The sequence below is a fragment of the Methyloceanibacter stevinii genome (genome assembly GCF_001723355.1).
GTDB lineage: Bacteria > Pseudomonadota > Alphaproteobacteria > Rhizobiales > Methyloligellaceae > Methyloceanibacter > Methyloceanibacter stevinii.
On sequence record NZ_LPWE01000013.1, the window covers coordinates 170652 to 401337 of the forward strand.

Sequence of the window (230686 nt, forward strand, 5' to 3'; positions counted from 1 at the left end):
TCCTTGCAGGGGAAGAGGCCGAGATTTCCGAGGTGGCCGCGCGGCCGCAGGAAGATGGGTTCTGGGTGCCTTGGCGCACATTCAAGATTGCCGCGGCCTCGGCCGGTCTCGTGATCGCGCTGGCGCTCGCGATGCTCGGCTATGGCTGGCCGCTGGCCGAACCCGGCATGGGATCGGCTCCCAGCGCTGTGACGGACTCCGGCGCAGGCGCCTCGGCTCAGGTCGAGCTTGACGTCAGCCCCGAGCCGGCAGCGACCCCCTAGCGCAACCGGCAGGGTGCTGCGCGGGTTTAGAACGTGCGGAAGTCGCCGGCGAGATACCGGTTCAGCTCGGGACGAATTTCGTCGACGCGTTCGCGCGTGCAGTACTTCGCATCCTGCTTTGCGCGGGCGGTCGTGGATTCAAGCGAGTAGTCGTACGCTTTTTGGATTTCCTGCATCCGCCGGGCGTCCGCGCCGTAGGATTGCTCGAACGCGAAGTAGCGCGCGCGCAGCTGTGCCGGGTCGAACACGAAGCCGCAAACGGAGGCACGCGCCGAAAGCCAGCCCACGCGGGTCGGACGGTCGTTGGGCTTGGCCTTCTTCGTGAAGCCAGGTATTCCGTCAGTCGCCGGAAGCCCGCCGCTCCAAAGCCCGCCAATAGCGCTATCGTCACCCGGCGCTTTGGCATTGTCGCCGCCGCCTAACGAACTCATCGTGCCGCAGCCGGAGAGCACCGCGACAACGGCGAGCGCGGTGATGGCCGCGACGAAGGAGCGGGACCGTGTGGAGGACTTCGATTGCATGACGGCGCGATCTTATCGGCGCGGTGCGGCCAGCTAAAGGGGGGACAGGTTGCAGAAACAGAGAAAGGCGGAGCTTTGTCGGCCCCGCCTCCCTGTTGCGATGTCGAACCACCCGCCCGTTCGGGACGTCTGGTCGGCGCCGCGGGACCTTTCGGCCCCTTGGCCACGGTTTTGGCTACAAGGTCTCCCACGAGTGGGCTCCCGAGAGCCGGCGCCGCGACCTGACCACGGCCCTTATTTTCCGTCGCGTTGCTACGACGCGGCTTCCGCTCTGGCCAAGCGAGAAGCCTGACAGCGGTGGGATCAGTGGCGCGAAACACTCTGCCGGTTCCACCTCACGGTACTGCGGTGACACCGCCAGACCGTAGAATTTCGCGTCTACTTTTCCCGCCGCCTTCAGCCACCCACGGCATGGATGACCTCGGGCTTGCCTTGCCCTAACGAGTCTGCCGCCGTTTCCCGGCGCCTCCAGATTTCTCCGTCGGCCCCTTCCACAACCGGCCAACTCGCAAGATCAAGACTATACGATTGGTTTTTCGTTGCAGCAGGTGCGTGAGGCTTATCCCCGCAATCCACCGGAGGCCGATTAAAAGCAATTATATCAATATGTTAATAATGCACAGGCGGGCAGGTTGCCGCAGGCTCCATTTGTACCCGGAAAAACGCGTCCAAGCGGCCGCTGCTGCCGTTTTTCTGACCCTCTTCGCCGCGTATGATAGGTTCCTGCAGGGGGTCGAGCGGATGAACAGGCTTGTCGGCAAGACGCTGGCATTTATGGCGGCATCGCGCGCAGCGCTATTTGCCGCGCTGTCGCCGCTGCTTGCGTTCGCGTCGAGCGTCGGACGCAAAGTTGCCCGTCGCTTCGCCGAATCCTTCCCAGAGCTTGCCGTGCGCGGCCGTTGGTTGCGTGGACGCGCCATGCGGCTGCCTCGTCCTGCGGTCCGGCTCATAGCCGCGAGCACGGCCGTTGTCCTCACATTGGCAGCCCTCGCTCTGCCTGGCCGGGACAATGGGCGGATGCTGGCCTCGGTCGAGTTGGCGCTTGGCGGCAGTGGAGGCGGCGTCGCCGGTGCGCATGCCGACGAGATCCTGATCACGGCGCCGCCGCAAACCCTCGCCGCAACCGGCAGCATCCCGACCCCGCCGGCGCTGGACGCGCCAGAGCAGCAGCTGACAAATACAGCGCCGCAGCCCCAAGAACCGGCACAGGCAGAAAAGCCGGCACAGACGCAAGAGCCGAACCTCGCGGGCCTCGCCGAGATTCCGCCGGAGCTACTGGCGAAACAAGGCAAGCGCAACGGAGCCGGGTCCGCGCGCAAAGCGTCCTTCGCGGCCTTTTCCGAGGCGCAAGAGAATTTGCCCTGGAAGGAAGTCGAACCCGTCGTGTTCACGCCGATGGGGCCGGGCCAACAGCACAAGTCGGGGACGGCCCCGGCGCAAAGCCCGGCACCGGGCATCACCAAGGTGTCGAGTGCCGACATCAGCAAATGGACGAAGGGCAAGGCGACCAAGATTATGGGCGCGGATCGCACGAAGCCGCTTTACCATTTCGTCGTCTGGCTCGAACCGCCGAAGGCGCTGCAAGGGCGCGTGGCGGGCGTGTCCTACGACTTCAGTTCGCCGGCAGTGCAGCCTCAGTCTCAGGCCTCCAGCGACCCTGGTAGCGGGTTCAAGATCAACGCGGCGGGACTTGCGTGCGCCGACGAGATCACCGTGACGCTGCGCTTCGACGACGGCCGGGTCGAGACGACCCATATCGACGGCTGCGAGCTGTTCAACAAGGCCTGAGCAGCGGGCCCGGGCTTAGTTGAGCCCGGCCACTTCCGCCACCAGTTCGCGGAAACGCGGCCGCTGCTGCTCGATATAGGGCAGGGGACGGCAGACATCGATCGTGGCGATCCCGATCCGCGTCGTGAGCGCTCCGTTGAAAACACCCTCGCCGAGTTTTCGCGATAGCCGCGCGGTGAGCCCGTGCCCGACGAGTTGCTGAATGACATCGTCGCCGAGGGCGATGCCGCCCGTCAGCACGATGTGGGTGACCACCATGCGGGCGAGCTTCATCAACGAGAAGAAACCGGGCCGCGCCCCATAGAGCGTCGCGAGCTTCCGCAACATGCGCAGGTTCTGCGCGGCGACGAACATCATGTCGACGAGCGCATTGGGGCTGACCGCGGTCACGACCGAGACGCGCTTCGCGGACGAGGCCACGATGCTGCGCGCGACCGGATCGAGCGGCGCGACCAGCGTGCGCTCGCTGAGACGCAAGAGCTCCTCGGCGTTCATGATGTCGTTCTCATGCTCGGCGAGACGCTGCATGCCCCAGGCGAGGTCGTCGCGGCCGCGATAGAAGCGCTTCAGGCGCCGGGTCACGTCGACGGCGAGCGGCTTGTCGTCTTGGCGGGCCGCGCTGTCCGCCTCGTGACGAATCTTGTCGAGCGACCGAGGCGCATGAGGCCGGCGAGCTCGCGCAGGATGATCATCAGCAGCGCGAGCAAGACGAGGGCGAGCAGCACGACGGCGACCCAGCCGATCCAGTCGTCGCGCGCGATCAAGGCGAGGACATAGTCGTACAGCCACAGGGACGCGAGGAGGCCGATCAGGCTCCCGAGCGCGCCGATGAAGATGCTGCCCCAGCGCAGGCCTCGCTCGAGCTTCGGCAGCCCCGCGACCTCCGCCTCCGTCTCCGGCGTACCGGGCAACGGTTCCGGCTCGGGCGCCATGACGATCTCCACATCCTCCACCCGGAACGAGGCAGGTTTGCGCCGTGACGTGGTGGCCCCGTTCGATGTGGTCTTGCCGGATGCTGGTTTGGTCATGTCAGGCGGTCTCCGAGAAGCACCTGCATGGCGCGGTCCAGCCTGATATTCGGGAAGGGCGCGAAGCCGCCCGCGGGCAGAGGCTGCGGGTCCGGCGGCCGGAAGCGCACGAAGCGCATGTCGGCGTCGCCGGTCTTCCAGCCCGACATGGCTCCTGCGGATCGGCCGGGAGGTCGCCCGGAAAGATCGCGAAGGCTTCGGAGCCGTCGAATGTGCGGTGGCCAATTTTCTCCCCGGGCAGCGGATAGCCGACAATGCAGGGCAGCGTCTCGCCGTCCTTCTTGGCTTCGGCCTCGCGCGTCGCGCGGATCGCCGCCATCGCCAGCACTTTGACGTCGGAGCCGTGATGCTGCGCCTTCTCGATCGCCTTCTTGGCGAGGAGCGACAGGATCGCTTCGAGCCGGTCGTGACTCTCATGATGCAGGCGATCCGCCTTGGTTGCGGCCAGAACAATGCGGTCGATGCGCGGGGAGAACAGGCTCGACCACAGGCTGTTCGACCCCGTGCGGTAGCACTCCAAAATCTCGCGCATGGCCCGCTCAAGATCCGTCATCGCCGCCGGTCCGCCATTGAGTGCCGAAAGCACGTCGATCAAAACGATCTGCCGGTCGAGCCGTGCGAAGTGATCGCGGAAGAAGGGCCTGATGACATGGCGCTTATAGGCTTCGAAGCGCCGCTCCATCAGGGACCATAGTGTATCCCGTGAGAAGCCGGTCTCGGTCTTCGCATCGAGCGGCGCGAAGGTCAGCGCAGGCGAGCCTTCGAGATCGCCAGGCATGAGGAAGCGCCCGGGTGGCATGGTCGACAGGGCATACTGATCGGCGCGGGCCCCATGCAGATACGCCTTGAACAAATCGGACAAGGTTGCGGCGTGAGCCTCGTCCGCGGGGCCCGCGGGATCGGTCTGCGCGAGAGCCTCTTGCCAAGCTTTCGCCGCCGGGTTGCGGGCGGCATCGTAGGTGCGCGTTACCGCATCCCGCGACCAGTCTTCGTAACTGAGATCGAGAAGCGGCAGGTCGAGCAGCCATTCGCCCGGATAGTCGACAATGTCGATATGCAGCCGCTCGCGGCCGAGCTGACGTTTCCAAAACTTGGCGGATTCGTATTCGAGCGTGAGCCGGAGTTGACTGATGCGGCGCGTGCTCTCTGGCCATTCCGGCGGGCTCGCCGTCAGGTCGGCCAAGTGCTTCTCGTATTCGAAACGCGGGACGATCTCGTCCGGCTGCGGTTCGAGATAGGCGCGCAAGAGACGGCCCTCTGCCGCGGGATCGAAAAAGGGCAGGCGACCACCCGACATGAGATTGTGCACCAGCGCGGAGATGAAGACTGTCTTGCCGGATCGCGCCAAACCCGTCACGCCGAGACGGATGGTCGGGGTTACCAAGTTCGATGCATAGTCGCCGATATTGCGGACGGCATCGCCGGCGGCGTCGGTATAGGTCGAGAGTGGCACGCTACAGCTCTGTCCTTTCCTCGCTACCCCCGCCCGACCACACCTGCGGCCGCTTTTGGAGAATGTGGCAGGGGCCGGGATATTTGGTATCGCGCGGGTTCGCGCTGCACAACAAATGTGCGGATGAAGTGTACATGGTGCTTTGTCTGCGTGACGACCAGGCAAGAGCGCATGGCTCATCAATTTCTGTGTCTGTCAACAGCGACTGCGTCTTGACTTGCCAACGCGGTTCCGTAAATACGGGGCTGTCCGACGGGGGGTGCCGATACGGCGAGTGAACGCCGGTGCAGGCACCGAGCCAACAAGAACGGAACGCGTTTGGAATGTCTCTGATGGCGACTGCGAAAAAGAGCAAAACTCTCCCCGAGGACTACACGCCGTCGGAAGACGAACCGTTCATGAACGATCTGCAACGGGCCTATTTTCGGCGGAAGCTCCTGGACTGGCGCGATGAGATTCTGCGCTCGACCAAAGAGACTCTGGAGCACTTGCAGAACGACTCCGAACAGCACGCCGACATCGCCGACCGGGCGACGTCGGAGTCCGAACGTGCGCTTGAATTGCGCGCGCGCGACCGGCAGCGCAAGCTGATCGCGAAGATCGACGAGGCGCTCGCGCGCATCGACGACGGCACCTACGGCTACTGCGAAGAGACGGGCGAGCCAATCAGCCTCAAGCGCCTCGATGCGCGTCCGATCGCGACCTTGAGCGTCGAAGCGCAGGAGCGGCACGAACGCCGCGAGCGCGTCTACCGCGACGAGTAAGCTCTCACACCGCAGACAATGGCGCGGCCACGCTTTCGAGCGGCTTCCGTTCGGCGTCGACCCCGTAGCGCGCGACGATGACCGCCGCTGCGAGCATCAATCCGGCCCCAAATAGGTAGCCGCCGAACAGGCTGAAGCGCGACCCGGTGTCGATCAGCGCACCGAAGAGGAACGGCGCGCCGATGCCGCCGACGCCCGTGCCCACCGCATAGAAGAACGCGATCGCCAGCGCGCGGACTTCCAGCGGGAATGTCTCGCTGACCGTGAGATAGGCCGAGCTCGCGGCCGCGGAGCCGAAGAAGAAGATCACCGTCCAGGCAAACGTTTGCCATGCGGCCGACAGCACGCCCGCGGCGAAGAGCGCGCCGGTCAGCGCGAGCAGCAGTCCCGAGATCGCGTAGGTGAGGGCGATCATGGGCCGGCGGCCGACCGTGTCGAAGAGGCGCCCCAGAATCAAAGGTCCGAGGAAATTTCCCGCCGCGAAGGGGAGGAGGTACCAGCCAACCTGGCTGGCATCGATCCCATAGAAGTCGGTCAGGACCAGCGCATAGGTGAAGAAGATCGCATTGTAGAAGAACGCCTGGGAAGCCATGAGGGTGAGGCCCACAAGCGTGCGCTGCCGGTGGAGATCGAACAACGCATACCAGACTTCGCGCAGGGGCGTGTGGCTCCGGGTCTGGATGCGAATGGCAGGCTCTTCACGGTCCGGCACGTGGTGGCCGCGATTGCGGTGATGGTCCTCGATCTGGTCGATGATGTCGTGTGCTTCGTCCGCGCGGCCATGGGTCATCAGCCAGCGTGGCGACTCCGGAACCCAGCGGCGGATGACCAGAATTCCGAGACCTAGGACCGACCCGATAAAGAACGCGGCACGCCAGCCGATGTCCGGCGGCAGAAACGCGGGGTCTAGCAGCACGATCGACCCGGCGGCGCCGGCACCCGCCCCGATCCAAAAGCTGCCGTTGATGGCAAGGTCCGTATGGCCCCGATAGCGCGCCGGGATGAATTCCTGGATGGCCGAGGCAATGGCCGTGTACTCGCCGCCGATCCCTGCGCCCGTGAGGAACCGAAAGAGTGCGAAGCTGGCGAAGTTCCAGGAGAAGGCGGTGGCCGCCGTGGCGACGAGATAGACGCCGAGGGTGATCACGAAGAGCCGCTTGCGGCCCAGCCGGTCGGTGAGCCAGCCGAACAGAACCGCGCCGAGCACGGCCCCCGCCAGGTAGAAGCTGGAGGCGAGGCCGACCTCCGCATTGCTGAGTTGAAGAACCGGGCTTTCTTTCAGCGCGCCGGCAACGGCGCCGGCGACCGTCACTTCGAGGCCGTCGAGGACCCAGGTGATGCCGAGAGCGACAACGATCAGCGTATGAAAGCGGCCCCAGCGCAGGCGGTCGAGGCGCCCTGGGATGGACGTCTCGACGATCCCGGTCTGGGGCGAATTGCTCACGTGCCGTCCAGCGTGTCCGGCCCGCTTCCGGGACGCGGCAAGACTGGGAAATCGAAATAGGTGTCGGGGAAGGGCTCCGGCTGGAACGTGAAGTGCCAGATCTCCTTCGGGTAGTTCTGAAAGCCGTGGCGGCTCATGACGTCCAGAAGGAGCTCCCGGTTCTTCTCCTCTTCCGGCGTGAGGCCCTTGGTGACCGTATTGGCCTTGGTGTCGAAACAGTCGAAGCCCGTGCCCATGTCGAGCCCGTTGTCGGCGGGATCGCCTTCCGTGCAAGCCTCGGGTTTGTCGGGATCGGCTTCGGCGGGCGAAGGCGTGGAACTCATCGGCACGATGGTGACATCGAGGGTCGCTCCGCGCGAGTGACCGGATCGCGTGGCGATGTAGTTCGGGAACAGGTCTTTCTTCGACAGATTCGGATAATGCGTCCGCTTCGCCTCCGGATCGTCCGGTTCCGACGACCACGCCACGAACGCGGCCACCGCCTGCGCCGGTCGATAGCAATCGTAGACTTTGAGAGAGTATCCAAGCGGCTGCAGATCGCCCTGTGCCGCCTTCAGCGCTTCGGCCGCATCGCGCACCAGAATGCATTCCGGCGCGTCGTAGCCGGGCACGGGGCGCCCGGTGAAGTTGTCGCTGCCCGCATAGCGCATGTCTTGTTGGATGGTGGGGTCCACGTCGCGCAGATACACGAAGCTGTCGGGCATCGTGCTCTTTGGCGCGCCGGCGGTGCTCATCGAGGCCCCCAGGAGGACGACCGCCGCCATCAGGGCGGCCCAAGCCAAACTGTCGCGCACGGTCATGGCCCGAGAATTCCAGCCGGGTATGACTGCGTCAACACGCACAAAAAAACTCCCCGCTTGAGGCGGGGAGTGGAGAGTGTTTGGGGGACTGACAAGACTGGCATGGCCAGTCGGTGTCGGACCATTAGCAGGGAACTGCCGGCGTCCTCACGGTTAGCGAACAAAGTTACCGGCGGTTGCTAAATCCGCTTGCCCGGGTGGGCCGCCGTGAGACCGTGTATTAACGCTAACGCAAGTGCGGGGGGACCTCAAGGAAAACCCGCCGTTGCACATAAGCAACAGTCAACAGGAAATGTCCTTTCGGGCCCTAGGGTTGGCTCATTTTGGGTGCTGGTCTTGGGGTGGTTTTTGCGATCACCACGTCGCCATGGGGGGGCTGGAGTGGCGCGGGACGGCCTTTGATTCCCGTTTCGACGACGAGATCGACCGGTCCGCCGATGATCAGAAGGTGCTCCACGTCATCCCGCCGCACGAGACACAGCTTGCGGTTCGGGTCGACCTGGGCCGTTTCCACCACGGACAGCCGCCGCTCGCGCCCCTTCTTGGTGATCCCGGCCTCTCCCTGGCCGAAAATGGCTTTGAACGCCCAAACCGTCAGCACGATCAGGGCGACGATGAAGAGGAATGCCGCAATGCCCAGTATGGCGGTGTTGACGTCGAAATCCATGGCCGTCGCTCCCTGCGGCTGGCTCCATACGAAAGCCAAACTTTACCGCACCTTAGCCCGATTGCTGCATGTTGAAACCTAGTTCATTCCTTGAGCGCGGATTGGCACTGGGCCTTCGTGACAATCTCCGGTCAAGCCAAGTCGAATCGGATACTTTCTCATGCCATGTCGGATATCGATGCGCCTATGCGCTACGCTGAACCCATGACGGACCGGACCAGCCGCGACGGCAGTATTACGCTCGTGGTGCTGCTGGCGCTGGCGCTTGCCGTCGCCGCCGTCGGTCTGGCCATGCTCAGCCGCGAAGTCGCCGAGCCCTTCGTGCTCGCGATCCTTGCGGCGCTGGCCGTCGTGGGCGTGTTCTGCCTGTTCGCCGGCGCCGTCGGGATCCTGCATTTCGGCCAGCGTCACGAGCGCAACGATCTGACCAAGGCCTTCGTCGACAACCTGCCTCATGGCGCGCTCATCGGCGACGCTCGGGGCGTGTGTTCTACGCAAACCAGGCCTATCGCGAGCTTCTCGGCCTCGACGCAGAGGCGCCGGTTCCCGCACCCGATCGCGCCTTTGGCGGCAACCCCTATCTGGCCGAGCCGATCTTCCGGCTGGCGCGCGCGGCGCAGCAGGGACGCTCGCGCAAAGAAGAATTCCGACTGCCGCCGCCCGGCGAGGTCGAGGACGAATCCGCCGTCGAGCCCCGCTGGTTCCGGATTTCGGTGCAGCCCATGCCGCCGGAGGCAAACTCAGGCCGGAAGGGTCAACTCACGGTCTGGCAGGTCGACGAGGTGACGCAGGATCGGGTGCGCGAGGAGTCGAGCTTTGCAAAGGTTCAGGCGGCCATCGACTATCTCGACAACGCCCCGGCCGGCTTCTTCACGGCGGACGCGGACGGCCGCATCGAGTATCTCAACGCAACGCTTGCGCAGTGGCTCAAGCTCGACCTGACCGACATTGCCTCCACGCCGCCGAAGATCTCCGACATCATGTCTCAGGACAACGCCGCGCTCCTGGCCGGCGCGGGCCGCGGGGACCCGCAAGGCACGGCCCAGAGCGGCGTCCGGCGCTTCGACATCGATCTCCTCCGGACCGACGGCACCACGATGCCCGTCCGGGTGCTGCACCGTCTGCCGCGGGGCAATCAACTCGCCCATATCCTCATTCTCAGCCGGGGACCGGGCGAAGCCCAGGAAGCGGGCACGGCCGAGCTGCGCTTCACTCGGATGTTCCAGTCCTCGCCGTTTGCCATTGCCACAGTGGATGCGGAGGGCGCCGTCAGCGGCACCAATGCCGCTTTCTCGCGGCTGTTCGGCACCGACGCGGACGCCGATCCCGGCAAGACGAAGCTCGAGGACCTTGTCGACGGCGCGAACCGACAGGCGTTGCACAAGGCGCTGGAGGCCGCCATTGCGGGCCAGGGCCTGATCGATGCGATCGACGTGACGTTTGCCGGTCCCGAACCACGGAGCGGCCGCATCTATCTCAGCGCCATCTCCGACAAGGACGACAAGAGCGAAGCGGTGATCGCCTATGCGCTGGACACGACCGAGCAGCGCGCGCTCGAAGCGCAATTCGCGCAGAGCCAGAAGATGCAGGCGGTGGGGCAACTCGCCGGCGGTATCGCGCATGACTTCAACAATATGCTGACGGCGATCATCGGCTTTTCCGACTTCCTGCTCCTGAACCACCGGCCGACCGACCCGGCCTTTCAGGACATCATGAACATCAAGCAGAATGCGAACCGGGCCGCCGGTCTCGTTCGTCAATTGCTCGCCTTCTCGCGGCAGCAGACGCTGCGTCCGCAAGTGCTGCAGCTGGGCGACGTGCTCTCGGACCTTTCCATTCTGCTCGACCGTCTGTTGGGCGAGAACGTCGAACTCAGCCTGGATACGGCCGGCGACCTCTGGCCTGTCAAAGCGGACCTGCATCAGTTCGAACAAGTCATCATCAATCTTGCGGTGAACGCGCGCGACGCCATGCCCGACGGCGGCAAGCTGGCGATCCGGACGGCGAACGTAGACGAAGCCCAGTCGCGTGAGGCCGGGGGCAGCCATATGCCGCCGGGTGAGTACGTGATGATCGAGGTCCGGGACACCGGCACCGGCATGAGCGAGGAGGTCAAGCAGAAGATCTTCGAGCCGTTCTTCTCCACCAAGGAGATCGGCCGCGGTACCGGGCTCGGACTTTCTACCGTCTACGGCATCATCAAGCAAACCGGCGGCTATGTGTATGTCGACAGCGAGGTCGGGAAGGGCACGGCCATGCGCGTCTACCTTCCGCGCCACGCGGAAGGCGCCGCCGAGGTCGACCAGGAGCCGGTCAAGCTGGAACGCAAGCCCGAGAAGCCCAAGGATCTGACGGGCCGCGGCACGCTGCTGCTCGTCGAGGACGAGGACGCCGTGCGCAGCTTCGCGGCCCGGGCGCTCGGCACCCGCGGCTACGAAGTGTTGGAGGCTTCGACCGGCGCCGAGGCGCTGGAAGTCTTCGAGGAGCACGAAGGCAAGGTGGACCTCGTGGTGAGCGACGTGGTGATGCCCGAAATGGACGGCCCGACGCTCCTCAAGGAGATTCGCCAGAGAGACCCGGACATCAAGATCATCTTCATGTCGGGATACGCCGAAGACGCGTTCAAGCGGAATCTCGACGAGAACGAGGAGTTCGGGTTCCTGCAGAAGCCCTTCGATCTCAAAACGCTGGCGGCGACCGTGAAATCCGCGCTCGAGGACTAGCCCGGCGGCTCTGTCCCCCGGGCTCTGCGGCCCCAAGGGGGGTTCCCTTGGGCGGAAATCGCGTCTAGGACGCCCCTATTCATCCCTTTAGGAGACGAGAAGCTTTGCCAGACTACGAGTCATGCCGTCCGAGGACGGCGACGACAACAAGCGCCGCAAACGGCACAAGAAGAAAAAGATGGGGCTGACCGTCGAGCGTTATGGCGGCCGGTTGCTTTATATGTGGTTCGGCATGCGCTTCATGACGCTGATGCGGCTGTTCTGGCGCGGCCGCTTCTCCTTCACGCTGAATTGCATCCCGGACACGCTGGCGCTCTTCCTGTTCGTGCCGTGGAACACGCCGCTCACCTGGATCTCCGAGGCCATCTACAAGAAGAAGGCCGAGAGCCTGAAATTGGACACGCCGCCGATCTTCGTCGTCGGCCATTGGCGCAGCGGCACCACGCTGATGCACGATCTCTTCTCGGAAGACCCGAACCTCGCATTTCCGACGACCTATGAGTGCTTCGTCCCGCATCACTTCTTGCTGACGGAAGGCACGCTCGACCACTTAGCGAAGGGCCTCCTGCCCAAGCGCCGGCCGCAGGACGACGTGCCGGTGGGCTTCGACCGGCCTCAGGAGGAAGAGTTCGCGATGCTGATGCTGGGGCAGGGCTCGCCCCTGATCACGATGGCTTGGCCGCGGCTCGGGCCCCAGGACACCGACTTCATCGACTTCGACGGCGTGCCCGAGGCGGAGGTCCAGCGCTGGGCGGACGCCTATATGTGGTTCTACCGGCGTCTGATGGTGAAGCACGGCAAGACGCTGGTCATGAAGACGCCTCCGAACACCGCGCGGATCAAGCTGCTGACCAAGCTGTTCCCGGACGCGCGCTGGGTACACATCTCGCGCAGCCCGCTGAAAGTGTTTCCGTCCACGGTCAAGCTGTGGCGCGCACTCTATTCGGCGCAAGGCCTGCACAACCCGCCTCAGTGCGACGAGTGGCTCGACGACTATGTCTTGGACCTCATGGAGCGTGTCACGACGGTCTATGAGCGCGACAAGCATCTGATCCCGAAGGAGAACCTCTACGAAATCCGCTACGAGGATCTCGTGAAGAACCCTATCGGCTCGATGCGGGACATCTACCAAAAGCTCCGCCTAGAGAGCTTCGATGAAGCGGAAGGCCCGATGCGCGCGTTTCTTGCCGACCGGTCGGACCACAAGGTCTCCAGCTACAAGATGCCGAAGGACCTCACCAAGCGCATCGCCGATCGGCTGAAACCCTTCATCGACGCCCACGGCTATCGCGAGGTTGTGGACGCGGCGCTCGCCGAGCCGGAGGCGGACGCCAAGGTACCGGAAGAAGCGGCGTCGTAGCTCCACGAGGACAACTCGTCCCGCCGCTTGCGCGTCGCTGCCACTTCGCGGCAATATTGGCGCGCACATGGAAGCTGGGCTTGAGCAATGGGAATCGACCGCGACGCTGTCTACAGCCTGGCCGTCAGCACTGCTGGAGTCATAGGCAACGAGTTTCTTGTCGCTCTCGTCCACCACCTTCACGAGGTCATGCCCGTCAGCCTCGCCCTGATTACGCTGGGCCTTGGCAGGCCGCCGTCGCGTGCGCGCGCGATCTTCAGCTGGCGTGACGGGGAGAAGGGTGTCCCGATCGAGTACGATCTGGAAGGGACGCCGTGCAAATTGGTCTACGAGGGACAGACCCTCGTCGTGCCTGATCAGCTCTCGGTCCGTTTTCCGAAAGAATCTGAGCGCTTGAGAAGCTATTGCGGTGTTCCCTTGCGTGATCGCTCAAGAGAAGTGGTGGGTCACTTCGCGGTGCTGTCCGAGGAAGCCCTGACGGAGACGGAGCGTGTCGAAGGCATTGTGCAAATCTTCGGCCGCCGTGCGGAGTCGGAACTCAACCGCATAGCCCAGGACGAAGAGCGCAACGAACTCATCGCGCGCCTGGAAAAGCAATACGCGATGTCCAATCAGCGCAGCAATTTCATGTCGAAGGTCTTGGGCATGGTCGCGCACGATCTGCGCAACCCGCTTTCGGCGATCGTCGCACGGGCGGATTTGATGCAGGCGCTGATCGATGCCGAAAAAGATATCTATGATGACAAGACTACCCGCGGATTGGTGAAGTCGCTGGAGTCGGTGCACGCCTCCAGCGATCGGATGAACCGTATGATTGAAAGCCTGCTCGATGCGGCCCGCAAGGAAAGCATGGAGATTTCTCTGACGACCGCGAATGTTGCGCTGAGCAGGGCGGCCGAGTCCGCCATTCAAATCCATCAGGCGCACGCGTCAGCCAAGTCGATCGCGTTGCAGTCCTATCTCGACGATCAGGTGAGAGTAGAGGGCGACGAAGACCGGCTCGTGGAGGCGATTGGTAATCTCATCAGCAACGCCATCAAGTACTCGCCCGTAGGCAGCGAGGTCACTATTGTCACGCGAAGGCTCGGTGAGGCTCAGGCTGAAATCGTCGTTGCCGACTTGGGGCAGGGCATGACCGCAGAAGATCTCGGCAATGCCTTCAAACCGTTCCACACCTTGTCGGCGCGCCCCACGGGGGGCGAAACGTCCACGGGGCTCGGCTTGGCGATAGTCAGAACCGTTGCCGAGGCCCATGGCGGCGAGGTGTTCGCCGAGAGCAAGGGCCGCGGCAAGGGCACGACGATGACGATCCGTTTACCAGCGATTGAGGCGCCCTAGGCGCTTTCCTCAACAAAGGAAACCCTTCAAGGCGACCATGGCCCCTAAAGCACTGGCGGCCATACCGGCAGCTTGTTTGCGGGGCACGTTGCTAGGCTGTTCGGTTAGAACGAAGCCGCCTCGTCGAGTTCGTCATGGGTGACGAGCCCCAAGATCTCGTTGGAGGCAAATCCAAGCGACATGGGCCGGAAGACGCCTTCCACCACGGCGACATCGTAGAGTTCGCCGATGGCGCCATCGATGCGGAACCAGTGCACGACCGCGCCCGTTTCCAGGTCGATGACCTGCACCCCGCACCACGGTTCGGAGTCCGTTTCGGCAAGCTTCTTATCCAGCGCCAGACCCTCGAAGCGCTCGTAGCGCGGCTTGGACAGACCAACGAAGGCGTATTTGCCGTGGAAGCCGAGGCCCCGCACGAAGCCGGGGCAGAATGCGACCACGTGAAGTTTGGCGTCGGCGGCCTTGTCCGCGGTCTCCACCCAGCACAGCTCGCCGGTGCCCGAGTCAGAACATAGAGCTTGCCATTGTACATCCGCGGCGAGTGCGGCATCGAAAGCCCGCCGATGACGATCTCGCCCGTGGCGACGTCGATGATGATGCCGCCGTCATAGCGGCGGTCGCGCCAGCCGTCGATCGTGTCGGATTTGCTGACCGCGGTCACGTAGCGCGGGACACCGTCCTCCATGGCGAGGCCGTTCAGATGGCAGCGGTCTTCCTTCACGATCTTCGAAATGAACGGCGGCTTCCAAAGCGGCGTGAAGCTGTGACGCGACGACGGCGTCGCCAGACAATTGAAGAGCGTGTTGACGAACACGATCCGTCCGTCCTTGAGCAGGCCGACATCGTGGGCGTCGATCTCGCCCGTTACGAACAGTTCGCGCGGGACATAGCAGGCGTCATACAGATTGTTGATCTGCTGTTGGGCCCCCAGAACGTTCTTGAAGCGGATGATCTGGAATAGCGTCGCAAGCAGGATCGTATCCTTGTCGGGGACGGCGATACCCATGGCCTTGCGAAAGAACCGTTCGTCGACGAGGAGCCCGCCGTCGGTGTTCTGGCCGAGCAGGTAGAACTTTCCCGACTGATAGGACGAGATCCCGAGCCCGATCCCGTTGCTGCCGAGGAACCCCGAAAAACCCGGCGACATCGAATATTTGACCTGTGGCTGCTCCGGCGCCTTTGGCTCTTCCGTCGCGGCGTCCTGCCCGGCTCCGGCAGTGGCCTGAGCGCTTGGCTGCTCGTCGCGATCGGTCATGTTCACCCTTTCCGGAACTTCCGCGGCCAAACCGTGTTGCGTGCGCGCCCGATAAAGTCGCGGCGCATCAGCGCAAACGTAGTAGAGCGCCCGGCCGTGAATGACAACGCGCGATCGGCGTCAGTGCGCGAGCGACAGGGCGAGCCGGCCCGGTAACCGGTCGTTAGGACTTCGACCGCCGAAAGCGCCCTGCAGGCCTGATCTGTCCCAGGGTGGCACGCTTCGGCGCATTCGATTCAACTTGTATGCAACTTGCGCTCGTCTTGCCGGCGCCCGTCCGTATCGTCCCAGGAGCGGATGTCCGGCAACTGCATAGGGAGCAGCGCCGGCTTGGGGTCTAGGGGGAAACAATGTCCAAGCTGTCAGCACGGGTACCCGTGCTGCTGTCGTTGCTCGTGGCCGCGGTCGCGGGCGGCAGCCAGCATGCCTATGCCGATTGCACAGGCACGGCCCCCAACTTCGAATGTTCCGGCGGCAGCGCGGAGCAGGCCATCGACGCCGACAATGCGACAGTCGTCACGCTCCCCGGTTTCAGCGTCTCCGCGACCGACCAGAGCGCGCTCTCGATCTCCGGCAAGGGCCAAATCTCCTATACGGACGCGAATGCATCCTCCCTTGCTTCAGTGCTGGAGACGGCACTGTCCGCGTCCTCCACCGGCAACGACGGCTCAACGCCGGGCGGCGTTGACGTCAGCACGGACGGAATGCTCAGCGGCGCGGTCGGCATCGACGCCACCAACTACGGAACGGGTTCGCTGAGCATCGACGCCCTCGGCGCAGTCGAAGGCACGAACGGAAACGCGATCACCGCGCTCAACAGAAATGCGAATGGCGGGGGGCTCTCGATCGTCACCACAGAGACGGTAGTGGCCAAGCGCACCGGCATCAGCGCCACCAATTACGGAACCGGCCTGCTGAGCATCGACACAAGCGCCGGCGTCACCGGCGAGACCGGCATCGAAGCCGTGAATCGCGGCGCCGGTTCACTCGCGGTGGACGCGCACGGACCGGTCACGGGCACGCTGTACAACGGCATTTCGGCGACGAATTTCGGCACTGACCTTTCGATCACTACAGAGGATGCCATCTCGGGCGCCATCACAGGCATCAAGGCCAGCAATTTCGGTCTTGGATCGACGACGATCGAGACCGGCGGAACGGTCGACGGACAAAGCGCTCACGGGATCGAGGCCATCAACGAGAACGCAAACTCGGACAGCCTGACCGTCATTGCCAAAGGCGCCGTGACCGCGAGCCAGACAGGCATCAGCGCCACAAATCACGGCAAGGGCCTGCTCACCGTGCAAACGATGAGCTCCGTCAGCGGTGAGACCGGCATCGATGCTGCCAGCGAAGGTGCAGGTTCCCTGTCGATCGACGCAGGCGGAACGGTCACCGGCACCAGTTCCAACGGCATCGCCGCCAAGACCTACGGCACCGATCTTTCGGTCACGACCACGGATACGGTTACTGGCGCGCGCGCAGGCATCGCCGCGACGAACTACGGGACCGGTACCTTGACGATCGACACGCAGGGCGACGTCAGCGGGACCAGCGGTTCTGGCATTCAGGCGTCGAACACGGCCGGCACGGATCTTTCGGTTCTGACCGCCGCGGGAACCACCGTGAGCGGACAAACCGGACTCTCCGCGGACAACGGAGGCAGCGGCACGCTGAACCTTGATATCGCCGGCAACATCGAGGGCACCGCCGCAGAGGGCATTTCCGCCATGAACAGCGGGACAACGTCGATGATCGCGACGCAAACCGGATCGAGCGTCCGCGGCGCCACCACGGGCCTGCGGACCGTTCACGAAGGGGCAGGCGCGTTGACCTTGGATATCGCGGGCGCCGTGGAGGGGTTAGGCGGCGAAGGTCTCTACGCCACCAGCAGCGGCTCGGAGGCGATCACCCTGAACACGACGGGAAATATCTCCGGGACGACGGACGGCGTCTATCTGGGCCATGGCGGCGGCGGCGCGATCAATGTCGACATCGGCAGCGGCAGCACCGTGTCGAGCGTCGGCACGAATGCCGACGACTTCGCGATCGAGACCTCGGGGGGCCGGACGAACCTTGTCGTCAGCGGCACGCTGAGCGGCGGTGCCGGCGGCGCGGCGAAGTTCGATCGAAGCGAGACCAACGCGTTCAACGACCGGATGGAGCTGCATCCGACCGCGGCCGTCACCGGCAAGGTCCTCGCGGGTCCGGGCATAGACACCTTGGCCTTCGCAGGCGGGGGGCACGGCACATTCGATCTCGACGACATCGACACCGGCGACCGGACGAAGCAGTTCCAGGAATTCGAGATTTATCAGATCGACAGCGGCACGTGGAGTTTCGACGGCACCACGCCATACACCTTCACGCTCAACGGCGGTACGCTGAAGGGCACCGGCACGTTCGGTGAGCTGATTTCGAACGGCGGCACGATCTCGCTCGGCAACTCGATCGGGAGCATGACGATAAACGGCGACTTGACCCTGCGCAGCGGCTCCGTGTTCGAAGTCGAAGTCAACGCGGATGGTCGAAACGACACGGCCATCGTCAACGGCTCCGTAAACCTCACGGGCGCGACATTGCGCGTTCTGGCCCAGAAGGGCAGCTACAAGACGCGCACCAACTACACGATCATCGAGAATGACGGGTCCGACGCCGTCAACGGCAAGTTCGCACGGCTCGAAACCAACTACGCGTTCCTGACACCAAGCGTCGTCTATGACGGCGGCGACGGCAACGACGTGGTGCTGACCCTCCTGCGGACGGTCGTACCGACCACGGGAAGCGGCAGTGGCGCTGGCGGAAGCGGCACGGGCGGCGTCAGCTATCTCAGCTTTTGCTCGGTCGCCGAGACCAAGAACCAATGCAATGTGGCGGAGGCGCTCGATGCGTTTCCGGCCGACAATGCGCTCTTCTACTCGGTCCTGACTCAGACGGAGGAGGGCGCGCGCGAAGCCTTCAATGCGCTGTCGGGTGAGATCCACGCGACGGTCGCAGGCACGCTGGTGGACGACAGCCGCTATGCGCGCGACGCCGTCATGGGCCGCCTTATGCAGGCGAACCACCGCGGCGGGGCACTCGGCTCCAGCGGGCCGCTCGTCGCCAGTTACGGCAACCAAGACATGATGCTCGGCGGGACGGGCTACTACGACGGCAAGACGCTTGTCGATCAGCCGCAGCCGCTGGCCTTCTGGACCCAAGGCTTCGGCGCCTGGGGCGACTTCGGCGGCAACAAGAACGCAGCCTCCGCCGATCGCAATCTCGGCGGCTTCATCTCCGGTATGGATGCGAACATCGATGACACCTGGCGCGTCGGTGTGGCGACGGGTGCGTCCTTCTCCGATGTGAGCGTCGACCAGCGTTACAGCACCGCGAACGTGCAGAGCTACTATCTTGGCGGCTATGCCGGCGGCATGGCCGGTGACTTCGCGCTGCGCGGCGGCGGCCTGTGGGCCTGGAGCGAAGTCGAGACATCGCGCGCCGTTGTCTTCCCGGGCTTCTACGAACGTCAGAATGCAAGTTACGACGCGGACACGGGCCAGCTCTTCGGCGAGGTTGCCTACCCGACGCAAATGAACGGCGTCGATCTCGAGCCCTTTGCAGGTCTCGCCTATGTGTCCGTCGAGAGTGGCGGCTTCACCGAGAAGGGCGGGGCGGAAGCGTCCTTGCACGGCACGAATTTCTCTCAAGACGTGGGCTACACGACGCTGGGTATTCGCGCCGCGAAGACCGTGATGTGGGGCGATATGGAAGTGACCCCGCATACGGAAGTGGCTTGGCTCCATGCCTTCAACGACGTTACGCCGGGCGCGTCGCTCGCTTTTGCTACGACGGGCACAGGGTTCGACGTGTCGGGCGTGCCGCTGGCGGAAAACTCGGCGTTGCTGGACGCGGGCCTCGACTTCGCGATCAGCGACCAGCTCTCCGCCGGTGTCTCCTACTCGGGCCAGTATGCGGACAACGTTTCCGACAACGCCGTCAAAGGCCGCCTGACCTGGCTGTTCAATTAGTTTGAGTACGTTTCGCCGGGCGTTTTGCCACTATTGCAGCTTGCCGGTTCGCCCACGAATCTGTGAGGGTTGTACCCTGAGAGCTTGACGACACCACCGGGCAGGGTGCGCTCGGGTTCGAGGCTCATTCGGGGGACACGATGCGGCGAGGGGGCCTGAGGCAGCGGCTCTTGCTGTCCACGACGATGCTGGCGGGCGCATGCTGGCCTATGGTGGGCGGGCGTACAGCCAACAAGTCTGCACGGCTGCCGGGTCAGATATTCTCTGCGAAGGCGCCAGTACAGACACACAAGACCTTTCCGGCCGTGATAACGCCACGGTCACGGCGGGCGCCACGTTCGAGGTCAAGACGACAACTGGCAACGGCATCACCCTCACAGGCGACGGCCAGCTCACCTATTTGGATGAGAACGTTTCGCCTCTCTTCGCTCCCTACTTTGGCCTCTACGTGAACAATTCCGGCAACGACGGAGGCACGCCCGGTGGTGTCACGATCAACACCAATGGCTATCTGAAGGGGAATACCGCGCTCTACGTCTACAGTCAGGGGAGCAACGGAACGTCGATCAGCAGTTACAACCAAGCCTACGGCACCTACTACGGCATTCATGCCAAGAACTATGGCGGCGGTCTTTCGGTCACGACAAGCGGCCCTGTCACCGGAGGTGACTACGGCATCAACGTCAAGCAAGACGGCAGTGGCGCGCTAAGCATCGTAGCCGGCGGCGACGTAACGGGCAGCGATGATGTTGGAATTTTTGCTCAGAACGGTGGGGGCTCGTCGTTCGACATTACAACGGCGGCCGGAACGACCGTGTATGGCGGAACCTACGGCATCCAGGCGATCAACCTCAGTTCCGGTTCGTCGCTGAAGATAACCGCCGATGGCGATGTCCAGAGCGGCGGCAAGTACGGCATCTACGCCATCAACAATGGTACCGATCTCACTATAAACAGCGGCGCCGACTCTACGGTTCAGGGCGAGTACGCGATCAAAGCGCAGAACAACGGCAGCGGCGCCACGACTGTCGATCTACACGGCAACGCCTACGCGTCCGGAGACGACGCCTACGCTGTCCTCGTGTTCAACGGCTCGGATAGCAGCAGCGCCGGCACAGACCTCACCGTGACGACGCATGCCGGAGGCATGATCAAGGGTGAGGGCGGTATCAACGCCGGCAACTTCGGCAGCGGCGCGCTCACCATGTCGATCGGGGGCGATGTCCATGCCGACAAGTTCTACGGGATCACCGCCTACAACGCCGGTACGGATATGGAGATCACCGTGGACGGCAGCGTTTACGGGAGTATGGGTGGTGTGATCGCTACTCAGGCGGCAAGCGGCTCGATCAAGATTCATGCGAACGGTTATGTCGGCGGTGGGGGTACCGCGATCTATGCAGGGTTCACCAACGGTCTCAGCGGCACCAGCGTTGAGATCACTACCGGTGCCGCCAGCACCGTAAAGGGTGCCAGCGGTATCGTTGTGGGCGGCAATCCGCCGGGTTCGCCGAAGGATGGCATCACCGTCGTCGCGAACGGTACTGTAATTGGCAATGGCGGCTCCGGCGGCGGCTGGGGGATTTATGCGCGGAACCAGTCGGACTCTGAGGTCAAGATCGTCACGGGTGCCAACTCTTCAATTCAGAGCAGCTACAACGGTGGCATAGGGGCGTCGAACTACGGGGCAGTGAAGATCCAAGCGCTCGGTTCGGTGACGAGCCAATATGGATACGGCATCTACGCCTACAATTCCGGGTCCAGCACCACGATCACGACGCGCCGGGAACGTATCGGGTACCAGGGGTATTCTCGCCAAGAACAATGGCGGCGGCGACATCGACATCACGGTGGGCGGAAATGTGACGGGAACGTCCGGTGCTGGCGTAACCGCGCAAGCGTCGAGTGGCAGCGGTGACATCCACATTACGACAGCAATTGGCTCGCGGATTTACGGCGCGGGAGGCATCTCGGCTGAGGCAAGCGGTGCCGGAACGGTCCGGATCACGACGCATGGTGTCGTGAGCACCTCGACCGGGAGTGCCATCACGGCGGCGACGGCGGGCTCTGCGATCTCAGTCGATGTACATTCCCAATCGGTGATTACCGGCATCGCGGCGACAGGGACCTATGCGGTTCAAACTGCCGGCGGCCCCACGACGCTGACCGTTCACGGCGCGCTTGACGGCGGCAACGGCGGCGCTGTGCAGTTCGACCAGGGATCTGCATTCGCCAATAAGCTGAAGCTCCGCCCTGGCGCCGACATCACTGGCACGGTTTTCGCCGGGCCTGGCAACGAGGACAAGCTCGAATGGGGTGGTTCGGGCTCCAGCGCGTTCGATCTCAGCGACATCGATACGGGCGCGGGTACACAGCAATACCGCAATTTCGAGAGCTTCGAGATGGAAAGCGGCAATTGGACGTTCACCGGCGGCACGACAGTGCCTTTTTCCGTTGTCGGTGGGACGCTCTCCGGAACAGGGACGTTTGGCGACCTGGACATTGTCGGCGCCACGCTCGCCCCCGGCAATTCCATCGGCAGCATGCGGGTCAATGGCGCCTTCACGCTATCCGGGGGCGCCGTCTACGAGGTCGAAGTGGACGCGGCAGGGAACGCCGACAAGGTTGTAGTCAACGGGACGGTCGATCTCACCGGCTCGACCTTGCGCGTGCTCGCCGCGAACGGCGACTACAAGCAGAGCACCGACTACACGATCATCGCCAACGATGGCGGCGACGCCGTCCAAGGCCGGTTCGCCACGATCGAGAACGACCTCGCCTTTCTGAAGCCGAGCGTCGACTATTTTGGCGGAGACGGTAACGATGTGGTGCTGACGCTGACGCGTCACCACGGTACCCACAATGGCGGCGGCCCGAGCTTCTGCTCGGTCGCCGACACGCAGAACCAATGCCACGTCGCCAAGGCGCTCGATGTTTTCCCGACGACAAACCCTCTGTTCCTCTCGGTTCTGTTCCAATCCGCCGAGGGTGCGCGGCAGGCGTTCGACGCGCTCTCGGGTGAGATCCATGCGACGGTGGCGGGAACGCTCGTGGACGACAGCCGCTATGCACGGGACGCGGTGCTGGGGCGCATGATGCAGGCGAGCCATCAAGGCGGAGCGCTGGGGAACGGCGGGCCACAGGTCGCAAGTCGCGACGCGACCTACCATGCCGGTGCCATGCGTCTCGGCGGCAACTTCATCGGCGAAGAGACGGCAGCCGAACCCGTATCGCCACCGCTGGCGTTTTGGACTCAAGGCTACGGCGCTTGGGGCACGTTTGATGGCGACGGCAATGCCGCCACGGCGGACCGCGATCTCGGCGGCTTCATCTCCGGCATGGATGCGCGCGTTGGCGGCTCCTGGCGCGTTGGCGTGGCGACAGGCGCGTCTTTCTCCGACGTGAGCGTCGAGCAGCGTTTCAGCGGCGCCAACACCAAGACCTACCATCTCGGCGGCTACGTGAACGGCGACGTCGAAGGTGTCGCGTTGCGTGCCGGCGGGCTCTGGGCCTGGAGCGAGATCGAGACCTCCCGCGCAGTCGTCTTCCCGGGGTTCTACGAACGGCAGAATGCGGACCGATCCGATACGGGCCAGCTCTTCGGCGAGATCGCTTACCCGACCCAAGTGGCGAGCATCGAGCTCGAGCCCTTCGGCGGCTTCGCTTACGTTTCCGTCGAGAGTGAGGGGTTCGGCGAGAAGGGCGGCGCGCAAGCGAGCCTGCGCACATCAGGCATCGATCAGGACGTGGGCTACACGACCGTGGGTCTGCGCGCGGCCACGACTATGCTGTGGGGCGCCATGCAGGTGACTCCGCACGTCGAAGGCGCCTGGCTGCACGCGTTCGACGACGTTGCGCCCAGCGCGTCGCTTGTCTTCGCGACGACCGGCGTCGGCTTCGATGTCTCCGGCGTTCCGCTCGCCGAAGATTCCGCGCTGATCGATGCGGGCCTCGACTTCGCCCTGTCGGATCGACTGTCCGCTGGTGTCTCTTATTCGGGCCAATATGCCGACAGCGTGTCCGACAATGCCGTCAAAGGCCGCTTCACGTGGCTGTTCAACTAGGTCGAGTCGAGGGTGCACTTGCACCAGTGGTCGTGATACCTGTCTGAAAGCCTCAGCATTTCGGAAGTCTCCGGTGCGCTTCAATCAAACGACGTCCCCCTCGCGACTCGAGTCCGTTCAGGTCGGTTCGCGGCGCTACACGCTCATCGTGCTCACGGCGTATTTCGCGCTCGCGCATCTCGATCGGCAGGTGCTCGCGGTGACGTTGTCGCCGATTGGACGCGAGTTCGCGCTCAGCGACATCCAGCTCGGACTACTGTCCGGTTTGGCCTTCGCGGTGCTCTTCTCCACGCTGGGATTGCCGCTCGCCTTGGCGGTGAGCAGTCTCAACCGCCGCAACGTGATCGCCATCACGATCGCTGTATGGAGCGCCATGACCATGCTGTGCGGACTCGCGCAGAACTTCTGGCAGCTTTTCTTGGCGCGCGTGGGCGTCGGGGTCGGTGAGGCCGGCGCATTACCTGCAAGCCACGCCATCATTTCGGACCGCTACGAACCGCGCGAACGCGCCGGCGCAATGGGCGTGTTCATGTCCGGTGCGAACATCGGAACGGCGCTCGCGCTGGTTGGGGGCGGGTTTGTGGCGCAATTCTTTGGCTGGCGCGCGGCGCTTCTGCTTGCGGGTTTGCCGGGCCTGGTGCTGGCCGTGATCATTCGATTGACCGTGCCCGAACCGCCTCGGCCGCACGACGATGCCGGCAGGGCCACGCTGCGGCTCTCCTTGTTGTCCGAGACCGTGGCCAAGATCTTTCGGTCGCACCCAATGGCCCTGATGGTGCTGGCCACCGTCCTGAACACGATCACGACCTTCGGCATGGTCGCCTGGCTGCCGACATTTCTCGTCCGGGAGCATGGCATGGCGTTGTCCGCCGTCGGCCTGTATCTCGCCGCAGCCATCGGTGTGGCGGGCGCTCTTGGAACGATGTTCGGCGGGCAACTCGCGGGGCGCCTCGCTTTGTGGCGGGCACATTGGATCGCGTGGACGCCCGCCGTGATTCTCCTCCTCACGAAGCCTTTCGCCATTGCGGGGTTGCTGGCTGGGAGCAAGGCGACCGCACTGTTGCTGTTGCTCGTCCCGTGCGCTCTCGGCGCCGTCTATATCGCGCCGACGATTGCGGTGCTGCACGCCGCGCTGCGGAGCGAAGAGCGGCCCGTCGGGTCCGCGCTGTTGTTGTTCGGTATGAACATGATCGGCATGGTCCTCGGACCGCTGATCGTCGGCGCGGTCTCCAACGGCTTCGATCCTTCCGGCGGCAGTCTCGGCGCCGGATTGGTCGCGGTCCAAGCCTTCGGGATCACCGGTGCTATCGTGTTTCTTGTGGCTGGTTGGACCATCGGCCCGGCACCGGAAGAGCGCGAGCCACAGCAGGGTCCAGCAACAAGCACTTAAAGCGCCGCTAGCTGTTAGCGCAAACGAGCAAGCGCTCAAGCAGCCGCTAGGCGATAGCGCAAACGAAAAGTACGCCGCCCCGAAGGACGACGCACTTAACTTCCCTCAATTCCGTGTGCGGACGAGTGCTGCTACACCGCGTCCTTGGCCGCCTTGACCGGGCGTGCCTTGATAACCTTCCGCGCAGGCTTGGCCTTGAACACGGTCGGCTCCTTGGTGAAGGGATTGATGCCTTTACGGGCGCGAACGGCCGGCTTCTTGACGACCACGAATTTGGCGAAGCCCGGCAGCATGAACTCGCCGTTCTTCTTCATTTCCTTGTAGCCGACGGTCGCAAGGGTCTCGAGAACGTCTTTGACGTCCTTCTTCGTCATGTCGAGCTGGTCGGCAATCGTTTGGATGAGTGCGGTCTTTGTAAGCATTATGTAGCGCTCCTAAAATAGGACGGCGCTCGGAAAAGCCAGTTGGTACAAGCTTTCTTCGCCGTCCGAGCCAGGTCCGGCTCTTCATACCCATTGAGGGATGGCCGATTCGCACGGCTTTGTCTGCTTTTTTGGAAATGGCCTGTGAGTATTTCGCCCGTAAATTACAGGCCGAATCGCGTTTTCAACGCGCCTTGGACTTGTCCGCGGGAGGCTCGTCGGCCGCCGGCGCGTCGTCGTGGACGGCCGCATTGGGGACCACGTCGCTTCGGGCGGCAATGTCCCAGACGGCGATAAACAAGGCCGCGATCAGTGGGCCGACCACCAAGCCGTTCAGGCCCAAAAGCGCGATGCCGCCCAGGGTCGAGATCAAGACGATGTAGTCGGGCAGGGCCGTGTCCTTGCCGACAAGGTAGGGCCGCAGCAGGTTGTCGACGAGCCCGATCACGCCCGCGCCGAACGCCATGAGAATGAGGCCCTTGCCGATGTCGCCGGTGGCGATGAGATAGACCGCGACCGGGAACCACACGATCGAGGCCCCCACCGCCGGCAGCAGCGACAGGAAGGCCATCACCACGCCCCAAAGCACGGCGGCATGGATGCCCAGCGCCCAGAAGATGAGACCGCCGAGAAAACCCTGCGCGATGGCGACCAGGATCGTGCCTTTGACCATGGCACGAACGACGACGGCGATCTTGTCGAACAAGGCATCCTTGTAGTCGGCGGCGAGGGGTACCGCGTGGATGATCTTCTGCGAGAGCTTGCCGCCGTCGCGCAGAAAGAAATAGAGGAGGTAGAGCATGATGGACGTGCCGAGCAGGACGTTCGCCGTGCCTTGCCCCACAAGGACCGCCTGCGTCGCGAAGAACTGGCTGCCTTCGGCGAGGAGCGAGATGACGCGCGCCTGCATGTCGGCCACGTCCGTCACCCCGAAATGAGCCAGGAAGTCTGTGGCCCAAGTCGGCAGCGCATCGAGGAAGCGCTGAAGTATCGTGCCGAGATTGACGTCCCCCGATTGGATATTTTCGTAGAGCGTAGTCGCCTCGCTGACGATCGATGCGCCCGTGAACGCCACGGGGACCAGCACGATCCCGACGATGCTGAGTAGAGTCAGGAACGTGGCCAAGTTCGGCTGGTTCGGAAGGTGGCCGATGAACCACCGCTGCACCGGCGAGAAGACCAAGGCCAGGATCACCGCCCACAGGACGGCGCTGTAGAACGGTAGGAGGATCCAAGCAAAAGCCAGCGACACCAGCACGAGCAGCAGGACGAACATCTTGTCCTGTAGGGCGCCCCTCTCGACTTCCCGGCTCATGCGTTGCGCTCCTTGCCTCGGTTGGGCTCAATCATAGTGATTCATGGTACGCCACGAAGCGCTTTTCCCAGTGCGGGCCGCGGACCCACCGGCAAATCCGCTCAACGCAGCGAGAACATCTTGCGAACATAGAACAAAGCATGTACATTCCCCTTCTAACGCAATCACCGGCTCGCCGAAGCCCACGCGGGTGTGGACGAGGGGCCCGGGGCCGGGCACCGCCATTTACGCAAGCCCTAAGGCTGTGAAATAAGGAGATTCGTCAATGTCGAACGCCGCGCTGCGCCTTGTAGAGGCAGGAGGGGAAATGGACAAAGAGAAGGCGCTGGAAGCCGCGATCTCCCAGATCGAGCGGGCTTGCGGCAAGGGCTCCATCATGCGGCTCGGCCAGAACGAGACCGCCGTGGAGGTCGAGTCCATTCCCACGGGCTCCCTCGGGCTCGATATTGCACTCGGCATCGGCGGTCTGCCGCGGGGCCGGGTGGTTGAGATTTACGGGCCGGAATCGTCCGGCAAGACGACGCTGGCCCTTCACGTCGTGGCGGAAGCCAGAAGAAGGGTGGGGTTTTGCGCCTTCGTCGATGCGGAGCACGCGCTCGATACGATCTATGCCCGGAAGCTTGGCGTCGATCTCGAGAATGTCCTGATTTCCCAGCCCGACACCGGCGAGCAGGCGCTCGAGATCGCCGACACGCTGGTGCGCTCCGGCGCCATCGACGTGCTCGTGGTCGATTCGGTGGCGGCGCTCACGCCCAAATCCGAACTCGAAGGCGAGATGGGCGACATGCAGATGGGCGCCCAGGCTCGGCTGATGAGCCAGGCCTTGCGCAAGCTCACCGGCTCCATCTCCAAGTCGCGCTGCATGGTCATCTTCATCAATCAGATCCGCATGAAGATCGGCGTCATGTTCGGCTCGCCGGAGACCACGAGCGGCGGCAACGCGCTCAAATTCTATGCCTCCGTGCGTCTCGATATTCGCCGCATCGGTGCCATCAAGGAGCGGGACGAGGTGGTCGGCAACCAGACGCGGATCAAGGTCGTCAAGAACAAGGTCGCGCCACCCTTCAAGCAAGTCGAATTCGACATCATGTACGGCGAGGGCGTTTCGAAGATGGGCGAATTGATCGATCTCGGCGTGAAGGCGGGGATCGTCGAGAAATCCGGGTCTTGGTTCTCGTATGACAGCGAGCGCATCGGCCAAGGCGCGAGAACGCGAAGACCTTTCAGGAGCCATCCGGACATGGCCGAGCGGATCGAGCGCGCCATCCGGCAGAGCGCGGGGCTCGTCGCCGAGCAGATGCTGGAAGGCGAGGGGCTCGAGGATAAGGGCGACGACGGTGAGGCGCCGGTCGAGGAGGAGACGGTCACGTCCATTTCGGGCGGCGGCCGCAAGAGCAAGCGCGGCTAAGCATGCCGGGTCCGGCCGGGCCGTAAGGGGCCTCCAGGATCCAATCAATCAGAGATCGCGATGGTTGAGGGCGTCCCGGTGTTCCCGGGGCGCCCGCTGCATTTGGGCGCCCATGATTTGGGGCACCCCGTTTCGTTGTGACTGCTGGACAGGGCCGGAGCGAGACCGTATGTCTGCCCCGATCGTCTTTCCCGTCGCGATCGCCGAATGGGAGGTCGTGATGCGTCCGGGCCCGGAGAATCGGTTAGGCTCGGTCGCTGGGTAGGGTCGCAACTCGCAGCAGACACGCGCATTCGAGAGCCGGTCCGTGCGTCCAGGGAGAGGCGTCAGTCGGGGCCGTCGGCAAAGGTGCTGCGAAGACGGCTGCTGCAACTTTGGGTGCTGCTGAAGTGAGCGCTGGAAAATCCAATAAGAGCACGGCCAAGACGGCGGCGAACGCATCCGCGACGGGGCATGAAGCGCCGTCGCGTGCCAACGAGCTGCGCGCGGCCTTCCTTCAGTACTTTGCCGACAACGACCACGTGGTGGAACCATCTGCGCCTCTGGTGCCGCGGCACGACCCGACCTTGATGTTCACGAACGCCGGAATGGTGCCGTTCAAGAACGTGTTCACCGGCCAGGAAAAGCCGAGTGCCTTGCGGGCTGCCTCGTCGCAGAAATGCGTGCGCGCCGGCGGAAAGCACAACGATCTGGACAATGTGGGTTACACCGCGCGGCATCACACGTTCTTCGAGATGCTGGGCAATTTCTCCTTCGGCGATTACTTCAAGGAACAAGCGATTGCGCTCGCCTGGGATTTCCTGACCGGGACGCTGGCGCTGCCGACTGAGAAGCTCCTGGTCACGGTCTATGTGGACGACGACGAGGCCGCTGAACTCTGGAAGAAGATCTCCGGGTTCGGCGATGATAAGATTCTGCGGATCGCGGGATCGGACAATTTCTGGTCGATGGGCGATACGGGCCCCTGCGGGCCCTGTTCGGAAATCTTCTACGATCACGGAGCGCATCTGCCGGGCGGTCAGCCTGGCAGTCCCGATCAGGACGGCGACCGGTTCGTCGAGATCTGGAACCTGGTGTTCATGCAGTTCGAGCAGCAGGCCGACGGGAGCCGCATCGATCTGCCGCGTCCCTCGATCGACACCGGCATGGGGCTCGAACGCATTGCAGCCGTCATGCAGGGAACGCATGACAATTACGAGATCGATCTATTCAAGACGCTGATCGCGGCATCGGTCGATCTCACAGGTGTCCCCGCCGTGGGGCCTGAGGCGCCGAGCCACCGCATCATTGCAGATCACTTGCGGGCGTCGTCATTTTTGATTGCCGACGGTGTCCTGCCCTCCAACGAGGGGCGTGGCTATGTCCTGCGCCGCATCATGCGCCGGGCCATGCGGCATGCACATATGCTGGGGGCGAAGGAGCCGTTGCTGCATCGGCTGGTCCCCACCCTCGTGGGTGAGATGGGGCGGGCCTTCCCGGAGCTGCAGCGCGGAGAGGCGCTCATTGACGAAACGCTCAAGCTCGAGGAGACGCGCTTCCGCGAGACTCTCGAGCGGGGCTTGCGTCTGCTCGACGAGGCGCTTGAGGGGCTGTCCTCCGGCGACACGCTGTCCGGCGAGGTCGCCTTCAAACTCTACGATACCTACGGCTTCCCTTACGACCTGACGGAAGACGCGCTGAAGGCCAAGGGCATCGGCGTGGACGCGGCTGGCTTTCAGGCGGCGATGGAGCGGCAGCGGGCCGAGGCCCGGAAGTCCTGGTCCGGCTCGGGCGAAGCAGCCACGGACAGTCTCTGGTACGAACTCAAGGAAGAGGTCGGCGCGACCGAGTTCCTTGGATACGAGACGGAAGCCGCATCGGGCGAGATTGTGGCGCTGGTGAAAGACGGCGTCCGTGTCGACAAGCTCGAAAAGGGCGACCGCGGCATCGTCATCGTCAATCAGACGCCCTTCTACGCGGAATCCGGCGGCCAGGTCGGCGACCAGGGGACTCTGTCTATCGGAGACGAAACCGTGTTCGCGGTTTCGGACACGCAGAAGAAATTACATGGCTTGTTCCTCCATGACGGTATCGTGGAGAAGGGCAAGCTGCTGCGCGGTGAGACGGTCTCGCTGTCCGTGGACCACGGACGCCGGACGGCGACGCGCGCGCACCATTCGGCCACCCATCTGCTGCACGAAGCCTTGCGTCAGGTCCTCGGGACCCATGTGGCGCAGAAGGGCTCGCTCGTCGAGCCGGGACGGTTGCGGTTCGACTTTTCCCATCCGAAGCCCATGAGCGCGGATGAGCTCAAAGCCGTGGAGGATTTGGCGAACGCCATGATCCTGCAGAACAGCGCCGTCGAGACCCATCTCATGACGCCGGACGAGGCCATCGCCCGCGGCGCGCTCGCGCTGTTCGGAGAGAAATACGGCGAGGAGGTGCGCGTCGTGTCCATGGGCGTGACGCCGGAAAGCGAAAAGGCGGGCCACGCCTATTCCGTCGAGCTTTGCGGCGGGACCCATGTGGCCCGGACCGGCGATATCGGCCTCCTGAAGATCGTGGGCGAGAGTGCCGTGGCCGCGGGCGTGCGCCGCGTGGAGGCGCTGACCGGCGAGGCCGCGCGCGGGTTCTTGGGCGCGCAGGACAGGCGCGTTCGCGAAGCGGCCGAGATTCTCAAAGTGCCGCCGGACGAAATGGTCGAGAGGCTGGCCGCGATTGTCGAGGAGCGCCGCAAGTTGGAGCGGCAGCTAACCGATACGAAGCGCGAGCTGGCACTGCGGCCCGAAAGCGGCGGTGCGGCCGGCGGCTCGCCTGTCCGGGAGATTGGCGGCACGAAGCTTCTCGCGCGCGTGGTTCATGGCGTCGCGCGAAGGATTTGCGCGGGCTGCGACGAGGCGAAGCAGCAGATCGGTTCGGGCGTCGTCGCGGTGGTCGGCGTGAGCGAGGAAGGGAAGGCCGGCCTTGTTGTCGGTGTCACCGCGGATCTCACGGGCGTACACAGCGCCGTCGATCTCGTGCGCGTGGGCGCCGATATCCTTGGCGGTAAGGGCGGGGGCGGCGTTCCGATCTGGCCCAGGCCGGTGGTCCTGACGGCGCCAAGGCCGACGCCGCGTTGGAGGCGATCGCCGCGCAGCTCGGGTCCGCGCCCGAGAGCGAGCCGGCGCCCTCGGCCTCCAGGCGCGCTGGACAAGCCTAGGTCATGACCTCGGCCCGCTGGCGCCACTGGCGCCGAAAGGTCCACGAGATTCTGGAACTCGGCGGCGACGTCCATCCGGCCGGATACATCGTCAACGGCTTCATCATCGTCCTGATCGTCGCGAACGCGCTCGCCTTTGCGGCCCAGACGGTCGAAGAACTCGCCACGCGCTACGACGCCTGGTTCCGCGCCTTCAACGTCTTCTCCGTGATGGTGTTCACCATCGAGTATGCGCTGCGCGTCTGGAGTTCTGTCGAGATTCCAGTCCTGTCGCGCATGCCGCCCTGGCGGGCGCGGGCGATCTTCGCCAGCCGCCCGATCATGATCATCGATCTCCTGGCCTTCGCGCCTGGTATCCTGACGTGGCTGTTTCCGGCGGACTTGCGCTTCCTGAGGCTGCTGCGCGTGCTGCGTCTCTTCAGGCTCGCGCGTTTTTCGCCTGCGTTGCAGACATTGTTTCGCGTGTGCAAGGAGGAGTCCGGGGCGCTTCTCGGCTCGCTCCTTCTGATGCTCATCCTGCTTCTCTTCGCCTCGACCGGAATCTACTTCCTCGAGCGCCATGCACAGCCGGAGGCGTTCGGATCGATACCGGCCGCATCCTGGTGGGCATTGGCCACGCTAACGACCGTGGGTTATGGCGACGTCGTTCCCGTGACGCCTCTCGGCAAGATGTTGGGCGGTGTCGTGATGCTGCTGGGCGTCGGCATGTTCGCATTGCCCGTGGCGATCATCGCCACGGGGTTCAGCCAAGAATCCGTGCGCCATCAGTTCGTGGCCACATGGTCGATGGTGGCCCGGGTTCCATTGTTCGCGGACATGAGCCGCGCAGAGCTTGCCGATATCACCAAGGTGCTCGACACGCGGAGCTACGATCCGGGCGTCCCTATCGTCCGGGCTGGTGACGTTGGCGAGAACATGTACATCCTCGCGAGCGGGGAAGCGCGTCTTCTACTCGGCAAAGGCCGGTCGGTGATCCTGAAGGAAGGCGATATCTTCGGCGAGATGGCGCTCCTGGAACACCGGCGGCATGAGCGCGACGTGATCGCTACGACCTATTGCCGGCTCTACGTGCTCGACAACCGGGCTCTGGCGCGACTTTCGCGGCGCCACCCGGGTCTGCTCGATCGCATTCGGCTCGCGGCGACGGCACAAGACGAAAACGAAGAGGCGCAGACCTAGGCCGCGGCGACGTCTCCGGCCATGGCTACCCGCATGTTCTGGTCGATCTTGTCGATGAAGCCTTCGGTCGAGAGCCAGGCTTGGTCGGCGCCGACGAGCAAAGCCAGGTCCTTGGTCATAAAGCCCGACTCGATTGTGTCGACGGAGACGGTCTCGATGGTTTTTGCGAACCGGGCGAGGGCCTCGTTGTTGTCGAGCTTCGCGCGATGCTTAAGCGCGCCGGCCCAGGCGAAGATCGAGGCGGTGGAGTTCGTCGACGTGGCGCGGCCTTCCTGATGCTGGCGGAAATGGCGCGTGACGGTGCCGTGCGCGGCCTCGGCCAGAACCGTGCTGCCATCCGGCGTCATCAGAACGGACGTCATCAGGCCGAGCGACCCGAATCCTTGCGCGACCGTGTCGGACTGGACGTCGCCGTCGTAGTTCTTGCAGGCCCACACATAACCGCCCGACCATTTCAGCGCCGCCGCGACCATGTCGTCGATCAGCCGGTGTTCGTAGGTGAGGCCGGCTTTGGCAAACGCGTCTTTGAACTCGGTCTCGAAGACTTCCGCGAACAGATCCTTGAAACGCCCGTCATAGGCTTTGAGGATCGTATTCTTGGTCGAAAGGTACACCGGCATGTTCCGGCTTAGGCCGTAGTTCATGGAGGCGCGCGCAAAGTCGCGGATCGAACTGTCGAGATTGAACATCCCGAGAGCGACGCCGGAGCCTTCGAACACATGCACTTCGCGTTCGATGGTCTCGCCGTCCTCGCCTTCGAAGGTGATGGTGAGCTTGCCCTTGCCCGGAACGCGGAAGTCCTGTGCGCGATAGATGTCGCCATAGGCATGGCGGCCGATGACGATGGGCTTGGTCCAGCCCGGAACGAGGCGCGGCACGTTCTTGCAGATGATGGGCTCGCGGAAGATGACGCCGCCCAGAATGTTGCGGATCGTACCGTTGGGCGAGCGGTACATTCTCTTGAGGTTGAACTCCTCCACGCGCGCTTCGTCCGGCGTGATGGTCGCGCATTTCACGCCGACCCCAAATTCTTTGATTGCGTGGGCGGCGTCGACGGTCACCTGATCGTCCGTCGCGTCGCGGTGTTCGATGCCGAGGTCGAACGGCACAAGCTCCACATCGAGATAGGGCTCGACGAGCTTTTCCTTGATCATGTCCCAAATAACGCGGGTCATCTCATCGCCATGCAAATCGGCGATGGGGTTCTCAACCTTGATCTTATCCACGCAGCAATCTCCAAAAAAATTGGGTGTCGTCCGGGCCCGAAGGCAATGCGCCGCCGCCCATTGCGGGCCGGGGCTCCCTGTAGCATCGTCCGGCCATGATGGAAACAAATGACCCGGTCGACAAGCCGACGAAAGAGCGCGCCGGTGCGACGCCCCCTTCGATTGTGCTGGTAAAGCCGCAACTCGGCGAGAATATCGGCTTCGCCGCCCGCGCAATGGGCAATTTTGGGTTGCACGATCTGCGGCTGGTCGCGCCGCGCGACGGCTGGCCCAACGAGAAAGCACTTGCCGCCGCGGCGGTGGCGGAGCCGATCGCGAGCGGAGCAACGGTCTTCGAGACGCTCGAAGAGGCCCTGGCCGACTGCAACTACGTTGCGGCCACCACGGCGCGGCCCCGCGAGATGATCAAGCCGGTGCTCAGCCCCGAAACGGCGTCGACGACGCTCCGCAGGCGGACGCAATCCGGCGAGCGTTGCGCGGTCATGTTCGGCGGCGAGCGCAACGGTCTCGACAACGACTCGATTGCGTTGGCCGACGCCATCATCACCGCGCCGGTCGATCCGAACTTCGCCTCGCTCAGCCTGCCGCAGGCCGTCCTGCTGTTCGCCTACGAGTGGATGAAGGGAAGCAACCCGGAAGCCCTCGGCCGGGCTACGACGTTTGACGGTCCGGCCCGGGAAGGATTGGCGACGCCGGGAACGGTTCCCGCAAGCCGCGCCGCGCTGTTCGGCCTGTTCGAGCACATGGAAGGGGCTCTGGACGCCGCCGGATTTTTGCGGCCGCCGGAGAAACGGCCGACCATGGTCCGTTCGATCCGGAACATGTTTCATCGGATGGAGTGCACCGACCAGGATGTCCGCACATGGCGTGGAATCATCTCTGCGTTCACCAGGCGGCCAACGTCATCAAAGGGTTAGCCGCGTCGCGGACCGTCACAGTTCCGCCCCGTTTCTCCTGTTGCGATGACCGTCAACAATGGTAGCTTCCGCCAGAATAATGAGAGGGGCGTCCGATGAGAATTGCGTGGGCAAAGCTTGGTGGTGTGGTTGGTGCTGTCCTGGTGCCGTTGTGCGGAGTGTCGGCCCTTGCGGCTGCACAGACCACTGACGGCCAGCCGGCCATGACGACCCTCGCTGCAGAGGAACTCACACAGCGCAGCAAGCAGCCGGCACCCAGCCAAAGGGGTGGGCTGAGTGACCGCGGCGTGCGCACGATGTCCATCTACGCGTCCACGCTGATCCCCGACCGCGTCAAGGGCCCCGACGGCAACATGGTCGACATCGACAAGTCCGATCCGGCCAAATTCCTGATTCCGATGGACACCGCGCGCCGTGTCATCCAGGCTGCGACGCGGTCCGCCTATGCCGATGTCTGTGATTTGCCCGAGCTCGGCAAGGCGAACTTCCGGACGATGCTGGCAACCGAGCAGGGGAAGCAGAACTGGACTCAGGAGCAAATCGTGATGATCGAGACGCTGCATCTGTTCGCGACGTCGTTCTTTGCCGGCAAGGCTGCCGTACCGATCGAGCCCGATTCGGCCCCTTCGGACTGGCAAAACAAGGTCGTGGAGGAGGGCGAAGGCCCGGCGCAGAAACTGGTGCTCCCGCCGGCGCCCGAGTGTCCGCCGGAGCGGAAAGCGCAGGTCGAGGCCGCCATCAACGCTTATGTGGCCTCTGCCGGAGCCCAATAATCGGCCGAAGGCCCGCCACAGACCTCGAGAGCGGAATTGACATTTTCCGGGTATTCCGTGTAACAGAACGGCTCGGCTCGGCCATTAGGGGCTGAGTGCGGACCGCCGGACGGATTTGGTGGTCCCAGATCAACCACCATCAATAGGTTTTTACGGCAGACGCGGGCACGTGGACCGCCCGTGGAAAGCCTGATTTGGCTTTGGAGTCTTGACGAATGACGAAACGCATTCACGCCAAGCATAAGATCGATCGCCGGCTTGGCGAGAATATCTGGGGACGGCCCAAGAGCCCCCAGAACAAGCGCGAGTACGGACCTGGCGAACACGGCCAGCGCCGCCGCGGCAAGCTATCGGATTATGGCCAGCAGCTTCGCGCCAAGCAGAAGCTGAAGGGCTATTACGGTAACATCACCGAGAAGCAGTTTAAGGCCATCTATCACGAGGCATCGCGCCAGAAGGGCGACACCTCCGAGCGGCTCATCGGCCTGCTCGAGCGCCGTCTCGACGCAGCCATTTACCGGGCCAAGTTCGTGCCGACGGTCTTCGCCGCCCGCCAGTTCATCTCGCATGGTCATGTGAAAGTGAATGGCCGCCGCGTGACGATCCCCTCCTACCGCTTGAAGGAAGGGGATGTGATCGAGGTGCGCGACAAGTCGAAGGATCTCGGCATGGTGCTGGAAGCTGCCCAGAGCAGCGAGCGCGATGTGCCCGATTATGTCGACGTGGATCACGGGAAGATGGTCGCCACGTTCACGCGTGTGCCGACGCTCTCGGACGTTCCTTATCCGGTGATGATGGAACCGAACCTCGTCATCGAATTCTATTCGCGCTAAGCGCGGGACCACATCCAGACGATTTTGCGGCCTGCACCGGTTTTCCGGTGTCAGGCCGTAATCATTTGTTAGGCCGCGACGATCAGGGCGGCCCCGGCGGCGATCAGAACGGCGGCCGCCGCCTTCGCCAGCCCCTCTCCAAAGGGGGCGAGCTTTTCGATCGCCACGAAGACCGACAAGGCGGCGATCCAAACCAGGTTCATCACCCCGCCGACGAACAGCAGCAGCATGAGGACGGCACAGCAGCCGACACAGAAGGCACCGTGCCCCAGCCCCATGCGCCAGGCCCCGGCTGGGCCGGGGCGCCAATGCTGGGCGAGGTAGGCCGCTGGGCCGCGGCAATGATTGAGGCATGCGGTCTTGAGCGGCGTAAGTTGGTAGATTCCGGCTGCGATGAGGAGCACCCCCGACAGAACAGCGCTCCGCGAGTTCATCATCATCGTCATCAGCTCCGCCCGCTCCAGTGCGAACTGAAGGACGACAGCCAACACGCTGAAAAGAATCCACAAGGTCAGATACCCGCCGGCGAACGCGATGACGCAAAGCGGGGCCTCTTTTGTATCGGCTTTCGCATCGGCGCGCTGGACCACCTTGGCATAGAGCAGCGTCATTGGGGCCGCGGAGGGGAGCATCATCGCCACCATCATCACCGCCCACATGACGAAGGCGATCACCCAGTAGTAGGGGGTCCAAGGCCAGCTCTCGCCGGCCGGCAGCGTCATAGGCAGCCACACCCGCTCATGGCAATGACGCTCATGCCCGTCCCGGCGCGGCTAGGAGGGCAGCCCAGGCCAGAACAATCAGAACCAGCAGCGCGCCGGCAACGACCGTGTTTTCCCGCCGGAGAAGCGCTTCAAGCATCGCAAGCGTGGCTGCCCTAGGCGTGAACGACGCCCTTGTTCGTCAAGTGGATGTTGGCGAACTGGCCGTAGCTGTTCTCGAGCGTCAGCGGCATGGGGCCTTGCGCAGTGGAGGAGCCGCTTCCCATTTCCGCGATCAAGTACTCGAAGCCATTGGGCAGATCGATGCGAGCCCGGTGCTTGTCGCCGGTCACCGGATTACGGATCGGCTCTCCAACCATTTTGACGAAACCGTCGACACGCACCGTGCCGGTCCGTTCCTCCACGTCGATCTCGATGTGGATTGGCCGAATCTCGGGCGGCAATACCTCGGTGAAGGTCGCCGCGAAGACGTTCCAGATGGTCTTGCCCGGCTCCGTGTTCTCGCCTGAAAAGATGGATAGCAGGGCATCGCGCTGTTTTTCGCTCGCGCGCTCGTCGATGATCAGAAATGCGGTTCCGTTGCCTTCGTGAATGGCCTTGGGCCACGAAAACATACCGACCACGTTCAGTCCGCTAAGATCGACATCACCGAAATGACCGTCCTCGAAACGATAGGCGCCTATCGCGTGGCAGTCCCCGTGGGTTGGCCGCGCATTGAACTGACAGGGGCAGCCGTAGTCGCAGTTACAGTTGATGAATTCGACACCCTTCAACTCCCAGTCGATCATGGCGACGCCTCCATAGTTTGAGTGAAGTCCGTCCAAGAGCGAGCATAGGCCGACGACGGATCGAATCAACTCGGATGGGCAAACGGGCAAGAGTGTTGCCGACAAAAAAGCCCGGGAACCGAAGCTCCCGGGCCGATAAATCTGTCTTGGATGCGGTGCGCCGGCTAGGCCGTTTGCGTGTCCGCGTTGCTGGCGATGCCCTTGTCCTTGAGCATGTCCTGCAGTTCGCCCGCCTGGAACATCTCGCGCACGATATCGCAGCCGCCCACGAACTCACCCTTCACGTAAAGCTGCGGGATCGTCGGCCAGTTGGAGAAGGCCTTGACGCCTTCGCGGACGCTCATGTCGTCCAGGACGTTGATGTCTTCGTAGTCCACGCCGAGGTGGTTCAGGATCTGCGCGACCTGCATGGAGAAGCCGCATTGGGGCATCGCCTTCGTACCCTTCATGAAGAGTACGATGTCGTTGTTGGCGATCTGCTTGTTGATCCAGTCGTTGACGGCTTGATCTGTCATTGCTGGTGTCCTCTCTCGAACGTTTATTGCTGGGGAGCGGAAGTCTTCAGAGCGAGCGCATGCAGCACGTCGCCCATATTGCCCTTGAGGGCGTCATAGACCATCTGATGCTGCTGCACGCGGGACTTGCCGCGAAACTCTTCGGATTCGACGGACGCCGCATAGTGGTCGCCGTCGCCAGCCAGGTCTTCGATTTCAATTTTCGCATCGGGAAAGCGCTCGAGAATCAGGCGCTCTATATCCGTGGCGGCCATCGCCATTTCAGTCACTCCTAGTCTAGGGTCCACACAATTTAGCGCCGGACCTCGATCTTATCCCCGCGTCATAAAGCGCGGCAACCAATCTTCATAGGCGGCGCGCAGCATGCCGAGCGGCAGAGGGGCCTCGCCGGGCACGGTCATCGTGTCCGTTCCGACGGTCCCGAGGACCCGGACGGGCACGCTGTAGACGGCTGCGACATCCTTGATCGTGTCGACCTTGTCGGGCGTTGCCGTAACCACGTATCGGCCCTGATCCTCGCCGAACCAGATCGCATGCGCAGGGATGCCTTCCGGGGGTGCTTCCAGAGCCACACCGCGCTTTCCGGCCAGCGCCATTTCGGCAATCGCCACCAGCAGCCCGCCGTCGCTGACATCATGCACCGCGTTGACCGTGTCAGCCTTGATCAGCCCGCGGACCAGGTCGCCGATCACGCGTTCGCTGGCAAGGTCTACGGGCGGCGGGGCGCCGTCCAGGCGATCTTCCATAACGGACATATAGATCGATTGGCCGAGATGACCAGTCTCGAGGCCTAGCAGCAGGATCACATCCCCGTCAGCCTTCAGCGCCATATCCGCCATGTCGGCGATATTCGCGATCAGCCCGACGCCGCCCACGGCAGGGGTGGGGGGGGATCGCGACGCCGTTGTCTCGTTGTAGAGCGACACGTTGCCCGAGACGACCGGGAAATGGAAAACCTTGCAGGCCTCCGCCATGCCTTCGATGGCGCCGACGAATTCGCCCATGATTCTCGGGGCGTCGGGATTGCCGAAATTCAGGCAGTCGGTGATGGCCAGGGGCTTGGCGCCCGTCGCGGTGAGGTTGCGCCAGCATTCGGCGACCGCCTGCTTGCCGCCTTCATACGGATCGGCGGCGCAATAGCGCGGGGTCACGTCGCAAGAGACGGCGAGGCCCTTGTCGGTCCCGTGTACGCGGACGACGCCTGCATCGCCCCCGGGGCGCTGCACCGTGTCGGCCATGACCATGTGGTCGTATTGCTCGTAGATCCAACGGCGGGACGAAAGATGCGGCGAACCGAGCAGGCGCTCCAGCGCGCTCAAGATGCTTGGCGGGGCCGTGACGTCCTCGGCCGCGATGGTGGGCAGCTTCTCGCGCTTCTCGTAGGGCCGCTCGTAGATGGGTGCCGCGTGCGCCAGCGCAGGCAGCGGAATGTCCGCTTCTACGACGCCGTTGTGGCGCGCCACGAAATGGCCCGTATCGGTGGTCTTGCCGATGACCGCGAAGTCGAGCTCCCACTTCTTGAAGATGCGCTCGGCCACGGGCTCGGACCCCGGCTTCAGCACCATCAACATGCGTTCCTGGCTCTCCGACAGGAGCATCTCGTAGGCGGTCATGCCCTCTTCGCGCATGGGCACGAGATCGAGATTGAGATCGATGCCGACGCCGCCCTTGTCCGCCATCTCGACGGACGACGATGTCAGGCCGGCCGCGCCCATGTCCTGGATGGCGATGATGACGTCCTCGTTCATTAGTTCGAGGCAGGCTTCGAGCAGCAGCTTCTCCGTGAAGGGGTCGCCGACTTGGACCGTAGGGCGCTTCTCCTCGGAACTCTCGTCGAACTCCGCCGAAGCCATGGTGGCGCCGTGGATGCCGTCGCGGCCCGTCTTGGAGCCTACATAGACGACGGGAAGGCCGACGCCCTTCGCGGCGGATTTGAAAATGCGGTTCGCATCGACGAGGCCGACGCACATGGCGTTGACCAGGATGTTGTCGTTGTAGCGGGGGTCGAAATTGGTCTCGCCGCCGATGGTCGGCACGCCCATGCAGTTGCCGTAGTCGCCGATACCGGACACGACGCCGGCAACCAGATGCCGCGTCTTGGGATGGCTGGGGCTGCCGAAGCGCAACGCGTTCATGTTGGCAACGGGCCGCGCGCCCATGGTGAAGACATCGCGCATGATGCCGCCCGCGCCCGTGGCCGCGCCCTGATAGGGCTCGATATAGGAGGGGTGGTTGTGGCTCTCCATCTTGAAGACGGCGGCCTGGCCGTCGCCAAGGCTCACCACGCCGGCGTTCTCGCCCGGACCCTGGATCACTTGCGGGCCTGATGTGGGGAGCTTCTTCAGCCAGACGCGCGACGACTTATAGGAACAGTGCTCCGACCACATGACGGAGAACACGCCGAGCTCCGTCAGCGTGGGCTCCCGCCCCAGCTCCTTCAGAAGACGCTCGTACTCGTCCGGGCTGATGCCGTGTTCGGCAACGAGCGCTTGGGAGAGTCCCGGTGTCTCGGGCTTAACGTCCGCCGCCCCGGTCAATGCAGAGTCTCCACGAGAGAGGAGAACATCTTGGCGCCGTCCGTACCGGATTGGGCCGGATCGATCAGACGCTCCGGATGCGGCATCATGCCGAGCACGGTGCCGGTGTCGTTGTAGATGCCGGCGATATTGCCCGTCGAGCCGTTGGGATTGGCCGCCTCGGTGATCGCGCCGTCCTCTTCACAGTAGCGGAAGGCGATGCGGCCCTCGTTCTCCAGGAGATAGAGCGTGCCCGGATCGGCAAAATAGCAGCCATCCTTATGGGCGATTGGGATGCGCACCACCTCGTCCTTCTTGTAATGGTTGGCGAATGCCGTGTCGTCGCGCTCGACGCGCAGGCGCACGTCCTTACAGACGAAGCGCAGGGTGGCGTTGCGCATCAGGACGCCCGGAAGAAGTCCCGCCTCGGTGAGGACCTGGAAGCCGTTGCAGATGCCGAGTACCGGCGTACCGGCCTCGGCGCGGCGCACAACCTCGCGCATGATCGGCGAATGCGCCGCCATGGCGCCGGAGCGCAAATAGTCGCCGTAGGAGAACCCGCCGGGGAGCAGGATCAGATCGCTCTTGGGCAGCTCGGAGTCGCCGTGCCACACCATCTTGGGCGCGGCGCCCATGGCGCGCTCCAAGGCGACAGCCGCGTCGCGGTCGCAATTCGATCCCGGAAAAACGATGACGCTGGCTTTCATGAGTCTCGAAGGGCCTCGCTTCTGGCGGAGAACGTCTCCATTGCGCGCGAGGCGCGCCGGTTACGCCGCCTCGAGCTCATAGGCATAGTTCTCAATGATGGTGTTTGCGAGAAGCTGCTTGCACATCCGCTCGATTTCTTCGCGGGCTCGGGTCGGATCGCTCTCGGCGACTTCGACTTCGATGAACTTACCCTGCCGGACGCCCTCGACGCCGCCGAAGCCCAAGGCATGTAACGCACCTTCGATGGCTTTGCCTTGCGGATCGAGCACGCCGGGTTTGAGCGTTATGGTGATGCGTGCCTTCATGGCTTCCTTCTCAAGTCTTCGGGCTTACTCTCGCGACGCCTATTTGGATTGGACCAGGACGGGACCGCTGCGGCCGGGGGTCGGGTTCTCGGTATGCAGCCCAAGCCGGCGTGCGACTTCCTGATAGGCTTCGACCAGCCCGCCCATGTCGCGGCGGAAGCGATCCTTGTCGAGCTTGTCCTGGGTGTCGACGTCCCAGAGGCGGCAGCAGTCCGGCGAGATTTCGTCGGCCAGCACGACACGCATCTGGTCGCCTTCCCACAGACGTCCGAACTCGACCTTGAAGTCGACGAGGCGGATTCCGACGCCGAGGAACAGGCCGGTCAGGAAGTCGTTGATGCGCAGCGCGAGCGACATGATGTCGTCGAGCTCCGGCGGCGAGGCCCAGCCGAAGGCGGTGATGTGCTCTTCGGAGACCATCGGGTCGTCCAGCTCGTCGGCCTTGTAGTAGAACTCGACGATCGAGCGGGGCAGGGTGGTCCCTTCCTCTAGCCCTAAGCGCTTGGACAGCGAGCCCGCGGCGACATTGCGGATCACCACCTCGAGCGGAATGATCTCGACTTCGCGAATGAGCTGCTCGCGCATGTTCAGTCGCTTGATGAAATGGGTGGGCACACCGATCTCATTCAGCCGCTCGAAGATGTACTCGGAGATACGGTTGTTGAGGACGCCCTTGCCCTCGATACGGTCGTGCTTCTTGTTGTTGAAGGCGGTCGCGTCGTCCTTGAAATGCTGGATGAGCGTGCCCGGCTCGGGCCCTTCGTAAAGGATTTTGGCCTTGCCTTCGTAAACGCGCCGGCGACGGTTCATTTTCTTGTCCTCACTGAGCTGTTCACGACTGTCAAACGCCGACGCGCGCAAAACGGGATAACCCCAATGCCGCGCGCCACGTCTCAAATCGCCATCGCTGGAATCGATCTAGAAATCTCGTATCGAGACTAGCCTATGGCGCGAGGGGGTACAACGGGCCGGGGGGCGGCGCAATGGCTTTCAGGCCTCGCGGGATTTGTTGATTTGCACTGGTTTCTTGGGTATCACCCGCCCTTGAAAGCAGGGTTTCCCCCCATAATTTTAGAGACGGTGCCCCGTGTTTGGCGGGGCTTTGGAGGCAGCGCCGATGACGAGCTTTAACGATCGCGAAAAGAGCTACGAGAAGAAATTCGCCCTCGACGAGGAGTTGCAGTTCAAGTCCACGGCCCGCCGGAACAAGCTTCTGGGCCTCTGGGCCGCTGAAAAGATGGGGCTTTCGGGGGACGATGCTCAAGCCTATGCCCGCGAGGTGGTGAAGGCCGACCTGGAAGAGCCGGGCGAGGAAGACGTTTTCCGCAAGATCCGGGGCGATTTCGACGGCAAAGAGATCGAGCAGTCCGACCACCAGATCCGCCGCGCCATGGCGGACCTCATGGTCGAGGCGGTGCGGCAAATCGAAGCCGAAGCCAAGGCGTAAGACTTCTCCGGGTCCGGCAGGGCCCTTCAAGACCCGGTCGGGGCCCGATCAGGGCCCCAGGGAGGGAGCTATGGCCAAGGACCTTTTCCGCAGTGCGGCCAAGAAGAAGCAGACGCTTTTCAACGCCTGGCTGATGATGAACAACCCGCTCGCCGTCGAGTTGATCGGCGAAGCGGGCTGGGACTGCGTCACCATCGATCAGCAGCATGGCGCAGGCGGCAACGAGACCATGCTGGCCTGCCTGACGGCGGCCAAGGCGGCGGGGCTTCCCGCGATCGTCCGGGTCGCCAACAACGATCCAGGCCTCGTAGGCCGGGCTCTGGACGCGGGCGCGCAAGGGGTCATGTGCCCGCTGATCGAGAATGTGGCCGAGGCGGAGAGTTTCGTTCAGGCGGTGAAGTATCCGCCGCGCGGCAACCGCAGCTGGGGTCCGTACCGGGCCAAGATCGGCGCCTCGGGGGACTATTTCAAAACCGCCAACCGTTTCACGATTGCCTGCCCCCAAATCGAGACCAAAGGGGCGCTCGCTGATCTCGATGCCATCCTCGGCCTCAAGGGCGTGGACATGGTCTGCTTCGGCCCGAACGACCTCTCCGTGGCGCTCACGGGGGGCATCGATATCTGGGCCAAGGAGGTCCTGGAGGCGGGCAGAGAGGTCCTGGCCAAGGCTCGTGAGCACGGCGTCATGACCCTCGTTTTCTGCAACGACATCGACTTCGCCAAGCCCCGGATCAAGGAAGGCTGGGACGTTGTCGCCATCGGCACCGACACCGGCTGGCTCGCTTCGGCGGCTGCGGCCACCCTGGCGGCGGTTGAATCAACCTCTTAGGCGCCCCAAGCCAACCGCCTCACAGGATTCGCAGAATCACGAGGACAGCATTCCGCGCCGACCGTTGCATCCTTGCACCAGGCGCGCGCCAAAGTGTCCGCAAGGCCACGACGAAGGCTGAATTCCCAAGAGTCCTATGCCACTATGTCGGCTTGAGACTCGCCTCGTGTGCGAGCGAAACGGGTGGATCGAATGGGCTATTTGCGGACCGTCATTGCTGGATTGATTGGCCTCGTGCTGGGGGCAGGCGTCTTGGCTTCGGGCTCTGCCCAAGCGACCGAGGCAGCCACGGCCACGGCTCTCAACCTGCGTGATGGTCCCGGCACCGGTTACGCCAAGATCGCCACGATGCCCGCCGGTTCGCCGGTCAAGGTCAAGGGCTGCCGCGACGGCTGGTGCGGCGTGATCTGGCGCGGGCGAAAGGGGTATGCCAGCCAGCGCGGTCTGGCGCTCGGCTATGCGGATTACGCGGAATTGGTTGAGCCCGAGGTTTGGCCGATCTTCCCGGCGTATCCCTACCGGTCCGGCTATTACTCGAAGGCCGACTGGTATTTCGACATGCCGCCTTACACGGCGATCTCGCCCAAATTCTATCGCAAGCGTTTTCTCATGATGGCCCAGGAGCGGGACCGCTACCGCTACGTGCCTAATATTTTCCGCGGGGGCGGCGGCTACTACGACGACACCCCGGTCGGATACGTCAACACGCAGGCCGCCGCCGCGGCCCTGAGAGATCCCGAGTAGCACCGTGACGCGACTGCGCCGAAGGCGCGCTTAGTCCTCGAACACGCGGGCGAAGATGTCCTCGACGTGCTTGGTGTGATAGCCGAGATCGAACTGATCGCGGATCGTGTCCTCCGACAGCGCCGCCGTCACATCCGGATCGGCCAAGAGCTCGGTCAGGAAGTCCTTGTTCTCCTGCCAGACCTTCATCGCATTGCGCTGCACGAGCCGATAGGCGTCCTCGCGGGACACGCCCGCATTCGTCAGCGCCAGCAGCACGCGTTGCGAGTGAATGAGGCCGCCGAGCCGGTCCATATTGGCCTGCATGTGCTCGGGGTACACCACCAGCCCCTCGATGACGCCTGTTAGCCGCGTCAGCGCGAAGTCGAGTGTGACAGTGGCGTCCGGCCCGATCATGCGTTCGACCGAGGAGTGCGAGATATCCCGCTCATGCCATAGCGCCACATTCTCCATGGCGGGGATGGCATAGCCGCGCACGATGCGGGCGAGCCCGGTCAGGTTCTCCGACAGGACCGGGTTGCGCTTGTGGGGCATGGCGGAAGAACCCTTCTGCCCCGCCGAGAAGAACTCCTCGGCTTCTAGGACCTCGGTTCGCTGCAAATGGCGGATCTCGGTGGCAACGCGCTCGACCGAGCTGGCGATTACCGCGAGCGTCGCGAAAAAGGCCGCGTGGCGATCCCGGGGGATCACCTGGGTCGAGATCGGCTCGGGCCGGAGGCCGAGCTTGTCGGCCACATAGGCTTCTACGCGCGGGTCCACATGGGCGAACGTGCCGACGGCGCCGGAGATGGCGCAGGTGGCGACTTCCTCGCGGGCCCGGATCATGCGTTCGCGATTGCGGGTGAATTCGGCATAGGCCTGGGCCAGCTTCAGCCCGAAAGTCGTTGGCTCGGCATGAATGCCGTGGCTGCGGCCGACCGTGATCGTGTCCTTGTGCTCGTAAGCGCGTTTCTTGAGGGCCGCGAGCAGCGCATCGAGATCGGCGATGAGAATGTCCGCCGCCTCGGTGAGCTGCACGTTGAAGCAGGTGTCGAGCACGTCGGAGGAGGTGAGACCGGCGTGGAGGAAGCGCGCCTCCGGCCCCACATGTTCGGCCACCGAGGTGAGGAAGGCGATCACGTCGTGCTTCACTTCCCGCTCGATCTCGTCGATCCGGTCGATGTCGAACCCGCCGCGCGCCTTGGCGGCCTCGGCGGCCTCATTCGGAATGAGGCCGAGCTCCGCCATGGCCTCGGCGGCCGTGACCTCGATCTTGAGCCAAATGCGGAATTTGTTCTCGGGCTCCCAGATGTCCGTCATCTGGGAGCGGCTGTAGCGCGGGATCATAAGGGTTCAGGCCTTTCTCAGGCCCCGCTCGACCCCCACGGAGGGCGGGAGAGGGGCCGAGTGCTTACGTCCTAGAGTTCAACCGTCCGGGGCTCGCGGATGCCGAACAGCGCGATGTAGACCGCGGCGCCGATCGCGAGCGCCATGAAGCCGAGCCGCGGCGGAAGCAGCATGTCGAGCAGGAACGTATAGAAGTCATTGAGCGAAGAGGCATAGAGGCCGGCGAGCGACCAGTCCACCTGGCTCGGATAAATGGCGTGGATATAGGCGAAGCGCAGGAAGCCGCCGAAGCTGCAGAAAGCCACCAGGAAGATGAATAGGGCGAACAGCATCCGGATCAAGAAACCGCGATGGGCCACGAAGCGCTGGCACCACCAGGCCACCAGGGCCGCCAGCAGTCCGGCGAAGCCGACAATGCGAACCGAGTGCTGGGTCTGCTCGTTGACGAGACTGGTGTTCATATAGTCCCCGACCATCAGGGCCCACGTGGACACGCCGATCACGATGGCGAAAGCCGCCGCGAGAATGAACCCGACCACTTTGCTGAATGTCAGCTTTTCCATTGCAGCTTCCCCTCCAACCGCTCGATTGCAGGGGGGAATATGCAAGGGAAACGGCTGGACTGCAATGGATGCGCGCACCCAGGCTTGCCGCTCTTTCCGCTTTGTGGTCCGATCCGCCCCCGAGAAAAGAGAAAGGCGACAAGCTGATGGCATTCGACGACCTCAAGGCAGAACTCGCGCTGCTGATCAACCAGATGGAAAACCAGCCCGAGGATCGCCACGAGCTCTATGAGCAGGTCCGCGAAAAGCTCAATGAGATGCGTGCTTTCGGCATGCCGCTGCCCGAGGATCTCGTGCGGCTCGAAGAAGAGCTGGAGGCCGAATTCGCCGCCGCGAAAAAGCCGAAAACCAGCTAGGCCGCCGAAGCGGTCCTAGAATTCTCGCTTACGAGTTCTCGTCGATCTGCTCGTAGGTCCCGTCCGCCCAGCGATAGACCGCATAAGGCGGCAGGTTCGGGTCGCCCTTGTCGTCGAACTGGAAATCGCCGATCACCGAGTGGATGGTGCTCTCGTCGAGCGCCTTGACGACGGCCGGCGCATCGGTCGTTCCCGCCTTCTTGGCCGCCTCGGCCCAGGCTTGGATCGCCGCGTAGGTATAGAGCACGTAACCTTCCGGCGAGATGCCCTTCGCTTCCAGCCGCTTCACGACGTCCTGGGCAGCCGGGTTCTTCCGCGGGTCCGGGGAGAAGGTCATCAGCGTACCTTCGCCGGCCGGTCCGGTGATGGACCAATATTCCTGGGTCACGAGCGCATCGCCGCCCATCAGCACCGTATCCATATCCTGGTCGCGCATCTGGCGCAGGATGAGCCCCGCCTCGGTGTGGTAGCCGCCGAGGAAGAGCGCATCCACATCGGCCAGCTTCAGCTTGGAGACGAGGGCGGAGTAGTCCTTCTCGCCCGCCGTGATCGATTCCCGGAACACCTCTTGGACACCGTTGGCGTTGAGCGCCTTCTTCACCTCGTTGGCGAGGCCGCGCCCATAGGCTGTCTTGTCGTCGATGATGGCGATGTTCTTGTCGCCGAAATGCTTGGCGAGATAGGCGCCGGCGACTTCGCCTTGTTTGTCGTCGCGGCCGCACACCCGGTAGATGTTGGGCCCCGCGCGCTTGTCCGTCAGGGCCGGGTTCGTGGAGGCCGGCGAGATCATTACGAGATTGCTCTCCGCATAGACGTTCGATGCGGGGATCGACGAGCCGGAGCAGAAATGTCCGGCCACCAGCGCGACATTGTCGCCGGCCATCTGGTTGGCGATCGCGACGGCCTGCTTCGGGTCGCAGGCATCGTCGCCGACTTCCAGCTTGAGCTTCTTGCCGAGGATCCCGCCCGCGGCGTTGATATCGGCCACGGCCGTCTCGCCGCCTGTAGTCATCTGTGTGCCGAGCGATGCGTATTGCCCGGTCTGGGGACCGGCGACAGCGACCTTGATGACGTCGGGATCGTCTTCGCCGTTGCAGCCCGTGAGTGCGATCGCGCACACGGCGACGGCGAGCAGTCCAGTCAAACGCATCATGCCGGTCTCCCTTCGATGGTTGGCGTCCCGTAACGTAGTGACAGGTCACGCGGTCGCCAACCCACCCGGTCGCTCAAATAGTGGGCTCTCCAGACTATCGATCTTTCCAGGTGAGGGGGCTCGTCCGCTCATAGAGCCAGTAATACTGCGTGACCATCTGCGTCGTGCGCATGGTGCGGAAGCCGAGCAGCCCCGCCGCGACAAGGACCGCATAGGTGACGACGTAGTAGTACGGGGACAGCAGGGTGCCGTCGAACAGCGCGTAATCGAAGAAGCGCACCGCGGCCGCCAATAGCGCCATATAGAAGAACAGCCGCCACAGTGGACGCCAGCCGCGCGCCAGGCCGCGCCCGGCGAGGAAGGCGGCGGCGCCACCGATGCTGAGCGTCAGGAGCACGAAGACGCGCAAGCCGTCGTCGCTGATCCAAGGTGCAATCGTCTGGGTCGCCGTGCTCACGATGCGGTCGGCTCCTTGGCCGGTGCGGTGGCACCCTCGAGATACGCGTTGCGCACATCCTCGGAGGCCAGCAATTCATCGCCCGTGCCCGTCATGGTGATGCGTCCATTGACCATCACGTAGCCGCGGTCCGCTAGCTTGAGCGCGTGATAGGCGTTCTGTTCGACCAGGAACACGGTCAGGCCGTCCGTGTTCAGCTCTTTAATGGCTTCGAAGATCTGCTTCACCACGAGCGGTGCGAGTCCCAGCGAGGGCTCGTCGAGCAGAAGCAGCTTGGGGCGCCCCATCAGCGCGCGCGCGATGGCGAGCATTTGCTGCTCGCCACCCGACAGCGTCCCGCCGCGCTGACTGGCCCGGTCCTTTAGCCGGGGGAAAGCTCGAAGACGCGCGCGACATGCGTCTCGAGCGTCGGGCGCGTTGGCGATGATGGCGCCCATTTGCAGATTTTCCATCACGGTCATGCGACCGAAGATCCGCCGGCCCTCGGGCGATTGGCAAATGCCGAGCCGGGCGATCTCATGGGTGGGACGGTGAGTAATGTCCTCACCGTCGAAGACCACGCGGCCGTGGGATGCGCGCGGTCGCCCGCAAATCGTCATCATGGTGGTGGACTTGCCCGCGCCGTTGGCGCCGATCAAAGAGACGATCTCGCCGGGGCGGACTTGGATGCTGACATCGTGCAAGACGGGCAGCCGACCGTAAGCCGCGGTGACGTCTTCGAGCGCAAGGAGCGGCGCAGGTGCGGCGGCGTCATGGCCCAGCCTCCATCGCGGCAGCGTCCTCGTCGGAAACGCCGAGATACGCCCCGATTACATGGGGATCGTTGCGCACCTCGTTCGGCGTGCCGTCGGCGATCTTCTTGCCGTAGTCGAGCACGATGACATGATCCGAGATGCGCATGACGACGCTCATGTCGTGCTCGATGAGGAAGATCGCCGTGCCGTCCTCCTCGCGGATCGATTGCAGCAGCGTGTTGAGCGCCTCACTCTCCCGGGCATTGAGGCCTGCCGCCGGTTCGTCCAGGCACAACAGCCGGGGCCGCGTACACATGGCCCGTGCGATCTCGAGACGCCGCTGATCGCCGTACGGAAGCCCGGCTGCCGCCTCGTCCGCGCGAGACAAAAGTCCTATCCGGTCGAGCCAGGACTTGGCGAGATCGATCGCCTCCTGTTGAGCGCGCCCGAACTGGCCAAGGCCGAGGATGGCCCCGAAGGAATAACCGGACGCGCGCGACAACTCGTTGTGCTGCGCGACCATGAGATTTTCGAGAACCGTCATGCCGGGAAACAGGCGGATGTTCTGAAACGTCCGCGCCACGCGGGCGTCGGCGTTGATCTCGTAATCGGAGAGACGCTCAAGATAGAAGGGCGTTCCGTCGTTGGCGCTGAGCGTGAGCATGCCTTCGGTCGGTTTGTAGAACCCGGTGATGCAGTTGAAGACCGTCGTCTTGCCGGCGCCATTCGGACCGATCAGGGCTGTGATGTCCGCGCCGCCTACGGAGAACGAGACGTCGTCCACGGCGGTGAGGCCGCCGAACCGCATGGTCAGGCGCTCCACATGGAGGAGGGGATTCTCATCCCAGGGTCTGGCGTCACCGCTCATCCGCGCCCCTCGCTGACAAGATCGCCAGAGATGGTTTCTCCGTTGCCGAGAGAGATCGTTGGCGCACGCGACGAGACCAGGCCGCGCGGCCGCCACACCATGATGCCCACCATGGCGATGCCGAACAGAAGCATGCGGTACAGAGCCGGGTCGAACTCCTCGCCGAAGACCGCCTGGAGCCCGGCGGTATGGCGCAAGGCTTCAAACCCGCCGACCATCACGACGGCCGCGATGGCGACGCCGAGCTGGCTGCCCATCCCGCCGAGAACAACGATCGCGAGGATGATCGCCGACTCGATGAAGGTGAAACTCTCTGGACTGACGAAACCTTGGCGCGTGGCGAAGAAGCAGCCCGCCAGCCCGCCGAACATGGCGCCGGTGGCAAACGCGCTGAGCTTAGTCACGGTTGTGTTGATGCCGAGCGAGCGGCAGGCGATCTCGTCCTCGCGCATGGCCTCCCAGGCGCGCCCGACGGGCAGACGCCGCAGGCGCAAGGTCACGAGGTTCGTCGCGAACGCCAGAACCAGAATGAGATAGTAGAGAAAGATGAGGGCGTGCAGACCGTCATAGGGAATGCCGAAGAACTTGTTGAAGGTCATGCCCTCGGCGAAGGGCGAGAATGGCAAGCCGAAGAAGGTCGGCTTCGGAATGCCGGCAACACCGTTCGGCCCGCCCGTTACGTCCGTCCAGTTGAGAAGAACCATACGGACGATCTCGCCGAAGGCCAGCGTGACGATGGCGAGATAGTCGCCGCGCAGGCGCAAGACGGGAAAGCCGAGAATGATGCCCCAGAGCGCCGCCGCAGCTCCCGCAATCGGCAGACAGATCCAGAACCCGAGACCGAAATACGTTGCGAGCAGCGCGAACGTGTAGGCGCCCACCGCGTAGAACGCCACGTAACCGAGGTCGAGCAGCCCCGCGAGCCCCACAACGATGTTCAGCCCCCAGCCGAGCATCACGTAGGTCAGGATGAGGATGGACAGGTCGAACCAATAACGCAGCGGCAGACCGATCCGGAACATCGACTCGAGCGCGTAGGTCACGATCGGAAAGAACAGGGCGAAGAGGATACCGCCTGCGATGAAGATCTGCGCGTAAGGCAGATTTGGGAAGCGCTGGACAATGAAGCGCCGCAACAGGCCGAGCCCGACGAAAAGGAGGACGACGGTCCCAAGGAGTTCGTAGACGGGTTCGCCGACGATGAGGCCCGTCGCGAGCCAACCGGCGCCGAAGACGAGCGCCACGGCGAGCGTCATCCGATCGCGCCTGTCGAACGGTTCGGTGTTGAAGAGCTTCGCGAAAGGCGCGGTGAGCGGATACTCGGCCTGCCAAACGAAGAGGTTCAACGCCAGACGGCCGAAGAACACGATTGCGACAACCGTCAGCAACAGGCCCGGCCGCGGCTCCAGGGTGAGGCCGGTGGCGTCGTCCACCGTGCGCAGGCCCAGCACCAGCGAGAACAGGGCGAAGGCGATAATCGCGGCGAGCAGAGAATCGCTCAGAGCCGAGACGAGTTTGCGGTCGCGGGTTTTGCCGGTTTCCGCCAACCTCACACCTTTTCAACCTCGGGCCGCCCAAGCAGACCCGTTGGGAAGAAGATGAGCACAATGGCAAGCATCGAGAACGCCGCCACGTCCTTGTACTCGATGGTGAAGTACGCTGACCAGAAAGTCTCGATGAGCCCGATGATGAGCCCGCCCAGCATCGCGCCGGGGATCGAACCGATGCCGCCGAACACCGCCGCGGTGAACGCCTTGATGCCGACGATGAAGCCGATGAAGAAATCGATGACGCCGTAATAGAGGAGATACAGCATGCCGGCGACGGCGGCGAGGCCGGCTCCGAGCACGAAAGTGAGCGAGATCGTGCGGTCAACGTCGACGCCCGACAGCGCGGCCATCAGCCGGTCCTGCTCGCAAGCGCGCTGCGAGCGGCCGAGCGCTGTCCGATTGATGAGGAGCCAGAACCCAGCCATCACCAGGACCGTCGTCACGACGATCAGGATCTGAATGTTCGAGACGATCACCGTGAACGAGCCTTGGCTGTACAGCTCGTAGCCGCCGGTGATCACGGGCTGCAGCGGCTTCACCCGCGCGCCCTGCGCAATCTGGATGAAGTTCTGCAGCACGATCGACATGCCGATGGCCGTGATTAGCGGGGCGAGGCGGAAGGAATCGCGTAACGGCCGGTAAGCGACACGCTCAACGGTCCAGCCCCACACCGCGGTCAGGCCGATCGCAATGATGAGAACGAGAAGCAGCGCAAGCGGGATCGCGGTGACGCCGATGGCCGTCAGGGCCAGAAACGCGATCAAGGCGATGAAGGCACCAACCATGAAAACATCGCCGTGGGCGAAATTGATCATGCCGATGATGCCGTAGACCATCGTATAGCCGATCGCGATGAGGCCGTAGATCGACCCCAGCGTGACGCCATTGATGAGCTGCTGCAGGAAATAAGCCATGGATGCCTGCTGCGCCTTCCCCCGTTTGGCTGTGCAGACTCATAACGAGGACACGCGAGCGCGGCACCGTTGGCCCGCTGGCGAGCGGCAATCGGGCCCGCGCGTCAACACCTCGTCTTTTTTAGCAAGAAGGGCGTGTCCTGTGCATGCCCAAATTCAGAGCAAAAGGTGTGAGCCGTCGCAGAATGGCGGGTCGCCCGTGTCCTTGCAGCCACAGAGCAGCGCGGTTTCCGTGCGTTCCGCTGTGAACATCAGCGGCTCGATACCCGTCCCCGCATGGGATCCATCGCAAAACGGCTGTTTCTTGCTGCGCCCGCAGGCACACCACGCGTAGCGTTTGCCCTCTTCGAGCTCAACTTGATAGGGGTTGAGCTGTGGGCGTTCCGGCTCGTCGGTCATTCAGTTTTCCCAGCTTTGTTGTCTAACCAGTAGCCGCGTCCTGCTTAGCCAATTCGGCCTGGAGTGACAAGGAAGGGCTCCCGCCGCGCGTTAACAGGCCCTTGGTTTCTTGGCCTCTAGTCTGCCGTGAATCAGTGGCGCCGGCGAAATGCGGCAAGGAAACGAATTTTTGGAAGACCCCTTGAGTCGAAAGCCTATCCGCATCATAGAGGTCATGAAGCTGCGTCCGGCCTGCTTTCGTTCGACTCTCACGCGGACACGAAAGAGGCGGGACCACGCAGCATCGCAGCGGGGGCATTGTGATTCTGGAGGCCGTCTGTGGCTGAACTGATCTTTGCTCTTCTGGCGCTGGCGCTGTTTTTCGCGCTGGCGATGAACCGTGCTTCCTTCCGGACCTGGGCGATCGCCACCGCGATCTACACGCTGGCGCTTCAAATCGCCTTCGGATTTCCCGTTTGGTCCTTTGTGGGCTGGCTGGTGGCGGGGCTGCTCTATGCGGCGGGCCTGCCGGCCATCAAGCGCACCTACATCACCACGCCCGTGTTTCGCGCGTTGAAGGGCGCGATGCCCTCGATTTCGGAGACAGAGCGGGAAGCGCTAGAGGCCGGCACGACCGGCTGGGATGCGGAACTCTTCAGCGGACGCCCGGACTTTGCGAAGCTGCGCCGCGTGGCGCCGATCACTCTTACGGACGAGGAGCAGGCCTTCCTCGACGGTCCCACCGAGGAGCTGTGCCGGAAGATCGACGACTGGCGCATCCGGCACGAGCTTCACGACATTCCCGACGACATCTGGCAGTTCGTGCGCGAGAAGGGCTTTCTCGGCATGCTCATTTCCAAGGAGCATGGCGGGCTCGGCTTTTCGGCGCAGGCCCAGTCGCTCGTGCTTGGCAAAATCTCGACCAAGAGCCCGGACGTTTGCATCATCGTGATGGTGCCCAATTCGCTGGGGCCCGGCGAACTGATCGAGAACTACGGCACGGCGCAGCAGAAGGCGCATTACCTGCCGCGGCTGGCTCAGGGCCTCGAGATTCCCTGCTTCGCGCTCACCGGTCCCTTCTCGGGCTCGGACGCGGCCTCCATGCGAGATGTCGGCGTGGTCACCAAGGGCATGCATGGCGGTGTCGAGACGCTCGGCATCAAGCTCACCTGGGACAAGCGCTACATCACCCTGGCGCCCAAGGCGACGCTGCTGGGGCTCGCCTTCCGCCTTCTGGATCCGGAAAACCATTTGGGGCAGGGCGAAGAGGTCGGCATCACGTTAGCGCTGGTTCCGACCGATCATCCCGGCGTCGAGACCGGCCGCCGCCATCTGCCGTCAGGAGCCGCTTTCCCCAACGGCCCTACGCGCGGCCGCGATGTCTTCATCCCGATGGAGTGGATCATCGGCGGTCCCGACCGTGCCGGCCAAGGCTGGCCCATGCTGATGAGCTGTCTCGCAGCGGGACGCGCCGTGTCCCTGCCGGCGACGGGTGCCGCCGCGGCCAAGGCGGTCGCCCGCCACAGCACGGCCTATGCCCGCGTACGCAAACAGTTCGGACTGCCCATCGGTTACATGGAAGGCGTCGAGGAGCCGCTCGCCCGCATCGTCGAGAACGCTTATGGGCTGGAAGCGGCACGTGCGGTCACGTGCTCCATGGTTTCCGCCGGCGAGAAGCCGGCCGTGATCTCCGCGCTGCTGAAATATCTGTCGACCGCGCGCATGCGCGAAAGCGTGAACGATGCGCTCGACATTCATGGCGGGCGTGGCATCTGCGATGGGCCGTCGAATTATCTGCAGGCCGCCTATCAGATGGTGCCAGTGGGCATCACGGTGGAGGGCGCCAACATCCTGACGCGCTCTCTCATCGTGTTTGCGCAAGGCGCGCTGCGCAGTCACCCCTATCTGTTGCCCGAGATCGAGGCCCTGAGCGACGAGGACCGCGCCCAAGGGATCGAGCGATTCGAGGCGGTGTTTGACGATCATCGCGCCTTTCTCTTGTCGAACGCCACCGGTGCGCTGTTTCACAACGTGACCTTCGGCGCCTTCGCCGCCGCGCCGCTCGATGCCGGTGACATGAAGCACTGGTGGAAGCAGTTGTCGCGCGCGTCGCGGTCGTTCGCGCTGGTTGCCGATGCGACCGTCGCGCTTCTGGGCGGCGGCCTGAAGACGAAGCAGAAGATCACCGGCCGCATGGCGGATGCGCTGGCCGAACTTTATCTGCTCTCGTCGATCCTCAAGCGCTATCAGGACGATGGACGCCAATGGGCGGATCGCAAGCTCGTGGACTATTGCGCGCAGAATTGCCTCGCGCGCTTCGACGCGGCCCTGCGCGGGGTGCTCGACAATTTCCCCATCCGCTCGGCCGCCTGGATCATGGGGCCGCTCGTGCTGCCTTTCGGTGTGCGGCGCGGCGCGAGCGATAAGGACGGCAAGGCGCTCGTGCGTCAGGCGCTGGAGCCGGGCGCGTCCGCGATCGTCTCACCCGGTACATTTATGTTCCGGGCAATACGGACGACGCCCTGGGGCTTCTCGAAGCGGCTTTCGAAAAGACCATCGCCAATGAAGAGGCGGAGAAGAAGTTGGAACGCGCGATCCGAAAGGGCGAGGTCCAACGCTTCCATGACCGCGACTGGATCAAGCAGGCCGAGGAGAAGGGCGTTCTGACATCCGACGAAGCCCGCGAGCTCGCCGAACTGCGCGAGCTGGTCGCCCGCGTCATCGCCGTCGACGACTTCGCGCCCGACGAGATCGCCCGCAAACCACAGCCGGGCCAGAGCGGCCCGGCCTCCAATCAGCACATCGCCGCCGAGTAGAATTGCACCTATGCCAATCACCATTCCCGACTTGAAAGACTGGACGTTCACGGTCGACTACGAGCGCATCGCCTGGGCGGTCGCGGACCGCGAAGGCGAGAGCATGAACGCGCTGGGGCGCCGTCCCACCGAGGAGCTGGAGAAGATCGTCTCGGCGGTCGAGGGCGCCGAGGCTGGGGAGATCAAGGGCCTTGTGCTGATCAGCGCGAAGGATACGAGCTTCATCGCCGGCGCGGACATCAACGAGTTCGACGCTTACGACACCGAAGACAAGATCAAGGATGCGGTGACGCAGACGCTGGCGCTGTTCGACCGCATTGAGAAGCTGCCGGTCCCTGTGGTGGCGGCGATCCACGGCTACTGCCTCGGCGGCGGGCTGGAGCTGGCGCTCGCCTGCCACTGGCGGATCGCCGACCGCGAGGAGGGGACGCGGCTCGGCTTCCCCGAAGTCAAGCTCGGCATCTTTCCCGGCCTCAACGGCACCGTGCGCGCCATTCGCTCGGCAGGTCCCGTCGATGGCATGACCGCCATGCTCACGGCCAAGATGCTGCGCCCCACGGCGGCGCGCGCCATGGGCCTCGTCGATCAACTCGTCCCCACACGGCATAATCTGCGCTGGGCCGCGCGCAAGGCCGTCCTGAAGAAGCTGCGGTCCAAGGGCGCGCCGTGGTGGAAGAAGCTCATGGCGAAGCAGCCGGTGCGCGGGTTCCTCGCCAAGCAAATGCGCGAGAAGACGGCCGCGAAGGTCCGCGAGGAGCATTACCCGGCTCCGTTCCGGCTGATCGATCTGTTCGAGACCTGTGGCGACGATCCGGAAGCGATGCGCCTTGCGGAAACGGAGATGTTCGCGCCGCTGATGGTCAGCGACACGTCACGCAATCTCCGCCGCTGTTTCAAGCTGTCCGAAATGCTCAAGAGCTCGGCGCCCAAAGGCTCGGCCCAAAAGAGCACGTTCAAGCCGCGCAAGGTTCACGTCATCGGCGCGGGCACCATGGGCGGCGACATCGCCGCTTGGTGCGTGGCTTGCGGGATGCAGGCCAGTCTCCAGGATCTCGACGAAGCACAGATCGACAAGGCGCTGTCGCGGGCCAAGAAGCTGTTCAAGAAGCGCGTGCGCGGGAAGACGGCCTTCGACTCCGCCGTTGCGCGCTTGATCGCGGACCCGGAAGGCAAGCACATCAAACATGCCGATGTGATCATCGAAGCAGTCGCCGAAAAACTCGAGGTGAAGCAGAATCTGTTCGCCGATCTGGAAGGCAAGGCGAAGCCCGGTGCGGTGCTCGCGACCAATACGTCGTCGTGAAGCTCGAAGAGATTGCCGCGCCGTTGAAGGATCCCGGCCGGCTGGTCGGCATTCACTTCTTCAACCCGGTGGCTCAACTGCCGCTCGTCGAGGTCGTGCGTGGCGATGCCACGCGCGAAGAGGAGATCGGCAAGGCCTGCGCCTTCGTGACCGCGATCAACAAGCTGCCGCTAATCGTCAAGAGCTGCCCAGGCTTCCTCGTGAACCGCGTTCTTGCGCCGTACATGATGGAAGCGGTCCGGCTCTATCAGGAAGGGCAGCCGCGCGAGAAGATCGATCAGGCCGCGCTGAAGTTCGGCATGCCCATGGGGCCCATGGAGCTCATGGACATGGTCGGCCTCGATATCTGCAACAAGGTGGGCGAGGAGCTGTCGCTCGCGCCGGAGGGCGAGGGCTCGCAGGACAACGTGCTTGCCAGCCTCGTCAAGCAAGGCAAGCTCGGCAAGAAGACTGGCCGCGGCTTCTACCAATGGGAAGACGGTAAGCCGAAACGCGAGCCGATGGATTTTTCGGACACGGAGCTGACGCGCTTGGGCGAGAAGCTTATGGCGCCGCTTCTGGCCGAGGCAGCCCGCGCGGAAGCCGAAGGCGTGGTTGCCGACGCCGATCATGTGGACGCCGGCGTGATCTTCGGGACGGGCTTCGCGCCGTTCCGGGGCGGCCCGCTGCACTACGCCAAAACGAAGAATGCCGCCGCTGACAAGGAAGCGGCATGACGCTCACAGGACCCGCCCGGTCCCGGAAGGAATGTGGATGACGAATACGACTCTACGTCGCGTTGCGGTGCTTGGCGGAGTGAGGACGCCGTTCTGCCGGTCGCACACGGCGTATGCGGAACTCTCCAACCTCGACATGCTGATGGCGGCCCTCGCGGGTCTTGCCGAGAAGTTTGCTCTCGAGGGCACGCATATCGACGAGGTGGTCGGCGGCGCCGTGGTCACGCACGCGAAGGATTGGAACCTGGCGCGCGAAGCGGTGATCGGCAGCCCCTTGGCCGCCACCACGCCCGGCATCACCATGATGCAGGCCTGCGGCACGAGCCTTCAGGGCGCGCTGGGCATCGCGGCCAAGATCGCGTCGGGTCAGATCGAATGCGGCATCGCCATGGGCTCGGACACGACCAGCGATGCGCCCATTGTCGTCCAGAAAAAGCTCGCCAAGCGCCTCATCGAGGCCTCCCGGGCCAAGAGCTGGGGCCAGCGCCTCGCTGCCTTCAAGGGCATGAGCCCGGGCGAACTCGCCCCCGTGCCCCCCCGACACCCGCGAGCCGCGCACGGGCCTCGGGATGGGCGAGCATTGCGAGTTGATGGCTAAGGAGTGGGGCATTTCCCGCGAAGACCAGGATCTCCTGGCCTATGAGAGCCATAGAAAGGCTGCGGGCGCCTACGACGACGGCTTCATGGACGATCTCGTCGTGCCCTGCGCCGGCGTTTTCCGGGACAACAACATCCGCCCGGATATCTCGCTCGAGAAAATGGCCGAACTGAAACCGGCGTTCGACAAGCAGAATGGGACGATTACTGCCGCGAATTCGACACCGTTAACCGATGGGGCCTCCACGGTGCTGCTGGCGAGCGAAGAATGGGCGGATTCCAAGGGAATTCCGGTTCAGGCCTATTTAACTTTGGGTCGTACTTCTGCCGTAGACTATGTCGAAGGTGAGGGGCTCTTGATGGCGCCGACCGTTGCTGTTAGCGATCTATTGCAGCAGGCGGGCGTGGCCCTTCAAGACTTTGACTATTACGAGGTGCACGAAGCGTTTGCTGCGCAGGTACTTGCGACGTTGAAGGCATGGGAGTCCGAAGAATATTGCCGGGTCCGGCTGGGGCGTGACGCGCCGCTCGGGCCCATCGACAGGTCCAAGCTGAATATCGAGGGCTCGTCGATTGCGATCGGACACCCTTTTGCTGCCACGGCGCCCGAATCCTGGCAGTTTTAGCCAAACTCCTTCATAATAGGGGTGGCAAAAGAGGTTTGATTTCAGTGTGTACCGCGGGCGGAATGGGTGTCGCCGCGATCCTTGAAGGGGTCGGACCATCCAACGCAGCGGATGCGGGTTTGAACGAGAGCGCCGAACAATAGGTGCTCCACCGCCGGATCGAGTGCCGGGTCCAACGAGACCCGTCGGGGACAGGGAGTAATTGAGACACTGCCGAGGCGCGGTCCGTGACCGCGCCTGACCCATGACGGAGGTTCTTATGCGGCACAAAGTTTACTCTGCGGTGATCGGCATGGCCCTTGCGGCCGTGCTCGTTCCGGCGAGCGCCACCACCGCACAGGCTGGCGATCCCACGGGCTATTGGCGCAAGGCCGACCAAGGCAAATATCCCGCGAAGATGCAGCTCTATTACTGCGGCGGGCGCTCCATCTGCGTGAAGATCGCCTGGCTGCAAAATCCCCGCGACAGCAAGGGCCGCGTCTTGCAAGACGTGCGCAACGTGAACCCGTCCTTACGCGGGCGCACCATCGAAGGCATGCACATTATCCGCGGCATGAAGCAGGTGAGTGCCAGTCAGTGGAAGGGCACGGTCTACAACCCCGAGGACGGCAAGACCTATTCGGCGTCTGTCACGCTCGCATCGTCGTCGAAGATCGTCCTCAAAGGTTGTGTCGCCGCGTTCCTTTGCCGCGAGCAGGTGTGGCTGCGGACATCCGCGCCGCCGCCGCCTGAAGAAGAGAAGAAGCCTGAGCCTCAGGTCGAGGCATCGGCAACACCGGCTCCAGCGCCTGCCGCGCCTGCAGCTGCCGCCCCGGCGCCCAAAGCCGCAACGGCCTCCGCGGCATCGACCGGGCTGGCAATTGACAATGTTGCCAGCACCGAGATGCAGACGCCGGCGGCGCCGCAGGGCGGGGCGCCCGGACTGAGCTACCTCAAGGGCGAAAAGGCCAATCAGCACCCTGCGGGCTACACGGGAGAGAGCGTGTCGAGTATGTTCTCGATGGCGTCCCCGGTCGTCCCCAGCGGTGCGCAGACCTCGGCGCAGCCGGCGCCGGCTCCCAGACCGGCAGCTCCCGCAGCGCCGGCGCAAGCCGCCACCACGCCCCAAACGGCGCCCGCACCCGCGTCGCGCCAAGCCTCGATCCAGTCCGAACCGGTCCAGCCCGAGTCAGGTCCGCCGGAAGCCGCCGCATCGGACGCGCAATCCGCCGCACCAGAGGAGTCTGCCGAGGCTGCTGCCGACACGTTCGACCAGCGGCTGAGTTGGCGCGAACGGCGCCAGATGCGCCGTCAGAAGCGCCTCAAGGAACTGCAGCAGCAGGGGCAGAACCTCATTCCCTGGATGCGCCAGTAGCCGGCCCGGTCTCTCAATCCGGATGTAGCAAGAGCCTTCGCCTGGGGGCATGAGCGTTGCTGCGTCTAAGCGCCTGTCTCCGCGCGGAGAGCCTTCTTGGACAGCTTGCCGATCATTGTCTTGGGCAGTTCGTCGCGGAACTCGATCGCCACGGGCAGTTCGAGCTTTGACAGCTTCGGCCGCAAGAACGTCATGAGGTCGACGGCGGTCTCGGTTCTACCGTCGTGCAGGCGCACATAGGCCTTCGGCGCTTCACCTCGATAGGAGTCGGGGATGCCGACGACACAGCATTCGGCCACGGCCGGATGCTCATGGAGCGCGTCTTCGATGCGGCGCGGATAGACCTTGAAGCCGGCTGTGTTGATCATGTCCTTGATGCGGTCGACGATGAAGATGAAGCCATCCTCATCCATGTAGCCGACGTCCCCGGTCCGGAAATACTTGCCGACAAAGACCGCCGCCGTCTCATCCGCTTTGTTCCAGTAGCCGCTCATCACTTGCGGCCCCGCGATGCAGATTTCGCCGGGCTCGCCCATTGGCATTTCGTGTTCGGGGTTTTCGAGGGAGCGGATCGTGATGTCCGTCCGGGGCAGCGGAAGCCCGATCGAGCCGTCCTTGTGCCCGTCGAACGGATTGCAGGTCGCCACGGGCGATGTCTCGCTAAGGCCGTAGCCCTCTACCAACCACCCGCCAATGAACTTCTCGAAGCCCTTCTTGACGTGCATCGGCAGAGCCGCGCCGCCGGAGATGCAAAATTGCAGTGACGAGAGGTCGAATCTGTCGATATGGCGATGGTGGAGCAGGGCTTGGAACAGGGTAGGGACGCCCGGCATGACCGTGGGCCGCAACTTGCCGATGAGCTTCAAGGTTCGGCCCAGCTCGAATTTCGGCATGAGGACGATTTCCATGCCGTTGGCGACCCCAAAAGTCATGACCGTCGTCATGGCGAATACGTGGAACAGCGGCAGTACCCCGAGGATACGGTCCACCACCTCAGGCGGCCGTTGGCCCCACAATCGAACCTGCGCCGTGTTGATGAAGATATTGGCGTGACTGAGCATGGCGCCTTTGGGGGTGCCAGTGGTGCCGCCCGTATATTGGAGAACCGCCACGGCCTCCGGCTTGATCGTGGGCCGGACGAAGCGGCCGTTATTGGCGAGGAGATTGCGTTCGCGCACGATTTTGCGCCGCTGCCGCGACAGACCGACTTTCGCGCGCCGGACTTTGCGCGTCATCATCAGCCCGATCTGTTTCAGCGTCGGCAGGAGAGAGGCGAAATCGGCGACCACGGCCCGCCCGAGGGTTCCGTCTGCGAGGAGCGGTTCGATCTTCTTGAACAGCAGATGGAGGTCGAGCGTCACCATGATTTCGGTACCGCTGTCCCGGATTTGGAAGGCGAGCTCCTCGACGCTGTACAGCGGGTTGAAATTGACGACGGTGCCGCCCGCTTTGAGGATGCCGAAATAGTAGATGAGATAGGTCGGGGAGTTCGGAAGCAGCAGCCCGACCCGGACACCCTCCTGTACTCCGAGCGCCGCCAAGCCCTTGGCCGCACGGTCGGAGAGGGCCCCGATCTCCTCGTAGGTCAGGGTCTTGCCTTCGAAGTAGGTGCACATTCGCGAGCCGTGATGCTCGACCGCCTCGTCGAGGAGGCTGTGGACGAGGCCGGGCTTGAACTCGGCCGTCCAGGACAATCCAGGAGGATAGGATCTCAGCCAGGGCCGGTCCCGGGCGTCTGGTGCGGCCTGCTGAGCCGCTGGATTTGCCTTAACGGCCATTTGTGTGACAGGTGTCTGCCTTGAATTTGCCTTGCGATTCGGATGCTTAGCGGCGCCACGCAATGCGCTGGGGGAGGCAATTCGCCGCAAGCCCCGATTCATCTAGTATTGTAACACGGGGGTTGGCATAGCGCGTGCGGACAGGCATATGACGCCCACAGAATATGCTGAAACGAAGGCAGGGGCAGGCGCAAAAACGCCCATTTTGTTAGCGATTAGAGCATATAGTATCGGACATCGAGCGAGCATGGCGCGGCTAGACTCGGCCAGTTTTTAAGTCTATTCCAATGCCTGACTTGCCCTCGAACTCGCTATGTTTTAGCCAGGGAACATTATATACGGACCCCTCAACGGGGCAGGGAGATTGATATGGACGAGGTGGCCACCAAGATCATTGAGATTCTGCGGAAGAATATGAAGGATCCCTCCAAGGAGGTTACGCTCGAGACGCCTCTGAGCGACCTGGAGATTGAATCCCTCGATCTGGCAGTGATCGTCTTTGATATTGAGGATACCTTCGGAATCGAAATTCCCTATAATGCGAACGAAGAAGTCGAAGCGTTCGCGACGGTCGGCTCGGTTGTCGATCGCGTGAAGGGAATTATCGCAGAGTCGAAGGCCTCGGGCGCAGCAGCTTAGACCAGCCCAACCGCTCGGGAGCTTTCCGGGGTATCGGCCAGGCTTGGAGTTACGGCTTAGCACTACATGACACACTCTAACGGACGCAGGCGCGTCGTGGTCACAGGCCAGGGCGTCGTCACGCCTTTGGGCACGGGCGTTGAAAAGTTCTGGTCTGGATTGAAGGCTGGCTCTTGCGGCATTCGCGAGGTTCAGAGCTTCGAGACCGACGAGCTTTACATCACCATTGCCGGCGAAGTCCCGGATTTCGACCCTCGAGAGCGCGAGCTGAGCAAGCAGCTCCTGATGGCGGACAAGTATTCGCAATATGCGGGCTGTGCCGCGCGCGAGGCTGTGGCGCAGTCGGGGCTCGAAACGCCCATCAGCGACGAAGACGCCTATCGTACGGCCTGCATCATCGGGTCCGGTGTTGGCGGCCTGACCACGCTCGAATTCTCCTACAAGATGCTCTTCAAGGAGAACAAGCGCGCGACCCATCCGCTGACTCTTCTGAAGGCGATCGGCTCGTCTGCCTCGGCGCATGTGAGCATCGAATACGGCATCAAGGGCCCGACCTTTGGCGTCGTCAGCGCCTGTTCTACCGCGACCCATTCGATCGGCGTCGTCTACCAGATGATTCGCAGCGGCCTGATCGACACCGGCGTCGCCGGCGCCGCCGAAGCGTCACTCAACTGGGGTGCCACCCGTGCTTGGCAGGCCATGCGCGTGTTGAGCCCCGACGGACTGTTTCCCTTTTCCAAGGCGCGCAACGGCACCGTTCTCGCCGAAGGCTCGGGCATTCTGGTGCTCGAAGAATACGAGAAGGCCAAGGCGCGCGGCGCACCGATCCTGGCCGAGCTCATGGGCTTCGGCATGACGGCGGACGCCGCGGACATGGTGAACCCTTCCATTGACGGCGCCTCGACGGCCATGAAGATCGCGCTGGACGATGCGCAGCTCGCGCCGTCCGACATCGACTACGTCAACGCCCACGGCACAGCCACGGCGGTGAACGACGTCAACGAGACCCGCGCGATCAAGCACGTGTTCGGCAACGCAGCCAACAACCTGTCCATCTCGTCGACGAAGTCCATGCACGGGCACACGCTCGGCGCCTGCGGCGGCATCGAGGCGGCGGCGTCCATCAAGGCGCTCGAGGAGAACTTCGTGCCGCCGACGATCGGCCTCACGGAGACAGACCCGGAATGCGATCTGGACTACACGCCGAACCAAGGCAAGAAGCGCGACATCAACTACGTGATGTCCAATTCGTTCGCCTTCGGCGGCCTGAACGCCGTGCTCGTGTTCGGTCCGAGCCCGGCTTAGAGCGGTCGACTACCTCAATTCGGAATACTAGTTACCGAGCCACGCGAGGGCGCGCTTAAGAAAAGCGTGCCCGTTTTCCCGCTGCCACTCGCCGTGCGCCATGATCACGCGCTCTGCGGGCCAGCCAAGCACTCTGTCTCGTGCGGCGCGGGCAGTAGCCCGGTCCGTGAAGGACAGACGCCATTCGCGCGGCGCCCCCGGCTTCTTCAGCGTGATGCCGTCGAGCGCGGCCATGGGCCGCTGCCACCACGACCAATGCTCTTTCAGAAAAGCATCGCTGAAAGCTTCGATGAGATCGGCGAGGATCACGGTCTGGGACGGCCGGTGGAAGAACACGATCTCGTCCATCATGATCGAGCCCCGGAACCAGGCTTGATCCAGGTCGGGTTGCCAGGCTGAAGGCGGCGTGTCCCCGAGTGGCGCTTTGAATGGCAGGGCAGGAAAGCGCTTGATGGTGGAGGCCGGTCCCCATAGTGCCGCGTCCGGATAGGCCGCATGCCATCCCGGCAGATAAAGGTGGTGGATCTTGTTGGGGCTCACCAGATGGGCGACCCGCCCCAGCGCATCCACCTCGGCCCTGAGATCCTCGTCCAGCTTGACCGGCGACCAGACCCACAGATCGCCAGTGTCGAAGCGCGCGATCACCATGCGCGTGGGGTAGGGGAAGCTGTAGAAGTCGACGATCGGGCCTTCGGCCAGCCACAGATTATCGCCGACGTGCTCAAGCATCGTCATATCAATCCCAGCCCGCGGAAGCTCGTATGGCCTTGCTTGCCGACGATGATGTGATCGTGGATGACGACGCCCAAAGGCTTCGCAGCGGCGATGATCTGCTTGGTCATCTCAGAAAATCATTTCTGGTAAATAAGTCATTAAAATCAACAGCGTATACCTTTCAGTAGGATCGATAGATTCAGGGGTTTTCTTAGAAAAAATCAAGCGCAGCCTTGTCAATCAACGGGTACGATTTCGGCACTTTTCGAAAAGTTGGTAGCTATATGGTAGCTACGGGAGAGCCAATAATCGAAGCGATCGAGCAGCGACAGAAGGCCATGTGGCCCGAAGAATAACTGGCCGGCGCCAAGTTCAACCGAAGACATTGGTAGGTGACGAAAAATCAATCGAACCACACAGCCAACCGCCAGGGGTGCGGCCGCCAGGTGTATCGAGCAGGCTCAATTCCACCTGAACTGATGGAATTGCTGGAGCATGCAAAGGCGGGGGACGCGGCGCAGCCTTCGACGATAAGTTGGATGTCAGACAGGACGAGAAGCGAGGTACAGCTCGCTCCGTAAGGCAACGCCGCCGCCTCTAGGCCGTGTACTCATAAACAGGCATCGGTTGAACCGATGGTGAAAATGTCTGCTTCACCTCCGGCAGCGGACGTGGGGCGAGTCCACCTCAAAGAGTCCGCTGAGTGCCAACAGCGGCCATGCGAGACGGCGGCCGAGCCAGTGACCGTAGCGAAAATGCCACACGGAGTTCAGTTTAGCTCGTTTTGCCCACGGCTTTGCCCACCAATGGTTGCAATGCTGTCCCAGTCTCTAAAAACTAAACTGGGGGTCTGGAGGCTGATAGGCGGTCCGCTGCGCTTCAGGGGGGAATCGTGAGCAAGCTTATGGTGCGTCGTTTGTTGATGAGCGCGGCTTTCGACAGTCGGTGGGCTGCCATCGTTCTAGCAGTAACACTCGCTGGAACAACGCTGTGGTCATTGCCCGCATCATCCCAAAATGCGACGTGGCTTGCCACGCCGGGCTCAAACAATTTCAACACGGACGCCAATTGGAACCCCGCCACCGTACCAACCGGCACTGCTTTCTTCGATACGTCAAACACCACGAGCATCAGCATTTCGGCTTCCACTACGATCGGCGGATGGACGTTCAACCCCGGCGCTTCCGCCTTCGACTTCACAAACAGCTCTGCTCTGGAATTCACTGGCGCCGGGATAAATATCAGCGGGGGAAGTGCTGCAATCACAAACACCCTAACTAGGACCGTTGATTTCTCAAATGCGAGTTCTGCCGGAAGCCTGATCATAAACAACAACCTCTCGGCATTCGTGAACTTCAACGACGATAGCACTGCCGCTTCCTCAACCATCAACAATAGCGGGCGCGTGACGTTTCTCGACACAAGCACCGCCGGTAGTGCGACCATCAACAACAATAATGGTGTCAATTTCGTCGGCAGCAGTACGGCCGGTAATGCGACGATCATAAACAACGCGGTAGCTGTGAATTTCAACATTGACGCCACCGCAGGCAACGCCACCATCATTAATAACAGCCTCATACGCTTTCTCGGTAATTCCACCGGGGGCCAGGCGATGTTCACCACTACATCAGGTGGCATTACGGACTTTTCAGCCAGTAGCGGCCCGCTGGGCAATAGTGAGTTGAGTGCAGGATCCGTGGCTGGAGCCGGCGATTACTTTCTCGGCGCAAACCAAGTGACTGTTGGTGGCAACGACATTTCTACTGAGGTTGACGGCATTGTCAGCGATTGTGGACCAACCGGTACGGAATGTCAGGATACTGGAGCTACTGGGGGGTCGCTCGTTAAGACCGGCACCGGCACTCTTACCCTCTCAGGGATCAACACCTACACTGGTTCGACGGTGGTCAATCAGGGCGCACTGGTGGTCGATGGCTCGATTGTCTCGACTGTCACTGTCAACAACGGCGGCAGCCTGATGGGTATCGGCACGGTGGGTGGCGTGACTATCGCGAATGGCGGCATCTTAGCGCCCGGCAATTCCATCGGAACGCAAACAGTCTCCGGTGATTTGACCTTTGGCGCGGGCGGGATCTTTGAAGTTGAGGTAGATGCAGCTGGCAACAGCGACCGCGTGATCGTCAACAACATGGGCGCCGTCAATCTGACGGGCGCAACGTTGCGCGTTCTTGCCCAAAACGGCAATTACCAGCCGAGCACGGACTACGTCATAATCCAAAAGGATAGCCCCGGCGCTGTCACGGGTACGTTCGCTGATATCACGACCAACTTTGCGTTTCTGACACCGTCGGTCGTGTATGACGGTGGTGATGGCAATGACGTGGTGCTGACGCTGTTGCGCACTGTAGTGCCGAACACGGGTGGTGGCGATAGCAGCCCGACCTTCTTGAGCTTCTGCTCGGTGGCGGAGACGCAGAACCAGTGTGATGTGGCCCATGCACTGGATAAGTTCCCAACCGACAACCCGCTGTTCCTATCTATTCTCACCCAAACAGCAGACGGCGCACGCCAAGCCTTCGACGCGCTATCGGGCGAAGTCCATGCGACGGTTGCCGGGAGCTTGGTCGACGATAGCCGCTACGCTCGTGAAGCGGTCATGGGCCGGCTGATGCAGGCAAGCCACATGAACGGTGCGTTGGGCGCTAATGGGCCGCAAGTTGCGAGCTACAACGACGGTGCCATGCGCCTTGGCAGCAAGTTCGTCAGCGACGAGATGGCCGCTGCGCCGGAACGGCAACCGCTGGCTTTCTGGACCCAAGGTTATGGCGCCTGGGGTTCATTTGACGGCGACGGCAATGCCGCCACGGCAGACCGCGACCTTGGCGGCTTCATATCGGGCATGGACGCGCATATCGGCGGCTCTTGGCGTGTTGGTTTGGCAACAGGCGCATCCTTCTCAGACGTAAGCGTGGATGCTCGCTACAGCGGGGCCAACACCAAGACCTATCACCTTGGTGGCTACGTCGGCGGCGGTGTCTCCGGCTTTGCACTGCGTGGCGGGGGTCTATGGGCCTGGACCGAGGTCGAGACCTCCCGCGCCGTCGTGTTCCCGAACTTCTATGAGCGTCAGAAGGCAGACTACGACGCCGACACAGGCCAACTCTTTGGTGAAATTGCCTATCCGACAGAGATGGGTGGCGTGGAATTGGAGCCGTTCGCCGGTCTTGCATACGTGTCCGTTGAAACCGGCGGCTTCCGCGAGAAGGGTGGTGCGCAAGCATCTCTACGCACTTCCGGCATTGACCAGGAGGTTGGCTACACCACCGTGGGTCTAAGGGCAGCCAAGACGATGATGTGGGGCGCAATGGCTGTGACCCCTCACATTGAAGCCGCATGGTACATGCGTTTAACGACGTGACGCCGGACGCATCGCTCGCCTTTGCTACCACGGGGATCGGCTTTGCCATTGACGGCGTTCCGCTCGCCGAAGACAGCGCGATCTTGGATGCGGGCCTGGACTTTGCGATCAGCGAACGTCTGACGGCGGGCGTGTCCTACACTGGACAGTGGGCCAACAGCGTCTCCGACAATGGCGTCAAAGGCCGCCTAACCTGGCTGTTCAACTAGCTGCTCACGTCCGCTATGGGTCATGAGCTGACATCAGACAGGCGACGGTTTGCGTCCGCTTGTTGCTGCTAGGCGGACCTTAGTATCCTTTCCCGCCGACCTGCCAAGTCGCCTAGTTTAACTAACCGTCGTACTCGGACGCTCGTTTCAGGACGTAGGCGAACTGCCTGTGGAACTCTGCTTGCCGTCCAAAACCCGGAAAGTAGACGACAGTTCCGCGGTTCAAGACGCTGAAGCCGTCACGTACAAGCACAGCGTCTAAGAGCCGACAAACATTGGCTTTGATTATAACCAGTTCTGGCCGGCCCAAACTGTCGAGGTCCCTGCAAAGCGACGGGTAGTCTCGTTTGATTAGCTCTGTCTTCTTCAAATCAGACAGCTTATTGACGGGCTCATAGGTGGCATCCACCACAACCCAGCCTTTCGCCTGGAACCTGCGGAGTCCATCTGCTTTTGTTGTGGGAGGATCATTCTTAAAGCCGACGTGCTGCATCAAGGCAGCGAAAAGGGGTTCGCTAACCTTTCCGCTGTCGTCATAGAAGTACTTGCCAGAGGCGGGTGGGCTTTCTGCGATAATGGCAAGCTCGACACGCGGCGGCGTGTACGCCTCTCGCAGGCGCATATAGTACTCGCGTCCTGCCCTTACACTAGTCATCTTCCCACCAGCAGTTTCCGCAGCTGGGCAACACTTACAGCAATTCGCTGCGCTTGGCCCAGGTTCATCTCATGTCACCTGCTAGCGAACTGAATATCGAAATCGCCCATTCGGCCAAGGTTCGCATGACACGCCATCGTTGTCGGCATCGAGATGCGTCCAGTACCCGGGCTTACCTCGGCGCGCTGGCGCGAGTCCAACGGCTTCTGGGCTAGCGCAGTTTGCATACGCGAACAGATGGCCAAGCGCGGTGTGTACGGGCCAGGGACTTAGAACGAGATAGAGACCGAGCGCGGTCCCGACGGCGATGGCGAGGTAAGTCCAGCGCATCTAGAGAATCTAATTGCTCTGGATCACTGCTGCGTTAACGTCGGGCAGTTCAGAAACCATGGCAGCTAGGGGTCATTAGCGGACATCGGAACAGTTTAGGGCTAGTCATCGGTGCCGCGCCGATTGCCTGCGATGACTTCGTTGATGAATGACACTGGCCAAACCAAACCGAGTTGTGCGTCTCCGGCGTCCACGGTATGTCGGCGCCCCGAATAAACGCCGATGAAGGCCGTGGCGGTGGTGGGGCCCATCGAGACGGAGCCGTTGCGGTGTAAATGATAGCCCCAGCTCCGCCTGATTACCGGGGCACCGGACATGCCAGGTCGGGAAGCCGTGTCCACGAGAAAGTAGTCCGTGGTCAGGCGAGCCAGCTCGGGCTCGGAAGCAACGCTTCCTCGTTTCCACACGGGGAACGCCGGGGGCTCGGCGCCGAAAGGATAGCCGAGGATGAAGACATCCATACCAATCTGCACGCTGAGATCATCGGAAGTCAGGGTGTTGATCGGGTGTAGGTTGAATGTCGGCTCTTCACCTGAGAAGGGAAGCGGGAGGGCGACGACATCAATCCGACGTCCAGGATGGACGAGCCACTCCGGATTGCCATCCTTATCACGAATGACGATGTCGAATTGCTTCTTTCCGAATGTCGGCGTACGGGGGTTGAAGAGGACGCGGAGCTTGTCAGGCCACGCGGCATGTGGGGAGAGGTTCTCTCCGGTCTGAAAGTTGCGGCACGTCACTACGTGCCAATTAGTGATCAGATAATAGATTTCATCTGCCCTCCAGATAAATCCGGTTCCGCCGCCCAATAAGGTATCGTTGAAGAACTGCTCTATTGGCACGGTGGTGAGAGAGAACTGGTCAATCCTGGTCATGAGGTATCCTCATGAATGGAGGAGGAACTGGAAAGAGCGACATCAAGCTATTCACTGTGAGCGGCGATACAGTCCGTAAACTCACCGGGACCACCGACATTGTTGAGAAATCCGTTCAGACGTTTTTTGAAGGCGGTGTTTGTGCCGGAAGCTGCAACCTCGCCGAACGATGGTGTCGAGGCACAATGAGTGACTTGACCAAACGTTCGGACCAAAACCGTTCTCTCGCGCTCTAGCGCAAAGGTCCTCTGCATAATCTTTGGGGATTACGGCGCAGGCTAGGCTGAGGCCATAACGCGGAGCGGCCTGAACCCGCCCCGAACCAAGTGGTCACTTGTAGCAGCGAGGACGTTTGCAAGCGTTGCGGGCAGATCCCTCTTTCGCAGACCTGGTTGGACAGCTATGAACTCGAATTCTATCTTTGCCGGAGTAGCTTCATCTAAAAGCCGCTCTAAGAACGCGACATCGCCCTTAATGAACTGATGAGCGCCGATTCCCTGCGTAAATCGTCTGCGAATGTTTTTTAGGAGTCGCTGCTTGAGTGCCCAAGTCACGGACTTAACCGCCTGGCCCGCAATCTCATAAACGTCGTCTACCCGATGTCCGGGCGCGGCTCCGGTTGCGCCTTTGCAGTGGTAGAATTGGATTAACAGCCTCTCGTCCTGTTCTTCTATCGCTATGAAGTCTGCGATCTCGCCGCTACCGTGATCGTAATACACAACGGTGTGGCCGCTTTCACGAAGGCGATTCCCCAAACCCTCATGGATGGAAACCATGCCATCTTTAGCTGCTCCAAACTCCCGACATATATCGACTCCAGCTGCCGCCCAGTCGATTGGTTCTATCAGCGCCTCTTCGAGTGGCGCCGCGTCGTCTGTTTGTGGCTTCAGTAGGTTGGAGCCTTGAAGCAATGCCAGATCGCTCGTGTATAAGTAGGGAATGATCCCATTCAGATAGTCAATCAAAGGCGTCGCGCTGTGCTCTTGCTCTACGAACGCCTCAGGTTCTGTGGTGCTTGCTGGCTCAAAGAAGCGATCGGTCTCGAAAGAGAAGGTCGTTTCGTATCGAAATCCGCTCTGATGCCGTAAGACCAACATGACAGTCTGTTCGTCAGATCGAGCGGCATCTACGTCAAGATCGAAATCGAGCAGTTGCGCTCTTGTCTCTCTTTCCGCGATTTTGAAGCTAATGATGGGTGTAGTGCGGTACACGCTCACCGGCCAATCTACGCCGATTATTCCGAGGGGCAGCTCACTGATCTCCTCACCGACGTCCAAGTAGTCCAGACCGGACCCTGTTACTGGTACACGATCACTCGCAATCCGCCTCGCAAGCTTTTCACACCACGCGATAAGGCCAGGCAGCTTGGAGCTCGTATTGCTCCAAATCTTGGACGCACTGCTCAGTCCTATTGTGACAAGCCCACCATCATCAGATGCCCGCCCAAAAACATGTCCTCTATGATACAAGCGACCATCGCTTTTCAGGATAGCTTTGTCCGCATTGGAACCGGTGATGATCCGATAGGATTCGGTTGTGCTGGACGCTACGCGGTTTCTCATTCCGACATTAAAAAACTCTGGTGTGGAAAGATCGTTCAGGGCTCGATTTAGTCGTACGAGCGGCAATGGACGAGGGTTAGCTGCTTGAAATCCAGCAACGAGTTGCTCATACAAACCCTCGGACCGACGGGAAGCGCAGATGAACAACAAGCCCGTTTCCACGTGCTGATAAAAGATAAACAGGTCTGGCTGCACAATCGACAGGCGATCGTCTGTTGTCCATCTCGGTAGACTTATCTCACGTGTGATATAGACGGCCGCATTGTGGGCCTCGCTAAAACTTTCGTAGACAGCCTGCAACGGCTGGGGAAAAACCAAGGGCGTAGTGAGATCGATCGTCTGATCGAGCTGGTACAGCTTAACGTGATAATAAGGCTCGAGCACGAAGAGCGACAGATCCTCCAGATCCTGTGTGCTCAATTCGCCAACCTCGAATGACTCCAATACTTCACGCGTCTCGGCTTCCTCTCGGACACGAGTTGCACTCAAATTCTGGACCATGTCCTGCCAAACGGCGCGAGTGTCGTATAAGCGCTCTGCTTCAATCTCGATTTCCGATGGGATTGCCAAAAACGTTGCCGGCCCGATATCTTCGCCAACAGTTCTGGCGAATCTGCCAATGAATTGAAGGGTCACAGCCAAAGAACGATGCGGAGAATGAATGGCAGCGATCTTAAGACTAGGAAAATTGAAGCCCTCTCCCAGCATATTGACGCATACGATCCCGTCGAGCTGACCGCCTTGTAAGTCGGCGATTACCTTATTGATGTATCGTAGCGATTTGTCACCGGTGACAATCCGAAGCTGCAAGCCCGTATGGACTCTGTAAAGCTCCAGAAGCTCTGTCGCTCGCTTCCTGCTATCAGTTCGCACCATGACATGGTGCCTAAATCCGGCCTCGCGATCGACAGCCAACTGACGCTCAGTGGCGAGGGCGATCGCTATATCGTGATTCTCGCCACCCGTTGGAGTGACCGGCTGATACGTGATTTCTCCGAACACGCCGTCTTCAAAAGCGCGTCGAAGATCATAAGCAAAAATAAATCGGCCTCGAATCTCTTTCTGATCCTGACGAAACGGCGTTGCTGTAAAAAGCAGCCGCTTAGCCTGTGGGAAATGATCAAGAACCCGTTGCCACGTCCTAGCTGGACTGTGGTGGGCCTCGTCAACAAGAACGAGGTCAAAAAGATCCGCCGCTGGTTCGGGGATTTCAGGATACTCGGGGCTTAGACTTGGGACCGTACCGACGACCACGTCATAGTCCCGCAAAGCTTCCCATTCCTCGGCCGTTGTGATGCGCTTCTTTGTGCTTGTTACTCGTGGCGACGGAACTGCATCTCCGACTGCACCCGCTTCACGCAATGTCGCTAGTGTACTGACTTCTTCAGCGATCTGCTCACGTACAAGCCGGCCCGGCGCAAGGATAAGCACACGAGTGGCCCGCAACACAAAGGCCGTCGAAATCAGTACCGCAGTTTTTCCGGATCCTGTCGGCATCGTGATAATGCCAGGATCGGTTCGCATCGCGAAGTGAGATCCAGCAGCGTGGATAGCGCCCAGCTGGGCGCTTCGAAAGCCGGTTCCATCGCCGATTTTAAGCGGATAGCGGAATGAATCATAGTTGTCAGAAAAATAGCCCATCCAATAAGCATAAAGGCGATTCTAGGTAGCAAAAAAGATACATTCTCGCTTTGGCTGTGCAGAACCAATTTCAGCGCCTCGAGGCCTTATGAAAACGATCATCGCAGAATGGGGTCACAGTGCCGCCGTCCAGATTCCGGCCGCGGTGGTTTTTCACGCACGAAGTTCATTATTGCCCCCGTCGCTTTGGGACCGGCCGTTCTTCATGCCAATCGACGCCTGGGAGCGCTCGCAATGCGGTTGCTGATGGATGGCGACAGGCCTCAATTTCGCCGACAGAGCGATAGATAATTTTGGTCTGGCGCATCACAAAGGAACAGCCTCCGAGTGGTAGCTCCTTGGTAGCTAGATAGGCAGATCGGCCGGATACGCAAAACACTAAACGACTGGAAATATTGATAAATTCGGCGATAATTCGAGGCTGGTGCCTTTAGTTGGTCATCTCAGAAAATCATTTCTGGTAAATAAGTCATTAACATCAACAACTTATGAATTTCAGTAGGATCGATAGATTCAGGGGTTTTCCTAAAAAAAATCAAGCGCGGCCTTGTCAATCAACGGGTACGATTTCGGCACTTTTCGAAAAGTTGGTAGCTATATGGTAGCTACGGGAGAGCCAATAATCGAGGCGATCGAGCAGTGACAGAAGGCCATGCGGCCCGAAGAATAGCTGGCCGGTGCTAAGTTCAACCGAAGAGGTTGGTAGGTGACGAAAAATCAAGAGAACCAGACAGCCAAACGCCAGGGTTGCGACCGCCAGGTGTATCGTGCAGGTGCAATTCCACGTGAACTGATGGAATTGCTGGAGCATGCAAAAGCGGGGGATGCGGCTGCAGCCTACGACGATGAGTTGGATGTCGGGCAGAACGAGAAGCGAGGTACAGCTCGCCCCGTAGGGCAAGGACACCGCCTCTAGGCCGTGTACTCATGAACAGGCGTCGGTTGAACCGATGGGGAAAAATGTCTGCTTCGCCCCCAGCACCGGACGTGGGGTGATTCCCCTCAAAGAGTCCTCCAAGTGCCATCAGTGGACGTTCCGTTGTAGTTCGGTCAACACAGCTTTCAGTCTTTCTCACATCAGGCGCTGCAGACCACCTCAAGCTCAATTCCAATTGTTTGCTTTAGGTAAGCGGCCGCGGCGCCCAGAACTACCGATTGTTCTCTGGTCAGCTTCGACTTGGAAAGACCGGGTTGGACGATCAATACGGCCGGGCGTACCTCCTGGAACCTTGATGACCGTTGGAATGCGACAAGCTGTGGCGGCGCACCGTGAAGATAGCTGGTCCGCCCAGGCGTGGGCTTGTGTCGTCTTTCCCGCAGTTGCAGGTGTCTGACAAGCTCTTTGAATCTCCCAGGCCAGCGAGCAGATCTCACTGCTTGAGATGCGACTTCGACTACGTCGGCAACTCTGGCACCCGGAATCTCGCTGCCTGAGAACTTGCAATGGACGAGAACTAGACGGATGAACCCGTCATCATGCTTCATGCAGATCAGGTCCGCGATTTCGTTGGGTCCGTCATCATCGAAGACCAAGGAGAATCCGGCATTGATGAAATTCTGTGCCACCGACCACTGGATAGAGTCCAAGCGCCTCGCGCCGTCTTTCCAGAGGGATTCCTTGGTAATATCGACCGATGACCAGTCCCACGGCTCCAGTCGGTCGCTTGGAATCTCAACCGTGCCTGCGTCCTCCGCTCGAAGCAGGATATTTCCATCAAGCTCGGAGAGGTCGACAAACCGAATGAGTGGAGGATAGTCGCCGAAGAATGCCGCCAGATCGGATTCCTTCGAACCGATTACAATCTTCGGTGTCCCGTAGAGGCTCTCGATTGTAAAGCCTGCTCTCCCCTCTACACGCATGCGAAACTGGCCAACCGGCGTATCCCGTTCGCCGGCTGTGACTTCAAACTCTACGACACCGTCGACGGGCTTGGCGTTTGTGAATTTTATGTCTGAGTCCAGGAAATCAAATTCGCGGCCGGGGATCCGAATTGAGATTTGATCCTCTGACCTTCCCAGCAGTTCAACAGGCCATTCGATGCTTAAGATGCCGGCGTCTGGCAACCTCTCCGCATAGTCGGGGATGAGGACGTTGGCGATAATGTCTTTGGTGCTAATGGTGGGATCAACAAGCTTCTCGCCGACGCCGTGTGCCCATTTGATGAACTTCGGGATTGTACCAGCGGCCTTGGACCAGACGCGGCCCTTGTACGAGCAGCCGATTGTGATCTGTTTGCCATCCTCCCAACCATAGCCGCTAATATTGGACTTTCGGGATCCCTTCTTCTCCGTCTCGCTTAGTGCCTGCCGGACGTCGACGCCTGTATACATGGCGAAGCTTAGATTCCGCCGTCCGTGCTTGGTGACGCCGAGATTGTTGAAGACAAGGCGCCCAATCCGGCCGAGCGGCCGAAACATCTCTTCACCGCTCATGCGTTCTTGGGCGCCAACGGCATCAGCTAAAGCGCCGTGATCTGATGCTTTGTCGGTAGAGGCCAAATATAGCAGCCGGGTCGCCTGGTCGTGATGAAGGACAAAGAGGTGCCATTCAAGCTGTCGCATCTCTTGGCTATTCGACCATCTTACCGTCTCGCGGAGTCGAACGGCGAAGTAGAGGGTGTGCTCGGGTTCGTTAAGCCAAACGTCAACAAGCTCGTACCGATCGGGGAGCCCCTGGAAAAAGCGCTTAGGATGAAACTTAGCGCATCGGTAAAACAGCGTACTGAAAACAGGACGAAGCGAACTTGGCGATATGCGGTCCTCGCTATGGCTTTTGCTCTCGTCGAAACTCCGGGAATTCTCCAGAAACTTGAGAAACTCTGCGTGCTCATGCGCGGCCTCGGAACTGAATTCGCGCAGCAACAAGTTCCAATCCGCGTCTCGCTATACAGCCGCTCGAGGGCGTGGGAATTGAAGGCACGGCAATGTTGGCGACCACACTCGCATTGCCGAGGTCGCCATCTCCGCCGCGAGTGATGCGGCCTACGAACTGCAGGAGTACTGCTAGGCTCTGATGGAGGTCGTGAACAGCCGCAATTTTTAGCTGAGGGATATCTATGCCCTCACCAAGCATGTTCACGCAGACAACGATCTTGGCCTCTCCGCTACGCACCTTGGCGACACGCTCGTCGTTGTCCTCGATATCCGAATGAATCAGAATGGGCTTCAAGTCGGCAGCGATACGCTCGTAAATCTCGCAGACTGACTCCGCACGGTCCTTCCGGCCGCATCGCGCAATAACCTGATGGGGGAGTCCCTTCGCGATATCTTCACGGAGTCGGCCGACCGCGACTTTGGCAATTTCTTCGTCGCCGGCATCGAAATCCACTTTGTAGACCGGCAGGAATTCGATTTTCTGAAAGTACCCATCCGCCTGCGCTTGCTTTAGTGGATAGGAGTAGATGACCTTGCCATCCACCAATTCGCCATCGCCGCGAAACGGCGTGGCCGTGAATTGCAGGACCTTCTTGTCATTGAAAGACTGCCTCAGTATCTGCCATGTCGATGCCTTTACGTGATGTGCCTCATCGACAACGAGCACGTCCATGATGCCCGCAATTCTATCCAGGAAGTTCGTGGCTGTGCCGCCCGAGAGGGATGAGACGACACCAACGACGACATTGCAGTCCTTGAACAGTTGCAGCTCTGCCTCGTTCTTGGGCCGGCGGCGGGCAATGCCAACAACTGGATTGGCAATCGAATTTGGGACGACACCAAGCGATCTCAGTTTCCCGAGACTGCGGAATTTTCCAGCTATCTGCGACCGGAGGGCTTTGCTGGGAACCGCCACGAGCAGCTTGTTGATCCGCTGCGCAACGAGAATGGCCAACATCGTTTCAGTTTTGCCCGTCCCGGTCGGCATCACAATTGTTGCCGGCGTACTGGACAGACTCCAATGCGCGCCAACCGCATGAAGCGCTCCAAGTTGTGGTGCCCTCAACCCCTCCTCGGGAAGGCCTGTGTCGTCTCTTGAGTGATAACTGAAACTGTCTTTCCAAGTTGCCGAGACGCTCTTTGTTCCCAGGGTCTGCTTGGCTCGTTCAATCTCGACATGGCTCAGCCATTCGTACACGCCGGGGCAGGTGCCTCGAAGGATTCCGTCGATGCCCACTGGCAATGCGAGCTTCTTTCGCTCTGTGACGATTATGCGCTCTCCGTTGCTGAGCAGCAGGCAGCGTTCTTTGACTCTCGGAGAGACCTGAATCTCATACTCCCGTTCAACGCACGCCTTTTCACCAGGCCGCAGTAGCTGAACGGCTTCTCCGATGTCGTACTTGATGGGTCCGAGTACGAGCTCGGGAAGGTCAATCTCAAGCCTGTCCAGCGCGAGGCGCATCTGCCCGGATCCGCTTACCATGGTTCGGTCCTGTGTTTTTGCGGCAGGTTTTCCGGCATGTAGGTTCCGGCTTTGATGCGATCGAAGACCGATTGATGAATGAGCGAGTTCTCGGGGATCGAGCGCGACGCGCCACCGTAAATTTTGAGGCGGAGTTTCCATTTGTCTTCCGGATCCCGGTAGGTCCGCGGCAGATACTCGACAGGCCACCACCAACCGGTCAACGAGTCATGTAGTCGGGGGCTGCCTATGGACGGTCGGCCGAGCCCCACTAGTCGCTGCAAACGAGCTTGATCGACCAGTAGATTGGGCATTGCCTCCCTGATCATCCAGTCCAATGCGATATTTGATGGACCGGACTCACTCTCAGAATGTCCCCCGCCGACGTCTGAATGGGTGCCGGCAAACCAGACCTGCTTGATGTCCTGGAAGCTTCGGCCTTTGCCCCATAGATGCTGACGAAAAAATGCTCTGCGCTCATCGATCGCAATTGCGTGGCGTACCGTCTTGACGATTGCGTTATTGGTCGTGAAGGGGAGGCTTACCGGGTCGTAAACCCAGCCCACTGACTTCACTGTGTCCCAAAGGCCCAGGAAGTGAATTGAACAGCGCCTAGAGAAGGCTTTGCGAAATCCGCGATAAATCTCCGGCCGCATCTCGTAACGAAACATCTTGGATGCATAGGGTACGAGGTTGTCGTTACCCGTGTTCAGCAATCCGCACTTTGCGATTAGGGCCGCAATACCCCTGGCAGTGTATGCCCCGCGACTAAATCCAAAAATGAAGACCCTGTCGCCATCCTCAAAGTAGTCCATGAGGTAAGTGTATGCTTCTTCGATATCGCGGAGAATTCCAGCGCCAAAGGCGAGGCCCGCTGCTTTGCTCAGGCGCTTGCCCAATCGCGACCAGACCGTCGGAGCGCTGAGGGTTCCCACGCCTGGATCATAGTACGTGGCTTGCCCATCGCTCTTTTCCAGGACCGAGTAGAGCTTGAGCACGTTGGTGCTGCGCTCTCCGTATTCGTTGCTCGTGCCGTCGCAACAAAGAACAATGTTTTTCGCCACGCCCCGCCGATCGCCTCCTGCCGGATGTCGCTGTCGCAACTTTTGCGGTATTATTATCAGACTACACGCAAATTGATAACGGCCCGGGACCATTTCAATGGCAATAACTTGCGAAGACTGCAGTCCCTATCTGTCTGTAACGTTGCTTCGTGGCTCTGGTGGTCAGACTCCCACGTCGGCTCAGCTGCGGACCGCGATGCGCAAGGTTCTCAAGTTGGCGGCAGCGGCACCCAATAGCCGTGTCTCTTCTCGAGACTTTAAGATGCCCGCCGCTCCGAAAGGTCTGCCGGACGGATTGGATGTCTCCTGGTTTCACTATGAGGAGCGACGATCCCCATCCTGGTGCCCTGGCGCCAACCTTGAGGATCGCACCCACCAGGCGGTCTATATCTTCCGGAAAGCGGACCTGGTCGCAATTTGCTTTTCCGATCCTGCCGCCCGCAATACGGCTGTGCGCGCCATTCGCAGCGCGGAAGCCGCACCGCTTAATCGCCTCAAGCCACTGTCGGCGGCTGAAACTGAGGCCGCCTTTGTTGAGAGCGGCCTGAGAACATTGTGGCTCGGTGGCGCTCACCGGCGCACACCGATCAAAGCAGACTCGAAGGTACTATCCGGGCTCGAACTTGAGTCGGCTCTGGATCCCCTTGAGGATCAGAGCTTCTACTACAGCTCGGTGCGCAGTACCTCGAGCAACAAGGATCTGGCACCAGCCGGGCAGGCCGCAATCGTTGGGGCGAGCCCAAGACAAGCTCGGATATGGCTTGGACCAACGAGATCGTGGGGCGAATTTGCCACCTGTGTCGAGAAGATCCTCGATCATGCTGCAGATAAAACCGGCGGGAAATTGCCGCAAAGGCCCCCCATCCCAATTCTGGCGCGGCCCGTTGACGGTCTGGATGGTGTCAAGGATCCCTACGACATGGCGGTGATTGTGCCAGAACTGAATCTTGCGGAGATAGCCGCTGGCGACGAAGAGGCGCTGGCACTGCAGCAATTCTGCGATGCTGCGAGGTTCAAGGTAGCTGAGTCTACGCAGCCGCCGGGTTTTGAAGCGGAAGTGTTTTGGGACGACGAGAAACTGGGCCGGCTTGGCTACACGTTCGATGTCCGCGAGTCTGGTAGCGTAGCGCTAACTTCCGAGATACTGGAAAAGATCGGAGACGCCGAGCATCAACAGGCCGTGCTCGATCTGTGCTGCAGGCCCGATTATCTCAGTATCTATTTTGACACAGGCCATACCTATGCTCGGGGGCAGTTCTATCGGACGAACTTTCGGGACTTTCCTTTCCCCGGTTGGGACTGGGTCAACATGTCGGAAGAAGGCATAGTGGTTCAGCGGGAAAAGCCACTCGACGATAAGCGTTTCGCAGTGGAGGATGTTGGCAGGGCAGAGGATTTGTCGTTATTCGGGTTCGTGGCGCGTCATTGGCCCAATATCAAAGACAGGGGGCCGGCAACCGGTTGGCTCGTTTGTGATGACGGCTCGATGGAATCGGCCGATTTTATTCACTTTGACGACAGCCAGGAACCGCCCCAGCTAACCCTAATCCATGTGAAGGGTAGCCACTCAGATCGTGCCAATCGCGGTGTCTCGGTCGCGGACTACGAAGTTGTTGTCGGCCAGGCCGTCAAGAATTTACGCCACGTAGACCGGGGGCTCTTGTTGGAAAAACTCAAAGCCAATAGCACAGGGACGCTTAAGGATGCAGTGTGGCTAAACGGCGAACGGCAGGCGAACCGGGAAGGTGTACTGGCAGCGCTAGGTCAAGCTGGCAGCAACATGGAACGTCATGTTGTAGTCTTGCAGCCCAGGGTACGGCGCAGCGTTCATGACAAGATTCGCGAAAAGATATCAGCCGGCGCAGGTACCTCGGACGTTCGCCGGATGCAACAGCTCGATACGCTGCTGCTCGGTGCTCGCGCCGATTGTAGTTCGATTGGCGCTTCCTTCACCGCAATCGGCGAAGACGATACCCTGCCCGCCTAGGCGGCCCTCAGAAACCTCTGAGCCGCTTGGTAGCCAATTGTGGCCGGGTCATTGCCGGCCGATGCCCGCTTAGGGGCAAAAGCTGACCCCATCCGGCTGCAAAGACACGTCTGGTCCGTGCCAAGAGCGGACTTTGCGCGTCTCAGCAAGGATAACCGCAATCCCGGCTACTCGTTTCCCTCTGCCGCAAACTTGGGCGCCGAGCAACGTATTGTCGGGGCGACGTGCCGGTCCAACGCTTGAAGGCGCGCGTGAAATGAGATTGGTCAGAATAGCCAAGCATATGCGCGATTTGTGCTCCCGTAAGCGCATCAGCCAGGACCAATTCGACGGCAGCAGATCGACGAATTTCGTCTACGAGGTCGGTGAATCTAAGACCAGTAGCAGCGAGACGTCGTTGTAGTGTCCTGACGCTTGTGTGGAGCTGCGCTGCCGCGTACGCGATGGCAACGGGCCCATACGGAAGTTCCACCTTTAGCAATTGCACAAGTCGATCGATTACGTCGGCTTGCCGTGGAAGATTCTGTGTCGAAGGCACGCTAGGCGGTGCGTCGGCCCGACCTAACGCATCGGACGCCGCGTCGGTTGCGTCCGAATTCGTCTTGCAAAGTCCTGTCAACGCAGCCATTTGGGCCACCGCAGAGCGAGTGTTTAGGGCAGGAACCTTTAGGGCTTGTAGTTGCTCATTCCGGGACCGGTTTTGTCGTAGATGTTGAAGAACTCGTCCGCCATGATCGTGGCGACGCCCCCTTCAGGCTTTTCGAGATTGTCCTGTTCCAGCTCTACGACACGCACTTTCCAGCCCTTTGGAAGACTTTTGAAACCGGCTTCCCCGGCGGCCATGAACTCTTCGTAGGTGTGCTGCGGCTTTAGGCCCAGCTCGAAGCCTTTCATGATCCATGTGTTGCCATCGGTATCGTCGATGAGCATTACCTTTGTGCCCTTATTCCAATTGATCGCACTCTTCCGAGCGATTGTTTGGGGCTCATATGGCTTGATGGTGTGAATGCTGAGATTTTTGCCCATGTTGAGTTGGGCAGTCCAAGGGGCCTTCAGGCCGCCGAACTCCCGCACCACGCCAACTTCGACTTCGAACCAATCGGGAGTCCACAGTTTGGGGCCATTCAAGGACGCACCCAGAACGCCGTACTGTTCCTTGATCTGGCTCATGTTGAGCCCCGCAACGAGTGACTGCGGAGCGGAATCCTTGTCAGCGGGAATGTCCGGGTTGGCATAGGTGCCGTAGCACTCGGCGACGATGTCTCCCGTTTTTGGATCGATGCCAGCAAGGTACATCTCAATGAATCGCATGAGATGGGAGTTTTCAATTCGCTTGGTCACGGCATGATCGCCATCAGAAAGGACTGCAGGTTCCGGCTCCGCCAGCGCCTTAAGGCACCCCTGCGACAGGCCTGCCAGGTGCTCCGCCATGCAATCCTTGATGCGCCCCTTGCCGGGAACCACTCCGTCGCAGAGCTGCCTAACGTCTCCAACGCACTCTCGGACAACATCGATGCCGTGGTCGAGCTTGTCCCACGTGTCTTCCGCAAAGGCCGGCTGTGCAAGGGCACCCAACGCCGCGATGGCAATCCAAAAGCGGCTCGTGAGACAGACAAGTCCATTGCGGTTCATCACCTATTGCTCCCCTTATTTGCAGGCGGCGCTTGCTACAAATTTCATTGGTCCATCCCTGCGCGGCTCGTTCCTTCCGGACCGAGGAAGGGCTGGCAGCGCTTTGGGGCGCTCGACCGTTGGTTGTCATCGGTATCAGAGAGTGCTAGCAACCGGTTGCTTTTTGAGGACATGCATTCCGCATGGCGAATCCCACTAACCCGGCAATGCAGCGCGCCGCTTCTCTCATGCAGCTGCCCGCGTTGCTGTCAGAATTGGGCGTCCCGCTTGATGTCGTTCTTGCCGGGACGGGTGTTCTGTCCGATGAACTCCGGCCGGACACCTTCATCCCTTACGCGGCTTATCTCGCTATCCTCGACAATGCCGCAGCGAACACGGGACGCGAAGACATCGGCTTGTTACTCGGAAACCGGCAATCCATCGCCGCGCTGGGTCCGCTTGGGCGGGTGATGTGCCATGCGGCGACGCTGGGCGAGGCACTCAGCGAATTCGCAGCCTTCCAGATCGGCAACTCAACCGGCGCCACCGTCTATCTCATGCAGGCGGATCGTGACGTCGTCCTTGGCTATGGCATCTACGACCCAGCAGTCCACGCCTCCGTCCATGTTCATGACGTGGTCGTCGCCGTGGGCTGCAAACTCGTAAAGGAGTTGACGTTGGGTTCCGTCGTGCCGGAGGAGGTGTGGCTCGCTCGTCCCGCACCACAAGACCTTAAGCCTTATCGATCGCTCGGAGGAATGACCGTCCGGTTTGGCCAGAGCCATTCTGGCGTCGTGGTTGGCTCCGCAGGGCTAGCCTGTCGCCTTCCGCAGGGCAACGCGACCCTCCACGAAGCGGCACTGACCGAACTTGCGCCAGACCTCGCGAAGGCCCGAAAGAGTGTGGCGGGGCTCGTGCGGCATGAACTGCGTCATTTGCTTCTCACGAGTCGCGCGCGGATGGACGATGCAGCTGCCCATCTCGGGGTCCACCCGCGTTCTCTCAGGCGCCGGCTCCAGGAAGAGGGGGTGACGTTCGAGGAGTTGAAGGATGAAGTGCGCTACGCGATGGCGCGTGATCTGCTGAGGCTGGGCGCATTAAGTGTAACGGACATCGCAACAACGCTCGACTACTCGTCTGCGAGTTCCTTCGTCCACGCCTTTGGGCGATGGAGCGGCATATCGCCGGCGAAGTGGCGAAAGAAGACGAACAGTCCGGCCAGTGCACCTTCGAACTGATCGGGCCGAGGTCAATTGCACAGCGAAAGTCCGGCACGGGTCGGAAACTGCCCTCGAGGCTACCTAAGGCCATGTCCGCTTTGGGTCAGAAGCAGACATTGCGGCTGAGCGGCCGGCTTGTCCGCTATGTGCCAAAAGCGGACGTCATGGGACACTCGACAATTAGGCGTGGCGGGGTTGCTCAGCCTAAAGATAGAACGAGATTTGGTCCAAGGTCAGCAGCACTTGGAGCGCTGCCTTCTGCGTATATGCGTCGGCCGGCGCCGCACCGTGACCTACTGCGTGCCGCGTCGCATTGATTGCTGAATCACCGAGGGGATCAAAGTCCTCATAGGTGTAGTTTCTCAGGTATACGAGAAACGGCCTTGGGAATAGCAGCGACGCTTCGTCCTGGTTCTTAGTGATGCCCTGCTCAATCGCGAAATCGAGGAGCTTTTCTATTTTGGCGCCGGACCCAACAGCGGCGATCCGTGCATCCCGCAGAACGCCCTCGATTTCCGTCAGCGCCGTCTTTATGCAGCCAACCGAGTCCCCACGCTCGAATGCATTGAGCGCTGATTCCAGCAGACTTCGGCGACTCGCGAAGTGTTCGTTGCGCCACCATCGGTCTGCCATGCACTCGAAACGGGCGCCGTCAAATTTTTCAACTAGCGCCCTTTCCTGAGCCTCGATCTCGAAATCGTGCTTGAACGCGTTCAACAGTGCTTCGAAATCACCACCAATCAGCTCCACAAATGGGAACCATCCAGCACGAACCAACCGCGGGAAGAATGCAGAATCATCGAACGTCTCGTAGATGTTTTGGAATCGCAACAAGCGATACAGGTGGGCGACCGCACACTCCACCTCCTCCTGGTTGGTCTCTCGCTGGTCATCAAGATCGAAGACAATCGCGAACTTCCAACCGACCTTTAGGATCCAGGCGACCTTGTCTGTAGGTGCAATCGTGACACCCATTGGACTCACGTGAGTGATATCCGCTATGTCGGAGAGGAATACTTTTTGGCCTGCGCTGATGTTGCGTTTTGCACGCATTTTTATGCTAACGGCAACGCCATTTGGGTACAGTTCGGCCGCATGGTCCTCATGGACAACCAAGAGAAATCCGCACCAATGATCCGGCACCAGTTCGATGCCCAATGCACGCGCACGCCCAGCCAGGTGGTCGAGTAGTCCCTTCACATACGTGTAAAATTCGGGTTGATCGGACGTGAGCGCTGCATGAGTGAGAACCGCAACGGTCTCTCCGGCGCGCGCGTTCGATGCCGCGAACCCGCTGATTTTTACGTTGGTCAATTTGATCGGTTCTGGACTGTCAACGGGGGGGATCTTCATCTCGTGATTATGTCACCTCAGCCGAAGCTCCAAAAGCGGAGGTGTAGCCAAGCCACCGGGCCGTCTATGATGGCAGAGAATCTCCTAGAGGACGTGCCCCACTGGCACATTCTCACGTCTTTCGTAGTGACAAACGACACGAGGCTTAGAAAAAGTCAGCCCACGCGGCTTCCCCCGCTGTGCCCGGTGAAATGAGGACGCAGCATTTGCCGCGTGGTTGGCTTCAATCTCGCCAGCAACATCTGCCTGCTCCATGAGGGGCTGGGAGAGTGGCGCTGGCCGTTGGAATGAAGCGGTACCAAACCGATGGCGTAATTTGTCAGGCGGAGCGTCCGGAACAGCTCACGAGCGTGCTTCAATCCTATTGGCGTTTCCCCATGCTGTGGCACGCCATTGTGGGGTGGAATTCTTGTTGATAAGAGCAATGCTTCCTATGCTCGTTCCGTCGGAGGTGCCGGCTGGCCAACGTCTAAATCGACTCCGGTTCTTCATGCCAATCGACACCTAGGAGCACTCGCAATGCGGTTGCTCATGGATGGCGATAGGCCTCAATTTCGCCGACAGAGCGAGGGATGATTTTGGGCTGGCGCATCACAAAGGAACTGCCTCCGCGTGGTAGCTACTTGGTAGCTAGATCGGCCGAGAGAGTGGTGACTGAAAATGCTAAGCCACTGAAAGTGTGTATATATTCGGCGCTGAATCGGGCCTTTCTGCTTTAGTTGGTCATCTCGATATCGGCGCGGGAGGGCGTGGGGTCTCCGCTCGGGTGATTGTGGACGAGCACGATGGCCGTAGCCGAGAGCTCCAGCGCCCGCTTCACCACCTCGCGCACATAGACGGGCGTGTGATCCACGGTGCCTTCCTGCTGGATTTCGTCGGCGATGATCTGGTTGCGCTTGTCGAGAAAGAGAATGCGGAATTGCTCCTTCGCCTCGAAGCCCATGGCCGCACGGCAGTAATCCAGCACGCCTTGCCACGACGACAGCACCGGCCGCTCCAGGACTTCGCCGCGCATGAGCCGCAAGGCGGCGGCCCGCACGAGCTTGATCTCCGTCACGGCTGCGTCCCCGAGACCCGGCACTTCGAGCAACAGGTCCTCGGGCGCATTCATGGCCTCTGCGAAGGTGCCGAAACGGGCAAGGATGGCCTTGGCCAAGGGTTTCGTGTCCCGGCGGGGCATGGCCCGGAACAGGACCAGTTCCAGAAGCTCGTAGTCGGGGAGGGACTGCGCGCCGCCTTCGCGGAAACGCTTTCGCAGCCGTTCGCGATGACCGAGATAATGCGGCTTGGCGGCGTCTTGGAACCCAGGGCCTTCTGAGGCCGTTTGGTCGGCGGAGCCAGCCGTATCGTCAGAGCTCAGTTTTTCCTTAGAGCTCATTGGGTGGAGTCCCGGTTGGTCGGCTCTCCGAGCGGCTCACGCTCTAGGCGCGCACGGGTGGACGATCGAGTCCGGCCGGCGACAGGGTGAAAATCTTGCACCCCGTGTCCGTCACGCCGATCGTGTGCTCGTATTGCGCGGACAGCGAGCGGTCGCGTGTCACGGCGGTCCAGCCGTCGGAGAGGATCTTCACGTGCGGCTTGCCGAGATTGATCATGGGCTCGATCGTGAAGAGCATGCCGGGCTTGAGCGGCAGTCCTTCGCCCGGCTCGCCGTAGTGAAGAATGTTCGGCCGGTCGTGGAAAACTTGGCCAAGGCCGTGGCCGCAGAAGTCGCGGACCACGCCGCAGCGCTCGCCTTCCGCATAGGTCTGGATAGCGTGGCCGATATCGCCGGTCGTCGCGCCCGGCTTGACCGCCTCGATGCCGAGCATCAGAGACTTATGGGTCACCTCGAGCAGGCGCTCGGCGGCGCGGGAGATCGCTCCGACCGGATACATGCGGCTGGAATCGCCATGCCAGCCATCGACAATGAGGGTGACATCAATATTGACGATGTCGCCTTCCTTGAGTGCACGCGGGCCCGGAATGCCGTGGCAAACGACGTGATTCACGGAGGTGCAGATGGATTTCGGGAAGCCGCGATAGTTGAGCGGGGCTGGTGTCGCGCCATGGGACGTGGCGAAGTCGAACACCAGATCGTCGAGCGCTTCAGTGGTTACGCCGGGTTCCACGTGCTCGACAAGCATGTCGAGGGCTTCGGCCACGAGCCGTCCCGCCTTCGCCATGCCGGCGAATGCTTCGGGACCATGCAGCTTGATTCTGTTGTCGCGCGTCTGGGCGCGGGCGATTTCTAGTTCGGACATAGGATCGGATTATAGGGAGCGTTGTCCCTACAGCTAGTGCGAATTCGCATGAGGTTCAAGACGCGGCAGTTCCGTGGCCCTGCGTTCGCACCTGAATGGGCCGTGGGAGGCCGAGACCCTCCAAAGAAACGCTGGACGCCATGGCCAGGGCCTCGACCCCGGAGGCCAATGCTGCCTGGAAGGCGGCCGCATACGCAGGGTCGATATCGTCGGCCCAGCGCGAGGCCTCCGCATCGCCCCGTTGGACGAAATAGACCATGACGGCACGCGCCCCGGCCGCCACCATGGTGGAGAGTTCGCCCAGGTGCTTGGCACCCCGTGCCGTCACCGAATCCGGGAATTCGGCCAATCCGGCTTCCCGCATCAGATGAACGTTCTTGATCTCCACATAGCAGGGCGGGCGGGTTTCATCCTCGAGCAGGATGTCGATCCGGCTGTTCGTGCCATAGCGGACCTCGCGGCGGATGGAGGCATAGCCGGATAGCTCCGGAATGAGGCCCCGTTCGATGGCGGCGGCCACCGCCCCATTGGGGCTCGACGTATTGATGCCGACAAGCGCCGGACCCCGGCCGAGATCGACCTCGATCAACTCCCAAGAGAAGGCCAGTTTCCGCTTCGGGTTGTTCGATTTCGACAGCCAAACGCGCGAGCCGGGCTCCGCGAGCCCCAGCATGGAGCCTGGATTGGCGCAGTGAGCCGTGACCGTATCTCCGGTGAGGAGCTCAATATCGGACAGGAAGCGCTTGTAGCGCTTGACTAGCCGGCCTTCGACGAGCTGGGTTGGAAACCGCATGAGCATGGGGAAACCTAGAAAGGCCGCCCCGTTGCGGCAAGCGTCCTATCGGCGCCGTCCCCACTAGACACGTGCCCGAACTTCCCCTTCACTCCCGGCCATGAGCGAGGAGACGCAAAGCCCCGATACGGTGACGGCCGCGCTGATCGTGATCGGCGAGGAGATCCTCTCGGGGCGTACGATAGATACCAACACACCCTATATCGCCGCCCACCTCGGCAAGGCGGGGATTGCGCTGCGCGAAATACGGGTGGTGGCCGATATCGAAGCCGAAATTGCCGACGCCGTGAACGCGTTGCGGCGGCGCTACTCCTATGTGCTCACGACAGGTGGGATCGGCCCCACGCATGACGACGTAACCACGGATGCGATCGGGCTGGCCTTCAATGTTCCGGTCGGCATCAACGACGAGGCGGTGGAAGCGATGCGCCTGCAATACCGTCCTGAGGACCTGACGCCGACCCGACTGAGAATGGCGCGCATTCCCGAGGCCGCGCTCATCCACAATGCGGTTTCCCGTGCGCCCGGCTACATGATCGAGAACGTTATCGTCATGGCCGGCATTCCGGCCGTGATGCAGGTCATGCTGGACGAGGTTCTCCCGCGCCTTGCCAAAGGACGCCCGTTAAGGGCGCGCGCGGTGCGGGTGAACGCACCGGAGAGTGAAGTGGCCACACCGCTCGCCGCACTCCAAGCAGCCTATGCCGACGTGCAGATGGGCTCCTATCCCTTCGTCGAGCAACGGCGCTACGGCACCTATCTCGTGCTTCGTTCCGTGGACGACGAAAGGCTCGGCGAAGCCCTCGAAGCCCTTTGGGGCATTATCAGCGAGCACGGTTTTACGGCCAGCCAAGTCGACGAATCTTAACGCCGGCTGGCCAGGCGGTACATTCCGAATCATTTTGGGTGCTGAGGCCCTAGCTTCAAAGCTGTGGAAATTTTTCGCGCTCGAGGCCGTCCAAAGAGCGGGCCGGGCCATTTTTTGACACGCGGCCCCAAGCGATTCGGACCGGCGTGGCCGCCGGGAAGTCCGACGTCTGCGCTTTTTCCAGGACGGCTCTGTCCTAGATGACTCGATCCTATCACAGGTAACAGACGCGCGGACGCGCGCGGAACGGTTCGAAATACACTGCATACGGAATAATGTGCTTGTCGTAGGCAGTGAAGCGTCGATGCAAACGGCGGCGACAACAATCTGCGACGAAGGAGGGGTAGCTGCCAGCTCTACCCGGCCGGAAAGCTTGAGAATATCAGTCCGTAGACAGAGTATCGCTGGGTTCTAATGCCGGGCAGACCTGCGCAGAAAGTCCGTCACGGGAGGCCGTGAGTCAGCATGGCGGGACTGAAACCGAGGCGCGGCGCAACCGCGGGGCGGTGCCCCTAGGCGCCATGGTGCGACGCCCATAACCCATTGATTTTACGCAATAAAAAAGGCGCGAGGAGCATTGCTCCCGCGCCTTTTTGCGATGCTGTCGCGAAGGACTAGGCCCTTTTGGTGGCCCTCTTTTTCGCCGGCGCCTTCTTCTTGGCGACCCGCTTCTTCGCAGGAGCCTTCTTCTTCACAGGCCGCTTCTTCGCAGCCGTGGTCTTGCGCACGGTTTTCTTCTTCGCCGGCGCTCTCTTCTTAGCGACGGTCCTTTTCTTGGCGACGGTTTTCCGCTTGGCCGACGCCTTCTTCTTTGTTGCGGTCTTCTTCTTCGCTACTGCCATTTCTAGATCCCTTCCTATCGGGTGGCTGGCTAATCGGATGACACTAAAACTACACCCTAACTACACCCGCTCGTCGATCCGCACGTATCGCATTTCAGACACGTCCCGTTTCGGACGAGGGTAAAGTTGCCGCATTCTCCACATGCTTCCCCTTCATAACCCTTAACGCGCGCTTCGGCGACGAGCGCCGATGCACCGCGTTGGGCCAGGGCTTCGACAGCCAGCGCCACATGTTCGACCGTGCTGGAAGACGTCGTGTCGAGCGACGCGGTCGTCGGACCGGCCGTTTCGGTAAGCGACTCTTCCTCATCGTCTTCGCTAAGAGCTTGCACCCGCGCCGTTGCGGATTGCGCATCGCCCGCCGCGGCGCGTTCGCCGAGCCGTCCCCGGGTGAAGCCGGGAGAGACGAGCAATTCGGGGCGCTGCTGGCCCTGGCCGGCATCGGCCGATCCAACGGTGGTGCTTCCAATTTCGTTAGGATCGACATGCGCCAGTTCGAAACGGCCGAGATAGGACACGGCCAGTTCACGGAACAGATAGTCGAGAATGGACGTGGCGTTCTTGATGGCCTCGTTGCCGCGCACGGGCCTGCCGGTTCGAAACGGGTGAAGGTGAAGGCGTCGACGAACTCGTCAAGCGGCACGCCGTATTGCAGGCCGACCGACACCGCGATGGCGAAATTGTTCATCAGCGATCGGAAGGCGGCGCCTTCCTTATGCATGTCGATGAAAATCTCGCCCAGACGGCCGTCGTCGTATTCGCCGGTCCGCAGATAGACCTTGTGACCGCCGACCACGGCTTTCTGGGTATAGCCCTTGCGGCGATCCGGCAGACGCTCGCGATCCGCCGAAGCGCGTACACGCTCGATCACGCGCTCGACGATGCGCTCGGTGACGACTGTGGCGCGCTGGACTGCGGGCTGATCGGACGCGACCGCCGCCAGCACTTCGTCCTGCTCGTCCTCGTCCTCGGACAGAAGCTGGGCATTCAGCGGCTGCGAAAGCTTGGAGCCGTCGCGATACAGGGCGTTTGCTTTCAGGGCGAGACGCCAGGACAGGAGATAGGCCGCCTTGCAGTCCTCGACGGAGGCTCTCGTCGGCATGTTGATGGTCTTGGAGAGTGCGCCGGAGATGAACGGCTGCGCGGCCGCCATCATCCGGATGTGGCTTTCCACGGACAGGTACCGCGTGCCTTTGCGCCCGCAAGGCGAGGCACAGTCGAACACCGGCAAATGCGCGGGGTCGAGACCAGGCGCCCCTTCGAGAGTCATCGCACCGCAGGCATATTCGTTCGCGGCGTCGATGTCGGCCTTGGCGAAGCCGATTTCGGCCAGGAGGTCGAAATCGGGCAGATCGAGTTGCTCCGCGGTAAGGCCAAGCGTGCCGACGCAGAAGTCCTCCCCAAGGGTCCACTTGTTGAAGACGAACTTGATGTCGAAGGCGGATGAGACAGCCTTTTCGACCACGTCCAGCTTCTCAGGTGTGAAGCCTTTCTCCGCGAGGGCCTCGAGATTGACGCCGGGGGCGCCCTCGAGCGAACCGCGGCCGACGGCATAGTCGATGATCTGCTTGATCTCGGCTTCGTCATAGCCAAGCGCTTCAAGCGCCTGAGGCACCATGCGGTTGATGATCTTGAAATAGCCGCCGCCGGCGAGCTTCTTGAACTTCACCAAGGCGAAGTCCGGCTCGATGCCCGTCGTATCGCAGTCCATGACGAGCCCGATCGTGCCCGTGGGCGCGATAACGGTGGCTTGAGCGTTGCGGTAGCCATATTGGCGTCCAAGCTCCAGCGCCTGATCCCAGGCCCGCATGGCGTGGGTGAGGAGGCTCGGGTCGGGGCAGGCGGCATGGTCGAGCGGCACCGGCGGTGTCGACAGCTCCTCATAGCCATGCTGTTCGCCCCGTGACGCCCGCGCATGGTTGCGGATGACCCGCAGCATGTGCTCGCGGTTCGCCTCGTAGCCGGGGAAGGCCCCGAGCTCGCGGGCCATCTCCGCGCTCGTGGCATAGGACACGCCCGTCATGATCGCGCTCAGCGCGCCGCCAATGGCCCGGCCTTCGTCGCTGTCATAGGGGATGCCGGAGGCCATCAGAAGGCCGCCAATATTGGCGTAACCCAGTCCCAGCGTCCGGTACTCATAGGACAGCTGCGCGATCTGACGTGACGGGAACTGCGCCATGGTGACGGCGATTTCCAGCACGAGCGTCCACAGCCGGATGGCATGCTCGTAGCCTTCGACGTCGAAGCTACCGTCCTTGGTGCGGAAGGCCATGAGGTTGAGCGAGGCCAGATTGCAGGCCGTGTCGTCGAGGAACATGTACTCCGAACACGGATTCGAGGCATTGATCGGGCCCGCGCTGGGGCAGGTGTGCCAGTCGTTGATGGTCGAATGGAACTGGATGCCCGGATCGGCGCAGGACCATGCGGCATAGCCAACCTGGTCCCAAAGCTCCCGCGCCTTCACCGTCTTCGCCACGCCGCCGGTCTTGCGCAGGATCAGATCCCAGTCGCCGTCCTCCTCGACGGCGGTCAGGAACTCGTCGGTGACGCGTACGGAGTTGTTCGAGTTTTGGCCCGCGACCGTGCGGTAGGCCTCCGAATCCCAATCCGTGTCGTAAGTGGGAATCTCGAGTGACGTGTAGCCCTGGCGTGCGAACTGAATGATGCGCCGGATCATGCTGTCCGGAACCTTTGCCTTGCGTGCAGCCTTGACCTCGCGCTTCAGTGCCGGGTTCTGCTTGGGATCGAAACAGCCGTCATTGTCGCTGTCGCAGTTGACGCAAGCCCGCAGCACCGCGTTCAGACGGTCCGATAGAACCTTGGAGCCGGTGACGAGCGCGGCAACCTTCTGCTCTTCGTGGACCTTCCAATTGATGTAGGACTCGATGTCCGGGTGATCCATGTCGACCACCACCATCTTGGCCGCCCGGCGCGTCGTACCGCCGGACTTGATCGCGCCGGCGGCCCGGTCGCCGATCTTCAGGAAGCTCATCAGGCCGGAAGACTTGCCGCCGCCCGACAGGGGCTCGTTCTCGCCGCGCAGCGACGAGAAGTTGGTCCCGGTGCCCGAGCCGTATTTGAACAGGCGCGCCTCGCGCACCCACAGATCCATGATGCCGTTCTCGTTGACGAGGTCGTCTTCGATCGACTGGATGAAGCAGGCATGGGGCTGGGGATGCTCGTAGGCGGACTCGGAGGCCTTCAGGATGCCGGTCTCGAAGTCCACATAGTAATGACCCTGGCTCGGGCCATCGATGCCGTAGGCCCAGTGCAGGCCCGTGTTGAACCATTGCGGGCTGTTGGGCGCGCCCATCTGCTTCGCCAGCATGTAGCGCATTTCGTCGAAGAAGGCCTCGGCGTCGTCTTCGGACGAAAAGTAGCCGCCCTTCCAGCCCCAATAGGTCCAGGTGCCCGCCAAGCGGTCGAAGACCTGCCGCGCGTCGGTCTCGCTGCCGAACCGATCGGCCTCCGGCAGCGCTTCCATCGCGTCCATATCGGGCACGGAGCGCCACAGCCAAGAGGGGACCGAATTCTCTTCGACGCGCTTCAGCTTCGCCGCGACGCCGGCCTTGCGGAAATATTTCTGAGCCAGAATGTCAGCCGCGACCTGGCTCCAATGGGTCGGGACCGAGAAGCTCTCGAGAGCGAACACGACCGATCCGTCCGGGTTCTTGATCTCGCTCGCACTCTCGCGAAACTCGATACCGGTGTAAGGAGATTGCCCCCGCTCTGTAAAACGTCGTTGAATCCGCATCTTAGCTCATGCCCCTTTCGTGAATTTCGGCCCCAAATCGTGCATCAGTGCGAACTTTCAGACTGATCCGATTCGAAGGCGCCCTCAACCGCGAGCATCAACATATTGATGTTGAGAGGTTGAAATATACTAAACCCTGTGGGCACGTGGATGTATAGTATGTGGATAGCCGGTGGATAAGCTGCAAGCACCGGCAGGGAAAACCGCCAAGAATCCGTCATTTGGCCCCTAGGGCACTGCTCGGGGTCGACTCGGCGCCCGCGTCTTCCAGCAGTGCATAACGTGTTGACGAGGCCACGACATATGGGGGTCGGGCGGTGGCCGTGGCGCAGAGCAGGGCACAAATCGCGGGCCCACGCGGCCCTTCGTCCGCTGGACAGGGGCCCTGTGGGCGGGCCATAGTCCCTTATAGCGCACTGCACAAAATCGCGGCTGGGACGTGCGCATCCAACGGTGAAGGCTGACGATGGGATTCTTCAGTGACTTGTTTACCTGGTGGCACGGCGACACGCTGGGCACGCGGCTCTATACGTGGCGCAAGGGCGAGCGCGTCGGCGAGGACGGGCTCGGCAACGTCTACTACAAGGAGCGGAACGGCACGCGCCGCTGGGTGATCTACAAGAACCTCTCCGAGGCCTCGCAGATACCGCCGGAATGGCACGCCTGGATTCACTTCATCACCAACGAGCCGCCCACGGACGAGGACTACAAGCCCCGGCCCTGGGAGGAGGCGCATCGGCCCAACCTGACCGGAACGTATGAAGCCTACCGGCCGCCGGGATCGGTCATGCGCCCGCGTGTGCAGGAGCAGCCGCTGGATTACGAACCCTGGTCGCCGGAATCCTCGTAAGGCAATCCTCGAAGACGAGTTCCTCGAAGCCAAGTAATGCACGGACCCATATCCGATTCCCTTGAGGCTCATGCGGGCCCCCGCATGCTCCAACGCTGGTCTGCCTCCGACTTCGCGAAGAACGGGCAGTTCATCCAGGACATGGCCGGTCCCATCTTCGCGCTGCTCGCGCCCAAACCCGGTGAGCGGATCCTGGATCTGGGCTGCGGCGACGGCACGCTGACCGCGGAAATCGAAGCCGCGGGCGCCGACGTGCTCGGCGTCGACAACAGCGTCGAGTTACTGGCGGTCGCCCGCATGAAGGGCCTCTCGGTGAAGCGTGCCGATGCCCATGAGCTCGACTACGTTCAGGAGTTCGACGCGGTGTTCTCCAATGCGGCGCTGCATTGGATGCAAGATCCGGCCCTCGTGATCGATGGCGTCGCGCGGGCGCTCCGTCCGGGCGGCCGGTTCGTCGGAGAGCTTGGCGGTCATGGCAACGTCGCCGCCATCGCCACGGCCTTGCGCGCCGTCGTGAAGGCGCGCGGCGGCGACCCGGCCCAAGCGGTGCGCTGGTACTTTCCAACGATGGAAGAGTATGGCGCGTTGCTGTCGAGCCACGGATTCATCGTTCGGGACATGGCGCTCGTGCCGCGGTCGACGCCCCTCAAGGGGGACATGCAAGGTTGGCTCGGAACCTTCTGCCGGTTCTTCTTCGACCGGTTCGAAGAGCCGGAGCGCAGAGATGTCCTGGAGGAGGCGCTGGAGCTCTTGAGACCCTCGCTTTGCGATACGCAAGGCCGCTGGACGGTCAATCACATCCGGCTTCGCTTCAGCGCGGAGCGCAGTCCGAGTTAACAAACGCCTAGGAAAGCTGGGGCATCTATGTCACACCGTTGCCTCAATGATCGCCCACGCGTGTCGTGAGTAGCGGTGTCGCTCCCGCCGGCAAGATTGGCTCAGGAGCGTTACTAGTCGCGATCCTGGGGGCGGAAGCGAGCGAAGAGATGGGCATCAAGGGGAGCAATAGGGGACAGCGATTGGCCGGCCGCGCCGCTTTGGCCGCGCTTGCAGCCTGTACGTTGGCTCTCCCCGCAAGCACCGCTGTCGCCGCGCCGGTCGAGAACGAGACGGCCGTCTTCGCAGCCTTGGACAAGGTGACGGGCCGCATTCAGCATCTCGAGATTCCGATCGATCAGACCGTCGAGTTCGGTGCCCTGAGGGTAACGCCGCGCATCTGTAATTCGCGCCCGCTCACCGAGAAGCCCGATACGGCGTCCTTCGTCGAAGTCGACGAGGTAAAGTTGACGGGCGAACAGCAGCGCATTTTTACCGGCTGGATGTTTGCCGAAAGCCCAGGCCTTCACGCGGTCGAGCACCCTGTGTTCGATGTCTGGCTGACGAAGTGCAAGGATCCGATCGGCGGTCCCCCGCCCGAAAGCGCGGAGACCGAAACCGAAGAGGCATCCGAGGAAGCAGCTGCCGCCGAACCGGCGCCTGCACCGGCCGCGCCGCCTGCAGCGGCTCCGCCGGCCCGTCCCGCCGCGCCGCCACCGGCTGCCCGGCAGCAGCGGCCGCTCCTGCCTTGGCTACAACGCTAACGTCGCTGCAGTGCTAAGAGGAGCCCGGCGTTGATGCGCCGCTGACCAGGTCCAGAATCTCGGCCGGATCCGTATCGGCGGGCAGGGCACCAAACGAAGCGGCAGCCATATCCCCGTCATCACCGCTACCGCTGCCCGCGCCGCAGTCCAAAGCCTCTTCCAGAAGCTGCTGAAAGACCTGCCGGCTGATCTCCATTGCGCCGAACTGCACGAGGTGATCGGTGATGAACTGCGTGTCGAGCAGGGTGAAGCCGCCATATTTTAGGCGTGCGACCAGATAGACGAGTGCAATCTTGCTGGTGTCCCGCGCCCGGGAAAACATGCTCTCACCGAAGAACGCCCGGCCCAGATGGACACCGTAAAGCCCGCCGGTCAGCATGCCGTCCTGCCAGACTTCGACCGTGTGGCAGTGGCCGAGAGCGAAAAGCTCCCCATAGAGGCTGCGAATGCGACTGTTGATCCAGGTACTCCGGCGGCCGGATCGCGGCTCCGCGCAGCCGTCGATCACCGCGTCGTAGTCGTTGTCGATTCTGACTTCATAGCCGCCACGGCGGATTGTCTTAGCGAGGCTCCTGGAGACGTGGACCGCGTCCAGCGGCAGGATCCCGCGGCGCTCGGGTTCGATCCAATAGAGCGCGTTGTTGTCCGCGCTTTCCGCCATCGGGAAGATGCCGCACGAATACGCCTTCAGCAGAACCTGAGGCGTGATCTCGATCGTGACGTCGTCCAGAGAAGTCATGACCCAAGAGTCCCCGACGCGGGCGCATCTGGCAAGTACCTGTCCGGTGGCAAGGGCCTGTCCGGCAGTGCTGCGCCGAACGCTTGGCTTGCGTAACGCGGATTAGCGCTCGCCGTTCGGCGCCAAGTGATCCTCGAGCCAGTGGATATCGTAATGGCCGTTGACGATGTCCGGCTCCTGGATGAGCGACGAGAACAGGGGAATGGTCGTCTCGATGCCATCGACCACGAATTCTCCCAAAGCCCGCTTGAGACGCATCAGGCACTCATTGCGGTTCCGAGCGTGCACAATGAGCTTGCCGATCAGACTGTCATAATACGGGGGGATGGTGTAGCCCGCATACGCGCCTGAATCGACCCGGACTCCAAGGCCGCCGGGCGGATGGAAATGGGTGATGGTGCCCGGAGAGGGCCGGAACGTCAGCGGGTTCTCCGCATTGATGCGGCACTCGATGGCGTGGCCGTCGAAACGAACATCTTCCTGCTGGATCGTCAGAGGGGCGCCTGAGGCGATGCGGATCTGTTCGATCACGAGATCGAGCCCCGTGATCATTTCGGTCACGGTGTGCTCCACCTGAAGCCGCGTGTTCATTTCGATAAAATAGAATTCGTTGTTCTCGTAGAGGAACTCCACGGTTCCGACACCGCGGTATTTCAACTTGCGCATGGCCTTTGCCACGATCTCACCGATCCGGACGCGCTCGCTTTCGTTCAGCGCGGGCGAGGGGGCCTCTTCCCAGAGCTTCTGGTGCCGCCGCTGAATGGAGCAGTCGCGCTCGCCCAGATGAATGGCGTTGCCGTTGCCGTCGGCGAGAACCTGCACCTCGATATGGCGAGGTTTGCCGAGATACTTCTCCAGATAAACCGTATCGTCGCCGAAGGCGGCGCCGGCTTCCGTACGGGCCGTGCTGAGGGCCGCCTCGAGTTCGTAGTCGAAATGGGCCAGCTTCATGCCGCGGCCGCCGCCGCCGGCGGACGCCTTCACCATCACCGGGTATCCGATTTCCTCGGCGACTACCTTCGCGGTCTCGAAGTCGGAAATGGAGCCGTCCGATCCGGGCACGACCGGAATGCCAAGGGACTTTGCCGTCTCCTTAGCTCTGATCTTGTCGCCCATCACCCGGACGTGCTCGGCCGTCGGGCCGATAAATGCGATGCCGTGCTCCTCGAGGATTTCGGCGAAACGGGCATTCTCGGCCAGGAAGCCATAGCCGGGGTGAACGGCATCGGCGCCCGTGATCTCGCACGCCGCGACGATCGCGGGAATGTTGAGATAGCTCTCCTTGGCCTGCGGCGGGCCGATACAGACGCTCTCGTCGGCGAGGCGCACATGCATGGCATGCGCGTCGGCGGTCGAGTGGACGGCGACGGTGGAAATGCCGAGTTCTTTGCAGGCTCGCTCGATGCGAAGCGCGATCTCTCCCCGGTTGGCGATCAGGATCTTGTCGAACATTTCTGTCTGGCTGTTCCTACTCGATCACGACGAGGGGTTCGCCGAACTCGACCGGCTGTCCGTCCTCGACGAGAATTGCCGTGACCTTGCCGGACTGAGGCGAGGGGATGTGGTTCATCGTCTTCATCGCTTCGATGATGAGAAGCGTCTGACCCGACTTTACCGAGCTGCCGATTTCGATGAATGGCGCCGCTCCAGGCTCGGGAGAGCGATAAGCGGTTCCCACCATAGGTGAGGAGACCGAGCCCGGATGGGCACCCGCGTCCTCCGACGGCGCGCGGCGCTTCGGCTCCGCATGCTCCACTGCGGCTGGTGCAGGCGCAGCAGCCACGGCCGCTGCCGTCACATTGACGTTGCGCGCGACGCGGAAGCGGCGTCCGTCGATTTCGATCTCGATTTCCGTAAGGCTGGTTTCATCCAGAAGCGTTGCGAGCTCCCTGATGAGGTCCGTATCGAGGCTTCCCCCGTCTTTTGTCATTGGCGTCCTTTCATGGTCGTCGTCCCCTCAGGCATCGGAAATCGCGGAGGCCAAAGCCTCGATCGCGAGTTCGTAGCCAAGGCCACCGAAACCGCAGATTACCCCCTTCGCGGCCCCGGAAATATAGGATTGGTGGCGGAATGGTTCGCGCTTGAAGATATTCGATAGGTGAACCTCGACGACCGGCACGTCGCAGGCAAGCAATGCATCGAGCATGGCTATCGAGGTGTGGGAATAAGCACCCGCGTTGACGATGAGGCCAGCCCCATTGGCGCGCGCCTCCTGAATCCAGTCCACGAGTTCGCTCTCGCCGTTGCTCTGCCGGAACTCGACCGCAAGGCCCAGCGCATCGGCCTTGCGGACGCAGCGCTGCTCCAAATCCGCCAGGGTCTCGGTACCGTAGACCTCGGGTTCGCGAGTCCCCAGCAGGTTCAGGTTCGGGCCATTCAGGATGTAGATTGGCTTGGCCATGGTGAATTCCCGGTAGGCGATCCAGGGCTGACACGCCCCAGCCTGCAGATTCAGACAGAGCCGCGCGTGAAACTGGCGAAATGAAGTGCGGCAGCGGGCCGTTTATCAGCTTTTTGGAACTTGAGCAAAAACCGTTGAGCCCCCGACGGGCGCTCCGGCTCCGCGGGGACCCGTACCCGGCTTCAGACCGGCCGTCAGCAGCTGGTCTTACAGCCCTCTTTCCGGATGACCTCGACGTTCTCGACCAACTGGTCATACAGATCGTCCGGCGCGCCCGGAATAGTGCGGTCTCCGATCAGGTAGAGCGGGGTGCCCTGGAGTCCGAGACTCTGCGCCAGCGCATAGGCTTCGGCGAGGCCATCCGCGACCTCCTGGCCCTCCATGTCCTTCTCGAGCTGAGGCACGTCGAGCCCGAGTTCGTTGGCGATCCGCAGGACCTTCTCCTTGTTGGCCTTGCCCGGCTCGCTGAAGAGCTTCTGGTGCATCTCGAGATATTTGCCCTGCATCTTGGCGGCGAGGGCTCCCTTGGCTGCATCTTCGGAGTCCCCGCCGAAGATGGGGAGTTCCTTGAAGACGACGCGGACCTTGTCGTCATTGTCCGTCAGCTTCATCACGTCCGGCATCGCACGGCGGCAATAGCCGCAATTGTAGTCGAAGAACTCGACCACGGTGACGTCTCCATCGGGGTCGCCGGCCGTGAAGGACTTGTCCGAGCGGAACAGAGCGTCGGCGTTCTCGCTGATGGCCTTGTTCTGCTGCTGATCCTGCTCTTCCTGCTGGCGCCGGTCGAGTTCGGTCGTCATGGCGACGAGGATCTCGGGATTCTTCGTGAGATACTCTTGGACGACGTCTTCGATGGCCTTCTTGTCGGAGATGCCACCCGCGAGACTGGCGGTCGCGGCGCTGTCGCGCCAAACGATAAGGACGGTGGCGGCGCTCACAATAGCGGCGACGACCGCTGCGACGAGGGCGGTGGCCAGGCCAGTCTTAAAGGTCATACTGAGGTCTCCGAAAGTTTGCGTGGGCCCTACGCATCATTTTTTGCGTTCGGGCATTTTGAAATCGAGAATGTCTTGGGCGCGCAGCCATTGCGGCGTGCCGCCCGGTAAACCGTCTTGTGCCCTCTTGGCCATCATCTGGGCCTCGCGCAGGCGTCCTTCATAGAAATAGGCCTCCGCGGACGCAAGCGAGGCACGGGCCAGGAAATTCTGCCGCGCGCCGGAAGCCTGAGCTTGATCGCCCTTGCGGCCGTACGCCATCGCAAGTTGACGGTAGCCCATAGCCGATTGCGGTTCCTGCACCAAGGCTTTCTTCAGGTTGCGGATGACCTCGTCGAGATAGCGCTTGTCTTCGGTGCTGAGCATGGCTTGCGCCAGCATGATCTGGATCAGCGCCTCGTGGGGGGCGAGCTCCACGGCCTTCCGCAAAGGCTCGATAGCTTCCCGGCCCCGGCCGCTTTCGAACAGAAACTGGCCTTTGGTCTCATAGAAATACGGCCATCGCGGCTGGGCCTCGATCAGCTCATTGAGATACGGCATGGCGGCGTCACGCCCGACTTCCGATAGGTCGCGATCGCGCGGGCATAGGTGGCCGCCAGGGTATCGTCGCCCTTGTAGCGGTTCAGGGACGCTTCGGGCTTCTCCAGGAAGCCGGACAGTTTGGCGCGCATGAGGTCGTGCCGGTACTGAAGCTCCGGCGGATCTTTGACGTCGTAATAGGGGCTCTGTTCCACCAGGGTCCGAAGTTGCGAGATACGCGTCTGCGGGAGTGGGTGGGTCATCAGGTAAGGATTGATCCCCTGAATGCCCCGCATCTTGTCTGCCAGCACGTCGAAGGTCTCGATCATGCCGCGTCCCGATTGGCGCGTCGCGTTCAGAAACGTCATGGCGGCTTGGTCGGCGGAGGATTCTTCGGTCTGGCGGTATGCCAGGAAGCTGCGCATCGCCGCATCGGTGCCGCCGGCCATCGCACCCATGCCGAGCTGGCCCGCAGACGGAACGCCGGCGAGACTTCCGCCGATCGCCGCGGCCAAGCCCAGAATCTGCAGCGCCATGGCCGTCGATTTCATTTGCGAAACCTGCGAGCGCAATCGCGCCAAGTGACCGCCGGTGATATGGCCGGTCTCGTGCGCGATGACGCCGATCACCTGGTTCGGCGTATCCGAAATCATGAGCGTTCCGGCATGCATGAACATGTTGTGGCCATCGACGACGAAGGCGTGAAGTTCTTGTCGTTGACGAGGTGGATCTTGATGTTCTGAGAGCCGAGACCGGCGGCTCGGAAGATCGGTCCCGCGTATTCGCGGATCAGCGCCTCGGTTTCGGCGTCGCGAATAATACCGCCGGCGTTCGCGACGCTGGGCGCGACCAGTCCTGCAACCAGGGTCGCCGTCAGCGCCAAACGCGACAGCGGTGGTCTGCGTCGGGAAGAGGGCTCTGCCGTGAGTTTGGCCAGGGTCGGCATGATGGACGTGATCGTATTGGCTCGGCTGTTTTGCGCAAAGACGCTGTTTTATTTTGCCTCACGAGGGGGCTACGTTGGCACGCCGTTAATGGCCCCCGCCATTGCCAAGTTCGTTTTGCTTGGGGCCTGATTACGGCGACAACGTGACACCCGCCAGCCCGCTATCCATCAACAATGCGCGAGGAGCGCAAGCCGTGAGCAGTCCGTCCGAGTTTTCATCGTTACCCCGGCCGCCGGCTGCAAGCCGCCAGATCGATCCGTTCATCGTCATGGACGTGATGCGCGAGGCGAACCGGCGCGAGGTGGCCGGCGAAGACATCATCCACATGGAGGTGGGACAGCCCGCGACGCCGGCGCCCCGCGCGGCCCGCGAACGCGTCGTGCAAGCCATGGCGGAGCACAATCTCGGCTATACGCTGTCGCTCGGACTTCCGGAGCTGCGGGAGCGGATCGCGGCCTATCTCGAGGCGCGTTACGGCGTCGACGTGGGGCCGGAGCGCATCGTCGTCACGGCTGGTTCGTCCGCCGGCTTCGTGCTGGCCTTTCTCGCCGTGCTCGACCATGGCGACAGCTTCGGTTTGCCGTCGCCGGGCTATCCCTGCTACCGCCAAATTCTGAAAGCGCTCGGGTTTCGTCCGCATCTGATCGAAACGTCCGGCGCCGGACGCTGGATGCCGACGGTGGCTGATGTCGAGGCGCTGGGGGCTTCGGGCGCAGCGGGCTTGCTGCTTGCGAGCCCCAACAACCCCACCGGCACCATGACGCGGGGCGCGCGCCTGAAGGAGCTGGCCAAGACCTGTGCGCGGCAGGGCCTCTGGCTGATTTCCGACGAGATCTATCACGGCCTCGAATATGAGGCGGCTGCGGAGACGGCGCTTGCCTATTCGGACTCCGCCATCGTGGTGAACAGCTTCTCGAAGTATTTCAGCATGACCGGCTGGCGCGTGGGCTGGCTCGTCGTACCCGAAGCCTTGACGCGGACCATCGAGCGGCTGGCGCAGAACCTCTATATCGCGCCGCCCACGGTGTCTCAGGTCGCAGCGCTTGGCGCCTTCGACGGCATCGACGAACTCGAAGAGATCAAGAGCCGCTATGCGCGGAACCGTTCGCTCCTGCTGAACGAACTGCCGCCTGCCGGGCTCTCGAACGTTCTGCCTGCAGACGGCGCGTTCTACCTCTACGCCGATGTCCGAGATTTGACCGATGACAGTGCGGCGTTCGCGCAAGCCATGTTGCGAGAGATCGGCGTCGCCACGACGCCGGGGATGGATTTCGATCCCGAGCGAGGACGGTCTTATCTCCGGCTGAGCTATGCGGGGGCGGAGCGCGAGATGCGCGAAGCCGCACGGCGCATCGCCGCGTGGCTGAAGACGCGCTGACGCCGGGCTTGCAGGCAGTCGTCGCAAGAACAGACTCGCCGCATGGGACACGGCGCAAGACAAGAAAAGAGGCGCCCGAAGGCGCCTCTAATACGGCCTTGCTCTGAAGCGATCGGCTAACTCTAGCCGCGCGACCACCAGCCCTTGCGCTGGGGCACGGGCTCCTTGTCGCCCTCGCTCTCGATGCGAATTTCGGGCGCGGGCTCGGACGCGACCGGCTCGTCACGCGACGATGCGATGCTGAGCGCGGGTTCCGTCTCGCGCGCCGGGGGCTCGGCCTGTTGTTCGGCGAGATCCTCGTCTGGCTCGTCGGCGTTTGTCTCGGCAACATACCCGCTGTCCGAGACCTCACGAACCGGCGTGTCCTCGGAAGTGGTGTCATCCGTTGGCGCGTCGTCGCCTTGCTGGTCATCTTCCCGCGTTTCCGCATTGAGCGCGGCAACGGGTGCAGCACTTTTGTCGGCGGTCTCCGCGTCCGCGGAGTCCGTCTCGGCGTCGGCGACGGCCTCGTCACCTTGGCCATCCTGCTGATCGGGCGATTGCTCCGCGGCATTGCGCTGACCGCGTCCGCGTCCGCGTCGGCCGCCACGGCGGCCTCTGCGGCGTGATTTACGGGGCTGCTGCTCGGAATCGCCCTCAGCTGCTTCGTTGTCCGAACCGCTGGCCACGGCTTCGTCGTCCTCGGACGACGCCTCGCTCGTCTGGCCCTCAGTGTCGCCATCACTTTCGCCGCGGCCACGGCCGCGCCGGCGCGCGCGAGCGCCGCTTGCCGGACTCGCCGTCGCCGTCTTCGGATTTTGCACCCTCTTCGCGATGATGCGCCCAATCCATATGGATCACGGCGCTGTCGCCGGTTGCCGGGCCGCCTTCCGTCGATCGCTCGATGACGAACTGCGGAATATGGAGGTCCTTGTCGGCCTCGACGGTGATGGGCACGCTGTAACGTGCTTCGATGTCCTTCAGATGCGCGCGCTTCTGATTGAGAATGTAGAGCGCAACATCTACCGCGGTGGTGGCACTCAGCGGCACGACACCGTCGGTGATCAGGCGGTCTTCGATCGAACGCAGAATGTCGAGCGCGACCGACTCCACCGAGCGCACGATGCCGGTGCTTGGCACATGGCGCAGGCATTGGTCGAGCCTTCCAGAACGCCGGTCCGCAGGCGCTGGCGTGACATCTCCAAGAGGCCGAAGGCGCTGATGCGTCCAACCTGGATGCGCGCCCGGTCGTTCTTCAGCGCGTCTTTCAAGCGACGTTCGACTTGCCGGTTGTTGCGCCGCTCATCCATGTCGATGAAATCGATCACGATGAGACCTGCCAGGTCGCGCAAGCGCAGTTGCCTCGCGATCTCTTCGGCCGCTTCCATATTGGTCTTGAGCGCGGTGTCCTCGATATTGTGCTCGCGGGTTGCCTTGCCCGAGTTCACGTCGACGGCCACCAAGGCTTCGGTTTGGTTGATGACGATGTAGCCGCCGGACCGGAGCGTCACTTGCGGTGAGAACATCGCCGCCAATTGCCGCTCGACCTGATACCGGATGAAGATCGGTTCGGGCTCCTTGTAGGGCTTCACGTTCTTGGCATGGCTCGGCATGAGCATGCGCATGAAGTCCTTGGCCTCCCGGTAAGCGTCGTCACCGGCAACCAGAACCTCGTCGATATCCTTGTTGTAGAGATCGCGGATCGAGCGCTTGATCAGGCTGCCTTCCTCGTAAACGAGGGCAGGGGCCGTCGAACCCAAGGTGAGATCGCGGACCGTCTCCCATAGGCGCAGGAGGTAGTCGTAGTCGCGTTTGATTTCGGTCTTGGTCCGCTGGGCGCCGGCCGTGCGGATGATCAGCCCCATTCCTTCCGGCACCTCGAGTTCGCCTGCGATCTCGCGCAGACGCTTCCGGTCCGTCGGTTGGGTGATCTTGCGGGAGATACCGCCGCCCCGCGCCGTATTCGGCATCAGGACCGTGTAACGACCCGCAAGAGAAAGATACGTGGTCAGCGCTGCGCCCTTATTGCCGCGCTCTTCCTTCACCACCTGAACCAGAATGATCTGGCGGCGCCGAATGACTTCTTGGATCTTATAAGGACGGCCGCGTCTGCGGCGAGCACGTTCGGGCAGTTCCTCGAGCGCATCCTCTGAGCCGACCGACTCGACGCGATCCTTGGCTGACCTGCGGCGGCTGCCGCGCTCGTCGTCGCCGTCGTCGTCTGTGTCGTCATCGTCATCGGACTGGTCGTCGTCGAAATCCTCGTCGTCGTCGTCGGAATCCTCGTCCGAGTCTTCGCCGTGATCGGTGTCCGCATCGACGTCGTCTTCGTCGGCCGCGTCCTCGTCAGTGGATTCCGGCTTACGTGCCTCGACGGCATTCTCGTCAGATACGTCTTTGCCCCGCGGCGCCTCATCGGCGTCGCCAGCCTCGGCATCCTCTTCCTGGGCCGGGGGCTCGGCGGGCTCGGAGACTTCGTGAGTTAGTTCAGAGGCCTCTAGTTGGATGTCGGAGCCGTCATTGTCGTCGCGCGGCGTCGTATCGACTCGTCATCGTCGTCGAACTCGAATGTGGCAATCGGAAGCGCGTCCGCGGGGGATGCTTCTTCGTCTGCCGCCGTTTCCTGCTTGCGAGTCTCTCTACGAGGTTCGCCACGACCGCGGCCACGGCGCCGGCGCCCGCGCCGCGTCCGCCGTTCGACGCGGCGTCGTCCTCCGCAGCCTCCTCGGCGGAGGCGCGGCTTTGCTCGGCGGCCTCCTCTTCGAGGAGCGCTTGGCGATCCGCAACCGGGATCTGATAATAATCAGGATGAATCTCAGAAAATGCCAAGAAACCGTGCCGGTTTCCGCCGTAATCGACGAACGCGGCTTGGAGAGACGGCTCTACTCGCGTGACTTTTGCGAGATAGATATTGCCTCTTAGCTGTTTTTTACTTGCGGATTCGTAATCAAATTCCTCGACACGATTTCCCTTTACGACGACCCGGGTCTCCTCCGGATGCGCCGCATCGATAAGCATCTTGTTTGCCATGTTGTATGTTCTCCGCCGCGCGGCGTTCGGCGGTGAACGGCGTCAGCCGTTTCGCCGGGCCCGGGCCTAAGGGCCGCGCGGACCTAATGTCAGTCGTCCATGAATCCAGGCGATGCCCCGCCGAGAGCCCGTCTGCGGGGCTTCGGGGAGCGGACTGTGTCAGCCGCCGAGCATAAAGGGGCAATGGGAAAGCACCGTGATTACGGTAGCTTATCTGGCCGCCCTGACTCTGCATCGCGATTTCCTAAGTGGCCGCAATTAAAACGCTGCGGCCCGTTCTGTGCTAAGGCGGCACATATTCCTTTAATTGCCGCCGCATTCCTGCGTCAGAGCCGCTTTTTCTAGGCCCGACGCGCCAAATTGGTTCTGCCCGTCCCGCCGATCAGCGTCCAAGGGCTTCAGACTCATTGACATGAGTCACCCACTATTAGGGTGTTGCCGGGATATTTGGCAAGTGCCGTCAGTCAGATCGGCCCTCCGTCACAACGGACGCTTAACCAGGCGTGGTTAATATTTGGGTCCTATCGAGGACCGAGTTTGGGCACCACGTGGCCGCAAAAAGGTCCCCGTAGCCGCTCAACGTGAACGAAACGGCGCTCGTCGCGTTTGGTGCGCAAGGTGGAGTTCGAGTAGGTCAAGTAGGACGAAATGCGCATCATGCGACACTTGGCGGGGAGAGCACTGGCGTTGCTTCTGGCGCTCCCCATCGGAGTCCTTGCGTTGGCGGCCGCGAGTCAATCCGCAATGGCCGAGCGCGGAGCGGTCGCGCAAGACGCGCGTCTCGCCGGGGACCGCGAGCGCACACGGTTCATTGCCGACCTATCCAAGAAAGTGGATGTGAGCGTATTCGCGCTCGGCAATCCCTACCGGGTGATTGTCGACGCTGCGGACGTCAGCTTCCAGATGCCGGACGGAATCGGGAACGAGCAGCGCGGCCTCGTCACGGCCTTTCGCTACGGCTTGTTCGCACCCGGCAAGTCGCGCATCGTTTTGGATATCAGCGGTCCGTTCTTGATCGATCGCTCCTTCGTGCTCGGCGCGCGCGACGACCAGCCGGCGCGGCTTGTAATCGACCTCGTGCCGACGGACGAGAAGACCTTCCTGGCAAAGCAGCAGGAGCAGCGCAGCAAGGCGGCGGAGTCGGACCCAACCCCCGTTCCATTGGCCATTGCGCCGTCGGGCGATGAAAAACCCGTCGTGGTCTTGGATCCCGGTCACGGTGGTGTCGATCCTGGCGCCAAGAGCGCCAACGGGGTTCAAGAGAAGGACGTGGTTCTGGAGTTCGCCAAGCGGCTGAGGAAAAAACTGGAGGCCACGGACCGCTATCACGTCTTCATGACGCGCGACGACGACACGTTTCTGCCGCTGAAGGAGCGGGTCAAATACGCCCGGGAGAAGGGCGCCGGCTTGTTCATCTCACTTCATGCCGACTACTTTCCGACCGAGATCGACGACGTGCGGGGCGCCACGGTCTTCACGCTCTCCGAGGAAGCGAGTGACGAAGAGGCGAGAGCCCTGGCCGCCAAGGAGAACTTCTCGGACGCGATTGCCGGTGTGGAGCTTCCGAAGGACTCCGACGAGGTCGCCACGAATATCCTGATCGATCTGGCCCAGCGCGAGACCAACAATCGTTCGGTGGTAATGGCCCGTTCCATCGTGGGAGAACTGGCCGCCAAGGGCAGGCTTCACACCAAGCAGTTGCGCTCCGCAGGCTTCCGGGTTCTCAAGGCGCCGGATGTCCCGTCGGTCCTCTTGGAACTCGGCTTCCTGTCGAATGAGGAGGACGAGAAACAGCTCACCTCCGAGGTCTGGCGCGAGCGCATGGCGGGGGCCATCAGCGCCGCGGTCGACAATTATTTCAAGAAGCGCCTCGCCCGGGCCCCGTTCTAGCGCTCGCAATCCCCGGATTCCACGGGACTATTGCGTTTTGTTGCCATATTCTTGGTTAGGTTGAAGTTGGGAATCCCGCCGGTTTGGCAGGCGGGTCAAAATAGTAGAGCTCACATGGACATCACGGCACCGGTAAAGCCCCCTAAACAGGGGAAAAAGAAGAAGCGCGGCGGGTTTTTCCTGCGGCTCTTGGGCTTTGTCTTTGCCGCGTGCATGATCCTGTCTATCGCTGTCGCGGGCGCGGTCGCCTTTGTCCTGTGGAAGGTGTCCCAGGAATTGCCCGACTACGAGAATCTCGCCCGGTACGAGCCGCCGGTCATGACGCGTATTCACGCCGATGACGGACGCCTCATTGCCGAGTATGCGCGGCAGCGGCGCATCTACGTTCCGATCACGGCGATTCCGAAGCGGGTCATCGATGCGTTCCTGTCCGCCGAGGACAAGAATTTCTATCAGCATGGCGGCTTGGATATTCAAGGTATCGTTCGCGCGCTCGTCGCCAACCTCAGCGCCATGCAGTCGGGTGGCGGCGGCAAGCAGGGCGCTTCGACCATCACCCAGCAGGTCGCTAAGAACTTCCTGCTCACGAGCGATCAGAACATCGAACGCAAGCTGAAGGAGGCGATCCTCGCTATCCGTATCGAGCGTGCCTTCACGAAAGACCAGATCCTCGAGCTCTATCTCAACGAGATCTATCTCGGCGGCGGCGCCTACGGCGTCGCGGCCGCGGCGCAGCGCTATTGGGACAAGGCGCTCAACGAACTCACGCTGGAAGAGGCGGCCTATCTGGCCGTGCTACCGAAGGCGCCCAGCCGCTACCATCCCATCAAGCACCAGAAGCGTGCTCTTGCCCGCCGTAACTGGGTTATCGACCGGATCGTCGAGAACGGTTATGCGACGCCTGAAGAGGGCGAGGCCGCCAAGGCAAAACCGCTTACCGTCCTTGCCAAAAGATACGGCCCGCGCATTCACGCCTCGGAGTATTTCGCCGAGGAAGTCCGCCGCGAAATTCTGGACCGTTTCGGGGAAGACAAGCTCTACGGCGGCGGGTTCTCGGTCCGCACGTCGCTCAATCCGCGCATGCAGGCGATTGCGCGCGAAGCGCTCGTGGATGGGCTGACGCGATACGACCGCGCCAACGGCGGCTGGCGCGGCCCGGAAAAGAAGATCGAGATCTCGGGAGACTGGGGCAAGACCCTCGCCGACATTCCGGTGTGGAGCGATATCGAACCATGGCGGCTCGCGGTCGTCCTCGAGGTGAACAACAACGACGCGAAGATCGGGCTGCGCCCTGGCCGCGACAAGCAGGGCCAGTTGCTCACGGAACGTGAGACCGGCACCATCCCCGCAGCGCAAGTTCGGTGGACCAGAAAGCCGATCAAGTCGGCCCTGAAGCCTGGTGACGTCGTCTACGTGGCCCCGGTCGAGGCAAAGCCGAAGAAGGACGACGAGGGCGAGGCGTCGGAAGAGACGGTCGCTACGACGGTACCCGGGGAATGGTCGCTTCAGCAGGTTCCCAAGGTCAGTGGCGCGCTCGTGGCGATGGACCCGCATTCGGGCCGCGTTCTGGCCATTGCCGGCGGATTCAGCTTCCACCAAAGCCAGTTCGACCGAGCCACCCAGGCACTGCGGCAGCCGGGCTCTTCGTTCAAGCCGCTCATCTATCTAACGGCACTGGACAACGGCTATGCGCCGAACAGCGTCATTCTCGACGGCCGCATCTGCGTGAGCCAAGGCCGAGGCATGCCGCCCTGGTGTCCTAAGAACTATTCCGGCGGCGGGGCTGGCCCCTCGACGCTGCGCCGGGGCATCGAGAAGTCGCGGAACCTGATGACCGTGCGTCTGTCGCGGGATATCGGGATGCCGGTCATCGCTGAATATTCGCGGCGGTTCGGCGTCTACGACAATCTGATGCCGGCGCTGTCCATGTCTCTTGGCGCGGGTGAGACCACGCTTCTGCGTATGGTGACGGCCTATTCGATGATTGCGAACGGCGGCAGGAAGGTCGAGGCGACCTTCATCGACCGTATCCAGAATCGCTACGGGCGGACCATTTGGAAACACGACAAACGCGACTGCAACGGATGCGCGGCGCGGGAATGGACGAGCCAGGCGGAGCCCGAGCTTGTCGAGGTCAATGAGCAGATCGTTGATCCGATCGCCGCTTACCAGATGGTCGGTATCATGGAGGGCGTCGTCACCTCCGGTACCGCCCGGCGTCTGGTTTCTCTCAAGCGGCCTATCGCCGGCAAGACGGGCACGACCAACAACTACAAGGACGCCTGGTTCATCGGCTATACGCCGGACCTCGTCGTCGGCTCCTATGTTGGATACGACCAGCCGAAGCCCATGGGCCGAAGCGCGACGGGCGGCGGTCTCGCGGCGCCGATTGTGAAGCAGTTCTTCGAAGAGGCTTTGGAAGGCGTGCCGCCGAAACCGTTCCGCGCGCCGGAGGGCACGGTCATGGTGCCTGTGAACCATCAGACCGGCCTGCCGGCCCGGAAGGGACAAGCGGGAACGGTCATGGAAGCATTCAAGCCGGAGCAGGTTTCCGCCTCGGCCGCCGCCGCGGCACAGGGGGCTCAGAACGGTGAAGGCGGGCAGGGAGAGTCCTTCCCGAACTATCCAGCGGCAGCCGCAGCGCCCGCCGCTGCGCAGCAGCAGGCCGCGAGCCCGCCGCCGGCCGCAGCGCCGCAGCCGCAACGCCGCCGCCAGCAGCGACGCGGGTTTTTCGGGCGCTTCTGACCGTCGCCTGAACGCATCGGCTACAATCCGATGATATGAGAGATCGCGGGCGCGGACCGGTTCCGCGCGCGCTTTTGTTTCACGAACCAACAAGACATCACGAGGGTAAGATGCGAGCCGAAACCGAGGCGCTTGTTAACGAGATCAAAGAGTCGCTCTCCTTGTTGCGGAGGCATCTTTGACCCGGACCAAGCCAGGGCACGCCTGACGGAGCTCGACCGCGAAGCCGAAGATCCGGATTTCTGGAACGACGCGGCGCGCGCACAAGGGCTCATGCGCGAACGCCAGCAGCTCGAGGCCGCACTCGCCGCCTACGACAGCATCCAGGCAGAACTCGACGACAATCTGACGCTTGCCGCGCTCGGCGAGGAAGAGGGCGACGAGAGCATCGTCACCGAGGCCGAGGACTCCTTGCGTAAGCTGCGCCAGGAGGTGCACAAGCGGGAGGTCGAGGCGCTGCTGTCGGGCGAGGCCGACGCAAACGATGCGTATGCGGAGATTCACGCCGGCGCGGCGGGTACGGAGAGCCAGGACTGGGCCCAAATGCTGGAACGCATGTACATGCGTTGGGCCGAGAACCGCGGCTACAAGGTCGAGCTGATCGGCGAAAGCCCCGGGGAAGAAGCGGGGATCAAGTCGGCAACCGTTCTGATCAAGGGGCTCAATGCCTATGGCTGGCTCAAGACGGAATCCGGGGTGCACCGCCTGGTGCGCATCTCGCCGTTCGATTCCAATGCGCGCCGTCACACCAGCTTCGCCTCAGTTTGGGTCTATCCGGCGATCGACGATGCGATCGAGATCGAGATCGAGGATAAGGACGTCCGGATCGACACGTATCGTGCGTCGGGGGCGGGCGGTCAGCACGTCAATACGACGGACAGCGCCGTGCGCATTACCCATGTTCCGACCGGCATCGTGGTTCAGTGCCAGAACGAACGGTCGCAGCACAAGAATCGCGCCACCGCGTGGTCGATGCTCCGTGCACGTCTCTACGAGGCAGAACTCAAGCGCCGCGAAGAGGAAGCGACGGCCTCAGCCGCATCCAAATCCGAGATCGGCTGGGGGCACCAGATCCGCTCGTACGTGCTGCAGCCCTACCAGTTGGTGAAGGATTTGCGCACGGGCGTGGAGAACACGAACCCGCCGGCGGTTCTCGACGGAGACATCGACGGCTTCATCGAGGCGGCTCTGGCGGAGCGGATCAACACCGACGCCAAAACGAGCGCCTAAAGGCAAATACGAAAATGAAGAAGCCGTGGACGGGAGACCCCGCCCACGGCTTCGGAATCGCTCAGAGCCAAGTTCGCCGCGACGACTACTCGGCGGCGTTGCTCGAGAAAGGATTGCCCGCGGACGGGGCGGGTGCGTTGTGGCCGGCACTAGAGGAATCCGCCACCAGCGGGTCCTCGGACCGGCGCGACTTACCTTCGAAGTAGGCGCCTTGCTCGATCGCCAGGCTCTGATGATAGATGTCGCCCTCGACATGGGATTGGGACTGAAGGCTCACACGCAGGCCCCGGATGGATCCCAGAACCTTCCCGCGGATGACGACGTCCTCGGCGATAACCGAACCGTCGACTTGGGCCTTGTCGCCCAGGAGCAGCGAGCCGCAATGAACGTCGCCCTTGATCTGACCGTCGACTTGAATCTCACCCTTCGATGAGACGTTTCCCTCGATCGTGAGGTCCTCGCCGATGATGGATGGGATCATCTTGCCCATTGCCGGGGCCGCTGGCTTCGGCTGGGGCGACGGCCGCTCGGTGAACGGCGACGATTTGGATTCCGGAGCGGGGCTGGGCCGTTCGCCACCCAGCTTGGCCATTGGACTGCTCGGCTCAGGTTTCTTTGTGAACATCGCTGGGTTCTCCCCCTCAAAACGCGTGACGCAACGCGAAATACAACCCGGCATTCGGGCCCACACAACCAAAACCGTTACGCCCATAGATAATCGCTATGACAGCGTAGACGGCCAAGGCGCAACACCCTGTTGCTCCGTAAACATTATCGTTTCCGGCCTGTCTTGTCATGTTGCTTGTCATGGGCTTGCGCTAGGGTATGTCCTGTTCTGCTTAGAGCTTGATTCGCCTTGGTTTAGCCGATTTTGAACCATCTTAATCCAACGAGACCTTAGAGCGTTGCCCCGCGCACATGGCAACGACACGCTTGCGTCGGCGCGCGTGCCGGACACGTTTCCTCGTACCGGAAATCCGAGACAGCCGGGGGACAGATCGCCTTGGCTCGATGGCCTGGATGCGCACCGGGCAGAGAATGCGATCTTGTGGAGGCGATGGATGCGAAACAGCGTTCCTCACTCGAAGAGCGCGGCATGGAGGCCCCGGCACGTCATTGGGGTCCGTGACTGAATGGACGAACAGATCGCAGGAGCCCTCGCCAAGATTACCAAGCATGGCGGCAAGGCCATCCGGGCGCTGCCTGAGCAAGGGCGCCAACTGGTCAAGAGCGTCCCGGCGCCTGTGCAGATTCAGCTGGCGCGGCTGTCGTCTCGCGGCGCCCACGTGTGCCGGGAGATTTTCGCCGGGGTTTTCGTTCTCGGACTGATCGCCATCGTCTTGGGCTATGGGCGTTTGTCGCGTGGTCCCATCTCGCTGCCGGGCCTCGTGGCGCCGATCGAGCATGCGATCAACGATCAGCTGACGGACCTCACCGTGAAGATCGACGACGCTGTTCTGCAGCGTGGCGACCATGGTCCGGGCGTGGTGCTGCGTTTGCGCGATGTTCGTCTGATCGACCCGGAGGGGGAGGTCGTGGCGCAGGCACCGCTCGCGGCGGTGGGTCTCAGCGGCTCGGCGCTGCTGTCGGGCAAGATCGCGGCGGGAAGTGTGGACTTCATCGGTTCGCGGCTGCTCATGACCTACAACGAGCAGAACGGCCTGTCTCTGGCCTTCTCCAAACCGGGCGAAGACGGCACCCCGCTCATGCGGGACCGATCTCCACCGACCCGCAGTCTGGCGAGCCGCCGGTTCAGCACGCCAAGAGCGCCAAGCGCTTCAACCCCAATGCCGATGAAGCCTTCCAGCGTGTACGCCGGTCCGACACGTCCTTATCTGACGCGCTTCGGGCTGAAGGACTCGATCGTCGTTTTGTACAGGGACGGCGCGCAGACCTTCTGGCAGGTGCCCGACTTTGCGCTCAATCTGGAGCACCACGATCGCCGGAGCGTCCTCGTCGGCAACGCCAATGTGGCGTCGAGCCGTGGCGATTGGCAGCTCGAGGTCCGCACCGCCCAGAATGCCGGAACCAAAGGGCTCGAGACGCAGTTCCTGGTCAACAACTTGGTGCCGTCCGGGATCGCCGGCAACTTCCCGACCATCGGCTTGCTCCGGGCGCTGGACATGGCCGTGGACGGCGAAGCCTTGGCGAACCTCGCGCCCAATGGAGATTTCATTGGCGGCGAGGCGAAGGTTCGCTTGGCGCCCGGCCAGATTACACCCCCATGGGATCCGGATACGCCCGTGCGGATCGAGCGCGGCGAACTCACGCTTCGCTACATCACGGAGACCCGGGTCATCGAACTTGCTCCGTCCACACTGCGATGGGGCAAAGACTCGCACGCGACTTTCAGCGGCGCGTTCGTTCCGGTCTTCGACGACAAGAACGAGGTTCAATCCTGGACCTTCGACATCAAAGCCAACGACTCGGTTCTCGGTGTCGAGGAATTCGGCCTCGGTCCGACCGAGGTCGACCAATGGCATATGAAGGGGAGCGTGTCGGCCGCCGACGGCAGCGTCACGATCTCGCGCTTTGTCATCCGGGCCGGGGAAGCGGAGATTATCGCGAAGGGGAAGATCACGGACTCGTTCGGTGATCCCGCGGTCCGGTTGTCCGGAACGATCAGCCCGATGCCGATGGAAATGTTCAAGCAGATCTGGCCACGCTTTCTCGCGGGTGCGGCGCGCCAATGGGTCTTGGAGAATGTCGAAGGGGGCCAGGTTCTCGGCGGCTCGTTCAACGTCGCGCTCAAGCCCGGGATGCTCGACGACATCAAGGAGAAGAGGCCCATCCCCGCCGATTCCGTCGAAATGGACCTGAAGTTCACCGACACGTCGGTCGCCTACATTCCGGAATTGCCGCCGGTCCGCACGGGCGAGGGCACCTTGAAGCTCGCAGGCGCGCAGTTCTCCGTGGACATTCCCGCGGGCAAGGTGACCGTGGCCAACGGCATGGAGATCGACGTCAGCGACGGGCGGTTCTTCGTCGCGGATATCCGCGACAATCCGAATATGGGCGTTGTGACCTTCCGTGGAGCGGCACCGACACCGGCGGTCACCACGCTTCTGGATTACCAGCCGTTCGGTTTCATCACCGGGGTCGGGCTGAAGCCGGACTTCCTGGGCGGCACGGCCACGGGCGAGTTTACCTTCAACATTCCCCTCGTGGAGAACCTCAATCCCAGGGACATCAAGATCGCAGGCGTGGCGCACTTGCAGAATGCCATCACGCCGGGCCTCGTCGGCGATCTCGCGATCGAGGGCGGCGCTGTCGACGTCAATCTGACAAGCGAGGGCGTCAGTGCATCGGGCAATGTGACGATCAAGGGCGTGCCGGCCTCGGTGCACTGGCAGCGTCTGTTCTATGCGCCCGAGAGCGAGCAGCCGCCGATCTCGGTGACCTCGGTTCTGGACGCGGCCTCGCGGGAAAAGCTCGGCCTCAAGGTCAACGACATCGTGAACGGGCCGATGCCGGTGACGCTCTATCTCAGCGGTCTGAGCAAGGGGACCGGTCAGCCGGATACGTCCAGGATGACGATGGTCGCTGATCTGACCGACGCCGAGCTCGTGTTCCATGCCTTTGGCTGGAAGAAACAGCCGGGCCAGGACGCAAAGCTCAGCTTCGTCGTGAACAAGAAGCCGGACGGCACGACGGACCTCGAGGACTTTCAGATCACCGGACAGAACCTGGCGATCTCCGGACAAGTCGCCCTGGACACCGAAAATGAGATCAGGACGCTCTCATTCCCCAAGTTCGCGTTCGGCACGCTCACGGATATGTCCATCCAGGCGCAGCGGCGCGACGACGGCGTGATGCAAATTCACGCCGAAGGGCCGTCTTACGATGCCAGGGATTTCTTCCGCACCTTGATTTCCGCCGACCAGTTGACGGATAGCGCCAAGGCGGAATCGGGTGACGACACCAACATCGAGCTGACGGCGAAAATCGGCCGGCTCGTTGGCTACGACAACAGCTATGCGACAGACGTGGACGTTGCCCTGACCAAGCGCGCGGGCGAACTGGTCGCCTTGAACGGGCGGGGACTGCTCGGCGGGCAGAAGTCCGTGAGTGTCGAGTTACAGCACAGCGATGGTGCCCGAATCCTCGTGGCCAATGCGGACGATGCGGGCACGGCCTTCCGCCTGATCGGCTTCTATCGCAGCCTCCAGGGAGGTATCGCGTCGCTGCGGGTCAACATGGATGCGGGCGGCGTCCGCAAATCCGGCACACTGCGTGTCCGTGATTTCGCCATCGTCGGCGACAGCGTCGTCGCCGATGTCCTCAGCGACCCGAGTTCGGCGGCGGCGCTCGGTCAGCACCAGCACGATGTCAAACGCCAGATCGTGTTCCGGCGTCTGCGCGCGCCCTTCATCGCCGGCGGCGGCAAGTTCCAGCTCGACGATGCCTATGTGAATGGTCCCGAGCTCGGTGCGACGCTGCGCGGAACGATCGATTTCAATGCGCGGAAGCTCGATCTGGGCGGAACCTATGTGCCGCTTTATGGACTCAACTCGGCTCTCGGCGCGGTCCCCGTTCTCGGGCGCGTCTTGGTCGGCCGGCAAGGCGAGGGCGTCGTCGGCATCACCTTCGCCATCAAGGGCAAGCTCGACGACCCGACCGTGCTCGTCAATCCGATGTCGGTGATGACGCCCGGCATCTTCCGCCAGATCTTTGATTTCAATAGCGGCGTGCCCCAAGGAACAACGTCGGCGGGCACGGAGACGTGGGGCGAGAACACCAGCACGGAACGGCCCCGCAAGAAGCGGCGTTTGCGTCCGTTGCAAAATGCCCGAGAGCGGCGGGGGCTGAACTAGACCGGACGGATCAGGGCGTGGCGCTTCTTGCCGAGCGAGAGCTTGATCACGCCGTCGGCCGTGAGATCGGCGGGGGTCAGAACCTGCCGTTCGTCGCTCACCGCCACGTCGTTGACCTTGAGCCCGCCGCCTTTGACCTGGCGCCGCGCCTCACCGGTGGACTTCACGAAACCCGCTTGAACGCTGGCCGTGAGCACGCCGAAGCCGCTTTCCAGCTCCGCTTTGGGGATTTCGATCGTTGGCAGTTCGGCGGCGAGTTGCCCCTGTTCGAACGTGGCACGCGCCGTCCCTGCGGCCTGTTCCGCCGCTTCCCGTCCGTGAACGAGCGCCGTGGCCTCCGTCGCGAGGATCTTCTTGGCGTCGTTGAGTTCGGCGCCTTGCAGCGCCGCCAGCCGGTCGATCTCGTCGAGCGGGAGTTCGGTGAAGAGCTTGAGGAAGCGCGGCACGTCCGCGTCCTCGGCGTTCCGCCAAAACTGCCAGTAGTCGTACGGGGACAGCATGTCGGGGTTGAGCCAGACGGCGCCGTCGGCCGTCTTGCCCATCTTGGCGCCCGAAGAGGTCGTGAGCAGGGGTGTGGTCACGCCGAAGAGTTCGACCCCGTCGGTCCGGCGGCCGAGTTCGATGCCGGTGACGATATTGCCCCATTGGTCGGACCCGCCCATTTGCAGGCGGCATCCCTCGCGCCGGTGGAGCTCCACGAAGTCGTAAGCCTGGAGCACCATGTAGTTGAATTCGATGAAGCTGAGATTCTGCTCACGGTCGAGGCGGAGCTTCACCGAGTCCTGGCTGAGCATGCGGTTGACGCTGAAGTGCCGTCCGTAGTCGCGCAGGAACGAAATGTAATTCAGTTTCTCCAGCCACTCGGCGTTGTTCAGGAGGATCGCATCGCGGTCCCCGGTTCCGAAGGTCACGAACTTCGAGAAGACGCGCTGAATGCCCTCAATGTTCGAGGCGATCGTCGCGTCGTCGAGCAGCTTGCGGGCTTCGTCCTTGCCGGAGGGATCGCCGACCTTCGTCGTCCCGCCGCCGATCAGCACGATCGGCCGGTGACCAGTCTGCTGCAGCTTTCGGAGCAGCATGATGCTGACGAGGTTGCCCACATGCAGGCTCGGTGCCGTGCAATCGAAGCCGATGTAACCGGTGATGATCTCCTTGCGGGCAAGCGCGTCGAGCCCGGCCTCGTCGGTGCACTGGTGGATATAGCCGCGTGCGGAAAGCTCGTGGAGAAGGTCGGACTTTGCGGTGGTCATCGTCGGACGTGCGGATTGTAGCGAATGGAATCGAGCGCGGCGTGCGCCCGCCCGAGCGTCTAACAGGTTTGGCGCGTCAATGCACGATCACGAATCCACGCTCGCGATCAGTGAGAACCGGCACGTGAGGGCCGGTGTCAGGCAGCCTAGGCTGCCGACTCCTTCTTGGCCTTGCCTTTTTGCGGCTTGGGTTTGCCGAGGCGCTTGTCGAGATAGCCGTCGATGACCTCCATGAGGCCTTCCATCTGGTCCTCGAAGAAATGGTTGGCATCGGGGACCGTCGCATGATCGACGATGGCGTCCTTCTGGGTCTTCAGCCTTTCCACGAGCCCGCGCACGGATTCGGTTGGAACGACTCGATCTTTCGCGCCATTGACCATGAGGCCCGAGGACGGGCAGGGGGCCAGAAACGAGAAGTCGTAGAGGTTCGCGGGCGGTGCCACGCAGATGAAACCCTCGATCTCCGGACGCCGCATCAGAAGTTGCATGGCGATCCAGGAGCCGAAAGAGGCACCGGCAATCCAGCAAGACGGTGCGTCGGCATTGTAGGCCTGGAGCCAATCCAGCGCCGTCGCGGCATCCGCAAGCTCGCCGGGACCGTTGTCGAACAGACCTTCGCTGCGGCCGACGCCACGGAAATTGAAGCGCAGGACCGAGAAGCCGCGCTTCTGGAAGGCGTAATACATGTGGTAGACAACCTGATTGTTCATCGTCCCGCCGAATTGCGGGTGTGGATGGAGAATCAGGGCGACCGGAGAATTAGCCGCCGGCTGATGGTGGTAGCGGGCTTCGATCCGGCCGGCTGGGCCGCTAATATTGACTTCAGGCATGTATGCTAGGGCCTCGGCTGGTCTGGTAAGCAGACAGGATTGGTCTTGCGTATATGGGGCCGGTTTTTCGGATTTTCAGGCTCCGCCGCGCGTTTGCCGCCGCGGCATTGCTTGACTTGGCCCCTTCAGAATCCTATAAAACAAGAGATTAGAATTGTTCCAAACAAGGCTGTTCCGATCTAGCTGGGCGCAAGGATCGAGCCGACTGTCAGGCCGGGCTTCTTAGCACGGGCTACAGGGGCTCGTGCAAGCGATAACCGCCTAGAAGGGCCGACGGGACCGAATATCAGCCTCCGGCTTCGAAAGAGCATGAACCAGCGCGCCTATCTCGACCACAATGCGACAGCTCCCTTGCGGCCGGAAGTCCGCGAGGTGATGCAGGACGCGTTCGATCTGGTGGGCAATCCCTCCTCCGTCCATGCGGAGGGCCGCGCCGCCCGGGCGGCGATCGAGGAAGCGCGCATCAAGGTCGCCGCTCTCGTCAATGCCCGGCCCGAAGACGTCATCTTCACGAGCGGCGGCACGGAGGCGAATGCGCTTGCATTGGCCCCGCCTGCGGGCGGGGCGTCGTGGAAGGCGTTCATATCGTCGATTGAGCATCCGTCCGTCCTGTCGGGCGGCCGCTTCAGACCCGGCGCACGGGCTATGCTCCCGGTGACGGGTGAGGGGATCGTCGATCTGGATAGCCTTGCCCGGATGCTTGCCGAAGAGGTCCCGGAGGGCAGCCGTCCTTTCGTGTCCCTGATGGCGGCGAACAATGAGACGGGCGCCGTGCAGCCGGTCGCTGAGGCTGCTGGCCTGGTCCATGACGCGGACGGCGTGCTGCATACGGATGCGGTCCAAGTGGCCGGGAGGCTCCCGCTCGACATGAGCGCGCTGAGTGCGGATCTCTTGACGCTTTCGGCCCACAAGATAGGCGGGCCGAAGGGTGTCGGGGCCGTGGTCTGGCCGAAGGCGCAAGTGTTGAGCCGCCTGATGACCGGTGGCGGACAGGAAAGCCGCCGCCGTCCGGGCACGGAGAATGTGGCCGGCATTGTCGGCTTCGGGATTGCCGCGGATCTGGCGGCCAAGGAGCTGTCGACAATGGGCGAGATCGCGAGGCTCCGAGATGCGCTCGAAGAGGGTGTGCGGACCATCGCCCCGGATGCCGTGGTGTTCGCGCAGTCCGTGGCGCGGTTGCCGAATACGTCCTTGATTGCGGTGCCGGGCCTGAAGGCGGAAACGCTTGTGATCGGCCTCGACCTTGCCGGCGTATCTGTCAGTGCCGGCAGCGCATGCTCGTCCGGCAAAGTCGAGACGTCGCACGTTTTGACCGCCATGGGGGCGGCTCCGGAGGTGGCGCGTGCTGCGATCCGGGTCAGCCTTGGTTTTCGCAGTTGCGATAACGATATCCAAGACTTCCTCAGTGCATTTGGCGACCTCGTTAAACGGCTGAGGAAAGACGAGAAAGCGGCGGCTTAGCGGTATTTGGCCGTTCCGTACGCTTAAGACCAAAACGAGATTGGGAAAAAGACGATGCCTGCAGTCGATGAAACCGTTGAACGCGTCAAACAAATCGACGTCGACAAGTACAAGTACGGCTTCTCGACCGAGATTGAATCGGTCATGGCCCCGAAAGGGCTGAACGAAGACATCGTCCGCTTCATTTCGGCCAAGAAGGGCGAGCCCGAATGGATGCTCGAATGGCGGCTGGAAGCCTACAAGCGCTGGCGGACCATGCAGGAGCCCACCTGGGCCAAGGTCCATTATCCGAAGATCGACTTCGAGGATCTCTATTATTACGCCGCGCCGAAGAGCACCGAGGGCCCCAAGAGCCTCGAAGAGGTCGATCCCGAGCTGCTCAAGACCTATGAGAAGCTCGGTATTCCGCTGAAAGAGCAGGAAGTGCTCGCGGGCGTGCAAGGCGCGCCGAAGGTCGCCGTGGATGCCGTCTTCGACAGCGTGTCCGTGGTCACCACCTTCCGCGAGGAGCTGGCCAAGGCCGGCGTGATCTTCTGCTCCATCTCCGAAGCGGTGCGGAACCACCCCGAGCTCGTGAAGAAGTATCTGGGGTCGGTTGTGCCGGTTACGGACAATTTCTACGCGACGCTGAATTCGGCCGTGTTCTCTGACGGATCGTTCGTCTACGTACCGGAAGGCGTCCGCTGCCCGATGGAGCTGTCGACCTATTTCCGTATCAACGCGGAAAATACGGGACAGTTCGAGCGCACGCTCATCATCGCCGACAAGGGCTCCTACGTGAGCTATCTCGAAGGCTGCACGGCGCCCATGCGCGACGAGAACCAGCTGCACGCGGCGGTGGTCGAACTCGTCGCGCTGGAAGACGCCGAGATCAAGTACTCGACCGTCCAGAACTGGTATCCGGGCGATGCGGAAGGCAAGGGCGGCGTCTACAACTTCGTGACCAAGCGCGGAGACTGCCGTGGCGACCGCTCGAAGATATCCTGGACGCAAGTCGAGACAGGATCGGCCATTACCTGGAAGTATCCGTCCTGCATCCTGCGCGGCCATGGCAGCCGCGGTGAGTTCTACTCGATCGCGATCTCGAACGGCTATCAGCAGGTCGACAGCGGCACCAAGATGATCCATCTCGGCCGCGATACGTCGAGCCGCATCATCTCCAAGGGCATTGCCGCCGGGTTCTCGGACAATACCTATCGCGGTCTCGTCTCGGCGCATCGCCGGGCCACGAACGCGCGCAACTTCACCTGCTGCGACTCGCTCCTTATCGGCGACAGATGCGGGGCCCATACGATCCCGTATATCGAGGCGAAGAATTCGTCGGCCACGTTCGAGCACGAGGCGACCACCTCGAAGATCTCCGACGATCAACTGTTCTACTGCTTGAGCCGTGGCCTCTCCGAAGAGGAAGCCGTGGCGCTCATCGTGAACGGCTTCGTGCGCGATGTGCTGCAGCAGTTGCCGATGGAGTTCATGGCCGAGACGCAAAAGCTGATCGGCATTTCGCTGGAAGGCAGCGTGGGCTAGATCCCGCGCGTCCTTCCATCCTCGCAAAGCGATTCAAGACCAAGACTTTAGAAAGACCAATTGATGCTTGAGATCAAAAACCTCCACGCCAAGGTCGACGGGCGCGAAATCCTGAAGGGCCTCGATTTGACGGTTCCGGCCGGCGAGGTCCACGCGATTATGGGTCCGAACGGTTCGGGCAAGTCGACGCTTTCCTATGTGCTCGCAGGCAAGGAAGACTACGAAGTCACCGAAGGCTCCGTCACCTGGAACGGCAAAGACCTGCTCGAGATGGAGCCGGACGAGCGCGCGGCCGCCGGAGTCTTCCTCGCCTTCCAGTACCCGATGGAGATTCCGGGCGTCGCGACCATGACTTTCCTGCGCAGCGCCGTGAACGCGGTGCGCAAGGCCCGCGGCGAAGAGGAGTTTTCGACGCCTGACTTCCTCCGTACCGTGAAGGAGAAGGCGAAGGGGCTGCAGATCGACATCGAGATGCTGCGCCGTCCGCTCAATGTCGGCTTTTCCGGCGGCGAGAAGAAGCGCAACGAGATCCTGCAGATGTCCTTGCTGGAGCCCGAGCTATGCATTCTCGACGAGACCGATTCCGGTCTCGACATCGATGCGTTGCGGATCGTCTCCGAAGGCGTGAACGCGCTGCGTTCGCCGGAGCGCTCCATGCTCGTCATCACTCACTATCAGCGGCTTCTGAACTACATCGTGCCGGACAAGGTGCACGTGCTTTCGAAGGGCCGCGTTGCGCGCTCGGGCGGCCCGGAGCTGGCCCTGGAGCTCGAGAAATCCGGATACGCCGAATATGGCCAAGACGAAGCCTCGGCGGCGTAAGGGAGCATACTGATGGACGTACCCGTCCAACAATTCACGACAAAGGCCGAGCAGGACTTGCTCGATCTCTTCGAGCACGCGGCGGACGCATTGCCCGGCGATGCGGCGATCGCGGCCATGCGGAAGAGCGCAATCCAGACCTATGCGGGTCTCGGCTTGCCCCACCGCCGCGTGGAAGAATGGAAATACACCGATCTGCGCGGGGCGCTCGACAGCATCCCGCCGCTTCTGGCTGAAGCGGACGCCGCCGTGAGCGATGCGGATCTGGAGACGGCGATCGGCAAGGCTTTCATGGCTTTGCCCGCTTACCGTCTCGTTATCGCCGCCGGCGAGTTCCGCGCTGATCTCTCAGACGTCGAAGGACTGCGCAAAGCCGGCGTGGAAGTCGCGCCGCTCGCGCAGATGCTGGAGTCGCCGCCTGCCTGGCTGACGGCAAGCCTCAAGGAAGCCGGCGGATGCGGCGAGGATGTGGTGATCGCGCTCAATACGGCGCTGATGACGGCAGGTGTCGCGGTGCGGCTGCCCGAAGGCCTGACGCTGCAGAAGCCGATCCATCTGATCCACTTGGATGCCCCGGGCAAGGCGGGTTCGATCTACACGCGCAACGCCGTTGTCGCGGAGGAGGGCGCCTCGGCGACCCTCATCGAGAGCTTCGGCACGTTCGGGGTCTCGGGCATTCAGCGCAATGTGGTGACGACGGTGTCGTTGGCGGCGAAATCGGCGATTCATCACCTCAAGCTGCAGCGCGAAGCCCTTGAAACGATTCACCTGAACGTATGGGTGGCCAATGTCGGTGCGGATGCGCGCTACAACGCGTTCCATGTCTCGACGGGCGCCGCGTTGGCCCGCAATCAGGTCTATGTCCGCTTCGACGGCGAGAACGCGGCCACGGATATTTCCGGCGCGACGCTGGCGCGCGGGACCCAGCATTGCGACACGACGCTGGTGGTTGAGCACAACGTCCCGGCCTGCGAAAGCCGCGAACTATTCAAGCTCGTCCTCAACGACGAGGCCCGTGGCGTCTTCCAGGGCAAGATCGTCGTCGCCCCAGACGCTCAGAAGACCGACGGCAAGCAGATGTCCCAGGCGCTGCTCCTGTCCGAGACGGCCGAGTTCGACTCAAAGCCCGAGCTGGAGATCTATGCCGACGACGTGGTCTGCGGTCATGGCGCCACGTCCGGCCAGATCGACGAAGAGCTGCTGTTCTACCTGCGCGCACGTGGTCTTCCCGAGGCCGAGGCGCGGGCGCTTCTGATCCAGGCGTTTGTCGGCGAGGCGTTCGAGGCCTTGGACGACGAGACGATCGCGGACGCGTTCACCGCCGTTGCCGCCGAGTGGCTCGGCACGCCGGCGGAGTAGGAGGACCCGATGAATGTCATGTCCCCGTCCTCTGGTGCCTCTCAAGCGGGTTCGTTCGATGTCGAGCGCATCCGGGCGGACTTTCCTATCCTGTCGGAGACGGTACATGGCAAGCCGCTGACCTATCTCGACAATGGCGCTTCGGCCCAGAAGCCGCTTCAGGTGATCGATACGATCACCCAGCCTTATTCGGCCGAATACGCCAACGTCCATCGCGGGCTTCACTATCTGTCGAATTTGGCCACGGAGAATTTCGAGAAGGCGCGCGGGAAAGTGCGGGCCTTTCTGAACGCGGCCCACGACGAAGAGATCATTTTCACCCGGAACGCAACCGAGGCCATCAATCTCGTCGCCTCGTCGTTCGGCTCGCCGCGTATTGAGGCAGGCGACGAGATCCTCATTTCGATCATGGAGCATCACTCCAATATCGTGCCGTGGCATTTCCTGCGGGAGCGCCAGGGCGCAGTGCTGAAATGGGCGCCGGTCGCGGACGACGGAACGTTTCTGCTCGATGAGTTCGAGAAGCTGATCTCGCCGCGCACCAAGATGATCGCGATCACCCAGATGTCGAACGTGCTCGGCACGATCGTTCCGATCAAGGAGGTCGTGCGGATCGCGCATGACCACGGCGTGCCCGTGCTGGTCGATGGGGCGCAAGGGGCGGTGCATCTCCCTGTCGATGTGCGCGATCTCGATTGCGACTTCTATACGTTCACGGGCCACAAGCTCTACGGCCCCACCGGCATCGGCGTTCTCTACGGGAAAAAGGCGCTGCTGGACGCCATGCGGCCCTATCAGGGCGGCGGCGAGATGATCGGCTACGTCACCACCGACGAGGTGACCTACGCGACGCCACCCCATCGCTTCGAGGCGGGAACGCCCGCGATCGTCCAGGCAATCGGGCTCGGCGCCGCGATCGATTATGTGGAATCGATCGGCCGGGAGAATATCGCCGCGCATGAGCACAAAGTGCTCACCTACGCCATGGACCGGCTGGGCGAGTTGAATTGGCTGAATATCTACGGCCAGGCCGAAGGGAAGGGCGGTATCGTCTCCTTCGAGGTCGACGGGGCCCACCCGCACGACGTCAGCACCATCTTGGACCGCTATGGCGTGGCGGTCAGGGCCGGCACACATTGCTGTGAGCCGCTCCTGGCGCGCTTTGGTGTCACCTCGACATGCCGGGCATCTTTCGCCATGTATAATAGCCAAGACGATGTGGATCGATTGGTGGACGCGCTGCACAAGGTGCGCGCCATGTTCGCCTAGGGCTAAGATGGGCCCTAAGGAAGGCTTCCCAGATGGTTGAAAAGACTCAACGAAGCGAAGACACTGACATCCCAAACGAAATGTCGCCGGGGCTGTCTCAGTCCGTGCCTGGCCATATTCAGTCCGCGGCTGAGGCCCCTGAGGCCGGCGATCCTGGCGCTGCGCCGGATCCGTCGCCCTTCGACGAGGACGCGCCGTCCTCGATCCCGCCCGATGAACTCGAGCGGCTGCATGGCGATCTCGTCAGCGCGTTGAAAACGGTGTTCGACCCCGAAATTCCCGTCGATATCTACGAACTCGGCCTGATCTACAAGATCGACGTCGATGACGACCGGAATATCGAGATTGAAATGACCCTGACGGCCCCGGGATGTCCGGTAGCGGGCGAAATGCCCGGCTGGGTCCAGAATGCGGTCGCGTCCGTGCCGGGGGTCGGGCAGGTCGACGTCAATTTGGTCTTCGACCCGCCATGGGATATGTCCCGGATGTCCGACGAGGCGCGTCTCGCCCTCAACATGTTCTAGGTGTTTGATATTCTAGGCACTTGAAGTACCAGGGAATCCGTCCCATTTTCGAAGTATGACCAATCGACCGCGCCCACAAGCCATGAGTCTCACCGAAGCCGCCGCCGCGCGGTGCGTAAGCTGGGTGCTGCCTCGGGCCCGGAGCTGGAGGCGGTTCGCATCGGCGTCAAAAACGGCGGTTGTGCCGGTATGGAGTACACGATGGAGTACGCCGCCGAGCGCCAACCCCATGACGAAGTTGTCGAGGACAAGGGCGTAACCATCCTCATCGACCCGTCGGCCCTGATGTTTCTGCTCGGGACCGAGATGGACTATCAGGTCAGTCGGATGCGCTCCGGGTTCGTGTTCAACAATCCAAACCAGACCAGCGCCTGTGGCTGCGGCGAGTCCGTGATGCTCAAGCCCGCAGGCCAGCCGGACCCAGAGCCGGCCAATATCACCGAATAACGGCGTTTTCCGAAAAACTTAGGTTGCGCGCACCGGCCGCATCATGAAGGCGGGGACATGGTCCCCCATACCCACGGGCTGGTTCTCGCGGCCCTGGCCCGAGCGGGATTTGCCCGCCGAGTTCGGCTTGGCCTTGGGTGCGGGCTTGGGCGCCGGCTTCGCCTTCGCGGCTGGCCGCGCGTCACCGTCGTCGGACTTGCGGTCGGCGTGCTGCTGCTTGGGTGGCTCGGCCGTTTCTGCCTCGGAAGACTTTTGGCCGCCACGCCGGGAACGGCCGCCTCGGCGGCGTCCGCGTCCGTTTTCGCGGCCGGCGCTCTTGGCTTCCTCAACCTCTTGCGGATTGGGCGCGCCATCCACCCAGGCAATCTCCTCGCGCAACAACGATTCGATGGCCTTCAGAGCCTTGTGGTCCTTGGGCGTGACAAGCATCGCGGCGTGACCCTCACGGCCGGCTCGGCCCGTGCGGCCAATCCTGTGGACGTAGTCCTCGGGATGGACCGGAACGTCGTAATTGAAGACATGGCTCACTGCGGGAATGTCGAGCCCACGGGCCGCCACGTCGCTGGCGACGAGGAGCGGAATCTCTCCACTGCGAAAGGCATCGAGCGTCGCTGTGCGCTGCCGCTGGTCCATGTCGCCGTGCAGCGCGCCCACGTTGAAGCCGTGGCGCTGCAACGAGCGGAAGACGACACCCACATCCTTCTTGCGATTGCAGAAGATGATAGCGTTCTTGACGTCTTCCTCCTGGATCAAGCCGCGCAACGCTTCGCGTTTCTCTGCCGGTTGATCGCCCGTCTTCTTCAGGCGCTGCGTGATGGTCGTTGCGGCCGACGCGGGCCGGGCGACTTCGATGCGCTCCGGCGTATGTAGGAAGTTGTCGGCGAGCCGTTGGATTTCAGGCGGCATGGTCGCGGAGAAGAAGAGGGTCTGCCGCGTGAAGGGGAGGACCTTACAAATGCGCTCGATGTCCGGGATGAACCCCATATCGAGCATTCGGTCGGCCTCGTCGACGACGAGGATCTCGATGCTGTTCAGCAGAAGCTTGCCGCGCTCGAGGTGATCGAGAAGGCGGCCGGGGGTGGCGATCACGACATCCGCGCCACGGTCGAGTTTCTTGTTCTGCTCCTCGTAGGAGACGCCGCCAATCAGCAGGGCGACGGTCAGCCTGTGGTTCCTGCCGAGAAGTTCGAACGCCTCGGCGACCTGAGCGGCGAGTTCGCGCGTCGGTTCCAGGATCAGCGTTCGCGGCATGCGGGCCCGGGCGCGTCCGCGTTCGAGGCGCGTCAGCATGGGGAGCACGAAGGAGGCCGTCTTACCGGTGCCCGTCTGTGCAATCCCCAAGACATCGCGGCCAGAGACGGCTACGGGTATCGCTTGGGCTTGAATAGGAGTCGGCGTATCGAACCCGGCCGCTTCGACCGCAGATTCGACTTTTGGGCTTAAGCCAAGATTTGAAAAGCTCATGAGTTAGCAAAAATGCGACGCTGGCTCTGGCCTTGCGTCTTGTTCTATCGCTACAAAGATTAGCTGTTACGATTCGCCGGGCGCATTCAACACAGCACCCGATCATTACGGCCACATGACCGTGGATAGCTTGAGAATGACATAGGCGGCATTGGCGAAACGCGCAAGGGGCAAAAGTTCGCAGTTGTTCCGAGCGTTAAGAACATCGGGCCGCGCCTGGCGGTTTCAACAGGATAGAGGAGTCGATGAGGACGAAAGACTACGCCGACGTTGCCATCAAGCGCCGATCCTATTTCTCGGCGCTCTTTTGCTTGGCTACGTCCTCGACGACTCTGGTTCCCGATCGGCCCAGCCTTGCGCAGCCGAACGGCCTGGGGCTCACGGTTGGCTTGGTCTTCGTGGTGGTGGGCTTTGTACTTGCCGTCTTTCCAGCCCGGCGGTTCCGCAAGGCGGGGACGAGCGTGGTTCCGGGTGAGCCGTCGACTGTGCTCGTCAGAGAGGGCGCCTACAAGGTTACCCGGAACCCCATCTATATCGGTCTGATCCTGATCTATTTCGGCCTGTGCCTGGTGCTCACCAGTATTTGGATGCTGCTGCTGCTCGTCCCGACGGCGATCGTCCTCCACCTAGGTGTGGTGAAGCGCGAGGAAGACTATCTCAGCTGGAAATTCGGCGATGCCTATCGCAGCTATATGAACCAGGTTCCGCGCTGGCTCTGAGGCTTCCGGCTTGGCCCGCGGCAAGCTGCGTCAGATATCGAGATCTTCGGCTTCGGCGAACGCGGCCCGTTCCTGGATGAATTTGAAGCGGGCCTCGGGCTTGTTGCCCATGAGCTGATCGACGGTCTTGGTCGTGCCGGGACGATCCTCGTCGTCGATCTCGACCCGCAACAGCGTGCGCGAGGACGGGTCCATGGTCGTCTCCTTCAGTTGCTTGGGAAGCATTTCACCCAAACCCTTGAAACGACTCACATCCACCTTGCCGCGGCCGTTGAACATCTCTTTCATCAGCACATCCTTATGCGCCTCGTCACGCGCATAGGCGGTCTTGGCTCCCTGGCTCAGCCGGTAGAGCGGCGGCACGGCGAGATAAAGGTGACCGTTTTCGATCAGCCCCTTCATCTCCTGGAAGAAGAACGTGATGAGCAGCGAAGCGATATGCGCGCCGTCCACATCCGCATCGGTCATGACGACGACCTTGTCGTAGCGCAGATCCTCCTCCCGGTACCGGGTTCGAGTCCCGCAACCAAGCGCCTGGATGAGATCGCTGAGAAGCTGGTTGTCGGCGAGCTTCGACGAACTCGCGCTGGCGACATTCAGGATCTTTCCGCGTAGCGGCAGTACGGCTTGCGTGGCCCGGTTGCGGGCCTGCTTGGCGGAGCCGCCGGCGGAGTCGCCCTCGACGATGAATATTTCCGTGCCGTCGGATCCCGTCGATGAGCAATCGGCGAGCTTGCCGGGGAGACGCAGGCGCCGCGTTGCGGTCTGCCGGCTGACTTCCTTCTCTTTGCGGCGGCGAAGACGCTCCTCGGAACGGTCCACCACCCAGTCGAGAAGCTTTCCGGCTTGATTGGGGTGCCCGGTGAGCCAGTGATCGAAGGCATCGCGCACGGCGTTTTCGACGATCCGGGCGGCTTCTTGCGTGGCCAAGCGGTCCTTGGTCTGCCCCTGGAATTCGGGCTCGCGAATGAAAACCGAGAGCATGGCCGCGGCCGTGCCGAGCACGTCGTCGCCCGTCACCTGGGACACGCGCTTGACGCCGGTCAACTCGCCGTAGGCCCGGAGGCCCTTGGTGAGAGCGGCGCGCAGGCCCGCCTCATGGGTGCCGCCATCGGGGGTCGGGACCGTGTTGCAGTAGGAGCTTATGAACCCGTCCGCGCTCGCGACCCAAGCGATCGCCCATTCGACCGAGCCGTGGCCTTCCGCCCGCTCCACCCGGCCGGCGAAGATGTCGTTAGTCACGGTGGTCTGGCCGTTGATGCTGTCGGCGAGGAAGTCCTTGAGGCCGCCCGGGAAGTGCAGCTCGGCTTTCTCGGGAACGTCGCTGCCGGCGGAGATCAGGGATTTGTCGCACGACCAGCGGATTTCGACGCCCCGGAAGAGATACGCCTTGGAGCGCGCCATGCGGAACAGACGTACCGGCTTGAAGGCGGCTCCCTTGCCGAAGATCTGGGGGTCGGGCCGAAAGCGCACGCGGGTGCCCCGCCGATTCTTGATGGGGCCGAGATTCTGCAAGGGGCCGTCGGGTAGCCCACGCGTGTAGGTCTGCCGGTAGAGCTTCTGGCTGCGGGCCACCTCGACCTCCAGCGTTTCGGACAGGGCGTTCGCCACCGACACGCCGACGCCGTGCAGACCGCCGCTGGTGGCGTAGACCTTGGAGTCGAACTTTCCGCCCGCATGCAGCGTCGTCATGATGACTTCGAGCGCGGATTTCTTCTTGAACTTGGGATGGGGGTCGATCGGGATGCCACGGCCGTTATCGCTGACCTCAGCGTGCCGTCCTTGTCGAGCGATACCTCGATCCGGCTGGCATGGCCCGCCACCGCTTCGTCCATGGCGTTGTCCAGCACCTCGGCGAAGAGGTGGTGCATCGCCTTCTCGTCGGTCCCGCCGATATACATGCCCGGACGCTTCCGGACGGGCTCGAGACCTTCGAGAACCTCGATATCCGCAGCCGTATAACCGGCCTCCGCACCACTGCTCCTTGCGCTCTGCTTGGCTTGCGCCTTCTCTTGCGCAGGCTTGGCGCGCGTGGGGCTTGCCGGCGGGGCGTCGAACAGATCGTTCGCGGCTGAGGATTTTCGTCTCGGTGCGATCGGTGGAGTCCTCCTGGCCGGGGCGCGCCGGCACCCTCGAAAAACAGAGAATCAGTGACGTTTGGAACGCGATTCTAGCTCGCACGGAGACCCGGCATTTTCAAGGGCAACGGTGTCTCGCGCTCTTGAGCCGGACAAAGCCGACCAGGATCAGCCGCCGATCTTGCCGCCGCCCTTCTTGGTGATAGCCACAACGGATGGCCGGGGCGGCATGCCGTCCTGGAAGTCCGGCCAGCGGGTCGCGGGGTTAGCAAAGCTGGCTTCCTTGCTGCAGTCGAACTTGGAGTCGGTGCGGCCGTCGCAATAGCCCTTCATGCCGTCGGCACCCGGGTGCTGCACCGAGACGAACAGCGTCTCGCCGTCCGGTGTGAAACAGGGCCCGCACAGTTCGGCGCCGACGGGGACCCGGAAGAACATGCGTGGCGTCCCACGCCGGATGCCGTGTGTCTCCAGGGCGTAGAGCCCGTCCGCGCGCATGGTCTGCTGCCAATACCGGCCTTGGTCCGTGGCAATCCACAGCCGGCCCTGGCAGTCCACCGTGGCGTTGTCGGGCGAGACGAACCAGCTGTTTTTGGATGTGGCGGCATTCCAATACGCGCCGAGCTCCACGCGATCGGGGTCGCCGCACCGGACCAGGATGTCCCAGGTGAAGCGATCGGCGCCGAAATCCGCGTTGTCGGGAATGATTTCGATGACGTGGCCGAACCGGTTGTTCGCGCGGGGATTGGCGCGATTGACGGTCGAAGCGTTGCGTTCGACGTTGTTGGTCAGCATGACGTAGACGCGCCCCGTCTTCTCGTTGGGCTGCACGTCTTCGGGCCGGTCCATCTTTGTGGCCTCGACCTGATCCGCGGCCAGGCGGGCGTCGATCAGGATGTCGGCTTGGCTGCAGAACCAGCCATTGCCACTTTGACGGTCGCCGCCGCAATTCTGGGGGGTGAGGGCGATCCACTCACCGGTGCCGTCGTCATTGAATTTCGCAACGGAAAGCGTGCCCGCCGAGAGCAGCGCCATGTTCTCCGCCTTCTTGGACTCGTCGTCGATAAACGTCCCATCGCTGACGAAGCGATAGACGTACTCGTTCTTGGCATCGTCGCCGGTGAAAACGACCGCCTTGTTGTCATTGCTGAGGACGGTTTCGGCTCCCTCGTGGAAGAAGCGCCCGAGTGCGGTGTGCTTCACCGGCTTGGAGTTCTTGTCGTATGGGTCGAATTCCACGATCCAGCCGAAGCGGTTGGGCTCGTTCGGTTCCTCGTCGACATTGAAGTGGGCGTACTTCCGGCCCCATGGGGTGCCCCGCTTGGGAACCTGGTAGCGCCTGTAATTTGCCGGATAGTCCGTGTGCTCGCCTTCGATGCGCGCATCGCGGTTGGCGTCTTTCTTCCCGGTCCAGAACAGGTAATGGAAATTTTCTTCTGCGGTCAGATAGGTTCCCCAGGGCGTCTTGCCGCCAGCGCAGTTCGCGACCGTGCCGCGCAAATCGCGTCCGTCGGGGTCGTCCTTGGTGCGGAGCCTTTTTAGCGCTTTCTCGTCGTCCGCGACCGGACCATCCAGCGCCATCGGTTCGTTGGCGGTGATGCGCCGGTTCAGGGGACTGCCGTAGACGACCGTCCACTTGCCGTCGAGCTTCTTGATCTCGACGACGCTCACGCCCAAAGCAGCCATTTCGACGTCCACCATATCGTCGTCGACGGAGTCGCGGTTGGTGTCGTCTTTCAGGCTCTTGACGTTCGGGAACATGTGCGTCGCCTCGGCATATTCGTGGTTGACGCACAACAGTCCGTGCTCGCTGCTTCCGTCGATCGGGAAGTAGGCAATGTAATCGTTGTTGTAGCCGAACCGGTCGCTTTGCTCCGCCCCCGACTGCTTCAACGGCTCGAATGGAGCGTCCTCCTTCGGCTTGCCGAGATGATCGCCCCAGCTGAGGAGAACGAGCGCGTCGTACCCTTCCGCGAGATGATGATTTTCGTCGGCACCGGCCTTGATCTCGTCGAAGGCGAAGCTGGGGGGCGTGAACGTATCGGCTTGGGCCTCCGCCACACAGTCTGTCTTCGGAGCGGCGAGGACGGCCGGGCCGAACAGCGCAGTCGCGGCGGTAACGCCGAGCGCGCCTTTGACAAGGCCGCGCCGGTCGTACCGGCGAGCGATGACGTCGCCGATCGTGTCTCCCTCCGAGGGACTGACCGGCGTATCGTCGATCGCCTCCATGGCGGCGGCCCAATCTTCATCGTCGCGGGGGTCGGACATCGTTGGCCCTCAAACTTGTTCGTCTCAGCGGGCAACATCTTGCGCGCGCAATGTTACAGTTTTTCAACTGTCCGTAGTCAGATGATTGCCGCGCGAACCTTCGCCGAAACCCATTCCGACACGGCGACTGTGGCCAGAATAACGATGAAGATGACGGTGACCTCGGCCCAGGCGAGGCGTGCCAGCGACGATTGCAACTGCAGCCCGATGCCGCCCGCGCCCACGAGCCCGAGGATCGTGGATTCCCGGATGTTGATATCCCAGCGGAACACGGAGATGCCGGCGAACGCCGGTGCGATCTGGGGCCACACGGCATAATCCATGATCTGCCGGCCCGAGGCGCCGGTCGCGCGCACGGCTTCCACCTGGGTCTCGTCGATCTCCTCGATGGCCTCGTAGAGCAGCTTGCCGATAAAGCCGATCGACCGCAGGGCGATGGCGATGATGCCGGCAAGCAGGCCCGGTCCGATGATCGCGACCAGCAGCAGCGCCCAGATCAGCGAATTGATGGACCGCGAGGCGACGATGATCAGCAGCGCGAGCGGGCGGAGCAGGGCCGCGCTCGGTGTCGTGTTGCGGGCGGCGAGAAAGGCAACCGGCGTCGCCAGCACGATCCCGAGCCCTGTCCCCAGCGTGGCGATATTGATCGTATCCCACAGAGGCCCCCAAAGGCGCTCGAGATAGGACCAGCGGGGCGGCCAGGCGCGCGAGAGCAGGTCGGCGGCTTGCCGTGGGGCGTCCTCCACGAACAGCCAGATCGTGTTCTTGTTCATGATCTGCCAGCTGAGAACGAACAGGACGGCGAGTGCGAGCCAGCCAAACCAGATGGCCCATTGGGTGAGGGGTGTGCGGCGCTGCCACAAGAGTTGGCCGTTGTGTGTGGTCACCGGCATCACTGCACCCATTTGCGCAGATGGCTGGATGCATACTCGGCCACGAGCACCACGGCGATGATCATGAGCAGGATCGCGCCGGCGGTGTCGTAGTCGTAGCGCGACATGGCCGTGTTGAGCGTGGCGCCGATGCCGCCCGCGCCGACGATGCCGATCACCGCGCTCTCGCGGAAATTGATGTCAAGCCGATAGAGCGAGAGGCCGATCAGGCGCGGCATGACCTGAGGCTGAATGCCGTAGTTGATGACCTGCCACCACGATGCGCCGGTCGCGCGGATGGCTTCGGCCTGCGCCTCCTGGATATCCTCGATGTCTTCGGCGAGGAGCTTCGCCATGAAGCCGATCGTGGCGAAGGAGAGGGTGAGGAATCCTGCAAACGGCCCGAAGCCGAACATGGCGACGAACAGAATGGCGATGATGATTTCTTGGAAGGCCCGCGAGAGCGCGATGATGGACCGGCACACCGCATAGACGGGCAGGGGCGCGATGTTGCGCGCGGCGCCGAGCCCGATGGGAATGGAGATGAGGCAGCCGACCACGGTGGAGGTCACCGTCATGGTCAGGCTCTCCTCCATCCCCTGCCAGATATCGCGCGAGCGCGAGGTGAAATCGGGCGTGAAAAAGCCCTCGAGGACGCGCCACCCGTTACTGACGCCGTCGAGCACGCGCTGCCAATTGACGTCCAGCGTCGACAAGGCAGCGATCAGATACAGACCCAAGCCGAGATAGAGCCCCCAGCGGAGCCACGCATTGCGGATGAGCGGAGGTCGGGACCAGCCGGCGGACGGCGCGGCGGGCCTCATGTGAGCCCGGCCATACGTTCTTCGAGGGGCTGCCGGTCCTCATGTGCATCCGGTGTGTCCGCCGCTTCGTCGTCTGTATGGATCTGCGTCCAGTCTTCTTCCCCGTAGATTTCGGTGAGCACCGCGCGATCCAGTTTCGCAGGAAGGCCGTCGAACACGATCTCGCCCGCGCGCAGACCAATGATGCGGTCGGCGAACATCTTGGCGAGCGGCACGTCGTGCATGCTGATGATCGCCGGCAGGCCGCGCTCGCGGCAGACCTCGCAGATCAGGCGCATGATCTGGCGCGCGGTCTTGGGATCGAGCGAGGCCGTCGGTTCGTCGACGAGAAGAAGAGCAGGGTCCTGCTCGAGCGCCCGGGCGATACCCACCCGCTGCCGCTGACCGCCGGACATGTCGCTTGCCCGCTTGTCGACGTGTTCGGCGAGCCCTACGCGATCCAGAAGGGCGAAGGCCTTGTCCACGTCGCTTTGCGGAAAGCGCCGGAGGAACGAGCGCCAGAAGGAAACGTAGCCGAGGCGGCCGGACAGGACGTTCTCCATCACGGTCAGGCGCTCCACGAGCGCGTATTCCTGGAAGATCATGCCCATGAGCCGCCGGGCGCGGCGCAGGCCTCTTCCGCCGAGCCGCGTGATGTCGGTGCCGTTCAGTTCGACGCTGCCGTTCGTCGGTTTGACGAGGCGGTTGATGCAGCGGATGAGCGTGGATTTGCCGGAGCCGGATGGTCCGATCAGGGCGACGACCTGGCCCGCGGGAACCTCGAAGGCGACGCCGCGCAGCGCCTCATCGCCGCCCTTGTACCGTTTTGAAAGTGAGGAAACGCGCAGCATATCGTGTCCGGGCGACGCCTGTCGGGCCGTGGGTGGCGGGCATCGTATGAGAAAGGCGGGAGCCGCGCAAAGACGCACCTACGCCCTGCCGTGACGGCCAAAACTAGTTGCAGGTATAGGTGACGCCGTTGGCGTCGTCGATCTGGCGAATGACGGCCCAGTCGTCCTTGAATGTGATCGGGATGAACTTGGTGTCTCCGGATTTGGAGAACTCTTCCAGCAGCTTGGTGCCTTTCCAATCGAAGGAGAAGAAGGCTTCTTTGATCTTCTCCTGAAGCTCCGGCGTGAGGTTGTAGGCCACGCCGAAACCGGTCGTGGGGAAGGTCTGCGAGGTGTAGATGGTCTTGAGCTGGTCTTCCGTGACGAGGCCGCGGTCGATCATCCGGGCTTTGACCGAGTTCGCCACCGCGGCCGCGTCGTAGTCCTTATGGGCCACGCCCAAGATCGAGTTGTCGTGCGCGCCGGAGAAGCGGGGGGTGAAGTCCTCGTCGCGCTCCAGGCCGAATTCGGATTTCAGCAGCGCGGACGGCGCCTTGAAGCCGGAGTTGGACGTCTCGGCGGTGAAGGCGAGCACGCGTCCTTTCAGGTCCTCGGGTTTCTCGATGCCCGAACCCGGATAGGTGATGATCTCCATCTCATATCCGAAAGTGCCGTCGTCGCTCGCCATCATGGTGAAGGGGCGAAACCCCGCACAGGCCACCGCAAGCGGATTGGAGCCGGTGTTGACGCCCGCAATGTGCAGACGCCCGGCCCGCATGGCTTCGATCTGCGCCGCGTTGGACTGCACCGGAAAGAACTGCACGGGCTTGCCGGTGACCTCGGACAAATGATCGAGGAACTCCTTCCACATGTCCACGTAGACAGCCGGATCCTCCACCGGCGTATAGGCGAAAATCAGCGTCGACGGATCGACCTGGTCCGCGGGCTCGGCCGGGATGTCGGCGATCAGGTCGCCGTCGGTGTCCTGATAACGGCTGTCGAGCTGGAAAGCCGCACTGGCCGGCAGGCACAAAACCGCCGTAAGGATCAGCGAAACGAGAATTCGCATCTTCATGGGAGCCGTCCTTCGGTTTCCGTCCGCAGATCCCCGCGCGCTCGATGGTTTGGCGCGGCAGCGGGACTTATAGACACACGCGATGGCTGACGCTAATGGGCCGTCGTGACAAATTTGCGAAGAGGAGAGAGCCGTGGCCGAACGCCCCCCTGTCTGTGATTTTGGTTGGAAGGCCCCTGGTTTCTCCCTGGTCGGCATCGACGGCAAAACCTATACGCTCGACCAGCTGAAGGGGTCGAAGGGAACGCTCGTCGCCTTCATCTGCAATCACTGTCCCTACGTCATCGCCGTGATCGACCGCATCGTGCGCGACGCGCGCGACCTCGAAGCGCTCGGCGTGAACACGGTGGCGATCTGTTCGAACGACGCGACGACCCATCCCGACGATTCATACGACAACATGAAGCGCTTCGCCGCCCAGCATGGGTTCACCTTCCCCTATCTCCACGACGAGAGCCAAGAGGTCGCGCATGCCTATGACGCGATGTGCACGCCCGACTTTTTCGGCTTCAACGCCGATCTCGAATTGCAGTATCGCGGCAGATTGGATGCAAGCGGCCGCGATCCTGCGGGCCCCGACGTCAGGCGGGAGATGTTCGACGCCATGAAAAAGATCGCGGAAACCGGCCGCGGACCGGAGGATCAGACCGCCTCAATTGGGTGCTCGATCAAGTGGAAAGCGGCCTGAGGCCGCCGTCGCGATTAACCAGCACTTAAGCGTATCGCTTTCCCGTTTCTTTACTTGCGGGTCCCTAAAATTCGTCTCGAATTTAGAGGATCTCGAGCGCCATGCTGATGCGTTACGCAGCAATTGCCGGGGCAGCCGCCGCCACACTGTTTGGCGCCATTAATTTTGGCGCTGCAGACGCGGACGTGATGCTTGTCGACGCGGGGCATAGTGGGCTCGGCGCCAACGTGCCCGTGTGGGTCCTCGTCATGGTTGTGGGGGCAGCGGTTTATTCGATTTGCCGCGAGGCCACTGTCAGCGTGCCGCCGGCGATTGAAGCTTGGGCCGGCGAAAACAAGACGTGGCTGATCGCGGGGTCGGCACTTCTGGTTCTGGCGGCTTACGCACTGGCGTAGGCGCTCGAACGCGGAATGGCATGAATCAGTTTGGGGGAGCCTGGTAGGAACCGAATGGTTTTCGCATCCGACGGGGGAATGCGGAAGAAAAAGGCCAGAGGTTCCACAAGGCCGGGCGAAGAGAAGGGGGCGTCCGCATTTCGCGGCCGCCCCCGATTTCGTTTGGAGCGTCTTGTGCCGGGCTGCGGCTAGACGCTGTAGTACATGTCGTACTCGACCGGGTGGGGCATCATCTCGAAGCGCTCCACCTCTTCCATCTTCAGCTCGAGATACGCATCGATCGCATCGTCGGTGAACACGTTGCCCTTCTTGAGGAAGGCGCGGTCCGCATCCAACGACTCGCACGCTTCGCGCAGCGAGCCGCTTACGGTCGGAACCTTCTCGAGCTCTTCCGGCGGAAGATCGTAGAGGTTCTTGTCGATTGCCGAGCCCGGGTCGAGCTTGTTCTCGATGCCGTCGAGGCCAGCCATCAGCATGGCCGAGAAGGCAAGGTAGGGGTTGGCGGTCGGATCGGGGAAACGGACCTCGATGCGCTTGGACTTCGGACCCGTGCCGAGCGGAATGCGGCACGATGCGGAGCGGTTGCGCGAGGAGTAGGCCAGGAGCACCGGCGCCTCATAGCCCGGGACCAGCCGCTTGTAGGAGTTGGTGCTGGGGTTGGTATAGGCGTTCAGCGCCTTCGCGTGCTTCAGGATGCCCGCGATGTAGTGCAGGGCCGTGTCCGACAGATCGGCGTATTTGTCGCCCGCGAAGGTCGGGCCGCCGTCCTTCCAGATCGACTGGTGCACATGCATGCCCGAGCCGTTATCGCCGAAGACCGGCTTCGGCATGAAGGTGGCGGTCTTGCCGTAGACGTGGGCCACGTTGTGGATCACGTATTTGTAGATCTGCATGGCATCGCCGGTCTGGATGATGGGGCCGAACTTGATGCCGAGTTCGTGCTGGGCCGCGCCCACCTCGTGGTGGTGCTTCTCGGTGACGACACCCATCTCCGCCATGACGGAAAGCATCTCCGAACGCAGATCCTGTGCGGAGTCGACCGGCGGCACCGGGAAATAGCCGCCCTTCATGCGCGGACGGTGGCCGAGATTACCCATCTCGTATTCCGTGCCGGAATTTGTCGGCAGTTCCGTCGAGTCGACCCGGAAACCGCAATTGTACGGCTCGGCCGAGAAGCGCACGTCGTCGAACACGAAGAACTCGGCCTCGGGGCCGAACACCGCCGTGTCGCCCACGCCGGTCTGCTGCATGTACGCCTGGGCCTTGCCGGCGATGCCGCGCGGATCGCGCTCGTAGGGCTCGTTGGTCAGCGGCTCGAGAACGTCACAGAAGACGGCGAGCGTGCTCTGCGCGAAGAAGGGATCGATGACTGCCGAATTGCAGTCCGGCATCAGCTTCATGTCCGACTCGTTGATCGCCTTCCACCCGGCAATCGAGGAGCCGTCGAACATCACGCCTTCAGCGAACGCTTCCTCGTCCATGAGGCCCGCATCCATTGTGACGTGCTGCATCTTCCCCCTGGGATCGGTGAAGCGTAGGTCGACGAATTTAATCTCTTCGTCCTTGATCTTTTTGGCGGTGCTACTTGCGTCTGCCATTTTCTCTCCCTTCCACAGATTACACCCTCACACTGTACCGAGGCGGCGATAGGTTGCTCCAGTTATGTGAAAGTTATGAGTGAAATGGGGCGGATGGGCCAGTCTAATTGCGACTAGATGGCATCGTCCCCAGTCTCGCCGGTGCGGATGCGCACGGCCTCCTCGACCTGGGAGACAAAGATCTTTCCATCGCCGATGCGGCCGGTCTTTGCCGACGACACGATGGCGTCGACAGCCTTGTCGACCATGTTGTCCACTAGCACGAGCTCGAGTTTCACTTTTGGCAGGAAATCCACCACGTATTCGGCGCCGCGATAGAGTTCGGTGTGGCCCTTCTGGCGGCCGAAGCCCTTTGCTTCAGTGACGGTAATGCCCTGAAGACCGATCTCTTGAAGAGCCTCCTTCACTTCATCAAGCTTGAACGGCTTGATGATCGCTTCGATCTTTTTCATTCTCCGTAATACCTCCCAGTCTAAAGTTGCAGCGCCTCGCCGCGTAGTGCGCCGCTATGCAATCGTAGTCAGGACCAAGCCTTAGCACACCCTATGCCAATCTAATGGGCGGACGATTTACACGTAGAATCATTATCTTAGAGGATTTACGCAAAATGTGGAGGCGAAGCGGTCGGAGTTGGTGGCGACGCAATAGGCAGTACGCATAAAAACTAGGCAGATGCAACGGTCCCCAAGACTTCACCAGCCACCGACTTGGTGTTTCGAAGCTCTCATCCCTTAGGCAGGACGATGCTGGAACTCTTAACCGCGAAAGAAATGGGCCATGCGGACAAACTCGCTATAGAAGGCGGGGTTGCCGGCGCTGTCCTCATGGAGAATGCGGGGCGAAGTGTCGCCGATGAGGTCTCGCTACGGTTTCCCGACGCCACGACGGTCGCGATACTTTGCGGACCCGGCAACAACGGCGGTGATGGCTTTGTCGCGGCGCGCCAGCTTTTGGAGCGCGGCTATTTCGTTCGCCTCGGCTTCGATGGCGATCCGAGCAAGCTGCCGGCAGACGCAGCCGCCATGGCGGCGCGCTACACGGGCGCCGTTCACCCTCTCGAGCCTGTGCTGTTCGACGGCGCGGATGTCATCGTCGATGGCTTGTTCGGCGCGGGCCTCGCACGTCCCATCGAAGGCAAGTTTGCCGTCCTCATCGATGCGGCGAATGCAAGTGGGATCCCGATCATCGCCATCGACGTTCCGAGCGGCGTTGACGGCTCCACCGGCTTGATCCTGGGGACGGCCATACGTGCTTTGAGCTCGGTCACCTTCTTCCGATTCAAGCCTGGGCATTTCCTGATGCCAGGTCATCTGCATTGCGGCGAGCTCCACCTTGCCGATATCGGCATCCCCGACGAGGTGCTCGAGACGGTGAAGCCGGCGCTTTACGCCAACGAGCCGGGCTTATGGCTCGATCGCTATCCGTGGCCGACGGTCCTGGGCCACAAATATCTGCGGGGCCACGCAGTCGTGGCTTCGGGGCCGGCCGATGCGACAGGGGCGGCACGACTAGCTGCGCGCAGCGCCCTGCGGGCGGGGGCAGGGCTTGTGACGGTCGCGTCGCCCCGCAACGCCCTGGCCGTGAACGCGGCACAACTGACCGCGGTAATGCTTCGGGAGGCGGACGGTCCCCAGGGACTCGCGGCGCTCCTGGCCGACACCCGCAAGAACGCCTTTCTGATCGGTCCCGGCCACGGTGTGGACGAGGACACGCGGCAGATGGTGTTGACGGCCTTGCAGGCCGAACCGGCTGTCGTGCTCGATGCCGACGCGCTCACGTCCTTCGCAGAGAACCCTGAAGAGCTATTCGACGCCATTCGAGCGCGAAAAGCGCCGGTCGTCATGACGCCCCATGCGGGCGAGTTCGCGCGGCTCTTCGGCGATGTGCCGGGAGCCTCGAAGGTCGACCGGACACGGACCGCCGCGTCGCGCTCCGGTGCCACCGTCGTCTTGAAAGGACCCGACACCGTGATCGCGGCGCCCGATGGCCGCGCCGCCATCGACACCAACGGCACGCCGTGGCTCGCCACGGCAGGCTCGGGCGATGCGATGGCCGGGATGGTGCTCGCCATGCTGGCGCAGGGCCTTGGTGGCTTCGACGCGGGGTGTATCGCTGTTTGGATGCATGGGCAGGCGGCGAAACTCTTCGGGCCAGGCCTGATCGCGGAGGATCTGCCCGAGCTGATCCCCGAAGTCCTTGAGGAGCTTGAGGAATATGGAAGCGACGGTTGAGGCCCCGAGGCGCGGTTTTCGCGACCGTTTGTTGACACACTCGGCGGTTATGAGGGACATCTAGACAAGGCACCGCATCGCGTTGTGCCGTCGGGGTTCACCGAACCGCTCTAGCGAAGGATCGCTCACGATCATGGGCCGCAACCGCCCCACAAAGAGCCGTCTACGCACAAAGACACTTCTCCTCGGCGCCGCCTTGGCCGCGGCTTCGGCCGGCACGGCCGTTGCTGCCGATCAGGTCCTGCTGCGCGCGCGGGAAGGCGCGGCTGCCATGCTCCGTGGACAGTACGACCGGGCGGTGACGCTTTACGACGAGGCCGTCGGCACGCCGGACGTGTCCAAGTTCGTCCTGGCCAGCATCTATAGCGATCGCGGTGTCGCCAAATGGCGCATGAAGCAGACGAAAGAAGCGATCGACGATTTCAACGAATCCATCCAGCTCGCGCCCGACAACGCCATTGTCTACAACAACCGAGGCAATGCGTTGATGGACCTCGGTCATCCGGAAGAGGCCATCAAGGATTTCGACCGCGCGATCGTGCTGGATCCCAATTACGGAGCGGCCTTCAACAATCGCGGCAATGCCTACGCCGCGCTGCAGAACTACGACGCGGCCTTTCAGTCCTTCCGCAAGGCCACGGCGCTGCTATCGAGAACCGCAGCGCCCTATAACGGCCGGGGACGCGCTCACATGGAGCGGGACCGGTACCACGCCGCGCTGCGCGACCTCGACCGTTCGATCAAGATTGATCCCAAGCTGGCGGCGGCTTACCGCAATCGTGCGGCGGTCAATTTCGAGCTGGGTAATTATGCCGCCGCCGCCGAGGATGCGACGGAGGCTCTCGATCTCGAGCCCGAGCAAGACAAGGCCAAGCTCTTCATGCTGAGGGCGCGCGCGTACGCGGCGCAGAACAGCTTCCGGGAGGGCATTGCCGATTTCGATCGCGTTCTCGACCTCGAGCCGGAAAAGGTCGATGCCTTCATGGAGCGCGGCGAGCTACTCGCCAAGAACAAGCGCTACGATGCGGCCATCGGGGACTTCACGAAAGTCCTCGAATTGGAGCCGAAGAACGCCAAGGCCTATGCTTTGCGCGGCGAGACCAAGCTCTATGACCGGAAGCCGGACGAAGGGTACATCGACGTCAACATCGCACTCATCCTGGAGCCGAACGACCCGCAGGCGCTTCGCATAAGAGGCGACATCTTCCGCGAGCAGAACCGAACCGAGAATGCGGTCGCCGACTATCAGAAGGCAGCGTCGTTGGATCCATTCGACGATGAGGCGCGGGCCGCTCTGGAACGGCTTAAGGCGCCGGTTCCCCCCGACACCAGGAAGGCCTTGGGCGAGCCCGTCGCCGGCTGGATCATCACCGAGAAGTCTCCGGGGCGTTACGTGGCGACGAACGCCGACTATCGCGGCGTTACCGTACCCATGGAGATGTTCGGTGCAGGAAAGCCGAAGCTTCTGGCTTGGGACAAACTCAAGGGCGCCCAGTCGAACGTAGGGCTTCTGCGATACGACGCGGGGACACCGACCGGCGATGGCAGCTTCGAGTATGTCGCCGTCATCGACACAAGGAAGCAGGAGGTCCTGGCGATCGAGCCCGAGCGATGGGGCGACAAAGCGGCGACTTGGACATGGCAGACGGCCTCGCTTTCGGTCACGGACCCGGACGGGAATGTCAGCGAAGTGGCGTTGCGGCCGGAACGGACCCGGAGCGCGCCGGTGGCCCGGCGCCGGCGCGACGACGGCGTGGCTTCTTTGGGTTCGCACAACAGCAACCCCAGCGTCAGCAGCCTCGCCAGCGTGGCGCGCCACAGAGGTGGGCAAGGCGGGAGCCCGCTCGACTGGTTGTTCCGTTAATGGGCCGGCATACGTGCTGGCAGAGCGGCGCTTTCCGGGATAACACGTCAAGGATGACTCACTTTCTTGCCAGCGTCCGGAACGCGGCGGAGGCCGAACGCGTCCTCGCCGCGGGTGCCGATATCGTAGACCTCAAGGAGCCCGATGAAGGGGCGCTTGGCGCCGTCGCGCCAAGCGTGATCCGCGACTGCCTGAGAACGATCGGCGGCCGCAAGCCTGTCAGCGCGACCGTGGGCGATCTGCCAATGAACCCGGCAGCCGTCGCGGAGGCCGTGGCAGCAACCGCCGAGCTTGGCGTGGATACGGTCAAACTCGGGATTGCGGCGGAGGGCGATCCATGGGGCTGTTTCGATGCGCTGCGGAGCCTCAGCGCGCCAGCGGATTTGGTCCTGGTTTTCTTCGCCGATGTGCCGTCCGACGTTGACCCGACCGAAGCAGCCAAGGCGAGCGGCGCGTGCGGGGTGATGCTGGACACGGCCGGAAAGGGACGCGGATCGCTGACCGATCATATGACGTTGGACGAGATCGGGCGCTTCGTGGACCGGGCGCGCCAAGCGGAATTGCAGGTGGGTCTCGCCGGCTCGCTGCGGGCCCACCATGTACTGCCGCTGCTTGCGCTACGGCCTGACGTCATCGGCTTTCGAGGGGCTCTGTGCGAGCAGGGTGCGCGCGGTTTCAACCTCGATCCCAAAGCTTGCGCCGAGATCGGCCGGCTCGTGGCTGCCGGGCGCACGGCCCCGGAAGCCCGTTTCGAGGCGCGCCCAACCTCCGCGGTGTGCAGCATCAGCTCAGCCCGGCCGGGAGAGCTGGGCGGCGGCGAGGAGGAGACCGGAGCGCAGAATGGAACGAAGATTGGGACATGTGAGCACGGCGAGCGCCACCGGCGAGCCCTTGACCGTATTTTCGTGCACGACTACGTGCTCGAAGTGGAAATCGGCGTCCACCACAATGAGAAGGGTGTCACCCAGCGCGTCCGCTTTTCGGTCGACATCGACATCGCGTCGGATCCCACGACTCTCGACGACGATATCGACCGGACCCTGGACTACGACTACGTCATCAACGGCATCAAGGCGATCATCTCTGGCGGTCACATCAATCTCGTCGAGACTCTCGCCGAGGACGTCGCCCAGCATTGCATCTCTCATCCGCGTGCGGAGCGTGTGGAAGTGATGATCGAGAAACTCGACAAGGACCCGGGCGCGGTGGGCGTTCAGATCGTCCGGAGCAAGCAGGAGACCTAGACATGCGCGCAGCATTGCAGGCCTCCGCGACGGCTCTTCAGCCGACCGATTTGCCGCTGGCTGTGGTGAAGCTAGGCGGCAGCATCGTGCGTGGCGGCACGCTCGCTGGCTGGCTCGATGTCATCTCGGATGCGCAGCGTCCAATTGTTCTCGTTCCTGGCGGGGGCGCCCTGGCCGACGAAGTCCGGCATTGCCAGCGCCAATTGGGATTTGGGGATTCCACAGCCCACCGCATGGCGCTGTTGGCCATGGATCAGCTTGCCTGGGCGATCGCCGGCATGACACCGGGCTACGAGGTCGGCACGACGATCGAAGATCTCCGCAGCATCCATGAGCGCGGGCTGGTTGCCGTTTGGGCGCCGTCGGCCTTTCTCGCGGATCGGACGGATGTCGAAGCCACCTGGCGGTTGACCTCCGATAGCCTTGCGCTGTGGCTCGCGGGAAAACTCGGCGCTGCCTCGTGCTGTGTCGTGAAGTCGGCTCCGATTGCGCGTCGGCCGCTTAGTGCAGATGCGCTCCGCCATGACGGCGTTGTCGACGAGGCCTTTCCGGCCATGCTTCGCGAGACCGGCGTCTCCGCTGCGATGTTCGGACAAGGCGACGAGGGAGGTCTCGCCGCCTATCTTGCAGGCGAGAGCCCGGCGCCAAATCCGGTCACCGCGTGAGCGAGCCAGGCATGGCCGAAAAGATCCTGTTTGTGACCGGGCATCTCGCGAAACCGCGCTTGAAAGCGGTTCTCGAAGGCATGGATGCCGAGTTCGAGTGGCGCGTCGAGGATATCGGCGTCAAGGTCGCCGCGCTCATGACCGAAGACATCATCATGCGGCGTCTGGAAGATGCGCGGGGCGCCGACAAGATTTTGTTGCCGGGCCGCTGCCGGGGCGACCTGGAAAAGCTCTCCGCTCATTACGGCGTACCTGTCGAGCGCGGGCCAGACGAGGTGAAGGACATCCCGGTCTTTTTCGGCCGGGCGCGCCGGGCCTCCGACATGTCGAAATACGACATCAACATCTTCGCCGAGATCATCGATGCCACGGAAATGAGCGTCGAGGACATCCTCGCTCGTGCAGAGGACTACAGTTATCGCGGCGCGGACGTGATCGATCTCGGCTGTCTGCCGGATACGCCGTTCCCGCATCTCGAAGACACGGTGAAGGCGCTCAAGAAATATGGCTACAAGGTCAGCGTGGACTCGGCCGATCCCGACGAGCTCCTGCGTGGCGGACAAGCAGGGGCCGACTACCTGCTCAGTCTCGACGAGACGCGGCTGTACATCGCCGACGAGGTCTCATCAGTCCCCGTCCTGATCCCCGCAACTCATGGGGATATGGACTCTCTCTATCGTGCCATGGCGGTTCTGGATGAGAAGGGGCTGCCTTATCTCGCCGATCCGGTGCTCGACCCCATCAATTTCGGCTTCATGACCTCGCTGGGGCGCTATGCGCAATTGCGGCGTGAGCGGCCCGATGTGGACATCCTGCTAGGCACCGGCAATCTCACCGAACTCACCGAGGCCGACACCACGGGGATCACCGCGACGCTGATCGGCATTGCTTCGGAGCTGAACATCAAGAACGTGCTCGTGGTGCAGGTGAGCCCCCATACGCGTCGGACCTATGAGGAGCACGACGCGGCGCGGCGCTTGATGTTCGCCTCGCGCGCCGACGGCGAGTTGCCGAAGGGCTACACGGACGAGCTGCTGGGCCTGCACGCGAAGCGGCCGTTTCCGCTAACACCGGAGGAGATCGCCGAGAACGCGGCCGCCGTGCGGGACAGGAACTTCCGCATCGAGGTCGCCGAGGATGGCGTGCACATCTACAACCGCGATGGTCACCACGTGGCCGAGGACATCTTCGAGTTCTTTCCCAAACTTGACCTTGAGGGCGACGCGGGGCACGCCTTCTATTTGGCAGCCGAGCTGGCCAAGGCGGAGATCGCCTGGCGTCTCGGCAAGCGCTATGCCCAAGACGAGCCGCTCGATTGGGGCGTGGCCGCGGACAAGCCGAGTGATGACAGAACGCGCCTCAAAGAGGCGGGCCATACGCTGGCCATGAAGAAGAAACGGGAGGAGTCGTGATGTCGCTCGAGGTGCCGGCATGCCCATGATTCGCGAATGTATCGTCACCACGCTGAGCGACGAGGGGAAACTCCACATCGCGCCGCTCGGAATCATCGAGACGGGGAAGGGTGGGTCATTGCACCGTTCCGGCCCTCCACGACCCTCGACAATCTGAGGGCAACCCCCTTCGCCGTCGCGAGCTTCACCGACGATGTCTTGGTCTTTGCCGGCTGCCTCACCGGCAACAAGGACTGGCCGACACGGCCCGCCAGGCACATTCCGGGGGCATTCCTGGAAAACGCGCTGGCTCATCTCGAGCTCGCGGTGGAGCACGTGGAGGAGGACGACCTGCGCCCGCGCTTCCATTGCCGGATTGTGTACGAAGGCAATCACGAGCCGTTCAAGGGCTTCAACCGGGCGCAAGCCGCGGTGATCGAAACGGCTATCTTGGCCACCCGTCTCAAAATGCTGCCGCGGGAAAAGATCGAGACCGAACTGGCCTATCACCAGATCGCCGTCGAGAAGACGGCAGGGCCCCGCGAGCACGAAGCCTGGCGCATCCTCGTCGAGAAGATCGAGGACTTCTACAAGCACACTGAAACGGGCGACTAGGTCGCCTCGACCTCGGCGGCCATCGAAGTGAGTTTCGCAACGGTGTTCATGTTGCGCGCCGTGCCGTGAGCGGCGGCGGGTACCTTGAGTTTCGAGCGTCCCATACCGTCGGGGTAGTGGATGTAGATCTCGCGCTTCCCGAGGTGCAGGGCCTCGTTCTTCTGGCCGGACACAGCGTCTATGTCCCGCGCATTGGGTGCATCATCGAGGAAGAGGACCATGACCTTGTTTGACGATGCACCGGGGAAGGGGTTGTCCGCCAAGATCGCGGATAGCTCGTCCACGGTTCGCACCAGAACGGCGACGGGCTTGTCCGCATAGGCCTGAAGTGCCTCTTCGAGCTTGGCCTTCACGTCGGCCTCCTTGGCATCGCTCGAAAAGACGACATTGCCGGAGGCGATATAGGTGCGTGGGGAGGATAAACCTGCGCGTTCACACATCGTCACGAGATCGCGCATCGGCAACTTGCCGGTGCCGCCGACATTGACGGCGCGGAGCAGGGCGGCGAACGCTGTCATTGTCGCCGCCCTCTCTGAGCTTTAGGCGCGCGCCTTGGCCGGTTCGGTGAGGTACGAATTCACCGACGACAGCAACAGGTGATAGCGCGATCGACGATCTCTTCGAGCGACTGCGTGCGCGCGAAGATATTGTTGGCCTTGGCCATGAGCTCCTCCCGCGTCGGCAACTGCGGGACGTGAATATTCGCCAAGGCGTCGTGGGTGCGATCCTGCGCACGCGCCAGGGCGTCACGTACGGCGTCGAGTTCGACGCCGTTCAATGTGTTCGAGAGGGTGCTCGCAATGCGGGCGGAATTGAAGTGACCGGCAAGCTGCTCGGCCGCGCGGTTGATGACGCCGACGCCCAATCCATGCTCGTTCCGCACGACCTTCTTCGGCGGCATGCGCAGATCCCAGACGAGACCGACCCAGGACAGCGCCTTGAGGATGTAATAGGTCGGATCCCATTCGTACCAGCGGAAGCCCTGCCGCACGCTGCTCTGGAACGCGTGGTGATTGTTGTGCCAGCCTTCGCCCATGGTGAAGATGGCCAGGAGCCAGTTGTTGCGGGAGTCGTCGCCGGTCACATAGCGCTTCTTGCCGTGCACATGGGCCAGCGAGTTGATGCAGAACGTGCCGTGATAGACGGCCACCGTGCTCCAGAAGAACCCGACGAACAGCCCCGGCCAGCCGGCGATTAGGAAGCAGATCACGGCCAAAGCGACGGCCGGAACGAGCGGATATTTGTCGAGCCAGCGAAGCTCCGGATAGCGCATCAGGTCGGCAACCTTCTCCTCGTCGAAGTCGTCATGCTGCCTTGCGAAGATCCAGCCGAGGTGGCTGTAGATGAAGCCTTGCTGACGCGGGGAGTGAGTGTCGAGTTCGGTGTCCGAATGCAGATGGTGGTGCCGGTGCTTGGCGGCCCACCACAGGACGCTCTTCTGTGCGGTGCTTTGACACAGAACGGCCAGAACGAACTGAAACGCCCGGCTCGTGGAATATGCCCGGTGGGAGAAGAGGCGGTGATAGCCTGCGCCGATGGCGAAGATGCGGATCCAATACAGGGAGATGCCCAGGATGGCAGCCTCCCAGGTCACGCCCGACCAAATGGCGCCGAAACAGGCAAGATGTACCAATAAAAAGGGAATCGCCGACGGGTAGACGATATCGTCATGCACGTCGACGGGCTGGGTCTCACTTGCCATATTCGTCATAAATCCTTTGCGGTTCAATTCACTAACAGCGCGAAATGGTATCCGAGACTTTGAGAATCAAAGCCTTGCGCTATCTCAATGTGGGAAATGTCGCGCCCTCAAGCAAGCTGTGCCACGGCGGCGGCCGGTGCGCAACGGGAGACCATCTCTCGGGCCTCGTCGTCACAAGGAGTGAGGTCGGCGAAATCCCGATAGGGGCGCCCCAGCCGGCCGGCGAGGGCGACCGCCAAAAACCGCCCGCATCCGGCCCCGACGACGGGTGCTTCGGGGCCGAGTTCCTCGCGTTCGATCACCGCACGGGCGTCGGCCTCGATCTGGTCCAGGAGGCGCCGGCCCAGGAAATGGGCCAGAGCCCTCCAGGCCACGATGTCGGCATCCTCGGCATCGCGCCCCAGCATTCGGGCCAGGCGCGCGGCGCTCTCTTCCAAGTCCTTGCCCCGGTTGTCGGCGGACGGGAAGGGGTCGGCGTCCTCCGGCAACTCGCCGGTGAGGCGATAGACGTCGGCCATGGTGGCGAAGCGTTCGGCCGCGAGACCTTGCATCCGGCCCTTGAACGGGGCCTGGGAAGCGATCGCCATCACCGGCGTGCGGACGACACCGCGATAGATGAGTTCGCCTTCCGTCAGGCGGTCGCCGTCGGTGCGGCCGGCGGCGCAAGGGCGGCCTTCTTTGAATGGAATGAGATCCGTGGTCGTCGTGCCGACATCGACCAGGAGGCCGCTGTCTTCGACAGTCGCGGCGAGGGCGGCGCCGGCATGCCAGTTTGCCGAGGCGACATTCTGCCAGCCGGTAATGGCGCCATGCGCGTCCACAAACCCGTCGAGACTGTAGAAGCGGACCCCATCGCCGACCGACTTGCGCATCAAGCCGACGAGATAGGCGACGCCCTCGTAGCGGCTGGCGAAGACGTCGGAGAGCTCGCCGGTCATGGTGACGGCGTGGCTGGCATCGCTCTCGCCGATCAGGCCGAGGGCTTCCTCGACGGCAAGATCGAACTTACGCGGCTCGGCGAGGGCAGGGCAGGGAATCTGCGTCACGGACGCCACCCGGCCGTCCTCGACGCGGGCCAGCTTCACGTTGACGCCGCCCAAATCCCACCCAAAACACATGGCCATTGAGACCCCATTTCCTCAGACGTGATTTCCCAATAACTCAGTACTTACGACGTCATTTCCCCGGACGCCGATACGCGGCATGATAGCTACGAGATTCGAAAGACACATTCACCATGGCGCCGACATCCGAAATTCCCGGAAATCAGCCCACCGTCTCGTTCGCCGTCGTACCGGTGCTCGATCTGAAGGACGGTGGTGTGGTGCACGCGCGGGCGGGCAAACAGGCGCATGCGGGAAAGCGCGCGGATTACCGCCCGATTGCGACCCCGTTCGGGCCGCCGCACGACGCGCCGGCCATCGCCAGAGCGCTTCTCGGTATCACCTTCTCGCCCGTTCTGTACATTGCCGACCTCGACTCGATTTTGGGGCGCGGCAACAACTTCGAGCTCGTCCGGGCCCTCGCCGATGCGGTTCCCGAGACCGACCTCTGGATCGATGCGGGTTTCTCGAACCTGGACGATTGCGCATTTTGGCTGCCCCTCGGGGCGACGCTTGTCGTCGGCAGCGAGACCATCGGCAGCCTTGAGGACTGGAAGGCTATGTGCGGGAATTTCGGCCGCAATCTGGTCCTGTCCCTCGACTTCGACGAACAGGGCCTGCGGGGCCCGAAAGAGTTGATGAGCCAACCGGACCTCTGGCCCGAGCGAGTCATTCTGATGAGCCTTGGCCGCGTGGGGACCGAGACGGGTCCCGACCTCGATCTGTTGGGCAAGGCCATCGCGAGCGCCGGTGACCGGCATGTCTACGTGGCTGGCGGTATCGCGACCAAGGACGATGTGGCGACGGTCATGGAGGCCGGCGCGCACGGCGTCCTCGTGGCGACGGCGCTGCACTCGGGCGCCATCGGACAAAAAGAAATCGCCGCCCTCTGGGGAGGGCGGCGATCTTAAGTCTGACAAGCGGTCAACCCCGCGAATTAGAAACCAAGTTTCTTGAGCCACCGACGTATCGGGCCCGGCTCATCTTCGCCACCGGAGGTCGCCCGATCCGCAGCTTCTCCTGTTCAACCAGCGGCGAACGGGTGAGCGGCAGAGTCCTTCTTGGCGGTGACTTCCGAAGCCTTCGGCTCGCCAGCGACGGCGCGGGCGATAGCTTCCTTGGTCGCCTGATAGTTGAAGTCCTGGATCTTCTTGTCGTCCGCAGCTTCCCAGTGGATGAAGACGCCAACGCAGACATAAAGATCGTCAGCCTCGTCGGCCGGGATAACACCCTCGGCGACGGAGTCAGCAACGGCCTTGGCAACCGCGTACTGAGCGGGGCCAAACATCTGAACAGCCTGACGGGCGTCCTTGATGGTGACCTTGTTGTAGAGAATCGTAGCCGGCTTGCAGAGCAGGTTCGGAGCAACAACGGCGAGCAGTGTGGTGAAGCCGTCCTTGTTGTTCGTCAGCGCGTTGCAGAAGGCCGACTCGGCGGCGCTGCCACGCGGGCCGAGAATGAGATCGATATGGGCAACTTCGTTGCCATCGCCGACGAGCGACTCGCCGATGCATACACCAGTGATTTTGGCCATGAGGCCCCCTCCCTAGTACGTGAGACGTGATCAAAACAAAAAACAAAGGCGCCGCCGGAGACCCGGCAGAACCAACGGAAGAGCACAGGATGCGCTCCAGCGTTCGCAGCCCCACCTGGGGCTCCGCGAGGGTGAACATAAGGCCGGACCTGAAGGATGCAAGCCGATTGTTCGCCGTTCAGACCGATTTGGGCCGATTTCTTTACGGGAAGTTACCCGCCGATTAGGGCGCCCGCGAACACGGTTGCGACCGTAAGGTCCGCCGACGTCCCAGGATTCAGGCCGCGCTCCTTGAGCGAGGCATCGAATGCGGCCAAGGGAGCGGCCATTTCCTGGGGCATGTTCGTCTGGGAGAGCCCTGCTTCGATGGGCCGGGCCTCGTCCAGCACCTCACCGGCCGTATGCGTCCCGAATTTGCGCTCGATCAGCGTGTCGGGGATATGCGCGAGGAACCCGAGATACACGTAGGTCGTGACCCAAGGGACATCGCCCCACCGTTCCGACCCGCCCGCGCGCCATTTGAGGCCGAGATCGAAAATGTCGACGAAGTCGTGCGCATAGTTCCAGGCGATGCGGTCCTGAGATTGGGCGGCACGCATGGCGTCGAGCAACGTTATGTCCGGATCCGAAGCGACGTCGTGCTCCGGAGCCGTGCCAAGCCCGCCGGGCTCGGCCATCCGTATCGCGCGATAGGCGGCTCTGGCATCCGCCACAGTCAAGGATGTGAGGACCAGGGTCAGGGCCTGCCGCAGGCCCGTGCCCCCTGAGAGGAGTGCTGCCTGGGCGAGGGGGGCGGCGAGCAGAATGATGCCGAGATTGGTGTTGTGGCTGACGACACTGCGCGTGGCCTCGACCGCCGCTTCGATGCGTTCTCCAACGCTGAGCCCTGCGGCGCTAATGGCTGGTGCGGCAGCCGCCGCGCTTTTCTCGAAGTCTGCGACTTCCATGCGATGGCCGTCCGCATGGCGATGGACGTTTCCCGGCTTCAGGGCATCGAGTTCCGCCAGGCAGGCGTCATGGAAGGCAGTCGCGACGGCATCGCTGGTCAGCGCAGCGCTCACGCTTCACCCCGGGCGTTCCGAGTGCTTTCGGGCAAGGCCGCGGCGAGAAACGCATCGACGACAGTGTCGGACAATCTGAGACTTGTGACCCTCTGCAATCCGTTCCAAGCCGGCATTGAGTTGACCTCCAACACGAGGAAGCGTCCCATCGCGTCCTTGGATGATATCACGCCGGCGTAGTCGGCGCCGACGCAGCCTGCGGCCCGCACGGCGAGATCCGCAAGCTCCTGGCTGGCGATCGCGGGTTCCGCGCGCGCGCCGAGCTTGATGTTGGTGATCCAGTCCTCGCCGTGCCGGATCATCGAGGCGACAACACGCCCGCCGCAAACGAACAAGCGCCAATCCTGGTGGTGTTCCTGGGCAGGCGGGACGAACTCCTGCAAATAGTAGACGCCATCGACGGCCTCGGGAGGCGACAGATCGTCCGCCGTTTCGAGCAAACGGATGCCTTTGCCCTGCGCCCCGAAGAGCGGCTTCTCGACCGGCCTTGTGGCCTTCCGATGCCAGGCGCGACACGAGTTCTTCCGCGGTTGCGCGGTCGACGCCTGCAAAGGTGCGCGGGGTCGGCAGGCCGGCCTCTGCACGAGAAACGTGGTCGTCGATTTGTCGACGCAGCGTTCGATGGCGCGGGCATCGTTCCACACCGTGACGCCGAGCTCTCGCAAGGCATGCAGCAGGCCGAGATAAAGCGTCACCTGTTCGAAGCTGCCGCCCGGAATAAAACGGACGAAGGCGCCGCGCGGGCAATGATCTCCAAGTCCGGGGATCGACAGGCCCGTGGCCGTCTCGGTGGAAAAGCCGCACTGGGCGAGGGGCGCGATCACGGGCCGGATGCCCCGCCGCTCGAAGCGCGCCGCAGGCTCTTGCCGTGCCAGTCCCGTCCATCGCCGAACAGGACGATGGACGGTGTTATGGGCATTTCGTGAGTCATCGCCCCTCGATTGTCTCTTACGAGAACGACCGATTGAGGACGGCCTCATCGATGGCGCCGCCTTCAAAGCTCTTGCCGGTCGACAGGCACGTCACCGTCACCTTGGCCGGGCTGAAGAGCATGGGGTCGATCTGATAGAAGTCGCCTTTGACGGCCGCGAAGATTTCGGCGAACGGCTTGCCGTAGTCTTTCGAATTCTTGCTCGGCAGTTCCTCGGCGAGTTTCTTGGCCGCCGCCTCGTCGCCTTCCACATAGAGCTGCGCCCGGCCGCCATAAATGATGGCGTCGTTGGTGCGGCCCATGGCTTCCACGAAGCCGGGGACCGGCGGCGGGATCGGCACGGTCGCCATGCCGTCGACAATGTTCTCGAGCGGGAAATGCAACTCATGGGCTTTGTGAAGCGCGACTTCCAAGCTGCGACCGGCCACTTGAACCGAGCCCGCAAGGCTCGATGTCGGCGCGAACAGGAAGGTGAGCTTCTCCGGCGGCAAGCCGCAGGCCTTGGCTACGTCCTCGACGAGCGCGGCCGGGGGTGCGTTGTCGGCCTCGAGCACGAGGGTCGCAGTCTCCGCCTTGTCGCGATAGTCGAGTTCCTTGAAGAGCGGCTCCGACGAGCCCATCGCGCGGGCCGGACCCGAGCCCAGCATGTAGAAATCTTTGCCGTCGGCATCCTTGCCCGAGATGCTCCAGCCCGCATATTGAGAGCCGAGGCAGGCGAGAACCGGCTGGCTCGTGTGGACGGAGATCAGGAAGGGCCATTTGTCGCTGGTGCTGGCTGTCTCGAAGGACACGACGCCAAGGCCGGCGAGGCAAATCTCGGTGAGGCGACGCCCCGCTTCGAGGCCACCTACCGATTCCACGCCGCAGTCGATCAGCGTTTCCCCCAGAGAGCCTTTGGATACGCCAACCCGCAAGGCGTCGGCATTGTCGATCAGGTCGCGCACCAGCGGGGCGACCTGAGTATTCAAGCTTGGTTTTGTCATAGGTTCCTTCGTTTTCGCGGGGCCGTCTTTTTTTTGCGCATGTCAGTCCCGGACCCGTCGCTCGTCGACCGGTCCGTTATGGGCGGAGAATCGATCCGTGTACGATGGATTCTCGGCCACGTTCAATGCCGCCAGAAGCTCTCTGGCACGCATTTGAACGAGGTTGCGAGCCTCATCCCCCGATTCCGCCCGCGCCAGTAAAGTGCATATCGGGCGCTCTTTGTCGATCTGTTCCGCGGGTTTAGGCAAATCGGCGGCCCCGTCCGGCCACGCCATCGCTTGGGGAATCGTGAGGGCTTCGGGCGCAAAGACAATCACGGATGCGGCAGCACTTTCGAAGGCCGGAGTTTGGGCCGGAAGTCGATTGTGCAGTGCGGCGTCCACATGGATGTCCATCAGCGGGAGCGCCGTACTCGCGAAGATATCGAGTGTTGCGCCGGGCCGTGGATTGATCTCGAGCAAGAGCGGCGCATCGCCATCGAGCAGGAAATCGGCGCTGTTCAGACCCTTCAACCGGAACTCTGTGGTCACCCGCGCGACGATCTCGCCCATGTGTTCGGCGGCCTCGGCCCCAAGCAGTGCCGGCTGCGCAGCGCCGCCATAGCGCCATGGCCTGCCGGGGGCCGGTGCCCCCCATTGCTCGCTGAAGCCAAGAACGGCCGCCTGCGTTTCGTCGCTGGCGAATAAGGCCGAGACTGACCGTCCGGAGACAAGTCTTTGAAAATACGCATTACTTGCGGCTGGCCGGTCGCGGGCCGGTGCGATGTGGCTGCCGCCGGCGCCGCCCGGTCGCTTGGCAACCCAGCCCTCGGGATCGGGCGGGGGCTCAAGGCGGGTGTCGGGGTGCGAAATGGCCATCCGTGTCAGCACCGCGAAAAAGCGCCCCGGATCGTTGATTGCGGAGACAGTAGCGGCCTCGTTGCCGAGGAGCATCCACCGCGCCGCGATTCTATCCAGAAGCTCGGGCCGGTCTTCGAAACCCGAGCCATAGACTAGGCCCAGCGGCGGGGAGGGCGCCTCCGCACAAAGGGCGTCCAGGACAGGCTCCAGAGACTCCCACTGAAAACCCCGCGCCATATCGCCGGGCACTTTTCGCGCCGTATGGGCGAGCGCCTGCGTGTCGAGGTCGGCGAAGAAGTCCGCGACCAGCGGCACGTAGCCCGCATCGGCTGCGGCGCGGGCCAGCGCGCGGCCTGAGACCGCGACGATGAGGAGCGAACCGCGCGCGGGCTCCGACAATTTAGGAGGTGAGCTCCTGAGCCAATCGATAAGCGGCGCGGAAGTCGAGATAGACGGGCTTTTCGGCTCGATCATCTCTTTGAACATGCCGATCTCGGTCTTGTACTTGATGTCGCCGATCGCCAGCGCGCCGATGCCGACAGCGCCGTCCGCACCCTCGACAGGAACGCCGTTGTCCTGAATGCCGACACCTTCGATACCGAGCGGCGGAACGGCGTTCACATCGGCGACGACTTTGAGGTTCTTGGCGGGCTTGAACTGCTCGAGGCCCAGGATCTGACGCCCGGCGGGACCGGCGGAGAAGATGACGTCGGCGCTCTGCGCGAGTTCTTCTTTCTGTTCCTCGGTGGTGCCGTCGGCGTAGCCGAGATCGACGTTGAAGCGGTCATTGGCTTCCATGGTGAGACGGCGCACGCGCTCCGGGCCGTCATAGCCGACGAGAAACGCCTTGGCCCCGTCCATGGATGCAATGACAGCGGAGGCGAAGGCAACCACGCCCGTGCCGCCATAGACGATGACGCGCTTGTCCTTGAAGTCGGTCTTGAAGGTCTTCTTGAGGGCCGTCTTGGCGCAGGCCACCATGGCTGCGGCCGTCGTGAACGATCCGGCCGGATCGGCAAACACCGATACCTCGAACGGGGGCACCATGGCCTTCTTGGCCTTGTCCATCATGTCGAGCGACTCGATGGCGCGCTTACCACCGATGAAGACGGCCTGGCGTTTGATGCCCTCGGGACTGCGGGAGAAGATGGCGTCCTGCACGAGGCCGTAAATGTCCTCGATCGTGGCGTTTGTATAGGGAATGGCGTGATCGTAGCCGGCGTCGATTCCCATGTTGATGTCGAACGGGCTCATATATTTGAGCGGCGTGATCATGTGCAGAATACGTGGCGGGGCCATCGCTGCCATCTCCCCAGACTTGATGCGGCCTGCGCGCTTCTCCACGCGCTCGGCCGGGTGTGTTGCTCTTATGACTTCCGCTTTAGCACATCGGGCGCGGCTGCAAAGAACCTCAAACGTCCGTTGAGCCCAGATTTCTGGCCGAGGTCAGGTGCGGGGACGTGATCTCGGCGCCTTCGTTGCGCCCCTTGGCGATCACCAGTTCCAGGTCGGAGCCACCGTCGTGAGCGTCCGCGACCTCGGTGGCGATGGCGAGCAGCCGTTCCGCTTCGGCTTGCGAATCGGCAAAGGCAAAGCCTGTCGGCCCCCACGAACTCTGACCGAGCCCGGTCACGCCGTCTGCCCGCAAGGCTTCGAGGACCGCGCCGACGCGCGGGCTGGTGAAGATGCCGCCTTGGCTCGGCGCGAAATAGTCGCCCATCCGCGCCTGCAGGTATCCGACCTCCTCGCAAAAGACGTCGAAATTCTCGTTCTGGAGCGCCGGCAAGGCGCGTTCCAGGACCCGTTCCTCCAGAGCCGCCCGCGCATCCTCGGAATAGGCGGGCGCAGTCTCGAAGGCCGCCACCTCGTCCGCACCGTCGAGGCCCTTAGATTGCGGATCGAAGATCAGCAAAGCGCGCCAATGCTCAGGGAAGGGGACTCGTGCCACGAGCCGCGGCAGAGCCCCTTCGCGAGGCCCGCTATCGAGGACCGCACCGCCAGCCTCGAACGTCGCGATGCCAATCCCGGAGCGCGCGCCCCGTCCGAGGATGTCCGCGATCGCGGGCGCGGATAGATCCAGCCCTTCCAGCGCCCCGAAGGCGGCGCCGACCGCAAGCGCGAGCTGCGTGCCGGAGCCGAGCCCGGCATGCGAGGGGATCGCCTCCGTGACGTCCAAGCGATAGGCGTGGTCGATGCTGTAGGCCTCCGCGATCTTGCCCAGATAGCGCGCCGCACGTTGCGCCTCCGGCCCGGTAACCAGGATGTCGCGTGCGCGCTGCAGGGTCAGCCGCGTCCACGGTCGGTCGAGCGACAGCCCGAAACTGCCGAAGGGCCGCGCCGTCCGCCCGCTGGGGTCGAAGAACCCGAAATGCAGACGCGCCGTCGTGGCGACCGACACGGCCGGGTCGCGGGTTTCGTCATGGTTCTCGGTCTGGGACTGGGACAACTCAGGTAACGTCGTTTCCATAAGGGCCGGGATTTCTTGGGCACCACAACTTGACCACTAGAACATGCCGTTCGAGTTGGCCGAACTTTCCGGCGCAACTTGAAGGACGTCCCAGTGCTCGACAACCTTCCCGGCATCGTCCAGCCGGAAAATGTCGATGCCAATCCAGTCCTGATCGCCGGGCCATTCCTGAAGACAATGCAAGACCACGAAATTCCCCTCCGCCAGGATCCGCTTGAAGGTCACGCGCTTGCCGGGATAGCGGCGCTGCATTTCCTCAAAGTACTCGATAAACCCGTCCTTCCCATCCTTCACGTGTGGGTTGTGCTGGATATAGGTGTCTCCAACATAACGCGCGACCGCCTCGGCGGGCCGGCACTGGTTGAAGGCCAGGTCATAGAAGGCCGTCGCGGTCTCTTTATTGCGTTCAATATCGGGCATACGCGTTCCCTTCGAACAGCCTCCATTGATCGGCTCGAGGCCCGCCGATATGCTCAGCGTGGCTACAATTTGATGAGCGGCGCAAGGTTCCCGATGTTGCGGCGCACTGTTTCAAAAGAAGAGAGCGATGGCAACGAAAGAGCGCAGCTACAGCGAGGCAGAGGTCGAGGAACGTCTGAAAGAAGAGCTTCCTCATTGGTATCTCGAAGACGGCTGGATTCGCCGCAAGTACAAGACCAACAGCTGGAAGGGCACGCTGATGGTGATCAACACCATTGGCCATCTGTCCGAAGCGGCTTGGCACCACCCGGACATCACCGCGTCTTACGCCTGGGTCGAAGTGCGGCTGATGAACCATGCGGCAAAAGGAATCACCGACAAGGACTTCGAACTGGCCAAGAAAATCGAGGATGTCGTGCACTGGCAGCCCGGTGCCGAGGGCGGTTCCCTGGAGGGGACACCTGAGGACGACATGCGGTTCTCCTACATCAAATACGACAAGCCCAAGAGCTAACCGTTGAGCTAGCCGTTCTCTCGCGTGCTTAGTCCGTAGGCAATGCTGTCTTCGCGCGCCGATCGATCTCGATCTGGCGATGCCCAACAGCAAATTTGTCGTCGAACCGGACTGGCTGCGCTTGCGCCCGCGGGGCCACCTGTTTATCTCTGTAGCCGATTCAAGAAGAAGCGCCTGGGAGGACAACGAGTTTGGACAGCACGCTCCAACGTGCAGCGGATTTACTCGCACAGGCACGTTTCCCGGTCTTCGGCGGTCTCTTTACCGACGTGAATGGCGCTACGGCGGCGCTGGCTCTGGCACAGAAACTCGGCGGTGTGGTCGACCATGCCGCGAGTGAAGGCACGTCGCGCGCGGCGCGCGTGATGCGCGAGACCGGCTCGACTCCGGCGAGCTTCGGCGAGGTTCGCAATCGCGCCGACACCGTCGTTCTGATTGGCGACGGCCCGCGCGAGCGCGATGCCGATCTCCTGGAAAAACTGTTTCCGGCCAAGAACCTGCCGCGCCCCGGCGACAACAAGCGCGAACTGATTGTTGTCGGCACAAAGAAGGGCAAGACGCCTGCAGGCATTCGCACCACCGAGATCGACGGCAAGAACCCGCTGCCGGAGCTTGTGGCGTTGCTGGGAGCCGCGACACGCGAGATGCCGTTTGAGATGCGCGACGCGGCGCTTGGCAAGAAAGTCCTCTCGGCCGGACAAAGGCTGCGGGAGTCGGCGTTCGTCGTGTTCGTCTACGATCCGGCCGAGCTCGAAGAGCCGGTCATGCATACGGTGCTCGAAACCGTTCGCTATCTCGTCAAGACGACCCGCGCGTCCACGCTTGCGATGTCCGCGCCCGGCAACGGCGACGGCGTGAATCTCTGTTCCATCTGGACCTGTGCTTTGCCGGTACGGACGAGCTTCGCGGGGGAGATCCCTGAAAACAACATGTGGGCGTTCGAGACGGAGCGCCTGCTCAAGAGCGGTGAGGCCGATGCCCTCGTCTGGATCGACGCTTTGGACGGTGCCGAGGCAGCGCCGCCGACGCGGGCCTTTCGGGGCGTCCCGTCCGTCGTGCTGTCGTCGAAGCCCGTGAAGGCGGGCCGCGACGATATAGTGATCGAAGTGGGCGCCGCCGCCGCCGACCACGATGCCGCGCTATACCTGCCGCCCATCGCAGGCATTGGCGTGGTCAAGGCCAAGTCCGCAAAGTCCGACAAGCCAACCGTGGCGGACGTGTTGAATAAGATCGGTATGCTGATCGACGAAAAGGGAGCCGCTTGATGCTCATCCAGCTTAAGGGCGGCCGCGTCATCGATCCCGCGAACAATCGCGATTCCGTGGGCGATGTCTATCTGGAGAACGGCCGCGTCGTTGCAGCGCCGGAGGGTCGCGAGCCTGACGAAGTCCATGACGTTTCCGGCAAGATCGTCATGGCGGGCGCGATCGACGTGCACTCGCACATCGCCGGTACCAATGTGACGCTCGGCCGTCAGTTGATGCCCGAGCTGCCGCTCATTGCCGCCTCGGAAGGTCAACCCTTCGGTCCGTCTCCTGCGGCCTGGGGCTCGTACGCGACGGGCATCCGCTACGCGGAGATGGGCTACACCACGGTGATCGAGCCGGCGATGATCCCGACCCATGCGATTCAGGCCCACAAGGAAATGGCTGCGATTCCGATCATCGACGTTGCGGGCTTGGTGGTGCTCGGGAATGACGACTACACGCTCAACCTGCTTCGTAAAGGCGACGTCAAGAGCGACGAGCTGAAGGATTACGTCGCCTGGACGTTGGCGCACTCGAAGGCGCTCGGCCTCAAGGTGATCAACGCCGGCGGCTCCGAGGCTTTCAAGTTCAATGCGCGCACGTTCGATCTCGATGAGCAGGTGCCCGAATACGGCGTGACCTCGCGCGGCATCGTCGAAGCGATGCAGCAAGTCATCGCCGATCTGGGCGTACCGCATCCCCCTCACGTCCATACGAACAATCTTGGGATCGCCGGCAACGTGGAGACGGCCGTGGCGACGCTGAAAGCGACTGGAGGACACCCGATCCATCTGGCGCATATCCAGTTCTACGGCTACGGCAAGGAAGGCGATAAGGGCTTCTCGTCCGGCGCGCCGCAGCTCATGGAAGCGATCAACAAGCACAAGAAGGCGACTGTTGACGTGGGCCAGGTGATGTTCGGTCAAACCATCACGATTTCCGGCGACGTGCTGCGCCAGTTCGACGGGCGCCGCGCCGCAAACCCGAAAAAGTGGGTGATCAACCAGGCCGAAGGGAACGGCACGGGCGTGGTGCCGTACAATTACAAGAAGAAGAGCTTCGTCAACGCCCTGCAATGGGCCATCGGCCTCGAGATATTCCTGCTGGCTGAGGATCCGTGGCGGGTCCTGTTCTCGACCGATCATCCCAACGGTGCGCTCTTCACGCGCTATCCGGAGATCTTCCATCTGTTGATGGACCGCAAGGAGCGCTCGCGCTGGTTCGACGCGCTGCCGGAGGCCTCGCGCCAGGTATCGGGGCTGGCCGGCATTTCGCGCGAGATCACCTTGTCGGAATTGGCAATCATGACGCGGGCTGCGCCGGCGAAATTGTTGGGCCTGACCGACCGCGGTCATTTGGCGCCGGGCGCGATCGCCGATGTCGCCGTCTACACCGAGCAGAAGAACAAGACGAAGATGTTTGCCGCCGCCGACCTCGTCTTCAAGTCCGGCAAGCTCGTCGTGCGGAAGGGCACGGTCGTCGATGTCAGCTGGGGCCGCTGCTACCACGTGGATCCCGGTTTCGACCGTCAGATCGAAAAGCGCGTGCGTTCCTTCTACGACACCTATTATGGCGCCGACCCGTCATGGTTCGGCGTGACCGAAACCGTTCCCGATCGTCCCGATCGGTTCGCGACCATTCGTTGTGCGAGCTGACATGCCAGAGCTGAAAGTCAAAGGCGTCACCATTGTCGAGACGTTCGCGGAAGCCTTCCCCATGGTGGGCACGCGCGTCATCATCACCGCGCCGACCGCCGAGTGGGCCATGATCTCCGCCCGCACCATGACAGGCTTCGCCACTTCGGTGATCGCTTGCGGCGCGGAAGGCGGGATCGAGCGCACGTTGTCGAAGTCCGAGACGCCCGACGGGCGCCCTGGCGTGGCCGTGCTGCTGTTCACCATGGACGCGAACATGCTGCAGACGCAGCTGCGCAACCGGGTAGGGCAGTGCGTTCTGACCAGCCCGGGCTCTGCGTGCTACGCGGGGCTCAAGGGCGAGAAGAGCCTGAAACTCGGCTCCTCCTTGCGCTTCTTCGGTGACGGCTGGCAAATGTCGAAAGTCATCGGCGGACGCCGCTACTGGCGCATTCCCGTCATGGGCGGCGAGTTCGTCTGCGAGGAAAAGACCGGGATGACGACCAAGGCGGTGGGCGGCGGCAACCTTCTCGTTGTCGGCAAATCCCACAAGGCAGTGCTCGCGGCTTGCACCCGAGCGGTCAAGGCCATGGCCGACGTGCCGGATGTCATCACACCGTTTCCCGGCGGCATCGTTCGGTCTGGGTCGAAGGTCGGCTCCAAATACGCGGGCCAGATCGCGTCAACCAATCACGCTTATGCGCCGGGACTGAAATGGCATGCGGATTCGGAGCTGCCGCCGAGCGCCGAAGCGGTCTTGGAGATCGTGATCGACGGGCTGACGGCGGACGCGGTCCATGAAGCCATGCATGAGGGCCTCCATGCGATTGCCAAGGGTGGCGCGCGCGAGGGCATTACCCACATCACGGCCGGCAACTACGGCGGCAACCTCGGGCCCCATCACTTCCATCTTAAGGAGATTGTCGGGTGAGCGCGCTTAGTTTCGAGCTCAAGGGACGGCCTGAGCAACGGCTCGACCTGTCGTCGTTGGTGCCAAGCCGTCTCGACGGGCTGAACCGTAAACAGATCGAGGCGTTGTCGGTCGCGACGACGCGGGAGACTCTGACGGTGGGCGACGCCTTCAAGGTGAAAGGCAGGGACGTCCAGAACCTTCACTTTGTAGGAACCGACGATCGCTGCGACAAGATCGGCGCCAAGCTCGCCGGCGGCGAGATCGTGGTCGACGGTGATGTCGGTATGCTGCTCGGCGCGCAGATGAAGCGCGGCAAGATCGCGGTGGACGGCAGCGCCGGCGTTTCCGTCGGGGCGAGCATGTCCGGCGGTGAAATCAGTGTACGGCGCGACGTGGGCGACCAGGCCGGCGGAGTCGCCTTCGGTGACACCTTCGGCATGAAGGGCGGGTTCATTTCCATCGGCGGCGACGCGGGATCGCTTCTGGGCGAGCGTCTGCGCCGCGGACTCATCGTGGTCGGCGGCAAGGCGGGCGACTACGCTGGCGGTCGGATGGTTGCCGGCACGCTTCTGCTTCGCGGCGGCGCGGGCCGCTACGCAGGCTATGGCAACCGCCGCGGCAGTCTGATCTTCGCCGACAAGCCGCGCCACCTCATGCCGACCTATGTGGACAGCGGTGTCATGGAGTTCGACTACCTGCGCCTGCTGGAGACCTGGCTGCGCGAGCAGGGCATGCGGATTCGCCTGGGCGGCCGCGCCCGCAGGCTCATGGGCGATATGGCTGTTCTCGGCAAAGGGGAAATGTTGATCCTCGAATAGGGCCGGGCGCCCCGCGCCGGCGGGCACTTGACGCCGGATGGACGCTTCCCCTTTATGCTGGGCGTTTAAGCTGGGTCGCCTTGCACTTTTCCATGACGTCTTCGCCCTTCGTTCTTCTTGATGACAGTCTCACCTCCGGTGAGCGCAGCCTGCTCTTCGAGCAGGCCGAGGAGATCGTCTGCGTCGACAGACCGGAGGACGTTTATTCCGGGCTTCGGCGCATTTCCGATGGGCTGGCGCGCGGTCTCCATGCGGCCGGTTATTTCTCCTATGAGCTCGGCTATTGCCTCGAGCCGAAACTGGCCGGGCTGATCCCTGCGAACCGCGCTGTGCCGCTTTTCTGGGTGGGCCTCTACGGTGAACCCAAACGGATGGGGGACGAGGCTGTCCGGCACTGGCTCGGTGAGCGCGGTGGGGCGGGGCACGCCAAAATCTCGAATTTGGAGCTGTCCTGGACCCGGGAGGAGTACGGGCGCGCGTTCCGGACCGTTCAGGACTACATCGCCGCCGGCGATGTCTACCAGATCAACCTCACGCAGAAATATCTGTTCGACTTCGAGGGCGATCCGACCGCGCTCTACGCGGCGCTGCGCCGGCGCCAACTCGTCGCCTATGGAGCGCTGATCGAAACGCCGGACCTTGCCGTTCTCTCGCTCTCGCCGGAGTTGTTCTTCCGCCGCGAGAACCAACAGCTCTCCACGCGGCCCATGAAGGGCACCGCTCCGAGAGGCCGGACCCCGCGTGAGGATGCGCGCCTCAAGACCTGGCTCGCCATGGACGAGAAGCAGCGCGCCGAGAATCTCATGATCGTGGATCTCCTACGCAACGATCTCGCGCGGGTCTCGCGTATCGGCTCGGTGGAGGTAACCGACCTGTTCACGGTCGAAACCTATCGCACCGTGCACCAGATGACCTCGGGGATTACGTCCGAGCTACGCTCGGACATGGAGCTTGCCGATATGCTCCGCGCATTGTTTCCCTGCGGGTCCATTACCGGCGCGCCGAAGGTGCGGGCCATGGAGATCATCCGCGAAGTCGAGAAGGAGCCGCGCGGCATCTATACCGGTGCCATCGGAACGATCGCGCCCTCCGGCGAGTGCCAGTTCAACGTGGCCATTCGCACGGCGGTTCTATCGGGCGGGAGGGGCGAGATGGGAATCGGCGGCGGCATCGTCGCCGATTCGAAGGAAGACTCCGAGCACGCGGAATGCCTGCTCAAGGCGCAGTTCCTGACCGAGTCCGGCGGCCCGTTCGAGCTGATCGAAACGCTGCGATGGCAGAGCGAGCGCGGCTACCACCTTCTCGAGCGGCACCTCTTGCGCCTCCAGGCGTCCGCGGCCCATTTCGGCTACCGCTACGACCGGAAGTCCGTCGTCTCGGCTTTGGATGCGGAAGCCGCCAAGATCACGTCGCCCGTGGCCATGGTGCGTCTGCTGTTGTTCGAGGACGGGACAGTGCAGGTCAGCTCGCGGGAGATCGAGTTGCCGACCAAGGACACGGTGTGGCGGTTCGTCATCTCGGACCAGCGCGTCGATGAGACGGACCCGTTCTTCTACCACAAGACCACGCGGCGCCAGTTCTACGATGGGGAGATGGAACGGCAGAAGGAGCTCACCGGGTGCGATGAAGTCGTCTTCCTCAATAAGCGCGGTGAGCTGACGGAAGGCACGCGGACAAATCTCTTCGTCGAAAGGGATGGGCGCTTGTTCACGCCCGCGCTCCGCTGCGGACTCCTGCCCGGCACGTTGCGGGAGGAACTCCTCGACCTTCCGCGCGCCGCCGCTAGCGAAGCCGTACTGACCGAGGCCGACCTCAAGCAGGCCGATCGCGTCTATCTCGGCAATTCGGTTCGGGGGCTGGTTCGAGCCGAGCTTTTGCAGGCTCCCGGGACTCCGGACCCGGACCGTTTGGGCTGACCGCCCGCTGGGCTGCCGAAAGGAACAACACGCAACCCCAAAAAGAAAATGCCCAGATCCGAAGATCTGGGCGCTTTCCCGGTGTGCGCTCTGCGATGCACTCCCCTCGCAGTCCGTTCAGGACGCCTGATATCAGGTCGTCTTGGAACTCTTGTCGTCCGCGCCGTCCTTGGTCCGTTCCGTCTGAACCTTCTCGGCGGCCTTGCCGAACGATGCGGCGATCTCGGACCATGCCCGCAGAAAACCGTTGCCTACTTCCTGGGCTCCCTGCCGAAGCGGTTCGGCGCGGTCCCAAAGTTCGCGGGCCTTGTCCTTGGCCATGGCGGCGGACTTCTTACTCGATTCGGTCAACGAGGCTTGCGTCTGATCGGCTTGGTCGAGCGCCATCTTCTGCAGCTCTTCAATTTGGGCAGCAGTCGTATTGCGATAGGCGTTGGCGCGGCTCAGCACATCCTGGAAGCGCAATTCCATATTGCCGAGAACGGTTTCGCCGAGGGCGCCGGCGTGATCGCGTAGGGCCTTAACCTGGTCGCCGAGTGTTTCCAGGTCGTGCTGCAGGTCATTCCACTCTTTGTCGGCCAGTGCGGCTTTCTCAGTCTTCGCTGTGTTGTCTGTCATGTTTATCTTCTCAGTCTCTTGGACATCATCGGTCATGGCGGGTCTCTTGAGGCTTGGACGAAGAATCAAGTGTCAGTGTGGTCGTAGCGCAATCAAGTGACGATAGGACAATTCCCCGCAATTCCTTGGTCTGGAAGACCAACTTGGCCTTTACAGCAAGACCTGCCGCTTTAGGGGCGGTACGGTCGATCCTGAACCGGGGCCTCGTTCGGAGCCTCCAGGGTGTTTCCGGTGAGGCTTACACATTTGGTCTGTCGGGCCAGACATCAAGGGGGCGGTGATGATTTGAAGGTCACCTGTTGTAGCCTGCGGGGTGTGCAGCCGGGGCAGGGACGAGCCCAGGCTTCACGCGGCGCAGCGCGGGGAACGGCGTTTCAAATCATTTCGGGGGACCAATGCTAGGACAGATTCTCAGCGCGCTGCTTCCAGCGATCATCACCATCATGCTCGGCTACTTCGCCGCCTGGCATCACGATTTCTCGCAAGACGAGGTGCCGACGCTCAACCGTATGGTGATGACCTATGCCCTGCCGTTGGCCTTGTTCGTCGGTGTGTTCGGTGCTGGACGCGCGGATTTGCTGGGCAGTGTTCCGCTCCTGATTTTCCTCCTCGCCGCGATCGTCGGCACATACGTATTCGTGCTTCTGGTTGCCATTTTCCTTTTTCGTCATCCGCCGGGCTTGAGCGCCCTTCGTGCGTTGATGGCGTCGGGGCCGAGCACGGCTTTCGTTGGCGTTCCCGTCCTGGGCTACCTCTACGGTGCGACCGCGAACATTCCCATTGCGGTCGCAGTATCATCATCGTGATCTTCCTCCTCCCGGCCACGCTCGTCTATTGGAACTCGATGCGGCGCGGGGCCAACAGGCACTGGCAGGGGCGGACGGGGCGTCAACGGCGCCGGCGCATCGCGTCGATATTCCGGGAACGATCATGAAGTCGCTCAAACAGCCGATCGTTTGGCTTCCGAGCGCAGGGGTCCTCATGGTGCTTCTCGGCGTCGACCTCCCGCAAGTCGTCGACCAGTCCTTGTCGCTGCTCGGACATTCCTCGTCGGGCGTAGCCTTGTTCGCGTCGGGGATCATCCTTGCCGGCTACAAGGTGAAGCTCAGCGTGCCCGTTCTAAGTCTCGTGTTCATCAAGAACGTGCTGCAACCGGCGCTGGTCTGCCTGGGAATGCTGGCGCTGGGCTTTGAAAATCCGATTCTGGGCCAAACCGTCGTGACGACGGCGCTGCCTGCGGTCGCGCTCGTGGTAATGCTGGCAGTGCAGTTCCGCACGGCCATTCCGGAGGCCGCGTCGGCGCTGCTGATCAGCACGTTCGGCTCGTTGCTGACGATCAGCCTGTTTATTTGGATTATAGGCTAGGCGCTTCGGGAGGCAGGCACGGTGTCGGTGCCGACCAGGTCGGACGGGCCGTCTTCGTCGGCATCGATGTTCAGTGATTCAGCGATCCGCCGGCGGGCGCGATTGACGCGGCTCTTGATCGTGCCGACGGCGCACCCGGAAATTTCCGCGGCTTCCTCGTAAGAAAATCCGGCCGCGCCGACCAGGACGAGGGCCTCACGTTGATCGTCGGGAAGCTCCGCCAGTGCCTCCTCGAAGTCGCGCATGTCCATATGGCCGTGCTGCTCGGGGATCGACGAGAGCTTCGCCGCGTAAGCGCCATCGACGTCCTCGACCTCGCGCTTCTTCTTGCGGCGTTCCGAAAAATACGTGTTCCGGAGAATCGTGAAGAGCCAGGCCTTGAGGTTCGTTCCCTCCTGGAACGACGACAGGTTGTTCCACGCCTTGTAGAGCGTCTCCTGCACGAGGTCGTCGGCCCGTTCGCGGTCGCCGCAGAGCGACACGGCGAAGGCCCGCAGGCTGCCGATTTGGGCCACGAGTGCGTCTTTGAGGCCCGGTGAAACGGTCTCTGGCAAGTTACTTCTCTCCGCTGTCGTCGAGATCCTTGAGAAGCCTCAAAAGGTGCTCGGGAACCGGTTCCTCGGCGACAGAATCGAACATCGCTCGAACCTGCCGGCCGATATGGGCTTGGAGGGCGGGGGACATACTTGCATCCGGCTGGGCCGCAGGCTCGACGATGCCATCGTCTGGCCGCTGGGTGCTCTTACTGGCGTCGACAGACATGCGCCTTTGAGCCTTGTCCTTATCGTCTTCGGTCACAACGGTTCCTTATCGGTACGATCAGCACGCCGATTGTAACCGATAACCGCTGTACATCTGCACCGGAAAAACCCGCAATCCTTCAATCGGTTCCAAGCTCAAGACGATTTTGCCAAAGTTTCGTGGCAGCTTTTTGCCTGGCAGCGATCCAGCGCATTGTTTCTTTCGCCTCCGTGTGTGAGACAATGGGCGGTCGATTGGCCAGTATCTCAGGCTCTTTTGGGGATCACCGTTCCATGCAGTTGTCTCAGACCATCGCGCCGCATTTGCCGTTGCTCAGGCGCTTCGCGCGTGCCCTCGCTGGCTCCCAGACAGCGGGTGACGCCTATGTCGCGGCGACCTTACAGGTCTTGGCGGAGGATCCGTCCCTGTTCGACAACGGTCTCGATCCCCGGGTCGCGCTCTACCGTACATTCGTCAGCATGTGGAATTCCGTCGGACTGAATCTCAAGACCGAGGTTTTCGACCGGGGAGACTCGCCGGTCGACCGCCAGCTGGAACAGATCACACCGCTGGCCCGGCAGGCCTTCGTGCTTTGCTCGGTAGAAGGATTTTCGGTCGACGAGACCGCCGACATCCTCAACACCACGCCCAGCAATGTCCAGGCGCTGTTGGACGATGCCGGCCGGGAGATTGCGGCGCAGGTCGCAACCGACGTGCTCATCATCGAGGACGAGCCGATGATCGCCATGGACCTCGAGGCGATCGTGGAGGGGCTGGGGCACCAGGTGGCGGGGGTCGCCCGGACCCATGCCGAGGCGGTCGATGCGGCGTCGAGCAAGAAGCCGGGATTGGTTCTCGCCGATATTCAGCTTGCCGACGGCAGTTCGGGGCTTGACGCGGTCAATGAGATTTTGGGCTCGTTCGAGGTGCCGGTGATCTTCATCACGGCCTATCCGGACCGGCTGCTCACGGGCGAGCGTCCCGAGCCGGCCTTCCTGATCACCAAGCCCTATCAACCCGATACGGTGAAGGCGATCGTCTCTCAGGCGCTGTTCTTCGAGCAGCACGCCAAACGCAAGAGCTGATTAGTAGCGGCGACGCGTATTGACGTCTCGCGGCGCTAAATCTTGCCGAGGAACTTCAGCACGAGCAGCAAGACGATGATCAAACCTACGAGACCAGCCGGGAACGCGCCCCAGGCGCGGCTATAGGGCCAGGCCGGTAATACGGCGAGCAAAACCGCGACCAGGATGATGAGGAGAATTGTCGAGCCCATTTCGTCTCTCTGAGCGTGGTTCTTCGCGATGACCCTCGGGATCGCGCCGACCATAGACTATTTTCCGTATGGCGCTAGGCTTCGGCGGTCCGCAATTATCCGCCTGACTGGCGAAACCGATTGCCGGTCCCCACGTTTCCGTAGGGACAGTGCCCGCTCGAGGCGCAGGAAGGATTAGACGTGATCAATCCAAATCCCATCCTTGTTGTGGAGGACGAGTTTCTCATTGCACTCGATATCGTGGCGGCCCTCGAGAATGCGGGGCTGGCGGTCGTTGGTCCCGCGAGCACGGTCAGCGATGCGTTGAGCGCGATCCAGAGCCGTCCATTACGCGGCGCTCTGCTCGATGCGCATCTTGGCGGTGAATCCGCCAGCCGTATCGCGGATGTCCTGGCAACGCGCGGGCTGCCGTTTGCCTTTGTCAGCGGTTATGGGCGCGAGAGCCTGCCGCCGGCTCACAATGCGGCGCCTCTGGTTCGAAAGCCGTTCACGGACCAGGAGATCCTCGCGGCGGTCGCCGGGTTTTGACAACCGCGCCGTGCAACAATTCGGGTGGTGATGCGTTTGGCGTAGGCGCAGTCGCGGGTGGAACTTGGCGCGGACGAACGGCGGGTAGGATCACAGATGTTGCTGACCTGGGCGATAATTTTTGCGGTCGTGGCGCTGATTGCCGGCGTGTTCGGTTTCGGCGGGGTCGCATCGGCGGCGGCCGGTGTCGCACGGGTCCTGTTCTTCATCTTCCTCCTTGTGTTCCTGGTCACGCTGATCGCGGCACTCGTTTAGCCGGGGCAGATACGCGGGTCTTTCTGTGAGCGGCGCATTCTCTATGCAGGCGCATATGACCATGGCTTCGGGGACGGTTCTCACCGTGGTCGGTGTTCTCTTGGCCTGCGGGCTGCTGATCTACCTCCTTGTCGCGCGCAAGAACGGGCAGACGCGCGAGGCCGCCAGGCAACAGCTGGAAGACGACCTCGAGCGGCGCACGCAGGAACTGGCCGAGGCGGAAAAGCAGTTCGGGGTCGAGCGATCCGCCAGCGAACAGCAGCTTCGGCTTCTGCTCCGTGAACTGACGCACCGGTCCAAGAATCTTCTGGCCGTGATCCAGGCCATTGCCCGCCAGACGGCTCGGCAGACGGCCACCGTCGACGAATTTCTCGACCGGTTCGGCGCACGGCTCCACGGGATCGGGATGTCCCACGACCTTCTCGTCGCGGACGACTGGCATGGAGCCTCGTTGCGCATGCTGGTGGAACAGCAGCTGGAACAGCATATGGATGGCCCCGGCAAACAGGTCACGATCGAGGGCGAGGACGTCGTGCTGAAGCCCGAAGCCGTTCACAACCTTGGCATGGCGTTGCACGAGCTGACCGCGAATGCGGAGAAATACGGCTCGCTATCGAAGCCGGAAGGCGCAGTACATGTGGGCTGGCAGGTCTGCGAGGACGAGAAAGCCTCAAGCTGGTCTGGGCCGAAAGCGGCGGCCCGGACGTGGAGACGCCGTCCAGTTCGGGTTTCGGGCGCGCGATGATCGAGAACATTGTCGGCCAAGCCCTTGCCGGCAAAGTCGCTTTGTCCTTCCCGGTCGAGGGCGTGCGCTGTGAGATCGTGATTCCGGCCTCCCACATCACCTCGCGGGGGTAGGGCGCTTCGGCCCTTATTTCGGCCCCTCATCCGGGGCCCCCGATAAAGCGCTCGTGAACAGCTGTGCGCCGAAGTTGAATTGAAGGTCGGCCGGCAATCCTTAGATTCTAGTCATATCCATTGGCTTTGACGATCACGACAGCCGCCAATGGGGAAGGAGCCATGATGGTATCGCGACGACAGATTCTACTCGGCACCGCCGGCGTTGCGGCGGCTGCGGCTGGCGGCGCGGTTCTGCTGCGCGGGCATGGTTCGCCGGCGACCGCCGCTGCGGACGGCAAATTCGAGATTACGAAAACACCGGAGGAGTGGCGCAAGATACTGACGCCCGAGCAATACGCGGTGTTGCGCGAGGAGGACACCGAGGCGCGCTGGACCAGCCCGCTGAACAAGGAGAAGCGGCAAGGGACGTTTGTCTGCGCCGGGTGCGACCTCCCGGTCTTCAAGTCGGAAACCAAATTCGAATCCGGCACTGGCTGGCCGAGCTTCTACGCGCCGATCGAAGGCAATGTCGGGGTTCAGCAGGACTTTAGTTGGGGCATGTCGCGCGACGAAGTGCATTGCCGCCGCTGTGGCGGGCATCTCGGTCATGTCTTCAATGATGGGCCGAAACCCACCGGTTTGCGCTACTGCATCAACGGCGTTTCGCTCAAGTTCGTACCGGCTTAGAGCCACCTATTCTTTTTTCCTCCCTGACCGACTGCGGCGTGGCTTCGTTCGAGGCCGCGCCGATTCTTTTTGCGATTGGGGCTGCGGTTTTCGGGAACCAAGCCTAAAGGTGCACGTTCTGATCCCGTGGCGGGGTCTGTAATGCGTACCCCGCTCGCCGTACGGGTAATACGGGGGTGAGGGAGTCGGGCTCGGCTCCCCCCGCTCGTACTCAGGTCGGCAGCGTCGGAAGACGCACCATGTCCCGCCACGCCCCATCCTCTCATTTGGTTTCAATGGGTTCGCGCTATGTCAGGTAGCGCGCGAGACCGACAGGCCATTCCGTCATCAAACCGCTCGCCCCGCCGTGCTACTCGGCGAGCGTGAACGGCCTGATCACCGACAATTCCGTTTCCCTTTGCCGGACCGCGCCAAGAAAGTAGGATCGGCGCATGAGTTTCACGGAAATGGAAATGCGACGTCTTCGTCATGAGCGCCCGCACGGGCGGCGACAGGCGCTAGGGCGCTTGCCGGGGCCTGTTTGGGCCGCGCTCTGCCTGCCGCTTCTCCTTGCCGGGTGCGACGGGGGCAACGCCAAGCTGGACCAAGCCTCCAAGCAGCAGGTCGAAGTCGCCAGTGCGGCGTCCGCCGAGATCCCGCTCGTCGAGGAGTTTGTGGGCCAGACGGCGGCGGTCAAGCTCGTCGACGTTCGCGCCAAGGTCCAAGGCTATTTGACGGAACGGCCGTTCACTGAAGGGGCCGACGTCAAAAAGGGCGACGTGCTGTTCGTGATCGACCAGCGGCCGTTTCAAGCCGAGGTAGATCAGAACAAGGCAGAGCTCGAGCAGAACCAGGGGCGGCTGGATTTCGCGAAGGAACAGCTTACGCGCTACGAGAAGCTGAAAGACGAAGGCACGGCATCGGTCCAAAAGTACGAATCCACGCGTGCCGAAGCCATCGAGGCGGCAGGCGAGTTGGCGGCCAGTCAGGCGGCGCTGCAGAACGCCAAGCTCAATTTGGATTATGCAACCGTCACCGCGCCGATCGACGGACGCGTGAGCAACACGCTCGTCAATATCGGCAACCTCGTAAGCGCGGAAGAGACGCTGCTTACGACGCTCGTGCAACTCGATCCGATCTATGTCTATTTCAGCCCGAGCGAAGAAGACTATCAGAAGATGGTACCGTTCCAGGCGAAGGGCCCGCTGAAGGTTTCCATGGTGCTGACGTCCGGCACGGAGTTCCCCTATCAAGGCGCCGTCGACTTCGTGGACAACCAAGTCGATCCCAATACCGGCACCATCAAGATGCGTGCGGTGATCCCCAATCCCGACAAGACCCAGCGGCCCGGTCAGTTCGTGACGGCGAAGGTCACGCTTGCGGACAAGCACCAAGTCCTCCTGATCCCGGCGAAGGCCGTGGCCCAGGACGAGGGCGGGCACTACGTCTACGTGGTCGGCAAGGACGACAAGGTGAACCGGCAGAGCGTCACGATCGGCCCTGAATACGAGTCGAGCTACGTCATCGAGAAGGGCGTCAAGCCGGGCGACCGGGTCGTCATAACGGGCCTACAGAAGGTCCATGCGGGCGCGCAGGTCGAGATTGTGACGCCGGGAACCAAGGCCTCCGGAAAGACGGGGGCGGACAAACAGGATGCTCAGGCCTCTGACGGTTGAGAGGGTTGAGCATGTCTGGTCCGTAGCCGTTCGACCAGCACGTAGAAGACCGGGACCACGAACAGGCTCAGGATGGTCGCGGCGAACATGCCGCCGAACACCGCCGTGCCGAGCGAGTGCCGCGCGCTCGATCCCGCACCCGTACTGAACACCAGGGGCGTCACGCCGAGGATGAAGGCGAACGCGGTCATCAGGATCGGCCGCAACCGGATCCGTGCCGCTTCGATTGCAGCCTCCTTCGATGGATAGCCTTCGGCGCGGCGGCGGCGGGCGAACTCGACGATAAGAATGGCGTTCTTGCTCGCCAAGCCGATGAGCATGATGAGACCGATCTGGCAGTAAAGGTCGTTGCTCAATCCGCGTAAGGCCTGTGCGCCGAGAGCGCCCAGCATAGCGAGCGGTACCGCGAGGATCACGACGAACGGCATGGACCAGCTCTCGTACTGCGCGGCGAGGCACAGGAAGACCATGAGAAGGGCCAGGACGAAGATGTACGGCAGCACGTTCCCGGCTTTGATTTCCTGATAGGCGTTGCCGGTCCACTCATAGCCCATGGTGTTCGGCAGGACGTCCGCCGCCACGGCTTCCATGGCCTGGATGGCTTGATTAGAGCTGTAGCCGGGCGCCTGCGATCCGTTGATCGGCGCCGACCTGAAGAGGTTGTAGTGGCTGATATTGCGGGCGCTGACCTCCGCGTTCAGGGTGACAAGCCCGTTCAAGGGGATCATGTCGCCTTTGTCGTTTCTCACATAAATCTTCGAAACGTCCGTGGTCAGCGCGCGGGCATCCTTCTCCGCCTGCAGATAGACGCGGTAGACGCGGCCGAATTTGTTGAAGTCGTTCACGTAGTAGCCGCCGAGATAGACCTGCAGCGCCGTGAAGACCTCATTGAGGGAGACGCCTTGGCTGAGAACCTTGTTGCGGTCGACGTCGATCCGGTAACCGGGAGTCCGCGCGGAGAACGTCGTGAACAAGCCCTGGAGTTCGGGGCGCTTTGACGCCTCAGCGATGAAGGCCTGGGTCACGCTCTCAAGTTCGGTCAACGTACCGCCGCCATAGTCCTGGAGTTCGAACTGGAATCCCCCCGTCGCGCTGAGCCCCGGGATTGACGGCGGATTGACCGCGTCGACCTCCGCTTCGGCAAACGTAGCGAACTTGGCATTCAGTGTCGGAAGGATGTGCGTCAGGAGCTGCTCGTCGGCGGCTTTGCGCTCGTCCCAGGGTTTGAGGATGGCGAACAGCGATGCCGTGTTGGGCGCCGAGTTCGAGTTGAGCAGGCTGAAGCCGCCAAACGCAATCACATGCGACACCCCCGGCGTCGCCATCAGGTCTTTCTCGACCTGCTCCATGACCTTTTGTGTGCGCTGGAGCGAGGTTCCTTCGGGCGTTTGCAGGAGCACGATGAAGTAGCCTTGATCCTCCGGCGGGACGAAGCCCGTCGGCACCGTCTTGAAGAGATAGCCCGTGACAAGCAGGGCCACGAGGAACAAGACGACCACCACCACCCAGCCCTTGATCAGGATCCCGACGAGCCGCTCGTAGCCCTCGTTGAGCCGCGTAAAGCCCTTGTCGAACCACGCAAACAGCTTGTGTTTCTTCTTGGCCTCGTTTTTGAGCAGCACGGCACAAAGCGCGGGACTCAAGGTCAGCGAGTTGAACGCAGAGATCGCGACGGCGAAAGCGATCGTCAGGGCGAACTGCTTGTAGAGCCCGCCCGTGATCCCCGGTGTGAAAGCAACGGGGACAAAGACGGCCATGAGAACCAGCGACGTTGCGACGATGGGCCCCGTGACCTGTTTCATGGCCTCGTTGGCGGCCTGATGGACCTCCATGGTCTTGCTCTCGAGGTTTCGCGCGACGTTCTCGACGACGACGATGGCGTCGTCGACGACCAGACCGACCGCAAGCACCATGCCGAACAGCGTCAGCGTGTTGATCGAGAAACCGACAGCAAGGAGCGCGGCGAGTGTTCCTATGAGGCACACCGGGATCGTCACGACCGGAATAAGCGTGGTGCGAAGCCCGTGCAGGAACATGAAGATGACGAAGACGACCAGGGCGATGGCAAAGCCGAGCGTCGTCAGCACTTCCTTGATCGACGCCCGGATGAAGCGGGTCGTGTCGTAGATGATCTCATACTCGAGGCCTTCGGGAAACCGCTCGGACAGCCGCGCCATCTCCGCCTCGACCTCATCCGCAAGGTCTATGGCATTGGCGTCGGGAAGCTGGAAGATCCCGAAGGGCAGGGCGGGCTGGCCGTCGACATTGGCCGTCTCGTCGTAGACTTCGGTGCCCAGTTCCACTCGGCCGATGTCCTTGATCCGCACGATGCGTCCGTCGGACTCGGCGCGGACGATGATGTCGCCGAACTCTTCGGCCGTCTGCAGTCGTCCCAGCGTCGACAAGGTGAACTGGAACACCTGTCCCTCCGGGGCCGGCTGTTGCCCGAGGGCGCCGGCGGCCACAACCTGGTTCTGGTCGGAAACGGCCTTGGTTACGTCCTCGGCGGTCACGCCGAGGCTCGCCATCTTCTGGGGATCGAGCCAGATGCGCATGGCGAATGTGCGCTCGCCGAACATCTGCACCTCGCCGACGCCGGGAATGCGTTTCATGACGTCGAGGATGTGGATCGTGATGTAGTTGCTGATGAACAGCGTGTCGTAGCGGTCGTCGGGCGAATACAGGTTCGGCGCGAGCGTGATGTCGCTCGACTGCTTCGTCACGGTGACGCCGGCCTGGACGACTTCGTCGGGCAGTTGGGACGATGCGATTTCGACGTTGTTCTGAACATCGACCGCGGCGATATCGAGATCGTACCCGGTCTCGAACGTGACCGTGATCGTCGACGTGCCGTCATCGGAACTGACCGAAGACATATAGACCATGCCTTCGACACCGTTGATCTGTTCTTCGAGAGGCGTGGTGACGCTGTCCTCGACCGCGCGGGCGTTGGCGCCCGTGAACATCGCGGACACCACGACCGTGGGCGGCGCGATGGGGGGATATTGGCCGATTGGCAGGAATGGCATGGAAACGGCGCCCAGCACGACGATCACGATCGCAAGGACAGTCGCAAAGATCGGCCGGCTGATGAAAAACGCGCTCAAGACCATGCTCCCCCGGCGCGCCGTCGGGCTGCGCCGTCACGCACCGTGGCCAACGCATGGCCTGAAGTGATCGCCCCACGCGACCATAACGTGATGGGCGCGGGTTATCAGATGAAAAAGTCGGAAGGTAGGATGATATTCTCTGCCCAGAGTCGACTTGCTGCCAAGGGTCTGCTTGTGGCGGCTATTGTCGCGTCGGGAGCAGCATGCGCGCACCACGCCGAACATCGGCCGCATCGGAGACGACGGCATCGAGTTGCCGGCCACTGCTGATGCATTGGACATGCCCGAGGCACGTCAGGGTCAATCGGCCAGACCTCTAGAGGTCACGTTCGGCTTGGGTATTCTCTTGAAGTTCAAAGATCGGCTGCGTGCCGTGCCCGATTGGCGGAAGTGGCGCGAAAGTAGCGCGCTCTTCGTCTGCAACAGGCTCCAAGATCCGAACTCGGATTACGGCGAATACAGCCAGAACGATGTGGATGGCTGCAGTAAACACAAATAGCGCCGCAATTCCTGCTTTCGAGATGAGGACTCCAGCGAACAGAGGACCGGCGGCCGCGCCGATGCCGAAAGCCATGAGCAGGCGACTACTCACCTTGACGAAATTCCCTGGATCGGCCCTGTCATTCACGTGGGCCGTACAAAGTGGATAGACGGTAAGAGCCGCCGCTCCCCAGACGGCGCCAACACCGATGAGCATGGCATCCAACGGTCCGCGATAGAGTAAAAACAACGACGCGGTCGCTGCGGAGACCAAAGACACTCCGGCGATCACCCAGCGCCGATCTAAGTGATCCGAGAGTGTGCCTATTGGCCACTGACTCAACGCACCGCCAAGAACGGCAGCAGACATGAACAGACTGACTCCCAGGCTCGAGTCGCTCCGCGCCTGCGCGAATACCGGCCCGAACGTCCAGAAGGCGCCGTTGGCAAGACCGGCAGCAAGACAGCCAACCAGACCAACCGGAGCCGTGCGGTAAAGCTTGACGAGATGTACGCCCGCTGGCGCGGGAACCGTAGGGACCGCGCCGGTCGTCAGGGCCACGGGCACGAGTGAAACCGAGATCGCAATCGACGCCAGGGCGAAAAGAGAAAACGCGGTGGGCGAGTCCACGGAAAATAGAAGGTTCCCGCCGACTATGCCGAACCAGCCCGCAACCATGTAGAGACCGAAGACCCGCCCGCGTGTCTCTGAACCGACCTGATCGTTCAACCAGCTCTCCACGACCATGAAGAGTCCGGCAAAGCAGAAGCCGACGACGGCTCGTAAGATCAGCCAGGTCAAAGGTGTGACGGCCAGAACGAAGACAAGTGTTCCGCTCGCGGCTATCGCGGCGACGGCGGCGAACGAGCGAATATGTCCGACGCGGGATATCAAAGCCGGCAGGAGCAGGCAGCCGGCGATGAAACCCACGTAGTAAAGCGTGCCCAGCCCTCCGATCAGGGTGACCGAGAACCCCGCCAATTCTCCACCGATGGGTATCAGGATGTTGAGCAAGCCGCTGCCGAGGGACAACAAGACAGTGGCCAGCAGCAGATAGTGCAACGAGGCGCTTGAAGTGTCTGCGCCGGCTCGTTCGTCATGCATGTGTGATCACAGTTTCTACGGGATGCGCAGCGCGTTCCTGGCGATGGCGGCAATGAGGAAGCCTGGCTCCATGCTCTCCAGACTGCCTCTCGGTGCCACATATGCGTCGCCAAGAAAAGGAATTCGTCTCCGACTTTTTTGCTTGCAGGCCCACCCGCACGCACGGTCCCGGAGCCGCACACTGTTCGCACCGGGGCCATGCATCGCGGCGTTGCCGAACGGTGCGAGAGGCGAATCTTTTGGAGTGAGGTGGCTCCCCGGGCCGGACTCGAACCAGCGACCCAGCGGTTAACAGCCGCTTGCTCTACCAACTGAGCTACCGGGGATCAGGGCAGGGCGGTCAGTCTCGCGCCGTGCCGAAGCGCTAGATAGCAAAACGATGACGTGCTTTCCAGCGCTTTACGCGCCAGCGACAAACGGACCTTGGTGATAGTTGCCGCGCGCGCCGGGAGGTCTTATCTCCGGCATCGGCCCGGTTCAAGTCGAATTGGGCAATTTCTCAACCAGGCGGCTGGGCTCGCACGCTCCGCCAAGGAACCGGCACGTCAAAGCATGGCCCCCAAAGTCCGCATTTTCGACCATCACATTCATCTGCCGAAATCCAAGCCCATGCGAATCGGATTGGGGACGATTCTCGTTGGCGGCGGCCTTTTGGGCTTCCTGCCTGTCCTCGGCTTCTGGATGATTCCCTTGGGGTTCCTGGTTCTGTCCGTGGATCTACCGGCCGTGCGCCGGTGGCGGCGTCAGCTCACGGTGTGGTGGAGCCGGCGCAAGGACGAGAAGCAAAATGTCGATGGAACAAAACCTTAGGCACTAGCGCCCGCAGGTTGTTGGAGGCCACGCCCGGAATCGAACCGGGGTATACGGATTTGCAGTCCGCTGCGTCACCACTCCGCCACGTGGCCATCGGGCTGGACTTTCTAGCGAAGTTATCGCGCGTGTCCAGCAACTCTTTGGTTTGGAATACAACCCCACAGCTTAATCGGAAGTAACGGCCCATGGGGCGCCGCGGTGATAGAAAACGCGCGCCTGTGCCGGGTCAAGTGCGCTATGCAGCGGATGATGGCTCGCACGCCGTCGTCGGGCGGCGAATCATGGACAAAAAATGTCGGCCTGCGCGGCGTATGGCCACTGTTGCGTCGATCCCACAGTGCATTGAGTTTTTTGGGGAAATGGGATGAGTCGAGCCCTTCCTGGGTATCTTTTGCCGGTTGGGTTGCTGTAGTGTGGGGCAGGTCAGCGGTCGGGGCTTCGTTGACCATTGGGAGCAGGACAAAGCGTGTTTGGTTTGCAGGGCAGGTGGCAGTCGTTACGCTGCGCGGCACGGTCGTCGCGTCATGGCGTCTTTGCGCTCAGCGTTTGGCTTGTCGTCGGCTTGCTATCGACGCCCGCCGCCGCCGAGTCATTGGAACAGGCGCTTGCCGACGCCTATCTTCTCAATCCGGTGCTAAATGCCGAACGTGCGCGGTTACGCGCGATCGATGAGCAAGTTGCACTGGCCAAGTCCGGTCTGCGTCCGACGATCACCGGTTCCGGATCGACCGCTTACAACAACCAGAACAGCAATCTGAGGGGCAGGGCGAACGTACTCTCCTCCTTCGGCGGAGGCATTGGGTCGAGCGGCGTGACGCATCCTCATGGCTACGCCCTGACGCTCTCGCAGCTGCTGTTCGGCGGCTTTCAGAATTTGAACGCCATCCGCGAGGCCAAGTCCCTCGTGCAGGCGCAGCGGGAGACCCTTCGCCAGGTCGAGCAAACGGTGCTCCTCGACGCCGCGACTGCCTATGTGAACGTGGTTCGCGACCAGGCGGTGGTGCGCCTTCGCGAGAACGACGTGCGCGTGCTGACCGAGCAGTTGAAGGCGACGCGCGACCGATTTGATGTGGGCGAGGTCACGAGGACCGATGTGGCCCAAGCCGAAGCACGGCGGTCTGAAGCGTTGGCGACTTTGGCATCCGCTCAGGCCAACCTGAAGATCAGCCGGGCGACGTACGAGCAGGTGATCGGTCATCCGCCGGGCACCCTGATGGCGCCGCCGTCGATCCGTCATCTGCTTCCGAACTCGCTCGATGAAGCCATGACCCTCGGAGACGGTGAAAATCCGGTCATCCTGACGGCCGTGTACAACGAAGAGTCATCGCTCTTCGCCGTCGAGCGGATCATGGGTGAATTGCTTCCCTCAGTCTCTCTCGAGGCCCAATACGAGAAGGCGTTCGACCAGAGCAGCACGATCAGCGATATCGAGACCACGTCCGTCACCGGGCGCCTCAGCGTCCCGCTCTATCAGGGCGGCGGCGTCTCGGCCCGAGTGCGCCAGGCGAAAGAGACCAACAACCAGTTGAAGCGCGAGGTCGAGAATGCGCGCCTTAGCGTCCATGCGGACGTCATCTCCAACTGGGGTATTCTGCAGTCGTCGGGGCCGGCGATCCGTTCCGCCGAGGCCGCCGTTGGTGCCAACAAGATCGCCCTTACGGGCGTTCGCGAGGAAGAAAAGGTCGGCCAGCGCACCACGCTGGATGTCTTGGACGCCCAGCGGGAACTCCTCAACTCCCAGATCGGCCTTGTTTCGGCGCTCCGCGACCGCGTTGTTGCCGAGTATTCGCTGTATAGCGCAATCGGCCGGATGGATGCCCAAACACTGGGACTTTCAGTGCCTTACTACGATCCGTTCGAGCACTACGAGATCATCAAGAATAAGCTCTGGGGCCTGGCGCCGCCCGAGCCGCCACTGGCCGATAACTGAACAAATCCCCAGCCCCAACGTTAACTATAGACCTCAATGTCCGTGCCAACCGAAGACGTGGCCGTTAGCATTGTGTTAAGTTATTGATTGGGATTGGCCCTGGTGGATTTCCGCCGGGCAGTATCAGTTTGAGAGGCGGCAAGGGATTAAGTAATGAGCAGCACCGAGCGCGCTCCTGAACCGACGATGGAAGACATTCTTGCTTCCATCCGCCGGATCATCACCGACGATGACACAGGCAAGGCTCCGGCCGATAAGGCCGCTGCCCAGTCCGAAGACGAGGGGCTTGAGGGCGAAGCCGACAACCAGATCATCGACGACATCGCCCGTGTTCTGACTTCCGGCGGCGACGCACCGGCCAATGAAGACGAGGAGATCATGGATCTCACCGGCGAACTGGGCGGTCTGGAGCTTGTCGAGGAGGAGCCCGAAGAGCTTCCTGAGGCAGTCGAAGTGGTCGATACGACACCCGAGTTCGTGGATTCGATCGAGGACACCGAGGAACTCCTGGCGCTGGACGATGCCCAGGGTGACGTTCTCGAGCCCGATCTCCTCGAGCCCGATGTGCCTGAAGCGGCCGTCGAGATTGTCGAGACGGTAGAGGTATTCGAAACGGTCGAAATTGCCGAGTTGGCCGAGCCCGAGGAAATGGAGCTTCCGGTGGAGGAGACGGCTGCGCCCGAGATGCCACCGATGGCGCCGCCACCGCTCCCGGAGCCTGTTGCCGAAGCAGCCCCCGAGGCCCCCAAATTGTCGGCCAGCGAGGAGCCGCAACCGCGCTTGAGCGCGCCATTGCGGCACTCAAGGCCGGACAGTCACCGACGCCGGCCCCGGCGCCCATGCCGAGTTTCACTGCCCCGGCGCCAGCCGAACCGGAAGCCGAAGAGCCGACGACCGGCGTTATCCCGCTTCCCACCGAGATTCCGATGGCCGTTCCGATGGAAACGCCGGAACCGGAGACGGAGACGCACCTCGATCCCGACGTTGATTCCGTTTTGGAAATGGCGGAGGACGCGGCCGAGGAGGAACTGCCTGCCGAGGACGAGTTTGTCCTGATGGACGCCGAATCCGAGGTCACGATGGTTCTCGAAGAGGCAGAGCCCGAGCAGGAGACGGAGAGTGCGCCGTTCTGGCCGCCTCAGGATGCTGAGCCGGCAGAGCCAGCTCCGGCGCCGGTCTTCGCGCCAACAGTCGCCGAGGTTGTGCAGGAAACTGTCGCGGTCGCCACCAACGGCGCCGTCCCGCACGAGACGCCTGGGGGCAAGTCGTTGGAGGACAGCATCAAAGAGATGCTTCGTCCGATGCTGCGCGAGTGGCTCAACGAGAACATGCCGCGCATGATCCGTGAGGAACTGGACTCGGACGCGCTGCAACGCGGACAGGACTGATCCGCGTCCAAACCTGGGCAGACCGTCGCGTCGGCACAGACGATCATTGACAGCATGGAAGCAGCGGTCGTAGGACCCGCAGGCGCAGTTTTTCGCCCGGTACCACGGTGCCGGGCGGTTCTTTAGAACCTTACGTAGCCAGGCGTCCACGACCATCCATGCTCGACAAGACATACCAACCGAAAAATTTTGAAGGCCCCGTTTACGAAGGCGTGGGAGCGCGCGCGCGCATTCGCCGCAGGCGCGGCGATCGCGAGGACGCGCGGCCGTTCGCGGTCGTCATTCCGCCGCCGAACGTCACGGGGTCGCTCCATATGGGGCACGCCCTCAACAACACGCTGCAGGATGTTCTGGTCCGGTTCGAGCGCATGCGCGGGCGCGACGTCCTGTGGCAGCCAGGGACCGACCACGCCGGCATCGCCACGCAAATGGTCGTGGAGCGCCAGCTCATGGAGCGGCAGGAGCCTAATCGGCGGGCCCTGGGCCGCGAGAAGTTCATCGAGCGCATCTGGCAGTGGAAGGAAGAGTCCGGCAACACGATCATCGGCCAGCTCAAGCGGCTGGGCTGCTCGTGCGACTGGTCGCGTCAGCGCTTCACCATGGACGAAGGCCTGTCCAAGGCCGTTCGGAAGGTCTTCGTGGAGCTCCATGCCGCCGGCTTGATCTACAAGGACAAGCGCTTGGTGAACTGGGACCCGCAGCTCCTGACGGCGATCTCCGATCTTGAGGTCGAGCAGGTCGAGAGCAAGGGCCATCTGTGGCATCTGCGCTATCCGATCGAAGGCATGACCTTCGATCCGGAAGATCCATCGACTTTCATCGTCGTCGCCACGACCCGTCCCGAAACCATGCTGGGCGACACCGCCGTCGCGGTCCATCCGGACGATGAGCGCTATAAGCACCTCGTCGGCAAGAACGTCATCCTGCCGGTGGTGGGGCGCCGCATCCCGATCGTTGCGGACGAGTACTCGGACCCGGAGAAGGGCTCGGGCGCGGTGAAGATCACGCCGGCGCACGACTTCAACGACTTCGAGGTCGGCAAGCGCCACGGCCTGCCCATGATCAACGTCCTGAGCAAGGACGCGCGTCTCGATATCGGTCCGGAGACCGACTTCATGCTCGGCGTCGAGATGCGCCCCAGCTCGAAACCAAGGTTCTCGAGTGGAAACGGCGTGTTCCGGTTCGCCGCGCGGACCATGATCGTCGAGTGCATGGAGAACCACGACTATCTCGAGAAGATCGAGCCCCACGTTCATGCGGTGCCGCATGGCGACCGCTCCGGCGCGGTCATCGAACCCTTCCTGACCGATCAGTGGTATGTGGACGCGGCGACGCTCGCCAAGCCCGCCATCGAGGCGGTCCGCAGCGGACGCACGACCTTTGCGCCGAAGAACTGGGAGTCGACCTACTTCCATTGGATGGAGAACATCCAGCCCTGGTGCATCTCGCGTCAGCTTTGGTGGGGTCACCAGATCCCTGCGTGGTATGGCCCGGACGGCGAAGTCTTCGTTGCCGAAAACGAATCTGGCGCCAAGGCCTTGGCGAAGGCGCATTACGGCAAGGATGAAGTTCTCACGCGCGACGAAGACGTGCTGGACACGTGGTTCTCCTCGGCGCTGTGGCCTTTCTCGACCCTTGGCTGGCCCGACAAGACGCCGGAACTCTCGCGCTACTACCCGACCGACGTCCTCGTCACGGGCTTCGACATCATCTTCTTCTGGATCGCGCGGATGATGATGATGGGCCTGCATTTCATGGACGAGGTGCCGTTCCGCGACATCTACATCCATGCGCTGGTCCGCGACGCCAAGGGCCAGAAGATGTCGAAGTCCAAGGGGAACGTGATCGATCCGCTGGAGCTGATCGACGCCTATGGCGCCGACGCGCTGCGATTCACGTTGGCGGCCATGGCGGCGCAAGGGCGCGACATCAAGCTGTCCAGCGGCCGGGTTGAAGGCTATCGCAACTTCGCGACCAAGCTCTGGAATGCGTCCCGCTTCGCGATGATGAACGACTGCATTCCGGTCGAAGGCTTCGATCCCAAGGGCGCGCAAAGCACGCTGAACCGCTGGATCGCGGGTGAGATGGAGCGCGCCGTCTCGGCTGTCACGGAGGCACTCGAGGGGTTCCGTTTCAACGAAGCGGCCGGGGCCATCTACCACTTCATCTGGCACATCTACTGCGATTGGTATCTTGAACTCATCAAGCCCGTTCTTGCCGGCGACGACGAGGCGGCCAAGGCCGAGACGCGCGCCATGGCGGCCTACGTGCTCGACACGGCGCTTCAGCTGCTGCACCCGTTCATGCCCTTCGTCACCGAAGAGCTGTGGGAGAAGCGCGCCGCCGAGGGAACCTCGCGGGACAGTCTCCTGATGCTCACCGAGTGGCCCGCCCACCAGGGACTCCAGAGTGCCGCCGCCGACGAGGAGATCGGATGGGTGCTCCGGCTCGTCACCGATGTCCGGTCGGTCCGGGCGGAAATGAACGTTCCCGCAGGCGCCAAAGTCCCGCTGGTGATCACCGGGGCCGACGACAAGACCAAGGCCCGCATCGCCGCTCATCTCGAAACCGTGTCCCGGCTGGCCCGGATCGAGAGCATCGATTTTGCCGATACGCCGCCCGCAGGGTCGGTCCAGATCGTTCTGGACGAAGCCACCATCGCCCTGCCGCTGGAGGGGGTCATCGACATCGACGCTGAGGCCGATCGGCTGAAGCGTGAGATCGACAAGGTCGGCGCGGAAATTACCCAAATCGACGCCAAGCTCGCCAACGACAAATTTGTGTCCCGGGCGCCACAGCACGTGGTCGAGGAGCAACGGGAGCGGCGGGCCGACGCGGAGGCCACGGCCAGCAAGCTGACCCAGGCCCTCAAACGGCTCGAAGCGGCCCTTTAGCGGCAAAATAAGGGCCCTGCGGTGATTGCTGGGGCCTTTTTACGCGACGGTCAGGCACTCGTTTCAGGCGCCTGACGCCGCTCGCAATGCCGTGTGACATCGAATATCATCGACTGTAACTGAAATACAACAGCGCGGCGGCCTGACGCCTCGTTTGCGCCATAAAACTTTGTGAAATCGAAACCAGTACAGAGGACAATGGGTCCGTTGGGCACTCGCGAAAATAATGCGAGGCAGACAGACCAGGGAGAGACTGGCTGACACGCTGGGCTAAGACGGAAAACCGTCAGCGCTGCCGTCGTTGGCTGGCAGTGAGTAATGGACGCCAAGACGTTCGATAAATCACGTTTGCCGAGCCGGCACGTGACCGAAGGGCCTTCGCGGGCTCCACATCGCTCCTACTACTATGCGATGGGGCTGACACGCGGCCAGATTCATCAGCCATTCGTCGGTGTCGCGACCTGCTGGAACGAGGCCGCCCCGTGCAACATCGCCCTGATGCGTCAGGCTCAGGCGGTCAAGCAGGGCGTTGCCGCCCACAACGGTACGCCCCGCGAGTTCTGCACCATCACCGTGACCGACGGCATCGCCATGGGGCACCAGGGCATGAAGTCCTCGCTGCCCTCGCGCGAAGTGATCGCCGACAGTGTCGAACTGACCATGCGCGGGCATTGCTACGACGCGCTTGTCGGCCTCGCGGGTTGTGACAAGTCGCTGCCCGGCATGATGATGTCGATGTGCCGCCTGAACGTGCCCTCGATCTTCATCTATGGCGGGTCGATCCTGCCAGGCACCTTCAAGGGACGGCCCGTCACGGTCCAGGATCTGTTCGAAGCCGTCGGCCAAGTGTCTGTCGGCAATATGTCGCTCGAGGATCTGGACGAGTTGGAGCAGGTCGCGTGCCCGTCGGCGGGTGCCTGCGGCGCTCAGTTCACCGCGAATACCATGGCGACCGTTTCCGAAGCGATCGGCCTTGCCTTGCCGTACTCGGCAGCGGCCCCGGCTCCATACGAGATCCGCGACCGCTTCTGCATGGCCGCGGGCGAGAAGATCATGGATCTCATCGCGCTCAACATTCGTCCGCGCGATATCGTGACCCGCAAGTCCTTGGAGAATGCGGCGGCCGTTGTCGCCGCCTCGGGCGGTTCGACGAACGCGGCGCTGCATCTTCCGGCCATCGCCCACGAATGCGGGATCGAGTTCGATCTCTTCGATGTCGCCGAGATTTTCAAGAAGACGCCGTACATCGCTGACCTCAAGCCCGGCGGCAAATATGTTGCCAAGGACATGTTCGAAGCCGGCGGCGTGCCGCTGCTCATGAAGACGCTTCTGGACAACGGCTATCTGCATGGCGACTGCATTACCGTCACGGGTCGGACGATCGCGGAAAATCTTTCCAAGGTCGAATGGAACCCAGACCAGGATGTCGTGCGTTCTGCTGATAACCCGATCACACCGACAGGCGGCGTGGTGGGGCTCAGGGGATCGCTGGCACCCGACGGGGCCATCGTCAAAGTCGCAGGTTTGAAGAACCTGAAATTCCGTGGGCCCGCTCGCTGCTTCGATAGCGAGGAAGAGGCATTTTCGGCCGTGAATGCGAAGAAGTACAAGGAAGGCGAAGTCCTCATCATTCGCTACGAGGGTCCCAAAGGCGGCCCCGGTATGCGCGAGATGTTGTCGACGACCGCCGCGTTGTATGGCCAAGGCATGGGCGACAAGGTCGCGCTGATCACGGACGGCCGGTTCTCGGGCGCCACGCGCGGCTTCTGCATCGGCCATGTGGGTCCTGAGGCGGCTGTGTGCGGTCCCATCGGTTTGGTACGCGACGGCGACATGATCACGCTCGATGCCGAGGAAGGGATCATCGACCTCGAAGTCAGCGAGGAAGAGCTGGCCGAGCGCGCCAAGGATTGGACGCCGCCGTCCCCGAATTTCGAGAGCGGCTGCATTTGGAAATACTCGCAGCTCGTCGGAGCCGCGCGCGAGGGTGCTGTGACCCATCCGGGGGCTAAGGCGGAAGGGAAGTGCTATGCCGATATTTAGCGCATCCCAACTCGGCAGCGCGCTCGCGGCCTCATCGTCCTGACGCCGGCCGGCGTCAGCAGCACCGATACGCCACCGCCCTTTACGTCGGCGACGGAGGCTTACCGGGAGGGCGTAACGGCCCTCAATACGGGCCGGACGGAGTCGGCGCTTCCCGCGCTGGAATATGCGGCCGGACATGGCGTGCTCGGCGCGCAGCTCAAGCTCGCGCGGATCTATGCCGAGGACGGTGCCGTCCCGAAGGATGAGTCCAAGGCATTCCGCTACTATCAGCGGATTGCCGATCAGTATGCGGACGTTCCGGCCTCCAGCCCGATCGCCCAATATGTTGGCGAAGCCTTCTGCGCGCTCGGCCTGTACTACGTCGAAGGAATTGCGGAGCTGCCGCTGCCGGCCGATCCGGCCTACGGCGCCGGATTGCTGCGCCATGCGGGCGCCTATTTCGGCGATGCCGAAGCGCAATATCGCCTTGGGCGGCTCTATCTGACAGGCACGGGCGTCGAGAAGAATCCGAGCATCGCGGCCAACTGGCTGACCATGGCGGCACGCAAGCAGCATGCCAGCGCGCAGCGCTGCTGGGTGAAATGCTTTGGAGCGGCGAGGGTGTCGGACAGCGGCAAGCGCAAGGTCTCGCGCTGCTCATGCTCGCCCAAGAGAACACCCGCAAGACCCGTGACGAAGCGAGTTGGATCGCCGAGACCTACGACCGGACGATCGCGATTGCGGATCGCGTCACGGTGCGGGAAGCCGAAGCGATGCTGCCCCGTCTAGGTGGCAGTCAGCGCACGGCTACGGCCGCGGATGTGCCGGCCGCACCGTCGGCTATGCGCGCCGGGACCATCTTGCGGCAGCCTGAGCTGTCCGCTCGTAGCGAGCCGCGGCTCGGTCCCGTGGATCTTGGGCCGCCTCCGCCGATGGGAATGTCGATCGGATTCGGCGCGCCCAGCACCAGCATGGGCGGGCTGCAGTAGCAGGCGATCCGCGACGGCATACGGCGCACATTGGAGCGCCCTAGACCGACAGATCCATCACCACCGGCACATGATCCGACGGCTTCTCCCAGCCACGCGGTTCGCTGTCGATATCGCAAGACACCAACTTGTCGGCGGCCTGAGGCGACAAGAGCAGATGGTCGATGCGAATGCCGTGGTTCTTCTGCCAGGCGCCCGCTTGATAATCCCAGAATGTGAACTGGTGCGGCTCGTCATGGCAGGCGCGGAAGGCGTCTGTTAGGCCGAGATTGAGCAGGCTCTGGAACTGTGCCCGCGTCTCCGGCCGGAACAGGGCATCGTTGACCCAGGCAGCGGGGTCGTAGACGTCCTCGGGTGTCGGGATGACGTTGTAGTCACCGGCCACGACGAACGGCTCCTCGTATGTGAGGAGCTCTTTGACCCGGGCTTTGAGTCTCTCCATCCAGGACAGCTTGTAGGGGAACTTGTCGGAGTCGATCGGGTTGCCGTTCGGCAGATAGATGTTCACAACCCGCACGACGCCGGACGGAACCGAGACGACGCCCTCGATGTAGCGTGCCTGCACATCGTCGTCGTCGCCGGGCAGGCCGCGGATGACTTCGTCGAACGGAATTTTCGAAAGGAGCGCCACCCCGTTGAACCTTCTGGCCATGGACGGCGACGTTGACGCCCGCGCCTCGAAGATTTCGGCCGGGAAGCCCTCATCGATGCTCTTGATTTCTTGAAAACAGGCGATGTCGGGCGAGGCCGATGCGAGCCACGTCTTCACCGTCTCGAGACGGGCCTTAATGCCGTTGATATTCCAGGTCGCGATCTTCATGCATCCACATAGCCACGGCCGGTTGCACCGGGCAACCATGCCAATTCAAAGCTGGGGATGATTTGCGCTAGACCGAGAAGCTGGTGCCGCAACCGCAAGAGGCAGTCGCGTTGGGATTGCTGATCTTGAACTGAGCGCCGATCAACTCGTCGATGAAGTCGATCTCGGAGCCTGCGATGAAGGGCACCGAAGTGGGGTCGATGGCGACCGTGGCCCCATCGCGCTCGATCAGCATGTCGTCGGGCGCGGCGCCCTTGATCAGTTCGAAGCGGTATTGAAAACCGGAGCAGCCGCCACCCTCGACGCTGACGCGGAACATATCCGCGTTGTCGTCCTCGTTCACGAGTTCCACGATGCGCTTGGCGGCGCTCGAACTAATGGTGATAGACGCCTCGGTCATCTTCGGATAGCCACTCCTCTATAGCATTAATGATGGGAATGGCGGGCGGCGTTGTCAATCGACGAACCGGGCAAGAGAGCAGCTCTGCGGCAGGGAGCCGCAGCATGTGAGGGGGCGCCGGAAAAGGCCGTACCCCTGTCCTATGGCGAACTTGCCCCTTACGCCCAAGATGTGAGCAAAAGCCGTGGGCGCCGGCTTGCCGAAGAGCCGAGCGCCACGCGCCGCCCTTACGCGCGCGATCGCGACCGCATCCTGCACTCGACCGCATTTCGCCGCCTGAACCACAAGACCCAGGTCTTCATCTACCACGAGGGCGATCACTACCGCTCGCGTCTTACCCATAGTCTCGAGGTCTCGCAGATCGCGCGCAGCATCGCGCGGGCGCTGCGCGTGGTCGAGGATCTGACCGAGGCCGTCGCGCTCGCGCACGATCTCGGCCATCCGCCGTTCGGACATGCGGGCGAACGGGCACTCGACGCGGCCATCGCCGATGCGGGCGGGTTCGACCACAACGCCCAATCCTTGCGCGTGGTGACCAAGCTGGAGCGGATCTATGGCGGCTTCGACGGTCTGAACTTGACCTGGGAGACGCTCGAAGGGCTGGTGAAGCACAACGGTCGCTGCGCGGGGGAGGGGAAGCCGATCCCCGAGCCCATTCTGGACTATTGCGCCATGCATGACCTGGAACTCGACACCTACTCGTCCGTCGAGGCCCAGATCGCCGCGCTCGCCGACGACATCGCCTATAACGCGCACGACATCGACGACGGCTATCGGGCGGACTGTTTCACGTTCTCCGACCTCGCCAGCATTCCCTTGGCGCAACGCCATCTGGAGGCGCTTGATGCCACCTATCCGGATATCGAGCCGGCGCGGCGCTTGTACGAGCTGAAGCGCCGTCTGATCACCGCGATGGTCAACGACCTGCTGGAGGAAACCCAGGGCCGTATTGCAGCTCTGCCCTCCCAGAGCGCGGACGCGGTCCGGGGCGCGAAACGCGTGACCGTGGCATTCTCGACAGTGATGCGGGACGAACTCAAGCAGCTCCACGAATTCCTGTTCGATCGGGTCTATCGCCATCCCCGGGTGATGCGGGTCATGGGTGCCGCGGAGGACATCGTCGTGGAGCTGTTTAACCGCTATACCCACGATCCGGGGGCGTTGCCCCCCGAATGGCGCGAGGCGGCGCGCGGGGACGACCCGAGAGCCACGGCCCGTCATGTGGCCGACTTCATCGCCGGGCAAACGGACCGCTACGCCATCGCCGAACACCGCCGTTTGTTTGACGCGACACCGGATTTGCGATAGTCGCGCGCCCACGCATGATCCGGAAAAGTGGGCATCGGTTTTCCGATAGGATCATGCGCAAAAGAGTTCTTCCGGAGCATTCATGGACGTATTTTCTGGGTTTCACGGCCACGTTTTGGCGGCCGTTCAGCAGTTGAAGCACGATGGCATCGTGCCGAAGGACGCGAATGTCGACGGCATCACCTTGGAGGCGCCCAAGGATTCCGGCCATGGCGACCTCGCGACCAATGCGGCCATGGTGTTGGCCAAGCCCGCGAAGCTTCCGCCGCGCGCGCTTGCCGAACGGATCGTTCCCTTGTTGGCTTCGGACCCGTTCATCGAGAAGGTCGAGATCGCCGGACCCGGCTTCATCAATCTGACGCTGAAACAGAGCTTTTGGCCCAGCGTATGCCGCATGGTGCTGGAGCAGGGCGATGCGTTTGGCCGCAGTGCCATCGGCAAGGGCGAGGCGGTCAACGTCGAGTACGTGTCCGCCAATCCGACCGGGCCCATGCATGTGGGCCATTGCCGTGGCGCCGTGTTCGGCGATGCGCTTGCCAATCTGCTCGCCTTCGCGGGCTACGACGTGACGCGCGAGTACTACGTCAACGATGCGGGCGCGCAGGTGGACGTGCTCGCGCGGTCGGCATTCCTGCGTTACCGCGAGGCGCTTGGAGAGGACATTGGCGACATTCCTGAGGGTCTTTACCCCGGCGACTATCTGAAGCCCGTGGGCGAGAAGCTTGCGAGCAATCACGGCCGCGATCTGCTCGATATGCCAGAAGCCGAATGGCTTCCTGTCGTGCGGAACCTCGCCCTGACGGCTATGCTCGGGATGATCGAGGACGATCTGGCCCAGCTCGACATCCGCCACGATGTCTTCTTCTCCGAGCGCTCGATGACCGAAGGGAAGGATGAAGTGGGCGAGACCATCGCCGACCTGACGTCGAAAGGGCTCGTCTACGAGGGCCGCTTGCCGCCGCCCAAGGGCAAGGTCGACGAGGATTGGGAAGACCGGATCCAGCTTCTATTCCGCGCGAGCGACTTCGGGGACGATCAGGACAGGCCCCTGGTCAAGGCCGAGGGGGCGTATACGTATTTTGCCGCCGACATCGCCTATCACTACGACAAGTTCAGACGCGGCTTTAAGTCGATGATCGACGTTTGGGGGGCCGATCACAGCGGCCACATCAAGCGTATGCGGTCGGCGCTCCAGGCGTTGACCGACGGCCAGGCCGATCTCGACGTCAAGATATGCCAGCTCGTCCGGTTGTTCCGGGCCGGCGAGCCGGTGAAGATGTCCAAGCGGGCAGGGACGTTCGTGACGCTGAGGGATGTCGTGGACGAGGTCGGCGCAGGCCCGGTCCGGTTCATGATGCTCTACCGGAAAAACGACGCGCCGCTCGATTTCGACTTCGCGAAAGTCACCGAGCAGTCGCGGGATAACCCGGTTTTCTACGTCCAATACGCTCACGCCCGCGCAAGTTCGGTCCAACGGAATGTTGCCGAGGCATTTCCGGATCTTGCGTTGGGGGCGGAACAATTGGCCTTAGCCGATCTCGATCGGATGACGGATGAGGGCGATCTCGCGCTCATCCGCCGTATCGCTCAGTTCCCGCGGATCGTGGAAGCTGCCGCCGAGGCCCATGAGCCGCATCGGATCGCGTTCTATCTTTACGATCTTGCGGGAGACTTCCATGGTCTCTGGAACAGAGGCAAAGACTTGCCACAATTACGTTTTATTCACCAAACTGACCGAGAGTTAACACGTGCCCGTGTTGCGCTTGTGGTAGCCACACAGCGGGTCTTGGCGTTGGGTTTGGGGATCCTCGGCGTTCACGCTTTGCAAGAATTGCATTAGCGTAGCCCGAGAGCGCGGGGTGGTTCGAGGGAAGTAACCATGTCCACGCAAGATGGTGGGTTTAGCCGCCGAAATGGCGGAACTTCCGCATTCGATTCAAACTGGACCGAGGGCGTTAACTCCCGAGGGCAGAACGCGACAAGCACGTCTGGGGTTCCATCGTGGGGGACAGGCCAGGCAAACACCGGAAAGAGTGAGGTACCTTCTATGGTTCAAGGAGCCGGCCGGCCAGGTCAGCCAAATCCCGGACAGCCGTCCATTTTCGGAAATGGTGGCCCTTCGTTTGCGCAGATGCCGTCCTTCACGCCGGTGACGCGTGGCGCTCCGCAGCCTGCTGCACCCGCTCAGTCCGCCGCGCCGCAGCCCGCTCCCGCAGCCTTCAGCCCTCCGCCGCAGACATTCGCCGACCCGGCGCAGCGGCAGCCCCGGGCGCCGCAGCCCCAAGCGCCGCAGCAGCCCCAGGCCTATTCGGGCGCTCAGCCACATCATCCGCAGGCCCAGCCGCATCAGCCTCAGGCCTATTCGGCACCCACGGCCCCGCAGACCAGCGCGCCGTCGAGGGAGCTCCCGGATTTCGGTTCCACTGATCCCGGTTTCCCGGATTCCATTTTTGGCGACGTGAAACTTGGCGCCGGCGTCGAGCAGGAAGCCATGGCGGATGCCGGGTTCCCCGAAGAGGACGCCGCGTTCCCGGAACTCGCGACACCCGCTCCTTCGCATGCGCCCTCAGGCCAGGCATCCGGCCATCAGCCGCGCGTCGGCATTCGATGCGGGCCGGCATCAACCCGAAGCCTATCAGCCCGAAGCCTATTCCACGCAGCATCCTGGCGCCTATGCGCCGCAGCAGCCCGAAGCCTATGCGCAGCCTATGCCGGGCGCTGACGATGCCGCCATGTATGCGCAGTACGGACATCAGCAGGATGCCGGGTACGGCCAGGAAGCGTCCTACGGTCAAGAAGCCTCCTACGGCCAAGAGACGCCTTACGGCCATGTGCCGCCCGCCGATCCCAGCCGGCAATTGCAGACCCTCGATCCCAACTACGGCCAGACGCCCCATATCCCCCTTGGCGATCCGGGCGCCGGCATGCCGGGCGGCCATCAGGAATTCGGCCATCAGGAATTCTACGACGACAGTGGCGACGCGGACTTCATGGACGCCGGCATTGCTGCGTCTGAGACGGGCCTCAAATCCAAAATCATGGGAACGCTCAAGGGCCGCAGCACCGTCATGGTAGCCAGCGCGCTTCTTGGTGCGATCGCCCTCGGCGGCGCGCTCGCCTACGCCTACAAGCAGAGCGGCGGCGCTATCGGCAGCGGTGATGCGCCGATCGTGACGGCCGACGCCTCTCCCGTGAAAGCCGCCCCGGACTCTCCGGGCGGCAAAGAGTTCCCCCACAAGAACAAGCTGATCTACGACCGCCTGACGAATGGTGCGACGCCCGAGTCCGAGCGTCTTGTCCCGCGTCAGGAAGACGTGGCCGTTCCGGCGCTGCCGCCGCAACCGCCACGGCCGGTCTGCCGGCTCCGGTTGCCACGGCCGGTCCCGCTGGCGACACGGGCGGTCCGCGTAAGGTTCAGACCATGGTCGTCAATCCGGACGGGTCGGTCGAGGCCCCTGCCGCCGCGGCTATGGCCGATCAGGTACAGCTCAGGCAAATGCCGCCGCCGCTCAGGCCAACGGCATGATGGCGCAGCCGAACATGATGCCGGTTCCGTCCATCCAGCAGCCTGGAGCCGCGCCGCAGCAAATGGCCGCCGCGACGCCTGCCGCCGCGCCGCCGGCTGCAGCCTCCTCCTACGTGGTTCAGCTCGGCTCCACCAAGAGCCAGACCGATGCCTTGGCGAACTTTGCCGACGCGCAGCAGAAATATCCGAGCCTCCTCGGCAGCTATCAGCCGCTCGTCCGGAAGACCGACCTCGGTCCGAAGGGCACCTGGTATCGGCTTCAGGTCGGGCCTCTCGCCGACAAGGATGCCGCTTACCGGCTTTGCGGCCAGCTGAAGGCCAAGGGCCATGGCGATTGCCTGGTGATGGCGCAGTAGGACACCCACTGACTGCTTGACCGTGACACGTCCTGGGGCTAGCCCCGGAGCATGGCATTCAAAGCTTTCATCTCGGGGTGCGCGACCACGGCCCTGACGGCCGCCGAGCGCGATCTCTTCGCGGCGGAGCGCCCCTGCGGTCTCATTCTGTTCAGACGGAATGTCGAGAACCCTGGCCAGGTCCAGGCACTCGTCGCCGACTTCAAGGAAGCGGTCGGGACGGAGGACGTCCTCGTTCTGATCGATCAGGAGGGCGGGCGAGTTCAGCGCCTGCGGCCGCCACATTGGCGGGAGATGCCGCCCGCACAGATCTTCGGCGATCTCTATGCGAAAGACGAATTTGCGGGACGGCGTGCGGCTTTTGCGGCGGCGCGCTTGATGGCGGCCGAGGTGCACGACCTCGGCATCAACGTGGACTGCACGCCCTGCATCGACGTTCGCCATCCGGGCGCCCACGACATCATTGGCGACAGGGCCTTTTCCACAGATCCGCAGACCGTCGCGGTTTTGGGCCGGGCCGTGATGAACGGCATGCTTGCCGGGGGCGTCTTGCCAGTCATCAAGCATGTGCCGGGTCACGGCCGGGCTTTAGCAGACAGCCATAAGTCACTGCCCCATATAGATGTTTCGCGCGAGGAACTGGAGGCCGTGGACTTCCTGCCTTTCCGGGAACTGCAGGACGCGCCCTTGGCCATGACGGCCCATGTCCTGTTGCCCGCCTATGACGAGCGGAACCCCGCGACGCTGTCTCCGGCTATAATGAAGGAAGTGATTCGCGATCAATTGGGACTTACCGGTTTGATCATGACCGACGACATCTGCATGAAGGCGCTCTCGGGCACGCCCGGGGAGTTGACCCGTGCGGTCGTCGAGGCTGGATGCGACGTGGCGCTTCACTGCAGCGGCAAGTTCGATGAGATGGTCGATGTTGCCGGTGCGGCCCCGGAGCTCGCCGGAGAGTCGCTTGAGCGGTTTGAGAATGCGTTCGCGTGCCTCTTCGATCCCGAACCGTTCGACGAAGCCGAGGCGATGGCCTTGGTGAACGAAGCCGCCGCGATACGCGTTGCGGAAGTGGGTGCCGATCCGACGGAGCAGGTATGAGCGAAGACGGCCAGAAGGATCAGACAGACGGGCCCGACGGCGGACCGGAAGAGGTGAATCAGGCTGTTGCAGCCGATGCCGCCAACTGGGAATTCGCCGAGCAGGACACGGACGAGGACGAGAAGCTCCGCGTGGATGTGGAGGGCTTCGAGGGACCGCTCGACCTGCTTCTGGCCATGGCGCGCACGCAGAAAGTGGACATCGCCAAGATCTCCGTTCTCGATCTCGCCCGGCAGTATCTCGAATTCATCGAAGAGGCCAAACGCCTGCGTCTCGAACTGGCCGCGGACTATCTGGTGATGGCCGCGTGGCTGACATTCCTGAAGTCCAAGCTGCTTCTGCCGCCTGAGCCGTCGAACGAGGACGAACTTTCGGGCGAGGAACTCGCGGCGATGCTCGCCTTCCGGCTGCAGCGCCTCGACGCGATGCGGGATAAGGCCGCGCAGCTGATGACCCGCAAGCGCCTTGGCCGGGATGTGTTTCCGCGCGCGAGCCCGAGCCTATTCCGCGTCACGCGGACCAGCGTTTACGACGCCAATGTCTACGACCTCCTGAAGGCCTATGCGCAGCAGCGCCAGCGGAACGCGGTGCGGACGCTGCACATGGAGAAGCGGACGGTTTGGTCCTTGAAGGAAGCGCGCGACGAATTGGAGCGCCTGCTGGGCATGGCCTGCGATTGGGCGCCGCTCGATCAGATCCTGGCGGAGTTCCTGGTCGAGCCTGAAATCAGGCGTACTGCGCTCGCATCGAGTTTTACGGCGACCCTCGAGATGACACGCGAGGGGGCGTTGGAGATCCGCCAGGCAAAGTCGTTTGCACCGCTCTTGGTGCGCCGGCGGGGCGAAGCAGGTTAGGGAACGGCCGATCGGCGCCGTTCGGTTGAGTTGGTCGAGTCTGAGTAGCGAGGGTTAGCGTCGACGGAATTCAAAATCGCGAAGGGGTGCGCTATGTCGAAGCCCAAACTGTCGCCATCGAAGTCCGCTCGGATCAAGCGGGAGGTCGCCCGGACGAGCCCGGCGAAGACTGGGGGGCCGACGCTCGCGGAGGTCCTGAACGACCTATCGGATTTCGCGCACACCCTTGGCGAGAGCGAAGCGACGCTCCAGCAATTCGACGAGGTTTTGAAAACGGTGGGGGCGGATCCCACGAATGTGTCGCACTTGGAGGCGAAAAAGACGGTGATAACAAAAGGCGCGGGGGCGCAAATGTCGGCAAAGCAAGCGGAAAGGGTAACTGACGTGACGGCGGAAAGGGATGAGCAGGGCGCGGATGCGCCGATGCTGCCGCTGCCGTCCAACGTGATGGCGCTGCCGTCGGCCGATCGGCGGGAGAAGCTGCGCATCATGGAGGCCCTTCTGTTCGCGGCCAAGGAGCCCCTGAAAGAGAAGGAACTGGCTCTCCACTTTGGAGCCGAAGAGGACGTTCAGGCGCTCCTGGAAGAACTCCAGGGCCTCTATGCGGGGCGGGGCGTCAATCTCGTCCGGGTGGCCGGCAAGTGGGCCTTCCGGACGGCGGACGACCTTTCCTATCTCCTGGAACGCCAGGCCGTGGCGCAGCGGCGTCTGTCGCGCGCGGCGCTGGAGACCTTGGCGATCATCGCCTACCACCAGCCCGTCACGCGCGCCGAGATCGAAGAAATTCGCGGCGTCTCGACGTCCAAGGGCACGCTGGACGTGCTCCTAGAGACCGGCTGGGTCAAGCTCAGAGGCCGCCGCCGGGCGCCGGGCCGGCCCGTGACCTACGGCACCACGGACGACTTCCTGGAGCATTTCGGCTTCGAGCAGATCCAAGACCTGCCGGGACTGCGGGAGCTCAAAGGAGCCGGCCTCCTGGATTCGAACCTGCCGCCGGGCTTTTCGATGCCGAGCCCCGACGATGCCGCCGAACTCCGTGAGGACGAGGACCCGCTCGAGGACGAAGAGGGCGAGGAGCCGCTCGGCGTCAACGACGACGACGTTCTCGCAGAGGACGAACCCGCCGAGACCGAGAAGCAGAGCGACTAGGCGATGTTCGGCCGTGACGCCGCAGCGCGACATTGAAGCGTTGCCTATCGGCCTTCCGGTCGCGTAGACCATTGCGATGCTCAACGTATTCAAGGCCCGGGCAGGGGGCGGCGCTAACGGCGCGCTCCGGACCGGACGGGGGAAAGCCGCGGTCACCTTCGCGGCACGTCTCGACGTCGACCATGTCTCCCGCCGCTACGGCCAATCTTTCGCGCTCAAGGACGTCACGCTCGAGGTGGAGCCGAGCAAGATCCTCTGCCTGCTCGGGCCCTCGGGCTGCGGTAAGACAACCCTGCTTCGGATTATCGCCGGCGTAGAGGCGCCGAGCAGCGGCGCGATCCGGCTCGAAGGCGAAGAAGTGGCAGGGCCCAATCGCTTCGTGCCGCCCGAAAAGCGTGGCGTGGGGCTCATGTTCCAGGACTTCGCCCTGTTTCCGCATCTTACGATCCTGGAAAACGTGGCGTTCGGCTTGCGTGCGCTGACAAAGCAGGAAGCAAAGGCGGAGGCGCACACGGCCCTGGAGCGCGTCGGTCTTGCCCATTACGAAAACGAGTATCCGCACATCCTGTCGGGCGGTCAGCAGCAGCGCGTGGCGCTCGCCCGCGCCATTGCCCCGCGTCCCGGAGTCATCCTCATGGACGAGCCGTTCTCAGGGTTAGACTCGCAATTGCGCGAGAGCATGCGCGAAGAGACGCTGGCGATCGTGCGGGAATCGCGCGCGACCTGCATCGTCGTCACCCATGACGCGGAAGAAGCCATGCGCATGGGCGACGTCATCGCCCTGATGCGCGACGGCCATGTCGTGCAGATGGGCCCGCCGCTGGACCTGTATCGCGCGCCCAAGGACATTTTCGCGGCCCGCACGTTCTCGGACCTGAACGAGTTGCCGGCCCGGGTCCAAGGGGGAAGGGCCGAAACACCGCTCGGCACCTTCGCGGCGCCGGATTTTGAAGACGGCACGAGCGTGATCGTTTGCGTCCGGCAGGGGGGTATTCGCCTGCTGGAGGCGGGGCAAGGAACGCCAGGGCGCGTGCTGGACTCGCGCTTCCTCGGCGATGTGGGGCTGCTCGAGATCGCCGTGGATGGCGTCGCAGCGCCTGTCCTCGTGCGCGTGCGTGAAGCGGACATGCCTGCGCGCGGCACGGAAATTGGCGTCGGTGTCGACGAAAGCGCGGTGCTCATCTTCGCTTCGCAGGACGACTAAGAGCCCAATTCGGGCCCCCGGGCCGCTGCTTGCGGTGCGGGGTTCTTTGCTGCCATAGTGCGGCCAAATCGTTGAAACGTATGGCGTGATCTCCGCACCAGGAGACGGCCACGGAGGTCGATATGGGACCAAGTTGGTGGCAGATTCTGATTGTCCTGCTTCTGTTCGTGCTGCTGTTCGGCCGGGGCAAGATCTCCGACCTGATGGGCGACGTCGCGAAGGGCATCAAGAGCTTCAAGTCGGGACTTGCCGACGAAGACAAGGATGCCGAGGACGCGAAGGTCATCCAACACGAGAGCCCCGTGCCGCCGTCGAAGGCGCACGAGACGGATAAGCAGAAATCGAGCTAGCCGCGGCGCTTTCGCGAGGCCGGACCGGTCCGCGCGCGCCGTCGCGACACGTTTATCAAGCCCATGCTGGACATTGGATGGTCTGAACTGTTGGTGGTCGCCATCGTGGCGATCGTGGTGGTCGGCCCAAAGGACCTCCCCAAGCTCATGCGCACGGTCGGTTTCTATGTCGGCAAGGCGCGGCGCGCGGCCGCTGATTTCCAGCGCCAGTTCAACGAGGCCATCGCCGAGAGCGAAGCCGACGAAGTCCGGAAGAACCTCGAGGCGATCCGCGCCAATATGGGCCCGGCGCCGGACCTCAGTCAGCCGATCGGCAAACCGTTGATGACGGGACCTTCGGCACCCGCCAAACCGGTTTCGTCACACCGCCTGAAACGGCGGTCGAAGAACCGGCGCTCCCCGAACCGCCGGCCAAACAGGCCGCCGCGAAGAAGACACCGGCGAAGAAGACTTCCGCAAAGAAGACTCAGGCAAAGAAGGCCCCCGCAAAAAAGAAGGCGCAGGCCAAGAAGAAGCCAACAGTGGCCAAGAAGGCCGCGAAGGCCGACGATAGCGGCGAGCCGAAGCCGTGAGCGACGAAGAGGACATCAACGAGAGCAAGGCACCGCTCATCGATCATCTGATCGAGCTGAGACGGCGGCTGCTATGGGCGCTCGCCGCGACCTTCGTCGCCTTCATCGTCTGCTTCTGGTTCGCGAAGCCCATCTACAACCTGCTGCTGTGGCCGTATCGCTGGGCCGCGGGCGTCGATGCGCCCATCGAGTTGATCTACACGGCGCCGCAGGAATTCTTCTTCACCCAGGTCAAGCTCGCACTGTTCGGGGCGATTTTCATCGCCTTCCCGGTGATTGCCTCGCAGCTCTACATGTTCGTGGCGCCGGGCCTGTATCGCAGCGAGCGCAAGGCATTTCTGCCGTTCCTGGTCGCCACGCCCATCCTGTTCCTGATCGGCGCCGCGCTTGTCTATTTCGTGGCTATGCCGCTCGCCATGACGTTCTTCCTGTCTATGCAGGAGACCGGCGACGATGGTGTGCAGATCCTGCTGACCGCGAAGGTCAGCGAGTACCTGTCCCTGATCATGATGCTGATCATCGGTTTCGGCATCTGCTTCCAGTTGCCGGTGCTGCTGACGCTGCTGGCGCGGGCCGGGCTCGTCGGCTCCGACACGCTCAAACACTACAGGCGCCATGCCATCCTCGGCGTGTTCGTCGCGGCCGCGGTGTTGACCCCGCCGGACCCGGTCAGCCAGATAGCCCTGGCGGTGCCGACGCTGCTTCTCTACGAGATCTCGATCTTCTGCGTACGCATGGTGGAGAAGAAGAGGGCGGCCAATGAGGCGCCGTCCACGGCACCGTCATCTTGAGGCGCGAGCCCCTCGCTAGCCATAAGTCCGGCTGACAAGGCAGGCCTCTCGCTCTATACGGGGGCGGAACCCCATACGCCGATGACCTGAAAGAGACTTCACCCGTGCTTGACGTCAAATGGATACGCGAGAACCCCGACGCCTTCGTCGCCGGGCTTGAGAAGCGGTTTTTCACTCCCGCGCCCGCCGAGATTTTGAATCAGATTCTGACCCTCGATTCGCAACGCCGCGAAACGATTCAGCAATTGCAGGACCTGCAGGCGCGCCGCAACGCGGTTTCCAAGGACATCGGCAAGGCCAAGAAGGACAAGAACGAGGCCGAAGCCCAGCGTCTGATGGACGAGGTGGCGGGTCTCAAAGAGACGATCCAGAAGGGCGAGGAGGACGAGCGCGCGCAGGACCAGGCCATGCGCGATCTCCTGGCGGGCATCCCCAACATGCCGGCCGACGACGTGCCTGTCGGTCCCGACGAGGACGCCAACGTCGAACTGCGCAAGGTCGGCGATCTTCCGAGCTTCGACTTCGCGCCGAAGCAGCATTTCGAGATCGGCGAGGCGCTCGGCCTCATGGATTTCGAGACGGCCGCAAAGTTGTCCGGGTCTCGCTTCGTGGTGCTGAAGGGTGCGCTGGCCCGGCTCGAGCGTGCGCTATCCCAGTTCATGCTCGACCTGCACACGGACCAGCACGGTTACACCGAAGTGAACCCGCCGCTGCTCGTGCGCGACGACACTATGTTCGGCACAGCGCAACTGCCGAAGTTCGAGGAAGACCAATTTCCCGCAGGCGAGGGGTACTGGCTCATCCCGACAGCCGAAGTACCACTCACGAACCTAGCTCGTGAGGACATCGCTGACGAGGCGAGCCTTCCCATGCGCGTCACGGCGGGTACGCCGTGCTTCCGCGCCGAAGCGGGCGCGGCGGGGCGGGATACGCGCGGCATGATCCGCCAGCATCAGTTCACCAAGGTCGAGCTCGTCTCGGTGACGACGCCGGAACAATCGGCCGAGGAGCACGAGCGCATGACCAAGTGCGCCGAGACCGTGCTGCAGAAGCTCGGGCTGCCTTATCGGGTAATGGTCCTGTCGACCGGCGACATGGGCTTCTCCGCCCAGAAGACCTACGACATCGAAGTCTGGCTGCCGGGACAGGACATGTACCGCGAGATCTCCTCTTGCTCCGTGTGCGGCGACTTCCAGGCCCGCCGCATGAACGCCCGCTACCGGCCCGCCGACTCCAAATCGCCACGGCTCGTGCATACGCTGAACGGCTCCGGCGTGGCCGTGGGCCGCGCGCTCATCGCAGTGCTGGAGAACTACCAGGAAGCCGATGGCAGCGTCCGCGTGCCGGAGGCCCTGCAGCCTTACATGGGCGGGCTCACCAAGATCGAAGCACCGGCGTGAATCAAAATCCCAGCAGGTAAGGCAAAGCACCGGAAACGACTCGAAGAATGCGCATCCTGATTACCAACGACGATGGCGTCGAAGCGGCCGGTCTCGACGTGCTGGAAAAGATCGCCACGGACCTCACGGACGATGTCTGGGTGGTCGCGCCCGAGACGGACAATAGCGGTGCCTCTCACTCGCTGACACTCGCCGAGCCCTTGCGCATGCGCGAGCTCGGCAAGCGCCGTTATGCGGTGAAGGGTACGCCGACCGACTGCGTGATCATGGGCGTGCGCTATCTCCTGAAGGACCAGCCGCCCGATCTCGTGCTGTCAGGTGTCAATCGCGGCCAGAACCTTGCCGACGACGTGAACTATTCCGGGACCGTCGCCGGGGCCATCGAGGGCTCGCTGCTGGGGATCCCGTCGATCGCCATGAGTCAGGCGATCAGCAATTACGATCATGGTGTGCCGCCCTGGGATACGCCCATGGTCCATGGCGCTGGCCTCGTGCGGAAGCTGCTCGACGCGGGCTGGCCCACGGGCTCGGTGATCAACGTGAATTTCCCGGATTGCTCGCCCGATCAAGTGAAGGGGGTCGCGGTGACCGTGCAGGGGTTCCGCGATACCGCGCTGCTCGATATCGACGACCGCATGGATACGCGCGGCAAGGCCTATTACTGGATCGGCATCGCCAAGCGCGGTCCCAACCCGCCCAAGGGCTCGGACCTGTGGGCGGTTCGCTCCAACCTGATTTCCGTGACGCCGCTTTGCCTCGACTTTACCGACCACGGTGCTCTCTCGGATCTGGCTTCCGTCTTGGAAGAAAGGGATAAATAGTCCCCATCTCGTCGTGCTAGTCCTTACCCAAGAAGGGGAGAATCGGCCGATATTGTCCGGAAATCCCATCCGGGGAGGAGATGGACGCTGGTGGCGGACATGCAAGACCAGGATGCGCATAACCAGATCGGGCTGATCATGCAGCTCCGGCGGCGCGGTATACGCGACGCCGACGTCTTGCGCGCCATCGAACGCATCCCACGCGAGCTGTTCGTGGACGACGCCTTTTCCGAGCACGCCTATCAGGACATCGCGCTTCCCATCGAGTGCGGTCAGACGATTTCGCAGCCCTTCGTGGTCGCGTTCATGACCGAGAAGCTGGATCTCAATCCGACCCAGAAGGTACTCGAGATCGGTACCGGGTCTGGCTATCAAGCGGCGATCCTGTCTCAGCTTTGCCGCCGGGTTTATACCGTCGAGCGTTGGCGCGAGTTACAGAAGGTGGCCGAGGCGCGGCTTGCCGAACTGAAGATCACCAACGTCACCACGATCATCGGCGACGGCTGGCTGGGCTGGCCACCGCAAGCGCCGTTCGACCGCATTATCGTCACCGCCGCCGCGCTCGATGCGCCCGCCGCCTTGCTAGACCAGCTCAAGGACGGCGGCCGAATGATCATTCCGCTCGGTGAGAACCGCGACACGCAGCAACTGGTACAGATCGACAAGACTGCCGAGGGCCTCGTCGAGACGCCGCTTCTGCCCGTGCGCTTCGTGCCCTTGGTGCATGGACGCGTGAAGCGCGACTAGATCTGCCGTGTGAAGCGCGGTGGACGCGGCTGGCCGAGGCGGCGCGAGACCAAACTTTCGCGTTCCGGCGGGCGGCTCCTTAAAGCCTTGTTTACTGGCCAGGGGCTTAACTGAACCCATCGAGTATTGCGTGGGGGCCAGCGAATTATGCGCGTGGCATATAGGCCGGATTTCGTCCGGGGGATTTCGTGCGCCGTTGTGGCGCTGGGGACGGCGATTGGCGTCGCGGGCTGTAGCGACGACTCTACCCGCTTCAACTATCCCATGCTCGGCATGGGAGATCCCAACACCGTCGACTACTCGACCACGTCATCTATACCGCCGCAGGGCGGCTACCAGCAGGGCGGCTACAATGCGCCCGCGCCGCAGCGCACGGCCGCCTATACGCCCAGCCAGACCCGCTATTACGGTTCACAGTCCACGCCAGCGCCGGCTGCGCCGAGCGCGTCCTATGCCTCCGGTCCGCGCGTGACCGTGCAGCAGGGCGATACGCTCTCGAGCCTGTCACAACGCTATGGCGTTCCGATCGGAACGATCCAATCCGCGAACAATCTCGCCGATGCCCGGTTGAGGCCTGGCCAGGTTCTCGTCATGCCCGGCGCGAATATGGCCGGGGCGATGCGGACCGCGTCGAGCACGCCCGTGGCTCCGGTTGCACAACCGGCGCCCGTCGCGCCGCCGCCCGCGCCAATGGTTCAATCCTCGGCTCAAACCTCGAACGGTCCGGCCGTTCCGGCGATGCCGGCCATGCCTGCGACGCGTAAGGTGAGCACGACGACGATTTCGGCACCGGCGGACGGCCCCGCATCGCAGACCGCTCCGGCGGCCTCCGGAACAGGCGTGACCAGCAACGGCCAGCTTCCGACGCCTGAGCCGCTCTCCGGCAACAGCTTCCGCTGGCCCGTCAAGGGACGCATCGTCTCCGGCTTCGGCACCAAGCCCGATGGTGGGCACAATGACGGCGTCGACATCTCGGTGCCGCAAGGCACGCCCGTGAAGGCGGCCGAGAACGGTGTCGTGGCCTATTCGGGGAGCGAGCTGAAGGGCTACGGCAACCTCGTCCTGGTGCGCCACGCCAACAACTGGGTTTCGGCCTACGCCAACAACGAGCAGCTCTTGGTGAAGCGCGGCGACAAGGTTTCGCGCGGCCAGGTGATCGCCAAGGCGGGGACCAGCGGCACCGCCAGCCAGCCGCAGGTTCACTTCGAACTGCGCAAAGGCTCGCGTCCCGTCGACCCGACCCAGTATATGAGCAGCATGGCGGCCCAGGCCGACTAGAGAGGCTGCGCTACAGCGTCTTGTCTATAGGGTCTTGCCGAGACGTCCCGCCAAATCCTGAATGAACTGCCACGCGACGCGGCCCGAGCGGCTGCCGCGCGTTGTCGCCCATTCCAGGGCCTCGCGGTCGATGTCGAGGTCGGGCGCGTCGAGCCCGTAATGGTCCGCGTAGCCGCGAACCATGGCGAGATAGTCGTCCTGGCTGCAGTGGTGGAAGCCGATCCAAAGGCCGAAACGGTCCGAGAGCGAGACCTTCTCCTCCACGGCTTCGCCCGGATTGATGGCGGTCGAGGATTCGTTTTCCATCATCTCGCGCGGCATCAGGTGACGCCGGTTCGATGTGGCGTAGAGCACCACATTGGCGGGGCGGCCTTCGATGCCGCCTTCGAGCACCGCTTTCAGCGACTTGTAGGAGTTGTCGACGGCCTCGAAGGAGAGGTCGTCGCAGAAGAGGATGAAGCGGTCGTCCGACGCGGCGCGCAAAAGGCCAAGGACCCGGGGCAGGGCGGCGATGTCCTCCCGATGGATTTCGATCAGCTTCAGATTCGGGTGGGTTTGGTTCAGGGCCGCATGGGTGGCCTTGATCAAAGAGCTCTTGCCCATGCCGCGTGCACCCCAAAGGAGCGCGTTGTTGGCGGGTAGCCCGCGCGCGAAGCGTTCCGTGTTTGCGAACAGGAGGTCCTTGTTGCGATCGACGCCTTTGAGAAGGGGTAGCGGCACGAAATTGACCGTGGGAACCGGGACAAAACTGGTGGTTTCCGCCTGAAACAGAAAAGCGCCTGCTTGCGAAAAGTCCGGGTCGGCGGGCGCGGCCGGTCCGAGCCGCTCCAGGGCGCGCGCGAGACGCTCCAAAACCCCGGAAATCGGTTCCTGAAAGTTCATAAGGGCACCGTTGCAAAGGCGGGCAAGCTCAGTATAGTCGCGCACAATCGCGCGCTGGAGCCTGCTCGCACAAACGCTTGCGAGACACGCCAAATCGGCCAATTCCGGCCATCCTTAAGCCAACCGGGAGAGACGAGCAATGAGTGGTTTTGCCTATGCGCAGGCGGGTGGAGGCGGTTTGGAGGCTCTCAACAGCCTGCTCATCCCGACCATTCTCATCATCGGCATCATGTATTTCCTGATGATCCGGCCGCAGCAGAAGCGGATGAAGGAACATCGGGCGATGATCGAGCGCTCCGCCGGGGCGATACGGTCGTGACGTCCGGTGGAATCATTGGCAAGGTCACCAAGCCGACGAGGCCGAGTTGCAGGTCGAGGTGGCTGACGGCGTTCGGATCAAGGTCCTGCGGACGTCGATCTCCGAAGTGCGCGGCAAGGGGGATGCTGCGACCCCGGCCAAATCCGAATCCAAGACGGCCGAGTAGAGCCCGAAGCAAAGAACCGTCGACTGACCTGGAGTTACAAATCCGGCTATGCTGCATTTCCAAAAATGGAAGGTGATACTCGTCGGCGCCATCGTGCTCGCCGGCTTCATCTTCGCAGCTCCCAATCTGTTTCCGTCTTCCGCTTTGCAGGGCCTGCCTAGCTGGGTTCCCCAGAAGCAGGTCAATCTTGGCCTCGATCTCCAAGGTGGCGCGCATCTGCTCTACCGCATCGACGAGACGGAACTGGTGGACGATTGGCTCGATACGATCCGCGGCGATGTGCGTGAGACGCTGCGCAGCAATCGGATTGGCTACATCGATCTCGACATGAATTCCTCGAATCGGTCGGTCTCGGTCCGGATCCGCAAGCCCGAGGATGTCGACAAATCCTATAGCGAACTGAGGAAGCTCGTGGCGCCGGTCGGTAACGATGTGTTCGGCGGCTTCTCCGGCAACGACATGGACATCGCGAAGAGCGGCGATCAGATCACGCTGACGGCTACGGAAGTCGGCTTGAACGAGCGCATCAGCTCGGCGATCCAGGCCTCGATCGAGACCATCCGCCGCCGCGTGGACGCGTTCGGGACGACCGAGCCCAGCATCCAGCGGGAAGGGCGCGACCGTATCCTCGTTCAGGTGCCGGGCGTCTCGGACGTGCAGCGCCTCAAGGGCCTGATCGGCGAGACCGGTAAGCTCGAATTCAAGCTCGTCGATCCTTCCGTGAACGCGGCGGAGATCGCCATGACCAAGAAGGTCCCGCCGGGCGACGAGTTGCTCTATTCCGAGGACGAGCCGCCGATCCCGTACGTGCTGAAGGACCGGGTCCTGGTAAGCGGCGAAAGTCTCGTCGATTCCCAACCGGGCTTCGATGCCCGTAACGGCGAGCCCGTTGTAAATTTCCGCTTTGATGCGGCGGGCGCGAAGCGCTTCGGCCGCGCGACCCAGGACAACGTGGGTCTACCCTTCGCCATCGTCCTCGATAACAAGGTCATCTCCGCTCCCGTCATCCGTGAGCCTATCTTGGGCGGTTCGGGCCAGATCAGCGGCAACTTCACGGTCCAGGAAGCGAACGATCTGTCGGTTCTGCTGCGCTCGGGCGCGCTGCCGGCCAAGCTGAGCGTGATCGAAGAGCGGACCGTGGGCGCGAGCCTCGGCGCCGACTCCATCAATAGCGGACAGAAGGCCGCACTCGCCGGCATGCTTCTGGTCGTGCTGTTCATGTTCGCTGCATACGGTCTGTTCGGCGCCTTCGCCAATATCGCTCTGCTGGTGAACGTGGCGCTGATCTTCGCCGTGCTGTCGCTCATGGGCGCGACCCTGACGTTGCCCGGTATCGCGGGCATCGTGCTTGTGATCGGTATCGCGGTCGATGCGAACGTGCTCATCAACGAGCGCATCCGCGAAGAGATCCGGGCAGGGAAGTCTCCGATTGCAGCCGTCGATTCAGGCTACTCGCGAGCGCTCATCGCCATCATCGACTCGAACGTCACGACGCTGATCGCGGTGCTCGTGCTGTTCTGGCTCGGCTCCGGTCCCGTTCGCGGTTTTGCCGTGACGCTCACGATCGGCATTCTCGCATCGATGTTCACCGCCGTGACGGTGACACGCATGCTGGTTGCGGCTTGGCTGCGCTGGAAGCGGCCCAAAGAACTCCCGCTTTAGAGGAAGCACTCATGTTTCGCGGCATCACACTCGTTCCGCCCGACACCAAGATCGATTTCGTCAGTCAACGTGCGATCACTTGGTTCGTTTCCGCCTTTCTCACGGTCGTGCCACTCGTGCTCGTCGCGACGGTCGGGCTCAACATGGGCATCGACTTCCAAGGCGGCACGCTGATCGAGGTAAAGACCAAGGAGAACCCGGCACAGCTTGCCGATATCCGCGGAAAGATCAGCGATCTCGGGCTCGGCGAAGTTCAGATTCAGGAGTTCGGCGCCCCGGACGAAGTGCTGATCCGCATCGCGTCCCAGCCGACCGAGGAAGAGCAGCAGGCTTCGATCGCGAAGGTCAAGGAGGCGCTGGGAGACAGCGTCACTTATCGCCGGACCGAAATCGTGGGGCCGACGATTTCGTCCGAGCTGATCGCCGGCGGCACGCTAGCTGTTGTCGTCGCGATGATTGGCATCTTGATTTATGTGTGGTTCCGGTTCGAATGGCAGTTCGCGGTCGCCGCTATTGCTTCGCTGGTGCACGACGTCACCGCTACGATCGGCCTCTACGCGCTGCTGCAGCTCGAATTCAACGTCTCGAGTATCGCGGCGATCCTCACCATCATCGGTTACTCGCTGAACGATAAGGTCGTCATCTTCGACCGGATTCGTGAGAATCTGCGCAAGTACAAGCGCATGCCGTTGGTCGAGTTGCTCGATCGTTCGATCAACGAGATGTTGTCGCGCGCCATCCTCACCCACGTCACCACGCTGCTCGCTATGCTGCCGTTCCTGTTCTTCGGCGGCGAGGCGATTTACGGGTTCGCCGTCGCCATGTGCTTCGGCATCGTCGTGGGCGCCTATTCATCGATCTTCGTCGCATCGCCCATGCAGCTCATTCTCGGCGTGCAGCGCGAGGCGTTCTCCGGAAGCCCCAGCTCGGCGAAGGGCAAGGCTGAGAAGGGCGACGCAGAGGCCGCGGCCCGCGCATAAGCTTTGAGGCCATGATGTGAAGGAGCGGGAGCGAGAAGCAACGGTCCAACGGATGGCCCGTCAAGCCGATCCCGACCGCGCTATCGCCGCGCTGTTCGCGCCATCGCCGGTGCGGGACGATCTCTTCGCCCTGTTTGCACTGAACGGCGAGTTGGCCCGCATTGCCGAACAAGTCAGCGAACCTGGCCTCGGGGCTATCCGGCTGCAATGGTGGCGCGACGCTCTCGAGCGCGCCGAAACGGGCGAGACGACAGGCCATCCCGTGGCGGATGCCTTCGGCGATGTTCTTGCGCGGCGCAACCTGTCGCGGGAACGGATCGCCGGGCTGATCGATGCGCGCAGTTTCGATATCGGCGAAACCGTCATGCCGGATACCCGCACCCTGGACGCCTACCTCTTCGATACGACAGGAGGGCTCTTTGCGCTTGCGGCCGAGATCGTCGGCGCCAAAGGGGAGAACCAGAGCCTCATTGCGCAAGCCGCCGGCCAGGCCTATGGGCGGGTTCGCGTGATGCGCAGCCTTCCGGCGCTCGCCGCCAAGGGCCGGACCTATCTTGCCGCCGATGCGCTGGAAAAATCGGGCACGACACCCGCCGATATCTTCGCCGGCAACACGACGCCGGGGTTGATCGCGCTCCTTTCGGACATGCGGGAGGAGGCGCGCGCCGCACTGCACGAGGCGTATTTCCACCTGCATGGCGAAGGCATGAAAGGGACGGGCCTGGACGCGGCAGGGCAGACGGCGTATCTACCGCTTGCCCTCGTGGAGCCTTACCTCAAAGCGCTGGCGAAGGTGAAAGACCCGCTGCACGACATCGCGCGCATCAATCCGCTCACACGCCTGTGGCGTCTAATGCGCGCGCGATAGGGATCACTCCGCGGCGGCCGAGCTCGCCGAGCCAAGCCAGCTTTCCAAATCCGCGAGCGCGCGGGCCGACATCGCGTTCTTGCGTGCGAGCGCCTTGGTCTGGCGCCGACCGTCCGCGCGCGGTTCTTTGGTCTTGGGCTGGCGCGGCACGGTGACGGGGGGAAACAGACCGAAGTTCACGTTCATGGGTTGGAAGCTGCGGCTGCCGCTCTCGCTTTCGACGCTCAAATGTCCGCCGGTGATGTGGGCCAGCAGCGCCCCCAGCGCGGTCGTGGGCGGCGGCGGCGTCACAGCCCGGCCCAGCCATTCGGCGGCGGCGAAGCGTCCGGCGATCAGCCCGATCGCGGCGGACTCCACATAGCCTTCGACCCCTGTGACTTGGCCGGCAAAACGCAAGCTCGGCCGTGCTTTGAGACGCAAGCTGCCGTCGAGCAGAACGGGACTGTTCAGGAACGTGTTGCGGTGCAGACCCCCGAGCCGCGCGAACTCGGCATTCTCGAGGCCCGGGATCATGCGGAACACGCGGACCTGCTCGGCATATTTCAACTTGGTCTGGAAGCCGACCATGTTCCAGAGCGTGCCGAGCGCGTTATCCTGACGAAGTTGGATGACCGCGTAGGGTTTCTCGTCCGGGCGGTGGGCGTTGGTGAGGCCCACAGGCTTCAACGGTCCATAGCGCAGCGTGTCGGCGCCGCGCTCCGCCATCACCTCGATCGGCAGACAGCCTTCGAAATAGGGCGTCTTCTCGAAGTCCTTGAACTCCGTCTTCTCCCCGGCAAGGAGCGCCGCGATGAAAGCGTCGTACTGCGCTTTGTCGAGCGGACAGTTGATATAGTCGGCGCCTGTTCCGCCGGGGCCGACCTTGTCGTACCGGGACTGACGCCAGCACACATCCATGTCGATGGACTCGAAGTGTACGATCGGCGCGATGGCATCGAAAAAGGCGAGCTCCTCTTCGCCGGTCAGGGCATCGATTGCTTTGGCGAGGGGCTCCGATGTCAGGGGACCTGTGGCGACAATCACGCTGCGCCACGCTTCGGGCGGCAGTCCGGCAATCTCGCCGCGCTCGATCTGCACGAGGCGATGGGTCTCCAGCGCCTCGGTGACGGCCGCCGAGAATCCGTCGCGGTCGACCGCGAGCGCACCGCCCGCCGGCAGCTTGTGGGCGTCCGCCGAGGCCATGACGATGGACCCGGACCGGCGCATCTCCTCATGCAGGAGCCCGACGGCGTTTGCTTCGAAATCGTCGGAGCGGAAGGAGTTCGAGCACACGAGCTCGGCCAGCCCGTCCGTCTTGTGGGCGTCGGTCTGACGCTCCGGCCGCATCTCATGGAGGGTTACGGGCACACCGGCCTTCGCGAGCTGCCAGGCCGCTTCGCTGCCCGCAAGCCCGCCGCCGATCACATGAACTGTCTCTGTCGTCGCTGTTGTCATTGGCGTAGCTAGTCCCGCCAGCTCCCTGTTTCAAGCGCTTTGGACGGGAAAATGGCCTGTTCGGGGCGTTGACCGGCAGTTCACGGTCTCGCGCTCATTCGATCTATCCTGTGAAGCGGCGGGAAACCTTATTTGCCGGACGTTCTTGCTTGTCGTGCCAGGGCATCGCAGGGTGCAATTAGCCAATGCCGAAAGCGGGCAATTTCGGCAAATTTGAGCTTTGTGGGAGACGTCGCGTCATCATGTCATCGGTCACCGTAGTCTGGAAAGGGAATTGCCGGAGCACGGAAGCGCGTGCACGTCTCTTGGATTGTCTGCATCGGCTCGCGCGCTTGAGCGACGGCTATTTGCGCCCCACCGATCGCCCGCATCTGACGGTCGTCGGCGAGGAGCATGTGCCGCCGCGCTCACAACGCTGCAAACGCTCCAATATCGAATTGATCGACGAGACGCGGCAAGGCGAGATCTTGGTGTCATCGGATATCACCGACCACCCCGAAACGCTGCTGGCGCGGGCCAGCGAAGCCGGACTCCCGATCCGCGCCGCGAAGGATGGGCACACGAAGCACATCGTCCTCGACGCGGTTCGTCTGCATGGCATCGACTTCCGGCTCTTCGATCCGCGGGGTCTCTACCCCCATGATGACCGCATGAGCTTCGTGTTCATCGAGTCTCCGGAGCACCACTTCCTCGACGGCCGTCTGGTCAAGATCACCGAGGAGGGCGGCGCGACGGTCTTGTCGTGTCCGAGCCTGCGGCTGAAATCATACCTGGAGGATTGGACAGACTGTCTGTTCTCCTGGGTCCGCTTCTTCCTGATGGGCGATCTGTGTTGGTCCCGGCACGAAGACCTGCAGGGCTATCACGACTATCGCGGCGTGTTCGAAGTCGTGCAGACGACCCGCGGAAGCGCCGAGGCGGAAGACGCCACCTTCGATGCCGTGCTGTCCACGTTTACACAGCATGCGGAGCATTGGCGCTGCGAAGTGCAGCGGACAGCCTGACCGCTCGCGGCGCTAGAAGCGTCCTTCGTCTGGAATGTTGAGCTTCTCCCCGCATGCTTTGCAGTGAACGGCATCGACTTCGTGCCGCTGCAGTCCACAGCCGGGGCAGGGGTAGCGTACCTTCTGCGGCCGCAAGAGCGTCTGCAGCAGCCGCAAGAACAGCGTAACCCCGAAAATCATGATGCAGACGGCGATCAGCCGGCCAAGCGAGCCTTGGAGCGTGATGTCTCCGAAGCCGGTCGTCGTGAGCGTCGTCACGGTAAAATAGAGGGCATCGACGTAGTTGGCGATCGCCGGATTGCGATAGTGCTGCGTCTCGTAGACAAGCCCCGTCGTAATGAACAGGAAGACGATGATGTTGATGACGGCAACGACCGTCTCTTCGTTGCGGCGGAAGAAGGGGAAATCGACGCGCAGGGTCGACACGAGTTGATAGGTATGCAGTAGACGGACCGTTCGCAGGACGCGCAAGAAGCCGAGGCCTTCCCCCACGATCGGCGCCAGGAAGGATAGGATGGCGACGATATCCGCCCAGGTGGAGAAGTAGGTGAACTCACGGGCCGGGTGCGGGCTGACCCAAAGACGGGCGCAGAATTCGATCAGGATGAGGACGCCGAAGCAGACGTCGAGATACTCGATCCAGGGCGCATCGGGCGTGAACGACGTGGCGATGATGAAGGCAATGGTGACCAGATCGAAGATAAGGATGCCGTAGCGGAAGCGATGCGCCGCCCGGCTATGGCCATGATAGAGAAGCCGTAACCGCTCGCGGAGAGACTTCTCCTCCATCTTGACATCGGGAGACTGCTCGTGCCCTACGCCGGCGTCCACCGGTTTGCTTTCGGAAGAGGAGGCTATCTTCGATTGTGTCGTTGGTGCGGATGTCATTTGGCTGGAGTGAAGCCCGCGTTGCCTATGCCGAGTCACACTGGGCAGTAATATAGGTCGCGACCCCGGGAGTATAGAATCCCGGGAGCACAGAATGCCGGATCTTGTGCCAGGTCACGCCGAGGCACCCTGAGTGGGTCGTCGGGCGCCGAGGAGGCGCAAGAATACCGCGGTGCCGAGGCCCCACGTCGCATTCAGCATCATCGAGACAAGATAGCGTGGCCACAGGGGCGGCGTATCGAGCCCCTTTGCGGCCGGGACGACGAAGAATGCCACCAAGGGCAGCGCGATGGCCCCGGCGAGGATCCAGGACAGCCAATAGGCCTGGCCGCTGAGCCGCGCGAGGAACGGCGAGAACACGAGGCCCCAGAGGCCGCCCCAGAAGGCCTTGGAAAACAGGGAGGGGACCCCGAGCGGCGGCACCGGATCGGTCGGCCAAGCCGGGCGGCTCATGGGAATGAGGCCAATCTGGTTGAAGACGTACCAAAGGCTCTGGTGAAACAGGAGCGTTGCCAAGAACCCGGCGACGAAGCCCAACAGCAGCAATCTCAAGGACATCCTCGTCTCTTTCGCCATACGACCGCGTCGATTCTCCAAGCCTCGTGCCACCTTAGCCCCAAGAGGGGCCCCTGGCACCACCGTGGCAAAATCCGCCTCTCGGCAGGCTTGGACATCGTCACAGGAATGGCTTAATTCGAGGGCCGTATCGGGCAGTTTTCATCCAGGGGGTAGTGCCGATGGAGCGTGCGACAAAGAAAGCGATCAGGCGATTTTCGATCGCCGGGGTAGTGCTGTTCCTCGGCCTCGTCTTCCTGCCGTTGCTGACGATCTTCTATCTCGGCTGCGGTCTGATCGACGTCATGCGCAACAAGCGCCGCGATGCCATGGTGTTCCGCAAGTACTTCCTGGGGAACGGCATCACCACCTGGCTGCTGTCGCCGCTCAATCTGTTCATCGATCTGTTCTGCTATCGCAACAAGGGCGTCTACAAGCTCGACGACCTGCCGCTGGAATGGCGTGAAGAGGTCGACCAGGTCCTCGATGTCTTCCGCGAGCAGAAGGATACGATCCTTACCGAGATCGACGAGTCTTTCGAAGACGGCCGCCGCGGCATGTATGTCTATGAGTGGTACGGCAAGCGCAAGGAGCATTCCGTCGAGGCGCTGAAGCGGGACTACAAATACGTCAAGACCGTCGCCGTCTCGGTGTTCTCAGGCAAGGAATCCACCTCGTTCCACTACGGGCCGCTGCGGATGACGCTGCGCGTTTTGTACAACCTCACGCCTGTCGATACGGACCAAGTCTATATTCAGTGCGGTTGGGAGAAGCACTTCTGGCGCGACGACCCGCTGTTCATTTTCGACGACACGCTGATCCACCGCTCGGTCAACGATTACGACGCGCGCCGCTTCGTCGTGTTCATGGACATCATGCGTCCGACCGCGCATCCGGCATTTCTCAACAAGCTCATTGCCGCTGTGTCCGTCCTCGTCGAGCGCGCCAACGCTGTCTTCTACAAGAACTGGAAGATGCTGCGCCCCGGAGCGAAGAGCACGGAGCCGCCGGCACCGCATTCCGAAGCCGCGTAGCTCGCGCGGCCCGCGGAGGGTTCGGCCATGGTGACCGTGATCTCCGGGGGACAGACAGGTCCTGACCGTGCCGCCCTTGAGGCGGCGGTCGCCACGGGCACACCCTATGGCGGCTGGTGTCCGAAGGGCGGATGGGCCGAAGACATGCCCGAGCCGCCGGGGCTGTTGGCTCTCTATCCCAACCTTCGCGAGACGCCCTCCGACAAACCCGAACAGCGCACGGACTGGAACGTGCGGGATTCGGACGCGCTGCTCGTCCTTGTCGGGCAGGGAGGGCTCGATGTTTCGACGGGCACGGAGCGCGCGATGCGCCATGCCAAGAGTATGGGCAGGGCCGTCTGCGTCGTAAGCGTCGCAGAGCAAGAGGCAGAAGACAGGGTCCGGGCTTTCCTGAGCCAGTTCGCGGGTAAGCCCGTCTGCATCGCCGGCCCGCGCGAGAGTGAATCTCCGGGGCTCCAAGCCGAAGCCTTGCGCGTGCTACAGCCTGCTCTTGCGGCGCTGGCCGCCTGAGCGGGACCCCAATCTTCGCAGGACGGCTGGAACTCCAGGGCCCGTCGCGAATTGTGTCCATGTCGGGGCAGATCCCGTCTGATGGCTTTGTCCCGGGCTGTGTGGAGAGTGACGACCTGAGGAGGAAGCAATGACGCATACCACAAGGCGAATGACGCTTGCGGGTGGGGTCTTGGGTGCGAGCCTTATGCTTGCCGCTGTCCCCGCCGTTGCGATGGGCAGTCTCGTCGAAGGCGAGGAGACCGACAATTGCTCGAACGAGGACGGCGCCTTGGACGAGGCGGCCTTCGTGATCGCCACGGGACCGAAGCCGGGTGAGCGCGTCGAGAGCGGGTTCGACGTGACCGGATGCTCGCGGACCTTCGAGAGCAATGTGCAGTGGAAGCTTTTGGCACGGGACGGCGCTGTGCTGGCAAGCGGCCATACGACCGGGGGCGGCGTCGACGGTCCCGGGGCGTTCAGTTTCAGTATTCCGTACACGGTCACTGTCCAGCAACTCGGCCATCTCGAAGTCTTCGAAGAAGATGTATCGGACGGCGAAGGCTTCCCGCCAGGGCGGACGGTAATTCCGCTGGTCCTGAAGCCGTAAGGTTCCGTCGGCTCCGAACGGGGCGCGATAGGATTTGCTAACAGCCCGTCGATTGGCGCTGAGGGTGGCCGGTGATGTGATAGGGTGTGCCGTCTCGATGAGTACGATTCTTCAGCAAAGGGGGGAACAATGCTGGAAGCACTCATTATCATCTTGGTTGTAGGCGCCATTGCCGGCTGGCTGGCGGGTCTCCTGGTTCAGGGCACCGGATTCGGCCTACTGGGCGATATCGTCGTCGGAATCCTCGGTGCTCTCGTCACCGGGTTCTTTTTGCCTCAGGTCGGAATTGTCCTGGCATTCGGCGGCGGCATTCTCGGATCGATCATCGCGGCCTTCATCGGCGCCGTGATTCTTCTGATCGTCGTGAAGCTGATCAAGAAGCTTCTGTCCTAAAATACCGATTTATTTCAGCTGATTAGCTGTCTCGGGCGCCGCTCCACCGATGGGTGGGACGGCGTCTTTCGGTGTCGAGCCGTGTGTAAGCGCCGCTCAAGCCATTGTTGCAGCGCAACATTGGGCCTCCCTGCTGGGCCACTTTGCCGCAGTTTGTAACACAGGGGCCATGTTTTCGTCACAAGGTGAACCTGCCCTCGTCAGAATTGTCGAGCAAAAGCCCCAACCTCAGCGGGTTAATCCCGCACAGTATTAACAACTGTTGAGGAATATCTATGAGGGGTCAGAGACTCTTCGGCGTGAAGAGCCTTTTGCTTGTCTTGGTATTGCTTGGACTAGCAGCGCCTGCACACGCTGGTGACGTGGCGCGAAATGACAAATTGTTTGTTGCGTCGCACAACGCGAAAGCTGGATTGGTCGCGGCCGCAGAGGTCGTTGCTCGGCATAGCGTGATCGATGACTATGACGACCTGGCCGATGCCGACACAGCCGAGAACGGCGTGTCGTCCGCAGCGTTGGAAGTCGCCGCGCAGGGTGCCGGTGAGCAGAACTTCGCCGATGCGAGTTCCGCGCGCCAGCTTCGGTGCTTGGCCGAAGGGATCTATTTCGAGGCCCGCGGTGAGCCTTGGCGCGGCCAGCTCGCCGTCGGCCGGGTGATCTTGAATCGGGTTTCGAGCAAGCACTATCCCAACACCATTTGCGGTGTGGTCTATCAGAACAGCCATCTCCACAATCGCTGCCAGTTCTCCTTTGCCTGCGACGGCAAGGCCGACCGGATCCGCGATGCCAAGGTCTGGTTCAGCGTCCGCGGCTACGCGGCCTGGCTGTTGGCCAATCGGCCGAATGAGCGGGACGTGAGCGAGTACCGGGTTTTGGCGTCGCTCCAGACCGCGACCCACTATCACGCGGATTATGTTCGCCCGAACTGGGCCAAGCATTTCGAACTGACCGCGCGCATTGGCCGGCACATTTTCTACTCCGACCCAAGCGCTTAGCACCATTCAGAGGGGGCGGCCGACCAGGCCGTCACCCTTGCAATTCCCCATCCGCATCATATCTCTAACCCGTTAGCATCTTCCTTTCGCTGACACGGGAGAGAAACATGCGATGGCTGCTGATAGTGCTTGCGCCGCTTGCACTTGCGGGCTGCGTGACGGACCAGGGTCCCGCATTGCCGATGACCCTTGCGCCTGCAGAAACCGCTCAAGCGGCCTGCCTGACTTACGGCGATACGCCGACATTCGGCGAATGTAGCCCGGGCAACGCCACCCCGGACCAATAGCGCTGCTCCACCTCGGAAGACGGCAGGCATCCTTGACCGCCGTCACAGCTTCACAGTCCGATTAGGCCAACCTGGCAAGATCTTCTGCTGGGGATTGGCCTGTCATATGTCGTGTGAATGCTTGCTGGCTTGCCCGCGAGCGGCTACCACAACGCGCCATGATCAAACAGAGCGACAGGAGTCGCCACAGCCTCGTCGGCAATGGGACGGGGCGTAGACAAGAAGACCGGCCGTCGGAACTTCGTCTGAGTGCAGGGCGGGGAAGACGCGATCCATGAAGCGCCGAGCCATGTTCAGCAGCCGTCTGGAGCGCCGCCGGCAAGTGCGCCGCTTTGCACGGCTCGTCGGCGTGACGGTATTCGTCATTGGGCTCGGCCTCGTCGCCGTCTTCGCAGTCCAGGGACTCGACTTTCTCGGCATCGCCGAGGCGGACCGTCTGCCGCTCGGTGCCGTCGTGTTGGCGGCCATAGGCGGTGTCCTCGCGCTGTCTTTCGTGGCCTATGTTACAGTGCGCATGTTCAGCCGGATCGACTAGCGCCCCTGTAGACTGGCGCATCGAGACAAGTGACGAACCCTCTCCAAGCGATCTAAACTGTCCTCCCGCCGAGACGCGCGGGACTATGGGAGGGATTACCAATGGATCTTACGGGCCTACTGGTGCAGGCCGTCTCCGGTGCTGTCGGTGGCAGCGCCGCGGGTGCGGCTGCGAAGAACTATTCTCTCGGGGCTGTTGGGAATGCGATCGCCGGTGCTGTCGGCGGTGGCATCCTGGGTCAGCTGATGGGCAACTTTGCCGGCCAGATGATCGAAGGCTGGGTCGGCGACATTGTCGGCGGCGGCGTGGGCGGTATTGTGCTGACGCTTGTTGCTGGCCTCATTCGCAATATGACGTCCAAGTAAGTCTCATCATGGGCAGGGGCGGCGTCCTTCTTGGGCGCCACCCCGCCTTAGCTGCGACGCCTCGTAGATTGCCTTTGTCCTTCATAACAATGTCGAGCGGCTTCGCCACATTGAACGGCATCGATGTGTGCGGCAGACCCGCTGCCGTGCGCGTCTAGAATGGTAGCAGCGTCGTGTCAGACGTTCGCGTAATCCCGAGGGGAATGATGGTCGAGTCCGAGTCTGCTGCGGATCTGAAATGGGTGCCGGAAGGCGAAGGCGCCGCGGACGAAACGAACGATGCGGCCATAGAGACGCTGCGGCAGCTGATCCGCGACAGGAACAAGAAGTCCGTTCGGAAGGTTCTCGCGCACTGGTCGCCCGAAGACATCGTGGAGCTTCTGGTCCGATTGCCGTTCAAGGCTGCGCGCAAGCTGTTGGACCTTTTGCCTGACCAAACATCCTCGCGCGTTCTGTCGGAACTGCGGCCGCAATACCGTGCTGCGATCACGAGAGACGAAACGGTCGAGCGGCTACGCGGCTTGATCCAAAGAATGCGCCCGAAAAGGCCCTTGAGACGTTTCAGGATTTGCCGGACGATCTCCAGGATCGCCTTGGCCCAGACCTCAAGTCGTTCGAAAGCATCCAGGCATCGAGGGCCTTCCACAAGGAGAGCGCCGGCGAGATCATGCAAAGGCGCCACGTGGCGCTGGCGCCGGACCGCACCGCAGCCGAGGCCGTTGCGGCGCTTCAACGAGCATCGGATATGATTGGGTCGGTCGATACGGTTTTCGTCATCGATGCCGACAACCGTCCCATCGGCGCCTTCAAGCCGCGGGCACTGCTGCTGGTGCCCCCGGACACGCCGCTCTCGAAGATCATGTCGCGCGAGTTTCCCGTCGTCTCATCGGCCACGGACCAGGAAGAAGCGGCGCTCGCGACGGCCGGTACGGAGTTCAAGAGCCTTCCCGTCGTCGACAACGACGGCCGGCTTGTGGGGCAGATCACCACCAAGATGCTGGCGCGTGTTGTGGCGGAGGAAGCCGCCGAGGACATGCTGAAGCTCGGTGGCGTCAACGAGGATGCGCGCCCGACCGACTCCGTCCCGAAGATCGTGCGCAACCGGTTGCCGTGGCTGCTGGCCGGTCTGGTGGGAGCGACGATTGCGGCTATCATCATCGGATCCTTCGAAGAGGAGCTCGAGAAGGCGGCGATACTTGCGGCCTTCATTCCTGTCGTGATGTCGATGGCCGGGAACGCCGGTCTGCAGGCCTCCGTGGTCTCGGTTCAGGCCTTGGCCATGGGATCGAACTGGCCGGGAGACCGCCTGATCTATCGCTTCGGCCGCGAGCTGCTCGGCGCGCTCGTCAACGGGGCGATCGCAGGGAGCATTCTTGCATCGCTGATCCTTGCAGGCTCGCTGATATTCGATGTGGAAGACCCGGTGCGGCTCGCATTGGCAACATCGATGTCCTTGCTCACGGTGACGACAATCGCGGCAATCGTCGGATCATTCGTTCCGCTGGGCCTCAGCCGGCTGGGCATCGATCCCGCGGCGGCGACCGGCGTGTTCATTACGACAAGCAATGACGTTGTGGGCGTTCTGGTTTACTTCCTGATGGCCAGCACGTTCTACTTCTGAGGAGAAGCGCCCCCGCGGCCAGGCACTCCAATGGGTGTGTCAAGGGGGCTTTACAGTTGAGCCGAAAGGGCTAGTAAGGGTCTGCACTCGAAACGGGAATTAGGGGGAACGATGCTGCGGTTGATGGCTCTTTCCATGCTGCTTCTGGGCAGCGTTACAATTTTCGCTGCGCCACAGCTATCGTTCGCGCAGGATGCTGCTCCTGCACAGAGTGCGCCCGTCTTCTCCAGCAACGTCACCGATCCTAAAGTGAAGCTCGAAGACCTCGAACTTCTCATGGTCCCGATGACCGTGGACGAGCTCAAGGCTCTGGCCGGCAAGTGGCTCGACATCGTCAAGGCCAAGACGGAGCAGGTGGTCGATGCGCAGATCGCCGTTTCCAAGGCCAATGGTGGTGCTGAGACCGCCCAGCGAGAGAGTCTCACGAAACTCTACGCCGAACGGAACTATCTCTTCGATCGCTATACTGCGGTCGTCAACGCCTGGGAGCGGAAGGGCGGCGACGCCAAGGAGGTCGCGGTCTATCGCGATTACCAGAACGCCATCTTTCTCGAAGAGACGCGCAAGGCGGACATCAAGACCCTCATTGCCTGGGCAATGGATTGGATGAAGGCCGACGATCGGGGCCTATTGTTCCTGAAGAACGCCGCCATCGTCGTCGTTGCGTTTCTGGCGCTGATATTTGTCGCGCGGATAGTCCGGGCGCTTGTCCGGCGCTGGATCGGTCACGTGCCGAATATCTCCGATCTGCTGCAAGCATTCATCGTCGGCATAATCTATTGGATCGTTCTGGCCGTAGGTTTGATGCTCGTCCTGTCGGGCCTCGGCGTCGATGTCACGCCGCTCTTCGCGGTGTTCGGCGGCGCTTCCATCATCGCCGCCTTCGCCATGCAGGACTCGCTCAGCAATCTGGCGTCGGGACTCATGATCATGATCTATCGTCCGTTCGACGTGGGCGACTATGCGGACATTGGCGGCGTCGCCGGAACGGTCAAGAGCACCAATATCTTCGCTACGACCGTCACCACGCCGGACAACCAGGTCATCGTCATTCCAAATAAGAATGTCTGGGGCAATGTGATCACCAACGTCACGGCCAGCGAGACGCGTCGCGTCGATCTTGTCTTCGGCATTGGCTATGACGATTCCATTCCGGAAGCGCTGAAGGTTTTGGAACAGGCTGTCGAGGCGCATCCGCTTGTGCTGAAGGACCCGGCGCCGACGATCCGGGTCAACGAGCTCGCCGACAGCTCCGTGAATCTCATCTGCCGGCCCTGGGTGAAGACGTCCGATTATTGGACCGTCTATTGGGATCTGACGCGCTACGTCAAAGAGCTGTTCGACTCCGTCGGCATCTCGATCCCGTTCCCGCAGCAAGATGTGCATTTCATTCCGGTGGATCCGAACAAGCCGGTGCCGCCGCCCGTTATCGAGAAAACTCCCTCTGTCGAACGAGAATCGATATCTTCTGGTGATCAGGGTCACACTGGTGACGACAAATAGGAATCGGGAGTGCCACTCATGTACGAGCGCTTGAAGTCATTCGCGGCGGCTGGAAAGCCTTTCGTATTCGCCTTGGCTCTGTCCGTCCCGTTCGGCGCCACGGCGTCGGCGCAGGTCACGATCGATGTCAGCGAGATCACCTGCGACCAGTTCGCGCTCTACAAGGTCTCGGATCCAGATACGATAGCGGTCTGGCTCCACGGCTATTACAGCGGCAAGAAGGGCGACACCGTAGTTGAGGTCGAGAAGCTGAAAGCCAACGCCAAAAAGCTGCGGGACTACTGCCTCGAAAATCCCGACACGAAGCTGCTCGCCGCAGTCGAGTCATTGATGAAACCGTAGTCTCGCTCACGTCAGACTGAGCAGACAATTTTTGCGTCGGGCAGGGGGCGTCCTTGAAAGCAGAAGCGACGGCGGGCGCGGAGGCGCAGACGGTGCCATGGTGGACGGCGCCGGGACACACCGACATGACGTCGTTCATGGCGTTGATCCTATTGTTCCTCCTGGTCTTTGGCGTTTTTCATGTCTACGCGCGGTTCGACAAATTCGCCGAAGAACACAATGAAGGGACGCCGCTGAAGACGACGATCCCGACGCTTCTCATGGTCGCCTTCGCTTATGAGATTTTTCCGCCGCTAAGCCATTTCAGCATTCTGCTTCCCTTGGCGTTGATCGTAACGGCGCTGGCCCGCGATCTGATGCTGTGGTTCGAGCCGCGCAAGGAACACATCCTCAAAGGCGAGCTTGAAAGCGCCATGCTCGACGAGTTGCATCACGAGCATCTGGGGGAGCACGACCACACAGGCAGGCGTGTGCCTGACGAACCGGAAGCTGCGCCGCCACCCAAGCCCGCACCGAAGCGGAAGACCCGGACGGCAAAATCCGATCCGCCGGAAGAGAGTGGAGCAAAGCCGGACGCGCGCCTCGACAAAAGGACTTGCCCGCGAAGGGAGGGACGGAAGCGTGATTGAGCTCACCGTAACCTCCATCCCCTTCGTTTTGCGCATCATGTATCTGCGTTGGAAGGGGATCCCGATCACGCTCTACAACGTCCATATGGCGCTGTTCGCGTGGCTGGCTTTGGCGTTCATCGTCTTCTTCACGGTGTTCTACTACTACCCGAAATCCTACACGGGCTTTGTGCCCTTCCGCACGGTTCCGGTTGTCAGCGAGAACGGCGGCACCGTTACGAGCATCGAGGTCGACAACGGGACGCGCGTGAAGCCCGGCCAGATACTGTTCACCGTCGACAAGACGACCGAGGAAGCGGCGGTGAAGACGGCGGAGCTAAAGCTCGCCGAGATCGACAAGTCGGTCGCGTCCGCCGAGGCCGAAGTCCATTCGGCGCAAGCATCCCTCGACCGGGAGAGGGCCGAGCTGCAGCAAGCCGTCGAGGTGTTCGACGATCAGGCCGAACTGAAGAGGCGCAAATCGCCGGCCTATAACGAACGCCGCTATCAAGCGGCCGTGGCCGACAAGGCCGCCGGTGAGGCCAAGGTTGCGCAGTCCCAGGCGCTGCTGGACGAGGCCAATCTTCAGCTGACAGAAGTGCTCCCTGCGCAACGGGAGAGCGCGAACGCGCAACTTGAGCAGGCCAAAGTCGAGCTGGCCAAGACGACGGTTCGCTCCCAGGTGGATGGCGTCGTCGATCAGGTCACCTTGCATGTGGGCGCACGCGCCGCGCAGTTCGCATCGAACCCGGCGATGCTCATCATTCCCGACCGTGACGAGGCCCACCCGAAACGGGTGGTGGCCGGCTTCTCGCAAGTCTCGCGCTCTGTCCTCTATGTCGGCATGCCTGCCGAGGTAGCCTGCGACACGAATTTCAACGTGGCGATGGTGGACTCCGTGCTGCCGGCGCGGATCGTTGCGATCCAGCCGGAAATTGCCGCCGGTCAGCTCGCGCCCACGGGACGACTCATCGAGCCCTCCGAGTTCTCAAAACGCGGCGAGGTGGTTGCGGCACTCGATATGGTCTATCCGGAGCATGAAGAACGCCTCGTCAACGGAAGCGGTTGCATCGTGCAGACATACGACCGCAATCTCCCCCATGGTGTTCTAGGCCACATCCTCGGCGGCCTCGGTATCATCAAAGCGTGGGGCCTTCGCATAAAGGTCTGGATTGCGCTCGTAACGGGGATCGGTCTCGCCGGCGGGGGCGGGCATTAAGGACAGTGCCGTCTAGCACCAGCTCGCACCGTCCTGCTCGGGACGGCGGAGAAGCTCCTGCACATTGGCTTCGAGCAGCCGGTATCCCACATTGCCGAAGAGCTTTTGCCGGCCCTCGTTCATCAGGAATGTGGGGCTGCCCGCGACACCGTTGTCGGCGGCCAGTCCGTAGTCGATCACGAGCGCGGCCAGCGCTTCGGACGAGCGCAGCTTGTCGTCGATCAAGGCCGAGTCGAGCCCGAGCTTTTCGGCAATTTCGAGCTGGACATCCCAATCGCCGATATCCTGGGCCTCGGCAAAGAAGGCATGGCGGATATCGCGGGCGGCGCGGGTCGACAGCCGGTCGAGATAGGGGGGCAGGGGCGCGCCGCCACTTCGCTCGACGAGTTCGACAGCTTTGAGGAACTGATGTGGACTCGCCGAGGTGCGCGGGCGCACGAAGCCAGACCTGGTCGCTGACAACGATGTGGGGGAAGCGTGCGGCAACCTCTTGGACGTGCTTGTTGAAGTGCTCGAATCCACCTTTGGCTTCGATTTTGCCCCATGCATCGGGAAACACGGAGCAATAGCGGGGCACGATTTCGACCTGGTCGCCGAATTGCGCGGCGAGCTCATCCAGCCGTCTCTCGGCCACATAGGCCCAAATACACAGAACGTCGGAGTAATAGGAAATCTCCACCTTGGACATCGGCACCCTCTTAGATTGCCCCTTCACTCTAGTCCTTGTCTGATAAAGCGGCCTTGCGCCAGCCCAAAGCCACCCTATATGGGCCCGTGTGGGTCACGCGATCGTGCGGGCCCGCCAGACCGCGTCATGCTATGCTGTATGCGGCTGACGTACCATTGCGGGAGGGAACGCCATGCTGGGGAAAACCATGACACGGGTAGGGCAGGGACAACGCCACTGGGTGGCGGGTGCGCTGCTTGCCGCGCTTCTCAGCATGCTGACGAGCCCGGCACTTGCTGCGATTCTCATCAATATCGACAAGCCCACGCAATCAATGACCGTCTCCGTGAATGGAGAGGCTCGCTACCGCTGGCCTGTCTCCACGGGCGCGACAGGCTATTCGACTCCCACGGGAAACTACAGCGCCTTCCGTATGGAGCGGATGCACTATTCAGATGAGTGGGATGGCGCAGGCATGCCTCACTCGATTTTCTTCACCACGCGCGGTCACGCTATTCATGGGTCGAATCATCCCGGCATGGGCACGCCGCGCTCTCATGGCTGCGTACGGCTTTCGCTCAACAATGCACAGACACTCTACAATCTCGTGGAGCAGCACGGCATGGCAGGCACCAAGGTCGTGGTTTCCGGATCGGATCCCGCGGGGAGATGGGCTGCCAGTTCGGCACCACCCGCAGTCCGTACCTTGGGTTCTAGCGAAGGTACGGGCTACACCGAGACGCGTCAGCGGCGCGGGCCTTTCCGCGGACTCTTCCGCCGGGGCCGCTAACCGGGATCGGTGTTTCGCTAGGGGTTCATCTCCCCCGGAAAGGTGACCCTGAAGGGGCTTAGCGACAAAAGGGGCACTGGAACTATTCCAGCGCCCCCAATCTCATCCATGATGACATCTCGACGAGATGTACTAGTTGCCTTCCTCGGCCTCTTCCATCGCACCCTCTTCGGGCGGCGCCGGCGTCTCCGAGCCCGGCGTCATCTTGCCTTCCTCGGCCTCTTCCATCGCTCCCTCTTCGGGCGGCGCTGGTATCTCTGAGCCCGGCGCCATCTTACCTTCCTCGGCCTTCTCAATCGGGTCTCCGGCGAAGGACGCAGTGGAGAGCGCGGATGCGCCAACCAGCAACGCGGCACCGAAAATCACTGTGTGGGGGACTTTGAACATAGTGTCGTTTCCTCTGCTCTTGATTGAGTCACGCACCTGGCCGAGTGATTGACCGGGTCTCGCCGAACGCAAGACGTGAGTGCATACAAGTTCTACCAATGCATAACATCGTAGGCAGCGGTTGAGTTCCACGGAGGCAACAGCGGAAGTGGCCAGACGGCCGGCTTGTGAACCGCATTGGCCGTGATTGCGGGTGTGTGTGGGACTTTGCCTCACGGCCGCGCTCGGCGTGGTCCAGCGCAGGAATAGGCCGTGCTAATGCCTTACCGGCCCTTGGCCCGCTTCGGACATTTCGAGCACATCTTCTTCTTTGGGCATTTCGAGCACGGCTTCTTCTTATGGCCGCGCTTGCCGTCGCCCTTCTTGGCCATCGGCTAGCTTTGCGCCATTAGCTGTTCGCGCCGGGCCATGAGTGCATCGAGTTTCTCCTGCTGGTCGGAGATGCGCGTCGCATTGCGCTCTTCGTCCGCGGCGCCGGAAAAGGCGGCTGCCTGTTCCATCAACTCGCGCAGATTGTCTTCGACAATCTGAATGCGCCGTTCCACTTCGTCCAGGGTGAGATCTTCGATGCTCATGGCTTCTCCTTATAGGTCTCCAAGGTCCGAAGGGTTGATTCTAACGACTTCGGAGCGACGAATGTCTTGATTCAGAGCAAACGCGGCCGGGGCGCCACGCAATCGAGAAGAGTGGGAGAAATCCCGCCCCTGGCAAGAGGGAAAATGCGTCGCGTTTCCGCGCCGGTCGTTTGAGTATCTGGAGCGCGACGAGGGCTCAAGGGCTTGCCGGCGTCGCCTTGCAGGTCCCGAAATCCTGTAGCGCTTGGCCGAGCGACAAGCTCAGCCTTGCGGTGGCTTCGTCCAGGAGTTGCGTCCGGCCATCGCGGAGTTGGTCGATGGCCGTCTCCAGCGCGGCGAGCCTCTCGTATAACCGGTCGATTGCAGGATCGAGAGGCGCGCCCCCGTGCACCGTCTTTTCCTGAAGTGCAGACCTCAAGGACTGGATCTCCGCCGTGAGGTCGTCGAGTTTCTCCAAGACACGGCGTGGTTTCACGTCGACACGGGTCAGTACGGCATCGGTCATGGTTGCGGCAACGGTCTCCGCCAGATGCGTGACTTTTGCTGTTGCTGCAAGTGCGAGAAGCGCCGCGGCAATCACCAGGATGGCGGTGCCATTGACAAGGGCTAGAAGCAGTTGGCCCGGTAGCTGTCGCAGCCGTGCGGACAAGTCGCTGGTGTGCGGGTCGGACATTTCGGCTCCTTGAAGATATGCGCCGCTCTCAACGGCGGAGCAGGGGGCGTCCCCCGCCCTCAGCTTAACCTGAGCGGTTCGCAGCCGACAGCGGCGGCTTCGACGGCGCCCCTGGCCCGGCGGCGTTAACGTCTGGTTAACGATGGTGCGTAAGCTGCCTCGGAGGCGTCCCCTGTTTGTTAATCTGTGGTCTGCTTAGATAGACCTGTAGCTGCGAAAAAAATTCCACTAGAATTGCGGAGCGCCCCGTCTGGAGTTGTGAGAATGGCATCGAATAACGGCTTTATGCGCAATGGGCTTGAAATAAGCCGAAGCGAATTCGTGCTGGAGAGCACGACGGATAGTGTAACCGTTCTCGATCACGACTGGCGTATTCTCTACCGCAACAGCCAAGCGATCGACTTGCTGAAAGGCCGCGACATCAGCGTCGGAAGAAGCCTTTGGGAGCCTTTCCCGAAGCGTTCGGCGGCCCGTTTCATCAGAACTACATATGGGCGATCGAGCACCAGAAGCCGGTGGTATTCGAAGAATACCTGGAGTCGATGCAGATCTGGTTCGAGGTTCACGCCTATCCGAGCGAGGAGACCCTCACGCTGTTCTTCCGGGACGTCACGGAGAAGCGACGCATTCGGGAGCAACTGACCTACCTTGCGCGGCACGACACGCTCACCGGTACATACAATAGAACGTATGCGCACGAGCAATTGGACGCTCTGCTTGAGGAGGTTTGCCGGGACAATCGAGAAGCGGCGCTGCTCTATATCGACCTCGATCACTTCAAGGAGGTCAACGACAGCTACGGGCATCCCTTCGGCGATGCCCTCCTGAAAGCAGTCGCAACGCGGATTAAATGTCTCGCCAAGGACGAGGATATCCTTGCGCGCCTGGGCGGCGACGAGTTTCTGATCGTCACGCGTCATACAACGTCGACGGAGAATGTCGAGCGATTGGCGGCAAGCCTTGTAGAGGCACTCAGCGCACCATTTAACATCGAAGACTGTCAGGTTGAGATCGGCGCTAGCATCGGCATTGCCATGGTCCCGAAGGATGGGATGAGGACGGAAGAACTCCTCCGCAATTCGGACACGGCGCTGTACTTCGCAAAGGGCGAGCGCAACAGCTATCGCTTCTTCGACCGTGAAATGGCCGAGCACGCCAAACAGCGCCACGAACTCAAAGCGGATTTGGCGCACGCTCTCGATACAGGACAGCTCCAGCTTCAATACCAGCCGATCTTCCACGTGCGGTCCGGACGTCTTGTCAGATTTGAAGCGCTTCTGCGCTGGCACCATCCGGAGCGCGGGTTCGTGCCGCCTTCCGAATTCATTGCGCTGGCGGAGGAGACCGGGCAGATCGCGGCCATCGGGGATTGGGTGATGAAGGCGGCCTGTGCCGAGGCCGCGACCTGGCCTCAGGAGGTTGGGATCGCCATCAACCTTTCGCCCGCGCAGTTTCGCAACAGCCTTCCGTTCAAAGTCGCCGATGCGCTCAGCAGGTCCGGCTTGCGTCCCGACCAGCTCTACCTCGAGATCACCGAGACGGTTCTGCTTCAGAGTACGGAGGAAAATTTCAGGCTCCTGGAGCAGATCCACGCCCTCGGCGTGAAGGTGGCGCTGGACGACTTCGGATCCGGCTATGCCTCGCTCGGCTATTTGCGCGAGTTTCCATTCCACGAGATCAAGATTGACCGGACCTTTGTGGCCGACGACAGTCTCCAGGCCTACGCCATTCTCGACTCCGTCACGCAGCTTGGCCATGCGCTGGGCGCACGCGTGACGGCGGAAGGCGTCGAGACCCGGGCGCAGCTGGAGCGCGTGCGCGGCATCGGCTGCGACAAGGCCCAGGGCTTCCTGCTCGGCCGTCCCGTCCCCGCGACGGACGTCCAGAAATACATGCGGCTCGACGGCGCCCCGGACGTCATCGCGCACCGCACCGGTTCGCGGACGGGTGCGTTTCGGACCATGCGGCAGCCGGTACGCCAGACGCGGTTGAGCGGCGTGTTTCGCTGACGGCTCACGGCCGCCGCGGCGCGATTGCCGGCCTCCACAACGGATCCCCATCGCCAACCGGCGCCGGACGCAAAAGAGGCGCCGGCTTTTTCTCGCCGGCGCCCCAGGTATTCATTCGCGAATGAAACCAGTGGGCTCATTGGCCCTCTTCAGCTTCCTCCATCGGATCGGCCTCGGCCGGAGGCTCGTCCATCATGTCGTCACCTTCCATCATGTCATCGGCCGGTGCCTCGTCGGTCATCCCTTCCTCGGACATGGTCTCTTCTTCCATGTCGTCCTGAGCGAAAGAGGGGGTCGACAGGGAAGCGGACCCAAGCAGTAACGCCGTTCCAAACATCAACGCACTAGTGAGCTTGAGCATTCTCTTCGTTCCTTCGATTAGAGGCGCGGCCCGTCGCCGCGCAACCGAAAATAGTGGGTCAAAAACGTCCGCTGGCAAGTGGGAAAATGCGTTGCTTGCGCGGAAAATGCGGACCGGGGAAGCGGGCCGCACCAGCGATCGTGACATGCATTTCACATGCAGGGCGCCTATGCTCGCGCCAGCCCGAAAAGGGCTCAACGGGAACACGGCGGGCGGGACGGTGTTTGCCTTGGGGGCTTGCCTTGAGTGCAACCCAGCCCAGCCGAAAGCCGAAAACAGGGAGAGCGTCATGCCATATCTATCCGGTGTTCTGACCGGGATCGTCCTCACTATCGTGGTCGTCTTCCTCATCGATCATGTCGGCGACGAGCCGGGCAGCCAAGACATCGTCAATTGGAACTATGTGGGCGGCGAACTCGGCCAGTCCGCGGGCAAGGTCGCCGACGAGGTGCGCGAGGAAGTGCACAAGGCGACCGCGCCGGAGCCGACAGAGGCGCCCGCAGCGGCACCCGAAGCTGCTCCCGCGCCGGCCATCGAGGCCATGCCCGAGCCCGAAACCACGACGCCGCCCGCGACCACCGGCACGCCAACAGACACGCCCTAGGGGCCAAAGGGAAGGAGCGTGGGGCGCCCCTCTGGCGCCCTACGCTCGGGCCCATCAGCACCGCGTCGCCGCGCTCAAGTAGCGCGAAGCGCGGTAGCGAACGAAAGAGAGCCCTTGGACTCAAGAACCAGAGAGATTCATGAGCGCGACGGCGTTCTCCCGCGCGACCTTGGCGCGTAACCCTGCGTCGATCGCGGCGCGATCGAGAAAGCGTCCCGCCGTCGCCGAGTCCTCGTAAGGATAGTCGACCGAGAACAGCACGCGGTCTTCGCCCAGGCTCGACAGCGCCGCAAGCAGCGGAACATCGTCGCACTGCCCCGCCGTCGTCACCCACAAATTGCGCGCAAGGTACGTGGATGGCTTCTCTTTCAGCGGACGCGGATTTGCCAGCAGCGCGAAACGGCTGTCGAGCCGCCACAGCACGTAAGGCAGCGTCTCGCCCATATGGCCGAGCACGATCTTGAGCTTGGGGAAGCGGTCGAACACGCCGGCGAAGACGAGGCGCAGGAAATGCGCCGAGGTTTCGATCGTCCACTCCCAGACGGGCTTATCCATCTCCGGGCAGCCTTGCAGCACGTAAGGCATTTTGAAGCTGTCCGCCGGATGCAGATAGAGCGGCACATCGAGGGCCTGCAGGCGCTCCCAGAACGGATCGTAGCGGGGATCATCCAGATAGACGCCGTTGGTATGGCCGTTGATGAGAGCGCCCGCGAAGCCAAGCTGCTTCACGCAGCGCTCGAGTTCGTCTGCCGCCCCGCTCGCGTCCTGCATGGCAAGATGGGCGAAACCGCGATAGCGCGTGGGCCTCTTCTGGATCTCGCCCGCGAGCGCGTCATTGGCCCCGGCGGCCAGCGCCGTCGCTTTCTTCGCGTCCGGCTCGGTCTGCACGCCGGGCCCGGTGACCGACAGCACGGCGATGTCGACGCCGGCCGCATCCATGGCTTTGAGCCGCTGCTCGCCGAAATCGGTGAGGGAGCCCAGGAGGTGCTTTCGGCCCTCGTCGGAGACGGCCGGCATCGCCGGCAACAGATAGGGCAGAAGCGGCTCCGTGATGAAGTGCTCTTCGAGTGCGATCTTCTGCATGGGGCGGCCTTATGCTCTGCGCTGGTGCTTGTGTTTGGCTGGTGCCTGCGCTGGTGCGTAGGTTGACGTTTACGCGCCATATGTTCAGACAGGCCTTAAGCCCCGGTTGCGGCGCCCCCACGTCCCCCGTCCCAAACGGCAGACGGTCTGCGAGCCACGCGTCCTTGCGGGCGAGCGGCTTACTTGAGCGCGAGACCGCTTTTCTTTCATCGTCATTGCCGGACTTGTTCCGGCAATCCATTTGGGACTCGCCCAGACTGCTGACTCCCTAGTGGACCCCCGGGACAAGCCCGGGGGTGACGAGTCAAAGTGTATACGCGCACGCCTTCTTTAGTGCGCTACCGCCTAGCGGCCTGCTTGAGCCCGTC

At 62.5% G+C, this 230686-nt stretch carries 199 protein-coding genes, 2 tRNA genes and 14 pseudogenes (1 of these 215 running past the window's edge); 115 read left to right on the forward strand and 100 right to left on the reverse strand.

The genetic code is table 11. From position 1 onward, the window contains the following. Positions 1-263: the 3' portion of an anti-sigma factor gene (locus tag AUC70_RS12965; RefSeq protein WP_069445245.1), read on the forward strand. The gene continues 166 nt to the left of window position 1, outside the view; 263 of the gene's 429 nt are visible here — the last part of the coding sequence; the start codon falls outside the window, past its left edge; it ends in the stop codon at positions 261-263. Between the two features lie 26 nt (positions 264-289). On the opposite strand, the gene AUC70_RS12970 is transcribed toward AUC70_RS12965, so the two are convergent. Next, positions 290-784, reverse strand: a complete 495-nt coding sequence (locus tag AUC70_RS12970) for a hypothetical protein (protein WP_069445246.1) — start codon at positions 782-784, stop codon at positions 290-292. 741 nt (positions 785-1525) lie between these two features. Between AUC70_RS12970 and AUC70_RS12975 the strand changes: the two genes are divergently transcribed. After that, a complete protein-coding gene (locus AUC70_RS12975) occupies positions 1526-2572 on the forward strand; it encodes a hypothetical protein (RefSeq protein ID WP_141702124.1) in 1047 nt (348 codons plus the stop codon). 15 nt (positions 2573-2587) lie between these two features. Here the strand turns inward: AUC70_RS12975 and AUC70_RS17220 are convergent, their stop codons facing one another. The 3 genes and pseudogenes from AUC70_RS17220 to AUC70_RS12985 form a co-directional block, all read right to left on the reverse strand. Further along, the gene (locus AUC70_RS17220) at positions 2588-3211 is read right to left on the reverse strand and encodes a YcjF family protein (RefSeq protein WP_244505646.1); all 624 of its coding nucleotides are present in this window, start codon (positions 3209-3211) and stop codon (positions 2588-2590) included. Further along, complete coding sequence (locus tag AUC70_RS17225) at positions 3151-3600, reverse strand: hypothetical protein (RefSeq protein WP_158007453.1); 450 nt, start codon at positions 3598-3600, stop codon at positions 3151-3153. The genes AUC70_RS17220 and AUC70_RS17225 overlap by 61 nt, the downstream gene beginning before the upstream one ends. Beyond that, positions 3597-5053 (reverse strand): annotated as a pseudogene (locus AUC70_RS12985) (YcjX family GTP-binding protein). Before AUC70_RS12985 ends, AUC70_RS17225 begins: the two are co-directional and overlap by 4 nt. A gap of 332 nt (positions 5054-5385) precedes the next feature. Between AUC70_RS12985 and dksA the strand changes: the two are divergent. Beyond that, positions 5386-5817 carry an RNA polymerase-binding protein DksA gene (gene dksA, locus AUC70_RS12990; RefSeq protein WP_069445248.1) on the forward strand — a complete coding sequence of 144 codons (432 nt, stop codon included), beginning with the start codon at positions 5386-5388 and terminating at the stop codon, positions 5815-5817. Positions 5818-5821: 4 nt separating this feature from the next. Here dksA and AUC70_RS12995 read toward each other — a convergent pair whose 3' ends face one another. The 4 genes from AUC70_RS12995 to AUC70_RS18645 all read right to left on the reverse strand — a co-directional run bounded on the left by AUC70_RS12995 (position 5822) and on the right by AUC70_RS18645 (position 9184). Continuing rightward, on the reverse strand, positions 5822-7261 hold the full coding sequence (locus AUC70_RS12995) for an MFS transporter (protein ID WP_069445249.1): 1440 nt from the start codon (positions 7259-7261) through the stop codon (positions 5822-5824). Beyond that, positions 7258-8103 carry a M15 family metallopeptidase gene (locus AUC70_RS16865; protein ID WP_244505624.1) on the reverse strand — a complete coding sequence of 282 codons (846 nt, stop codon included), beginning with the start codon at positions 8101-8103 and terminating at the stop codon, positions 7258-7260. Before AUC70_RS16865 ends, AUC70_RS12995 begins: the two co-directional genes overlap by 4 nt. A gap of 265 nt (positions 8104-8368) precedes the next feature. Next, on the reverse strand, positions 8369-8728 hold the full coding sequence (locus AUC70_RS13005; RefSeq protein WP_069445250.1) for a flagellar biosynthetic protein FliO: 360 nt from the start codon (positions 8726-8728) through the stop codon (positions 8369-8371). A gap of 78 nt (positions 8729-8806) precedes the next feature. Beyond that, a complete protein-coding gene (locus tag AUC70_RS18645; protein WP_342022369.1) occupies positions 8807-9184 on the reverse strand; it encodes a hypothetical protein in 378 nt (125 codons plus the stop codon). Positions 9185-9213: 29 nt separating this feature from the next. Here AUC70_RS18645 and cckA point away from each other — a divergent pair, with 29 nt between their 5' ends. The 3 genes from cckA (at position 9214) to AUC70_RS13020 (ending at position 14149) form a co-directional block, all read left to right on the forward strand. Beyond that, complete coding sequence (cckA, locus tag AUC70_RS13010) at positions 9214-11451, forward strand: cell cycle histidine kinase CckA (RefSeq protein ID WP_342022371.1); 2238 nt, start codon at positions 9214-9216, stop codon at positions 11449-11451. Between the two features lie 121 nt (positions 11452-11572). Next, complete coding sequence (locus tag AUC70_RS13015; protein WP_069445251.1) at positions 11573-12811, forward strand: sulfotransferase family protein; 1239 nt, start codon at positions 11573-11575, stop codon at positions 12809-12811. 87 nt (positions 12812-12898) lie between these two features. Beyond that, on the forward strand, positions 12899-14149 hold the full coding sequence (locus tag AUC70_RS13020) for a sensor histidine kinase (RefSeq protein WP_069445252.1): 1251 nt from the start codon (positions 12899-12901) through the stop codon (positions 14147-14149). Positions 14150-14253: 104 nt separating this feature from the next. On the opposite strand, the pseudogene AUC70_RS18940 reads toward AUC70_RS13020, so the two are convergent. Then, positions 14254-15404, reverse strand: a pseudogene (locus AUC70_RS18940) (TIGR03032 family protein). Positions 15405-15754: 350 nt separating this feature from the next. Here AUC70_RS18940 and AUC70_RS13030 point away from each other — a divergent pair. The 4 genes from AUC70_RS13030 (at position 15755) to AUC70_RS13045 (ending at position 24868) form a co-directional block, all read left to right on the forward strand. Further along, entirely contained in the window at positions 15755-19414 is a 3660-nt protein-coding gene (locus AUC70_RS13030; protein ID WP_069445253.1) for an autotransporter domain-containing protein, read from the forward strand. A 199-nt stretch (positions 19415-19613) separates the two neighbouring features. Next, a complete protein-coding gene (locus AUC70_RS17230) occupies positions 19614-21332 on the forward strand; it encodes a beta strand repeat-containing protein (protein ID WP_069445254.1) in 1719 nt (572 codons plus the stop codon). Beyond that, positions 21277-23478 carry an autotransporter family protein gene (locus AUC70_RS13040; protein ID WP_069445255.1) on the forward strand — a complete coding sequence of 734 codons (2202 nt, stop codon included), beginning with the start codon at positions 21277-21279 and terminating at the stop codon, positions 23476-23478. The genes AUC70_RS17230 and AUC70_RS13040 overlap by 56 nt, the downstream gene beginning before the upstream one ends. A 73-nt stretch (positions 23479-23551) precedes the next feature. Next, a complete protein-coding gene (locus tag AUC70_RS13045) occupies positions 23552-24868 on the forward strand; it encodes a spinster family MFS transporter (protein ID WP_069445256.1) in 1317 nt (438 codons plus the stop codon). Between the two features lie 131 nt (positions 24869-24999). On the opposite strand, the gene AUC70_RS13050 is transcribed toward AUC70_RS13045, so the two are convergent. Both AUC70_RS13050 and AUC70_RS13055 read right to left on the reverse strand, forming a co-directional pair. Beyond that, positions 25000-25290: an HU family DNA-binding protein gene (locus tag AUC70_RS13050; protein ID WP_045366533.1), complete on the reverse strand. Its 291-nt coding sequence runs from the start codon at positions 25288-25290 to the stop codon at positions 25000-25002. A 184-nt stretch (positions 25291-25474) separates the two neighbouring features. Beyond that, positions 25475-26605: an AI-2E family transporter gene (locus AUC70_RS13055; RefSeq protein ID WP_069445257.1), complete on the reverse strand. Its 1131-nt coding sequence runs from the start codon at positions 26603-26605 to the stop codon at positions 25475-25477. Positions 26606-26870: 265 nt separating this feature from the next. Here AUC70_RS13055 and recA point away from each other — a divergent pair, with 265 nt between their 5' ends. The 3 genes and pseudogenes from recA to AUC70_RS13070 all read left to right on the forward strand — a co-directional run bounded on the left by recA (position 26871) and on the right by AUC70_RS13070 (position 32370). Further along, on the forward strand, positions 26871-28013 hold the full coding sequence (recA, locus tag AUC70_RS13060) for a recombinase RecA (protein ID WP_083241568.1): 1143 nt from the start codon (positions 26871-26873) through the stop codon (positions 28011-28013). Positions 28014-28492: 479 nt separating this feature from the next. Beyond that, positions 28493-31191, forward strand: a pseudogene (alaS, locus tag AUC70_RS13065) (alanine--tRNA ligase). 3 nt (positions 31192-31194) lie between these two features. Next, positions 31195-32370, forward strand: coding sequence for a cyclic nucleotide-gated ion channel (locus AUC70_RS13070; protein ID WP_069445259.1), 1176 nt, complete (start codon positions 31195-31197; stop codon positions 32368-32370). On the opposite strand, the gene AUC70_RS13075 is transcribed toward AUC70_RS13070, so the two are convergent. Next, positions 32367-33596, reverse strand: coding sequence for an NADP-dependent isocitrate dehydrogenase (locus AUC70_RS13075; RefSeq protein WP_069445260.1), 1230 nt, complete (start codon positions 33594-33596; stop codon positions 32367-32369). The genes AUC70_RS13070 and AUC70_RS13075 overlap by 4 nt on opposite strands. A 95-nt stretch (positions 33597-33691) precedes the next feature. On the opposite strand from AUC70_RS13075, the gene AUC70_RS13080 reads away from it, so the two are divergent. From AUC70_RS13080 to rpsD, 3 genes are all read left to right on the forward strand, one after another. Further along, positions 33692-34513 carry an RNA methyltransferase gene (locus AUC70_RS13080; RefSeq protein WP_069445261.1) on the forward strand — a complete coding sequence of 274 codons (822 nt, stop codon included), beginning with the start codon at positions 33692-33694 and terminating at the stop codon, positions 34511-34513. A 95-nt stretch (positions 34514-34608) separates the two neighbouring features. Next, positions 34609-35286: a hypothetical protein gene (locus AUC70_RS13085; RefSeq protein WP_141702126.1), complete on the forward strand. Its 678-nt coding sequence runs from the start codon at positions 34609-34611 to the stop codon at positions 35284-35286. 215 nt (positions 35287-35501) lie between these two features. After that, positions 35502-36119 (forward strand): 30S ribosomal protein S4, encoded by a 618-nt coding sequence (gene rpsD, locus AUC70_RS13090; protein ID WP_069445263.1) that lies wholly within the window; start codon positions 35502-35504, stop codon positions 36117-36119. 68 nt (positions 36120-36187) lie between these two features. Here rpsD and AUC70_RS13095 read toward each other — a convergent pair whose 3' ends face one another. From AUC70_RS13095 to purC, 8 genes are all read right to left on the reverse strand, one after another. Then, entirely contained in the window at positions 36188-36841 is a 654-nt protein-coding gene (locus AUC70_RS13095; RefSeq protein WP_069445264.1) for a DUF2182 domain-containing protein, read from the reverse strand. Positions 36842-36996: 155 nt separating this feature from the next. Next, on the reverse strand, positions 36997-37629 hold the full coding sequence (locus AUC70_RS13100) for a DUF1326 domain-containing protein (protein ID WP_069445265.1): 633 nt from the start codon (positions 37627-37629) through the stop codon (positions 36997-36999). Between the two features lie 164 nt (positions 37630-37793). Beyond that, positions 37794-38144 (reverse strand): Grx4 family monothiol glutaredoxin, encoded by a 351-nt coding sequence (gene grxD, locus AUC70_RS13105; protein ID WP_069445266.1) that lies wholly within the window; start codon positions 38142-38144, stop codon positions 37794-37796. 23 nt (positions 38145-38167) lie between these two features. Next, positions 38168-38404 carry a BolA/IbaG family iron-sulfur metabolism protein gene (locus AUC70_RS13110; protein ID WP_069445267.1) on the reverse strand — a complete coding sequence of 79 codons (237 nt, stop codon included), beginning with the start codon at positions 38402-38404 and terminating at the stop codon, positions 38168-38170. Positions 38405-38455: 51 nt separating this feature from the next. After that, entirely contained in the window at positions 38456-40681 is a 2226-nt protein-coding gene (purL, locus tag AUC70_RS13115; protein ID WP_069445268.1) for a phosphoribosylformylglycinamidine synthase subunit PurL, read from the reverse strand. Then, positions 40678-41367, reverse strand: a complete 690-nt coding sequence (purQ, locus tag AUC70_RS13120; RefSeq protein ID WP_069445269.1) for a phosphoribosylformylglycinamidine synthase subunit PurQ — start codon at positions 41365-41367, stop codon at positions 40678-40680. The genes purL and purQ overlap by 4 nt, the downstream gene beginning before the upstream one ends. A gap of 60 nt (positions 41368-41427) precedes the next feature. Next, positions 41428-41673 carry a phosphoribosylformylglycinamidine synthase subunit PurS gene (gene purS / locus AUC70_RS13125; protein WP_045366549.1) on the reverse strand — a complete coding sequence of 82 codons (246 nt, stop codon included), beginning with the start codon at positions 41671-41673 and terminating at the stop codon, positions 41428-41430. Positions 41674-41712: 39 nt separating this feature from the next. After that, positions 41713-42483, reverse strand: a complete 771-nt coding sequence (purC, locus tag AUC70_RS13130) for a phosphoribosylaminoimidazolesuccinocarboxamide synthase (RefSeq protein ID WP_069445270.1) — start codon at positions 42481-42483, stop codon at positions 41713-41715. Positions 42484-42790: 307 nt separating this feature from the next. On the opposite strand from purC, the gene AUC70_RS13135 reads away from it, so the two are divergent. The 3 genes from AUC70_RS13135 (at position 42791) to AUC70_RS13145 (ending at position 44693) form a co-directional block, all read left to right on the forward strand. Then, entirely contained in the window at positions 42791-43120 is a 330-nt protein-coding gene (locus AUC70_RS13135) for a DUF1476 domain-containing protein (protein WP_069445271.1), read from the forward strand. Positions 43121-43190: 70 nt separating this feature from the next. Next, positions 43191-43949 carry an HpcH/HpaI aldolase family protein gene (locus tag AUC70_RS13140; protein ID WP_069445272.1) on the forward strand — a complete coding sequence of 253 codons (759 nt, stop codon included), beginning with the start codon at positions 43191-43193 and terminating at the stop codon, positions 43947-43949. A 192-nt stretch (positions 43950-44141) separates the two neighbouring features. After that, the gene (locus tag AUC70_RS13145) at positions 44142-44693 is read left to right on the forward strand and encodes an SH3 domain-containing protein (RefSeq protein ID WP_069445273.1); all 552 of its coding nucleotides are present in this window, start codon (positions 44142-44144) and stop codon (positions 44691-44693) included. Between the two features lie 30 nt (positions 44694-44723). On the opposite strand, the gene purB is transcribed toward AUC70_RS13145, so the two are convergent. After that, positions 44724-46019, reverse strand: coding sequence for an adenylosuccinate lyase (purB, locus tag AUC70_RS13150; protein WP_069445274.1), 1296 nt, complete (start codon positions 46017-46019; stop codon positions 44724-44726). A 71-nt stretch (positions 46020-46090) separates the two neighbouring features. Then, on the reverse strand, positions 46091-46582 hold the full coding sequence (locus AUC70_RS13155; protein ID WP_069445275.1) for a hypothetical protein: 492 nt from the start codon (positions 46580-46582) through the stop codon (positions 46091-46093). Between AUC70_RS13155 and AUC70_RS18945 the strand changes: the two genes are divergently transcribed. Further along, positions 46582-46938: a hypothetical protein gene (locus AUC70_RS18945; RefSeq protein ID WP_425283604.1), complete on the forward strand. Its 357-nt coding sequence runs from the start codon at positions 46582-46584 to the stop codon at positions 46936-46938. The genes AUC70_RS13155 and AUC70_RS18945 overlap by 1 nt on opposite strands. Before the next feature lie 28 nt (positions 46939-46966). Here the strand turns inward: AUC70_RS18945 and AUC70_RS13165 are convergent, their stop codons facing one another. The 7 genes from AUC70_RS13165 to AUC70_RS13195 all read right to left on the reverse strand — a co-directional run bounded on the left by AUC70_RS13165 (position 46967) and on the right by AUC70_RS13195 (position 53013). Beyond that, positions 46967-48091: a branched-chain amino acid ABC transporter substrate-binding protein gene (locus tag AUC70_RS13165; RefSeq protein WP_069445276.1), complete on the reverse strand. Its 1125-nt coding sequence runs from the start codon at positions 48089-48091 to the stop codon at positions 46967-46969. Positions 48092-48185: 94 nt separating this feature from the next. Next, complete coding sequence (locus AUC70_RS13170; protein ID WP_244505627.1) at positions 48186-48548, reverse strand: DUF6867 family protein; 363 nt, start codon at positions 48546-48548, stop codon at positions 48186-48188. Beyond that, the gene (locus tag AUC70_RS13175; protein ID WP_244505647.1) at positions 48545-49240 is read right to left on the reverse strand and encodes an ABC transporter ATP-binding protein; all 696 of its coding nucleotides are present in this window, start codon (positions 49238-49240) and stop codon (positions 48545-48547) included. The genes AUC70_RS13170 and AUC70_RS13175 overlap by 4 nt, the downstream gene beginning before the upstream one ends. A gap of 58 nt (positions 49241-49298) precedes the next feature. Continuing rightward, the gene (locus AUC70_RS13180; protein WP_069445278.1) at positions 49299-50150 is read right to left on the reverse strand and encodes an ABC transporter ATP-binding protein; all 852 of its coding nucleotides are present in this window, start codon (positions 50148-50150) and stop codon (positions 49299-49301) included. After that, positions 50147-51652: a high-affinity branched-chain amino acid ABC transporter permease LivM gene (gene livM, locus AUC70_RS18440; RefSeq protein ID WP_425283611.1), complete on the reverse strand. Its 1506-nt coding sequence runs from the start codon at positions 51650-51652 to the stop codon at positions 50147-50149. The genes AUC70_RS13180 and livM overlap by 4 nt, the downstream gene beginning before the upstream one ends. A 47-nt stretch (positions 51653-51699) precedes the next feature. Then, positions 51700-52614, reverse strand: coding sequence for an ABC transporter permease subunit (locus AUC70_RS13190; protein WP_069445279.1), 915 nt, complete (start codon positions 52612-52614; stop codon positions 51700-51702). A gap of 156 nt (positions 52615-52770) precedes the next feature. Then, entirely contained in the window at positions 52771-53013 is a 243-nt protein-coding gene (locus AUC70_RS13195) for a CDGSH iron-sulfur domain-containing protein (protein ID WP_045366569.1), read from the reverse strand. Between the two features lie 372 nt (positions 53014-53385). Here AUC70_RS13195 and AUC70_RS13200 point away from each other — a divergent pair. The 6 genes and pseudogenes from AUC70_RS13200 (at position 53386) to AUC70_RS13215 (ending at position 60404) form a co-directional block, all read left to right on the forward strand. Further along, positions 53386-55808, forward strand: a pseudogene (locus AUC70_RS13200) (acyl-CoA dehydrogenase). 10 nt (positions 55809-55818) lie between these two features. Then, positions 55819-57111, forward strand: a complete 1293-nt coding sequence (locus AUC70_RS13205) for an enoyl-CoA hydratase-related protein (protein ID WP_280138257.1) — start codon at positions 55819-55821, stop codon at positions 57109-57111. After that, on the forward strand, positions 57108-57827 hold the full coding sequence (locus tag AUC70_RS18170; protein ID WP_280138258.1) for a 3-hydroxyacyl-CoA dehydrogenase family protein: 720 nt from the start codon (positions 57108-57110) through the stop codon (positions 57825-57827). Before AUC70_RS13205 ends, AUC70_RS18170 begins: the two co-directional genes overlap by 4 nt. Positions 57828-57864: 37 nt before the next feature. Further along, complete coding sequence (locus AUC70_RS18650) at positions 57865-58425, forward strand: thiolase family protein (protein ID WP_342022393.1); 561 nt, start codon at positions 57865-57867, stop codon at positions 58423-58425. Next, positions 58418-59193, forward strand: a pseudogene (locus tag AUC70_RS18655) (acetyl-CoA C-acyltransferase). The gene AUC70_RS18650 and the pseudogene AUC70_RS18655 overlap by 8 nt, the downstream one beginning before the upstream one ends. Positions 59194-59309: 116 nt before the next feature. Next, positions 59310-60404, forward strand: a complete 1095-nt coding sequence (locus AUC70_RS13215; RefSeq protein ID WP_158007456.1) for a DUF2147 domain-containing protein — start codon at positions 59310-59312, stop codon at positions 60402-60404. A 65-nt stretch (positions 60405-60469) separates the two neighbouring features. Here the strand turns inward: AUC70_RS13215 and AUC70_RS13220 are convergent, their stop codons facing one another. Further along, positions 60470-62182, reverse strand: a complete 1713-nt coding sequence (locus tag AUC70_RS13220; RefSeq protein ID WP_069445281.1) for a long-chain-fatty-acid--CoA ligase — start codon at positions 62180-62182, stop codon at positions 60470-60472. 369 nt (positions 62183-62551) lie between these two features. Between AUC70_RS13220 and AUC70_RS13225 the strand changes: the two genes are divergently transcribed. Together AUC70_RS13225 and AUC70_RS13230 are read left to right on the forward strand one after the other, a co-directional pair. Further along, complete coding sequence (locus AUC70_RS13225; protein ID WP_045366578.1) at positions 62552-62821, forward strand: acyl carrier protein; 270 nt, start codon at positions 62552-62554, stop codon at positions 62819-62821. A gap of 66 nt (positions 62822-62887) precedes the next feature. Beyond that, positions 62888-64126, forward strand: coding sequence for a beta-ketoacyl-[acyl-carrier-protein] synthase family protein (locus AUC70_RS13230; protein WP_069445282.1), 1239 nt, complete (start codon positions 62888-62890; stop codon positions 64124-64126). Between the two features lie 27 nt (positions 64127-64153). Here the strand turns inward: AUC70_RS13230 and AUC70_RS13235 are convergent, their stop codons facing one another. Both AUC70_RS13235 and AUC70_RS16445 read right to left on the reverse strand, forming a co-directional pair. Continuing rightward, the gene (locus tag AUC70_RS13235; protein WP_244505628.1) at positions 64154-64861 is read right to left on the reverse strand and encodes a DUF4336 domain-containing protein; all 708 of its coding nucleotides are present in this window, start codon (positions 64859-64861) and stop codon (positions 64154-64156) included. After that, a pseudogene (locus AUC70_RS16445) lies at positions 64858-64971 on the reverse strand (JAB domain-containing protein); the annotation flags it as partial. The pseudogene AUC70_RS16445 and the gene AUC70_RS13235, both read right to left, overlap by 4 nt. Positions 64972-66455: 1484 nt before the next feature. On the opposite strand from AUC70_RS16445, the pseudogene AUC70_RS16450 reads away from it, so the two are divergent. After that, positions 66456-68431: pseudogene (locus tag AUC70_RS16450) on the forward strand (autotransporter family protein). A gap of 121 nt (positions 68432-68552) precedes the next feature. Here AUC70_RS16450 and AUC70_RS13255 read toward each other — a convergent pair. The 4 genes from AUC70_RS13255 to AUC70_RS13265 all read right to left on the reverse strand — a co-directional run bounded on the left by AUC70_RS13255 (position 68553) and on the right by AUC70_RS13265 (position 73494). Beyond that, on the reverse strand, positions 68553-69053 hold the full coding sequence (locus AUC70_RS13255) for a hypothetical protein (protein ID WP_069445286.1): 501 nt from the start codon (positions 69051-69053) through the stop codon (positions 68553-68555). Between the two features lie 114 nt (positions 69054-69167). After that, positions 69168-69416, reverse strand: a complete 249-nt coding sequence (locus tag AUC70_RS16455) for an excalibur calcium-binding domain-containing protein (RefSeq protein ID WP_083241571.1) — start codon at positions 69414-69416, stop codon at positions 69168-69170. Positions 69417-69517: 101 nt separating this feature from the next. Continuing rightward, on the reverse strand, positions 69518-70291 hold the full coding sequence (locus tag AUC70_RS13260) for a S1 family peptidase (protein ID WP_069445287.1): 774 nt from the start codon (positions 70289-70291) through the stop codon (positions 69518-69520). A 278-nt stretch (positions 70292-70569) separates the two neighbouring features. Next, positions 70570-73494 carry a DEAD/DEAH box helicase gene (locus AUC70_RS13265; RefSeq protein WP_083241572.1) on the reverse strand — a complete coding sequence of 975 codons (2925 nt, stop codon included), beginning with the start codon at positions 73492-73494 and terminating at the stop codon, positions 70570-70572. Between the two features lie 706 nt (positions 73495-74200). Here AUC70_RS13265 and AUC70_RS16870 point away from each other — a divergent pair. Beyond that, complete coding sequence (locus AUC70_RS16870) at positions 74201-74410, forward strand: hypothetical protein (protein WP_141702129.1); 210 nt, start codon at positions 74201-74203, stop codon at positions 74408-74410. A 161-nt stretch (positions 74411-74571) separates the two neighbouring features. Here the strand turns inward: AUC70_RS16870 and AUC70_RS13280 are convergent, their stop codons facing one another. From AUC70_RS13280 to AUC70_RS13290, 3 genes are read right to left on the reverse strand one after another with little or no spacing between them, the layout of a single operon-like run. Beyond that, positions 74572-76359 (reverse strand): hypothetical protein, encoded by a 1788-nt coding sequence (locus AUC70_RS13280; protein ID WP_141702130.1) that lies wholly within the window; start codon positions 76357-76359, stop codon positions 74572-74574. Continuing rightward, a complete protein-coding gene (locus AUC70_RS13285; protein ID WP_158007457.1) occupies positions 76322-77830 on the reverse strand; it encodes a DEAD/DEAH box helicase in 1509 nt (502 codons plus the stop codon). Before AUC70_RS13285 ends, AUC70_RS13280 begins: the two co-directional genes overlap by 38 nt. 14 nt (positions 77831-77844) lie before the next feature. Beyond that, positions 77845-78894 (reverse strand): T6SS phospholipase effector Tle1-like catalytic domain-containing protein, encoded by a 1050-nt coding sequence (locus AUC70_RS13290; RefSeq protein WP_069445293.1) that lies wholly within the window; start codon positions 78892-78894, stop codon positions 77845-77847. Positions 78895-79090: 196 nt separating this feature from the next. Between AUC70_RS13290 and AUC70_RS13295 the strand changes: the two genes are divergently transcribed. After that, entirely contained in the window at positions 79091-80881 is a 1791-nt protein-coding gene (locus tag AUC70_RS13295; RefSeq protein WP_244505629.1) for a hypothetical protein, read from the forward strand. A gap of 142 nt (positions 80882-81023) precedes the next feature. On the opposite strand, the gene AUC70_RS18950 is transcribed toward AUC70_RS13295, so the two are convergent. Both AUC70_RS18950 and AUC70_RS13300 read right to left on the reverse strand, forming a co-directional pair. Next, positions 81024-81509, reverse strand: coding sequence for a helix-turn-helix domain-containing protein (locus AUC70_RS18950; RefSeq protein ID WP_083241575.1), 486 nt, complete (start codon positions 81507-81509; stop codon positions 81024-81026). 38 nt (positions 81510-81547) lie between these two features. Then, on the reverse strand, positions 81548-82516 hold the full coding sequence (locus AUC70_RS13300; RefSeq protein WP_069445295.1) for a hypothetical protein: 969 nt from the start codon (positions 82514-82516) through the stop codon (positions 81548-81550). 179 nt (positions 82517-82695) lie between these two features. On the opposite strand from AUC70_RS13300, the gene AUC70_RS13305 reads away from it, so the two are divergent. After that, positions 82696-83730, forward strand: a complete 1035-nt coding sequence (locus AUC70_RS13305) for an AraC family transcriptional regulator (RefSeq protein ID WP_083241576.1) — start codon at positions 82696-82698, stop codon at positions 83728-83730. A gap of 186 nt (positions 83731-83916) precedes the next feature. Here the strand turns inward: AUC70_RS13305 and AUC70_RS13310 are convergent, their stop codons facing one another. The 4 genes from AUC70_RS13310 to sfsA all read right to left on the reverse strand — a co-directional run bounded on the left by AUC70_RS13310 (position 83917) and on the right by sfsA (position 88101). Continuing rightward, entirely contained in the window at positions 83917-85065 is a 1149-nt protein-coding gene (locus AUC70_RS13310; protein WP_069445297.1) for a hypothetical protein, read from the reverse strand. A gap of 715 nt (positions 85066-85780) precedes the next feature. Continuing rightward, complete coding sequence (radC, locus tag AUC70_RS13315; protein WP_083241577.1) at positions 85781-86443, reverse strand: RadC family protein; 663 nt, start codon at positions 86441-86443, stop codon at positions 85781-85783. A gap of 43 nt (positions 86444-86486) precedes the next feature. Then, complete coding sequence (gene map / locus AUC70_RS13320; RefSeq protein ID WP_069445298.1) at positions 86487-87308, reverse strand: type I methionyl aminopeptidase; 822 nt, start codon at positions 87306-87308, stop codon at positions 86487-86489. A 55-nt stretch (positions 87309-87363) separates the two neighbouring features. Continuing rightward, a complete protein-coding gene (gene sfsA, locus AUC70_RS13325) occupies positions 87364-88101 on the reverse strand; it encodes a DNA/RNA nuclease SfsA (RefSeq protein WP_069445504.1) in 738 nt (245 codons plus the stop codon). 100 nt (positions 88102-88201) lie between these two features. Here sfsA and AUC70_RS13330 point away from each other — a divergent pair, with 100 nt between their 5' ends. Beyond that, positions 88202-88969, forward strand: coding sequence for a competence/damage-inducible protein A (locus AUC70_RS13330; RefSeq protein WP_069445299.1), 768 nt, complete (start codon positions 88202-88204; stop codon positions 88967-88969). Between the two features lie 614 nt (positions 88970-89583). Here AUC70_RS13330 and AUC70_RS17235 read toward each other — a convergent pair. Next, complete coding sequence (locus tag AUC70_RS17235) at positions 89584-89811, reverse strand: hypothetical protein (protein WP_069445300.1); 228 nt, start codon at positions 89809-89811, stop codon at positions 89584-89586. A 56-nt stretch (positions 89812-89867) separates the two neighbouring features. Continuing rightward, a pseudogene (locus AUC70_RS13340) lies at positions 89868-93565 on the reverse strand (vitamin B12-dependent ribonucleotide reductase). Positions 93566-94031: 466 nt separating this feature from the next. On the opposite strand from AUC70_RS13340, the gene AUC70_RS13345 reads away from it, so the two are divergent. The 3 genes from AUC70_RS13345 (at position 94032) to AUC70_RS13355 (ending at position 95995) form a co-directional block, all read left to right on the forward strand. Next, the gene (locus tag AUC70_RS13345; protein ID WP_069445301.1) at positions 94032-94415 is read left to right on the forward strand and encodes an NADH:ubiquinone oxidoreductase subunit NDUFA12; all 384 of its coding nucleotides are present in this window, start codon (positions 94032-94034) and stop codon (positions 94413-94415) included. 84 nt (positions 94416-94499) lie between these two features. Next, positions 94500-95252, forward strand: coding sequence for a class I SAM-dependent methyltransferase (locus AUC70_RS13350; RefSeq protein WP_069445302.1), 753 nt, complete (start codon positions 94500-94502; stop codon positions 95250-95252). 65 nt (positions 95253-95317) lie between these two features. Continuing rightward, positions 95318-95995 (forward strand): DUF2155 domain-containing protein, encoded by a 678-nt coding sequence (locus AUC70_RS13355; protein WP_342022407.1) that lies wholly within the window; start codon positions 95318-95320, stop codon positions 95993-95995. Between the two features lie 13 nt (positions 95996-96008). Here the strand turns inward: AUC70_RS13355 and aat are convergent, their stop codons facing one another. The 8 genes from aat to AUC70_RS18175 form a co-directional block, all read right to left on the reverse strand. Further along, the gene (gene aat, locus AUC70_RS13360) at positions 96009-96734 is read right to left on the reverse strand and encodes a leucyl/phenylalanyl-tRNA--protein transferase (protein ID WP_069445303.1); all 726 of its coding nucleotides are present in this window, start codon (positions 96732-96734) and stop codon (positions 96009-96011) included. Positions 96735-96836: 102 nt separating this feature from the next. Then, positions 96837-98186, reverse strand: a complete 1350-nt coding sequence (gene accC, locus AUC70_RS13365) for an acetyl-CoA carboxylase biotin carboxylase subunit (RefSeq protein WP_069445304.1) — start codon at positions 98184-98186, stop codon at positions 96837-96839. A 16-nt stretch (positions 98187-98202) separates the two neighbouring features. Next, positions 98203-98664: an acetyl-CoA carboxylase biotin carboxyl carrier protein gene (gene accB / locus AUC70_RS13370; RefSeq protein WP_069445305.1), complete on the reverse strand. Its 462-nt coding sequence runs from the start codon at positions 98662-98664 to the stop codon at positions 98203-98205. Positions 98665-98691: 27 nt separating this feature from the next. Beyond that, complete coding sequence (gene aroQ, locus AUC70_RS13375; protein WP_069445306.1) at positions 98692-99135, reverse strand: type II 3-dehydroquinate dehydratase; 444 nt, start codon at positions 99133-99135, stop codon at positions 98692-98694. A gap of 194 nt (positions 99136-99329) precedes the next feature. Beyond that, entirely contained in the window at positions 99330-100133 is an 804-nt protein-coding gene (locus AUC70_RS13380; protein WP_069445307.1) for a DsbA family protein, read from the reverse strand. 36 nt (positions 100134-100169) lie between these two features. Next, entirely contained in the window at positions 100170-100673 is a 504-nt protein-coding gene (locus tag AUC70_RS16465; RefSeq protein WP_083241579.1) for a tetratricopeptide repeat protein, read from the reverse strand. After that, positions 100652-101329 carry a M48 family metalloprotease gene (locus AUC70_RS16470; protein ID WP_244505630.1) on the reverse strand — a complete coding sequence of 226 codons (678 nt, stop codon included), beginning with the start codon at positions 101327-101329 and terminating at the stop codon, positions 100652-100654. The genes AUC70_RS16465 and AUC70_RS16470 overlap by 22 nt, the downstream gene beginning before the upstream one ends. After that, positions 101302-101598: a hypothetical protein gene (locus AUC70_RS18175; RefSeq protein WP_244505631.1), complete on the reverse strand. Its 297-nt coding sequence runs from the start codon at positions 101596-101598 to the stop codon at positions 101302-101304. The genes AUC70_RS16470 and AUC70_RS18175 overlap by 28 nt, the downstream gene beginning before the upstream one ends. 269 nt (positions 101599-101867) lie before the next feature. Between AUC70_RS18175 and AUC70_RS13390 the strand changes: the two genes are divergently transcribed. After that, positions 101868-102977, forward strand: coding sequence for a pyridoxal phosphate-dependent aminotransferase (locus AUC70_RS13390; RefSeq protein WP_069445506.1), 1110 nt, complete (start codon positions 101868-101870; stop codon positions 102975-102977). Between the two features lie 122 nt (positions 102978-103099). Here AUC70_RS13390 and AUC70_RS13395 read toward each other — a convergent pair whose 3' ends face one another. Both AUC70_RS13395 and AUC70_RS13405 read right to left on the reverse strand, forming a co-directional pair. Further along, a complete protein-coding gene (locus AUC70_RS13395) occupies positions 103100-103645 on the reverse strand; it encodes a prolipoprotein diacylglyceryl transferase (RefSeq protein ID WP_141702132.1) in 546 nt (181 codons plus the stop codon). 235 nt (positions 103646-103880) lie between these two features. After that, positions 103881-105986, reverse strand: a pseudogene (locus tag AUC70_RS13405) (Rne/Rng family ribonuclease); the annotation flags it as partial. A 744-nt stretch (positions 105987-106730) separates the two neighbouring features. On the opposite strand from AUC70_RS13405, the gene AUC70_RS13425 reads away from it, so the two are divergent. From AUC70_RS13425 to prfB, 3 genes are all read left to right on the forward strand, one after another. Then, on the forward strand, positions 106731-107876 hold the full coding sequence (locus AUC70_RS13425) for an N-acetylmuramoyl-L-alanine amidase (RefSeq protein ID WP_244505632.1): 1146 nt from the start codon (positions 106731-106733) through the stop codon (positions 107874-107876). Positions 107877-107990: 114 nt separating this feature from the next. Next, positions 107991-110621: a penicillin-binding protein 1A gene (locus tag AUC70_RS13430; protein ID WP_083241582.1), complete on the forward strand. Its 2631-nt coding sequence runs from the start codon at positions 107991-107993 to the stop codon at positions 110619-110621. Positions 110622-110731: 110 nt separating this feature from the next. Beyond that, positions 110732-111851 (forward strand): peptide chain release factor 2 gene (prfB, locus tag AUC70_RS13435; protein ID WP_425283605.1). Its coding sequence is split into 2 segments (ribosomal slippage): positions 110732-110797 and positions 110799-111851, totalling 1119 coding nucleotides; the frame shifts between segments, so codons are not numbered across the junction. A gap of 85 nt (positions 111852-111936) precedes the next feature. Here prfB and AUC70_RS13440 read toward each other — a convergent pair. Further along, the gene (locus AUC70_RS13440) at positions 111937-112476 is read right to left on the reverse strand and encodes a bactofilin family protein (protein ID WP_069445315.1); all 540 of its coding nucleotides are present in this window, start codon (positions 112474-112476) and stop codon (positions 111937-111939) included. Positions 112477-112984: 508 nt separating this feature from the next. Between AUC70_RS13440 and AUC70_RS13445 the strand changes: the two genes are divergently transcribed. Next, positions 112985-116665, forward strand: a complete 3681-nt coding sequence (locus AUC70_RS13445; protein WP_069445316.1) for a YhdP family protein — start codon at positions 112985-112987, stop codon at positions 116663-116665. On the opposite strand, the gene tyrS is transcribed toward AUC70_RS13445, so the two are convergent. Then, on the reverse strand, positions 116662-117915 hold the full coding sequence (tyrS, locus tag AUC70_RS13450) for a tyrosine--tRNA ligase (protein WP_069445317.1): 1254 nt from the start codon (positions 117913-117915) through the stop codon (positions 116662-116664). The genes AUC70_RS13445 and tyrS overlap by 4 nt on opposite strands. Before the next feature lie 146 nt (positions 117916-118061). Next, the gene (locus tag AUC70_RS13455; RefSeq protein ID WP_069445318.1) at positions 118062-118745 is read right to left on the reverse strand and encodes an alpha/beta hydrolase; all 684 of its coding nucleotides are present in this window, start codon (positions 118743-118745) and stop codon (positions 118062-118064) included. A 309-nt stretch (positions 118746-119054) separates the two neighbouring features. Here AUC70_RS13455 and AUC70_RS13460 point away from each other — a divergent pair, with 309 nt between their 5' ends. The 7 genes and pseudogenes from AUC70_RS13460 to AUC70_RS13490 all read left to right on the forward strand — a co-directional run bounded on the left by AUC70_RS13460 (position 119055) and on the right by AUC70_RS13490 (position 126154). Further along, on the forward strand, positions 119055-120206 hold the full coding sequence (locus AUC70_RS13460) for a cysteine desulfurase family protein (protein ID WP_069445319.1): 1152 nt from the start codon (positions 119055-119057) through the stop codon (positions 120204-120206). Positions 120207-120260: 54 nt separating this feature from the next. Continuing rightward, positions 120261-121733 (forward strand): Fe-S cluster assembly protein SufB, encoded by a 1473-nt coding sequence (gene sufB / locus AUC70_RS13465; protein ID WP_069445320.1) that lies wholly within the window; start codon positions 120261-120263, stop codon positions 121731-121733. 63 nt (positions 121734-121796) lie between these two features. Beyond that, positions 121797-122555, forward strand: coding sequence for a Fe-S cluster assembly ATPase SufC (gene sufC / locus AUC70_RS13470; RefSeq protein ID WP_069445321.1), 759 nt, complete (start codon positions 121797-121799; stop codon positions 122553-122555). Positions 122556-122567: 12 nt separating this feature from the next. Next, positions 122568-123914, forward strand: coding sequence for a Fe-S cluster assembly protein SufD (sufD, locus tag AUC70_RS13475; protein WP_069445322.1), 1347 nt, complete (start codon positions 122568-122570; stop codon positions 123912-123914). 18 nt (positions 123915-123932) lie between these two features. Further along, positions 123933-125183, forward strand: a complete 1251-nt coding sequence (locus tag AUC70_RS13480; protein ID WP_069445509.1) for a cysteine desulfurase — start codon at positions 123933-123935, stop codon at positions 125181-125183. Positions 125184-125215: 32 nt separating this feature from the next. After that, entirely contained in the window at positions 125216-125707 is a 492-nt protein-coding gene (locus AUC70_RS13485; RefSeq protein ID WP_174202129.1) for an SUF system Fe-S cluster assembly protein, read from the forward strand. Positions 125708-125762: 55 nt separating this feature from the next. After that, positions 125763-126154 (forward strand): annotated as a pseudogene (locus AUC70_RS13490) (HesB/IscA family protein). An 18-nt stretch (positions 126155-126172) separates the two neighbouring features. Here AUC70_RS13490 and AUC70_RS13495 read toward each other — a convergent pair. After that, positions 126173-127618, reverse strand: a complete 1446-nt coding sequence (locus tag AUC70_RS13495; RefSeq protein ID WP_069445323.1) for a DEAD/DEAH box helicase — start codon at positions 127616-127618, stop codon at positions 126173-126175. Positions 127619-127863: 245 nt separating this feature from the next. Here AUC70_RS13495 and AUC70_RS13500 point away from each other — a divergent pair, with 245 nt between their 5' ends. Next, a complete protein-coding gene (locus tag AUC70_RS13500; protein ID WP_083241585.1) occupies positions 127864-128337 on the forward strand; it encodes a methyltransferase family protein in 474 nt (157 codons plus the stop codon). A 30-nt stretch (positions 128338-128367) separates the two neighbouring features. On the opposite strand, the pseudogene parE reads toward AUC70_RS13500, so the two are convergent. The 6 genes and pseudogenes from parE to phnD form a co-directional block, all read right to left on the reverse strand. Further along, a pseudogene (gene parE / locus AUC70_RS13505) lies at positions 128368-130433 on the reverse strand (DNA topoisomerase IV subunit B). Positions 130434-130583: 150 nt separating this feature from the next. Then, on the reverse strand, positions 130584-132680 hold the full coding sequence (locus AUC70_RS13510) for a PhoX family protein (protein ID WP_069445324.1): 2097 nt from the start codon (positions 132678-132680) through the stop codon (positions 130584-130586). 77 nt (positions 132681-132757) lie between these two features. Then, on the reverse strand, positions 132758-133573 hold the full coding sequence (gene phnE / locus AUC70_RS13515) for a phosphonate ABC transporter, permease protein PhnE (protein ID WP_069445325.1): 816 nt from the start codon (positions 133571-133573) through the stop codon (positions 132758-132760). Beyond that, on the reverse strand, positions 133573-134376 hold the full coding sequence (gene phnE / locus AUC70_RS13520; protein ID WP_069445326.1) for a phosphonate ABC transporter, permease protein PhnE: 804 nt from the start codon (positions 134374-134376) through the stop codon (positions 133573-133575). The genes phnE (AUC70_RS13515) and phnE (AUC70_RS13520) overlap by 1 nt, the downstream gene beginning before the upstream one ends. Continuing rightward, positions 134373-135206 (reverse strand): phosphonate ABC transporter ATP-binding protein, encoded by an 834-nt coding sequence (gene phnC / locus AUC70_RS13525; protein ID WP_069445327.1) that lies wholly within the window; start codon positions 135204-135206, stop codon positions 134373-134375. Before phnC ends, phnE (AUC70_RS13520) begins: the two co-directional genes overlap by 4 nt. 103 nt (positions 135207-135309) lie before the next feature. After that, on the reverse strand, positions 135310-136254 hold the full coding sequence (gene phnD / locus AUC70_RS13530) for a phosphate/phosphite/phosphonate ABC transporter substrate-binding protein (RefSeq protein WP_425283612.1): 945 nt from the start codon (positions 136252-136254) through the stop codon (positions 135310-135312). Positions 136255-136393: 139 nt separating this feature from the next. On the opposite strand from phnD, the gene AUC70_RS13535 reads away from it, so the two are divergent. Both AUC70_RS13535 and AUC70_RS13540 read left to right on the forward strand, forming a co-directional pair. Next, complete coding sequence (locus tag AUC70_RS13535) at positions 136394-136948, forward strand: thioredoxin family protein (RefSeq protein WP_069445329.1); 555 nt, start codon at positions 136394-136396, stop codon at positions 136946-136948. A gap of 101 nt (positions 136949-137049) precedes the next feature. Next, on the forward strand, positions 137050-137343 hold the full coding sequence (locus AUC70_RS13540; protein ID WP_069445330.1) for a hypothetical protein: 294 nt from the start codon (positions 137050-137052) through the stop codon (positions 137341-137343). Between the two features lie 188 nt (positions 137344-137531). Here AUC70_RS13540 and glnA read toward each other — a convergent pair whose 3' ends face one another. Both glnA and AUC70_RS13550 read right to left on the reverse strand, forming a co-directional pair. After that, on the reverse strand, positions 137532-138941 hold the full coding sequence (gene glnA, locus AUC70_RS13545; RefSeq protein WP_069445331.1) for a type I glutamate--ammonia ligase: 1410 nt from the start codon (positions 138939-138941) through the stop codon (positions 137532-137534). A gap of 113 nt (positions 138942-139054) precedes the next feature. Beyond that, on the reverse strand, positions 139055-139393 hold the full coding sequence (locus tag AUC70_RS13550) for a P-II family nitrogen regulator (RefSeq protein ID WP_045366679.1): 339 nt from the start codon (positions 139391-139393) through the stop codon (positions 139055-139057). 291 nt (positions 139394-139684) lie between these two features. Here AUC70_RS13550 and AUC70_RS13555 point away from each other — a divergent pair, with 291 nt between their 5' ends. The 6 genes and pseudogenes from AUC70_RS13555 (at position 139685) to AUC70_RS13580 (ending at position 146951) form a co-directional block, all read left to right on the forward strand. Continuing rightward, on the forward strand, positions 139685-141172 hold the full coding sequence (locus AUC70_RS13555) for an NAD(P)H-hydrate dehydratase (RefSeq protein WP_193427322.1): 1488 nt from the start codon (positions 139685-139687) through the stop codon (positions 141170-141172). Positions 141173-141305: 133 nt separating this feature from the next. Next, on the forward strand, positions 141306-143036 hold the full coding sequence (locus AUC70_RS13560; RefSeq protein WP_069445332.1) for a tetratricopeptide repeat protein: 1731 nt from the start codon (positions 141306-141308) through the stop codon (positions 143034-143036). 53 nt (positions 143037-143089) lie between these two features. Continuing rightward, entirely contained in the window at positions 143090-144280 is a 1191-nt protein-coding gene (locus tag AUC70_RS13565) for a (5-formylfuran-3-yl)methyl phosphate synthase (RefSeq protein ID WP_069445333.1), read from the forward strand. Between the two features lie 2 nt (positions 144281-144282). Beyond that, on the forward strand, positions 144283-144945 hold the full coding sequence (locus tag AUC70_RS13570) for an amino acid kinase family protein (RefSeq protein WP_069445334.1): 663 nt from the start codon (positions 144283-144285) through the stop codon (positions 144943-144945). An 11-nt stretch (positions 144946-144956) separates the two neighbouring features. Continuing rightward, on the forward strand, positions 144957-146357 hold the full coding sequence (locus AUC70_RS13575) for a DUF6513 domain-containing protein (protein WP_069445512.1): 1401 nt from the start codon (positions 144957-144959) through the stop codon (positions 146355-146357). 19 nt (positions 146358-146376) lie between these two features. Then, a pseudogene (locus AUC70_RS13580) lies at positions 146377-146951 on the forward strand (DUF447 domain-containing protein). Here AUC70_RS13580 and AUC70_RS13585 read toward each other — a convergent pair. From AUC70_RS13585 to AUC70_RS13595, 3 genes are all read right to left on the reverse strand, one after another. Further along, positions 146948-147469: a DUF1697 domain-containing protein gene (locus tag AUC70_RS13585; RefSeq protein WP_069445335.1), complete on the reverse strand. Its 522-nt coding sequence runs from the start codon at positions 147467-147469 to the stop codon at positions 146948-146950. The pseudogene AUC70_RS13580 and the gene AUC70_RS13585 sit on opposite strands and share 4 nt — an antisense overlap. 59 nt (positions 147470-147528) lie before the next feature. After that, positions 147529-148662, reverse strand: coding sequence for an acyl-CoA desaturase (locus AUC70_RS13590; RefSeq protein ID WP_244505633.1), 1134 nt, complete (start codon positions 148660-148662; stop codon positions 147529-147531). Positions 148663-148760: 98 nt separating this feature from the next. Further along, a complete protein-coding gene (locus AUC70_RS13595; RefSeq protein WP_069445336.1) occupies positions 148761-149777 on the reverse strand; it encodes a hydantoinase/oxoprolinase family protein in 1017 nt (338 codons plus the stop codon). 113 nt (positions 149778-149890) lie between these two features. Between AUC70_RS13595 and AUC70_RS13600 the strand changes: the two genes are divergently transcribed. Next, on the forward strand, positions 149891-150667 hold the full coding sequence (locus AUC70_RS13600) for a HisA/HisF-related TIM barrel protein (protein WP_069445337.1): 777 nt from the start codon (positions 149891-149893) through the stop codon (positions 150665-150667). A 113-nt stretch (positions 150668-150780) separates the two neighbouring features. Here AUC70_RS13600 and fae read toward each other — a convergent pair whose 3' ends face one another. The 7 genes from fae to AUC70_RS13640 all read right to left on the reverse strand — a co-directional run bounded on the left by fae (position 150781) and on the right by AUC70_RS13640 (position 157992). Next, a complete protein-coding gene (gene fae, locus AUC70_RS13605) occupies positions 150781-151290 on the reverse strand; it encodes a formaldehyde-activating enzyme (protein ID WP_069445338.1) in 510 nt (169 codons plus the stop codon). Between the two features lie 212 nt (positions 151291-151502). Then, entirely contained in the window at positions 151503-152351 is an 849-nt protein-coding gene (locus AUC70_RS13610; protein ID WP_244505634.1) for a triphosphoribosyl-dephospho-CoA synthase, read from the reverse strand. Continuing rightward, positions 152348-153175: an ATP-grasp domain-containing protein gene (locus tag AUC70_RS13615; protein ID WP_206599391.1), complete on the reverse strand. Its 828-nt coding sequence runs from the start codon at positions 153173-153175 to the stop codon at positions 152348-152350. The genes AUC70_RS13610 and AUC70_RS13615 overlap by 4 nt, the downstream gene beginning before the upstream one ends. Positions 153176-153299: 124 nt before the next feature. Further along, entirely contained in the window at positions 153300-154265 is a 966-nt protein-coding gene (mch, locus tag AUC70_RS13620; RefSeq protein WP_069445339.1) for a methenyltetrahydromethanopterin cyclohydrolase, read from the reverse strand. Positions 154266-154307: 42 nt separating this feature from the next. Beyond that, positions 154308-156404 (reverse strand): methylene-tetrahydromethanopterin dehydrogenase N-terminal domain-containing protein, encoded by a 2097-nt coding sequence (locus AUC70_RS18660; RefSeq protein ID WP_342022438.1) that lies wholly within the window; start codon positions 156402-156404, stop codon positions 154308-154310. Between the two features lie 112 nt (positions 156405-156516). Beyond that, positions 156517-157572 carry a beta-ribofuranosylaminobenzene 5'-phosphate synthase family protein gene (locus tag AUC70_RS13635; protein ID WP_083241587.1) on the reverse strand — a complete coding sequence of 352 codons (1056 nt, stop codon included), beginning with the start codon at positions 157570-157572 and terminating at the stop codon, positions 156517-156519. Positions 157573-157608: 36 nt separating this feature from the next. After that, complete coding sequence (locus AUC70_RS13640) at positions 157609-157992, reverse strand: nuclear transport factor 2 family protein (protein WP_069445342.1); 384 nt, start codon at positions 157990-157992, stop codon at positions 157609-157611. Between the two features lie 127 nt (positions 157993-158119). Between AUC70_RS13640 and AUC70_RS13645 the strand changes: the two genes are divergently transcribed. The 6 genes from AUC70_RS13645 (at position 158120) to pabB (ending at position 165034) form a co-directional block, all read left to right on the forward strand. Continuing rightward, on the forward strand, positions 158120-158506 hold the full coding sequence (locus AUC70_RS13645; protein ID WP_069445343.1) for a 4a-hydroxytetrahydrobiopterin dehydratase: 387 nt from the start codon (positions 158120-158122) through the stop codon (positions 158504-158506). Between the two features lie 191 nt (positions 158507-158697). After that, positions 158698-159771: a molybdopterin-binding domain-containing protein gene (locus tag AUC70_RS13650; protein WP_069445344.1), complete on the forward strand. Its 1074-nt coding sequence runs from the start codon at positions 158698-158700 to the stop codon at positions 159769-159771. Next, positions 159771-161408 (forward strand): formylmethanofuran dehydrogenase subunit A, encoded by a 1638-nt coding sequence (locus AUC70_RS13655; protein ID WP_069445345.1) that lies wholly within the window; start codon positions 159771-159773, stop codon positions 161406-161408. Before AUC70_RS13650 ends, AUC70_RS13655 begins: the two co-directional genes overlap by 1 nt. A 1-nt stretch (position 161409) precedes the next feature. Then, a complete protein-coding gene (gene fhcD / locus AUC70_RS13660; RefSeq protein ID WP_193427323.1) occupies positions 161410-162318 on the forward strand; it encodes a formylmethanofuran--tetrahydromethanopterin N-formyltransferase in 909 nt (302 codons plus the stop codon). Then, positions 162315-163118: a formylmethanofuran dehydrogenase subunit C gene (locus tag AUC70_RS13665; RefSeq protein ID WP_069445346.1), complete on the forward strand. Its 804-nt coding sequence runs from the start codon at positions 162315-162317 to the stop codon at positions 163116-163118. The genes fhcD and AUC70_RS13665 overlap by 4 nt, the downstream gene beginning before the upstream one ends. 92 nt (positions 163119-163210) lie before the next feature. Continuing rightward, positions 163211-165034, forward strand: a complete 1824-nt coding sequence (gene pabB / locus AUC70_RS13670; protein ID WP_069445347.1) for an aminodeoxychorismate synthase component I — start codon at positions 163211-163213, stop codon at positions 165032-165034. 132 nt (positions 165035-165166) lie between these two features. Here pabB and AUC70_RS13675 read toward each other — a convergent pair whose 3' ends face one another. Beyond that, entirely contained in the window at positions 165167-165652 is a 486-nt protein-coding gene (locus AUC70_RS13675) for a hypothetical protein (protein ID WP_141702135.1), read from the reverse strand. A 395-nt stretch (positions 165653-166047) separates the two neighbouring features. Here AUC70_RS13675 and AUC70_RS13680 point away from each other — a divergent pair, with 395 nt between their 5' ends. Continuing rightward, positions 166048-166458 (forward strand): AEC family transporter, encoded by a 411-nt coding sequence (locus tag AUC70_RS13680; RefSeq protein ID WP_069445349.1) that lies wholly within the window; start codon positions 166048-166050, stop codon positions 166456-166458. A gap of 124 nt (positions 166459-166582) precedes the next feature. After that, positions 166583-167017 carry an AEC family transporter gene (locus AUC70_RS13685; RefSeq protein WP_141702136.1) on the forward strand — a complete coding sequence of 145 codons (435 nt, stop codon included), beginning with the start codon at positions 166583-166585 and terminating at the stop codon, positions 167015-167017. Here AUC70_RS13685 and AUC70_RS13690 read toward each other — a convergent pair. Both AUC70_RS13690 and AUC70_RS13695 read right to left on the reverse strand, forming a co-directional pair. Further along, the gene (locus AUC70_RS13690; RefSeq protein WP_069445351.1) at positions 167014-167571 is read right to left on the reverse strand and encodes a sigma-70 family RNA polymerase sigma factor; all 558 of its coding nucleotides are present in this window, start codon (positions 167569-167571) and stop codon (positions 167014-167016) included. The two genes, AUC70_RS13685 and AUC70_RS13690, sit on opposite strands and share 4 nt — an antisense overlap. Position 167572: 1 nt before the next feature. Then, positions 167573-167815, reverse strand: coding sequence for a NepR family anti-sigma factor (locus tag AUC70_RS13695; RefSeq protein WP_069445352.1), 243 nt, complete (start codon positions 167813-167815; stop codon positions 167573-167575). A gap of 236 nt (positions 167816-168051) precedes the next feature. Between AUC70_RS13695 and AUC70_RS13700 the strand changes: the two genes are divergently transcribed. After that, positions 168052-168843 (forward strand): response regulator, encoded by a 792-nt coding sequence (locus AUC70_RS13700; protein WP_069445353.1) that lies wholly within the window; start codon positions 168052-168054, stop codon positions 168841-168843. Positions 168844-168878: 35 nt separating this feature from the next. On the opposite strand, the gene AUC70_RS13705 is transcribed toward AUC70_RS13700, so the two are convergent. Continuing rightward, positions 168879-169088, reverse strand: a complete 210-nt coding sequence (locus tag AUC70_RS13705) for a DUF3309 family protein (protein WP_052464265.1) — start codon at positions 169086-169088, stop codon at positions 168879-168881. A gap of 126 nt (positions 169089-169214) precedes the next feature. Between AUC70_RS13705 and AUC70_RS13710 the strand changes: the two genes are divergently transcribed. The 5 genes from AUC70_RS13710 (at position 169215) to AUC70_RS13730 (ending at position 172999) form a co-directional block, all read left to right on the forward strand. Continuing rightward, on the forward strand, positions 169215-169562 hold the full coding sequence (locus AUC70_RS13710; RefSeq protein WP_069445354.1) for a response regulator: 348 nt from the start codon (positions 169215-169217) through the stop codon (positions 169560-169562). A 96-nt stretch (positions 169563-169658) separates the two neighbouring features. Continuing rightward, entirely contained in the window at positions 169659-169817 is a 159-nt protein-coding gene (locus tag AUC70_RS13715; protein WP_108680786.1) for a DUF1328 family protein, read from the forward strand. Positions 169818-169872: 55 nt separating this feature from the next. Continuing rightward, positions 169873-170562: a sensor histidine kinase gene (locus tag AUC70_RS13720; RefSeq protein WP_158007459.1), complete on the forward strand. Its 690-nt coding sequence runs from the start codon at positions 169873-169875 to the stop codon at positions 170560-170562. Between the two features lie 278 nt (positions 170563-170840). Beyond that, the gene (gene msrB, locus AUC70_RS13725; RefSeq protein ID WP_069445517.1) at positions 170841-171344 is read left to right on the forward strand and encodes a peptide-methionine (R)-S-oxide reductase MsrB; all 504 of its coding nucleotides are present in this window, start codon (positions 170841-170843) and stop codon (positions 171342-171344) included. Between the two features lie 506 nt (positions 171345-171850). Continuing rightward, positions 171851-172999, forward strand: a complete 1149-nt coding sequence (locus tag AUC70_RS13730) for an efflux RND transporter periplasmic adaptor subunit (RefSeq protein WP_069445356.1) — start codon at positions 171851-171853, stop codon at positions 172997-172999. On the opposite strand, the gene AUC70_RS13735 is transcribed toward AUC70_RS13730, so the two are convergent. From AUC70_RS13735 to AUC70_RS13745, 3 genes are all read right to left on the reverse strand, one after another. Next, a complete protein-coding gene (locus AUC70_RS13735) occupies positions 172981-176106 on the reverse strand; it encodes an efflux RND transporter permease subunit (RefSeq protein WP_206599392.1) in 3126 nt (1041 codons plus the stop codon). The two genes, AUC70_RS13730 and AUC70_RS13735, sit on opposite strands and share 19 nt — an antisense overlap. A gap of 319 nt (positions 176107-176425) precedes the next feature. Beyond that, positions 176426-177694, reverse strand: coding sequence for an MFS transporter (locus AUC70_RS13740; RefSeq protein ID WP_083241589.1), 1269 nt, complete (start codon positions 177692-177694; stop codon positions 176426-176428). A gap of 250 nt (positions 177695-177944) precedes the next feature. Then, positions 177945-178020 (reverse strand) — tRNA-Asn (locus AUC70_RS13745). A gap of 226 nt (positions 178021-178246) precedes the next feature. On the opposite strand from AUC70_RS13745, the gene AUC70_RS13750 reads away from it, so the two are divergent. After that, positions 178247-178504 carry a hypothetical protein gene (locus AUC70_RS13750; protein ID WP_244505635.1) on the forward strand — a complete coding sequence of 86 codons (258 nt, stop codon included), beginning with the start codon at positions 178247-178249 and terminating at the stop codon, positions 178502-178504. Between the two features lie 21 nt (positions 178505-178525). Here AUC70_RS13750 and AUC70_RS13755 read toward each other — a convergent pair. Beyond that, a tRNA-Cys gene (locus tag AUC70_RS13755) sits at positions 178526-178599 on the reverse strand. A 374-nt stretch (positions 178600-178973) separates the two neighbouring features. Here AUC70_RS13755 and AUC70_RS13760 point away from each other — a divergent pair. Then, positions 178974-180437, forward strand: coding sequence for a TolC family outer membrane protein (locus AUC70_RS13760; RefSeq protein ID WP_244505636.1), 1464 nt, complete (start codon positions 178974-178976; stop codon positions 180435-180437). 123 nt (positions 180438-180560) lie between these two features. Here AUC70_RS13760 and AUC70_RS13765 read toward each other — a convergent pair whose 3' ends face one another. After that, the gene (locus tag AUC70_RS13765; protein WP_069445359.1) at positions 180561-181211 is read right to left on the reverse strand and encodes a hypothetical protein; all 651 of its coding nucleotides are present in this window, start codon (positions 181209-181211) and stop codon (positions 180561-180563) included. A gap of 65 nt (positions 181212-181276) precedes the next feature. Here AUC70_RS13765 and AUC70_RS13770 point away from each other — a divergent pair, with 65 nt between their 5' ends. The 4 genes from AUC70_RS13770 (at position 181277) to AUC70_RS13785 (ending at position 187533) form a co-directional block, all read left to right on the forward strand. Beyond that, complete coding sequence (locus AUC70_RS13770; RefSeq protein ID WP_069445360.1) at positions 181277-181825, forward strand: DUF2497 domain-containing protein; 549 nt, start codon at positions 181277-181279, stop codon at positions 181823-181825. 158 nt (positions 181826-181983) lie between these two features. Next, positions 181984-184719 carry a valine--tRNA ligase gene (locus AUC70_RS13775; RefSeq protein ID WP_069445361.1) on the forward strand — a complete coding sequence of 912 codons (2736 nt, stop codon included), beginning with the start codon at positions 181984-181986 and terminating at the stop codon, positions 184717-184719. 318 nt (positions 184720-185037) lie between these two features. After that, on the forward strand, positions 185038-186762 hold the full coding sequence (ilvD, locus tag AUC70_RS13780) for a dihydroxy-acid dehydratase (RefSeq protein WP_069445362.1): 1725 nt from the start codon (positions 185038-185040) through the stop codon (positions 186760-186762). A gap of 183 nt (positions 186763-186945) precedes the next feature. After that, a complete protein-coding gene (locus AUC70_RS13785) occupies positions 186946-187533 on the forward strand; it encodes a tetratricopeptide repeat protein (protein ID WP_069445363.1) in 588 nt (195 codons plus the stop codon). 240 nt (positions 187534-187773) lie between these two features. Here AUC70_RS13785 and xth read toward each other — a convergent pair whose 3' ends face one another. Both xth and erpA read right to left on the reverse strand, forming a co-directional pair. Next, on the reverse strand, positions 187774-188553 hold the full coding sequence (gene xth, locus AUC70_RS13795) for an exodeoxyribonuclease III (RefSeq protein WP_069445365.1): 780 nt from the start codon (positions 188551-188553) through the stop codon (positions 187774-187776). Positions 188554-188620: 67 nt separating this feature from the next. Next, positions 188621-188953 carry an iron-sulfur cluster insertion protein ErpA gene (gene erpA / locus AUC70_RS13800; RefSeq protein WP_069445366.1) on the reverse strand — a complete coding sequence of 111 codons (333 nt, stop codon included), beginning with the start codon at positions 188951-188953 and terminating at the stop codon, positions 188621-188623. A gap of 84 nt (positions 188954-189037) precedes the next feature. Here erpA and AUC70_RS13805 point away from each other — a divergent pair, with 84 nt between their 5' ends. The 14 genes and pseudogenes from AUC70_RS13805 (at position 189038) to AUC70_RS13870 (ending at position 204410) form a co-directional block, all read left to right on the forward strand. Further along, positions 189038-190261 (forward strand): deoxyguanosinetriphosphate triphosphohydrolase, encoded by a 1224-nt coding sequence (locus AUC70_RS13805; RefSeq protein WP_425283613.1) that lies wholly within the window; start codon positions 189038-189040, stop codon positions 190259-190261. An 82-nt stretch (positions 190262-190343) separates the two neighbouring features. Next, the gene (gene argS, locus AUC70_RS13810; protein WP_069445367.1) at positions 190344-192101 is read left to right on the forward strand and encodes an arginine--tRNA ligase; all 1758 of its coding nucleotides are present in this window, start codon (positions 190344-190346) and stop codon (positions 192099-192101) included. A 1682-nt stretch (positions 192102-193783) separates the two neighbouring features. After that, on the forward strand, positions 193784-194143 hold the full coding sequence (locus AUC70_RS13820) for an SPOR domain-containing protein (RefSeq protein ID WP_069445369.1): 360 nt from the start codon (positions 193784-193786) through the stop codon (positions 194141-194143). A gap of 51 nt (positions 194144-194194) precedes the next feature. Beyond that, positions 194195-195244 carry a beta-N-acetylhexosaminidase gene (gene nagZ / locus AUC70_RS13825; RefSeq protein WP_069445370.1) on the forward strand — a complete coding sequence of 350 codons (1050 nt, stop codon included), beginning with the start codon at positions 194195-194197 and terminating at the stop codon, positions 195242-195244. Further along, positions 195241-196098, forward strand: coding sequence for a segregation and condensation protein A (locus AUC70_RS13830; RefSeq protein ID WP_083241590.1), 858 nt, complete (start codon positions 195241-195243; stop codon positions 196096-196098). Before nagZ ends, AUC70_RS13830 begins: the two co-directional genes overlap by 4 nt. Positions 196099-196521: 423 nt before the next feature. After that, on the forward strand, positions 196522-197247 hold the full coding sequence (gene scpB, locus AUC70_RS13835) for an SMC-Scp complex subunit ScpB (RefSeq protein ID WP_069445522.1): 726 nt from the start codon (positions 196522-196524) through the stop codon (positions 197245-197247). 76 nt (positions 197248-197323) lie between these two features. Next, entirely contained in the window at positions 197324-198451 is a 1128-nt protein-coding gene (locus tag AUC70_RS13840) for an ABC transporter ATP-binding protein (RefSeq protein ID WP_069445371.1), read from the forward strand. Between the two features lie 122 nt (positions 198452-198573). After that, positions 198574-198801, forward strand: coding sequence for a twin-arginine translocase TatA/TatE family subunit (gene tatA / locus AUC70_RS13845; RefSeq protein ID WP_069445372.1), 228 nt, complete (start codon positions 198574-198576; stop codon positions 198799-198801). Positions 198802-198864: 63 nt separating this feature from the next. Continuing rightward, positions 198865-199017: pseudogene (gene tatB, locus AUC70_RS16480) on the forward strand (Sec-independent protein translocase protein TatB); the annotation flags it as partial. Positions 199018-199369: 352 nt separating this feature from the next. Next, complete coding sequence (gene tatC, locus AUC70_RS13850) at positions 199370-200164, forward strand: twin-arginine translocase subunit TatC (RefSeq protein WP_069445373.1); 795 nt, start codon at positions 199370-199372, stop codon at positions 200162-200164. 104 nt (positions 200165-200268) lie between these two features. Further along, positions 200269-201564 carry a serine--tRNA ligase gene (gene serS, locus AUC70_RS13855; RefSeq protein ID WP_069445374.1) on the forward strand — a complete coding sequence of 432 codons (1296 nt, stop codon included), beginning with the start codon at positions 200269-200271 and terminating at the stop codon, positions 201562-201564. A 47-nt stretch (positions 201565-201611) separates the two neighbouring features. After that, a complete protein-coding gene (gene surE, locus AUC70_RS13860; protein WP_069445375.1) occupies positions 201612-202385 on the forward strand; it encodes a 5'/3'-nucleotidase SurE in 774 nt (257 codons plus the stop codon). 99 nt (positions 202386-202484) lie between these two features. After that, positions 202485-203132: a protein-L-isoaspartate(D-aspartate) O-methyltransferase gene (locus tag AUC70_RS13865; protein WP_069445523.1), complete on the forward strand. Its 648-nt coding sequence runs from the start codon at positions 202485-202487 to the stop codon at positions 203130-203132. A 153-nt stretch (positions 203133-203285) separates the two neighbouring features. After that, positions 203286-204410: a M23 family metallopeptidase gene (locus AUC70_RS13870; protein ID WP_244505637.1), complete on the forward strand. Its 1125-nt coding sequence runs from the start codon at positions 203286-203288 to the stop codon at positions 204408-204410. A 24-nt stretch (positions 204411-204434) separates the two neighbouring features. Here the strand turns inward: AUC70_RS13870 and AUC70_RS13875 are convergent, their stop codons facing one another. Beyond that, the gene (locus AUC70_RS13875) at positions 204435-205292 is read right to left on the reverse strand and encodes an ATP-binding protein (RefSeq protein WP_069445377.1); all 858 of its coding nucleotides are present in this window, start codon (positions 205290-205292) and stop codon (positions 204435-204437) included. Between the two features lie 139 nt (positions 205293-205431). Here AUC70_RS13875 and AUC70_RS18955 point away from each other — a divergent pair, with 139 nt between their 5' ends. From AUC70_RS18955 to AUC70_RS13890, 4 genes are all read left to right on the forward strand, one after another. After that, the gene (locus tag AUC70_RS18955) at positions 205432-205611 is read left to right on the forward strand and encodes a preprotein translocase subunit YajC (protein WP_425283606.1); all 180 of its coding nucleotides are present in this window, start codon (positions 205432-205434) and stop codon (positions 205609-205611) included. A gap of 214 nt (positions 205612-205825) precedes the next feature. After that, positions 205826-207439 carry a protein translocase subunit SecD gene (gene secD / locus AUC70_RS18180; RefSeq protein WP_244505638.1) on the forward strand — a complete coding sequence of 538 codons (1614 nt, stop codon included), beginning with the start codon at positions 205826-205828 and terminating at the stop codon, positions 207437-207439. A gap of 11 nt (positions 207440-207450) precedes the next feature. After that, on the forward strand, positions 207451-208419 hold the full coding sequence (secF, locus tag AUC70_RS18185; RefSeq protein ID WP_244505639.1) for a protein translocase subunit SecF: 969 nt from the start codon (positions 207451-207453) through the stop codon (positions 208417-208419). Between the two features lie 52 nt (positions 208420-208471). Next, positions 208472-209287, forward strand: coding sequence for a phytoene/squalene synthase family protein (locus tag AUC70_RS13890; protein WP_083241591.1), 816 nt, complete (start codon positions 208472-208474; stop codon positions 209285-209287). A 3-nt stretch (positions 209288-209290) separates the two neighbouring features. Here the strand turns inward: AUC70_RS13890 and trmFO are convergent, their stop codons facing one another. After that, positions 209291-210721 carry a methylenetetrahydrofolate--tRNA-(uracil(54)-C(5))-methyltransferase (FADH(2)-oxidizing) TrmFO gene (trmFO, locus tag AUC70_RS13895; protein ID WP_069445379.1) on the reverse strand — a complete coding sequence of 477 codons (1431 nt, stop codon included), beginning with the start codon at positions 210719-210721 and terminating at the stop codon, positions 209291-209293. 332 nt (positions 210722-211053) lie between these two features. Between trmFO and AUC70_RS13900 the strand changes: the two genes are divergently transcribed. After that, positions 211054-211725, forward strand: a complete 672-nt coding sequence (locus AUC70_RS13900) for a hypothetical protein (RefSeq protein ID WP_206599393.1) — start codon at positions 211054-211056, stop codon at positions 211723-211725. A gap of 12 nt (positions 211726-211737) precedes the next feature. Here the strand turns inward: AUC70_RS13900 and AUC70_RS13905 are convergent, their stop codons facing one another. Both AUC70_RS13905 and AUC70_RS13910 read right to left on the reverse strand, forming a co-directional pair. After that, entirely contained in the window at positions 211738-212514 is a 777-nt protein-coding gene (locus AUC70_RS13905) for an ion channel (protein WP_069445524.1), read from the reverse strand. Positions 212515-212727: 213 nt separating this feature from the next. Further along, positions 212728-213171: a hypothetical protein gene (locus AUC70_RS13910; protein ID WP_141702139.1), complete on the reverse strand. Its 444-nt coding sequence runs from the start codon at positions 213169-213171 to the stop codon at positions 212728-212730. Positions 213172-213350: 179 nt separating this feature from the next. On the opposite strand from AUC70_RS13910, the gene AUC70_RS13915 reads away from it, so the two are divergent. From AUC70_RS13915 to AUC70_RS13970, 14 genes and pseudogenes are all read left to right on the forward strand, one after another. Further along, a complete protein-coding gene (locus AUC70_RS13915; protein WP_069445381.1) occupies positions 213351-214202 on the forward strand; it encodes an aspartyl/asparaginyl beta-hydroxylase domain-containing protein in 852 nt (283 codons plus the stop codon). A gap of 27 nt (positions 214203-214229) precedes the next feature. Next, positions 214230-214712, forward strand: a complete 483-nt coding sequence (locus AUC70_RS13920) for a YpsA SLOG family protein (protein ID WP_069445382.1) — start codon at positions 214230-214232, stop codon at positions 214710-214712. 130 nt (positions 214713-214842) lie between these two features. Beyond that, the gene (locus AUC70_RS13925) at positions 214843-215301 is read left to right on the forward strand and encodes a Gmad2 immunoglobulin-like domain-containing protein (protein ID WP_083241593.1); all 459 of its coding nucleotides are present in this window, start codon (positions 214843-214845) and stop codon (positions 215299-215301) included. A gap of 129 nt (positions 215302-215430) precedes the next feature. After that, positions 215431-215694 (forward strand): GlsB/YeaQ/YmgE family stress response membrane protein, encoded by a 264-nt coding sequence (locus tag AUC70_RS13930; protein ID WP_069445384.1) that lies wholly within the window; start codon positions 215431-215433, stop codon positions 215692-215694. Positions 215695-216107: 413 nt separating this feature from the next. Then, positions 216108-216689, forward strand: coding sequence for a cell wall hydrolase (locus AUC70_RS13935; protein WP_206599394.1), 582 nt, complete (start codon positions 216108-216110; stop codon positions 216687-216689). A 107-nt stretch (positions 216690-216796) separates the two neighbouring features. Then, positions 216797-216976: a hypothetical protein gene (locus AUC70_RS16880; RefSeq protein WP_141702140.1), complete on the forward strand. Its 180-nt coding sequence runs from the start codon at positions 216797-216799 to the stop codon at positions 216974-216976. 274 nt (positions 216977-217250) lie between these two features. Then, on the forward strand, positions 217251-217511 hold the full coding sequence (locus AUC70_RS13940) for a hypothetical protein (protein ID WP_141702141.1): 261 nt from the start codon (positions 217251-217253) through the stop codon (positions 217509-217511). A gap of 101 nt (positions 217512-217612) precedes the next feature. Further along, positions 217613-217876, forward strand: coding sequence for a hypothetical protein (locus tag AUC70_RS13945; RefSeq protein WP_069445387.1), 264 nt, complete (start codon positions 217613-217615; stop codon positions 217874-217876). 206 nt (positions 217877-218082) lie between these two features. Continuing rightward, a pseudogene (locus tag AUC70_RS18960) lies at positions 218083-218406 on the forward strand (magnesium transporter MgtE N-terminal domain-containing protein); the annotation flags it as partial. Positions 218407-218444: 38 nt separating this feature from the next. After that, positions 218445-219497, forward strand: coding sequence for a magnesium transporter (locus AUC70_RS13950; protein ID WP_244505640.1), 1053 nt, complete (start codon positions 218445-218447; stop codon positions 219495-219497). A gap of 111 nt (positions 219498-219608) precedes the next feature. Then, entirely contained in the window at positions 219609-221000 is a 1392-nt protein-coding gene (locus AUC70_RS13955) for a mechanosensitive ion channel family protein (protein WP_069445388.1), read from the forward strand. A gap of 18 nt (positions 221001-221018) precedes the next feature. Next, positions 221019-221342, forward strand: coding sequence for an HdeA/HdeB family chaperone (locus AUC70_RS13960; protein WP_069445389.1), 324 nt, complete (start codon positions 221019-221021; stop codon positions 221340-221342). Positions 221343-221395: 53 nt separating this feature from the next. Continuing rightward, complete coding sequence (locus AUC70_RS13965) at positions 221396-221971, forward strand: hypothetical protein (protein ID WP_069445390.1); 576 nt, start codon at positions 221396-221398, stop codon at positions 221969-221971. Further along, complete coding sequence (locus tag AUC70_RS13970; protein WP_069445391.1) at positions 221964-223169, forward strand: HlyD family secretion protein; 1206 nt, start codon at positions 221964-221966, stop codon at positions 223167-223169. Before AUC70_RS13965 ends, AUC70_RS13970 begins: the two co-directional genes overlap by 8 nt. Before the next feature lie 12 nt (positions 223170-223181). Here the strand turns inward: AUC70_RS13970 and AUC70_RS13975 are convergent, their stop codons facing one another. Continuing rightward, the gene (locus AUC70_RS13975) at positions 223182-223607 is read right to left on the reverse strand and encodes a DsbA family oxidoreductase (RefSeq protein ID WP_158007461.1); all 426 of its coding nucleotides are present in this window, start codon (positions 223605-223607) and stop codon (positions 223182-223184) included. A 422-nt stretch (positions 223608-224029) separates the two neighbouring features. On the opposite strand from AUC70_RS13975, the gene AUC70_RS13980 reads away from it, so the two are divergent. After that, entirely contained in the window at positions 224030-224626 is a 597-nt protein-coding gene (locus AUC70_RS13980; protein ID WP_083241598.1) for a L,D-transpeptidase, read from the forward strand. A 132-nt stretch (positions 224627-224758) separates the two neighbouring features. Here AUC70_RS13980 and AUC70_RS13985 read toward each other — a convergent pair whose 3' ends face one another. Then, positions 224759-225013 carry a hypothetical protein gene (locus tag AUC70_RS13985; protein WP_069445393.1) on the reverse strand — a complete coding sequence of 85 codons (255 nt, stop codon included), beginning with the start codon at positions 225011-225013 and terminating at the stop codon, positions 224759-224761. A gap of 252 nt (positions 225014-225265) precedes the next feature. Here AUC70_RS13985 and AUC70_RS18445 point away from each other — a divergent pair, with 252 nt between their 5' ends. Continuing rightward, complete coding sequence (locus AUC70_RS18445; RefSeq protein WP_280138261.1) at positions 225266-225391, forward strand: hypothetical protein; 126 nt, start codon at positions 225266-225268, stop codon at positions 225389-225391. On the opposite strand, the gene AUC70_RS13990 is transcribed toward AUC70_RS18445, so the two are convergent. Both AUC70_RS13990 and AUC70_RS13995 read right to left on the reverse strand, forming a co-directional pair. Beyond that, positions 225388-225588 (reverse strand): hypothetical protein, encoded by a 201-nt coding sequence (locus tag AUC70_RS13990; RefSeq protein ID WP_069445394.1) that lies wholly within the window; start codon positions 225586-225588, stop codon positions 225388-225390. The two genes, AUC70_RS18445 and AUC70_RS13990, sit on opposite strands and share 4 nt — an antisense overlap. A gap of 196 nt (positions 225589-225784) precedes the next feature. Next, the gene (locus tag AUC70_RS13995; RefSeq protein WP_069445395.1) at positions 225785-226261 is read right to left on the reverse strand and encodes a hypothetical protein; all 477 of its coding nucleotides are present in this window, start codon (positions 226259-226261) and stop codon (positions 225785-225787) included. Between the two features lie 440 nt (positions 226262-226701). Here AUC70_RS13995 and AUC70_RS14000 point away from each other — a divergent pair, with 440 nt between their 5' ends. Next, complete coding sequence (locus tag AUC70_RS14000) at positions 226702-228270, forward strand: putative bifunctional diguanylate cyclase/phosphodiesterase (protein ID WP_069445396.1); 1569 nt, start codon at positions 226702-226704, stop codon at positions 228268-228270. Positions 228271-228406: 136 nt separating this feature from the next. On the opposite strand, the gene AUC70_RS14005 is transcribed toward AUC70_RS14000, so the two are convergent. After that, positions 228407-228631: a hypothetical protein gene (locus AUC70_RS14005; RefSeq protein WP_069445397.1), complete on the reverse strand. Its 225-nt coding sequence runs from the start codon at positions 228629-228631 to the stop codon at positions 228407-228409. A 289-nt stretch (positions 228632-228920) separates the two neighbouring features. On the opposite strand from AUC70_RS14005, the gene AUC70_RS14010 reads away from it, so the two are divergent. Beyond that, positions 228921-229235 carry a hypothetical protein gene (locus tag AUC70_RS14010; protein ID WP_141702142.1) on the forward strand — a complete coding sequence of 105 codons (315 nt, stop codon included), beginning with the start codon at positions 228921-228923 and terminating at the stop codon, positions 229233-229235. 120 nt (positions 229236-229355) lie between these two features. Here the strand turns inward: AUC70_RS14010 and AUC70_RS14015 are convergent, their stop codons facing one another. Further along, on the reverse strand, positions 229356-230318 hold the full coding sequence (locus tag AUC70_RS14015; RefSeq protein ID WP_069445399.1) for an amidohydrolase family protein: 963 nt from the start codon (positions 230316-230318) through the stop codon (positions 229356-229358). Positions 230319-230686 lie beyond the last annotated feature (368 nt).

Coding starts and splice junctions, on each gene's coding strand:
- AUC70_RS12970 (WP_069445246.1), bottom strand. CDS start 784: ATGCAATCGAAGTCCTCCACACGGTCCCGCTCCTTCGTCGCGGCCATC.
- AUC70_RS12975 (WP_141702124.1), top strand. CDS start 1,526: ATGAACAGGCTTGTCGGCAAGACGCTGGCATTTATGGCGGCATCGCGC.
- AUC70_RS17225 (WP_158007453.1), bottom strand. CDS start 3,600: ATGACCAAACCAGCATCCGGCAAGACCACATCGAACGGGGCCACCACG.
- dksA (WP_069445248.1), top strand. CDS start 5,386: ATGGCGACTGCGAAAAAGAGCAAAACTCTCCCCGAGGACTACACGCCG.
- AUC70_RS13005 (WP_069445250.1), bottom strand. CDS start 8,728: ATGGATTTCGACGTCAACACCGCCATACTGGGCATTGCGGCATTCCTC.
- AUC70_RS18645 (WP_342022369.1), bottom strand. CDS start 9,184: ATGAGGCAGGTTGTCGACGAAGGCCTTGGTCAGATCGTTGCGCTCGTG.
- AUC70_RS13015 (WP_069445251.1), top strand. CDS start 11,573: ATGCCGTCCGAGGACGGCGACGACAACAAGCGCCGCAAACGGCACAAG.
- AUC70_RS13020 (WP_069445252.1), top strand. CDS start 12,899: ATGGGAATCGACCGCGACGCTGTCTACAGCCTGGCCGTCAGCACTGCT.
- AUC70_RS13030 (WP_069445253.1), top strand. CDS start 15,755: ATGTCCAAGCTGTCAGCACGGGTACCCGTGCTGCTGTCGTTGCTCGTG.
- AUC70_RS17230 (WP_069445254.1), top strand. CDS start 19,614: ATGCTGGCCTATGGTGGGCGGGCGTACAGCCAACAAGTCTGCACGGCT.
- AUC70_RS13050 (WP_045366533.1), bottom strand. CDS start 25,290: ATGCTTACAAAGACCGCACTCATCCAAACGATTGCCGACCAGCTCGAC.
- AUC70_RS13055 (WP_069445257.1), bottom strand. CDS start 26,605: ATGAGCCGGGAAGTCGAGAGGGGCGCCCTACAGGACAAGATGTTCGTC.
- recA (WP_083241568.1), top strand. CDS start 26,871: ATGTCGAACGCCGCGCTGCGCCTTGTAGAGGCAGGAGGGGAAATGGAC.
- AUC70_RS13070 (WP_069445259.1), top strand. CDS start 31,195: ATGACCTCGGCCCGCTGGCGCCACTGGCGCCGAAAGGTCCACGAGATT.
- AUC70_RS13080 (WP_069445261.1), top strand. CDS start 33,692: ATGATGGAAACAAATGACCCGGTCGACAAGCCGACGAAAGAGCGCGCC.
- AUC70_RS13085 (WP_141702126.1), top strand. CDS start 34,609: ATGAGAATTGCGTGGGCAAAGCTTGGTGGTGTGGTTGGTGCTGTCCTG.
- rpsD (WP_069445263.1), top strand. CDS start 35,502: ATGACGAAACGCATTCACGCCAAGCATAAGATCGATCGCCGGCTTGGC.
- AUC70_RS13095 (WP_069445264.1), bottom strand. CDS start 36,841: ATGACGCTGCCGGCCGGCGAGAGCTGGCCTTGGACCCCCTACTACTGG.
- AUC70_RS13100 (WP_069445265.1), bottom strand. CDS start 37,629: ATGATCGACTGGGAGTTGAAGGGTGTCGAATTCATCAACTGTAACTGC.
- grxD (WP_069445266.1), bottom strand. CDS start 38,144: ATGACAGATCAAGCCGTCAACGACTGGATCAACAAGCAGATCGCCAAC.
- AUC70_RS13110 (WP_069445267.1), bottom strand. CDS start 38,404: ATGGCGATGGCCGCCACGGATATAGAGCGCCTGATTCTCGAGCGCTTT.
- purQ (WP_069445269.1), bottom strand. CDS start 41,367: ATGAAAGCCAGCGTCATCGTTTTTCCGGGATCGAATTGCGACCGCGAC.
- purS (WP_045366549.1), bottom strand. CDS start 41,673: ATGAAGGCACGCATCACCATAACGCTCAAACCCGGCGTGCTCGATCCG.
- purC (WP_069445270.1), bottom strand. CDS start 42,483: ATGAACCGTCGCCGGCGCGTTTACGAAGGCAAGGCCAAAATCCTTTAC.
- AUC70_RS13135 (WP_069445271.1), top strand. CDS start 42,791: ATGACGAGCTTTAACGATCGCGAAAAGAGCTACGAGAAGAAATTCGCC.
- AUC70_RS13140 (WP_069445272.1), top strand. CDS start 43,191: ATGGCCAAGGACCTTTTCCGCAGTGCGGCCAAGAAGAAGCAGACGCTT.
- AUC70_RS13145 (WP_069445273.1), top strand. CDS start 44,142: ATGGGCTATTTGCGGACCGTCATTGCTGGATTGATTGGCCTCGTGCTG.
- purB (WP_069445274.1), bottom strand. CDS start 46,019: ATGATCCCGCGCTACAGCCGCTCCCAGATGACGGACATCTGGGAGCCC.
- AUC70_RS13155 (WP_069445275.1), bottom strand. CDS start 46,582: ATGGAAAAGCTGACATTCAGCAAAGTGGTCGGGTTCATTCTCGCGGCG.
- AUC70_RS13165 (WP_069445276.1), bottom strand. CDS start 48,091: ATGATGCGTTTGACTGGACTGCTCGCCGTCGCCGTGTGCGCGATCGCA.
- AUC70_RS13180 (WP_069445278.1), bottom strand. CDS start 50,150: ATGAGCGGTGACGCCAGACCCTGGGATGAGAATCCCCTCCTCCATGTG.
- AUC70_RS13190 (WP_069445279.1), bottom strand. CDS start 52,614: ATGGCTTATTTCCTGCAGCAGCTCATCAATGGCGTCACGCTGGGGTCG.
- AUC70_RS13195 (WP_045366569.1), bottom strand. CDS start 53,013: ATGACCGACGAGCCGGAACGCCCACAGCTCAACCCCTATCAAGTTGAG.
- AUC70_RS13205 (WP_280138257.1), top strand. CDS start 55,819: ATGCCAATCACCATTCCCGACTTGAAAGACTGGACGTTCACGGTCGAC.
- AUC70_RS18650 (WP_342022393.1), top strand. CDS start 57,865: ATGACGAATACGACTCTACGTCGCGTTGCGGTGCTTGGCGGAGTGAGG.
- AUC70_RS13215 (WP_158007456.1), top strand. CDS start 59,310: ATGCGGCACAAAGTTTACTCTGCGGTGATCGGCATGGCCCTTGCGGCC.
- AUC70_RS13220 (WP_069445281.1), bottom strand. CDS start 62,182: ATGGCCGTTAAGGCAAATCCAGCGGCTCAGCAGGCCGCACCAGACGCC.
- AUC70_RS13225 (WP_045366578.1), top strand. CDS start 62,552: ATGGACGAGGTGGCCACCAAGATCATTGAGATTCTGCGGAAGAATATG.
- AUC70_RS13230 (WP_069445282.1), top strand. CDS start 62,888: ATGACACACTCTAACGGACGCAGGCGCGTCGTGGTCACAGGCCAGGGC.
- AUC70_RS13235 (WP_244505628.1), bottom strand. CDS start 64,861: ATGACGATGCTTGAGCACGTCGGCGATAATCTGTGGCTGGCCGAAGGC.
- AUC70_RS13255 (WP_069445286.1), bottom strand. CDS start 69,053: ATGCGCCTGCGAGAGGCGTACACGCCGCCGCGTGTCGAGCTTGCCATT.
- AUC70_RS16455 (WP_083241571.1), bottom strand. CDS start 69,416: ATGCGCTGGACTTACCTCGCCATCGCCGTCGGGACCGCGCTCGGTCTC.
- AUC70_RS13260 (WP_069445287.1), bottom strand. CDS start 70,291: ATGACCAGGATTGACCAGTTCTCTCTCACCACCGTGCCAATAGAGCAG.
- AUC70_RS13265 (WP_083241572.1), bottom strand. CDS start 73,494: ATGGGCTATTTTTCTGACAACTATGATTCATTCCGCTATCCGCTTAAA.
- AUC70_RS13285 (WP_158007457.1), bottom strand. CDS start 77,830: ATGCGCCTCGCGCTGGACAGGCTTGAGATTGACCTTCCCGAGCTCGTA.
- AUC70_RS13295 (WP_244505629.1), top strand. CDS start 79,091: ATGCGCAAGGTTCTCAAGTTGGCGGCAGCGGCACCCAATAGCCGTGTC.
- AUC70_RS18950 (WP_083241575.1), bottom strand. CDS start 81,509: ATGGCTGCGTTGACAGGACTTTGCAAGACGAATTCGGACGCAACCGAC.
- AUC70_RS13305 (WP_083241576.1), top strand. CDS start 82,696: ATGGCGAATCCCACTAACCCGGCAATGCAGCGCGCCGCTTCTCTCATG.
- AUC70_RS13310 (WP_069445297.1), bottom strand. CDS start 85,065: ATGAAGATCCCCCCCGTTGACAGTCCAGAACCGATCAAATTGACCAAC.
- radC (WP_083241577.1), bottom strand. CDS start 86,443: ATGAGCTCTAAGGAAAAACTGAGCTCTGACGATACGGCTGGCTCCGCC.
- map (WP_069445298.1), bottom strand. CDS start 87,308: ATGTCCGAACTAGAAATCGCCCGCGCCCAGACGCGCGACAACAGAATC.
- sfsA (WP_069445504.1), bottom strand. CDS start 88,101: ATGCGGTTTCCAACCCAGCTCGTCGAAGGCCGGCTAGTCAAGCGCTAC.
- AUC70_RS13330 (WP_069445299.1), top strand. CDS start 88,202: ATGAGCGAGGAGACGCAAAGCCCCGATACGGTGACGGCCGCGCTGATC.
- AUC70_RS17235 (WP_069445300.1), bottom strand. CDS start 89,811: ATGGCAGTAGCGAAGAAGAAGACCGCAACAAAGAAGAAGGCGTCGGCC.
- AUC70_RS13345 (WP_069445301.1), top strand. CDS start 94,032: ATGGGATTCTTCAGTGACTTGTTTACCTGGTGGCACGGCGACACGCTG.
- AUC70_RS13350 (WP_069445302.1), top strand. CDS start 94,500: ATGCTCCAACGCTGGTCTGCCTCCGACTTCGCGAAGAACGGGCAGTTC.
- aat (WP_069445303.1), bottom strand. CDS start 96,734: ATGACTTCTCTGGACGACGTCACGATCGAGATCACGCCTCAGGTTCTG.
- accC (WP_069445304.1), bottom strand. CDS start 98,186: ATGTTCGACAAGATCCTGATCGCCAACCGGGGAGAGATCGCGCTTCGC.
- accB (WP_069445305.1), bottom strand. CDS start 98,664: ATGACAAAAGACGGGGGAAGCCTCGATACGGACCTCATCAGGGAGCTC.
- aroQ (WP_069445306.1), bottom strand. CDS start 99,135: ATGGCCAAGCCAATCTACATCCTGAATGGCCCGAACCTGAACCTGCTG.
- AUC70_RS13380 (WP_069445307.1), bottom strand. CDS start 100,133: ATGACCTTTAAGACTGGCCTGGCCACCGCCCTCGTCGCAGCGGTCGTC.
- AUC70_RS16465 (WP_083241579.1), bottom strand. CDS start 100,673: ATGCCGTATCTCAATGAGCTGATCGAGGCCCAGCCGCGATGGCCGTAT.
- AUC70_RS16470 (WP_244505630.1), bottom strand. CDS start 101,329: ATGTTCATGCATGCCGGAACGCTCATGATTTCGGATACGCCGAACCAG.
- AUC70_RS18175 (WP_244505631.1), bottom strand. CDS start 101,598: ATGCCGACCCTGGCCAAACTCACGGCAGAGCCCTCTTCCCGACGCAGA.
- AUC70_RS13390 (WP_069445506.1), top strand. CDS start 101,868: ATGGACGTGATGCGCGAGGCGAACCGGCGCGAGGTGGCCGGCGAAGAC.
- AUC70_RS13425 (WP_244505632.1), top strand. CDS start 106,731: ATGGCCGAGCGCGGAGCGGTCGCGCAAGACGCGCGTCTCGCCGGGGAC.
- AUC70_RS13430 (WP_083241582.1), top strand. CDS start 107,991: ATGGACATCACGGCACCGGTAAAGCCCCCTAAACAGGGGAAAAAGAAG.
- AUC70_RS13440 (WP_069445315.1), bottom strand. CDS start 112,476: ATGTTCACAAAGAAACCTGAGCCGAGCAGTCCAATGGCCAAGCTGGGT.
- AUC70_RS13445 (WP_069445316.1), top strand. CDS start 112,985: ATGGACGAACAGATCGCAGGAGCCCTCGCCAAGATTACCAAGCATGGC.
- tyrS (WP_069445317.1), bottom strand. CDS start 117,915: ATGACCACCGCAAAGTCCGACCTTCTCCACGAGCTTTCCGCACGCGGC.
- AUC70_RS13455 (WP_069445318.1), bottom strand. CDS start 118,745: ATGCCTGAAGTCAATATTAGCGGCCCAGCCGGCCGGATCGAAGCCCGC.
- AUC70_RS13460 (WP_069445319.1), top strand. CDS start 119,055: ATGAACCAGCGCGCCTATCTCGACCACAATGCGACAGCTCCCTTGCGG.
- sufB (WP_069445320.1), top strand. CDS start 120,261: ATGCCTGCAGTCGATGAAACCGTTGAACGCGTCAAACAAATCGACGTC.
- sufC (WP_069445321.1), top strand. CDS start 121,797: ATGCTTGAGATCAAAAACCTCCACGCCAAGGTCGACGGGCGCGAAATC.
- sufD (WP_069445322.1), top strand. CDS start 122,568: ATGGACGTACCCGTCCAACAATTCACGACAAAGGCCGAGCAGGACTTG.
- AUC70_RS13480 (WP_069445509.1), top strand. CDS start 123,933: ATGTCCCCGTCCTCTGGTGCCTCTCAAGCGGGTTCGTTCGATGTCGAG.
- AUC70_RS13485 (WP_174202129.1), top strand. CDS start 125,216: ATGGTTGAAAAGACTCAACGAAGCGAAGACACTGACATCCCAAACGAA.
- AUC70_RS13495 (WP_069445323.1), bottom strand. CDS start 127,618: ATGAGCTTTTCAAATCTTGGCTTAAGCCCAAAAGTCGAATCTGCGGTC.
- AUC70_RS13500 (WP_083241585.1), top strand. CDS start 127,864: ATGAGGACGAAAGACTACGCCGACGTTGCCATCAAGCGCCGATCCTAT.
- AUC70_RS13510 (WP_069445324.1), bottom strand. CDS start 132,680: ATGTCCGACCCCCGCGACGATGAAGATTGGGCCGCCGCCATGGAGGCG.
- phnE (WP_069445325.1), bottom strand. CDS start 133,573: ATGCCGGTGACCACACACAACGGCCAACTCTTGTGGCAGCGCCGCACA.
- phnE (WP_069445326.1), bottom strand. CDS start 134,376: ATGAGGCCCGCCGCGCCGTCCGCCGGCTGGTCCCGACCTCCGCTCATC.
- phnC (WP_069445327.1), bottom strand. CDS start 135,206: ATGCTGCGCGTTTCCTCACTTTCAAAACGGTACAAGGGCGGCGATGAG.
- phnD (WP_425283612.1), bottom strand. CDS start 136,254: ATGCGAATTCTCGTTTCGCTGATCCTTACGGCGGTTTTGTGCCTGCCG.
- AUC70_RS13540 (WP_069445330.1), top strand. CDS start 137,050: ATGCTGATGCGTTACGCAGCAATTGCCGGGGCAGCCGCCGCCACACTG.
- glnA (WP_069445331.1), bottom strand. CDS start 138,941: ATGGCAGACGCAAGTAGCACCGCCAAAAAGATCAAGGACGAAGAGATT.
- AUC70_RS13550 (WP_045366679.1), bottom strand. CDS start 139,393: ATGAAAAAGATCGAAGCGATCATCAAGCCGTTCAAGCTTGATGAAGTG.
- AUC70_RS13555 (WP_193427322.1), top strand. CDS start 139,685: ATGCTGGAACTCTTAACCGCGAAAGAAATGGGCCATGCGGACAAACTC.
- AUC70_RS13560 (WP_069445332.1), top strand. CDS start 141,306: ATGGGCCGCAACCGCCCCACAAAGAGCCGTCTACGCACAAAGACACTT.
- AUC70_RS13565 (WP_069445333.1), top strand. CDS start 143,090: ATGACTCACTTTCTTGCCAGCGTCCGGAACGCGGCGGAGGCCGAACGC.
- AUC70_RS13570 (WP_069445334.1), top strand. CDS start 144,283: ATGCGCGCAGCATTGCAGGCCTCCGCGACGGCTCTTCAGCCGACCGAT.
- AUC70_RS13575 (WP_069445512.1), top strand. CDS start 144,957: ATGGCCGAAAAGATCCTGTTTGTGACCGGGCATCTCGCGAAACCGCGC.
- AUC70_RS13585 (WP_069445335.1), bottom strand. CDS start 147,469: ATGACAGCGTTCGCCGCCCTGCTCCGCGCCGTCAATGTCGGCGGCACC.
- AUC70_RS13590 (WP_244505633.1), bottom strand. CDS start 148,662: ATGACGAATATGGCAAGTGAGACCCAGCCCGTCGACGTGCATGACGAT.
- AUC70_RS13595 (WP_069445336.1), bottom strand. CDS start 149,777: ATGGCCATGTGTTTTGGGTGGGATTTGGGCGGCGTCAACGTGAAGCTG.
- AUC70_RS13600 (WP_069445337.1), top strand. CDS start 149,891: ATGGCGCCGACATCCGAAATTCCCGGAAATCAGCCCACCGTCTCGTTC.
- fae (WP_069445338.1), bottom strand. CDS start 151,290: ATGGCCAAAATCACTGGTGTATGCATCGGCGAGTCGCTCGTCGGCGAT.
- mch (WP_069445339.1), bottom strand. CDS start 154,265: ATGACAAAACCAAGCTTGAATACTCAGGTCGCCCCGCTGGTGCGCGAC.
- AUC70_RS18660 (WP_342022438.1), bottom strand. CDS start 156,404: ATGGCCCCGCCACGTATTCTGCACATGATCACGCCGCTCAAATATATG.
- AUC70_RS13635 (WP_083241587.1), bottom strand. CDS start 157,572: ATGGAAACGACGTTACCTGAGTTGTCCCAGTCCCAGACCGAGAACCAT.
- AUC70_RS13640 (WP_069445342.1), bottom strand. CDS start 157,992: ATGCCCGATATTGAACGCAATAAAGAGACCGCGACGGCCTTCTATGAC.
- AUC70_RS13645 (WP_069445343.1), top strand. CDS start 158,120: ATGGCAACGAAAGAGCGCAGCTACAGCGAGGCAGAGGTCGAGGAACGT.
- AUC70_RS13655 (WP_069445345.1), top strand. CDS start 159,771: ATGCTCATCCAGCTTAAGGGCGGCCGCGTCATCGATCCCGCGAACAAT.
- fhcD (WP_193427323.1), top strand. CDS start 161,410: ATGCCAGAGCTGAAAGTCAAAGGCGTCACCATTGTCGAGACGTTCGCG.
- pabB (WP_069445347.1), top strand. CDS start 163,211: ATGACGTCTTCGCCCTTCGTTCTTCTTGATGACAGTCTCACCTCCGGT.
- AUC70_RS13675 (WP_141702135.1), bottom strand. CDS start 165,652: ATGACAGACAACACAGCGAAGACTGAGAAAGCCGCACTGGCCGACAAA.
- AUC70_RS13680 (WP_069445349.1), top strand. CDS start 166,048: ATGCTAGGACAGATTCTCAGCGCGCTGCTTCCAGCGATCATCACCATC.
- AUC70_RS13685 (WP_141702136.1), top strand. CDS start 166,583: ATGAAGTCGCTCAAACAGCCGATCGTTTGGCTTCCGAGCGCAGGGGTC.
- AUC70_RS13700 (WP_069445353.1), top strand. CDS start 168,052: ATGCAGTTGTCTCAGACCATCGCGCCGCATTTGCCGTTGCTCAGGCGC.
- AUC70_RS13705 (WP_052464265.1), bottom strand. CDS start 169,088: ATGGTCGGCGCGATCCCGAGGGTCATCGCGAAGAACCACGCTCAGAGA.
- AUC70_RS13715 (WP_108680786.1), top strand. CDS start 169,659: ATGTTGCTGACCTGGGCGATAATTTTTGCGGTCGTGGCGCTGATTGCC.
- AUC70_RS13720 (WP_158007459.1), top strand. CDS start 169,873: ATGACCATGGCTTCGGGGACGGTTCTCACCGTGGTCGGTGTTCTCTTG.
- msrB (WP_069445517.1), top strand. CDS start 170,841: ATGGTATCGCGACGACAGATTCTACTCGGCACCGCCGGCGTTGCGGCG.
- AUC70_RS13740 (WP_083241589.1), bottom strand. CDS start 177,694: ATGCATGACGAACGAGCCGGCGCAGACACTTCAAGCGCCTCGTTGCAC.
- AUC70_RS13750 (WP_244505635.1), top strand. CDS start 178,247: ATGGCCCCCAAAGTCCGCATTTTCGACCATCACATTCATCTGCCGAAA.
- AUC70_RS13770 (WP_069445360.1), top strand. CDS start 181,277: ATGCCGAGTTTCACTGCCCCGGCGCCAGCCGAACCGGAAGCCGAAGAG.
- AUC70_RS13775 (WP_069445361.1), top strand. CDS start 181,984: ATGCTCGACAAGACATACCAACCGAAAAATTTTGAAGGCCCCGTTTAC.
- ilvD (WP_069445362.1), top strand. CDS start 185,038: ATGGACGCCAAGACGTTCGATAAATCACGTTTGCCGAGCCGGCACGTG.
- xth (WP_069445365.1), bottom strand. CDS start 188,553: ATGAAGATCGCGACCTGGAATATCAACGGCATTAAGGCCCGTCTCGAG.
- erpA (WP_069445366.1), bottom strand. CDS start 188,953: ATGACCGAGGCGTCTATCACCATTAGTTCGAGCGCCGCCAAGCGCATC.
- argS (WP_069445367.1), top strand. CDS start 190,344: ATGGACGTATTTTCTGGGTTTCACGGCCACGTTTTGGCGGCCGTTCAG.
- AUC70_RS13820 (WP_069445369.1), top strand. CDS start 193,784: ATGATGGCGCAGCCGAACATGATGCCGGTTCCGTCCATCCAGCAGCCT.
- nagZ (WP_069445370.1), top strand. CDS start 194,195: ATGGCATTCAAAGCTTTCATCTCGGGGTGCGCGACCACGGCCCTGACG.
- AUC70_RS13830 (WP_083241590.1), top strand. CDS start 195,241: ATGAGCGAAGACGGCCAGAAGGATCAGACAGACGGGCCCGACGGCGGA.
- scpB (WP_069445522.1), top strand. CDS start 196,522: ATGCTGCCGCTGCCGTCCAACGTGATGGCGCTGCCGTCGGCCGATCGG.
- AUC70_RS13840 (WP_069445371.1), top strand. CDS start 197,324: ATGCTCAACGTATTCAAGGCCCGGGCAGGGGGCGGCGCTAACGGCGCG.
- tatA (WP_069445372.1), top strand. CDS start 198,574: ATGGGACCAAGTTGGTGGCAGATTCTGATTGTCCTGCTTCTGTTCGTG.
- surE (WP_069445375.1), top strand. CDS start 201,612: ATGCGCATCCTGATTACCAACGACGATGGCGTCGAAGCGGCCGGTCTC.
- AUC70_RS13865 (WP_069445523.1), top strand. CDS start 202,485: ATGCAAGACCAGGATGCGCATAACCAGATCGGGCTGATCATGCAGCTC.
- AUC70_RS13875 (WP_069445377.1), bottom strand. CDS start 205,292: ATGAACTTTCAGGAACCGATTTCCGGGGTTTTGGAGCGTCTCGCGCGC.
- AUC70_RS18955 (WP_425283606.1), top strand. CDS start 205,432: ATGAGTGGTTTTGCCTATGCGCAGGCGGGTGGAGGCGGTTTGGAGGCT.
- secD (WP_244505638.1), top strand. CDS start 205,826: ATGCTGCATTTCCAAAAATGGAAGGTGATACTCGTCGGCGCCATCGTG.
- secF (WP_244505639.1), top strand. CDS start 207,451: ATGTTTCGCGGCATCACACTCGTTCCGCCCGACACCAAGATCGATTTC.
- AUC70_RS13890 (WP_083241591.1), top strand. CDS start 208,472: ATGGCCCGTCAAGCCGATCCCGACCGCGCTATCGCCGCGCTGTTCGCG.
- trmFO (WP_069445379.1), bottom strand. CDS start 210,721: ATGACAACAGCGACGACAGAGACAGTTCATGTGATCGGCGGCGGGCTT.
- AUC70_RS13905 (WP_069445524.1), bottom strand. CDS start 212,514: ATGGAGGAGAAGTCTCTCCGCGAGCGGTTACGGCTTCTCTATCATGGC.
- AUC70_RS13910 (WP_141702139.1), bottom strand. CDS start 213,171: ATGTCCTTGAGATTGCTGCTGTTGGGCTTCGTCGCCGGGTTCTTGGCA.
- AUC70_RS13915 (WP_069445381.1), top strand. CDS start 213,351: ATGGAGCGTGCGACAAAGAAAGCGATCAGGCGATTTTCGATCGCCGGG.
- AUC70_RS13920 (WP_069445382.1), top strand. CDS start 214,230: ATGGTGACCGTGATCTCCGGGGGACAGACAGGTCCTGACCGTGCCGCC.
- AUC70_RS13925 (WP_083241593.1), top strand. CDS start 214,843: ATGACGCATACCACAAGGCGAATGACGCTTGCGGGTGGGGTCTTGGGT.
- AUC70_RS13930 (WP_069445384.1), top strand. CDS start 215,431: ATGCTGGAAGCACTCATTATCATCTTGGTTGTAGGCGCCATTGCCGGC.
- AUC70_RS16880 (WP_141702140.1), top strand. CDS start 216,797: ATGCGATGGCTGCTGATAGTGCTTGCGCCGCTTGCACTTGCGGGCTGC.
- AUC70_RS13940 (WP_141702141.1), top strand. CDS start 217,251: ATGAAGCGCCGAGCCATGTTCAGCAGCCGTCTGGAGCGCCGCCGGCAA.
- AUC70_RS13945 (WP_069445387.1), top strand. CDS start 217,613: ATGGATCTTACGGGCCTACTGGTGCAGGCCGTCTCCGGTGCTGTCGGT.
- AUC70_RS13955 (WP_069445388.1), top strand. CDS start 219,609: ATGCTGCGGTTGATGGCTCTTTCCATGCTGCTTCTGGGCAGCGTTACA.
- AUC70_RS13960 (WP_069445389.1), top strand. CDS start 221,019: ATGTACGAGCGCTTGAAGTCATTCGCGGCGGCTGGAAAGCCTTTCGTA.
- AUC70_RS13980 (WP_083241598.1), top strand. CDS start 224,030: ATGCTGGGGAAAACCATGACACGGGTAGGGCAGGGACAACGCCACTGG.
- AUC70_RS13985 (WP_069445393.1), bottom strand. CDS start 225,013: ATGTTCAAAGTCCCCCACACAGTGATTTTCGGTGCCGCGTTGCTGGTT.
- AUC70_RS13990 (WP_069445394.1), bottom strand. CDS start 225,588: ATGAGCATCGAAGATCTCACCCTGGACGAAGTGGAACGGCGCATTCAG.
- AUC70_RS13995 (WP_069445395.1), bottom strand. CDS start 226,261: ATGTCCGACCCGCACACCAGCGACTTGTCCGCACGGCTGCGACAGCTA.
- AUC70_RS14005 (WP_069445397.1), bottom strand. CDS start 228,631: ATGCTCAAGCTCACTAGTGCGTTGATGTTTGGAACGGCGTTACTGCTT.
- AUC70_RS14010 (WP_141702142.1), top strand. CDS start 228,921: ATGCCATATCTATCCGGTGTTCTGACCGGGATCGTCCTCACTATCGTG.
- AUC70_RS14015 (WP_069445399.1), bottom strand. CDS start 230,318: ATGCAGAAGATCGCACTCGAAGAGCACTTCATCACGGAGCCGCTTCTG.